Here is a 228,503-nt window from a genome sequence, read left to right on the forward strand (position 1 = left end):
GTCCTGGTGCGGGTCCACGCCGCCGGGGTCAACCCCACGGACTGGTGGCACCGTTCGACGGGCGGGCTGCTCGGCGAGGGGCGCCCGGTGCCGCTCGGCTGGGACGTGTCCGGCGTCGTGGAGGCCGTCGGCCTGGGCGTGACGATGTACCGGCCCGGCGACGAGGTGTTCGGCATGCCCCGGCTGCCCGAACCGGCGGGCGCGTACGCCGAGTTCATGACGTCCCCGGCCCGCCACCTGGCCCGCAAGCCGGCCGGGATCACGCACGTGGAGGCCGCCGCACTGCCGGTCGCCGCGCTCACCGCCTGGCAGTCGCTGGTCGACACCGCCGGCGTACGCCCCGGCCATCGCGTACTGGTGCACGCGGCGGCGGGCGGCGTGGGACACCTGGCCGTCCAGATCGCCAAGGCGCGGGGCGCGTACGTGATCGGCACGGCGAGCGCGGCCAAGCACGCCTTCGTGCGAGGGCTCGGCGCCGACGAGGTCGTCGACTACCGGACCACGGACTTCACCGAGGCCGTCGCGGACATGGACGTGGTCCTGGACACCGTGGGCGGCGCGTACGGGCCGCGCTCACTGGACGTGCTCCGGCCGGGCGGCATGCTGGTCTCCCTCGCCTCGCCCGCTGAGGCACACCTCGCGGGGGAGGCCGAACAGCGGGGGCTGCGCGCCGGTTTCACGATCGTGGAGCCCGACAACGGCGGGCTGCGGGAGATCGCCGCGCTGGTCGAGTCGGGCAGGCTGCGGGTGCACGTGGACACGGTGCTGCCGCTGGAACAGGCCGGCAAGGCGCACGAGATCGGCGAGACGGGCCGGACGCAGGGGAAGACCGTGCTCACGGTGGCGTGAGCGGACCCAAAGAGGCCCGAGGGCCGCCGCCGCGCGGGCGACGGCCCTCGAAGCCGTGGTGGCCGGTGCCTAGTACAGGCCGGTGTACGTGTTCCAGCCGGTGCCGATGCTCACCCTGGGCTTGAAGCCGCCCTTGCCGTCGGAGTCGTAGCGGTAGAGCGTGCCGCCGCTGGTCCGCGCGACGAGGTCCGCGCGGCCGTCGCCGTTCATGTCGCCCGGCGCCGCCAGCTTGGTGTACTGGCCCCAGCCGGAGCCGATCAGCTTCTTCGCCTTGAACGGGGCGGAGGCCACGCCCGTGCCCTCGTACAGGTACAGGCTGCCGTCCTTGGCGCGCGCGATCAGGTCCGCACGGCCGTCGCCGGAGATGTCACCGGCGCCGACGAGCACGTTGAACTGGCCCCAGCCGGAGCCGATCCGCTGCTTGGCGGCGAAGCCGCTGCCGGTGCCGTGACCCCGGTAGAGGTACAGCACGCCGGAGCCGTCGCGGGCCACGATGTCGCCCTTGCCGTCGCCCGAGAGGTCACCGGGGCCGACAAGGGTGTTGTAGACGCCCCAGCCGCCGCCGATGTCGTAGATGCCGCCCGACGAGTGGTCGAAGTTGTAGAGGTGGCCGTTGTAGACCTCGAACAGGTCGGCGTAGCTGTCGTCGTCGAGCGAGGAGAAGTACGACAGCTTCGAGCCCTTGAACCCGCCGTCCGCGCTGGCCTTGATACGCGGGGCGAACTGGCCGTTGTTCCGGTCGTAGTAGTAGTAGAGGGTCCCGTGGGTGTCGAGGCCGAACATCTCGTCCTTGCCCCACGAGGGGAGGCTGCTGCCGTTGGCGAACCGGCTCAGCATGTGCCAGCCGCTGCCGAGCTTCACGCGGGGCTGGAAGGCGCCCGTGCCGGTGGAGGCGTACTGGTAGAGGTCGCCGTTGTACGCGCGGGCGATGAGGTCGGCGTTGCCGTCCTCGTCGAGGTCGTCGATGCTGAACAGCGTGTTGAAGATGTTCCAGCCGCTGCCGACCTTGACCTTGTCCTTGAAGGGACGCGTGGCCTCGCCGGTGCCGCTGTAGAAGTAGAGCTCACCGGCGGTGTTGCGGGCGAACAGGTCGGCGATGGCGTCGTTGTTGACGTCGTTCAGGCCGACGAGCTGGTCGAACTGGCCCCAGCCCGTGCCGACCTTGACCCGGGACCCGAGCGGGCTGGAGGCGCTGGTGGTGCCCGGGTACAGGTAGAGGTCGCCGACGGGGGTACGCGCGAGCACGTCACCGATCTCGTCGCCGGTCAGGTCACCGGGCGAGAAGACCTTGTTGTAGATCTGCCAGCCGTGCCCCGACCAGAAGTTGCTCGGGTAGTACAGGTCGTTCGTGTACGCCGAGAGCCGTCCGGCGGCCGTCAGCGTGAAGTGGACCGGGCCGCTCGGGTTGAGGCCGGACGCGGTGAAGACGTCCTTGTAGACCTGGGTGCCGGTCTCGCCCGAGACGTGGTAGGAGAGCTCGTGACTCTCGGCACCGGTGTCGACGTACACGGTCCCGCCGAGGTCCTGGAGGATCAGGTCGGACCAGCCGTCGCCGTCCACGTCGCTGCGCGGCTTGGCGAGCGGCGCGCCCGTCTCCTGGGCGCTGAACGCGCCGCGGTTCACGTCCGGGCGCGGCAGGTCGAGGCTGGGCGGCTGGGCGGCGTCGCGGGCCTTGAGCCGCTCGACCGTACGGTTCGGCGCCGGGGTCTCGTCCGCCTGGGCCGCCGGGGCCGCCAGCAGCATGCCGGCGGCCAGGGCGAGCGCGGTGCAGGCGGCGAGGCGCACGTGCGCGCGGGTGTTTCTGCGCGGACCGGCCGCGGCGCGGCCGGATTCCATGGAAGTCAAGGTCCCCCCTCGAAGGGTGTCACCTGCACGGCCGCTCCGCGGCGCGGCGCGTGGGCGCGCGCCCATGGGGGATGTGGAGACGGCGGTGCAAGGAAGCGAGCACCGGTATAGACGTGCGAGGTGGGGCAAGGGATGTACAGGTGAGGCAACTTTTTCGCGGCGGCGCACGGCAGGGAGAGCGGCAGATGCGTACCGCCTTCGGCGGTGTCCGCAAAGTCCCCTACGGCCTGGCGGCCGCGGGAGGGACCCCCAGACGGGCTGGTGACGCCCTGCGGCATCACCGGCCCCGCCGACGCCGGAGGCGCGGGGGCCGGGGCGCAGCCCCGGCCACGGGCCCGGGGGCCGAGTCCCCGGTCAGGCCACCCACTCGTCGGCCACCGACAGCGCCGCGTCCAGGGCCGCCAGGCCCTCCTTGGCCTCGGACTCCGTCACGCTGCACGGCGGCACCGCGTGCATGCGGTTCATGTTGACGAAGGGCCACAGGCCGTTCTTCTTGCAGGCCGCGCCGAACGCCGCCATCGCCGCGTTCGCCTCTCCCGTCGCGTTGTACGGCACCAGCGGCTCGCGCGTCTCGCGGTCGCGGACCAGGTCCAGCGCCCAGAACGCGCCCGTGCCGCGCACCTCGCCCACCGACGGGTGACGCTCGGCCAGTTCGCGCAGGCCCGGGCCGAGGACCGTCTCGCCGATGCGGGCGGCGTGCTCGACGACCTTCTCCTCCTCCATGACCCGGATCGTGGCGACGGCGGCCGCACAGGCCAGCGGGTGGCCGGAGTACGTCAGGCCGCCCGGGTACGGGCGCTTGTCGAACGTCGCCGCGATCTCGGCCGAGATCGCGACGCCGCCCAGCGGCACGTACCCGGAGTTGACGCCCTTCGCGAACGTCATCAGGTCCGGCACCACGTCGAAGTGCTCGGCCGCGAACCACTTGCCCGTACGGCCGAAGCCCGCCATGACCTCGTCGAGCACGAAGACGATGCCGTAGCGGTCGCAGATCTCGCGGACGCCCGCGAGGTAGCCGGGCGGCGGGGTCATGATGCCGGCGGTGCCGGGAATGGTCTCCAGGATGATCGCCGCGACGGTCTGCGGGCCCTCGAAGGCGATGGTGTCCTCGAGGTGCGTCAGGGCGCGCTCGCACTCCTCCGCCTCCGTCGAGGAGTAGAAGGGCGAGCGGTAGAGGAACGGTCCCCAGAAGTGGACGACGCCCGCGGTGCCGTTGTCGTTGGCCCAGCGGCGCGGGTCGCCGGTGATGTTGATCGCGGTCGCCGTGCCGCCGTGGTACGAGCGGTAGGCCGAGAGCACCTTCGGGCGGCCCGTGTGGAGACGGGCCATGCGGACGGCGTTCTCGACGGCCTCGGCGCCGCCGTTGGTGAAGAAGATTTTGTCCAGGTCGCCCGGGGTCCGCTCGGCGATCAGCCGGGCCGCCTCGGAGCGGGGCTCGACCGCGAACGCGGGCGCGAAGGTGGCGAGCCTGCCCGCCTGCTCCTGTATCGCGGCGACGACCTTCGGGTGCTGGTACCCGATGTTGGTGTAGACGAGGCCGCTGGTGAAGTCGAGGTAGCGGTTCCCGTCGTAGTCCCAGAAGTACGAACCCTCGGCGCCGGCGACGGCGAGCGGGTCGATCAGTCCCTGGGCGGACCAGGAGTGGAACACGTGCGCGCGGTCCGCAGCCTTGACGGCGGCACCGGCCTGGGGATCGGCATGAGGGGTCATGCGGGCCAGCGTAGGGAACGGCAGCTGAGAGCCGACATGGCCACCTTGTATGACCTCGGCCTCCTTGCCTGGGCAGGGTGTCGGGCCACGTCCCCGCATTATTGACAGCATGCTGTCGACATGACAGGCTACTGTCATTGAACGTCGAGGAGGGCACCATGACCAGCAAGACCGTTCACCTGGCCGTGTACGACACCTACGCCGACTGGGAGACGGGCCACGCCACCGCCCACCTGGTGCAGAACGGCTTCACCGTGCGCACGGTCGGCCCCACGACCGAGCCCGTCACCACCATGGGCGGCGTCCGCATCCAGCCCGACCTGGCGCTGGACGTGCTGGACCCGGCCGACAGCGCGCTGCTGATCCTCACCGGCGCCTCGCTGTGGGACACCGGCGACAAGCTCGCCCCGTTCGCCGCGGCGGCGCGCACGTTCCTCGACGCGGGCGTCCCGGTCGCCGCCATCTGCGGCGCGACCGCCGGACTCGCCCGCGAGGGCCTCCTCGACGACCGCGCGCACACCAGCGCCGCCTCCTTCTACCTGGAGGCCACGGGCTACCGGGGCGGCGGGACGTACGTGGAGACGGACGCCGTGACCGACGGCGAGTTGATCACCGCGGGCCCGACCGAGCCGGTCGCCTTCGCCCGCGAGGTCTTCGCCCGGCTCGGGGTGTACGAAGGCCCGAAGCTGGACGCCTGGTACCGGCTCTTCCACGACTCGGACCCGGCGGCGTACGAGATCCTTTCGGCATGAGCACCCGCAGACCCGACAACCACCCGCAGGAATTGCTGACCCGTACGGCGCTCGGCGTCTTCCGGCTGAACGGCCAGTTCATCACCGTCTCGGACGGGTTGGCCCAGGCGGCCGGACTGACGGCGGCCCGCTGGCAGGTCCTCGGCGCGGTGCTGCGCGAGCCGCAGACCGTGGCCGGGATAGCCCGCACGATGGGCATCACGCGGCAGAGCGTGCAGCGCATCGCGGACCTGCTGGCCGATCAGGGGCTCGCGGAGTACGGCCCCAACCCGGCCCACCGCCGCGCGAAGCTGCTGCACGCGACGGAGGCGGGACGCGAGGCGATACGGAAGATCGACCCCGGCCACGCGCGACTCGCCCGCCGGCTGCTCGGCGAGCTCGGGGCGGAGGGGTTCGCGGAGACGGTGCGGGTGCTGGAACGGCTGACGAGGGCGATGGACGCGGTCGACCAGGAGACGGCGGCCGCGGAGGACGCGGCGGGCGCGTCGGTCACGTAGACCCTGGCGGCCACGCCGGAGGCGACGGACCCCGGCGGAGGCCGTCAACGATGCCGGACCCGGCGGAGGCACCGTACCCGGCAGCGCCCCGGACCGGGGGACCCGGCCGGCACGGCACTCGGCCGACGCTGCCGGGTCGCCGAACCGACGGATTCGGCGAACCCGGCCGCCACGGACCGGTCGTCGATCCCGGCGGACTCGGCCAGCACGGGTGCCTGAACGGGGCGGACTTCGCGGCCCCCGCCGCCCCCGGCGTACGGCACTATCCTCGGTCCGTCGACCATCGGACACGGGGGGGGCGCCGCGCTGCGGGCCGGCGGCCGGTGGGTCCCGTCTCCTCCTCCGAGTCGTCCGGATCCTCCGAGCCCTCGACGTCCGGCTCCACGAAGCCGGCCGACGACGCCAAGGGCCCTCCCCGTCCCCCTCCTCCTCGCCGTCCACCGCGACGGGCGGGGTCCCACAGGAGTACGCCGGCACCTGGCGCGGCACGTTCGACACCGCGGACGGCACCAACGTCCGGGAGATGACCATCACCCAGGGCGAGCGGGGGGAGCAGGTCATGACGCTGTCCGGCACCGGCCCGAGCTACGACTGCCGCTGGTCGGCCACGCTGCGCGCGCCGGGACCGCCGCTCGAACTGGGCCCGACATCGGTCACGTTCGGCGATCCGGTCTCCTGCTCGCCCGGCCGGTGGAGGCGCCTCGAGATGCCGGACGACCACACGGTCGTGCGCGAGCTGGTCGGCTCTGGCGGCGCGCCGGTCACGTACACGAAGACCGGCTGAGCGGGACCGGTCGAGAGGCTCAGCCCCAGCTCGCCGAGTGGAAACTCCGGAACTCGCGGCGCTCCTGCACCGAGACGATCCAGCGGGCGGAGACCAGGACGCCCAGGCTCAGTGCGATCACGCCAAGGCCCAGACGGGGATTGTCGAAGTCCACGATGCTCGTGACCTCCCGTGAGCCGCCGCCCGACGCACCGGAAGCACCCGCCGCAGCGGACCCCGAAGGCCCGGGCGGCCCGGAAGACCCGGCAGCCCCGTCCCCCGTACCGGAGGCGTCGCCGGATCCGTTCGCGCCCGGCGGGCGCGGCGGCCCGCCCGTCAGGTCCACGCCGAGCGCCTCCATGGCCGCGGTCACCGGCTGGAAGTACGTCGTACCGCCGCTGGTGCAGTCCCCGTCGCCGCCCGACGTCACGCCGAGCGCCAGTCCCTCCGAGAACAGCGGACCCCCGCTGTCCCCGGGCTCCGCGCACACCGTGGTCTCGATCAGGCCGGTGACCGTGCCCTCGGGGTAGTTCACCGTCGCGTTCACCGCCGTGACCTCGCCGGAACGGAAGCCGGTCGTGCTGCCGCTGCGGAACACCCGCTGCCCGACGACCGGGTCGGCCGCGCCCACGATCCGTACGCCCCGGCCGTCGCCGATCGAGGCGACGTTCGTGCGGTCGAGCGTGTCGGCGCTCTCGTACCGGACCAGGGAGTAGTCCTTGCCCGGAAAGTTGGCGTCGGTGGTGGTGCCGACCAGTTCGGCGCCCTGCCGGTCCTGGAACCAGGAGGTGCCCTCGGGCCCGCAGTGGCCCGCCGTCAGGATGTAGGTGTCCGTGCCGTCCGTGACGTTGAAGCCCGCAGAGCAGCGGCGCTGGTCGCCGAAGATCGGGGACGCGCCGCCGACCCTGGGGGTGAAGGCCCCCTGCGTGCGCTCCATGCGGACGTGGCCGCCGATCCGTTCGGCGAGGCCGGACAGCCGCGACCAGTCGGCGGCGGAGACCGTGCTGTCGGCCCGTACGGTGACCTCGTTGGACGCGTAGTCCACCGCCCAGGCCGTCCCGGCCACGCGGGGCGCGGCGCGCAGTGCCTCGGTGGCCGAGCGGAGCCGGTCCATGCTGTGGGTCACGATCCGGGCGTCCGCGCCGGCCGCGCGTACCTCCGCGGCGGCTTCGGCGTCGGTCACCGCGACGACCCTCCGCCCGTCGCCTGTCGTCCAACTCCCCGCCGTACGGGCCGTGCCGAGCGCCGCGACGGTGTTCGCCACGCTCTGCCCGTCCGCCGGTTCGCCCGCCATGGCGTCCGTGACCATCAGCCCGCCGCAGACCAGCCCGCCTGCGGCGGCCAGCCGGACCAGCCGCCGCAGCTTCCGTCGTGCGTGCCTCATACGCGGCCCCAAGGTCGTACCGTCCCGGTGTCACCCGCTCTATACGCGGCCGCGCGCCACACCGTTCACCGGCGGCCGCGCCGGACGGGCCGTGAACATGCCACCCGTTGCCCTGTGGAAGGATCGCCGCGTGGACGCCCTGACCCCCGACGACCCCACCCGGATCGGCCCCTTCCGTCTCATCGGCCGGCTCGGCACCGGTGGCATGGGCCGCGTGTACCTCGCCCGGTCCGAGGGCGGCCGTACCGTCGCCGTGAAGGTGGTGCACGCACAGCTGGCCGAACAGGACGAGTTCCGGCGGCGGTTCGCGCGCGAGGTCGCCGCGCTGGAGCAGGTCGGCGGAGCCGGGACCGCGCCCGTGATCGACTCCGACACGGCGGCCGACGCGCCCTGGGTGGCCCTCACCTACGTACCCGGCCCCTCCCTGCGGAACGTGGTCGGCGAGGAGTACGGCCCGCTGCCGGCCGCCACCGTCCTGGCGCTCGCGGGCAGGCTCGCCGACGCGCTCACGCACATCCACCGGGCCGGACTGGTGCACCGGGACCTCAAGCCGTCCAACATCCTGCTCACCGTCGACGGTCCCCGCATCATCGACTTCGGTATCGCGCGGGCCGTGGACACCGTCACGGACGGCGGGCTGACCAGCACCGGCGCGGTCGTCGGCTCGCCGGGCTTCATGTCGCCCGAGCAGGTGCGCGGCGAGAAGCTGACGCCCGCGTCGGACATCTTCTGCCTCGGCGCGGTCCTCGCGTACGCGGCGACCGGGCTGCCGCCCTTCGGCTCGGCGGACAGCGGCGCGCACGCGACCATGTTCCGCATCGCGCACGACGAGCCGGACCTCACCGGACTGCCGCCCGAGCTCGAACCGCTCGTCCGGGCCTGCCTGGACAAGGAACCGCAGCGCCGCCCGCCCGCCTCCGTGCTCGCCGCAGCCGACGACGGCGCCCCCGGAGCATGGCTGCCGGCCGACGTGCTGGCCCGCCTCGGCAGGAGCGCGGCCCGGCTGCTGGACGCCGACACCCCCGTGCCGGGCGCAGGTGACCCGACCCCCGCCGCCGACCCCGCGCCGCCGCGCAGCCCGCGCAGGGGTCGGATGCTCGCCGCCGTCCTCGCGGCGGCACTCGTCGCGGCCGGGGGCGTGAGCGCGGCGGTGTTCTGGCCGGAGAAGGAACCGGCGGACACCTCCACGGGACCGGGCACGGACGATCGCACCGCCGGGGACGTGCCGCAGTCCTTCGTGGGCGCCTGGGAGGGCGTCCTCGACGGCACGGCGGACGCCCCCTACTCCACGGGACGCATCGAGATCGCCCAGGGGCGTACGGGCCAGAAGACGGCCGTGTACGTGACCGTCACCGGCGAACGGCTGTGCATGGGGCGGTCCGTACTGGTGTCGGCGGACGCCGACCGGATCGTGTTCGGCGAGAGCGACGTGACGCTGAGCGTGCCGGAGAAGCAGTGCACCCCGGCCGCGCACCAGACGCTCACCGTCCGCTCGCCCGACGTCCTGGAGTGGACCTCGGGCGCGGCGACGGCGACGTTCCGGAAGGCGGGCGCCGGCCCGGAGGCGGTGCCCGCGACGTTCCTCGGCACCTGGACCGAGGACGAGTCCGGCGTCGAATGGGGCCCCGGGCAGGCGGAGTTGTTCGAACGCCGGGTCACCGTCACGCAGGGCCCCGTCGGGTCGGCCGTCGTCCGCTACGAGTCCGCGTCCCCGCGAACGGACGAGACGACGGGCGAGCCCGTCGGCGGCACCGTCACCTGCGCCTCCACCGCCGTTCTCGGCGGCGTCGGCGGCCTGGTGGTCGTCGGCCCGCCGGTCCGCGACGCGCAGGCGTCCGACCCGCAGTGCACGACGGACACGTCGTCGCAGAACCTGCGGATCGACCGCTTCGAGGGCAAGGAACGCCTCCTGGTGTACGGCATGAGCGCGGACGGCGAACCGGGCACTTACCTGCGGAGCTAGGCCCATCAGAGCGCCTGGGCGACCCGGGCGACGGTCCCGGCCGGCCTCGGAGAAGCCGACCGGAGAGGCCGCCGAACCCCGTGACTACGGCCGGCGCACCCCGCGGCCGCGTTGCCCCTGCGTCCGGCAGTCGGGCAGCTTGTGCTCGGCCGCACCGGCGACAGGCCAGTCGTCCAGCGCGAAGCACAGTTGTGCGTGCAGCATCTCCGCCTCCGCGGGCGTCAGACGCAGCGCGAGATCGCCGGCGAACGAACCGTCCCGCTGGAGCCACAGGTCGATGGCGAGCCGTCCGTCCGGCTCCCGACGCACGGGCTTGCTCGGCACCCGGCTGACCATCAGTCCTCTGTCGCGCGTCACGCCGCCACCCCCATGACCGGCATGCCGACCTCGTGCCCGTGGATGACCCACGGCCCCACGTCGACTCCGTCGAGGGCGAGTTCGAGCGCGTTGCGCCGCTCCTGCTGCTCATGGGCGACGAGGTAAGGGCGTACGAACGGGCCGGACGGGTTGAAGACGGGCGCTTCGTGCGCAATCGCGGCCCGTCGGCGCGCGGAGCACCAAGGGAGTTGGGGAGGCGCGGTGCGCACCGGCGGGGCGCGGGCTTGCGCAGCAGCGCGAAGAAGGCGCAGGCGAGTGCGCGATGGAGGGCATGCCGGATAACGTGGGTCATGCTGGCGCTCCTGTTGAGGGATGGCGTTGGCCACGCCCCGGGGTGCTGCTGACACCGCCGGGGCGCTTTCATGTGCGCACAACTCCGCTGCAGCAACAGCACGTTGCTGCGCACACACTGAGCGTATCCACTACATGCAGCATGGAACAACATGTTGCTTCATCTTGGCATATGCCGGACCTAGTCTTCTGAGTCAAGAATTCTGTTCAGATATATAAGCTTGTCTCATGGCACGGACGGGGCGGCCGAAGGCCGAGTTGACACTGTCGGACGAGGAACGGGCTGCACTCGAGGGGTGGGTGCGGCGTCGTTCTACGCCGCAGGCGTGGGCTTTGCGGTGCCGGATCATCCTGGCCTGCGCCGAGGGCGCCTCGAACAAGGATGTGGCTGCTCGACTCGGTTCCACACCTCATGCGGTGGGCCGCTGGCGAGCCCGGTTCGTGCAGTACCGGATTGCCGGCCTGGGTGACATGCCGCGTCCCGGCGGGCCCAGGACCGTGACGGACGAACAGGTCGCCGCGGTGGTCACCAGGACGTTGGAGTCCACACCGAAGAACGCAGCACACTGGTCGACTCGGTCGATGGCGAAGGAGATGGGCCTCTCGCAGTCGTCGGTGTCACGGATCTGGCGGGCGTTCGGACTGCAGCCGCACCGGTCGGAGACCTTCAAACTGTCAACCGATCCGTACTTCGTCGACAAGGTGCACGACGTCGTTGGGTTGTATCTGGACCCGCCCGAGCGCGCGTTGGCGTTCTGCGTGGATGAGAAATCGCAGACCCAGGCCCTGGACCGGTCTCAGCCCGTGCTGCCGATGATGCCCGGGGTTCCCGAGCGGGCGACCCACGACTACGTCCGCGCGGGCACCACCACACTGTTCGCGGCACTGGAGGTGGCCACCGGCAAAGTCATCGGCTCCCTGCACCGCCGGCACCGCGCCGAGGAGTTCAAGAAGTTCCTGATCAAGCTGGACAAGGAAGTGCCTGCCGGCCTGGATGTCCACCTGATCTGCGACAACTACGCCACTCACAAGACTCCCGCCGTCAAGAAGTGGCTGCTGGCTCATCCTCGGTTCCATCTGCACTTCACACCGACCGGCTCGTCCTGGCTGAACCTCGTCGAGCGATGGTTCGCCGAACTCACCAACAAGCAGATACGACGAGGCGTCCACAGGTCCGTCCAGGCCCTGGAGAAGGACATCCGCAAATGGATCGCAGCCTGGAACACCGACCCCAAGCCCTACGTCTGGACCAAGACCGCCGACGACATCCTCGAACGCCTCGCCTCATATCTGAACAGAATTCCCGACTCAGAACACTAGACCAGGTCGTCGAACTCCCCGGCCTTCGCGGCATCCAGAAAGGCTCGCAGCTTCTGACGGCTCGTGCGCACCACCACTGCGGGATCATCGCTCTCGCGCACCAGGATCTCGCCGTGCAACTCGGCCAGCTCAAGGCAGTTGCCACCCTGGTCGGAGAACGACGACTTCCGCCACTTGGCATCCGAGGTGTCCACCTGGTTCACGCCCTCACAGTTCTCGCAGCACGGAACGGATGAAGTCCTGGGATTCGCCAGGACCGAGCGCGCGCTGCTCCATACGATCCAGGACCGCACGGTAGTTCACCAGGTGGGTCTCCGCATGAAGGAAGGTCACGCCGGTCGGAACGTCGATCTGCACGGTGTCCAGGGCGGGCACCGGCCCCTGGGCGTATACGGTCGAACCGCCCGCATTGGGGATGCCGCCTGCGGCGAAGGGGATGATGCGGACGTTCACGTTCTTCCGGTCCGACTGGGCCAGCAGATGCTCCAGTTGGGTCGCCATCACCTGGCGGCCGCCGAACGACACGCGCAGCGCGGACTCGTGGATCAGGAAGGAACAGTCGACCCGGTTCGGTGCGTCGAGCACCACACTCCTGGCCCGCCGGAACTCCACCTGGTGCGCCAGGAAATCGGAGGTCATCGCAGGCACCGCTTCGGCGAACACCGCCCGCATGTAGTCGGGGTGCTGCAACAGGCCGGGCAGGTGCAGGGCCAACGAGTGGCGGAGCCCGCTCGCGTGGTGCTCCAGCTCGGCCAGGTCGAGCATGCCGGCGGACAAGACGTCCCGGTAGTCGTCCCACCAGTTCGTTCCTCGCTCACGCGCCATCGCGGCGAGGGCGTCGATGTACTCCGCGTCCGGGCACGCGTAGTTGGCGGCCCACACCCGCACCCGGTCACTGCTGACGCCGGAACGGGCCGACTCCGTATTGCTGACCGTGGTCCGGTCGGTGCGATGCAGGGCAGCGGCCTCGTTGATGGACAACCCCACATGCTCCCGCATGCGCCGCAGCTCCGCGCCCAGCCGGCGCTGTCGCTCCGTCGGCGGCTTCCTCGCAGCCATCGGCCACCCCCTTCCCGGCGCACAGACTAGTCGTGGGACGGGAAAAGGCGTCACGTCCCGCCCATGCGTGGGCCCCGGACACGACCGTGTCCGGGGCCCGCGCGGGTCCGTTCCTACAGGAACGAGTTGATCTCGATCGTCTCCGTGCGGCCCGGGCCGACGCCGATCGCGGAGATCGGCGCGCCCGACATCTCCTCCAGCGCCTTCACGTAGCCCTGCGCGTTCTTCGGCAGGTCGGAGAAGGTCTTCGCCTTGGTGATGTCCTCGGACCAGCCCGGAAGGTACTCGTACACCGGCTTCGCGTGGTGGAAGTCGGTCTGGCTGTACGGGAGCTCCTCGACGCGCTTGCCGTCGATCTCGTAGGCGACGCAGACCGGGATCTGCTCCCAGCCGGTCAGCACGTCCAGCTTGGTGAGGAAGAAGTCCGTGAGGCCGTTGACCCGGGTCGCGTAGCGTGCGATGACCGCGTCGAACCAGCCGCAGCGGCGATCGCGGCCGGTGGTGACGCCCCGCTCGCCGCCGATGCGGCGCAGCGCCTCGCCGTCCTCGTCGAACAGCTCCGTCGGGAACGGGCCCGCGCCGACGCGGGTCGTGTACGCCTTGAGGATGCCGATGACGCGGCTGATCTTCGTCGGTCCGACGCCCGCGCCGGTGCACGCACCGCCCGCGGTCGGGTTGGAGGAGGTGACGAAGGGGTACGTGCCGTGGTCGACGTCGAGCAGCGTGCCCTGGCCGCCCTCGAAGAGGACGACCTTGCCCTCGTCGATGGCGTTGTTCAGGATCAGCGTCGTGTCGGCGACGTACGGCCTGATCTGATCCGCGTAGCCCAGCATCTCCTCGACGATCCGGTCCGCCTCGATCGCGCGCCGGTTGAAGACCTTGGCGAGAAGCTGGTTCTTGTTCTCCAGCGCCGCCTCGACCTTCTGGGTCAGGATCGACTCGTCGTAGAGGTCCTGGACGCGGATGCCGACGCGGTTGATCTTGTCGGCGTACGTCGGGCCGATGCCGCGGCCGGTGGTGCCGATCTTGCGCTTGCCGAGGAACCGCTCCGTCACCTTGTCGAGGGTGACGTTGTACGGCGTGATCAGATGCGCGTTACCGCTGATCAGGAGCTTGGACGTGTCGACGCCGCGGTCGTTCAGCCCGCTCAGCTCGGAGAGCAGAACCGCCGGGTCCACGACGACGCCGTTGCCGATGACCGGAGTACATCCGGGCGAGAGGATTCCGGAAGGGAGGAGATGCAGCGCATACTTCTGGTCACCCACCACGACGGTGTGGCCGGCGTTGTTGCCACCCTGGTAACGCACCACATAGTCAACCGAACCACCGAGCAGGTCAGTGGCCTTTCCCTTGCCCTCGTCACCCCACTGAGCACCGAGCAGCACAAGTGCGGGCACAGGCGTACACCCCTTCCGGGCGGGGCAAGACCAAGGTCAGGGGGCCGAAGCCGTGCCTGAGTATTCGGACCGGTTGCCCCGGAATAGACGAAGCCCCTGGCGCAATAGCGCAAGGGGCTCTTGCACAAAGATGCTACCCGAGGAAGGACCGAGGTGTCGGATCACGACCAGCTGCTGGTGGTCATCGACCCGGTCGCCCGCCGAATCGACGGCGAGTCCGTACGCATCGCGAAAGATGTGCTGTGCGGGGGTTCGGAGGCGAAAATCTGTCTCCCCGACGGGCCTGAGGAATTTGCGCGTGCGCTCACCCGGAGGGGGCACCGCAGGCCCGTCGTGGTCGGTGACGACCGGGCCCTGCTGCGTGCCGTCGCCCTGCTGCACCGCGACCGCTGGCTCGGTGACGGCGCGCTGGCGCTGGTCCCGGTGGGAAGCGCGGTGCAGCTCGCGCACTCGCTCGGCGTGCCGGCCGGGCCGGTCGCGGCGGCGCGGGCGGTGCTGGACGGCGTGGTGCGCCGGCTGGACCTGCTGGTCGACGAGTCCGACGGTGTGGTGCTGGGCGGCCTGTCGATCCCGGCGGTGCGGGCGATGGCGCGGGGGGAGGCGTCCGTGTGGAACGCCTGCCGTTCGCTGGTCCGCACCCTGGTGCGCCCGGCCCCGGCCGCCCCGGCGGCCCGCGCGCACCGGCTGCGCGTGGAGGCCGACGGGGTCCTGCTGGCGGACCTGGACCGCCCGGTCGAGGCCGTGTCGGTCCGGGCGGACCGCGACGGCCGCGCGGAGGTCCTGATCCGGCACCCCGCGGCCACGGAGGCGGTCCGCACGAGCGCCCTGACGGTCACGGTGTCGGGCCCGGACTTCCGCTACCGCGCGGACACCCAGGTGACGGGCCCCGTCCGCACCCGCACCTGGACGGTCCGGCCGGGGGCGTGGGGGCTGACGCTGCCAGTGGCGCAGGCGGCGGAGACGTAGGTCCGGTCGCCGACCGGGCGGCCCCAACGGCGCCTGGGGGTGGCCGGCGGCCGGGTCGGCGTGCCGGCCGCGGGTTCTCGTACAACCAAGTCGTCCCTCCGGTGGTCGGACCGGCTGGGACGCACCGGTGACGTCCCAGCCCGTTCGCGCAGGAGGAAACGCCGTCGGAAACCTCGCCGGTGGATCCGCCGGAGACCTCGTCGCCCGCGACAAGGACGGCGTCCTGTGGCTTTATCTGTGCAAGGCGACGGCACCTGCACCCAGCGCACGAGGATCGGCGGCGGCTGGCAGACCTACACCCAGCTCATCGGCGCCGGCGACGTCGACCACGACGGCAAGACCTCTTCGCCCACCAGCGCAGCACCAACACCGTCTGCCTCTACTCCGGTACCGGCGACCGCCACCGCCCCTTCACGTCCCGCCGATCTCGGACGCCCACAGGGGCGGCACGTACAACCACATGAGCTGAACCAGGAGCCTGACCGGGCGTGGCACCTGCCACGCCCGGAGCAACGCCACGCCCAGAGCCCGCAAGGCGGCGGTGGCCGCGGGGCGTGGCGGGGTTCGCGCTCCTGCTCGGCTGGAGCGGCCAACTGGGCTTCGCCCCGGACCCCGTGGCCCTGCGCCCTGGCGTGCGCGTGCTTCGGGCTCCGCCCGAGGAATCCGCGCGAAGCGCGGCACGGGGTGCGGGGCGAAGCCCCGCTTGCGGGAGAGCTCGGGGTGGGGAAAGGTCACAGTTCCACGCGGAGTTCCCGCAGGCCCCTGATCACGAAACCCTCCCGCCACTCCGGTTCCGACACCGGCCTCATCCCCGGTGCCTGGCGCAGCAGTTCGCCGAACGACGCCGAAAGTTCGAGGCGGGCCAGCGGTGCGCCCAGGCAGTAGTGGATGCCCGCGCCGAAGCTCACGTGGCGGTTGTCGGCGCGGGCCAGGTCCAGGACGTCCGCGCGCGGGAAGCACGCTTCGTCGCGGTTCGCGGAGCCGAACAGCAGCGCCAGTTCCGAGCCGCGCGGGATCACCGTCCCGTCGATCTCGATGTCGTCCAGCACCCAGCGCTCGAAGAGCTGGAGCGGTGTGTCGTACCGCATCAGCTCCTCCACAGCTGTGGACAACATCGAGTGGTCCGCCCGCAGCGCCGCCAGCTGCTCGGGGTGGCGGAAGAGCGTCCACCATCCGTTGGCCGTCGTGTTCACCGTCGCCTCGTGGCCCGCGTTGAGCAGCAGCACGCACGTGGAGATCATCTCCGGCTCGCTGAGCCGGTCGCCCTCCTCGTGCGCCGCGATCAGCGCGGAGATCAGGTCGTCGCCCGGCTCCGCCCGCCGCACCGCGATCAGCTCCCGCAGGTACGCGCTGAATTCGAGCGACGCCCGCACCGCCCGCGCCGCCGTCTCCTCGGACGGGTTCAGCTCGTACATCCCGCAGATGTCCGCGGACCACGGCCGCAGCAGGCCCCGGTCCGACGCGGGGACGCCGAGCATCTCCGCGATCACCGCGACCGGCAGCGGCTCCGCGACCTCGGCCACCAGGTCTCCGCCGCCCGCGCGCCTGAGGTCGGCGACCAGGTCCGCCGCCAGCCGGCGCACCACCGGCTGAAGCGCCTGCACGGTCCGGGGCGTGAACGCCTTCGTCACCAGGCGCCTGATCCGGGTGTGGTCCGGGGCCTCCAGGTCCAGCAGCCCGTGGTCGTTCAGCGTGTGGAACGGCTCGTGCGCGACGGGCGGCGGTGTACGCCCGAACTCCTCGTGCGTGAAGCGGTGCAGATACGTGCGCCCCAGCCGCCGGTCCCGCAACAGCGCCGACACGTCGGCGTGGTGCGGGATCAGGAACTGCCGCGTCGGCTCGAACCAGTGCACCCGCCCCCGTGCCCGCAGCTCGGCGAGAGCCGGGTACGGGTCGGCGGCGAAAGCGGGGGACCAGGGCTCGAACGGTACGTCCATGACGGGACGCTAACCCCGCCTACGACGGCGTGACCAGCCTCGCCTCGTACGCGAACACCGCCGCCTGGGTGCGGTCGCGCAGGCCGAGCTTCACCAGGACCCGGCTCACGTGCGTCTTGATCGTGGACTCGGCGACGACCAGGTGTGAGGCGATCTCCGCGTTCGACAGGCCCTGCGCGATCAGCACCAGCACCTCCGTCTCGCGTTCGGTCAGGTCCCCGACCTGGGTCAGCGCCGCCGGGCGCGGGGTCTCGGCGAGCCGGGAGAACTCGGTGATCAGCCGCCGCGTCACCGTCGGCGCGAGCAGCGCCTCGCCCGCCGCGACCACGCGGACGCCGTCGGCGAGCTGCCGGGCGGAGGCGTCCTTCAGCAGGAAGCCGGAGGCCCCGGCACGCAGCGCCTGGTACACGTACTCGTCCAGGTCGAACGTGGTGAGCACCAGCACCTTCGCCCCGCTGTCGGCGGCGACGATCTCGCGGGTGGCGTCGATGCCGTTCAGCTCCGGCATGCGGATGTCCATCAGGACGACGTCGGGCGCCAGCTCGGCGACCCGGCGCACGGCCTCCCGTCCGTTGACCGCCTCGCCGACGACCTCGATGTCGGGCATGGCGTTGAGCAGGACCGAGAAGCCCTCCCGGACCATGGCCTGGTCGTCGACGATGAGTACGCGGATCGTCATGACAGCTCCTCGGCGGGGTTCGCGGCGACGGGGATGAAGGCGGTCACCTCGTAGCCGCCCTCGTCGGTCGGCCCGGCGGTCATCTCGCCGTTCAGCATCGTCACACGTTCCCGCATGCCCGTGATGCCGTGGCCGGCGCCCTTCGAAAGGGGCGGGCGAAACCCTCGTTGAGGGGTGGTGGTCGGGCGACGGGCGGGATTCACCAGGGCCTGGGGCGCGGTGTTCACCACGCGCAGGCCCAAGCCGCCCAGGACGTAGGAGAGCTCGATCCTGGCGGTGGAACCGGGGGCGTGCCGCAGGGCGTTGCTGAGCGCCTCCTGGATGATCCGGTACGCCGACAGCTCGACGCCCTGGGGCAGCTCGCGCACCGCTCCCGTGACCGTCTTCTGCGTCTGGAGTCCCGCGTCGCGGACGTTGGCGATCAGGTTGTCGAGGTCGCTGAGCATTGGCTGCGGCGCGTCCGGCGCCTCGTAGTCCTCCGCCCGTACGACGCCGAGGATGCGGCGCAGCTCGGTCAGCGCGGCCACCGCGTTCTCGCGGATGGTGGCGAACGCCCGCTCCAGCTCCTCCGGCGGGTTCTCCACCCGGTACGGCGCGGCCTCGGCCTGGATGGCGACGACCGACATGTGGTGCGCGACGACGTCGTGCAGCTCGCGGGCAATCGTCGTGCGCTCCTCCAGGAGCGTGCGCCGGTCGCGCTCGACGGCGGTCACGGTCTGCTGCGCGGCGACCTCCTGCTTCGCCTCGCGGCGGACGAGGAGCATGCTCACGGCCAGCAGGACGACGGCGGATGTGACCAGCATCGGCCCCGCGCCGGGACCGTAGCCGCGGCTGAACACCGTGTCGGCGAACATCCCGTACACCGCGGTGACGAGCCACATCCAGGCGGCCGTCCGCGGCCGGGTGCGCAGGGCCACCACGGTCATCACGCTCAGGTGGGAGAGGAAACCGGCCGATGCCCAGGGCCAGTCGCCCCAGAAGGTCACCACCGCCACGAACGGTGTGCTCACGATCGACACCCACCAGGCGCCCACGGGCCTGACCAGGGTCATCGCGACGGCCGCCGCGGGGACGAAACCTCCCACGACGAAGCCCAGGCCGCCGTGATCGTCGAAGTACCCCAGCATCAGTGTCCACAGCGCGAGGAACAGCACCACGGCGTGCGGCAGCCACACCGCGGCCCGGCGTATCCGCTCACCCGGCAGCCGGCGGACCAGCGGTCCGCCGGTGCTCAGCGGCGGCAGCGGGCGGTAGGCGAACGCGTCGTGGAAGAGGTCCTGGCGCAGGCCGCTGAGCGCTCCTTGGGCCAGGTCGTATTCGGGGCTGCGGGTCTTCTGGGTCACGTGACGAAGGTAAGCGGCCGGGCACCCGCGGTCGTCAGCATCGCTGCGGATCCTGGGGCGTCCGCCTTGAGTACTACTGGTGGGCCCCGGTTTCAGTAGCCGACCGGGCGCACCAGGCCCGTCTCGTACGCGAAGACCGCCGCCTGGGTGCGGTCGCGCAGGCCGAGTTTCACGAGAACCCGGCTCACGTGGGTTTTCACGGTCTGCTCGGCGACGACGAGGGCCTGGGCTATCTCCGCGTTGGACAGGCCCTGGGCGATCAGGGACAGGACCTCCGTCTCACGTTCCGTCAGATCGCCGACGCGCTCCTTGAGCGGGGCGCGCGGCGTCCCGGTCGTCCGGGAGAACTCGGTGATCAGCCGCTTGGTGATGTTCGGGGAGAGCAGCGCGTCCCCGGCGGCCACGACCCGTACGGCGTGCGCGAGTTCGTCGGCCGACGCGTCCTTGAGCAGGAATCCGGACGCGCCCGCGCGCAGCGCCTCGTAGACGTATTCGTCGAGGTCGAAGGTGGTCAGGACGAGCACCTTGGTCGACGGGTCGTGCGCGGTGACGCGGCGGGTGGCCTCGATGCCGCCGAGCTCGGGCATGCGGATGTCCATCAGCACCACGTCGGGCCGCAACTCCCCGGCCCGGGCCACGGCGTCGAGACCGTCGACGGCCTGGCCGACGACCTCGATGTCGGGCTCGGCGTTCAGCAGCACCGTGAAGCCCTGCCGGACCATCATCTGGTCGTCGGCGATCAGCACCCGGATCGTCACTTCTCCCTCTCCCCCTTGGCAGGTGTGTCTCCCGGCAGGAAGGCCGTCACCTCGTAACCCCCGTCCGGTGTGGGCCCGGTCGCGAGGTCGCCGCCGAGCATGGCGGCCCGCTCGCGCATGCCCAGCAGCCCGTGCCCGGCGCCCGGCGAGCGCAGGGCGGGGACGCGGGGCGCGGTGTTGGTGACGCGGACGCGCAAGCCGGGCGTCGAGAAGGCGAGCTCGATCCGCACCGTCGTGCCGGGCGCGTGGCGGATGGCGTTGCTCAGCGCCTCCTGCACGATCCGGAACGCGGACAGCTCCACGCCCGGCGCGAGCGGGCGCCGCTCCCCCGTGGGGACGCAGTCGACGGTCAGCCCGGCGGCCCGCGCGTTCTCGACGAGGGCGTCGAGGCGGGCGAGCGTGGGCAGCGGGCCGTGCGGGGCGGACTCGGCCGCCTCCGGGCTCTCCGAGCGCAGGACGCCGAGCACGCGGCGGAGCTCGGTGAGCGCGTCGAGCGCGTTCTGCCGGATGCCCGCCAGGTTCTCCTTCAGCTCGTCGCTGGGCTCCTTCACCAGGTGGGGCGCGACCTGGGCCTGGATGGAGATCACCGACATGTGGTGGGCGACGACGTCGTGCAGCTCGCGGGCGATGCGGTTGCGTTCCTCCAGCACGGTGCGCCGGGTGCGCTCCTCCGCGGTCAGCGTGGCCTGCCGGCCGAGTTCGGCACGCGCCTGGCTGCGGCCGCGCAGGGCCGTGCCGAGCAGCACGACGACCGTGCACAGGACGACCGCGACCACCCCGGTGGACTGGTAGTCGGGCGCGCCCAGCAGGCCCTGGACGGCATAGGTGAGGAACGCCGTCAGGCCCAGTGCCGCCGCGGACACCCGGGTGCGCACCCGCAGGGCGAGCAGCAGCAGCACGGCCATCTGCCCGAGGATCCCGGCCGCTGTCCACGGCCAGGTGAAGTCGTGTGCGTTGCCTCGCAACAGCTGGTGGCGCACCAGCACGGCGCCCACCACCATGGCCGCCGTCGACACCCACCACGCCGCGGTCGGCCGCCGCAGCGCGAGCACCACCGCACCGCCCTGGGCGAACCCGATCAGGAACCCGAGCTGGGGGCCGAGACCGCCGTTGTCCACCAGCTGTGCCACGCCGCCGAACGTGATCCCGAACGCGGCGATGCAGAGCAGACCGTGCGGGAGCCAGCGCAGCCAGACGAAGGGCGGCAGCGGATCCGGCCGGAAGGACCACAGTCCGTCCCACAGCACCCGCAGCCAGTCCAGAACCCCTCGCCGAAACGCGTGTTGGGGCCCCGTGGTCGTCACACGCCCCACCCTAGACACTGGCGTGCACCTCCGCCGCCACGTCCCGGTCCGGGCCATGCGCCCGCACCACCCGGGTCGCGCGCTTCGGGCGCCCGGGTTCGTACGGGTGGAAGGCCACCCGGCACACCAGCAGGACCAGGGTGAACACCGGCAGCCAGGCGATCCGGGCGAGCACCCACTCGCCGCCGTCGGGCACGGTGTGCAGACCCGGCAGCCGGCCGAAGGACAGCCCGGTGGCCGTGACCGCCATCAGCGCGGTCTGGTGCCACAGGAAGACGGTCATGGCGCAGAGATTGAGCAGGGCGACGGCGGCCCAGGCGGCGGGCCTTGTCAGCACGCGGCGCAGCGGGCCGAGCAGCAGCAGGGCGGCACCGCACTGGGCGAGCCCGAAGGTGACGGCGGCGAGTGTGGGCGGATTGAGGTTGGAGACGGGCGCTCCCGGGACGCCGACCATGGACGCCGGGTATCCGGCCCACGCCACGAGCGCGGCCGTGGCCGCCGCGCCGCCCAGCAGCAGTGCCCAGCGCACGCCCGTGCCCGGCTCCCGGCGGGCCCAGGCGGTGCCGAGGCAGTACGGGGCGAGCCAGCCGGCCGCGACGTTGACCCAGCCCAGCCAGGCGGGCCCGCCGAAGCCGAAGCGGAACAGGTCCACGTGCAGCACGACGGCGAGGGACCACAGCGGATGCAGGCGGGCGACGAGCGGAGTCGCCGCGGTCAGTGCGGCGAACACGAGCAGGAACCACAGCGGGGACAGGGCCGGCCCGAGCAGGGTACGCACGGTCCCCGTCCCGGTGCCCATGGCCGACGCGGCCGCGGACACGACGGCCCACAGCACGAGCACGGCGGCCACGGGACGGAACAGACGGGCGAACCGGGCACGCAGCCAGGTGAGGTGGCCCCCGCAGTACGCGGCACGGCTGCGGGCGGCCACGTATCCGCCGACCAGGAAGAAGACGGCGAGGGTCTGGAACAGCCAGGAGACGGGGGCGAGTTCGGGCAGGTGGCGGAGCGGGGAGTCGCCGTGCAGCGCCCCGCCGTCCGCGACGAGCGCGGTGACCAGCCAGTGCCCGAGGACGACGCCGCCGATGGCGAACGCGCGCAGGGCGTCCACGGCCCGGTCCCTGCCCGGCGGCGTCGCGGCGTCGACGCGGCGGACGAGGCCACGGAGGTCAGCCACGGGAGACCTCCGCCGTGCGGCCGGCGGCGATCAGCGCGAGGTTGCGCAGTGCGGTGGAGCCGGGCCGCAGGTAGTCGCTGTGGCCGCCGCCGCCCGCGTCGAAGACCCGGGCCCCGAACGCCTCCGTCACGGGGTCCGTGCCGAAACCGGCCTCGGTGCCGAGGAGTTCGAACCGTACGTGCGGGACGCCGGCGATCCAGTCGTCGCCGCCGCGCCCAGCCCAGACGGTGGCACGGGTGCGCAGGGCGGCGGCGGAGTCGGCTCCGGTGCCGGGGCTGCCGAAGAGGGCGATGTCGGTGACCGCCGCGGTCTCGGGCCGGTGGGCGGCGCGGGCGCAGACGACGGAGCCGTAGGAGTGGCACAGGAGCGACACCGGGGCCGCGCCCTTGGCGGCGCTCAGTTCGCCGACGAACGCGGCCAGTTCGTCCGCCGCGTCGTCGGCGCGGCCGCTGGTCAGGACGTCGGTGCCGACGGTCCGCGGGGTGGCGTACCCGAGCCAGGCGACGACGGCGGTGCGGTCTGCGCCGGTGCCGCGCAGGGCTTGGTGGAGCGCGGCCGCCCCGGCGCGGAAGCGTGCGTAGGTGTCGAGATGGGTGTCCGAGCCGGGCACGAGGACGGTGACGCGGTCGGCGCGCGCCAAGGCCCCGAACACCTCGGCGGCGCGTCCTCCGTCGCGGCCGTCGAACGTGAGGAACTGCCGCCCGTCCGCCGCCATCGCCCGCAGCGCGCGGGCCCGCCGGTGGTCGCCGTGGCCGTCCGCGACGCGGGCGGCGGCGCGGATGCCGGACCGGGTGGTGGCGTACCGGGCGTCCAGGGCGGGCAGTTCGGCGGCGCTGAGCGGTGCGAGGGCGGCCGGTTCGGGAGCGGGGACGGCGGACGGCCTCGCTGCGGCCGACACCGGGACGGCCACGGCCGCGGCGAGGAACGCGGCGAGCAGGGTGCGGCGCAGGCGGGACGCCATGAGGATTCCTTCCGGTCCGGATCGCTGGTCCGGACAGGACGTTAGGAATCCGGGCGGTGGCCGGGCGTCCCGCGCGAGAGCGCACTTGCCGCGTAGCTCTCAGGTATGACGAGTAGGGGCGGCGGTCAGGCCCGGAAGGCGTCCGCGTGCTCGGCGGCCCACTCGGCGAACGTCCTGGCCGGCCGGCCCGTCACCTCCTCGACGGTGGAGACGACCGTGCGGCCCACCGGCGGGGTGTTCCCGTACGCCTCCAGCAGGAAGCCGATCACGTCGTCGGCGAGACCGGAGGCGCGCCACCGGCCGACGGCCTCCTCCTCCGTCAGCTCGACGATCCGGATGGCGCGCCCGCGCGCGGCGGCCAGCGTCTCCGTCTTGTCCGTCAGGGTCAGCACCTCGGGCCCGGTGATCACGTACTCCTTTCCGCCGTGGCCGTCCTCGGTGAGGGCGACGGCCGCGACCGCGCCGATGTCGGCCTCGTGGACCATGGCGCTGAGCCGGTCGACGAACGGCTCGTGCACCTCGCCGGCGGTACGCACGCCGTCCGCCCACTCCAGGGCGTTGGCCATGAACTCCACCGGCATCAGCACGGTCCACGGGACCCGCCCCGCCCGCACGGCGTCCTCCAGCAGGCTGGGCCCGCCGCCGTGCAGCACGGTGATCCGCCGTACGCCGGCCTCGACAGCGAGTTCCAGGATGCGCGGGCCGGTCTCCAGCGGGGCGAAGTACGGCCCGCCGAAGGTGATCAGGTGCAGGCCGGTCACGCCCTGGAGAGCGGCGGCGAGCGTGCCGGGGTCGGTGAGGTCGCCCCGGACGACGTCCACCCCGGCGGGGAAGTCGGCCCGGGCGGGATCGCGGGTCAGGGCGCGGACGGAGTGTCCACGGCGCAGCAGCTCGGCGACCACCTGGCGGCCGACGGTTCCGGTTGCTCCGGTCACGAGATTCGTCATGGGAAGACCGTAGGAAGCCTTGCGGTCAGGTTCTGTCCGCAACACCGGCCTTTCTCACCAGGCCAGTTGGGCGATCTCCTCGGCCACGACGGCGCAGGCGTCCGCGGCCGGGTCGATGAGCGGGAAGTGTCCGACCTCCTCCAGCAGGGTCAGGCCGACGGTCTCGCCCGCCTTCGCCGCGGCGTCGACGAACGCCTCGCTCACCGTGGGCGGCACGACGATGTCCGTGCGGCCGTGGACGACGACGGTCGCGATGCCCGTGGGCAGCAGGACGGCCGGGTCGGTGTGCGCGGCCCGCTGCTCGTACTCGCCCTCCGCACCCAGCAGTTGGCCCACCGCGCCGCCGCACACGTCGAGCCCGACGGCGTGCGCGAAGTCGGCGATCGGGGCGAGTGCGACGACGCCGCGCAGGTCGGGCGGCGCGGGCAGCCGCCACGGCGAACCGGCCGGCAGGACGTGCCGGGCGGCGGCCCACAGCGCGAGCTGCCCGCCCGCGGAGTGACCGGTGACGACGGTGCGCCGCGGGTCCGCCTGCGGCAGCGCCCGCCGGGCCAGGTCCGGCAGCGCGTCCAGGGCGGCGGCGACGTCGTCGAACGTCTCCGGCCACCGTCCCGCGACGGGCCCGGTCCCCCGCTGCTGCGGGATCTCGCGCCCGCGCCGGTACTCGACGTTGGCGACGGCGAGCCCGCGGCGGGCGAGGAAGTCCGCGAACGGGGTGACGTGCTGCCGGTCGTACGGCGCCCGCCAGGCCCCGCCGTGCAGCAGCACGACGAGCGGGGCACCGGCCCGGCCGTCGCGCGGCGCGTAGAAGTCGACGACCTGATCGGGATGCTCCCCGTAGGCGGCGGAGGCGTCCGGCACGACGGCAGGATGCGAGAGGGCCGACGCTTCCTCGGCGGCGTCACGGGCGACGGGGTCCGGCATGTGCTGCTCCAACAGTCCCGCGGTGTGTCGTATTCAACCTGACCAGCGCGGACGCTATCAGTTGCGGGGGCGGGAGGCGCTGCGTGCGGGGGCCGCTGCGCGGCCCGGGTTCGGGGCGCAGCCCCGAGCGGGGCCCGGGGGCAGCGCCCCCGGAGTATCAGCCGCGCAGCACCTCCGACAGCACCCGCGCCGCCCGCTCCACGTCACCGAAGCCCACGTACAGCGGCGTGAAGCCGAACCGCAGGACGTCCGGGCGGCGGAGGTCGCCGATCACGCCGCGGTCGATCAGCTCCCGCATCACCCGCGGCGCGTCCTCGCAGCGCAGCGCCACCTGACTGCCCCGTTCCCGGTGCGCGGCAGGGGTCAGCGACCTCACCGACCCGGCCGGGACGTACGCCTCGACGCACTCCAGGAAGAAGTCCGTCAGCGCCAGGCTCTTGGCCCGTACCGCGTCGATCGAGACCCCCTCCCAGACGTCGAGCGACGCCTCCAGCGCCAGCATGGAGAGGATGTCGGGCGTGCCGACCCTCCCCCGCAGCGCGCCGGCCGCGGCCTCGTAGCCGGGAGTCATCGAGAACGGGTCCGTGTGCGAGTTCCACCCCGGCAGCGGCGAGTCGAAGCCGGCCTGGTGGCGCTCGGCGACGTACAGGTACGCCGGTGAACCGGGGCCACCGTTCAGGTACTTGTACGTGCAGCCGACCGCGAGGTCGACCCCGTGCTCGTCCAGCCCCACGGGCAGCGCGCCGGCGCTGTGGCACAGGTCCCAGACCGCGAGCGCGCCCGCCGCGTGGACCGCCGCCGTCAGGCCGGGCAGGTCGTGGAGCCGGCCCGAGCGGTAGTCGACGTGGTTGACGAGCGCGAGCGCCGTCGTCGGCCCGAGGGCCGCGGGCAGGTCCGCGGGGTCGACAGGGACCAGCTGCTTTCCGGTCATCCGGGCGGCGGACTCGGCGATGTACCCGTCCGTCGGAAACGTCGTGGCGTCCACCAAAACATCCGTACGCGCCGGGTCGTCCACCAGCCGTACCGCGCCCACGACCGCCTTGAAGACGTTGACGCTCGTGGAGTCGCCGACCACGACCTGCCCCGGCGCCGCGCCCACCAGCGGCGCGATCCGGTCGCCGATCCGCTCCGGCGCCGTCCACCATCCGCTCTCGTCCCACGAACGGATGCGCAGCTCACCCCACTGACGCGTCACCACATCGGCGACGCGGGCCGGCACGTGCGCGGGCAGCGCGCCCAGCGAGTTTCCGTCCAGATACACAGCCTCGTCGAGCGCGAACAGCTTGCGCGCGGCGGCCAATTCGTCTGCGGCGTCCAGCGCCGCGGCCTTCCCGGCCAGTGCCTCAGACATGGCTGCGCGCCGTCCACAGCTCGGGGAAGACGTTCTTGGCGGCCCGCTTCTCCAGCCAGGAGACGCCCGCCGAACCACCCGTGCCGACCTTCGAGCCCATCGCCCGCCGCGTCGCCACGAGATGGTCGTTGCGCCATCGCCACACCAGCTCGCCCACGTCGGTGAGCGCCTCGCCCAGGCGTACCAGCTCGGAGTCCTGGTCCTCGACGTCGTACAGCTCGGCCCACACCCGCTCGATCTGCTCGGACGGCTCGTACTTCTGCGACAGGTCCCGCTTGAGCACCTCGGCCGGTATCGCGTGGCCCCGGCGCGCCAGCAGCCTGAGCACCTCGTCGTACAGACTCGGCTCGTGCAGGGCCTTCTCCAGCTCCGCGTGCACGCGCGGCGCGCCGCGGTGCGGCACCAGCATCGACGCCGACTTCTCGCCGAGCAGGAACTCCATGCGCCGGTACATGGCCGACTGGAAGCCGGAGCCCTCGCCGAGGGCGTCGCGGTAGGCGTTGAACTGAGCAGGGGTGAGATTGGCGATCGGCCGCCAGGAGGCGTTCAACGCCTCCAGCTCCCGCACGGAGCGCCTGAGCGCGTCCATCGCGACAGGGACGCGGTCCTCCCGCAGCGCGCGGGCCGCGGTCTCCCACTCGTGGACGATCACCGTGAACCACAGCTCCATGACCTGGGTCGTGACCAGGAAGACCATCTCGCCCGGGTCGTCGGAACGGGGGTGCTGGAGGTGGGTGAGGACGTCCGCCTGGACGTAGTCCTCGTACGGAGTGGTGCCCGCGAAGTCCAGATTCGGGGCGGCGTCATGTGACATTTCTGTCTCCTCGACGAATCCGGGTAGCGGTCCGCCCCTTCCTGATCGGTGTGGGCCCCGGTCCCCACCCGCATCATAGGACGAGGTTCACACCGGTGGTCCGGTGAGATACGTCCCGTTCTCGTCGTAGGGCCAGGCGTTGGACATGCAGCCGTTCAGGCCCTTGATCTGCTGCATCATCACCGGTGCCGGGCGGCCCGGGCCGGGACAGCCCATGTGCTGCCGGACGCCGATCTCGTGTCCCACCTCGTGGTTGATGATCAGGTGCCGGTACTCGGCGGGCGTCCCGGCGAACGTCGGCGAGCCCAGCAGCCACCGCTTCAGATTGACGACGACGCCCTCGACGGTCTCGCAGTTCAGCTCGCCGCGGGTGTTGAGGCCCTGGGCGAGGCAGAGCCGGTCGGCGGTGGCCGGGGTGGCGATCCTGATGACGAAGTCGGCGTTCGACGAGACGAGCTGGAACCGGCCGCGGCCGTGGGCGGCCCAGCCCTGCGGATGGGCGAGGATCTCCTCGATCTCGGCCGCCGCCTGCCGTGCGGGCAGGTCGATGCCGTCCTCGACCTCGACCCGGTAGCGGCGCAGTGTGCCGGTGCCGACCGCCGCGCCGGTGGCCTGCGCGACGGTGAACGTCCCCTTTCCGGACCCGGGCACCTTCGGCGGCCCGCTCGGCTTCGCGGACGCCTTGGGCGACGCGGTCGCACTGGGGCGCGGCGAGGCGGAGGCGGACGGCTTCGGGTCGGCCTCGGGGGACGTCAGTGGTGCGGCGCTGGACCTCTCGGACGGGGCCGCGGACGGGGCCGCGGACGCGGCGCGGTCACCGGCTGCGGTGGCACCGCTGCGCCAGTGGGCGAGGGCGGCGCCACCGCCGATGGACAGGACACCGACGAGCAGGCCGAGTACGAGCATCGGACCGAGCGCACGGCCACGCGCCCGATTCCGGCGGGACGAAACGCGTTGGGACGAGGCCCGGCGGGACGAAGTCCGGCGGCCGCGTCCACGCCCGCGTCCGGCGGCGGCGCGCTTGCCCAAGACGGATCTCTCCCCTGATTCGGCCGGCTTGTCGGCGAGAGAGGGTAGGGGCCTCCGCTCCGGCGGTGTACATCGGTTGCGGACGAGTAAATCGACAGCGCGTGCGATCGTACCCGGGAGGACGTCACCCACCGGACAGCGGTTCCACGGCCCGGGCCGGTGCCGTGTGCCAATGGCAGACTTCAGGCATGAACCTTCACGAGAACCTGCTCGGCGGCCCGCCCCCGACGCACCTGCCGGAGAACGCAGAGGCCTACCGGATGCTCGCCGAGCAGTCCGCTGCGCCTGCCGAGGTCGCCGCCGCGCACCCGACCTTCTCCCTGGCGTGGGCGATGCTGGCCGACGACGCCTTCGAGGCCGGGCGTGTGGTGGAGTCCTACGCCTACGCCCGTACCGGGTACCACCGCGGGCTCGACGCCCTGCGCCGCGCGGGCTGGAAGGGCCACGGCCCGATCCCCTTCAGCCACCGCGCCAACCGCGGCTTCCTGCGCTGCCTGGCGGCCCTGGCGCGCGCCGCGGCCGCGATCGAGGAGACGGAGGAGGCGGACCGCTGCTGGCAGTTCCTCAAGGACAGCAGCGACGAGGCCTACGCAGAACTGAAGCGCTAGCCCGCCCACCGTCCCGCCCCGGCAAACCCCAGCCCCGCCGGCGCTTGAGGCGCGGGGTCCGGGGCGGAGCCCCGACGAGGGCGTGGGCGACCCAGCCCGACAGTGCTCGACGCGCGGGACGCGGGGGCACCCGCCCCGGCAAACCCAGCCCCGCCGGCGCTTGAGGCGCGGGGCTCGGGGCGGAGCCCCGCCGGGGGCAACCGCCCGCGGCGACGCGTCACGCGTCCGGCCGCTCCCCCCGCCCCGGCGGCTCCAGCGGCGGCGCCGCCACCCCGCAGTTCATCCGGCACTGCGGATGCGCGTGCTCCTCCGCCGGAGCCGCCGCCGGTGCCCGGACCGTCGCCCAGGCGATCACCGCACCCGCCACCAGCACCCCCGCGCACATCGGGATCGCCCGCCGGAACGTCTCCCCGAACTCCGCCGCCGAGCGGTACGCCTCCGGCCCCATCCCCGCCAGCAGCGGCAGCGCCGCGACAGCGATCAGGCCCGCCGCGCGGGCCGCCGCGTTGTTGATGCCGCTGGCGATCCCGGCCCGCGCGGTGTCCACGGACGCCAGGACGGTCGCGGTCAGCGGAGCCACCAGGGTCACCATGCCCATGCCCATCACCAACAGCGCGGGCAGCACGTCCGCCACGTACGAGGCGTTCTCGCCGACCCGGAGCATCAGCATCGTCCCGGCGGCGCACAGCAGCGGGCCGACGGCCAGCGGGATGCGCGGCCCGATCCGTTCCCCCAGCTCCCCGGCCCGTGCCGACAGCAGGAGCATCAGCACGGTGGTCGGCAGCAGCGCCGCACCGGTGCCCAGCGCCGAGTAGCCCGCGACGACCTGGAGCTGCAGCGCGACGAGGAAGAAGAACCCGCCGAACGCCGCGTACACGCACAGCGTCACCAGGTTGACCGCCGTGAACTGCCGGATCGCGAAGACCGACAGCGGCAGCATCGGCTCGGGCCGCCGCCGCTCGACCAGGACGAAGACCGCCCCCACCAGCACCCCCACGAGCCCGGGCCACGGCGTCGCGTCGATGAGCGCGTACGTCACCAGGCCCAGCGCCGCCGCGCCGAGCACCGCGCCCAGCACGTCGAAGCGGCCCGTGGCCCGCAGGTCGCGCGACTCGGGGACGTGCCGCAGCGCCACGGGCACGCACACCGCAGCCAGCGGCACATTGAGCAGGAAGATCCAGCGCCAGCCGGGCCCGTCCACGAGCCAGCCGCCGACAAATGGTCCGATCGCCGCGCCGACGCCGCCGAGCCCCGACCACAGCCCGACCGCGCGGGCCCGGTCGTCGGGATGGAAGCTCGCCTGGATCAGGGCCAGCGACCCCGGGGTGAGCAGCGCACCGCCGATGCCCTGCAGGGCCCGGGCGGCGATCAGGATGCTGCCGTTCGGAGCGAGTCCGCACAGCAGCGAGCCCACGGCGAACCAGACCACGCCGAGGACGAAGATCCGCCGCCGGCCGTAGCGGTCGCCGAGCGCTCCCCCGAGAAGGATGAGTGCGGCCAGCGTGAGCATGTACGCGTTGACGGTCCACTGCAGGACGGCCAGGTCGACGTCGAGGTCCCGGCCGATCCGGGGCAGGGCGACGTTGACGACGGTCGAGTCGAGCAGCGCCATGCCGGAGCCGAGGACGGTGGTGAGGACCACCCAGCACCCCTGGGCTGAGGACAGCCTGATGTCCATACGGGCATCCTCCCGGCCCCCACGGCCGGGGGCTAGTCGGGGTGGCCGGCTTTCCCGGCAGATGGAAGGGCCCGGCACCGCGTCACGGTGCCGGGCCCTCCGTACGGCGTTACTTGATCTTGGTGCCGGTGGAGCGCAGGGCCGCACAGGCCTCCACCACACGGGCGGCCATGCCCGCCTCGGCCAGTTTGCCCCAGCTGCGCGGGTCGTAGGCCTTCTTGTTGCCGACCTCGCCGTCGACCTTCAGGACGCCGTCGTAGTTCTGGAACATGTGGGCCGCGACCGGACGCGTGAAGGCGTACTGGGTGTCGGTGTCGAGGTTCATCTTCACGACACCGTTCTCCAGCGCGGTGGTGATCTCCTCGGCCGTGGAGCCGGAGCCGCCGTGGAAGACGAAGTCGAACGGCGCGGACTTGCCGTACTTCTCGCCGACGCCCTGCTGGAGGTCCTTGAGCAGCTCGGGACGGAGGACGACGTTGCCCGGCTTGTAGACGCCGTGCACGTTGCCGAAGGAGGCGGCCAGCAGGTAGCGGCCCTTCTCGCCCAGGCCGAGGGCCTCGGCGGTGCGCAGCGCGTCCTCGACGGTCGTGTACAGCTCGTCGTTGATCTCGTGGGAGACGCCGTCCTCCTCGCCACCGGTCGGGGTGATCTCGACCTCAAGGATGATCTTGGCGGCGGCGGCCTGCGCCAGCAGCTCCTGGCCGATGGCCAGGTTGTCGGCGAGGGTCTCGGCGGAACCGTCCCACATGTGGGACTGGAAGAGCGGGTTGCGACCAGACTTGACGCGCTCGGCGGAGATGTCGAGCAGCGGACGTACGTAGCCGTCCAGCTTGTCCTTCGGGCAGTGGTCCGTGTGCAGCGCGACGGTGATGTCGTACTTGGCGGCGACGATGTGCGCGAACTCGGCCAGGGCGACGGCGCCGGTGACCATGTCCTTGTTGTGCTGGCCGCCCAGGAACTCGGCGCCGCCGGTGGAAATCTGGATGATGCCGTCGCTCTCGGCCTCGGCGAAGCCACGCAGGGCGGCGTGCAGGGTCTGCGACGAAGTCACGTTGATGGCCGGGTAGGCGAACTTGCCTGCCTTCGCCCGGTCGAGCATCTCGTTGTAGACCTCGGGAGTCGCGATGGGCATGTGTCCGCTCCTTGTGATGTGCGGGTGTGTGGTGCTGGCCCTGACCTGGGGGCGACGTCATCGTCGCGGCCTATCTTTCCAGACTCTCGGCCCGGCTCCACAGAGCCCTTCGCGCCCTGATGCGCGAGGGGCGTCCTGTTTCACGTGAAACAGGACGCCCCTCGATATCAGCGCAGGTCAGGCTCCACTCAGGCGAGACCGAGCTCGTCGAGCGAGTACGCGTTGACGTACGGCAGGCCCGCCTCGGCGATCTTCGGGGCGGCGCCGCGCTCGACGATCACGGCGACGGCAACGACCTCGCCGCCCGCCTCGCGCACCGCCTCGACAGCGGTCAGCGGGGATCCGCCGGTGGTCGAGACATCCTCGACGACGAGGCAGCGACGGCCCTTCACGTCCGTGCCCTCGATCCGGCGCTGCATGCCGTGCGCCTTGCCCGCCTTGCGGACCACGTAGGCGTCGAGCCGCCCGCCGCGGGCGGCGGAGGCGTGGAGCATCGACGTCGCCACCGGGTCGGCGCCCAGGGTCAGACCGCCGACGCAGTCGTAGTCGAGGTGGGCCGTGGCGTCGAGCATGACCTGGCCGACCATCGGCGCGGCCTCGCCGTCGAGCGTGATCCGGCGCAGATCGATGTACCAGTCGGCCTCGATGCCCGAGGAAAGGGTCACCTTGCCGTGCACCACGGCCTTGTCCTTGATCTGCTGCAGCAGCTCAGCACGTACGTCAGTCATGCCCATGAGCTTAAAGCCGCCGCCACGTCCAGGTCGTCGTGACCTCCAGCGGCTCGATCGGGGTCACGAGGTCGGGGTGGGTGTTCAGACCGTTCGGCGGGCCGGACTGCGGCTCCACGCAGACGGCCTCCGCCTGCTCGTCGTAGACCACCACCCACTCGGCGCGGCTCGCGACCGTCAGCTCCAGCTGCTGCGGCCACGTCAGCACGACCGACAGGCCGTCGGGCATGCCGAAGCAGTCGTCCCAGGGGCCGGGCAGCGGGTCGATACGGCGTCCCGTGGGCAGGTGGTCCTCGCCGCGCTCCTCCTGCCACGCCGGTGTGAAGTCGATCCGCACGTCCTCGCCGCCGCCGAGGTTGCGCAGGAACCAGGGGTGCCAGCCGGCCTGGGCGGGGAACGACGTCCCGTACGTCTCCACGCCCATCGCCATGGTCAGCGACTCGGCCGTCAGCTCGAAGGTCTGCGTGACCCTGCCGGTGTACGGCCAGGGCTCCGCGAGGTCGTAGGTGAACGCGGCCTCGCTCTTGCCCGCCCGCGCGGTGCGCCAGGCGGTGTCGCGGCCGGTGCCGTGGATCGCGTGCGGAGCCGCGTTAAGCGGAAGTTGATGGACGACGTCCCCATTGCGGAACTGCCCGTCCCTGGTGCGGCCGCACCACGGGACCATGGGGAACGAGCCGTACCGCTCCCCCTGGCGCAGCATCTCGGTGCCGCCGATGCGCAGGCTTCCGATGCGGCAGCCGTTCCCCGGATGCACGGTCAACTCGACGTCGCCGGCGCCCAGCCGGACGCTCTCTTCGCTACTCACACGACGACACTAGCCCGCACTACTTGCGGCGGCGGAGCGCCCGGCCGACGACGACCGCGGAAGCGAGCGCGAGCGCCGCGGCGGGCACGACCCAGCGCAGGGCGGCTCGGGAGCCCGACGCGTCGGGACCGGGAGTCGGCGCGTAACGGCCGCGCGGGGGCGCGTGGTCGACCTCCTCGGCGCTCCGGCCGATCATGGTGCGCCGTGCGTGGGCGGCCTCGGCGGCGGGCTCCGCGGGCAGGCCCAGCTCGTCGAGGTCCTCCAGGTCGTCCAGCTCGTCGAGGTCGTCCACGTCGTCGGCGGGCACTGCGGCACCGGCGGCCAGAGCGGCGTCGGCGGCATCGGAGGCGTCGAGGTCGTCGTCGGCCGGGGCGTCGAGGTCGGCGAACTCGTCCTCGGCGTCGGCTCCGAGCGACGGCGGGGGCACCGGTGCGTCGAAGACCGAGGGCGCGGAGCCCACGTCGGTGGACACACCGGCGTCCGGCCGGGAGTGGTCATCGACGGACGCGTCCGCTTCTGAGCCGTCGTCGGACGTACCCTCGGGCGGCGCGCTCGCGCCGTCGGAGGCCGCGGCCGCGAGCGCCTCGGCGAACCGGTCCAGAAGGCGGTGGGCGGCGGTCGTCCGCGCGGACGACCCGAGGTCCGCCAGCCGGCCGTCGGCCGTCGACGAACCGCTGAACGTCAGCGTCGTGCCTCCGTCGGTCGGCTCCGGGCGTACCGTCAGCGCGATCTTCACCGAGCCGCTGCCGCGCGCCTCCGCGCCGTTGCCCTCGACCGTGAAGGCGCCCTCCTGCTCCACGAGGTGCAGGGCGCCGCGGTAGGTGATGGTGTGGCTGCCGACCCGGACCTTGAGTCTGCCGGCCAGGGGCCCCGCCTCCCGGTCGGCGTCCAATTGGAGCCCCGGAACGCAGCGGGCGACCCGGGCGGGGTCCCGCAGCACCTGTCGCAGGGTCTCAGCCGGAACCGGTACGAACACCTCATGCTCCATGGAAGCCGAGCCTACTCAGCCCGGCGCGCCGCGTCTGCCTTCGCGCGCCGGTTCGTCGGCGCAGCACGGCGCACGGGGCCAGAGGTGACGACCGGAGGGAGCCGGTGCCCTCAGGGGGTGTGCGTGCCCTCAGCAGGTGCCCGGTGCCCTCAGCGGGTGTAGCGGGGGCGCACCAGTGTCGAGGGGTCGAGTCCCGTGACGCGGGTGCGCTCGGCCGCCCGCCCGTAGGCGGCGAGTTCGGCGGCGAGCGGCGACCGCAGTGGCGGCACGCCGGGGTCCAGCGCGAGCCGCGGGCCGGCGCCACTCGCCGAGGCGAGCAGGAAGCCCTCCTCGGGCACGGTGGCCGTGCCGTTCCGGAACCGGTCGGAGCCCCTGTCCCCGCGGGCGCTGCCCCGCCCCGGATCGCCGTTGAGGTACCCGGTGGTGGCGAATCCGGCGGCCCGCAGCGTCGCGTCGACCGTCCAGTACGTGTGCGGCCGGGCGGCAGGCCCCGCGTGGACGGCCAGGCGCCCGCCCGGTGCGAGGGCCCTGCGTGCGAGGCCGTAGAACTCCAGCGAGTACAGCTTGCTGCCGGCGGTGACACCCGGATCGGGGAGGTCCGAGACGATCACGTCGTACCGCCCCCGCTCCGCGCCGCGCAGCCACGAGAAGGCGTCCGCCGTGGCGACGCGCAGCCTCGGGTCGTCGTAGACATGGCCGTTGAGCGCGGCGAGGGCGGGATCGGTGCGCGCGAGGTGTACGAGCCCGGCGTCCAGTTCGACGATCGTCACCGAGCCGACGCCCCCGTATCCGAGCGCCTCGCGCGCGGCCAGGCCGTCGCCGCCGCCGAGGATCAGCACCCGCTCGTGCGGCCCGTTCATGGCCGGGTGGACGAGCGCTTCGTGGTAGCGGTGCTCGTCGCGGCCACGCACCTTCAGCCACCCGTCGAGGAACAGGTCGGGCGGCTGGGAGGGCCGGCCGGTGAGGACGACCTCCTGGACGCCGGTGCGCACGGCGACCCGCAGGTGGTCGCCGTAGACCGCGCGGCGCGCGGCGCGCTCGAAGTCGCCGACGAGAGCGGTGGCCAGGGCGAGCAGCGCGAGCACCACCCCGTTCAGCACGAGCAGCCGCAGCCGCCAGCGCGCCGACATCTCCGCCCGGAACAGCCACAGCACGAGCACGGCACCCGCCACGGCGTTGACCGCGCCGGTCACCAACGCGCCCGTCAGCTCGCCGAGCCACGGCAGCAGCAGGAACGGGAAGGCGAGTCCGCCCACCAGCGCGCCGACGTAGTCGGCGGCGAACAGATCGGCGACGGTGCCCTCCGCGTCGCGTCGCGAGACCCGCTGGATCAGCGTCATCAGCAGCGGTATCTCGGCACCGATCAGCACCCCGATGGCCAGGGAGAACCCCACGAGCGCGACGCGGGAGCCGCCCGCCCAGGCGAAGGCCGCGTAGAGCACCATCGCGGACGTGCCGCCGACGAGCGCGAGCACCGCCTCCAGCACCCCGAAACCGACCGCGGCCCGGCAGCGCAGCCGCTTGGCGAGCAGCGAACCCACGCCCATGGCGAAGACCATGACGGACAGCACAACGGACGCCTGGGTGACCGAGTCGCCGATCACGTACGAGGCGAGCGCGACGAGTTCGAGCTCGTAGACCAGCCCGCAGGCGGCGCAGACGAAGGCCGCCGCCAGCACGAGACCACGCCCGGCGGCGGGGCGCACGGGCGCCGCCGTCGCGTTGCGGGGCGGGGACGTGAGCTGCCGGTCGGTCATCCCGGCAACGCTACGTCACAACATGTCTCCACCCTGTCACCCACAGGTGTGGACTACAGGGCAGCACGGTCGGGGCGGCGCTCCGCACGCCGGCCGTGCGGCCCCTGCCGGTGCGGCACACCGACGCGCGTGCGGGTGACCACCAGACGGCTCTCCTGCGGGTACGCGTGCCAGGTGCGCCAGGACACCTGGCCCTCGCCGCGCTGGGCCAGCAGGGCGGTGAAGGCGTGCGGCGAGCCGGGGAAGGTGCCCGCGAGGCCGTGGGGATGGTCGGCCACCAGTGCGAGCAGTTCCTGGGCCCGGCCCGCGAACGCCTGTCCCGGCAGCGTCTCGACCCGGGCGGCGAACTCGTACTCCCAGTCCCCGAGCCGCTTGGCCACGCCGAGGGGCAGGGGCGTGCTGCTGCCCGGGATGCAGGCGACGGTCTCCGAGCACGAGCCGCCCTCCTGGTCGAGCAGCACCTGGTGGGACGCGCCGAGGAGTCTCAACTGCACCTGGCAACCCGATAGTTCGAGGTCGAGGACGGCCAGGGCAGGCAGCGGCTCCCGGCCGAGCGCCCAGGCGAGGTCGTCGGCACGGGTGTCGGTGTAGGCGGTATCGATGGTCGTGAGCATGGGTCGGCTCCGCATACGCGCATAGGCGGGTGGACACGTGGACCTGACGCCCCGAAGACGGGGCGCTCGACATGGGGGGTGGCCTGCTCGGGGTCCACAGGAGGTCCGAGGGCTGGATGGTTCCAACAGGTTCCACAGTGAGGGAATCACGAACTACGTGACAGCCGCAGTGTTTTTACCCAACTTGACACGGTTTCCATCCCCTAGGGGGCCGGGCGGTTCACGTGTTCAACGAATGGTGGGGCGGGTGGGGCACGTGATGTGCCGTCTGCCGCCCGCACTTGTGCGAGAAATCCCAACAGGAAGGCACCCGGCGGGAGTTCGTCCCACCGGGCACCTTCACCGGTCGCGGACCAGCTGCCCCGTGTCAGCTGCCTCCGCCACAACCACCCCCGCCGCCGCACGAGGACGAGGAGCCGCCGCACGAGGCGCCGCCGCACGAGGCGCCGCCGCCGTCACCGGCCCACCAACTGCTCGAACCGCCGCCGCTCCCACTGCCGCTCCCACTGCCGCTCCCGCGCCGCCGGCCGCCGCCGGCCTTCGCCGCCCTCCGGCCTGCGGACACGGCCAGCACGAGAGCCACGACCACCACCAGCCCGACGAGCACAGCACCGAAAACCACCATCACACCCACCGTCCCTCCCGTTCCCCCGACGGGGGTACCTCCCAGGCCGAAGTCCCCCAGCCACCGCCCCCAGGGGAGAGTCCCCCACGACACGGCGCGACCGCTTTCCCCCGGTGCGCCCCCTGTTACGCTCATCCGCGTGACAGGGAGATGCCCTCCCCCTCCCGGAGCCAAAGCAGACTTGAGCAACTCCAGAGGTTCGGCCCAGGATGGCGCCATGACAGGACGCGAACCCGGATCACGACCGCTGCTGAACCGCAGGCTGGCGGAGTTCGGCACCACGATCTTCGCCGAGATGTCCGCGCTGGCGGCCCGGACCGGGTCGATCAACCTCGGACAGGGCTTCCCCGACACCGACGGGCCGGACGAGGTCAGGGAGGCGGCGGTCCGGGCGCTGCGCGAGGGACGCGGCAACCAGTACCCGCCCGGGCCCGGCGTCCCCGAACTGCGTACGGCGATCGCCGACCACCAGCACCGCCGCTACGGGCTCGTCCACGACCCCGAGACCGAGGTCCTGGTCACGGCGGGCGCCACCGAGGCGATCGCGGCCTCGCTGCTCGCCCTGGTGGAGCCGGGCGACGAGGTGATCGCCCTGGAGCCGTACTACGACTCGTACGCCGCGTGCATCGCCATGGCGGGCGGTACGCGGGTGCCGGTGACCCTGCGCCCCCACGACGGGACCCACCGGCTCGACCTCGACGCACTGCGTGCCGCGGTGACCCCGCGCACCCGGCTGATCCTGCTCAACACGCCGCACAACCCCACCGGCACGGTCCTGACCCGCGACGAACTCGCGGCGATCGCGGACCTCGCCGTGGAACGGGACCTGCTGGTGGTGACCGACGAGGTGTACGAGCACCTCGTCTTCGAGGGCGAGCACATGCCGCTCGCGTCGTTCCCCGGGATGCGCGGGCGCACGGTCACGATCTCGAGCGCGGGCAAGACGTTCTCGTTCACCGGCTGGAAGGTCGGCTGGGTGACGGCGACGCCGGAGCTGGTGAGCGCGGTCCGCTCGGCGAAGCAGTTCCTGACGTACGTGTCGGCGGGCCCGTTCCAGTACGCGATCGCCGAGGCGCTCCGCCTGCCCGACACGTACTTCGACAGCTTCCGCGCCGACCTGCAACGCAAGCGCGACCTGCTCGGTGACGGCCTGCGCGCGGCCGGGTTCGAGGTCTACCAGCCCCAGGGCACGTACTTCATCACCACCGACATCACCCCCTTCGGCGAGAAGGACGCCTACGCCTTCTGCCGCGCCCTCCCCGAACTCTGTGGCGTCGTCGCCATCCCCAACTCCGTCTTCTACGACGACCCCGACGCCGGCCGCAGCCAGGTCCGCTTCACCTTCTGCAAGAGGGACGACGTCCTCACCGAGGCCACCCACCGCCTTCGACGCCTGGCGTCCTGAACTCACACCGCGTCCCAACGGGAGAGCGCGAGGGCCCGGCGGGATGTCTCCCGCCGGGCCCTCGTGAACGCGTGGTGGGTCAGGCGTCGTCGGCCGGGGCTTCCTCGCCGGTGTCCTCGGCCTTCTCCAGGCCCAACTGGTCGACGATGAAACGGTCGAACTCGATCGACGCGCGCACCCAGCTGACCGTGGACGACACGAAGTGCTCCAGGCTGACGCCCGTGCCGATGAGCATCTGCGCCTCACCGATGAGGCGGAGGGACTGCTCCTTCGTCTCCTCGTCCTCGTGCTGGTGCGTGTAGACCTTCGGCCACAGGGTGCGGCGGTTCCAGTCGTCGATGGTGTCGAGGAGCCTCGCCCGGTCCTCGACCGCGTGCGGGCGGTCGTAGAAGGTCCGCACCGAGAAGACCTGCTGCTCGTTCTCGCCGCGGAACATGAAGTACGTGCGGAAGTCCTCCCACGGCGCCGCGAGGTCGCCCTCGTCGTCGACGACGTACTTCAGCTCCATCTGCTCGAGCAGCTGCTTGACCAGGTCCTGGTCGGGAACGACGGGGCCCGCCGGTCCTGCGGCCTGGGGCTGGGGCTGGCCCCCGAAATTCGGAATCGAGGACGGATCGATGGTCACCGTGTATTTCCCTTCGTACGGATGCCGCCATCCTCTCCCATCCCCGCCCGTGCGTGGCAAGCCCCGCCGCGCCCGATCCGCTGCGAGCTGAGCGCTGCCGGGGGCTCCGCCCCCGCGCCTAAAGCGGTTGCGGGTGGGGGTCCCCCCGGCGGGGCCAGGGGGGTGCCCCCAGCGTGGCTGAATTCCGCTGCGCGACATCCGGCCACCGGGGGCCCGGGCACCCGGGCCACCCGGTGGCACAGCACGGCCTGCGGCCGTGTCTCAGTCGCCGGACGGGCTGGAGATGGCCGCCCCCACGATCAGCCCCTCCCCCTCGCGGTCCACCCGTACCGTGTCGCCGTCCTTGACCTCCCCCGCGAGGATCTCCTTCGCGAGGCGGTCGCCGATCGACGTCTGGACCAGTCGGCGCAGCGGGCGGGCGCCGTACGCCGGGTCGTTGCCCTCGTCGGCGAGCCATTCCAGCGCCGCCGGGGTGACGTCGAGGACCAGCCGGCGCTCGGCGAGGCGGCGGGCCAGCCGGTCGATCTGGAGCCGCGCGATGCGTGCCAGCTCGTCCCTCGACAGGGCCGAGAAGACCACCAGGTCGTCGAGGCGGTTGAGGAACTCCGGCTTGAAGGTGGCCCGCACCACCTCCAGTACCTGCTGCTTCTTCTGCTCGGCACCGGTCAACGGATCGACAAGGAACTGGCTGCCGAGGTTGGAGGTCAGGATCAGGATGGTGTTGCGGAAGTCCACCGTCCGGCCCTGTCCGTCCGTCAACCGTCCGTCGTCGAGGACCTGGAGCAGCACGTCGAAGACCTCGGGGTGGGCCTTCTCCACCTCGTCCAGCAGCACCACACTGTACGGGCGGCGCCGTACGGCCTCGGTGAGCTGGCCGCCCTCCTCGTAGCCGACGTACCCGGGGGGCGCGCCGACGAGGCGGGCGACGCTGTGCTTCTCGCCGTACTCCGACATGTCGATGCGGACCATCGCCCGCTCGTCGTCGAAGAGGAAGTCCGCGAGCGCCTTCGCCAGCTCGGTCTTGCCGACACCGGTGGGGCCGAGGAAGAGGAACGAGCCCGTCGGCCGGTCCGGGTCGGCGATGCCCGCCCGGGAGCGGCGTACGGCGTCGGAGACCGCCCGCACCGCCTCGGTCTGGCCGATCAGGCGGCGCCCCAGCTCCTGCTCCATGCGCAGCAGCTTCTGCGTCTCGCCCTCCAGCAGACGGCCCGCCGGGATGCCGGTCCAGGAGCCGACCACGTCCGCGATGTCGTCCGGGCCGACCTCCTCCTTGACCATGGTGTCCTTGGAGACTTCCTCTTCGGCCTCGGACGCGGCCTCCAGGTCGCGCTCCAGGGCCGGGATCTCCCCGTAGAGCAGCTTGGACGCGGTGTCGAAGTCGCCGTCGCGCTGGGCACGCTCCGCCTGGCCGCGCAGGTCGTCCAGCCGCTCCTTGAGCTCACCGACGCGGTTGAGCCCCTGCTTCTCCTTCTCCCAGCGTGCGGTCAGCCCGCGCAGCTCCTCCTCCCGGTCGGCGAGGTCGCGGCGCAGCTTCTCCAGACGCTGCTTGGAGGCGGGGTCCGACTCGTTCCGGAGCGCCAGCTCCTCCATGCGCAGCCGGTCGACGGCGCGCTGCAGTTCGTCGATCTCCACGGGCGAGGAGTCGATCTCCATGCGCAGCCGGGAGGCGGCCTCGTCGACGAGGTCGATGGCCTTGTCGGGCAGGAAGCGGGAGGTGATGTACCGGTCGGAGAGGGTCGCGGCGGCCACCAGCGCGGAGTCGTTGATCTGCACCTTGTGGTGGGCCTCGTAGCGGCCCTTGAGGCCGCGCAGGATCGCGACGGTGTCCTCGACCGTCGGCTCGGCGACCAGCACCTGCTGGAAGCGCCGCTCCAGCGCCGGGTCCTTCTCGATCCGCTCGCGGTACTCATCGAGGGTGGTGGCGCCGACCATGCGCAGCTCGCCGCGGGCGAGCATGGGCTTGAGCATGTTGCCGGCGTCCATCGCGGAGTCGCCGCCGGCGCCCGCGCCGACGACGGTGTGCAGCTCGTCGATGAACGTGATGATCTGCCCGTCGCTGTCCTTGATCTCGGACAGCACGGTCTTCAGCCGCTCCTCGAACTCGCCGCGGTACTTCGCGCCCGCGACCATCGCGCCGAGGTCGAGCGCGACGAGCCGCTTGTCGCGCAGCGACTCGGGCACGTCGCCCTTGACGATGCGCTGGGCCAGGCCCTCGACGACGGCGGTCTTGCCGACGCCGGGCTCGCCGATGAGCACGGGGTTGTTCTTCGTACGCCGCGACAGCACCTGCACGACGCGGCGGATCTCCTGGTCCCGGCCGATGACCGGGTCGAGCTTGCCCTCGCGGGCGGCCGCGGTGAAGTCCGTGCCGAACTTCTCCAGCGCCTTGTACTGCCCCTCGGGGTCGGGTGTGGTCACCCGGCGCCCTCCTCTTGCCTTCTCGAACGCGTCCAGCAGCTTCGCGGCCGTGGCGCCCTGCCCGGCCAGCACTTCTCCGGCCCGTCCGCCCTTGGCGGCGGTGCCGATGAGAAGGTGCTCGGTGGAGACATAGTCGTCGCCCAGCTCCTTGGCGCGCTGCCCGGCGTCGGCGATGACGGCGAGCAGCTCGCGGTTGGGCTGCGGCGGCGCGACGGTGGAGCCGGTGACGCTGGGCAGCGACGCGAGGAGGCGCTCGGCCCCGGACCGGACGGCGGCCTGGTCGGCGTCGACGGCGGCGAGCAGGTCGGTGATGTTCTCGTTGTCCTGGCCCGCCAGGAGGGCGAGCAGCAGGTGGGCCGCGGTCAGGTCGGCGTGCCCGTCCTGTACGGCCCGATTGCTCGCCGCGTTGATCGCGTCACGGCTCTTGTTGGTCAGCTCGGCGTCCACGTGCCCTCTCTCCTCCTTGCTGATGGGCTCTCCCCAGCTATGACTCCGTCAACGTGCACAAAGTTGAGTCTATTCCACTCATGGCGCCGACGGACAGTCCTGCGCGGGTAGGTTCCGCCCCATGGCCATCGATCCCCGCAACCCCAGCACGTCCTACCTCGGCTTCTGGCGCGAGTACCACATGTGCACCCTGACCACGCCCCGGCCGGACGGGACGCCGCACGTCGTGGCGGTGGGGGTGACGTACGACCCCCAGGGCGGAACGCGCGGGCTGGCGCGGGTGATCACCAACAAGCACAGCCGCAAGGTCGCCAACGTGCTGGCCGCCGGGCCGGAGGGCGCACGGGTCGCGGTGTGCCAGGTGGACAAGGGCCGCTGGGCGACGCTGGAGGGCGTCGCGACGATTCGCACGGAGCCGGAGATCGTCGCGGACGCGGTGAACCGCTACGCGGAGCGGTACGGGCGGACGCCGACGCCCAACCCGGACCGGGTCGTCATCGAGATCGCGCTGACCCGCGCGATGGGCCGGGCCTGAGCCGGCCGCGCACCGGAGAGCCCCGCGCAGGGGTGTCCGGGCAGCACAACGGCGCCATCGTGTTTCAGGTCCACGATGGCGCCGCTGTGTGGGGGAAGCACCTGAGCGATTTGAAACGACGGGGGAACCGCTCAGGCACTGCGGGGGGTGGCGGTGGTGTCTGGTTCGACGAGCTGGTGGTCACGCGCGTCGAGGTTGACGAAGATCATGCCGTACCGGATGGCACAGCGGACGGGCTGCGGGGCTCCCCGCGGCCGGCGCAGGCACCGGTAGGCGCGGACGTCCTCGTCCTCTTCGCGGGCGACGACGATGGGCTCTCCGAACAGGGTGACCATCAACGAGTCGCCACGGTGGGGGATTGCCGTGACGAGGTCGATGAAGTGCCACCCGGAGCGATATGCCGTCGCCATCTCCCGTCGGAAGACCCTGTCGTCCGGGGGTATGGTCATGCGTCCGCCTTCGCGGGCGGGGCGTCCCAGCCACTGTCCGGCGGCCCGGCGAGGGCGTGCACGCTGTCCCAGCCGCTGTCCGCCGGGAAGTCGGCCAGTTGGAACCCCGTGGCACCCAAGACACCGAACGCCACGGTCGCAGAGAAGACAGCGGCAAGCACCGAGCGAAGCATTCTTTCGCGCATAGTCGGCTTCGTCCTCACTTGATGGTTTCTTCTCCCCCGCATCACAAGACGATGGCTCATTCAGGCATGTCAATGCCACAGGGTCGATGCATCATGTTCCTGTACGTTCAAGACCCTGGGGGGTGGAGATTTGCCGCAGAACACCGTAAAACCGACACATCCCCATGCGGTCACCGATCTCTGCGACGAAGGGGCACGGCTCTACGTCAGCGCCCTCAACACCGGACGGATCAGCCGATCCGACGCGGAAGCCGCACCCTGCCTCCTCGAATTCGCCCTGTTGCACCCGGATCCGGACGATGCGAACTGGCTGCGCCCCGTGCCTCCCTCCGTCGCGCTGGCGCAAAGACTGCATCCCATCGAGCGGGAGATCGTGGACCGCCGACGGCTGACCATCGAACTGACCGACGCGTTCGAACCGTTCATGGCCATCAGCGCCCAGAGCCCCGCGAGCACCCACGCCATCACGGTGCTGGAGGGCTTCGACCGGATCAACGCCGCGCTCAATCTCGCCACAGCCGAGTGCCACACGGAGATGCTGACGATCCAGCCCGGCGGGGGCCGCAGCGCGCACGTCCTGACCCAGGCCCTGGAGCGGGACCGCCCGCTGATCGACCGCGGCGTCAGCATCCGCACGCTGTACCAGCACACGGTCAGGTACAGCCAGGGCACACTCGCCTACGTCGAGCGCATCTCCGCCGGCAAGGTGGAGATCCGCACCCTTGAGGAACTCATCGAGCGCCTCATCGTGTTCGACCGTACGGTGGCGTTCATTCCCGCACGGGACGACCGCCGGGTGGCCCTGGAGTTGAGGCACCCGGGACTGGTCGAGTACCTCATCAAGGTCTTCGAGCAACTCTGGCGGCGCGCCGTGCCGTTGGTGGAAGAGGTCCCGTACGACCCCACACCGGACGGCATCTCGGGCGTCCAGCGGTCCATTGCCAGACTCCTGATCGAGGGCCACGTCGACGAGGCCATCGCCCGTCGTCTGGGGATGAACGTCCGCACCTGCCGCGCCCACATCGCCAAACTCGCCGCCGCGCTGGGCAGCGGCAGCCGTGCCCAGCTCGGCTTCCTGATCGCGAAGTCCGGCATCCTGGAAGAGGAGTGCCTGTCCGGGCGCACCAACGACTGATCACCCCGCACGCGAACTCGCCCGTCACACCCGCAGGTTAGACTCCGGGTCACCAGCCGGAGCGGCCTCCTGGCAGGGCGGGACCGACCATCCTGCCCGGCGCGCGCGGGGTCGGTCGGGGCGGCGGACGACCGGGGGCGACGCAATGGGATCAGACATGTCCGGACTGGGGCTCTCCTCCCCTGAAGAGGCCGTGTACCGGCACTTCCTGAGGAATCCGGACACCTCCGACGACGAGATTCACGCCCTGCTGGGCCTGGACCGGCGCGCGGTGGGCGCGAGCGTGCGCCGCCTGTGCGTGCTGGGTGTGCTGAGCCGCACCGGGCCGGGCGCGCTGGCGTCCGCCGACCCGGAGACCACCGTGGAGCGCCTCACCGACCTGCGGCTGCGCGAGCTCCACAGGGAGCTGGCCCGGGTCACGCAGGCCCGGCACCTGGTCGCCGAGCTGCGCCGGGAGCAGCCCAGGGACGGCGTCGGCGCACTGCGCGTCGAGCGGCTGGCGGACGTCGAGCGGATCCGCGCCCGGATCGACGATCTCGCCTTCTTCGCCCGCGAGGAGATCCTCTCGGTCGAGCCGTACGCCGAGCTGACGCCCGAGAACATCGCCCACGCCCGTCCCCTCGACCAGCGCTGCCTGCGGCGCGGTGTGCGGATCCGCAGTGTCGTGCCGCGCACGGCGCTCGGCCATCCCCCCACCGCGGGCTACCTGCGCGAACTCGCCTCGCAGGGCGCGCAGATCCGGGTCGCGCGGATCGTCACCGAGCGCATCCTCGTCTACGACCGCAGCACCGCGCTGGTGCCGGCGGACCCCGACGACACCATGTGCGGCGCACTGCTCGCCCGGGAGGACGGTCTCGTCGCCAACGTGCTCGCCCTGTTCGAGAGGATCTGGAGCCAGGCGGAGCCCCTCCCGCAGGACGACGAGGACGGCGACGGCCCGGACCGCCCGACCGAGCTGGAGCAGCGCGTCCTGGAGTCGATGTGCCGGGTCAGCAAGGACGAGATCGGCGCCCGCGAACTGGGCATCTCCGTCCGCACCTACCGGCGCCATGTGGCCGACCTGATGCAGGTGCTCGGCGCGGCGGGCCGGCCACAGGCCGCCCTCCTGGCCCGCGAGCGTGGCTGGATCTGACCCCTCACCCGTGGGCGTCGGTCAGGGACCAGCCGCGCAGCGCGCGGTCCCGCAGTGCTTCGGCCACAGCCGCGCGCACCGCGTCCGGACGCACCGGCGCGGGGCGCAGCAACCGCCTCATCCGCCCGTCCACTTCCGCAGCAGCGCCAGCCGCTCGGGCGGCTTCGGGGTCGTACCGCCGGCGATCCTGGCCCAGGCCGTGAGCGTCCTGGGGGACGCGGCGCCGTCGACGAAGCGGGCGAGCAGGTCCTGGGAGAGGGCGAACTCCTCCTCGCCGTACGCGCCGGCGGCCGCCGAGTGGACGGCCGACTCCTCGGCGCCATCGGCAGTTTCGAGCCGCAGGATCATCTCCGGCGGCTGGCCGGTGCCGCCCAGCGCCGCCGTGAGCACCGTCTCCACGGCCAGCGCCAGCCGCCGGCGGGAAGCGCTGCGCACCGGGGCGCCCTCGACGGTTGCCGAGCGCAGCTCCTCCCACGTCCAGGCCCGGTGGCCGCCGGCCGCGGCGGCCTCCACGCCCTTCTCGGTCAGCCGGACACCGCGGCCCTCGGTGCCCGGCGGGGCACCCACGTACACCGCGTCCGCGGTGATCCAGAACAGTCCGACCATCGCCACAGTTGACTCCCGTTCGTGTTGTACGTCCCGTCCGGGCGGGCGGCCCGGCCGCCTGCGCCCGGACGGTCGGCCTGCATTCTCGGCGGAGGCCGTCCGCGCCGCCGTGACGGCGGACTGTTCCGGCCATCCGGCCCGTTCCGACGAGGAAGACAATGCCATCGGAACAGCAGTGTCCGACCGGTTGCTCATGTCAGCTTCCTGCACCGCGCCCGGCACCTTCCTGCCGCGCCGCCCGGCGCCCGGGCATGCGGAAAGGGGCTCCTCCACGAGAGCCGAAAAAAATCCGACGGCGATGTCGAGAACGCGTGACCGGCTCCGTCCCCGAGGTGAACGCGACCACAATGGGTCGCACCAGCTCCGAGGAGAGACACGATGGCCAAGTACCTGCTGCTCAAGCACTACCGCGGTGCCCCGGCTGCGGTCAACGACGTGCCCATGGACCAGTGGACGCCCGAGGAGATCTCGGCGCACATGCAGTACATGCACGACTTCGCGGCCCGGCTCGAGAAGACCGGCGAGTTCGTCGACGGTCAGGCGCTCGCCCCCGAAGGGGCGTGGGTCCGGTACGACGGAGAGGGGCGTCCGCCGGTCACCGACGGCCCGTTCGCCGAGACCAAGGACCTCATCGCCGGCTGGATGGTGATCGACGTCGACAGCTACGAGCGCGCCGTCGAGCTGGCCGGGGAGCTGTCGGCCGCCCCCGGGGCGGGCGGGAAGCCGATCCACGAGTGGCTCGAGGTGCGACCGTTCCTGGCCGCGAAGCCCAGCACCACGGAGTGCCCTCATCGATGACCTCATCGATGGACGAGGCCCTGCTCAGGAGCCTCACGCCGAGCGTGCTCGCCGTCCTCGTCCGCCGCGGAGCCGACTTCGCGGCGGCCGAGGACGCCGTGCAGGACGCGCTGATCGAGGCGGTCCGCGTCTGGCCCGCCGAACCGCCACGGGACCCGAAGGCGTGGCTGGTCACCGTGGCCTGGCGCAAGTTCCTCGACCAGGCGCGGGCGGACGCCGCCCGCCGCCGGCGTGAGGACCTCGTCGACGAGGAGCCGGCGCCCGGGCCCGCCCCGGCGGTGGACGACACGCTCCAGCCCTACTTCCTGTGCGCCCACCCGTCTCTGACGCCGTCGTCCGCGGTCGCGCTCACGCTCCGCGCCGTCGGCGGACTGACCACCCGCCAGATCGCGGCGGCCTACCTGGTGCCCGAGGCGACCATGGCGCAGCGGATCAGCCGGGCCAAGCGCACCGTCTCCGGCGTGCGGTTCGACCGGCCCGGCGACGTCGCCACCGTGCTGCGTGTCCTCTACCTGATCTTCAACGAGGGCTACTCCGGCGACATCGACCTCGCCGCCGAGGCCATCCGGCTCACCCGCCAGCTCGCGGCCCGGGTCGACCACCCCGAGGTGGCGGGGCTGCTCGCCCTCATGCTGCTCCACCACGCCCGGCGCGCCGCCCGGACCGCGCCCGACGGCAGCCTGGTGCCGCTCGCCGAGCAGGACCGCGGCCGGTGGGACAGCGAGTCGATCGCCGAGGGCGTCGGGATCCTCCAGGCGGCCCTCGCCCGCGACCGGCTGGGCGAGTTCCAGGCCCAGGCCGCCATCGCGGCACTCCACGCCGACGCACCCACCGCCGAGGAGACCGACTGGGTGCAGATCGTCGAGTGGTACGACGAGCTCGTGCGCCTGACCGACAGCCCGGTCGTCCGGCTCAACCGCGCGGTGGCCGTCGGCGAGGCCGACGGACCGCGCGCCGGCCTGGCGGCGCTCGCGGCGCTGGACGACTCCCTGCCCCGCCACGCCGCGGTGGCGGCGTACCTCCACGAGCGCGACGGTGACCTGGCGAAGGCGGCACGGCTGTACGCGGAGGCGGCCCGAAAGGCGCCCACCCTCGCCGAACGCGACCACCTGACGCGCCAGGCCGCCCGGCTCAACGCCCGCCGGCGCCGCTGACGGGTCGCGCGCTCGGATCTTCCCTCGGACCTGGCGCGGGCCTCGCGCTGCGTACCCGGCTCAAGAACCCGAAAAGGGCCGCAGAGCATCAGCTCTGCGGCCCTTTTCGGCACACACTGCTCAGGACGGTCTGCCGCCCTGGTCGGGCCGCTTGGGACGCCACACCACCAGCGCGCTGGTCTGCTGGACGTCCTGATACGGAACGAGGTCGCGCCGGTAGGAGGCGTGGACCTGCGCCTCGCGCTGCTGCATCGCCGCCGCCGCGCCCTCCACGGCCGCCGACAGCTCGGCAACACGGGCCTGGAGCGCAGCGACCTGGTTCTCCAGTTCGATGATGCGCTTGATCCCGGCGAGGTTGATGCCCTCGTCCTGCGACAACTGCTGGACGGTGCGCAGCAGTTCGATGTCGCGGGCCGAGTAGCGCCGGCCCCTTCCGGCCGTACGGTCGGGAGAGACGAGACCCAGGCGGTCGTACTGCCGAAGGGTCTGCGGATGCAGGCCCGACAGCTGCGCGGCCACCGAGATGACGTACACCGGCGACTCGTCGGTCAGTTCGTAGGGGTTGCGACTGCGTCCCGGACGGCCCTCCATGTCATGCTCCCTTCGCGGCCTGGAACAGCTCGGCCCGCGGGTCCTCCTCCGCGGTGGCTTCGCGGTAGGCCTCCAGCGCTTCCTTCGCCTTGTCGCTGAGCTCGGTCGGCACGGCCACCTCGATGGTGACCAGCAGGTCCCCGCGCGTGCCGTCCTTGCGGACGGCGCCCTTGCCGCGGGCACGCATCGTCCGGCCGTTGGGCGTGCCCGCAGGAAGCTTCAGCGTGACCGCGGGACCGCCGAGGGTGGGCACCTTCACCTCGCCCCCGAGCGCCGCCTCCGCGTAGGTGACGGGCACGGTGACGGTCAGGTTGTCGTCCTTGCGGCCGAAGACCGGGTGGGCGTCGACGTGGACCACCACGTACAGGTCGCCGGCCGGCCCGCCGCGCTCGCCCGGCGCGCCCTTGCCGCGCAGCCGGATGCGCTGCCCGTCGGACACACCCGCCGGGATGCGCACCTGCATGGTGCGCGAGGAGCGGGCACGGCCGCTGCCCTTGCAGACGTCGCAGGGCGTCTCGGCGATCAGGCCGCGGCCCTTGCACTCCACGCACGGGTCGGTCAGCGAGAAGGATCCGCTGCCGCCGCGCGATACCTGGCCGGTGCCGACACACGTCGGGCACACCCGGGGCGTGCCGTTCTTGTCGCCGGTGCCGGAGCAGGCCTTGCAGGGCGCCTGGCTGGACATCCGCAACGGGACGGTGGCCCCGTCGACGGCCTCGGTGAAGCTGAGCGTCACCTCGGACTCGATGTCCTGCCCGCGGCGCGGCTGTGTGCGCGCGCCAGCGCCGGCGCCCCGGTTGAACAGGCCGCCGAACACGTCGCCCAGGCCGCCGCCGAAGCCGCCGGCGCCCTGGCCGCCGCCCTGCGCGCCCCCGAAGAGGTCGCCCAGGTCGAAGTTGAACGTGCCGCCGGCGCCGGGACCGGGCCGGAAGCCGCCGTTGCCGAAGAGGGCGCGGGCCTCGTCGTACTCCTTGCGCCGCTTGGGGTCGCCGAGGATGTCGTTCGCCTCGGAGATCTCCTTGAAGCGCTCCTCCGCCTTGGCGTCGCCCTTGTTGGCGTCCGGGTGGTTCTCGCGGGCGAGCTTCCGGTACGCCTTCTTGATCTCGGCCTCGGTCGCGTCCTTGGGGACGCCGAGAACCTTGTAGTAGTCCTTCTCGACGAAGTCCTTCGTGCTCATCGACGTCCCTCCTCCCGGACGTGTCGTGCGTCAGCCCTCCGGGCCACCGCTCTCCTCGTCGGCCTGCTTCTCGTCCTTGGCCGCCGGCACCGCGCCCGGCTGGGGCTCGGCCACCGCGACCCGCGCGGGGCGGATCGTGCGCTCGCCGATGCGGTACCCCGGCTGGAGCACCGCGACGCACGTCGTCTCCGTGACGTCCGGCGCATACGAGTGCATCAGGGCCTCGTGCACGGTCGGGTCGAAGGGCTCGCCCTCCTTGCCGAACTGCTGCAGACCCATCTTGGCCGCGGCGGTCTCCAGGGACTCGGCGACGGACTTGAACCCGCCGACCAGCTCCCCGTGCTCCCTCGCGCGGCCGATGTCGTCGAGCACGGGCAGCAGCTCGGTCAGGAGCGTCGCCGTGGCGATCTCCTTGACCGTGACCCTGTCGCGTTCCACGCGGCGGCGGTAGTTCTGGTACTCGGCCTGGAGGCGCTGCAGGTCGCCCGTGCGCTCGCCGAGCGCGGAGCGGGCCTGGTCCAGCTGCGCCGTCAGGCCGGCGATCTTCGCTGCGTCCCCTGCCGGGGCCGCCGGGCCCTCCTTCTCGGAGGACTCGGCGGACTCGGCGGCGTCCTCAGGGGCGGCGCCGGAGGGGACGGCAGGGTTCTCGTCGTTCTTGTCGAACCCCGGGGTCTCCTCCGTCACGCGGCACCACCCTTGGCGTCCCTCTCGTCGTCCACGATCTCGGCGTCGACGACGTCGTCGTCGGCCTTGGCCTCACCCGCGGCACCGGCGGCGGCACCCTCGGGGGCGGCGTTCGCGTACAGCGCCTGGCCGAGCTTCTGGCTGACCGCGGCGACCTTCTCGGTCGCGGTGCGGATCTCGGCCGTGTCCTCGCCCTTGAGCTTCTCCTTCAGCTCGCCGACGGCGGTCTCGACCTCGGTCTTCACCTCGGCGGGAACCTTGTCCTCGTTGTCCTTGAGGAACTTCTCCGTCTGGTAGACGAGCTGCTCGCCCTGGTTGCGGGTCTCGGCGGCCTCGCGGCGGCGGTGGTCCTCGTCCGCGTACTGCTCGGCCTCCTGGCGCATGCGGTCGACCTCGTCCTTCGGCAGCGAGGAGCCGCCGGTGACGGTCATCTTCTGCTCCTTGCCCGTGCCCAGGTCCTTCGCGGTCACGTGCATGATGCCGTTGGCGTCGATGTCGAAGGAGACCTCGATCTGCGGGACGCCGCGCGGGGCCGGCGGCAGACCGGTCAGCTCGAACATGCCGAGCTTCTTGTTGTACGCCGCGATCTCGCGCTCGCCCTGGTAGACCTGGATCTGCACGGACGGCTGGTTGTCCTCGGCCGTCGTGAAGATCTCGGACCGCTTGGTCGGGATCGTGGTGTTGCGCTCGATGAGCTTGGTCATGATGCCGCCCTTGGTCTCGATGCCGAGGGACAGCGGGGTCACGTCGAGGAGCAGGACGTCCTTGACCTCACCCTTGAGGACACCGGCCTGGAGCGAGGCGCCGATCGCGACGACCTCGTCCGGGTTCACACCCTTGTTGGCGTCCTTGCCGCCGGTGAGCTCCTTGACGAGCTCGGCGACGGCGGGCATACGGGTCGAGCCGCCGACCAGGACCACGTGGTCGATCTCGGACAGCTGGATACCGGCGTCCTTGATGACGTTGTGGAACGGGGTCTTGCAGCGCTCGAGCAGGTCGGCCGTCAGCTGCTGGAACTGGGCGCGTGTGAGCTTCTCGTCCAGGTGCAGCGGGCCCTCGGCGGAGGCCGTGATGTACGGCAGGTTGATCGTCGTCTCGGTCGAGGACGACAGCTCGATCTTCGCCTTCTCCGCGGCCTCGCGCAGACGCTGGAGAGCCATCTTGTCCTTGGACAGGTCGACGCCGTGGCCGCCCGCGAACTGCTTGACCAGGTAGTCGACGACGCGCTGGTCCCAGTCGTCACCACCGAGGTGGTTGTCACCGTTGGTCGCCTTCACCTCGACGACGCCGTCGCCGATCTCCAGCAGCGACACGTCGAAGGTGCCGCCACCGAGGTCGAAGACGAGGATGGTCTGGTCGTCCTTGTCCAGGCCGTAGGCCAGGGCGGCCGCGGTGGGCTCGTTGACGATGCGCAGGACGTTCAGACCCGCGATCTCGCCGGCCTCCTTGGTGGCCTGGCGCTCGGAGTCGTTGAAGTACGCCGGGACGGTGATCACCGCGTCGGTGACCTTCTCGCCCAGGTACGACTCGGCGTCGCGCTTCAGCTTCTGCAGGATGAACGCGCTCATCTGCTGCGGGTTGAAGTTCTTCCCGTCGAGCTCGATCTTCCAGTCCGTGCCCATGTGGCGCTTGACGGACCGGATGGTCCTGTCGACGTTGGTGACCGCCTGACGCTTGGCGACCTCGCCGACCAGCACCTCACCGTTCTTCGCGAAGGCGACGACGGACGGCGTGGTCCGGGCACCCTCGGCGTTGGTGATGACGGTGGGCTCGCCGCCCTCCAGAACGCTGACGACGGAGTTAGTCGTGCCCAGGTCGATGCCGACCGCACGTGCCATTTCGATTCCTCCAGCTGACTTGAGTGGAACTGGCTCAAGGATGCCCCAGGTCTCCGAACGAGTCAACAGACCTGAGTCGAGGCCACTCAACTTTTATCCGGCGCTTATCCGCATCCTGGTTCACGTGCGCGTGGCGCACCCGTTCGGATCGCGGCCGGTCTGAGACAGTCATAGTCGCAAAAGCGGTCAAGAACCATCATTCGCGACGAAGGGTGGGCGCTCATGCCGGCGAAGCGAGCCGTCGATCTCGCGGGCAGCCTCTTCCTGCTGCTCGTGCTGGCCCCGGTCCTGCTGACCGCCGCCGCCGCAGTCGCCGTGACCTCACCCGGCCCGGTCCTGAACCGCGCACCGCGTACCGGCCTGGGCGGCCGACCTTTCGAGAGGCTCACCTTCCGCACGACGCACGCCGGTCACCTCACACCCGTGGGCAGGCTGCTGCGCCGCCGCTTCCTGGACGGCCTGCCCCAGCTGATCAACGTCGTGCGCGGCGAGATGTCCCTCGTCGGACCGCCCCCGCTCCCCCTCGACCCGGCCCCTACCGGTCCGGAGCGGGCCCGCCTCGCCGTACGGCCCGGAATCACGGGCCTGTGGCAGATCAGCGGGCGGTCCGACCTGCCCTGGGAGGAAATGACGGTGCTCGACCTGCATTATGTGGAACAGCACTGGCTGGGACTCGACCTGAAGATCCTGGCCAGAACGGTCCCCGCAGCGGTCGCCGGGCGCCCTCCGGTCAGGGTTGCCTGAGCGACACAGATCACCGCCCGCCCAACTACAGTGCGGCTGAATAAGTGGGTACGCTCAGCACGGACTGAATAAGTTACCGCTTAGTAGTAGTGCTGGATCATCCCACCCTCGCAGGCCCGAGGAGCCCCCAATGCAACTCGCCGCGATCATTGTGTCGCTGACCCTGACCGTGGTCGGCGTTGCGCTCATCTCCCGAGCGGTCGCGCAGATCTACCGGTTCGTCAAGCTCGGTCAGCCCGTGCCCGCGGGCAGCCGCACCGACCATCCCAAGGCGCGCACGGTCACCCTGATCAGGGAGTTCCTCGGCCACACCCGGATGAACCGGTGGGGGATCGTCGGCTTCGCGCACTGGTTCGTCGCCGTCGGCTTCCTGACGCTGCCGCCGACCCTGGTGCAGGCGTTCGGGCAGCTGTTCCAGGCGGACTGGGTGCTCCCGGTCGTCGGCGGCTTCCTGCCCTTCGAGCTCTACATCGAGTTCATCGGGGTCATGACGATCCTCGGCATCGTCGTGCTGATGGCGATCCGGCTGCTGAGCCTGCCCTCCCGCGCGGGCCGCAAGTCCCGCTTCGCCGGCTCCAAGGCGTGGCAGGCGTACTTCGTCGAGTACGTCATCCTCACCATCGGCCTGGCGATCTACGTACTGCGCGGCCTCGAGGGCGCGATCCACCACGTCGAGCACTACGAGGCGGCGTACTTCGCCTCGTACCCGCTGGTCCTGGCCTTCAAGGGCCTGAGCGTGCCGACCCTGCAGACGCTGATCTACTTCACCGCGATGGTGAAGATCAGCACCTCCTTCATCTGGGCCATCACGGTGGCGCTCAACACCAACATGGGTGTGGCCTGGCACCGCTTCCTCGGCTTCCCGAACATCTGGTTCAAGCGCAACGCCGACGGCTCCAGCGCGCTGGGCGCGCTCCAGCCCATGACGTCCGGCGGCAAGCCGATCGACTTCGAGGACCCGGGCGAGGACGACGTCTACGGCGTCTCCCAGGTCGAGCAGTTCTCCTGGAAGGGCATCCTCGACTTCTCCACCTGCACCGAGTGCGGCCGCTGCCAGTCGCAGTGCCCCGCCTGGAACACCGGCAAGCCGCTCTCCCCGAAGCTCCTGATCATGTCGCTGCGCGACCACGCGCACGCCAAGGCCCCTTACCTGCTGGCCGGCGGCGGCAAGACGATGGAGGGCGAGGAGAAGGCGTCCGCGGAGCAGCTGAAGGACGTCCCCGCCGCCGCGCTGGCCGAGGCCGAGCGCCCGCTGATCGGCACCGTCGAGGAGAACGGCGTCATCGACCCGGACGTCCTGTGGTCCTGCACCACCTGCGGCGCCTGTGTCGAGCAGTGCCCGGTCGACATCGAGCACATCGACCACATCGTCGACATGCGCCGCTACCAGGTCATGATCGAGTCCGCGTTCCCGTCCGAGGCGGGCACGATGCTCAAGAACCTGGAGAAGAAGGGCAACCCCTGGGGTCTCGCCAAGAAGCAACGCGTCGAGTGGACCAAGGAGGTCGACTTCGAGGTCCCGATCGTCGGCAAGGACGTCGAGGACCTCACCGAGGTCGACTACCTGTACTGGGTCGGCTGCGCCGGCGCCCTGGAGGACCGCGCCAAGAAGACCACCAAGGCCTTCGCGGAGCTGCTGCACATGGCGGGCGTCAAGTTCGCGATCATGGGTGGCGAGGAGAAGTGCACCGGCGACTCGCCCCGCCGCCTCGGCAACGAGCCGCTGTTCCAGCAGCTCGGCCAGGAGAACGTGGCCATGCTGAACATGGCCTTCGGCGAGGACGACGACGACCCGGAGACCAAGAAGCCGAAGTCGGCGAAGAAGATCGTCGCGACCTGCCCGCACTGCTTCAACACGATCGCGAACGAGTACCCGCAGCTGGGCGGCGAGTTCGAGGTCATCCACCACACGCAGCTGCTCCAGCACCTCATCGACGAGGGCAAGCTGATCCCGGTCACCCCGGTCGAGGGTCTGATCACCTATCACGACCCCTGCTACCTGGGCCGCCACAACAAGGTCTACACGCCGCCGCGCGAGATCATGGACAAGGTCCCGGGCCTGCGCCAGCAGGAGATGCACCGCCACAAGGAGCGCGGCTTCTGCTGCGGCGCCGGCGGCGCGCGGATGTGGATGGAGGAGCGGATCGGCAAGCGCATCAACACCGAGCGCGTCGACGAGGCCCTGTCCCTCAACCCGGACATCGTCTCCACCGCCTGCCCGTTCTGCCTCGTCATGCTCACGGACTCCGTGAACGGCAAGAAGAACGACGGGAAGGCCAAGGAGTCCCTCCAGGTCGTCGACGTGGCCCAGCTGCTGCTCGACTCCGTCAAGACGCCGGTCGACCCGGCGGGCGAGGCCGAGTCCGAGGCCACGCCGGAACCGGAGCCGGTGAAGTAGCCGTCTTGGGAACAGTGAGCGGCCGGATCTGCCTCGGGGGCAGGACCGGCCGCTTCTGTCATCTCTCCCGTCGCACCCGCCCACCGTCCCTGACCTCGGCGAAGACGCACGGGGATCACCCCTTGAGGGTCCCCTGGGGGATGTCACAGCTCGGCAGCAAAGGCCCCCCGGTTCCCGGTCCGGCGTCACCCGGAACACGCCGAACAGGTACGTTCGTTGACGTGGCTGGATTCAGGATCGGACGCGGCCGGGACAACCGCACCCCGCAACAACAGCAGGCGCCCCAGGCGCCGCCGCCCTACCCGGGCGGCGGCCGTGCCGCGCCTCCGTACGGGCAGCAGGCCCCGCAGTGGCCCCGGACGAGCGGCGGGGCCCAGCAGTATCAGCAGCACCGCCGCCAGGGCGGGCACGACGAGCCGGAGTACTTCGGCGACCCGTACCACCAGGCGCCGCCCGCGCCCGACCCGTACGCGGCGAACAACCCGGGTCACACGCAGGCGTTCAGCGTCCACGACGACGACGTGTACGGCGACGGCGCCACCTACCGCGCCGGCGCGGCCCCGTCCGCGCCCGCCGGCCCGCGCCTGCACTGGAAGCAGCTGCTGAGCGGCATCGTGATGCGCCCCGGCCCGACGTTCCTGCGGATGCGCGACTACCCGGTGTGGGGCCCGGCGCTCGTCGTCACGTTCCTGTACGGCCTGCTCGCGCTCTTCGGCTTCGACGAGCCGCGCGAGGAGGCGATCAACGCGACGCTCTCCACCGCGATCCCGTACGTGCTGAGCACGGGCGTCACGTTCGTGATCAGTGGCCTGATCCTCGGTGCCGTGACCCACACGCTGGCCCGCCAGTTCGGCGGCGACGGCGCGTGGCAGCCGACCGTCGGCCTCTCGATGCTGATCATGTCCATCACGGACGCGCCGCGGCTGGTCTTCGCCCTCTTCCTGGGCGGCGAGAACTCCCTGGTGCAGGTGCTGGGCTGGCTGACGTGGCTAGCCGCCGGCGCGCTGTTCACGTCGATGGTCAGCAAGTCCCACGACCTGCCGTGGCCGAAGGCGCTGGGCGCGTCGGCGATCCAGCTGATCGCGCTGCTGTCGATCATCAAGCTCGGCACGATCTGACACGGTCTGATCCGGGCAGAGGACGAGCAGAGGAAAGGCCCCCGCCGCTCGCCGGCGGGGGCCTTTCCCGTGCCGAGTGGTCCGGTCTCCCGCCCTGCGCCGGCCCGAGGCCGCGGCCGAGAGCCGGAGCTGTCGCGGCTCCAGGCCCCCGTGCCGGCCGCTCACCAGCGGAGCCGGCAGAAGCGGGACGCGAGGCTCGGGCCCAGGGCCCTGCCCACGTCGTGGGCCTCGGTGAGCGCAGGGGCGTCCCGATGTGTGCGCCGCGCCGTGGCTGCTATCCGTTGAGTATGCGACTGTGGCGACTTCGCCCGCCCGACCGGTGGACCGGGCCGCCGAGTCATGCGCTGGTGGCCGCACCTCTGCTGTTGATCGTCGTCGTCACCGTCGTCGACATCCTGGCGCCTCCGCAGGTCCATCTCGGCCCGTTCCTGGTGGCGGCCCCGGCCGTCACGGCGAGCTTCGCCGGCCCCAGGATGACCGGATTCATCGGCGCCGTCGCCGTCGCCGCCCAGGTCCTCGTCGCCGCGGTCCGTACCAGCGTCCTGGACCTCAACCACACGTTCCAGATCATCGCCCTGATCCTGATCTCGGCGATCGTGACCTTCTTCGCCCATCTGCGGGAGCGGCACGAGACGCAGCTGAGCGACCTCCGCTCCGTCGCGGAAGCCACCCAGCGCGTGGTGCTGCGGCCGCTGCCCCACCGGATCGGGCCACTGCGCATCGCCTCCGTCTATCTCGCCGCGCAGGCCGAGGCGCAGATCGGCGGCGACCTGTACGCGGCCGCCCGCACCGCCGACGGCACGCGGCTCATCATCGGCGACGTCCGGGGCAAGGGCCTGCAAGCCGTCGGGGACGCCGCGGTGGTCCTCGGTGCCTTCCGCGCCGCGGACCACCTGCACGAGTCCCTGACCACCCTCGTCACCCACCTCGAAGGCACCGTCTCCTACGACATCGATGACGAGACGTACGACTCGACGCACGACTCGGACAGCGCGCGCGACCACCCGTCCGAGTCCTTCGTCACCGCCGCCGTCCTCGACATCCCCGACGCCAGCCGATCCTGCGCCTGATCAGCTGTGGCCACCCCGCGCCCCTGCGGCTGCGGGCGGGAAGCATCACGCCTCTCGAGGTCGGCCGGCCTGCCCCGCCCCTCGGCGTGAGCGACCTCGGACCGGCCGGGTTCGCCGCGGAGACCTTCGCCTTCAAGGCCGGCGACGTCCTCCTGCTCTACACGGACGGCGTCGTCGAGGCACGCGACCAGGCAGGCGTCTTCTACCCGATGGAGGAGCAACTGGCGGCGTGGGTGGACGAAGGCCCCGAGGAGCTGCTGCGGAGACTGAGCGACGACCTGCTGGCGCATGCCGGCGGCAGCCTCGGGGACGACGCGGCCATCGTCGTCGCTCAGCGGCTTGCCGCGACGGCGCACCCCACGTCATGACGAGCCGGCCACGCGCCTCCGGCGGCCACCGACCGCGGCCCGGACCGCCCGGTCAGATCACCCTGCGGTCCTCGAGCGGCGCGGCGTAGCGCGCCGGGCCCCGTTCGCCCGGCAGGCGCGGGGTGTGGTTGACCAGCCGGGCCGAGTTGCCGACCACCGCGATGCTGCTCGTGTTGTGCAGCAGGGCGGCCACCACCGGGTTGATCGAGCCTCCCGCTCCGGCGCCCAGGCCGACGAGGTTCACGCCGATGGCCAGGCCGTAGTTCTGCCGCACGACGCGGAGCGTGTGGCGGCTGAGTTCGACGACCGCGGCGACCTGCTGGAGGTCGTTGCCCGCCAGCGCGATGTCCGCGGTCTCCAGCGCCACGTGCGAGGAGTGGGCGCCCATCGCGATGCCGACGTCCGCCAGGGCGAGGGCGGGGGCGTCGTTGGTCCCGTCCCCGACCATGGCCACGAGGTGGCCCTCGTCCTGCAGGTCGCGGATCAGCTGGAGCTTGCCCTCGGGGAGGGCGTGGGCGTGCACCTCGGTGATGCCGAGGGCGTCGGCGACCGCCTGCGCCGTCTCCGGCGAGTCACCGGTCATCAGGATGATGCGCTCGACGCCCAGGTCCTGGAGCTGCCGGACGACGGTCTCGGCTCCGCCGCGTACGGCGTCGGAGAGGCCGAGCATGCCGATCAGGTCGTCGTCGTGGGCCAGGCAGATGACCGTCTCGCCCTGGGCGCGCAGGTGTTCCGTCCAGTGCTGTGCCCGGTCCGGCAGCTCCATGCCGTGCCGGCGGAGCAGGGCGGGGCTGCCGACGAGGAGGCGGCTGCCGTCCAGTTCGGCGCGCATCCCCATACCGAGGACGACCTCGCACGCCTGGTGGATGGGGATGTGCAGGTGCTGCTGCTCCGTGCGGCGCACGATGGCCTCGGCGAGCGGGTGGCGGGCGTGGAGTTCGCCCGACGCGGCGAGGCTCAGCACCTCGTCCGCCGTGAAGTGCTCGTGGAAGGTGACCACGCTGGTGACCAGCGGTCGGCCGAGGGTGAGGGTGCCGGTCTTGTCGAAGACCACGGCGGTCACGCGTCCGACGCCCTCCAGATGGGTGCCGCCCTTGATCAGGGTCCCATGGCGGGCGCCGTTGCCGATGGCCGCGCTGATCGCCGTCGGCGTGGCCAGGCCGGCAGCGCACGGGCAGGCGATCAGCAGCATGGTCATGGCCCGCCGGGGGTCGCGGGTCAGCGCGTACGCAACTGCCGCCAGTGCGAAGGAGACCGGGACGAAGCGGCGGGTGAAGCGCGTGGCCACGGTCTGGATCGGCGCCCGGTCGGCCTGCGCCTCCTCGACCCGGCCGATGATGCGGCCGACCGTGGTGTCGCGCCCGACGGCGGTCGCGCGGACGGTGAGGGAGCCGTTGGTGACGATGGTGCCGGCGTAGACCTCGGCGCCTTCCTGCACGTACACCGGAAGGGCTTCACCGGTGATCGCCGCCTGGTCCACCAGCGCCGCGCCTGCGGCGGCGGTGCCGTCGACCGGGATCCTGTGGTGCTCGTAGACGGCGACGAGGTCGCCCGGTTCGACGGTCTCCAGAGCCACCTCGATCTCGACACCGTCCCGTACGAGCCACACTCGCTCCTCACCGACGCTCAGGAGCTCCTCGATGGCGCGGCGGGTACGACGCAGGGTGAGGGTCTGCAGGAACTCGCCGATGTTCAGCAGCCACAGCACGGTCAGGGCCACCACGTTCTCGCGCAGCACCAGCGAGATCAGCGTCGCGGCGGTGACCAGCGTGTCCGTCCCGGGAAACCGGCGGCCCAGGACGGTGTGCAGCGCCCCGCGGAAGAAGGGCAGGCCGCTGAAGACCGTGGCGACGCGCAGCAGGCCGAGGCGGGCGCCGGACGACCACGGCGGGCGACGCAGCAACAGCCGGTGTACGGCCACCACGGCGAGCACGGCGCCGCCGACGACCAGCCGGGCGACCTCGCCCGTGGAGGAGTCGGGGGTGGCGCGGCTCGCTCTGGGCACGGCCGAGCGGGGCGGTGCCTCCTGGAGGGCCGCCACGAGCCCGTCCACGTCCAGGTGGTCGGGCGCCACCCAGACCACCACACTCCCGGTCCGCGGAAAGATCCGCAGCGCACGGAACCCCCGGACGTCCGCAAGCCTCTCGTCGACCAGACCTGCGCAGCCGGGCCGGGCCTGAAGCCACGGCACGGTGAGCCGCACTCGGCCCGCGGCGACGGAGCGTACGACGATGCCGGCCATGATCAGTGCTCGTGGTCGTGGGCGTGGCCTTCCACGTCGACCGCGGAGGGCGGCGGTGCCTCTTCCCCGAGGCTGGACCTGGCCTCGGCCAGCATGTCCCCGGCTTTGAGCCGGGCCTCCTCGGCGGCGGAGCCGAGCCACCGGCCGGCCACGATCCCACCGGCGATGCCACTCACCAGCGCCTTGCGGGCAATTGGCTTCACCGTGGGCGCGGCTTTGGCCGCACCGCGGAAGATGAGTCCACCGATCACGCCGGACACGGCGAAGTGCGCTGCGCGACCTGCGGCAGCACCGACCAGAGCAGCGGGATGCATGAGGCGCTCCTTCAACGAAATGCGCCCCCATCGCCCAACCTCGTGTCAATTGTGAACCTCTGATCAGGTACGTGGCAATCAACGCCGGCCGGACGTCCGCCGCGCACGCACTCGATGACGCCGCGCGACGCGTCGGCCGGGACGACAACCTTGATCGGCCTCTTACGCGGGTCCGGGGCGTCTTGGCGGAGCCCTTGCGCGACCTGTGGCGCCGCTTCACCGCGCGCGTGCGCGCGGTCCGGTCCCGCCGTGCCCAGGGCGGCGCCGGCCTGGCCCCGCGAGCGTCACGGCCATCAGGCGGGCCTGCGGCGAGGGCAGCGGGGCAGGAAGCGCCCGTGGTCGTGGCCGCCCCCGACGGCACGCAGTGAGCCCGAGCAGGCTGGTGAGCGGGCGAACCGCTGGTAGGGCGGGTAAGGAAGACATCGAACCAGCCACTGCGGAGAGGGCGGCGAACGTTCCGGCGGCGCGTGATCCGTGCGTGTCGACGGCCACGACGGCGATCACCGGGCCCCCTCGACCGCGCCGCAGGGCACCTGCCGCTTGTCCAGGGGGCTACAGCATGTCCAGCGGGCTACAGCGCCTCTTTGGAGGGCGTGATGGGCTCGCCCGGCTTACGTACCGGAGGCAGGACGCTCCAGGGGAAGTTGATCCAGTCGTCGGTGCGCTTCCAGACGTACTCGCACTTCACGAGCGAGTGCGGCTTCTCGTAGATCACGGCGCTGCGGACCTCGGCGACGTGGTCGACGCAGAAGTCGTGGACGAGCTTGAGCGTCTTGCCCGTGTCGGCGACGTCGTCGGCGATCAGGACCTTCTTGTCGGAGAAGTCGATCGCGTTGGGCACCGGCGCCAGCATGACCGGCATCTCCAGCGTCGTCCCCACGCCGGTGTAGAACTCCACGTTGACCAGGTGGATGTTCTTGCAGTCCAGCGCATAGGCGAGACCGCCGGCGACGAAGACGCCGCCGCGCGCGATGGAGAGCACGATGTCGGGCTCGTAGCCGTCGTCGGCGATGGCCTGCGCGAGCTCGCGGACCGCGTCGCCGAACCGCTCGTACGTCAGGTTCTCCCGTGCTTCACTCATGTTCGCTGCGGCCCTCACACCTGCGTCCGATGAAAGTTCATGAAGGACCGGGAAGCCGTCGGCCCCCGCTGGCCCTGGTACCGGGATCCGTACCGCTCGCTCCCGTACGGCTCCTCCGCGGGCGAACTGAGCCGGAACATGCAGAGCTGCCCGATCTTCATCCCCGGCCACAGCTTGATCGGCAGCGTGGCGAGGTTCGACAGCTCCAGGGTCACGTGGCCGGAGAACCCGGGGTCGATGAAGCCGGCCGTCGAGTGCGTCACCAGACCGAGCCGCCCGAGGGAGCTCTTGCCCTCCAGCCTCGACGCGATGTCGTCCGGCAGCGAGATGACCTCGTAGGTCGAGGCGAGCACGAACTCGCCCGGGTGCAGGATGAACGCCTCGTCGCCCTCCGGCTCGACGAGCCGCGTCAGATCGGCCTGCTCGACGGCGGGGTCGATGTGGGGGTAACGGTGATTCTCGAACACCCGGAAGTAGCGGTCCAGCCGCACGTCGATGCTCGAGGGCTGCACCATGGATTCGTCGTACGGATCGATGCGCACGCGCCCGGCGTCGATCTCGGCCCGGATGTCCTTGTCTGAGAGAAGCACGCCCCGAGGATACGCAGAGCGCGCGGGCCGCCCCCAATCGGACGCCGGCCCGCGCACCCCGCCGCCGCCCCGGCTACCGCTTGCCCTGCTTCACGACGGGCACGGCATGCCGCAGCCGCGCACACCGCGGACACCGGATCAACCGCCCCGGCCCGAGCCGGTCGGGACCGAGCTGCTGCATCGGAAACGAAGCGGTGGTGAACACGTGCCCCTCGGCACAGCGGACGACGGTGCGCTCCATCAAGTCCATCGGGCCCCTTCCCCAACAAATGCGGACGAAGCCCCACATTAGGGGATGATCCGGACGCCACCCCAGGCGGCACTCCGCGCCCGAGGTTACGCCCCAACTCCCGCACCCGGCACCCGCATCCGCATCCGCCCTCCGCCCAACACGAACGCCCCGCGGCGTCATACACCGAGGGGCGGGCAATGGGGTAGAGTGTGCGACGATGCGGCACCGATCATCGGTGCGCTACGCGGGTGTAGTTTAATGGTAGAACATGAGCTTCCCAAGCTCAGAGCGCGGGTTCGATTCCCGTCACCCGCTCCAGAGAAGAAGGACCAGGCCAGGGACATGATCCCCGACCCGGGCCTTTGTGTTGTCCAGACCCTTCTAGGCTCCGCGCACCACTTCCGCAGCACTGAGCCCTCTCCGGGCCGGTCAGGGCACCTCTGGCGCGCGACTCTCACCATGGCGTCCAACCCGCTGGCGACCTCACTCTGACGCTCATGGTCCGAGTCTGCTAGATCAGTGCCGCCTTCTCGGACACACGCATGAAGGTTGCCTCCCACTGCCGATGGCCAACGGGGGCGTCAGGGTCTCCCAGTGATCGGTCCGGCCATACCGCGGCGGCGAGCCGGCAAGGGCCGCGAACCCACACGCCCGGGGAGAGCCAGTTCGGCCCGCAGCGCGTCTTCCAGGGCTGAGAGACCATCCTCCACGGATTGGAGGGACGATTGGTCCGTGGTCGAGGTGCCCTCGAAGATCGCAGATTGTGCACTGAGCAGGGCACGATGCACGTCACTCACAGCGGAACGGACCGCCTCGTCGGCTATGAGAGACGCTTCGACGATCCACTTGTAAGCTGCCGACCGGTTGTCGAGCAGCTTGCCGTCATCCTCGTCCTTCAAGATGGAGACGAGGGAGTCGTGCCAGCCGTACAGAGTGATCAAGAGGTCCCGGTACAGGCCCTTCTTGTCATCCAGCCAGCGGACCTGTTCTGCATGGACTCGCTGTTCATGCTGGATACGCAGCTGTCCACGCTGTGCAAGCCATGCGCCTCCAAATCCTGCCGCGGCGCCCACCGTTGTGCCTGCCAGTCCGATCAGTGCAGCATCCATGGCTGCTTCCTACCAGACAGTTGACGCTGCAGTGGAACAGCCCGAGCCGCGGCAGGCGAGCGCCGAGCAGGCGTCGCTCCTCGGCATCCAGAAGGACGCCCTGGTTACGCACATCCGACGGGACGGCCGGTGGAGTCGGCGGACATCGTCGTGCCCGGGGCTCTGTGCGACGCACCAGCTGATCCAGCCCGCTCGCGACTTCCTGCTGCCGGTCGGGGTCCGAGTGCTGATGCATCTACGCGGCCTTCTCGGAGGACTGCTCCGGCCTGGACCATAGTGGTGACTCGCGCCACGACGGTTCGCCGTTTGACTCAGCGGCTCACGTTCGAAGGCGGTGGCTCACCGCAGTCGTGCTCGACGATTGCCCCGTTGACGTCGCTCGCACAGGTCCGATCAGCGAACGACCACATCACCGACCACGTGACCACCACCAGAGCGGCACCACCGCAGAACGCCGCGACGAGCCATGGCTTCTTCGGTAGCAGCAGGATGAAGGACACAGCGAATGCAGCCGCTACAGGCCAAGCGGGCAGCAACTGACTGGCCAGAACGAACACCGTAGCGGCCCCGAGAAGCGCTGCGATGCCGTGTTGAGAGATCGAGCGAATGCGGCTCACCTGCCCTCCCGATGAGCTCGCCCAACCTGTGTATAGCAGGAAAGTACAGCAACCCCCGCGACCGCAGCCGACCGCCGCTGCCCCCAGGCGGCCGGCTGACTGGGCCGACAGACCTCCGCGACCGTCGTGCCGGTAGTTCGCATCAAGGGGCGGACCTAGGGTGACAGCCATGAGCACGCCCCCGATTTGACCACGCTGTGCCCAGGACCGGATTCACCCCTACCGCTTCAAGAGCGATGGAGCGGTGTTCTCCCTGTGCACCGAGTGCGACTCGCTCTGGTGGCCGCAGACCGGGACGGACATCGCCAACGCGTTGTTCCTCGATGATGTCGTGGCAGCCAAGTTTGGCGAGGAAGGCAACCCCTGGACCACCCGCGTGTGGGCCGACGTGATCGAACCCCTGCCAGAAGATGGCTGACATCCACAGCTGACATCAACGACCGCGGACAGCCGTAGCCTTCAGCAGTCCTGAGAGGAACGCAGACCCGCGGTCGGAGGGCCCACGGGGCGAGTCCGATCGAACCCCTAAAGCGGGTGTCGCAGGTTCGAAACGCGCCGGCTCTGCGAGCGAGGCGGCCTCGTTCGGGGGCCACGCAGCGGCGCCCCGGAGGTAGGTTCCTCCGGGGCCTTCACGCGTTCAGAGCACCCCAAGCGATGTCAGCACGAGCATGCACAACGTCAGCGCGCCGCCGAACGTGCCACCTCCGTAGAGGATGGCTGGTCCCTTGGCGGTTGCGGGGGTGTGCTTGATGAGGCCAGCCACGATGCCCACGATGGCGGAGATCGAGATGCAAAGCAGGACCACGAGCACCTTGACACCGAACGAGAGATTCAACGGTCCGAGCACCTTTCCGGTGATCAGACCTCCTGTTCTCGATGCTCAGCCAGGGCGAGCTGCTCGGCCTCGATCAGGACCGAGGGCCAGCGCGAGGACATCGTCCTCGACGCCGACGGCGTCCTCCTCGACGGCCGCAACCGCCTCGCCGCCTGCGAGAGATCGGGCTGCGCCGACTGGACTACGACGCCCGCGCCCGGGAGTGGGCCGAGGCTGAGCAGCCGCTGCTGCCGGAGGCGGTGCGGGAGCTGCCCGTCCGTGTGGGGGCGTCGACAGCGAGTGGCCCGACGGCCCCGCGCTCCTGCGGAGGGTCCGGGAGACGCTTCGATAGGGAGCCCCTGAGCACCATCTGACCCTCGGTCGCCTCTCCCCGCATCTCGGGGTACCTCACACCAGGTTCGAAGCTGACATTCCGCTTTGGACTTGATTTTCACGTAAACATCACCATGGCGTGCTTCAGGGTTAAACAACCCATTTGGGGCACACTTTCGAGTCATTGACGAAGATCGCCGTCGCCGGTATTTTGTGATCCACCCCATTGATGGGCGCGTACACGACAACGGAGATATTCAGTGAAGATAAAGAGCGCAATCGTCGCTGGCGCTACATTTCTGACGACGATCCTGGGGGCGGGTGCCGCGTCCGCCGAGACCCACAACTCCTCGGACACGATGGGGTCTACCGGTCGGTGCTCCTACAGTCGCGTATGCCTCTACTACAACTCGGGCCAGTCCGGGGCCAAGTTCATGCGCTACTTCGACGCCAATAACGTCCAAGTGACGCTCGCAATTCCGGATCTCGCCGGCTACTACTTCGACTCTTCCGGCGCCGGTGCGGGGCAGACGGTGAAGAACAATGCCGCCTCGGGAGAGATCAACGGCACCAACTGTTCCATGTGGGTCTATTACAACACCAACTACGGCGGAAACATCGACTACTTCGGCGATACTTCCTACGGGCAGCTCTGGTACACGTACAACGAGAACGCCTCCATGAAGGCGGGCTGCCCGTAATTCCTGTGCCAGCCCTGACTGATTGCCTCAGTCAGGGCTGGCATGCTGTTTGGTACGGCCCGCGGTTCGCTAACGGACTGTCGAGCGATCGAAGAATCGATGGATCATGCGCTACGTCAAGAATATCTTCACCACGGCATGCGCCGCAGTCACCCTGCTGGCGCTTTCTTCATGTGCCGCTTCCGGGGACATCCCTGACCGTGCTCCCCAAGGATCAGCCCCTACGGGGAAAGCGCAGCGGCCGCCGCACGGCGGGAACGCGCAGTCATCCGTCGCCGTTGAGGCCAATCCGCTCCCATTGCCCGTGCAGAAGTATCTGCTGACACCGAGCAAAATGTCGGGAATCAGGTCCGCGACCACCATTCTGGTAAATGCGTGCTTGCGGCAGCGAAACGTTCCACCGATAGATCAGACGAGTGCGGCGAGCCAGCAAAGCCACCCGGACCCCTATGAGGTCGGGCGTCGCTACGGGCCGATCGTCAAGGCCGATATGTTGACTTACGGCTATCATCTCCCTCCTTCATGGTTCGGCGGTACAGCGGCACATCGGAAAAGAATTTCAGCTCAGCAGGAGGCTGCCCTGAGCGGCCCGTCGGGTTGCGCTGCCGTTGCCCGGAGAGAGCTCATGGGTGACCGATCTCTGGACTCCCCGGTCGCACGGCAAATCAGCAGCAAAAGCTTCGTGGAGTCTCTGAAGGACCCCAAGGTGAAGGCGGTCACCGCGGACTGGTCGGCTTGCATGGCAAAGAAGGGCCATTCCTACACGGACCCCCTGCAGGCGCTTTCGAAGGCTGATCTGAAGCCGCCGAAGCCGAGCGCGACAGAACTGCGCATCGCGGCTGCCGATTATGCCTGCAAGGAATCCACCGATTTGATCTCCACGTGGCAGAATGTTGAGATCAAGATTCAGGAAAAGGAAATAGCGAAGCATCTGTCGGTCCTGGAGAAGGCGAACGCGCAGAGGGCCCAGATCATGGCGGAAGCGGACACGATTGTCGACGAGCGTGGATGACGGCGCGGTGACCTTCGAGCTCGTGCCACGATCTTACTGAACGTCCCTGTTTGGCCGTGACCGGTGTGACGATTCGGCCGTTCCAAATGGTGTGAGTACCCGGCCGTGGATCGTGGACGATGACCTGTGGGCGTTGATCGAGCCGTTGCTGCCGCCCTGGCCCGAGAAGGCTCCCGGCCCGCGACCGGTGCCGGACCGGCAGTGCTTGCAGGGCATCCTGTACGTGCTCCGCAACGACATCGCCCGGCAACTGCTGCCCCTGGACTCGGGTTCGGCTCCGGGCAGACCTGCTGACGGCGTCTGGAGCGGTGGCAGAAGGCCGGTGTCTTCGACCGGCTGCACCGGATCCTGCTCGCCGAGCTGAACGCAGCCGGCGAGCCGGACTGGTCCAGAGCATGCGTCGACGGCTCCCACGTCCGCGCGAAGAAGGGGGAGCCGACACTGGCCCGTCGCCGGTCGACCGGCGGAAGACGGGCAGCAAGCACCATCTGATCTGCGACGGACACGGCACCCCACTCAAGGTCATCACCACCGTGGCCGACGTCAACGACGTCACCCAGACCCTCGCCCTGGTCGACGGCATCCCGTCCGTCGCCGGACGCCCGGGCCGACCCCGCCGCCGCCCCGAGGCCCTGCTCGGCGACAAGGGCTACGACTCCGACGCCAACCGCCGTGAACTGCGCAAGCGCCGGATCCTGCCCGTGACGCCCAGGCGTACGTGCCGACGCGCCAGGCGAGCACCGCGACGACCAGCACGATGGAGCCGGCCTTGACCCGGCGGCGCCAGTCGGGCGCGGCGGGGCTGTAGCCGTCGTCGTAGTAGGGGTCGCGCGGCGGCGGGACGGAACCACGGCCGCCGCCCTGCGGGGCACCGTAAACCTGGCCGCTGCTGTACCCGGAGTCGTAGCCGGAGACGAACTCGTCCAACCGCCGCGAACGAGCTGTTCAAGAAGCTCCGCGAGGACGCGCCGGTGGTGGTCGCCCGGGGCGGCGACGACGCGGAGCGGGCTGCGGCCGACGGGAAGCCGAACGACACGGGCCGCCCGAGCCCCGAGCCGGTGCCGACGTTCTCTGGGCGCAACGCCGCCGATGGGGCGTGTTCGTGACGTGTTCGCTCGGTCACGCGCAGGCGCGCAGGCAAAGCGCCGCTCAAGGTGCACCTTGCGGGAAAGGGCGTTTGGGCGGATTGCCCGATTGTAAGGCGCGGGGAATTGTCACGGACGTCGCCCCACGCTGAAGTGGGCGGATAGTGTGACGCAATCCGGTGCTACGACCGCGTGGTCGCGCACTCTGATGATCGAACGAATCGAGCGCCTGCCCGGGAGAGGCGCCTCGCGTGGCACCGACGGAGGACTCAAGCAACCGTGGACGCGCACAGCCGTGGACGGGCGGACGAGATCGACCCTGCCGACCAGTGGGTCCTCAACCCGCGAACAGGCAACTACGAACTGCGACTTGACCGTTCCGCTGGGCAGTCGGCACCCGTGTCCCCCCCGCGCGGCACGGCCGCCCCGGGCCCCAGAAATCCCGACCGGACGCGTGGCGGTGAGCGGCGCCCCGGCGCCGCCGACGCCCCGCCGGTCCCCGGCCAGCGCCGGCGCAGGGTCGCCGAGGGCGACGGTGGCGGCCCGCAGGGCCCGGTCGGCCGCCGCAAGCGCAAGCCGGCGAAGTCCCGCAAGAAGAAGGCCCTGATGTGGACCGGCGGCGTGACGGCCTTCGTCGTCGTCGCGGGCGCGGTGGGCGCGTACGCCCTCTACGAGCACTTCAACGGCAACATCAAGACGATCGACGTGCCCACCGCGTCGGGCGGGTTCGAGAAGGGCAAGGCCTTCAACATCCTGCTGATCGGCACGGACAAGCGCACCGGTGCGGGCAACGCGGGCTACGGCGACAAGAACAGCCCCGGTCACGCCGACACCACGATCCTCTTCCACGTCTCCGCGGACCGGACCAACGCCACGGCGATGTCGATCCCACGTGACCTGAAGACGGACATCCCGGACTGCGAGACCCGTACGCCGGAGGGCACGAAGGTCATCCCCGGCGATCAGGACGTCCGTTTCAACACCAGCCTTGGCCAGTCGGGGCGCGACCCCGGCTGCACCATGCGCACGGTCACCGAGCTCACCGGGCTGACCGTGGACCACTTCATGATGGCCGACTTCAACGCCGTCAAGGAGATGACGACGGCCGTCGGCGGCGTGAAGGTCTGCCTGAAGAAGCCGGTCAAGGACAAGGACTCGCACCTGAACCTGCCGGCCGGTGAGTCCACCGTCGCGGGCGAGCAGGCGCTGGCCTTCGTCCGCACCCGGCACAGCTTCGGCAACCAGAGCGACCTGGACCGCATCAAGGTCCAGCAGCAGTTCCTGAGTTCGATGATCCGGCAGATGAAGTCGGACGAGACGCTGACCAGCCCGACCAAGCTGTACGGGCTCGCCGAGGCGGCCACGAACGCGCTGACCGTCGACACGGGCATAGGGAGCATCTCGAAGCTCTCGGACCTCGCCAAGGAACTCGTCACCGTCGACCCGAAGAACATCACCTTCGCGACGCTGCCGGTCATCGACAACCCGGCCGAGGAGATCAAGGCGACGGTCGTTCCGCACCCCGAGAAGGCGAAGCAGCTGTTCGCGCTGATGAAGTCGGACACCTCGCTCACCGAGGTGAAGAAGAAGGAACAGGACGCCAAGAACACCGAGGCGAACGCCCAGGCCGCGCTCCTTCAGGGGCCGCGCGCCGAAGCCGCCAAGGTGCGGGTGGACGTCTACAACGGCAGCCGCATCCAGTACGCGGCGCAGTACACCATCAACTGGCTGCAGAACGAGCAGGGTGTGTCGCGTTCCACGAACAAGAGCAACGCCCCGGAGAAGGCGGCGCTCACGACGCTCACGTATGCCCCGAACCAGGCCGACCAGGCCCGCAAGCTCGCGGACCTGATGGGCCTGCCCGCCACGGCCCTCAAGCCGGGCACGGCGGACGCGGGGCCGATGGAGCCGATGACGCTGATCCTGGGCGCGGACTTCAAGGGCGCGGGGGTGCCCATCACCGGACCGGCGAAGGTGCCGGACATCGGCAAGGTGGAAGCAGACAAGAAGGTGTGCGCCTCGTGATCCGGGAACTCCCGGGCCGCGGGCACGCCTGATCGCCGAGGGAACCTCGGGTGGGACAGAGCAGCGTTGCGCAAGCAGGGAGCGTGGGGACAGCAATGCGTTCCGCACGCCCGCGAATACGGCTGGGACGACAGCCTGTACGAGGACGGCGGCACCATGGGCCTCCGCGTACGGGGCGGTGGTGCCAGGGACTGATCGGACGACGACGCCGGCGGCGGTAGGGGCCACCGGCGCGGCGGCCCGCGCCGCCGTGCCAACAAGTCCGGCAAACGCCGGACACTCAAGTGGGTGGCGGCGACGCTGTCGCTGCTGATACTCGGCACGGCCGGCGCGGGCTACTGGTACTGCGAGCACCTCAACAGCAATCTGCGCGGCAGCGCCCGCAGCGGCGGCAAGAGCGGTGTGAAGAAGGCCGCGCCGAACGCGCTCGGACAGCAACCCCGTCGACATGAGCGGCACCGTCAGAGGGCACGGTCACTCTGGCACCGTCCGCGAGGCCGTGCCCCATCCGTGCCCTTCGGAGCAGCGAACAGCGGTCAACACGGGGTCCCCGCACCCGCCGACGCCGCCACATCAAAGGACGTTTCCGCAAGGTCAGGCAGCAATGATCAGTTTGAGCGACGGTGATTCCCAAGCTCAGAGCGCGGGTTCGATTCCCGTCACCCGCTCCAGCAGATTCCGGCAGGTCTTCCATCCCGAAGCGCCACTTCGTGAGCATCACAGCAGGGGTGTGGGAGGGGCGGCGCGCGCAAGGCCTTGCGCTGGTCATCCTCCGACAGGCCCTCGAACCACTCGACACCTTCAGCCGTGGTTCTGAGCCCTTGTGCGAGTTCGTTCAGGATCACTTCGTGTGCGTACGACGCAGCTTCCCACCCCCACGCCACCAGGCCGACACTGCGTCCACGACTGCCTGCGAGCGGCACAGGAGAACTCGCCTTCGCCTAGGCACCTGTTGATCAGCCGCGGGCACGGCGACTCCGATCCGCGATGGGCTTCCCTGGAGTGATCCGCCTCACAGGCTGTCACAGCGGCCAGTCGCGTGGTGTCTTGAGGCCGAAGCCCTCGCTCAGGTCTCCGCGAGCGAACGAATCGACAGGAGCAGCTCATGAAGCACCGCATCGTCGTTCTCGGCGCCGGCTATGCCGGGGCCTACGTGGCCGGGACCCTGGCCCGCCGGTTGTCCCCGTCGGACGCCGAGATCACCGTGGTCAACACCGAGCCGGACTTCGTCCAGCGGCTGCGGCTGCACCAGCTCGCAGCCGGCCAGGAGATCGAGGCGCCACAGCTCGCCGACGTCTTCGCGGGCACCGCGGTGCGGCTGCGCCTGGCCCGGGTCACCGCCGTCGACCCCGAGCGCCAGGCCGTCGCCCTCGCCCTGGCCGACGGCGACGGCGACGGCGACGGCGACGGCGAGCTCGGCTACGACACGCTCGTCTACGCGCTCGGCAGCCACGCCGACGATCACGGCGTCCCCGGCGTGGCCGAGCACGCCTTCGACGTCACGGGCCGACCCTCCGCTCTGCGCCTGCGTGCGCGCCTGGACAGCCTGGGCAGGCGCGACGAGGGCGGGCGCGTGCTGGTCGTCGGCGACGGGCTGACCGGCATCGAGACCGTCACCGAGATCGCCGAATCCCGGCCCCGCCTGTCGGTGACGCTGATCGCCCGCGGTGAGCTGGGTGCTCCGCTCTCCTCCGGAGCCCGCGGACACCTGCGCCGGGCCTGCGACCGGCTGGGCATCACCGTCGTGGAGCACACATGCGTCGAGGCCGTCGAAGCGACGCGGGTGCTGTGCGCCGACGGCACCGCCCTGGCGTCCGACGCCACCGTGTGGACGGCCGGTTTCGCGGCCGGCCCCATCGCCGCCGCCGGCGGGCTGGAGGTCACCGAGCACGGGCGGATCGTCGTCGACCGCACCATGCGGTCGGTCTCGCACCCGAACGTCTACGCCGCCGGCGACAGCGCCTACGCCATCGGCGACAACGGCCGGCCGCTGCCCATGTCCTGCGCTTCGGCCGGCTACACCGGCCGCCAGGCCACGGACGCGATCGTGGGACGCCTGACAGGCGGCAAGATCGCGCACAGCAAGCTGGAGTACCTGGGCAACCACATCAGCCTCGGGCGGCGGGACGGGATCCTGCAGATGGTCGACGGCGAAGCGCAGGCGAAGCCGAAGTATATGGGCGGCCGGAAGGCCGCGAGGATCAAGTCGGGGATCGTGAGGATGTCGCTGTGGGGCACCTCGCATCCGACCTTCGGCATGCCCAAGCGCAAGTACCGCCTGGCCGCCACGCCGCACCCGTCCTTCGAGAAGACGGTCCGCCCCCTGGAAAACGGAGGAGCCGCGCATGGCTGAGAACACCGATGTCGTCGTGCACACCCGGCCCAAGGGCGACCACCACGGTGACTGTCGCAGGCCGACCACGGCGAGGCGTCGGCCATCGCGGGGGGGCAGCCTGAGCCAGGCATTCGAGGGAGAGAGACCGAGAGATGACCGACCACACCACCGACCTGGCGACCGAAGCGTTCGTCGCTCACCGCAACCTGCTCTTCACCGTCGCGTACGAGATGCTCGGCTCGGCCGCCGACGCCGAGGACGTCCTCCAGGAGACCTGGCTGCGCTGGGTCAGGGTCGACCTGGGGCGGGTGAGCGACCAGCGGGCGTACCTGGTGCGGATCACGACCCGGCAGGCGCTCAACCGGCTGCGCACCATGAAGCGCCGCAGGGAGGCGTACGTCGGTCAGTGGCTGCCCGAGCCGCTGCTCACCGCACCGGACGTGGCCGAGGACGTCGCGCTCGCCGAGAGCATGTCGATGGCGCTGATGCTCGTACTGGAGAGCCTTTCCCCGACCGAGCGGGCGGTGTTCGTGCTGCGCGAGGTCTTCGAGGTGGACTACGACGACATCGCCGAGGCCGTCGGCAAGACCCCGGCGGCCGTACGGCAGATCGCGCACCGCGCCCGTGGGCACGTCGACGCGCGCCGGCCCCGCAGAACGGCCTCCGCGAGCGAGACCCGGGCGGCCCTGGAGTCCTTCCAGCGCGCCCTTGAGACCGGGAACCCGCAGGACCTCCTCGACGTACTCGCCCCCCACGTCGTTCTGCTCAGCGACGGCGGCGGCCTCAAGAGAGCCGCGCTCCATCCGGTGATCGGCGCCGAGAAGATCGTCCGCTTCTACCTCGGCGGCTCCGCCAAGGTAGAGGCCACGATCACCTGGGAGCCCACCATGGTCAACGGCAGCCCCGCACTCGCCGTACGCGTGGGCGGCGAGCTCGACGGCGTCATGGCCGTCCGTGTCGAGGACGCCCGCATCACCGGTCTCTACTTCGTCCGCAACCCCGAGAAGCTGACCCGCGTCACCTCCGGGATCCCGCTCACCCTGCGCTGACGCCACCGGCTCGGAAGCACCTGTCGATCGCCGCACACGACAAGAGGGGAACCACACCATGACCGGACAGACAACGGCCGCCGCGCCGCGCGGCCGCGCCTTCCTCAGGACCGCGACAGCCCTGCAGACCCTGACCCTCCTCTTCCAGGCGGTCACGGCGGGCATGCTGCTGACCTCGTCCGACGGCTATCTGATGCACGACGTCGGATCGAAGGCGATGTACGCAGCCGCCATGCTGTACGTCCTCGCCGCCGTCCTGGCGTGGCGCCCGGGCGGCGGATCCCCCCGCCCCGTCCTGTACGCCACCGGCTTCCTCCTCCTCGCCTCGGCCCAGGTCGCGCTGGGCGTCGCGCATGTGTCCTCGGTCCATGTCCCCCTGGGCGTGGTGATGTTCGCCCTCAGCACCCTGGCCCTGGTCCAGACACTGTCCCCGCGCTTGCCGCTGCGCCCGGCTGCAAGGTCGTAGCCGCCGGTCTCGACGGTGCCGACCGGCCCGGATGCCCGGTGCGGCACCGGACCGTCATCGCCGAGGTCGCCCTGCGGCGGCGACCGCCTTGGTGATCCGAACGGCGGTGAGCGGGTCAGGTCGCGGCCGCCAGGGCGGGGCGGGCAGCGCCGTCGAGGTCCGTGCTCGGTCCGGTTGCAGGGCCGCTGCGTTCCGTTCGGGAGTCAGGTGCGGGGCTCCCAGCGGAATCTGCGGGCCGCGATCCATGCGAACAGAGCTGTCCACGCGATCGCCAGCACGCATCGGATCAACGCATCCCCCGCTGTCAGCTCACCGGTCCACCCCGAGCGCACCAGGTCCACCGTCGGGGACAGCGGTGCGAACAGCAGTGCGTCGCCGAGCGTCTCGGGCAGCACCTCGCGGGGGATGTAGATCCCGGAGATCATCGGCAGGACGAAGATGGCTGGGAGCGTGGCGACCAGCACGGACTCGACGGTCCGGCACAGCGCAGCCGTCGCGGCCGCCATGGCCGTCATCAGCGCAACTCCGGTCAGCAACCCGGCGATTGCCGCCAGCGGTTGCCGGGGTGCCGCACCGAACATCACCGACAGCACGGCCGCGACCGCCACGATCTGCACCACGGCGATCGTGATGTACATGGACGCGCCGCCTGCGAGGATCACCGGGTCGGAGACCTCTCCCGTACGCAGCCGCTTGAGCACCAGCTCCTCTCTGCGCGCCACGTACAGTCCGGTGACGGACGAGTAAAGGGAGAAGATCATCAGAATCCCGGCGGCGGTCGACACCATCACCGGGCCCGGGTTCAGACCGTGCTTGTCGAGCTCCAGCTGGTCCTGCACGAACCGCATCGACACCAGGAGCATCAACGGTACGAACAACACGAAGACGTAGTTCGCCTTGATCCGGTTGAACAGCTTCCACTCGATACGGAACAGGGCCTTCATGTGCCGCATGGCCAGACCGTTCACTCCCCATCCCCTTCCTGGCTCGCGATGCTGATGAAGGCCTCTTCGAGGGAGGCCGGTCGCGCGGTGAACCGGTCCAGCGTCACATCGTGGTCCTCGGCCCAGGCGAGGAGCCGGGTGGCGTCCTGCTGCAACTGCCCGGTCGTGATGGTCACCCGTCCGCCCCGCCGCTCCGCCCTGCCACCGACGGGCAGATCGTGAACGGCCCATGTGTCCGGCAGAGCGAACGACAGCGTCGACGAGTGGCCGGCGACGATCTCCGAGACGGTGCCGGAGGCGGCGATCCGTCCCCGGTGCATGATCGCCAGCTCGTCGGCGAGGGACTCGGCCTCTTCCAGGTAATGCGTGGTCAGCAGGATCGTCGTGCCCTGCTCCTGCAGGCTCCGGACGAGCCGCCAGGTGGCGTGGCGGCCCTCGGCGTCCATCCCGGCGGTCGGTTCGTCGAGGAACAGCACGTCGGGACGCGACAGCGTGGCGACGGCCAGATCGAGTCGGCGCTTCTCACCGCCGGAGAGGTTCTGCACCATCACGTCGGCACGATGGGGCAGCCCGGCGAGCTCGATGGCCTCGGCGACCGGGCGCGAGCGGGAGGTGAGTTGGGTCCACATCTCCACGCTTTCCGCCACGGTCAGATGGGAGATGAAGCCGCCCTCCTGCAGCATCGCCCCGGTACGGGGCCGGATGCGGGCCCGGTCGGCCACCGGATCGAGTCCGCCGAACAGCCGGATGCGGCCGCGGTGCGGGGCGGCGAGGCCCTCGAGGAGTTCGACCGTGGAGGTCTTGCCGGCGCCGTTGGTGCCGAGGAGGGCGAACAGCTGCCCGGGCCGGACGGTGAGGCTGACTCCGCGTACGGCGTCGAACGCGTCCCTTCCCCGCCCGTACCGGCGCCATACATCCTCGGCGTAAATGAAACTGCTTTCCTCTTGGGCCATGCGTCCTTCCTTGAATGAATGGGCAGGGATGGATCGATCCTTACACGCACATCCAGCGAGAGGCGAGGCAGGGAATTGGAGATTCCGTGAAAGTGGCCCGATCGAAACGGAACCTCAAATTCCGCGAAAATAATCGCGGTGTGACGCCGATCACTCGGTAATTACTTGATCAAGTGGATCAGGCCGTTAATATTGCTGACGACACGTTCACCCGGCGGCTGGGACTGACCATCCTCCGCCCGGTGCCGCGGATCACCCCGATGCTTCGTCGCCCGCCCTCCAGGCGGGGCCGTGCCGGGCCGTCCGCGCAGTCCACGTGATCTCACGTCAAGGGGGAAGTTCATGCTTCTGGACAAGGTGAATCAGGACGCCTCGCTCGAGGATTCCGCTGCCGAGCGCGGTCCCGAGGCGCGCATCGCGCCCATCATGGCCACTCCGGCCATCTTCACGCCGGCCACCGGCAAGGCTGCCGCGGCCGTCGGATACGTGACCGCCAAGGTCAAGTAGGATCTCGCGGCGGCCGTGACGGCCGCCGCCGTCCCTCCGGCGTATGTACGCCGATTCTCCGCCACCGGCGTACGCCCACGGTAAAGCCGAAGCAAATCAGCCCTTTATCGGAAGCTCCGGCCGATGCACGTCCAGAGTTTCTGTTTCACGGAGATCGCCGTCCGGCATTCCCACATCCGGGCCTGCCGCTATCCGGTCGAGAATATCGGTTTCCTCGACGATCGAAGTGATATTTCTCTTTCCCTCAGACTTCCCGCCGCCGGCCATCGCGTGCGGTGGCGGGATGTTCCCTGCCCCAACGAACAACCGAGAGGAGGAAAACACATGCTGACGCAGAAGGTGAACGCCAACGTGTCCCTCAAGGGGGCGCTCGAGGCGGGCGCGCCCGCTCGCGGCACGGCTCCCGTCATGGCCACTCCGGCCATCTTCGCGACCCCCGTGATCGCCAAGGCCGCTGGTGCCGTGGTCGGTGCCGGTGCGGTCACCGGCGCTGCCTACGCGGCGTACAAGGTGGCCACCGGCTGAGCCCGGTGAGCCCCCGGTTCCGGGGACTCCGGTTCTGGCAGACAGTGCAAGTGTCTGCCAGAACCGGAGCACTTCCCATGTATCAGATTATTGGAGGATGCACCATGTCCGTGCTCGTTGAGAAGGTCAACGCAGGCGCCGGCCAGGCGGCCGACGGCTCGGTCGCTCCCGTGATGGCGACCCCCGCCGCGTTCGTGGCAGGCGTTGTGGCCGGCGGCAAGGTTTCCGCCGTCATCACCGCCGCCGCCGGCGTCGGCGCCGCGGTCAAGGCCGCCCAGAAGTAACGGGCGTTGGCGGGAAGCCTCCGGCACGTCGGGGTTTCCCGCCTCTCCCTATCACCGTCCGCGCGACCTCACCGCCCGCGCGACCTCGCCGCCCCGCGCCACCTCACACACCACGGCACCTCACGCCCCACGCCACCTCAACCGACATGCGACCAGGAACAGATCATGCTGTCACGCCTCCGCAGAGCCGCTGAGTCGGCGTGCGCGAAGCCGCTCACCACCGCCGAGCGGCTGTCCGCCGCCACACACCTGCTGTCCAGCCTCGAGTACATCGTGCGCAGGAAGGACCGGGAACCGGGCGGCCTGAACGACTGGGCCCACACCAGGGCCCAGGTCCCCGCCAAGACGAAGACGATGCAGGCGGTCAAGGACTTCATCGCCCGCGAACCGGTCACGCAGGCCCTCCACGGCTCCCGTGCTCTGGCGGCGGCGGTGCTCATCTCACCGGTGAAGAACAACAAGGTGCGGATGGCCGCCAACGCCTATCTGGCTGCCAGTCAGCTCCTCATCTACCCAAGGCACTTGTTCGGCACCGACGGATCCGACCAGGTGTCGTTCCTTGTGCAGACGGCCGCCGCACTCGGCCGGGCCGGCGGCACCGACGCCACCCGCACCGCCGCCGTGCAGTTCATCGGCGCCCAGACCGTCCTCTCCTACGGCGCCTCCGGGTGGGCCAAACTCCCCGGCGACGCCTGGCGGTCCGGCGACGCCCTCGCCAAGATCATGCGTACCCAGACGTACGGCGACGAGTGGCTCTACAACCAGCTGGAGAAGTACCCGGCCGTGTCCCGCGCGGTCTGCCACACCGTGCTGGCGCTGGAGTGCGGCTTCCCACTGCTGCTCCTGAAAAAGGGCAAGTACATCGACGCCGGACTGCTCGTCATGGGTGCCTTTCACGTCGCCAACGCCCGGTTCATGGGTCTGTCCCGCTTCGCGTGGGCGTTCGCATCCACCTATCCGTCGGTCAGGGCACTCGCCAAGGGCACCGGTGAGGCGGCATGAGCAGGCTCACGTTCCCGAAACTCACCACAGCGGGCCTGGCCGCATGCCTGGCCGCCGGCCTCGCCCACCAGGGCTACGCCACCCTCGCCACCCAGTCCGGCCACGCGGGCTTCGAGCGGCGCCGCCTGCGCTGCGACAGCGGCAACCTCATCACCTACCACGTACGGCGTGGCACGGCGGGCGGTCCGACACTGGTGTGCGACGCCGGGCTGATGAACTCGTCCGCGTCGTGGCTGCTCGTCGCCGACCACCTCGACCCGGCGATCTCCCTGGTGCTGTACGACCGGGCGGGATACCGCAGTTCGCTGCGGCGCTGCCCGGAGGACTACGCACTCGGCGAGTCCGTGAACGACCTGACCGAAGTCATCGCCGACGCCGTCGCGCCCGACGGCCCCTGCGTGCTGACGGGCCACTCCCTCGGCGGCTACCTCGCCCACCGCGCGGCCGCCGCCACCCCCGACCGGGTCCACGGACTGGTCCTGGTCGACCCCACCCACCCGCGTGAGCTGCTGCACTCCCGCAGGCAGCGCGAAGGCTCCCGCGGCGTGAACCTGACGATGAAGCTCGGCCCGTGGTCGTCGGTGTTCGGCGCCGGGCTGCTCATCGACAAGAAGGGCCTGTTCTCCTTCGCGGAGAACAGCCCCCACCTGCGGGCGCTGCGGCTGGAAGGCTCCGCCCCCTCCACATGGCGCGCCGGGCGGCGCGAGTGGGACTACTCGTACGCCTTCATGCTCGACGGCGGGCGGCCCCTCGACCGGCTGCGGATCCCCGTCTCGGTGGTGGCGGCCGATTCGACCATGCGGGACACCCCCGAGCACCAGGACCTGTACGACGAGTACATCGCGTCGGGCAGCGGCGGCCGGATCGTGACCATCTCCGGCTCCACCCATCTGTCCCTCACGGGCGGGGTCGAGCACGCCCCGCTCACCACCAGGGCCATCGAGGACGCGGTGGCGGCGGCCGCGGCGAAGTACGCCGGAGAAGACCGGCAGGAACAGGGGGATGCGGCGTGAGCAGAACGTCCACAGTCATGGAGCGGGCAGTTCCGGCGATCCTGGCCGGCTGGTTCGTGGCCTCCGTACTGGGCCAGCACCCCGACCGCAGCTACGACAAGGTCCGCAGCGGCGACAAGACGGGAACGGGGATCCTCATCCCCAACTGGCGGTTCTTCGCGCCCAACCCGGCCGTGGAGGACCAGCACTTCCTCTACCGGCTCGCCAACGCGGACAAGACGGAGCACACCGAGTGGCGGGAGGTGTACGCCATCGCGCCCCGCAAGCTGATCCACGCCTTCTGGTTCCCCGGCCGCCGCGCCGAGAAGGCCATGTTCGACGTGGCCTCCACCCTGCTGAACAACCCGGGTGCGATGACTCCGCTGCACAAGGAGGCCAAGGAGTCCGCGTACCGGCTCGTCAACGAATTCGTCCGGCAGCGCCTCACTCCGGAGCCGGGCTTCCCGCTGTTCCAGGTGCTGCTCGTGCGCTACTCCGGCTACGACCACAGCGAAGACCCCAAGTACGACATGGTCTTCGACTACGAAGAGGTGAACCCGTGACTCAGGACGCGCCGGACACGCAGGACGTGCAGTACGGGACCGCCGTCGCGTCCGTGTACGACTCGCTGATCGCACCCGCCCTGCCCGCCGAGGCCGCTGTCGATCGGCTCCGCCCGTACGTGACCGGTGCCCGCGTCCTGGAGGTCGGCGTCGGGACCGGCCGTGTCGCCCTCCCCGTCGCCACCATCGCCGCCCAGGTGGTCGGCCTGGACAACTCCCGGCCCATGCTGGACGCGTTCCGCGCCAAGACCGTCCCCGGGAACGTATCGCTGGTGCAGGCCGACTTCCGGGACCCGCTGCCGGTCACCGGCCCGTTCGACGCGGCGTACTCCACCATGGGCTCGCTGGCGTGCGTGGCCGACCGCGAAGAGCTGACGGCCGCCCTCTCGCACATACGCGACGTGCTGGCGCCGGGCGCGACCCTGTCGCTGGAGTACTACGCCACCGGCACCTACCGGCCGCTCGTGGCACAGCACACGGTGACGGTGCCCACCCCGCACCACGGCGGCACCACCACCTTCACCATCACCCTCGACGACGCGAATGTTCTCACCATGGGCACCCGCATCGACGAGGACGGCAGACCGCCGGTCGAATTCAGCGAACGCGTCCTCCTCATCGAGCGGGAGGAGGTCGAAGCCTGCCTGAACCGGGCCGGCTTCACCGTCGAGCACGTGTACGCGGCCGAGAGCCCGCAGCCGTACGACTGGTACGACGCGCGCGCCACCGAGTAGGCAGGGAAAGGAGGGGCCGGCAGTGCTGACAGCAAGCCGTCTGACGTGGTCCGTCATCGCTTTCGCCTTCGCCGTGCCGAGCATGCTGGTGATGTTCCGCGACAACGGCGTGGTCACTCGGGACGCGTGGATCAAGAGCTTCGTCTTCGCCGCGGCCGTCGCCGCGGTCATCGCGGTCGTCTTCGGTAAGGGCAGCCAGTGAACATTTCCTCGATCGTCCGCCGCCACCGGCTGCTGCTCTGCGCCGGCACCCTCCTCGGCCTGGCGGGCACCGTCGCCACCCTCGTACAGCCACTTCTCATCGGCGACCTGATCGAGGCCGTCGCGACGGACCGGCCGGTGCTGTGGCCGATCGTGTGCATCGCCGCCCTGTTCGCCGCGGACGCAACTCTGGCCGCGACCCATTTCTATCTGATCGGACGTGCCGGGGAGAACATCGTCCTCGACATGCGCACCACGCTCACCGGCCGTCTTCTGCACGCGCAGATACGGGCGTTCAACAAGCTGGAGCACGGCGATGTGTTCACGCGAACCGTCGCCGACACCTCGATCGCCAGGATCGCCCTGTCCTCGTCCGTGGCCCAGATGATCACTTCCGGGTTCACGGCCGTCGGCTGCATCGCCGTCATGGCGTGGATCGACTGGCAGATGCTGCTGGCCACGGCCGGCTGCCTCGGCACCGCCTCGGCGATCGCCCTCGGGCTGGCCCGCGCGGTCCGCACAGCGGCCGTGGCGAACCGGGAGGACACCAGCGACTACGGCTCCGGACTCCTGCGGGTGCTGGGAGCGTTGACCACCGTGAAGGCGTCCCGGGCCGAGCAGCGCGAGGCGGATCGCCTCCACACGCTCGCCGACGCCGCACGCGGCAGCGGGCTCCGCGTCACCCGGCTGTCGGCGATGCTGATGCCCGCCATGAACGTCGGTACGCAGGTGTCCCTGGCCGTGGTGATCGCATGGGGCATGGCGCGCACCGCCACCGGAGCCCTCCCCGTCGAGGACCTGACGGCGTTCATCATGTACCTGTTCTATCTGGTGGCTCCGCTGGTGATGCTGTTCATGTCGCTCGGGGAGTTCCAGCAGGGCCGGGCCGCCATCGACAGGGTGCAGAGTCTGGCCGCCATCGAGCAGGAGGAGACCGGCGACGCGACCGGCTCCGGCACCGTCGAGGGGGCACCGGCGGTCGAGTTCGAGTCCGTCACCTTCGGCTACGGCGACACCGCGGCCCCCGCCGTGAACGACGTCTCGTTCTCGCTTCCCACCACGGGAGTGACCGCGATCGTCGGCCCGTCCGGCGCCGGCAAGACCACCCTGTTCCAGCTCGTCGAGCGCTTCCTCACCGCCGACCGGGGCACGATCCGCCTGGCCGGAGCCGACACCTCGACGATGCCGCTCGGCGAACTGCGCGCGCGGATCGGTCTCGTCGAGCAGGACTCCCCCTTGATGCGCGGCACTGTGCGGGAGAACCTCACGTACGCCCGCCCGGACGCCACCCCCGAGGACATTGCGGAGGCGGTGGAGGCCGCCCACCTGACCGAGGTCATCGACACCCTGCCGGACGGCCTGGACACCGAGCTCGGTGAAGGCGGCACCGGCCTGTCCGGCGGGCAGCGGCAGCGCCTCGCCATCGCCCGAGCCCTGCTGGCCAGGCCCGATGTGCTGCTCCTCGACGAGGCCACCGCGCACCTCGACTCCGACTCCGAGACGGCCCTGCGCGACGCCCTCACCACCATCGGAGCCCGCTGTCAGGTCCTCACGATCGCGCACCGCCTGTCCACCACCATCGGCGCCGACCGCATCCTCGTCATGGAGGACGGCCGCCTGCGCGCCATCGGCACGCACGCCGAGCTGATGGACGGCGACAGCACCTACCGGCGGCTCGCCGGCCGGCAGCTCGCCCCCTCGGGGGCCGCCTCATGAGCCTCCCGACGGACGCCGCGATCGTCGGCACCGGGCCCAACGGGCTCGCCGCCGCCGTGACACTCGCCCGGGCCGGCCTGAGCGTGTCCCTGTTCGAGGCGGCCGACACCATCGGCGGCGGCCTGCGCACCGAGCCGCTCTTCGACCAGGACGTGGTGCACGACATCTGCTCGGCCGTCCACCCGATGGCCGCCGCCTCCGCGTTCTTCCGGCAGTTCGACCTGCCCGCGCGCGGCGTGCGACTGCTGCAGCCCGACATCCCGTACGCCCACCCCCTGCCCGACGGGCAGGCGGCGGCCGCATGGCGCAGCATCACCCGCACCGCGGGCCACTTGGGCGCCGACGGCCCGCGCTGGGCACGGCTCATGGGCCCCCTGGCCACCCGGTCCGAGGCCGTGGTCGACCTGCTGCTGTCCAGCCAGCGCGCCCTGCCACCGGACCTTCTGACACCCCTGCTCCTCGCCCCCCGCGTGCTCGCCCACGCCACCGAGCGCACGCCCTTCACCACCGAGCCCGCGAGGGCACTGCTGGCGGGCGTGGCCGCGCACGCCGTCGGCAAGCTGCCTTCGGTCGCGTCGGCGGCGGTCGCGATGCTCCTGGCGCACACCGCCCACAGCAGCGGCTGGCCCCTGCCCCAGGGGGGCAGCGCCCGCATCGCCGACGCCATGGCGGCCGACATCACCGCGCACGGTGGCGTCTTCCACACCGGACACCGCGTCAGGGACCTGTCCGAACTCGCCGACTTCCCGCTCGTCCTGCTGGACGTCAGCCCCAAGGAACTCCTGGCCATCGCCGGTGACCGGCTGCCCTCCGGCTACCGGCGCGCCCTGCGCCGCTTCCGCTACGGCCCCGGCGCGGCGAAGGCCGACTTCCTCGTCTCCGGCCCCATCCCGTGGGCCAATCCGCTCGTGCGTCAGGCCGGCACGGTCCACTTGGGCGGCACCCGGGCCGACATCTTCCGCCAGGAAACCGCCACCGCCGCAGGCAACGCGGTCTTCGACCCGTTCGTCCTGGTCGTCGACCCGGCAGTCACCGATCCGTCCCGGGTCGCGGGGGGCAGGCGCCCTGTATGGGCCTACGCCCACGTTCCCCACGGCGACACCCGTGACCCGGTCGAGCTGATCCGCCGCCGCATCGAGGAGTACGCACCGGGCTTCACCGACACGGTCATCGCTTCCCGGGGCATCTCGGCCGCCCAGTACGCGACGTACAACCCCAACTACGTGGGTGGCGACATCGCCGCGGGAGCCATGACCCTGCGCCAGTCACTGGCACGCCCGACGGCACGCTGGGACCCGTACACCACCCCACTGCCCGGGGTGTACCTGTGCTCGGCGTCCACCCCTCCCGGGCCTTCCGTGCACGGCATGTGCGGCCATCTCGCCGCCCTGTCCGCGCTCCGCCGCCACCACGGCATACGGACCGCGCCCGACTTGTCCCCGCAGAAGAAGGAGTTGATCTGATGCATGCCCGCATCCCGGTCGCCGCGGCGGCCGCCGTCGGCGCCCTGCTGGCCCTCGCCGCCCCGGCCACCGCAGCGGACGGCGGCAAGCCGGCGCGGACCGTCGCGTGGTCGGCCGGACACGAGAGCGCCACCGCTGCCGGTGAACGGTGGATCGAGCCGCCCGGCAACCTGGTGATCAGCGGAAAGCTGTCCCACACCGGTGAGGGCTGCTACTCGGTGTGGACCCGGTTCGTCAACGACCTCGCCCCTGGCCCGCTCAGGAAGCAGGCCGAGGTGTGCGGCTCCGGCACTGTCGACGTGAAGGTGCGGCAGGCCTACCGGCTCACCACCACCGGCCGGCTCGCGGTGTGCAAGGGCACCGAAAACGTCAGGGACTGCGGTCCCTGGCAGAACATCACCTCGTGGCCCGTCAACCGGGACTGACCACGCCCACCGAAAGGAGAAACAGCATGATGAACATCGACAGGAACGATCTGGACGAGGTCATCGCCAAGACCTTCAACGAGGTCAAGACCGCCGTGAACACGCACAGCGAGAAGAGCATCCAGATGTACAGCAATGCTCTGCGGGCACTGGTGGAGCTGCGGCAGCAGATCCTCTCCGAGGAGCGCGTCGGCAGCTAGCCACCGTACGAAGCGCCGGTCCTCAGGCCCTGATCGTGGTCCTGAGGACCGGCGCTGTCGTGTGCGAGGCCACGCGTCCGGCAGCCGGTCGAACCGGGACGTGGACGCAGCACATCCCCTGTCAATGGCCCTGCCTGCAGCCTACGGACCGCCGCATGGCCGGTCAGCTGCTGTCTGGACCGGCCGAGCTCGCCCGCCCGGGGTCGGCGCGGCGGGTGGCGCGTCACGCGCCCGGTTGTTGACGCTGACACGCGTGACACCGTCGTGGCCCTGCCTCTGGTTGAGGTCAGGGCCACGAGTCGTGCAGAAGATGTGTTTCGGGTGATCAGTTGTCTAAGGCTGCGGGTGTCGGTGTGGGGTCATGTCCTGGCGGCCGACGTGAGTGCCTGGTTGGGGATGGCGCTCAGGCCCTCCGGGTCCGCCGGTTCTGACAGCTGGTCGGACGTGTCGTTGAACCGGCAGAAGGTGGCGGTGGAGGGCTCGTAGGTGTCGTCGCCGGCGAAGGTCGCGGTGTAGCAGGTCTCGCTGTCCTGCTTGCACGGGACCTTGCAAGTGGCCTTGCCCTTGCTGTCGGTCGTCCCGGTGCACAGCTCGACGGAGTCGGTGGTGAACTCGATCGGCTGCCCTTCCAGCGGCTCGCCCTCGGCGGTCAGCTTGGCCTTCAGAACCAGGCCCTTCCTGCCGCCGTCGCCCAGGGCGTCCACGACGTCCTTCCCCTTCCCCTTCCCTTTCTTCTTCTCCAGCCTCAGCTTCAGCTTGGTCGGGATCCGCTCCGTGACGGTGCCGATCGCCACCCCGACGGGGCCGTCGCCGACGGGGATCGTGTCAATGACGGTGTTGGTGGCCGTGTCGATCACCGACACCGTGTCATCGGCGAAGTTCGTGACATAGACACGAGAGCCATCCGGGGACACCGCCACATTGAGGGGCGTGTCACCGACGGTGATCGTGTCGACGACGGTATTGGTGGCGGCATCGATCACCGACACCGTGTCATCGTTGAGGTTGGCGACGTAGGCGAACGTTCCGTTCTGCGCGGCCGCCGGCGTGGCCACCGCGAGCGGGACGGCCAGACCGGCCAGGACGGCCAGTCCCGCCACCCAGGCCCGCACCATCACCCACCACGAACCCCGCCCCCGCGGCTTCGCGCCGTACCTCTCCGGCCCGGCGCCCCCCACACTGCGATACCCGACATGAAGACCTTCTGCAGTGCACGAAATCGACGTGCGTCCGTGCTCCGGATGAAGGCGGTGACCGACGCCCCGTCAGGGCGTCCAGAATCGCCGCAGCGTGTTGATCGCCGCAGCCGACGCTAACCGCCGCCAACGGCCCGCCAGCCCCTCACCACCCCGCCTGCGGGCCGTATGGACGACGCAGATCCCCCTTCCGGACCCGCCCCCGCCGCTCCTCACCGACCCGCCACCCGGCCGGTTGCAGACGGCTGCAGCATGCGCGGATGTTGCGCGACTCGACAGCGGCCGTCGTCCCCGGTGCCTGCCACGTGAAGAAGCGAGGCGAAGGCTGCAAGCACGTCCAAGTCCTGCATCAACGATCCCGGCCGCAGCAGCCTGACTCGGTTGTCAGGACTCCGCCGGCCTTATACATCAGAACACCGCAGCAGTCGTTTCCTGTGCGCCGGACCAGCGAATCTGCCATCCGGTTGGGGGCGGTCGACACGCGGCCGGTTGCAGCGCCAACCGCCCGAATGATTACTGAGAGTGTCAGCATGAACGGGTTGCCCGTCCAGTCACGCCGTTGCGCGGCGTGAGGAATTGGCAGTGAGGGCGGGAGCGCGCGACACTCCTGGAGAGAACATGCAGGACCTTACGATCTGCCGCGAGCTCGGTGAACGCCACGGCGAGGGCCGGCCGCTGAACAGTCTCGGCACCGCTCTGCAGCAGGTGCAGCGGTTCGACGGGGCGATAGCGGCCCACCAGCAGGACCTCGCCATCTGCCGTGAGATCGGCGAACGCCACGGCGAAGCTCTGGCGCTGGACAACCTGGGTGCCGCTCTGCAGCGGGTGGGGCGGTTCGAGGAAGCCATCGAAGCCCATCAGCAGGCCGCCGACCTTTTCACCGAGCTCGGTGACATCCACGGCGAGGGCCGGGCGCTGAACAACCTCGGTGCCGCTCTGCAGCAGATGCGACGGTTCGACGAAGCCATCACCGCCCACCAGCAGGCCGCCGACCGCTTCACCGAGCTCGGCGACATCTACCGAGAAGGTCAGGCGCTGAACAACCTCGGTGTCGCCCTGCAACAGGTGCGACGGTTCGACGGGGCAATAGTGGCCCACCAGCAGGCCGCGAACCACTTCACCAAACTCAGTGACCACGACGGCGAGGGTCAGGCGCTGAACAACCTCGGTGCCGCTCTGCAGCAGATGCGACGGTTCGAGGAAGCCATCGAAGCCCACCAATTCGCCGCCGACCGCTTCAGCGAACTCGGTGACACCCACCGAGAAGGTCAGGCGCTCAACAACCTCGGCGCCGCTCTGCAGCAGATGCGACGGTTCGACGAAGCCATCACCGCCCACCAGCAGGCCGCCGACCGCTTCACCGAACTTGGCGACACCCACGGCGAGGGTCAGGCGCTGAACAACCTGGGTGCCGCTCTGCAGCAGATGCGACGGTTCGCCGAGGCCACCGACGCCCACCAGCAGGCCGCCGCCCGCTTCAGCGAGCTCGGCGATGGCCGGAGCCGGGTCGTGAAACGCCAGGAGTCTCGGGGCCTATGGCGGGCGCTCACGGGCAGGAGTCGTAAGGAACGGCCACGCCCCCCTGCCGCAGAGGCCCGCAAGCCTGCGGAACTCGCTCCAACGCCGTACGTGCCTGCGCTCCCTCCCGCAGCCGAGGTGCCGTCAGCGTGCGGAACCGCCGTCGACTGAACCAGCAGCGGCACACCGCCGGAAGAGCATTCTCGACTCGGCCACGCGCACGGCCCCATCCGCAGCCGTACGCAGACGGTACGCGCCGTCGTGGCCCTGCCTCTGGTTGAGTCAGGGCCACGAGTCGTGCAGGCGATGTGTCGGGTGATCAGTCGCCCGGCCGCGGGCGGCGGTGTGGGGTCATGTCCTGCGGCCGGCGTACGGACCTGACTGGGGATGGCGCTCAGGCCCTCGGGACCTGCCAGTTCTGACAGCTCGCCGGACGTGTCGTTGAACCTGCAGAAGGTGGCCGTGGACGGCTCATAGGTGTCGTCGCCGGCGAAGGTGGCGGTGTAGCAGGTCTCGTCGGCCTGCTCGCGGGGGACCTTGCAGGTGGCCTTGCCCTTGCTGTCGGTCGTGTCGGTGCACAGCTCGACGGAGTCGGTGGTGAACTCGATCGGCTGCCCTTCCAGCGGCTCCCTCTCCGCGGACAGCTTGGCCTTCAGAACCAGGCCCTTCCTGCCCCCGTCGCCCAGGGCGTCCACCACGTCCTTCCCCTTGCCCTTCTTCTTCTCCAGTTTCAGGGTCAGCTTGGTCGGGGTCCGGTCCGAGGAGGTGACGGTCCGGATCGCCACCCCGAGCGGGCGACGCCCACGGTCACGGTGTCGATGACGGTGTTGGTGGCGGTGTCGATCACCGACACGGTGTCGTCGAAGAAGTTGGCGACGTAGACGCGGGAGCCGTCCGGGGTCACCGCCACCCCGACGGGGCCGGTGCCGACGGTGATGGTGTCGATCACGGTGTTGGTGACGGTGTCGATCACCGACACGCTGTCCGCGGCTTCGTTGGCGACGTAAGCGAACGTTCCGTCCTGCGCGGCCGCGTGCGTCGCCACAGCGAGCGGCACGGCCAGACCCGCCAGCACCGCCAGACCCGCCACCCAGGCCCGCACCAGCACCCACCACGACCCCAAGCCCCCGCGACTTCGCCCCCCGCTCCTCGGCTCCGAAGCCCCCGAACCGCGATACCCGACATGAAGACCTTCTGCAGTGCACGAAACCGACATGCGCCCCGTGCTCCGGATGAAGGCGGCGACCGACGCCCCATCAGGGCGTCCGAAATCACCGCGGTGCTGATGATCGCCGCAGCCGACGCTAAGTGCCGTCATCAGCCCACAGCACTCACCACCCCGACCGCAGGCCGTATGGACGACTCGGATCCCCCTTCCGGACCCGCCGTCCTCCGCCGCTCCTCGCGCATGGGTGAGGCGGCCACCCGGGTGCTCCCGGAATGGCCGCCTCATGTCGTGCGATGGGGAGGGACCGGTCAGTCCCGCTCCCCCCTGTCGCCCTTACGGCCCTTGCCCGTGGTCGCCGCGCCGGGGAACTTCACAGCGGCGGCGGCGTCCACGATGCCCCAGCCGTAGACCGGTGAGTAGAGGCCCGTCAGGCCGGTGACCGGCTGGCGGGCCGTGTCGAGCAGTGCGTCCTCGACGTTGGCCAGCGTCCGGCCCTGGGCGAAGAGCAGGGCGGCGACGCCCGCCACGTGGGGTGTGGCCATGGACGTGCCGGCGTAGTAGTCGTAGTCCTTCTGGCCGCAGGACACGGCTCCGGTGCCGACCGGCACGGTGGAGACGATGTCGTCCTTGCAGGAGATCAGCCCCGCGCCGCCGGGAGCGGCGACGGCCTTGAGGTCGGCCTTGTTCGGCAGTTCGGAGAACCAGCTCTTCAGCTCGTTGCGGTCGGTCGAGGCGACGCAGATGGCGCCGGGCTCCCATGCCGGGGTGTTGCAGGCGGGGGTGGCGGAGTTCCCGGCGGCGGCGATGACCGAGGTGCCCTTCGCGTTGGCGTACGCGATCGCTTCGGTCACCGACGACTCCAGGCCGGTGAGGGTGATGACCTGGGTACCCGCGAGGCCGCCGAGGCTCATGTTGATCACGTCGGCGCCGTGGTCCGCCGACCACCGTATGCCGGCGGCTATGTCCTCGAAGGTGCCGCTGCCCTCCTCGAGCACCTTGACCGGCATGATCCTGGCGTTCGGCGCGACCCCGGCGACGCCGGTGCCGTTGTTCGCGACGGCGGCCACGATGCCGGCGACATGGGTGCCGTGCTCGTCGCCGTTGTTCTCGCCGTCCGGACCGCGGAAGTCGCCGTTCCCGCACGGCTGTCCCGACGTGGCGCAGCCGGTGAACGTGGCTCCGGGCACCAGGTTGGCCTTGAGGTCGGGGTGGGTCAGGTCCACCCCGGTGTCGACGACCGCGACGACGGCTCCCCGGCCGGTGCTGGTGCCCCACGCCTGCTCGGCGTGGACCTGGGTCAGGCCCCACTGGTCGCCCCTCAGCGGGTCGTTGGTGGTGGCGTGCGCGAGGCCGGCCGATGTGCTCAGCAGCGCGGCGGCGGTGACGAGCGACGCGGACATGGCAAGTTTAGTGGTGCGGTGCATGTGTTCCTCCCCTGGATTCCCTGGACGATGTTCTGCAGCAGCGGTGCTCAGCCGGCCTGGCGGGCGGTGAGGGTGAACGTGTAGTCGGTGCCGTACAGGTAGAGCAGCCCGACGTAGGCCGCGCCCGGGGCGATCACCATCTGCTGGCCCGGAGTCGCGAAGTCGCCCGTGATCGGCTTGCACGCCGAGTCGTAGAAGAACATCTGCAGCTCGCCGAGTTGGTCCTCCGGCGCGGTGTACGACGCCACGTGCAGTCCGTCGCCCCAGCCGTCCGGCAGCTTGGTGATCCACGCGTCGGCGCCCTGGGCGGCCGGCGGTTCACCGCAGGCGGCCTGCCAGGAGGCCACGGTCACGCCGGGACGGTAGGGCTCGATACCGGGCAGGTACCACAGTCCCTGCGGGGCACCGGCCTGGATCGTTCCGGACTCGCTGACCGGCTCGTCCGGGGTGAACGGCAGCGGCTCGACGCCGGAGGCGTCGCCGAACACCTGGAGTTCGGACAGCACGCCGTACGTCTTCGTCTCGCCCTGGACGGAGTCGATGAAGACCCGGACGTGGCTCGCGGTGACGGGGGTGTCCAGCTTCAGGGTCTGGATCAGCATGTCCGGGGCCGCGGGCCGCGGGGCCTGGGCGCCGAACGTGCCAGCCTTGACCGTCTTCCACAGGACTCCGTCGGTCGACGTCTGGACCGTGAAGTCCTTGGTGACGTTGAACCGTCCGGCCGTCGTCGGCTTGAGCGTGCTGACCGCGATGCGGGAAACCTCCGCCGCCTTGGCCAGCTTCACCTCGGCGACCTGGTGCGCGCCCGCGTTGTACGGCTTGCCGAGGTCCTCGGTCTTCCACGCGGTCGCCTCGGTGTCGTCGATCAGGAAGCTCGCGGGAAGGCCGTCGTCCTGGCTGGACGTCTTCACGACGGTCGCGCCGTTGTGCTTCGAGGCGAGGTTCGGCGCCAGCTGGACGGTGCGCGCGAGCGTCTTGCCCGCCCGCACACTAAGGCCCCGGAACTTCTGGATGCCGAAGCCGCGCGCCTGCACGGTCATCGTGTAGGTGCCGTCGACCATCGGCGCCGACACGACACCACCCGTGCCCGTCGTGCCGAGCGGCGTCACCCGGGCCTCGAACTCACCAATGATGACCCGGGCGTCGCCGATGGGCTCGCCGGTGGCGGAGTTCACCAGCTTGACGGCGAGCATGCCGTTGCGCGATGGGGCCGCGTGGTCGAAGCCCGGCTTCGGGTCGGTGTCGTCGGGTCCTTCTGTCGCGGCCGACAGGCCCGCGCCGCGGCGGGCGAACACGGTCCAGATCGCGTCGGTGTTGTCGCCGTGGAACCGCAGCGTGTCCGCGTCGAGGATGGCGTCGCGCATGTCGAGGAACGACGGCGACGGCGGGGACAGCGGCATGGCGTCGGTCACGAGGTGCTCGGCGATGTCGCTGCCCGCCTTGGTGCCGTACCGGTCGACGAGGGCACGGCGCAGGTCCCAGAGCATGGCGGTCCAGATCTCGCCGTCCGCGTGGACCTCGGGACCCGTGATGTCGTAGCCGTAGTCGCCGTACGTCAGCGGGCTCTTGTCGTACGCCCAGTTGCGGATGCCGCGCTCGGCGTTCCCCACGGCGTACTCGCCGACCACGGCCTTGTCGTAGAGGCCCTCGCGGCCGAGGTGGTTGATGGCGTACCAGTCGCCCCAGCCTTCGCCCATCGCGCCGGACTGTTCGCCGCCGAGCGAGCCGAGCCCGCCGCCGCCGACGTACCGGTTGGACAGGCCGTGGCTGTACTCGTGCTGGATGACGGTCTGGTCGAAGTTGCCGTCGGCGTACGGCCCCTCGAAGGCGTCGTTGATCGGCTCCCACAGGTACATGCTGGAGAAGGACGGGATGCCGTCGGGCAGGGTCAGCATGTTGGCGTTGTCCCGGCCGAGGTACGTCGGCGCGCCGCCGGTCGCGGCACCGGAGTGCGCGAGGCCGCTGATCGGGTCGCCGCCCTGGCCGCCCTTGCCGAAGTTGTTGACCTGGAAGTTGCCCGCAGTCTCGGTGAAGCCGAACTGGTAGTACTCGTCGTGGATCCGGTTGTGGTGGTAGAAGAGGTTGGTCACCGCGGGGTCGCGGTCCAGCACGTACGAGGGCGGCAGCGTCTGGCCCTTGGTGCGGGCCCAGTTGGCGCCGAACGCGTAGTTGAACTGTGCCGTCGGGCTCACCGGCCGGTTGTGCTCGTCGGTCGGCGCCAGGGGTGCCGTGTACTGCGCGAAGGTGTTGGCGTTGTTGCCGAGCGTGGTGGGGCCGGGCAGTCCCAGAGCGCCGGTCGGGTCGACCCAGCCGGCCGGGGACGACGCGTTCGGGCCGAAGCTCTTGATGACCGGCGCGCCGCCCTGCGCAGCGCCCGGGAAGTTCTCGTAGACCGTGCCCTCGGGCTCCAGGGGGCCTTCGTGGTGCACGAGGGAATGCCGGGCCAGTGTCTCCCCGGTCGCCGCGTCGACGACCACGTCCCACGCCTCGTCGAGGCTCTTGACGAACAGCACGCTGTAGGCCGGGCGGGCACCGCCGGGCGTCGGGAACGCGACCTTGCGGACGCGCTGCACCTGTGCGAACGGTCCGGCCGCGAACACCTGGTAGCCGGCCTGGGTCTTGCCGGTCGGCACAGGGACGAAGTCGGTCGAAGGCGACAGCGACGACACGACGGCGGCGAGCGCGTCGGCCGAGGACTTCTCGAACGCGGCGAGCAGGCCGCCGCTCCGCACCGGGTCACCGGCGTAGGACAGCACCCGGCCGTCCTCGGCCACGGTCACCGTCAGCACGCCGCCGTGCACGGCCTCGACGCCGTCGAAGGTCTGCGTGAAACTCACAACCCGTGCGCCGATGCCGGGAAGTTCGTGGTTGCGCCGTACCGTCAGCGCCTCGACGTCCGCAGCCGACAGGCCGAACAACGCGCGGTGCGCCTGCAGCCAGCCTCGCGCGATCGCGAGTGGCTCGCCGGACTGAGGTCCGGTGAGATAGCCGCCGGGCGCACGTACGGTCCGAGGTGTGCCGTATGCGGTGTTCCAGGCTATTTTCGGTGTTGTATCCCCCGCAGTGGATTCCAGCAGTGCCGCCACGGCAGCACGCTGCGCATCCGTGGGCGACAGGGGCGGCAGGTCACGCCGCACGTCGGTGGATTCCTGCGGGGCGTCACCGGCGACGGCGAGCGCCGGGCCGGGTGACTGGTCATCGGCCGCCGAGTGGGCGACCGCCGGGGTCGCGATCAGCGCTGCGGCGAGCGCTGACACGACCAGTCTTCGCGATCCGTACATGGGCACTCCTCGGTGGGAAGGGATGCCCCCGTAACCGGTCATGAAAGCCCTTGCGCAGCCCCCTGGACAATCCAAAAACTGCACCTATTCTTGCTGCAACCATGACCGAAAACGTGTCCGAGGCGCGCCCGTTCCTCCCGGGCCAGTCCCATGCGTACTTCGCCGAGAACGTGTCGCCCGCCGTCCAGGAGCAGGTCCGCAGCGCCGAGTTGGCCGGGCTCCGCGGCCGGGCCGACCTCGGTTTCGAAACGCTGCGCAGCGCGCTGTCGGAGCTGCCTCGGCTCACCGACGACGACCGCGTCGCACTGGCCGAGATGGTCTCCCTGCTCACCCGGTGGGGAGCGCCCGGCCCCGCCCCGTGGGCCGTCCTCGACCAGTTGGCCGCCGCATGCCACACGCCCCGCGCACGCGGCGCGGTGTTCCTTGCCCAGGCACGGGCCGCCCGGGGAAAGGCGATGGCAGAGTACGGCACCCGGGCCCTCTTCGAGTTCACCGCGGCGGGAGACATCGGGGGACAGGCTCTCGCGCTGAGCCGCATGTCCTTCCCCGCCGACGCCGACCTCAGCCCCGCCTACCGGCGAAGGCTCGCCCGCCGGGGCCTGACCCTCGCTCAGCAGTCCGGCGAGCCCTGGATCATCGCGCTCGTCGCCGGCATGCTCGCCGCCGGCGAGACCTACGAGGGACACGAGCGCGCGCCCGAGCGCTGGCGCCAGGCCGCCTCGCTGCTGCCGGCCGACCTCGACGCGGTCACCGGAGAGATCGCCTCGCTCAACTACCTGAACTGGGCGCTGACCTGCGTGTACGTCGGGGACTACCAGACCGCCCTGGAGGCCGTCGCCCGCGGCCGGGTGGTGGGGCGCGGGCCCTGGGTCAACAAGTTCGCCGCGGTCGAGGCGCTCGTGAGGCACCGTACGGGGCACCTGGACGCCGCGCGGGAGCAGGCCGCGCTCGCGATGACGGGCGCCGCACCCGGCATCCGCGAACTCGGCAGTGCCGTCGCCGCCGCGGTGACGTTCGAGACGGCCCGCCGCCTCCGGCACGACGACTTCGAGTCGGTCGTCGAGGTGGCGTATGCGACGTCGCCTCCGTGCGGCGCGAGCGCGGCGGCGACCCTCGCCCACATACGGCATGCCCGCCGCGAGCCGCGCCCGGCGCGCGGGCTGCCCCGCATCCTGCGGAAGGCACGCGAGGCCGAGCACCACTTCGGCTGGGAGGACGCGCTGCTCGCGCTGACCGAGATCGCACCGGACGCGGCACGGGACGAGGCCGCCGCCATGTCCCGGTTCTGGTCGCCCTATCCGCGCGCCGCCGCCATCCGGTCGGTCGTCGAGGGACACCTCGCCGGCAGACGCGGCTGGGCCGCTCTGATCGAGGGTGCGGACGCGCTCGCCGACATGGGCGAGCCGATCACCGCGGGCCGCGCCTACCACGCGGCCGCGAAGGTGGCGCCCTCTCCGGCCGAGCGGACCCGTGCCCGTGACCGCGCCGCCGAACTCCTCACCTCGGCGGGCGCCGAACGCTCCCTCGCCGCACTCGCCCGCGACCGCTCCCTGCACCACGGCCTGCTGCACGTACCGGAAAGCCAGCGCCACCATGTGAACGCCGGGCTCACCCCGCGCGAGCGGGACGTCGCACTGCTCGCGGCCCAGGGGTTCACCGCGGTGGAGATCGCCGACCGGCTGGGCATCACCGCCGGCACCGCACGCAATTACGTCATGAACGTGCGCCGGAAATTCGGGTCGATACCCAAGCGGCGCCTGGCGCTGGTGCTCGGCATCGTCGGCGAACTCGACTGAACTCGGCCTGCCCTTGGGACGGGGGGCGCGGCTGTGCCGGTCATCGGCCGGTCGGCCCTGGGGCCGTCACGCTGGTTGGGGCTCGGCCGCGAGCGCTGGATTCGGCTGGGCCGTCGGCGCAGGGTTTCGCTGGGCCGTCGGCGCAGAGTTTCGCTCGGCGGTCGGCGTCGGGGGCGGATCGGCTATCGGCGTTCGTGGGATGCTGACCGGTCTGGTCACCCGCTGGGCCACGCACGCCGGCATCCCCGCCGCGGACCCCGCCGCCCGCCGCCGGTAGGTGCTGGGCGGCATGCCGACCAGCTCGGTGAAACGACTGCTGAAGGTGCCCAGCGACGAGCAGCCGACCGCGAAGCAGACCTCGGTGACGCTGAGGTCGCCACGGCGCAGCAGCGCCATCGCGCGCTCGATGCGACGCGTCATCAGATACGCGTACGGGGACTCGCCGTACGCGAGCCGGAACTGGCGGCCGAGGTGCCCGGCCGACATGTGCGCGCCGCGCGCGAGCGCCTCGACGTTCAGCGGCCGGGTGTACTCCCGGTCGATCCGGTCGCGCACGCGCCGCAGGCGCGCGAGGTCGGTCAGGTGCTGCGCCGTGGCACGTGCGCGCGCCCAGGCGGGATGACACATGAGCGGACTCCTTCGATCGCCGTACGCGCCACGGACGGTCCGAGGTGCGCGGTCCGGGCTGTGCGGTCCGAGCAGATGCTCGGCGTCGGTGAGAGCTGCCGGCCGTGGTCGGCTCGTCGGGGACATGGACGGTGCCCGCCCGAACGGGTCAGCGCAGTTCCTGGATGCGGATCAGGTTGCCCGCGGGATCGCGGAAGGCGCAGTCGCGGATGCCGTACGGCTGCTCGGTCGGCTCCTGGACGACCTCGGCGTCGGCGGACTGCAGCGTCTGGAAGGTGCCGTCGAGGTCCCGGGTGGCCAGCAGGATCCAGCCGTAGGTGCCCTTGGCCATCATCTCGACGATGGTGCGGCGCTCGTCCTCGGTGATGCCGGGGTCGGCGGCCGGCGGCGCCAGGAGGATCGACGTATCGGGCCGGCCGACGGGGCCGACCGTGATCCAGCGCATCTTGCCCTGTCCGACGTCGCTGCGGACCTCGAAGCCGAGGGCGTCGCGGTAGAAGGCCAGGGAGGCGTCCGGGTCGTCGTGCGGGAGGAAGCTCGTGTGAATGCTGATGTCCATGGCCATCACGCTAACTGCGGCTCGGTGACCGGCGCTTCTCGAATCCTGATCGGTCCGGCCACGCGTTCACCCGGATGTCCCGGCGGACGCGGGCGCGGCGGGCCGGTGCGTCGCTACGGCGCGGCGACAGGCGCCGGTACCGGGAGTTCGCCCGAGCCCCGCGCCACCAGGCGGGTCGGGATCGTGACCGTACGGGCGCGGGTGCGGTCGCCGTCCAGGCGGGACAGGGCCGTCGTGGCCGCCGCGGTGCCCAGGGCGGACGGGTTCTGGGCCACCACGGTCAGGGCCGGTTCCAGCACCTCGGCGAGGGGGAGGTCGTCGAAGGTGACGAGGGCGACGTCCCGGCGGCCGCTTCGGGCCAGTTCCGCCACGACCCCGAGCGCCACGATGTTGTTCCCGGCGAACAGGGCGGTGGGCGGCTCCGGCAGCGACAGCAGGCGCGTGGTGGCCGCGGCCGCCGCGCTCTGGTCGTGGGCGCCGGTCACCAGCGTGCGGTCGTAGGCGATGCCCGCGTCGTCCAGGGCGGCGCGGTAGCCGGCGAGGCGCTCGCGCCGCGTGTAGAGCCGCGTGGGCAGGTCACCGACGAACCCGATGCGCCGGTGGCCGCGCTCGACGAGGTGCGCGACGCCCTCCTGCGCGCCGGAACGGTTCGAGCTGACCACGCAGTCGGCGGACAGCCCGACGCCCGGACGGTCGAGGAAGACGACGGGCAGGCCGGCCGTGCGCTGGGCCTTGAGGTAGGCGTGGTCGGCCCCGAACGCCGGCACCACCATCAGCACGCTGACGCGCCGCGCGAGGAACGTCTGGATCAGGGTCCGTTCGCGCTCGGGGTCGTCGGCGGACGATCCCATCAGGAGCGTCAGTCCGCGGTCCCGCACCGTGTCCTCGATCCCGCCGGCGACCGTGCCGAAGAACGGGTTGCCGAGGTCGGGGACGATCAGGCCGATGGTGGTGTCGGGGCCGCCGACGCGGATGTTGCGGGCCATCAGGTTCGGCTGGAAGCCGAGCTTCGCCACAGCGGCGAGCACGCGCTCCCTGGTCTGCGGCGAGCTCGGCCCGTCCTCGTTGAGCACCCGCGAGACCGTCTTGGCGCTGACGCCCACCTCGCGGGCCACATCGGCGAGGGTCGGGCGTCGTGTGGCGGCCATGTGTCACCGTTCCTGTGTGTGCGGCGTTCCTGTGTGCGGCGTTCCTGCGGCGTCCCGTGTGCGGCGTTCCCGGGTGTGCGGCCCGGTGGTCCCGGCAGGGCCGCCGGCCGGGACCCGCCGGCGGGTGCTGTGGTCAGTCGGCGGAGACTCCGGCCGCCTTGGCGGCGTCCGTGTCCGCCACGACAGTACCGCCGCCCGCCCGCACACTCAGTGCCCCCGTCATGATGGCGACGACCTCGGCCATCGAGTAGTCGGACGGCTTGATGAGCGCCTCGCGCCGGCCCAGCCGGTGGACGTGGATGCGGTCGGCGATCTCGAAGACGTGCGGCATGTTGTGGCTGATCAGGACCACGGGCAGACCCTTGTCGCGGACCCTGCGGATCAGGTCGAGGACCTGTCCGGACTCCTTGACGCCCAGCGCGGCCGTCGGCTCGTCCATCACGACGACGCTCCTGGCCCAGGCCACCGCCCGGGCGACCGCCACGGCCTGGCGCTGGCCGCCGGAGAGCGTCTCCACCGGCTGGGTCAGCGACCGCAGACCGATCTTGAGGTCGGCCATGTGCGCCGCGGCCTCCTGCCGCATCCGCTTCTTGTCGAGCATGCGCAGCGCGCTGCCGAGGAGTCCGGGCCGGCGCAGCTCGCGCCCGAGGAACATGTTGGAGGCGATGTCCATCGACGCGGCGACCGCGAGGTCCTGGTAGACGGTCTCGATGCCGTGCTGCCGGGCGCTCTGCGGGCCGGTGAACCGGATGGGCTCACCGTTCAGCCGTATCTCCCCCTCGTCCGGGACGAGCGCGCCGGTGAGCGCCTTGATCAGGCTCGTCTTGCCGGCGCCGTTGTCGCCGATGACGGCGAGGACCTCGCCGGGCATCAGGTCGAAGTCGGCGCCGTCGATGGCGGTGACATGGCCGTACCGCTTGACCAGGCCACGGGCCTGGAGCACGGGGGTGGTCGTGGTCATCGGGCCTTCTTCCGGGAGATCTGGTCGACGGTCACGGCCAGGATCACCAGCGCGCCGGTGATCAGGGTCTGGTAGATCGAGGCGACGCCCATCAGCTGGAGGCCGTTGCGGAACACACCGACGATGAGGACGCCGATGAAGGTGCCGAGGACCGCGCCGCGCCCGCCGAAGAGGCTGGTGCCGCCGAGGACGACGGCGGTGATGCTGTCCAGGTTGTCGGTCTGGCCGGCCTGCGGGTCGCCGACGCCGGTGCGGGAGATCAGCAGCAGGGCGGCGATCCCGTAGACGAGCCCGGCCAGGGTGTAGATGCCGATGGTCAGCCGGGAGGTGCGGATGCCGTTGAGCCGGGCGGCCTCGGGGCTGTTGCCGAGCGCGTACACGTGCCGGCCCCAGGACGTGCTGCTCAGCGCGTAGGCGAACAGCAGGAACAGGGCGATGGTCACGAGCGAGCCGTACGTGATGTCGGTGTTCCCCAGCGGGAACGTCTCGCCGAGCGCGGTGAGCGGGGCAGGCAGGTCGGTGACCGTCTGCTCGGCCGAGTAGATGTGGGTCAGGGCGAACGCCACGTTGAGCATGCCGAGGGTGACGATGAAGGGCGGCAGCGGGATCAGTTGCACCAGCAGGCCGTTGACCAGGCCGAAGCCTCCGCAGACGACGAGGCCGAGGGCGATGGCGGCGAGCGGGGAGAGCGAGCCCTCCGCGGCCGTCTTGGCGATGACGATGCTGCCGAACGCCATCACGGCGCCGCACGAGAGGTCGATGCCGGCCGTCAGGATGATCAGGGTCTGGCCGATGGCGAGCGTGCCCACGACCATGACCTGCTGAACGATCAGGGAGAAGTTGCCGCCGGTGAGGAACTGCTCGGTGGAGAGGGAGAAGAAGAGGCAGGCCAGCACGAGCGCCGCGAGAGGCCCGGCGGTGGGCGCCGTGAGCACCCTGCGGACGGCGGTCGGCCCCTTGAGCTGGGCGTAGGGGGCGGGTGTGGGCGTGGGCGGGGTGGCGGTGGATGTGGCAGCCATCGTGATCCTTGCCGGTGGGTGGGTACGGGGGCGGGGCGGGCCGGGGGCGGGCGCTCCCGGGCTCTTCGCGCCGGGCGGGTGCGTGGGCTCGTCCGAGCGGGTCGGCCCCGCCGGGGGGTCGGCCGGATCCGGGCCGTCCCGCCCGCCAGGGGCTGCCGGACCGCAGCCCCCCGGCCGCCTCGACGGCCCGGTGGGGCCGAGGTCGGGCGAGGTCCGGGCCACCGGACCGAGTAGGTCGGCGGTCCGGCCGGGGCCAAGGTCCCGGCCGCCTCGACGACCCGGGTGGGGTCGAGGTCCGGCCGAGGTCCGCGGGTCCGGCCGGCTCCGGCCGCCCGGGCCGGTATCGATCCGGAGGCACTCCGGCCGGGATCGGCCAGCCGCCCGGTCCGGCGGCCAGGCGCGGGTCCGGCTGTGGTCCGGACCCGGCGGTCCGGCCGGGGCCAAGTTCCGGGCCGACAGCCCGGCCCGGGCCGGCGGACGCCCCGTCCGCGGCCGGTGGCCCGGGCCCGTGGCCGGGGGCCCTGGGGCTAGCCCCAGCAGTTCTCCAGGCCGAACGCCGTGTCCTTCGCGTCGACGCCCGCCTGCGGCCGGTCCGTCACGAGCGTGACCCCGGTGTCGGTGTAACCCGACGCCTTCTTCCCGTCCTCGGCGAAGGCCGCCACCGCCTCGACGCCCTGGGCCGCCATCTTCAGCGGGTACTGCTGCGACGTCGCCGCGATCTTCCCCTCCGTGACCGCCCGCGTTCCCGTGCAGCCACCGTCGACGGAGAGGACCAGCACCTTCTTCTCCAGTCCCTTGGCCTTCAGCGCCGTGTACGCGCCGAGTGCGGCCGGCTCGTTGATCGTGTAGACGACGTTGATGTCGGGCGCCTTCTGCAGGCAGTTCTCCATGGCCGTCTGGCCCTTGGCCTGGTCACCGCCGGTGTCCTGGGCGCACACGACGGCCGGGTCGCCCTCGGCGACGCCGAAGCCCTTGAGGAAGCCGTTGTGGCGCTGCACGCCCACGGCCACGCCCGGCGCCAGGTCCAGCATCGCGATCTTCGCCGGCTTGCCGGCCATCGCCGCCTTGGCGTACGCGCCGATCAGCTCGCCGGCCTTGACGTTGTCGGTGGCGAACAGGGCGTCCGTGGCGTCCTGCGGCTCCGTCGGGCTGTCCAGCGCGATCACCAGGATGCCCTTCGCGCGGGCCTTCTCCAGCGCGGGGACGATCGCCTTCGAGTCGTTCGGCGTGATGAGGATGCCCTTCACGCCGGAGGCCACCATATTCTCGACGGCGGTGACCTGGCCCGCGTTGTCCCCGTCGAACTTGCCCGCCGCGCTCACCAGTTCGACGCCGTTCTTCTTCGCCGCCTGCTCCGCGCCCTCCTTCATCTTCACGAAGAACGGGTTGGTGTCCGTCTTGGTGATCAGACCCACCTTCACCTGACCGCCGCCTCCGCCCTGGGCGCCGGAACCGGAGCCACAGGCCGTCAGGGACAGGGCCGCGACGGCGGCGCAGGCGGTCACTCGGGCGAGACCGGGAACGGTGCGAGTGCTGCGGGACATGGGACGACTCCCTGCGGGTTCGGGCGAGCGCGGCCGCAAACCCGGTGACGAGGGCGCGGCGAGCTGCGGTGCTGCAGAGCCCGGTGGGCTCCGGAGAGGAGGTACGAACGCGGTTGCCGGGCGGTGTCATCGCTGACTTATGTCATCGTTGACACCGCCTGCCGAGGATGATGGACTCCGCTTCCCGGCAACGTCAATGCCTTGGGACCGTCACGAATCGGCAACGCACCCCAGCGGTGCGCACGCCCCGCCCGCCCGAGCCGCGCGGCCCGTCCCACACCGCAGACCCCCGAAGAGAGAAGCAGCCATGCGCCCGCAGCAGGTCACTGTCCTGGGTGAATGCGTCGCCGACGCCTTCACCTCGCCCCCGCCCGCCCCGGCCGAGCTCTCCCTGCGCGTCCTCCCGGGCGGCGGCCCCGCGAACACGGCCGTCGCCCTCGCCCGCCTCGGCACACCGGCGCGTTTCCTCACCCGGCTCTCCGAGGACGTCTTCGGCCGCCTCTTCCGCGCCCACCTGGAGGCATCCGGCGTCGACCTGTCCGGCGCGGTGCGGGCGGCCGAGCCCAGCACCCTGGCGGTCGCCGAACTGGACGACTCGGGCCAGGCGGCGTACTCCTTCCACGCCGAGGGCACCGCCGACTGGCAGTGGACGCGCGCCGAGCTGGCGGCGGCCGGCCCGGACGACGACGCCTGCCTGCACTCCGGCTCCCTGGCGCTGGTGCGCGATCCGGGCGCGCCCGCGGTCGAGGAGTTCCTGGCCCGGGCGGCCGCGACCGCGACCGTCTCGATCGACCCCAACGTACGGCCGCTGCTGGTCGGTCCGGACGTGTACCGGCAGCGGCTGCCCCGCTGGTGCGCGGTCGCGGACATCCTGCGGCTCAGCGAGGAGGACCTGGAGCTGCTGCTGCCGGGCACGGCTCCCGAACGCGCCTGCGACACCTGGCACGCGGCCGGCGTACGGCTGGTCGTCGTGACCCGCGGCTCGCGGGGCGCCCTGGCGTCGCTTGACGGGGAGCGGGTCGCGGTGCCGGCTCCCGCCACGCGGGTGGTCGACACCGTGGGCGCGGGCGACTCGTTCACGGCGGGGTTCCTCCACCGCCTCGGCTCCCGGGGGCTGCTCGGGGGACGGCTCGACGGCCTGGGCGTCGACGACGTCGCGGACGCGTGCGCGTTCGGCGTCCGGGTCGCCGCTCTGACCTGCGCGGTCGCGGGTCCCAATCCGCCGTGGGGCCACCAGCTGACGCCCGTCGCCGCGGCCGCGTCCGAGTGAACGCGTATACGGTCCGGGACGGTTGGCCGGCCCTGTCCCGGCCGGTACGCGCCGGCTCAATTCCGTCCGGACCGTTGACTCACGCCTGACGGCGTGCCCATCATCTGGCCCAGCCGATGTCATCGCTGACATATGTCAGCGATGACACCCTTGTTGACGGACCGTTGCCATCCCGGTCCGGCAACGGGATCCCCGACTCGGCGGGCCGTCCCGCACCGCGGCGTACCCCACCGCCTCGCATCGCGGCGCTCCGTGCTCCGGACGGTCCGCACCACAGGAGACACCATGAGCTCTGGACGTGTTGTCCGGCGTGCCCCCGTGCGGCTGCTCGCCGCCGTGGCCACCGTTTGTACCCTGACCTCGACCGCCGTCGCGCCGCAGTCCTTCGCCGCCGACCGCCCGCCGTTCACCGAGGCCCACCGGCCCCAGTTCCACTTCAGCCCCGCGAAGAACTGGATGAACGACCCCAACGGGCTGGTGTACTTCAAGGGCGAGTACCACCTCTTGTACCAGTACAACCCGAGCGGCAACACCTGGGGCAACATGTCCTGGGGCCATGCCGTCAGCAAGGACCTGGTGCACTGGGAGGAGCTTCCGCTCGCCATCCCGCACGACGACGAGGAGATGGTCTTCTCCGGCAGCGCCGTCGTCGACCGGGACAACACCTCGGGCTTCGGCACCCGGGAGAACCCGGCCATGGTCGCCGTGTACACCAGCGCCTACAAGGAGGGCGGCAAGCAGGCCCAGTCGCTGGCGTACAGCACCGACCGCGGCCGCACCTGGACGAAGTACGCGGGGAACCCGGTGCTGGACATCGGGTCGAAGGAGTTCCGCGACCCCAAGGTCCAGTGGCACGCGCCCACCAGGAGCTGGCTGATGACCGTGTCCCTGTCCACCGAGCACAAGGTGCGGTTCTACTCCTCCAAGGATCTCAAGCACTGGACGCACCTCAGCGACTTCGGCCCGCAGGGCGCGGTGGGCGGCGTGTGGGAGTGCCCGGATTTGTTCCCGCTGCCCGTCGACGGCGACCCGGACCGGATCAAGTGGGTCCTCGTCGTCAACATCAACCCCGGTGGCATCGCCGGCGGTTCGGCCGCGCAGTACTTCGTGGGCGACTTCGACGGCAAGCGCTTCGTCCCCGACGACGACGGCTCCTACACGCCGCCGGCCGGCCTGGTGATGCAGGACTTCGAGCGGTCCGACTACGGCTCGAATCAGGGCAGGTGGGAGACGACGGGTACGGCGTTCGGAGACGGGCCCGCGAAGCTGCCGGCGGACGGGCCGCCGGGCGTCACGGGCGTCGAGGGCAGGGGTTACGTCGACAGTTTCCACGGCGACGACGCCGCCACCGGCACGCTCACCTCCCCGGCGTTCACCGTGACCAGCCCGTACGTCAACTTCAAGGTGGGCGGCGGCCGTCATCCGCACGACCCGGCCGCCGTTCTGACCGACGGGCCGGTCCCGCCGCCCGCCGGGACCGTCCTCGCCGACTTCGAGGGCGAGGGCTACGGGGACTGGACCGCGACGGGTGAGGCGTTCGGCGACGGCCCGGCCGCCGGCACGCTGCCCGGCCAGCACCCGGTGTCCGGCCATCTCGGCGGCGGGCTGGTGAACACGTTCCTGCGGGGCGACGCGACCACCGGCACGCTCACCTCCCCCGACTTCACGATCGACAAGGACTACGTCAACTTCCTGATCGGCGGCGGCCGGCACCCCTCCGCCACCGACGCACCGACCGCGGTGCGCCTGATCGTCGACGGCAAGGTCGTGCGCAGTGCGACCGGAAAGGACTCCGAGGCGCTCAACTGGGCGTCGTGGGACGTGCGGGAGCTGGCCGGCCGGACGGCGCGCATCGAGATCGTGGACGCCAACACCGGCGGCTGGGGCCACATCAATGTCGACCACATCATGCTCTCGGACACCAGGGCCCGGCCCCGCTCGACCGAGACCTCCGTCAATCTGCTCGTGGACGGGAAGGTCGTGCAGAGCGTCACCGGCTCCGACAGCGGCGCGCTGGACTGGGCGTCGTTCGACCTGCGGGCCCACATCGGGAAGCCGGCGCGGATCCAGCTCGTCGACATGAACACCGCCGGGTGGGGGCACCTCATCGCCGACCGGTTCGTCGCCGCCGACGAGCCCGCCGTGTCCTCGGTGCGGCGGGCGCAGTGGGTCGACCACGGGAAGGACTACTACGCGGCCGTGTCGTGGGAGGGCGCGCCGGACGGCAGGCGCCACATGATCGGCTGGATGAACAACTGGCAGTACGGCAACCACATCCCCACCTCGCCGTGGCGCAGTGCGCAGAGCATCCCCCGCGAGATGGCGCTGCGCACGGTCGACGGAAGGATCCGGCTGACCCAGCGGCCGGTGCGGACGGTCGCCTCCCTGCGCGAAGGGCCCGCGGTGACCGCGCAGGGCGTGCAGGTCGCCGACGGCTCGGCACCGCTGGCCGGGGGGCGTGCCGACGGCAAGGCGCTGGACATCGACGCCACGTTCTCCCTGCGGGACGCCGACCGGTTCGGCCTCAAGGTCCGCACCGGTCCCGGCGGCCAGGAGACCGTGATCGGCTACGACGCCGGGACGCAGGAACTGTACGTCGACCGCACCAGGTCCGGCGCGGTCGACTTCAGCGACGACTTCCCCGGCGTCCAGCGCGCACCGCTGAAGGCCAGGGACGGCAAGGTCAGGCTGCGCATCCTCGTCGACTGGTCCTCGGTGGAGGTGTTCGGCGGCCGGGGCGAGGCGGTCATCACGGACCAGATCTTCCCGGACGCCGCGGGCGACGGCGTGGAACTCTTCGCGGAGGGCGGCTCGGTCCGGCTGGACACGGCGACGGTGCACCACCTGGGGTCGTACCGGCGGTGACCTGAGCGGACGACGCGCTGTGCCGCGCGCGACAGCGGCGCGGCGCGTCGTCCGGGGCAGGGGCTCGAAGGTCACGGCGCCTCTTTCACGAAGGGATACGCCAACGATATCGAGCGTATGTTCGCCAGAAAACAATGGAATTCGTGACAAATATGCACGACAACCTACGTGAAAGTGGCCGAGCCACGCCCCGTGGCGTGCGCCGTCCGGTGGGCGGATCGGCGGCGAGGCCCGGGGCTCCCGGTGCGCGGCATGCCGCCCGGTCGTGCGGCGTGACAATGGGGTGAGGGACACGCCTTCCGTCACGGAGAGGCCGGAGCCGACATGCCGTACACAGCCGTGACCGCCCTGAGTCATGCGGGCCTGATCCGCGACCACAACGAGGACAGTCTGGTCGTCGGCCCGTGGACACTGTGCGGGACGGTCACCGAGAACCCGCAGACTCTGCTGTTCCCCCTCGGCACGCCGCTCGTCGTCGCGGTCGCCGACGGGCTCGGCGGGCAGCCCGGCGGCGAGGTGGCCAGCGCGCTGGTCGTCCGTCGCCTCGCCTCGCTCGGCCCCTCCCTGGACGGCGAGGAGGCCGTTCGTGATGCCGTGGAGCTGTGCAACCACGAGGTGTTCTCGGCGGCCGACTCCGAGCCGGAGCTGTTCACCATGGGGACCACGGTCGCCGGCGCCGTGCTGCTGGGCGAATCGCTGCTGACGTTCAACGTCGGCGACAGCAAGGTGTACGACGCGACGGGCGACGGGCTGCGCCAGATGAGCGTCGACGACAGCCCGCCGCCTCCACCGGGCCGGCGCACCACGTCGATGGTGACCCAGACGCTCGGCGGCACCCCTGCGTTCCGCGCCGTCACGCCCCACGTCACGGCCTCCGCGCTGACCGGCGGCGACCGCTACCTGGTGTGCAGCGACGGGCTGACCGACCCGGTCCCGGACGAGACGATCGGCGACGTGCTGCGGGTGCACGACGACGGCCGGGCCGCCTTCGAGCTCTGGAAGGCCGCCATAGAAGCCGGCGGCCCCGACAACATCACGCTCGCGCTCGTCCGCGTCAGCACGTGAGTCGCCAAACAGCGTCCCGCACACGGCGATTCGTCGCTGCGGCGGCGTACCGTCCCGGCCGCCGCCCGGCAGTCTGTGAGGAACTGGCGGAGACCTTGGCCCACTTGCGCCGTTCGTGAAGGGACGGGCGCGTCCGGGGCACCCGTCCCGGCTGGCTAGGCTTGTCGTGCCCCGACTCCTTCACCGCTTCTCCTTGCGGAGGCCGAGGGCGGCTCGCGACAGGTCCGGAGTGAGGTTTTTGGTGCAGCAGGTGCTGGTGGCTGATCGATACCGGCTGGATGCCCGCATTGGGCAGGGCGGCATGGGGGAGGTCTGGCGGGGTTCCGACGAAGTGCTCGGCCGGTCCGTGGCCGTCAAGCTGCTCCTCGGGGAGCACGCCGACCCCCAGGCGGCCGCCCGGTTCCGCATGGAGGCGCAGACCGCCGCGCGGCTCAACCACCCGGGTGTCGTCTCGGTGTTCGACTTCGGGACCTGGGACGGCCGCTTCTACCTGGTGATGGAGCTGGTCGAGGGCCGTAGCCTGGCCGAGGAGCTGACCGACGGCGGCTCGCTGGCCCCGGAGCGCGTCGCGGCGGTCGCGGCGCAGGCCGCGGCGGGACTCGCGTCCGCGCACCGGCAGGGCATCGTCCACCGGGACATCAAGCCGGGCAACCTGATGTCCGACACCGAAGGCGTCGTGAAGATAGCAGACTTCGGCATCGCCCGGTTCGTCGACGACCCGTCGGCCGCGCTGACCACGACGGGCCAGATCGTCGGCACCAGCCTGTACCTCGCCCCCGAGCGGGCCCTGGGTCGTACCGCCGAGCCCGCGTCGGACGTCTACTCGCTCGGCTGTGTCCTGTACCAACTGCTCACCGGGCGACCGCCGTTCAAGGCGGACACCGCCACCGCGACGCTCTACCTGCACATCGACGCGGCACCCGTGCCGCCGCTGGAACTCGGCATCGGCCTTTCGCCCGCGTTCCAGAACTACCTGCTCGTCATGCTGGCGAAGCAGCCGGAGGACCGGCCGACAGCGGACGAAGTCGCCGCGTGGTTCGCCTCCGGCGCCTGGCAGGGACGCTCCGAGCCCATGCCCACGCCGCAGCCCGTCCAGGCCCAGCCGGTTCCGCCGCGGCCCGCCCGGCCCGCCGCCGCGGCCACGGCCGCCCCCGGTCCGATCGGTTCGGAACCCGGCCCGGCGACCACGTACATGCTGCCCGGAGCCGCCCCGGCGGCCGGCACCCGGCCCGCCCTGCGGGCCATTGCCCGACGCCGGCCGAGGGTGACCGCGCTGGTGGCGGGAGCCCTGGCCTTCGCCACCGCCCTGCTGATCGGGCTGGCGGTGTTCGCGCCCGACGACCGCCCGGCGGGCACCCCGATGACCGGCGAGCCGGGGCCCACGGTCACCGGGTCCCTCACCGGCGGCGCGGACGGAGGCGCGGACGGCACCCCCGCCGACATCCCCGCGAGCGGCGTCGCGGAGAGTCCTTCCGCCGAGCAGCCGGCCGAGCCGACGGGCGACGCCCAGAAGCCGGACGACGCCGACGACGACGCGAAGAGGGACGGCGGGAAGGACGACAAGAGGCGCGGCGAGGACGACTGACGCGCCCCCGGCGGCGGTCCGGCAGAGGACGGCCCCCAGTGATCTGTGTGGCGCACAGGGCCGGGAGGGCGGCGCGCGGCCTCGTCCGTTCCGCTGTCCCGGCCGGGGCCGCGCGCGGGCGGATCCGGCGTACGGCGGTCAGCAGCCGCCCGAGGCGGTGGCGGCCTCCGAGGCCGACGCAGCGATCCGGAGCGTGGCGGGAGCGCCGCAACAGCCTGCGGCCCTGGAGTTCCCGGTCGGCCCGACCGCCGCGACTGCCTCGGGCTCGTCGAACAGCCCGGCACCGCCGCACACACCGGTCTCCGGGAGGGTCAGTTCGACGCGCTCGGCCGCGGCCCGGTCACCGGCGAGGACGGCGGCGATCGAGCGGGTCTGCTCGTACCCGGTCATCGCCAGGAACGTCGGAGCGCGGCCGTAGGACTTCATGCCGACCAGGTAGACGTCCTGCTCGGGGTGGGACAGCTTGCCGACGCCGTGGGGCTCGACGGTGCCGCAGGAGTGGACGTTGGGGTCGATCAGGGGCGCGAGGTCGGCGGGGGCCTGGAGGCGCTCGTCGAGGCCGAGGCGGAGCTCGGAGAGGAAGGAGAGGTCCGGGCGGAAGCCCGTGAGCACCACGACCTCGTCGACCGGCTCCGTGCGGCGGCCGTCCTCGGCGACCAGGACGAGGCGCCCGTCGCCCTCCCGCTCCACGGCGGCGGTGCGGAAGCCGGTGACGGCGGAGGCGTACCCGCCGTCGACCGCTGCCTTGGCGGCCAGGCCCAGCGCCCCGCGGGCGGGCAGCTGGTCGGCCTCGCCGCCGCCGAAGGTGGACCCGCTGATGCCCCGCCGCAGCACCCACACCGCGTGCGTGCCCGCGTCCTCCTTCGCCAGGTCGGCAAGCCCGGCGAGCGCCGTGAACGCGGAGGCGCCGGAGCCGACGACGGCCGTGCGCCGGCCGGCGTAACGGGCACGCACAGCCGGGTCCTTGAGGTCGGGCATGCGGTAGGCGATCCGGTCGGCGGCCGCCTTCTCGCCGAGCGCGGGCAGGCCGTCGCCACCGAGGGGGCCGGGGGTGGCCCAGGTGCCGGAGGCGTCGACGACGGCACGTACGGTGATCCGCTCCTCGGCGCCGTCGGCGGTGCGGAGGTGCACGGTGAAGGGCTGTCCCTCGCGGCCGGAGTCGACGACGCGGTCGTGGCCCGCGCGGGCCACGCCGGTGACGGTCGTGCCGTACCTGACCCTGTCGCCGAGGACGTCGGCGAGCGGCTGGAGATACCGCTCGGCCCAGTCGCCGCCGCTCGGGTACGCGGCGTCGTCGGGCCTGACCCAGCCGGTGGGGGCCAGGAGCTTCTCGGCGGCCGGGTCGACGACCTCGGCCCAGGGGGAGAACAGCCGCACGTGCGCCCACTCCCGCACGGTGGTCCCCGCGACCGGGCCCGCCTCCAGGACCAGCGGTTCGATGCCCCGCTCGATCAGGTGGGCGGCGGCGGCGAGGCCGACGGGGCCGGCTCCGACGACGGCGACGGGCAGCTCGGTGGTGGCGGGCGCGTTCATCGGTCCACTCCTCGGTGATTCGATGTTTGTCGATGTCTTGTGCTGCCAGCATCACACCTGCATCGACAAGCGTCAACATAGACACTCATCGAAATCTTTGAGGTGACCCGCGTTAGTAATGGGAACCATTTTCATATAGGCTGGGGGCGGTCGCTCACCAGGAGGTTCCCCATGGCCGTTCCCAAGCGGAAGATGTCCCGCAGCAACACCCGCCACCGCCGGGCCCAGTGGAAGGCGACGACGTCCCAGCTCGTGCCGGTGACCGTCGACGGCTCCACCTACCTGGTCCCCCAGCGGCTGGTGAAGGCCTACGAGCGCGGTCTCCTGCACCCCGAGGGCTGACAGGCATGACCGGCCGACTGCCCGTGACCGTCCTGTCGGGCTTCCTCGGAGCGGGCAAGACCACGCTGCTCAACCACGTCCTCGGCAATCGCGAGGGCCTGCGCGTCGCCGTCATCGTCAACGACATGAGCGAGATCAACATCGACGCGGCCCTCGTGCGCGGCGGCGACGCCGCGCTGTCGCGGACCGAGGAGCGCCTGGTCGAGATGACCAACGGATGCATCTGCTGCACCCTGCGGGACGACCTGCTGGAGGAGGTCGACCGGCTGGCCCGTGAGGGCCGCTTCGACCACCTGCTCATCGAGTCCAGCGGCATCTCCGAGCCGATGCCCGTGGCCGCGACGTTCGCCTTCCCCCGCGACGACGGCGCCACCCTCGGGGACATCGCCCGCCTCGACACCATGGTCACGGTCGTCGACGCCGCGAACTTCCTGCCCGAGCTGACCGGCGGCGACGGCCTCGCCGAGCGCGGCCTCGACCAGTACGAGGACGACGAACGCACCGTCAGCGACCTGCTGATGGACCAGATCGAATTCGCCGACGTCCTCGTGCTCAACAAGCTCGACCTCGTCGGGCCCGAGGACGCCGCACGGCTGCGGGCCGCGCTCAGCCGCCTCAACCCCGTCGCGCGCATCGTCCCCGCCCGCCACGGGCGGGTCGCGGTCGGCGAGGTGCTGGGCACCGGGCTGTTCGACCTGGAGCGCGCCCAGCAGGCGCCGGGCTGGGTCATGGAGCTCAACGGCGACCACGTCCCCGAGACCGAGGAGTACGGAATCTCCTCCACCGTCTTCCGCGCCGGACGGCCCTTCCACCCGGGCCGGTTGTGGGACTTCGTCACCGAGGGCCTCGACAGCGGGGCGTATGGGCAAGTCCTGCGCTCGAAGGGGTTCTTCCGGCTGGCGAGCAGGCCCGCCGTGACGGGGCTGTGGTCGCAGGCCGGTTCCGTGGCCCGTTTCGAGCCGTCGGGCGTGCGCGACGCCGGCAGCACGCAGGACCAGGAACTCGTCTTCATCGGCACGCACCTGCGCCCCGACGCCCTGCGGGCCGCGCTGGAGGTGTGCCTGATGGGGGACGGCGAGGGCGTGCCGTACGACGACCCGTTCCCGGCCTGGGACACGTACGGCGTCGACGACGCGTGCGAGCACGAGCACGAGCCGGTACTCGCGCCCTGAACCTCCGGGCCGGGCGGTGGTCGCAGCCACGGCACCGTCCGGCCCGGACCGTATCCCTCGTCCTGGCGCGCGGGGACGCCGGCGCGTGCACCGACCGGGCCGCCCGGGGCCGAGACGGCCGGGCTGCGCCAGGACGCGTCGCCGTGCCCGCGGCACCCGAATGGCACACTGACGCTCCGCCACCCGAAGGGCTGTGCCGTGCCGATGATCCGCAGCCTGCGCCGCGCCGTCCGCCGCAACGGCTGGCTGTGAGCGGCGCGGTTCAGGCCAGCGCGATGAACAGCCCCAGCGTCACGAGCGCCACCGCGCCGCCGTAGAGCGCGAGGGTCACCGAACGGGCCTCGACGGAGGGGTCGGTACCGCCGCCGACCCGGCGCAGACCGAGGACGGACCTGCCGAGCAGGACGAGCGCTGCCGCACAGCAGGCGGCGATCAGTGAGTCAGCCACGCGGCGACGCTCTCACGCCCCGCGGAACCCCGCACCCGGAGCGCGTCCGTCCGGGTGGGGGCTACGTCGAGCGGGGCCGACTCCCGGACCGCCGCCGGGTTCCGAGCCCCGGGGCTCTGCGCCAGGTGCGACCACGCACCGGAGAGCATGACCCCTCCAGAATTCCCCCGAATCAGTAGGAGATCGGCTTCCTGGGCGGCGGCCACTGAGTCCCTGCGCGTGCCGCAGCCGGGCCGGCAGTGCGTGGGGCAGGGACAACCGGCCGGTGGCACGGGCGGGGAGCACGTCGGCGATGTCCGCATTCACTCATCGGTGAAGATCGCCTCGGTGGATGCGGCGGTCACGGCGCGGCCGAGCCACGTACGCACCAGCTGCGGGTCGCCGCAAGCGGTGATCCGCTCGCGGGCGTCGTCGGGGACCTCCACTCCGCGCTGCTGGAGGACCAGCAGGACGGCATCTGCGAGGCCCTCGGCGCGACCCTCGTCCCGGATCTCCTCCGAGAGCGGAGATGTGTAGAAAGAAAGGTCCACGGCCACCAGGTTCCTCCACTGATCTGCGGCCGGGCGGTTGCCCAGGCCCTGCGCGGTGAGTTCGACGATGGGGTCGGCGATGGCTTCCGGTGCATCCCGCAGCGCGGCGGACAGCGTTTTCAGTATGGCACCGACGTCGGGATCACCGGCGTGCGTGATGGCGGCCAGCGTGGCGAGCGCCAGGTCCTTGCGGGCCTCGGCCACATTGGTGATCACCGGCATGTTGTGCGGACCCGCTACCAGCGGGCGCAGAGTGAGAGCGGGCCACTGCCGGGGGCCGATGGGAACAGGGCGCGAGGCCCATTCGGCGGTGGCGCGGTCCTGACAGACGACCAGCAGCAGCGGTGGCGTCCGGTACTTCGTATACAGGAAGGACAGGTAATACGCTCAGCTCGCGGGCTTGTCCGGGTCCTTCTTCCCTTGGGCCTCGATGGCCAGGAGGAAGGTCTCGTCGTCCTGGGTGTCGATACGTAAGAGGGTGTCGACGCGCCGTTCCACGGGACGCGCCTCGGTGAGGTCGGTGGGCAGAAGTGTGGTCGAGACGGGTGGGGAAAAGGGGACACCGAGTACTTCGGAGACGCGGGAGAACAGCCCCGGATACTCCTGAAAGATGCGGTGCATCCCCTCGTGGGGCGAACTGACCATGTGAGGCCCTTGATTTGTGCGGACGGGGTCGTCGTCAAGCGGCTGTCTGTGTATCGGCTCTGCAGTCACGGCAGTGGCCCGGCACCGGGGCACGGAAGGCGCGGTCGCATCTGTCGCAGTTCTGGAGCGGTTCACGTGGGTTCGGTGCCGGGGCGGCGGGGAGCGGGGGTGGCAGGAGTGCGGTGAGGCGGTGGGCGAGGAGGCCCGCCGGGTGTTTGAGGGGCTGGGGCAGGTCGGTGGTGAGTGTGTGGCGTACGGCGTCGGGGTGGGCGTCGCGTTCGAGCCAGGCGGCGACGGCGGGGGCGAGGCGGCGGATGTCGTGTTCGGCAAGGAGCAGGCGGGGTTCGTCGCGGCGCAGGCCGGCGAGGAGGTCGGTGGCGATGCGGTGACGCGTCAGGTCGGGTGCCTGGGGCTGGGGAAGCGGCGGACGCGGGGGCGCAGGCGGCGGGGGTACGGGAGCGGGGGGTGTCTCCACGGGCTCGGGCTCCCGGACGGGAACCGGCATCGGCTCCGGCCCCCTAACCGGCTCCGAATTCGGTGCCGGGGACGCTGCCGCCTCCGGACGTGCGTCGGGCCGGTTGTACGAGATCGTCCGCGTGACGATCTTGCCCTCGGGCAGCCGCTCCAGCGTGCGCTCCAGGTAACGGTGCTCCTCCAGCTCCCGCAAGGCGGCGGCGATACGCGCCTCGCTCTCCGGGAAGCGGTCGGCGAGCACCTTGATGCCGACCTTGGCCCCGTCCGGCAACGACTGGATGTGGACGGCCAGCCCGATCGCGACGAGCGACAGCTCACCGTGCTGGGCCAGGTGGTTGCCGATGATCGTGAAGCGGCTGGTGTGGATCGAGTTGACGTGGATGACACCGAAAGCGGTGACGCGTCCGGGAACACGGGACGAGGCGCGCGAGGGCGCGGTAATCTGCTGGGTATCCATCGGGAAGGGTCCACTTCCTCGGTGGTCAGGCCCTCGATCGGGATTCGCAGTCCCGGCCGGGGGCCGACGCATGTCTGCGGTTGTCGCGGCGAGCATATGCCAGCGAACCCGCCCGAGATCCAGCCCAGTTGGACAACCTCACCCTTGCGGGTGACGGGGGGTGAGGTGGGGTTGGAGGGTTCTTTCCCCGGTTCTTTAACTCCTTTTGCGTCGTGCGGCAGCGGGTCGCGGAAACCCGGGTCGCGCATCCCCACGATCCGGTCCGACCAGGCACGATAGGAGCTCGACCTCGGCCCACATGGTCCGACGTTCCCAGCGCCCGACCCGCTCACCTCTGCCTTCGGCCACCTCCCCGGTCGCCCCTTGCCTCACAGGAGATCGGTGAGCTCGGGCCCGGATCCATCAATGATTTCGGGGGCCTTGATCCCGTACCCCTCAGCAGCACCGAAGTACGTCGGCTCGCCAGACTCGGCCGCGGTTCCGAGCAATTCGTCCAGGTTTCGCAGTGCAGCCGCGAGGCGAGGCGCGTTGTGGGCATAAACAGCAGGTTGTTGCCTTCCCCTGAAATCGCAGGGCCCCCAGACGTAATGGTGGACCGCAAGTTCCGCCGAGGGGCCGACCGGATCGGGCGAGACGGTGACTTCCACCAACCGAGGTTCGCGCCTGGGGCTCCCTTCCGCGTCGAGCCACGTACCCGAACCCACTACGAGGATTGCTGACATCTCTGCCGCCGGGTGACCGACCGGCTGGCATGCCCTCATCTCTTCGGCGAGTGTCACGTCGTCAAGGGGGCGTCCCACGACATCAAGGCGGCTGTGAATCCCCAGCCCGCCCTTACCCACCTCAAACCAGTTCCACTCAAGAGACACCGGGTCCAGCAAACCGTGATCACGTAGTACGGCACACATGCGGGCGGCAGTCTCGAGAGCTGCTTCCAGCCCAGGTGCCGTTACGTCGTCAAGATCCCAGAACCACGAAGCGCATTCCCTGGGCGCGCGGATCAGTCTTGGCATGGAACCGCCTTACGGACAAGCCTCAGGCGGAAGCTCCGTGGCGGACATCCGAAGAGTTGGTCCACCAGCCCAGCCCGCCCGTCGGGACGCATTTCCTCCTAATCATGTAGGGAATTCACCCGCCCAGAGGCGTTCCAGGAGAGCCTTGGGCAGATACTCGGACTCGACCTCGATCGGCATGCCTGCGCCGTAAGCCATGCACGCGATGGCCAACGGGGCAAGAGCAATGAGCTCGTCCCCACTCAGGGAGCGTGCCTCCGTGCCGGTCCAGTACTCCTTGTGCAAGGTAAGGGCTGTCACGAGGGACTTATTGAATGCCTCGGTCTCGCGACGCAGGTAAAGCTGGAACAGCTCCAGTAGCGGGTGAAGGATCTTCAACATCAATTTGCTGCCGGCAATGCGGGCCCGCTCCGGCGCAGTGCCGTTCACTGCCGTGACCAGCGTGTCCCAGATCTCCGAGCGGCCGAACCACAAGGTGCTGCAGGGTCCCGCCCCAGGAGTAGACGTCGGGAGGCTGACACCGGCAAACCGCGCTCATGCAACACGGCGGACATGCGGCCTGCCGTCTGGAAGGTTGGCTCCGACCCCGGTTCCACCACATCGTCGAACTCCCGGAACCACGAGCCACATTCCCGGTACACGGACCAGACTTGGCATCGAGATCACGCCTCGCCGATGAACTCAGCCATCAGCTTTCCGTGGAATTACCTTGACCTTCCCCCCTCTCTCCCGAATCCAACACTCGAGATCATCTCCGCCGATCTCTTGAGACCCTTCTTCGGTGACGAGTTCGACCGGGCCAAAAATTGAACCAGAAAATCCGTTCAGGAGTACCCTGTCATCGAGTTTGACTCTGAATGAATTCTCCTTCACCACAGCGTTCGTTAGATCCGCACCACAGAGGTTCACATCCAGAAAAGATGCCCCCATCAGTCGCGCGCCGCGGAAACTTGCGCCCGATGCGTCAACGTCATAGAGCGATGCTTTGACGAAGTCCGCCTCGTCGAGGGTTGCACCCCGCAGCAATGCGTCATCGAAGTTCACTCGTACGAGCGAGGCTCTGGTCAGATTCGCTCCGGAGAGGTCGGCTCCCTGGGCGTCGGCGCGGTAGAAATCCGCTTCGGCAAGGTTCGCCCCCACCAACGTCGCATCAGTGAACCACGATCCAGTGAAGTCTCCGCCCGACAAATCCGCGCCGCTGAAGTCGAGGCCTACAGCATCGAGACCACGTCCCTCTGGCTCTTGCAGCCAGTCGCCGAGCCGCTCTGCAGCGGCGGGGTCGGTGGGGAACGCGCGTGGCGCCCAGCCCTTACGGGTACCAGATGACATTGTCTTCCCAGCCATTCTTTTCGACGATGGACTTGATGTCGTCGATCGCCGCCTGATTCGCGTTGCGGAGGTCGAGGATAACAATACGCTGTTTGTCGACTATCTGTTCGGAGAGCTTCTTGACCCACCTACCGTTGTTTGCGGGGTCGTAGGCTCCTCTGAAAGGTTGCGACTTATCCCGAACGTTGTTGAATGGTGGCCAGTCGGAGTGGACACCCTTGATGTCGTAGTACTCACCTGTACTCGGGGAATAGAACTCGCCGCGATCGGCTTCGGTGGGGCGCTGGATGTCGTCGGGGACTCGTCCCTGCTCGCGAAGGTCCAGGCCCACCCTCGCTTCATCCTTCGAAGGTTCTGAGATGCCGCCGTTCTTGTCCGGGTCTCGCTGCAGGTGGTCGAAGTCCTCAGGGCTGCGACGCTCTACCTCATCGAGGTGACCCCAATGATCGGCCCGCTCCTGAGGTGTAAGCTCCGGCAGCGGTTCATTCACTCGCTCCGGAGGATTGCCCAACGACGACTGCTCGCCCTCGGCCCCACGCCCCCCGGCACCAGTGTCAGCGTGGCCGGACGTCTGCTCGTGCGTCCCTCTGGTCGATCCGCTGTCAGCGCCGTTGGCCAAGCCCTCGCCTGGGCCAGCCGTGCCGCCGGTGGGCGCTGTGTCCGTAACGCCGCCCGGCGTGCCGTTGTCCATCTGGTTGGTGGGCATGTTGTCGGCCCCGCCGCCCGGTATGTTGCTGCCTCCCGTCCCGCCCGGCACGTTGTTGCCCACGCCGCCGCCAGGCAGATGGTTCGCACCGCCGCCCGGCGTGCGGTCCGGGAGCGCGCCCGTGGCCGGCGGGTCGTCGCCCAGCCGGCCGACGTCGCCCAGGTCGCTGCCGAGCCTGATTCCCTCGTCCGTGCCCCGCCCGCCCACGCCCGCCAGAGCGGGCTGTTCGGCCGGGGTGCGGACCGAGGGGTTGTCCGCCGTCGTCGCCGGGTTCGTGGGCTGGTCCACCACATCCATGGGTGCCTGGTCGGCGGGCTGCTTCAGGCTGCCGTCCGCCTCGTACAGGCTGCCGTCGCGGCCCACGTAGACCGTGTTGCCGTCCAGGTCGGTCACCTTCGCCGTGCCCTCCGGCAGTGCCGTCGTGCCCTCCGGGACCTTGACCGTGCCCTCCGGGACCGGCAGCGAACCCGCCAGTGCAGGCGTGCCCTCCGGCATCTTCACCATGCCGTCGCCCAGGTCCAGGGCGCCCGCGGGGATCGGGGTGCCCTCCGGGAGGCGGACCGTGCCGGCCGGGACCTCGAACGCGCCCTCCGGGACTGCGGCTCCATCCGGCAGGTGCAGCGTGCCGTCGGGGAGCTTGAACGAGCCTTCCGGCAGCGTGATCGCGCCCTCCGGAATCGGCGGGAACTCGATCTTGCCCATCCCCTTCAGACCGGCCATCACGTCGCCGATCTTCGACAGGCCCGCACCCGCGCCCTTGAAGATGTACGTCGTCGGGTCCAGGGCCCGGCCCGCCTTGCCCGCCACCGACAGGACCTTCGCCACCGCACCCGCCTTGCCGGCGCCCGCCACCGCGCCGCCCGTGCCGCCGGTGAAGACCGTCGTCAGCACGTTGAACGTGACCGCACCCGCCGCCCGGCCGGGGTTCTCGCCCCATTGGTCCCAGGCCACCAGCGCCTTGCCGGTCTCCTTCATCGCCGTACGCGAGTCCCGGATCCAGGCCGGCAGGTCCTTCTCGTCGGCCGTCCAGAGCCAGATCGCGGTCCCAGGGCTGAGGGACAGCGCGAGACCGGTCGCCAGCTTGCCCAGGCCGACCCATGCCTGCCCCGCCGCGTCCCAGCCGTCGAAGCCGACCAGCGTGCCCAGACCCTTGATCGTGCCCCACACGCCGTCGACGAAGAAGCCCTCGACGAAGTCCCCGGCGTGCTCCCACACCTGCCACCACGGCGTAGACTCCGCGACCGCGTCGCCCCACGGCAGGCTTTTGGCCTGTTCGAGGGCCTCGGCGTCGTAGCCGTACATGCCCTTCCCGTTGGAGCCGTCGTTCACCTTCAGGGGCGTGCCGCAGACCAGGGCGACAATCTTGTTGTGGCAGGCGCGTTCCGCCTCCTGGAACTGGGTCCACACCTCGGCGATCTTGTTGCGGCGCTCGAGGTTCTCGTCGATCAGGTCGCCGTCCTCGCGCCACTTGTCGTCATCGGCGACCTTGGTGCGGAACGCCTCCGCCTCCCGCTTGAGGTCCTTCAGCTGCTGCACCAGCGGACGGATGTCGTTGGCGTAGGTGCCCAGGGCGCCCGCTACGGTACAGAGGTCCGAACTCAGGGTGAGCGCCTTGTCCTTGACCGGCTGCGTGACGGCGAAGAGCTGCTCCGCCTCGGGCGCCTGGTAGAAGGCGCGCAGTCCGCCGAAGGTGGTGTGCACGTCGCCGGCGGCGGTCACGATCTTGGCGCCGTCCCCCGACAGCTCCTTGACCTTCGTGTCCAGCACTTCGAGACTGCCCGTGAAAACGGGTATCTCCGCCGGATTCACCGGTGCATCGCTCACTTGTCCCCCCCGGGCATGTCCTTCTTGAGCAGGTCGAGGCGCACCGACCTGGCCGCGTCCTGTGCCTCCTTGGCGGACTCCAGGTCACCCTCGACGTACTCGCTGGTGGCCTTGGCCGCACCCAGGACTGCGGCCTGGATGCGCTCGCCCATGGAGTTGAGGTCCTTGTTGCGCCCCTCCAGGTACGCGCTCAGTGCCGCGGCGACCGGTCCCATCGCCTTCTGGGTCAGCGGCTTCCCTGATGCCGTGGGTCCGTGCAGGGGCGTCTCGGACGCCGAGCCCGGCACCGCCGTGCCCGCGGCCTGCGCCGCCTCCGACATATGCGTGATCATGTCCGTCAGGGCCTTCTCGAACTCACCGGCACGCGTGCCGGTGAGCCTCAACTGGCCCTGCACCCCCTGCGGTTTGATGTCCCACGCCGTCATGAACGCCCCCCTGCGACACACCTTGCAACACACCAGGACGGCTACTGCCGTCAACGAAGTCCCGCGCGCCCGCAGGAACGGTCCCCTGCGGGCGCGCACCGGCGCATCAGCCGATGTTGTCGACCGCCGCCTTTGCGCGCTGGATCGTCTACTGCGCCGTCGCGTCGTTCTTCTCCAGCGTCGACTTCAGCAGCTGGATGATGTTCCGGACCTCCTGCGACGTGCTGTACCAGCGCAGTTCCTTGGCGTGGTAGTCGTCCGCCACGCCGTCCGCCTGGAAGTCCTTCATCGCGTTCTTCACCTGCGTGTCACGCGCCTGGATGACCTGCTCCAGACGGGCGATCACCGCCTGGATGTTGCCCTGCGCCTCGCTCGACGCTCCCGTGTCGTAGGCACGACGGTCCTCACCGGCCATCACACATCACTCCCCGTACTCCCCGTAGAAACCTGAACAGCCCGGCCGGTCAGCGGCCCGAGAAACGTGCCGCGTCGAAGTTCCCCGCCGCCATCTGGGTCTTCGCGTTCTCGCCCTGCTCCTGCGTGCCGGTGGCGAACGCCGCGTCCATGCCCGCCTGGCCGCCGAGAATCGCCGCCAGCGAACCGTTCAGTGCGGCCGTGATCTCGTCCGCCCGCGACTTGAACAGGTCGAACGCCACCTTGCCCGAGCCGTGGAACTTGCCCTCCAGCGGCTGTGCGGCCTGGATGAGCTGCCGAATCAGCAGACCGAGATCGGTGCTCGAACCCTGCGACTGCGACTGCAGCGTCGACAGGACCTGCGCCCCCATGTCGAACTTCATCAGACTCCCCCGTCGGACGGATGATCGTACGAATCCCATTCTAGGCAGCCCCTATGACACGTACGCATCAGCAATCGCACCACCGTGACCAACCCACGACAATGCCCGTCAGTTCCAGTCATGGAGGCGCAAAGAGACCTACTCGCCTCAGGCATCTCCGGCCCTCAGGGCCTTACTCGCCCTTCAGATGCCGCATCAGGCGCTGGAAGTCCTGCCATCCGGAAAGGTCCGACGGATCACCCGGCAGTGGGTAGTACAGCGCCGGACGGGTCCTGGGACCGAGTTGGACGGGCGGTACGGACAAGGGCGTCCTCCGGGCGCGGTCGTCCGGCATCTGCCGGACCTCCTCCGCTCCGAGGACGAACGCCAACGGGACACCCGGCCCTTCGAAACGCGGCGGCACCGCCAGGTCACGGCGGGCTTTGCGGAGCTGAATCAGCATCGACTGGAGATGGTGGCGCGTGGCGAGCGCCTCGGCGGTCCGTGGCAGGGCATCCAGCGGAGGTTCGTCGTCCGAGCCGTAGCCGAAGTTGAGCGTGATGTCCTCCTCCACACCCGCCTTCGTCCGCCTGATGCGGAGCGTGGCCAGGGCGGGCCGGGACGGACCACCCACCACCACGGCCCACGTCGGCTCGGGCGCTCGCGCAAAGGCGACGTCGGTCAGCCGGCGCGGCGACCAGGGGAGGTTCGCGGGCTCCGCGGTACCCCAGCCGGCCGGCGGTTCTCCGGTGAGTTCGCGCCATACGGTCTCCAGGGCACCGCCGAGAACCAGCCGTTCGTCGGCGGGGTGAACCGTGCGGACCGTGAGGGCCAGCTGGCGCTCGTCGGTTGCCGTGACCTCCTGGTACGTGGTGGCCACCGCGGCGCGCCGGTCGTCGGGCGTCGAACCGGCCGCCTCGACCGGCGCGAACAGGCCGTCCTGCCAGCGCAGTACTGCCCCGGACAGACCGTCGTAGTAGCCGTCCCGTTCGTCCTGCACGACCCAACGGCACGGCCAACCGGGCAGGGCGTTGCGGACGGCAGGGGAGAGGGTGGTGCTCGGCGGGGTGACGATCTGAAGGCCCAGACCGCCCTCGGCGGCGGCCCGGAACGCGTCCGACAGCCAGGCTGTCATGGCCACCACCGGGCGGTCCTGGATGACGACGGCGACCTTGTCGGTCAGAACATCAACGGCCGGCTGAGCCGCGGCCGGTGCGGGCACCAGGCCGGCTCCGTCGCCCTGCACCACTTCGAGCGACCGCGCCGCCTCCGCCGGGTAGGCGGAGCCGCCGAGCAGCGTGACGAGCCTGGCCGCGAACGTGCCCGCCAGCCGCTCGGCCTCGGCGACACCCGTGGTGGCCCGGGCCTCCGTCCACCAGTACGGCACCGCTGGTGCCGTCACCCCGAGCAGCCGTTCCGCCTCGCCCCCGACCTGCACGAGCATCGGCGACTCGACGGACACGAACGGCCGGCCCTCCGCGTCGCAGAGCTGGACGACGGCGCCGTCGCCCTGGGCTCCCACCAGTCTGTCCGGGCCTCCCGCGAGCAGTCCCACGAGCAGGCTCGCGGGGTCCGGCATCTGCTGGGTGAGGGCTATGACGTCCTTGGTCATGGGGTGATCGTCCGGTTCCTCGTCATGGGGGCGGTGTCACCCGCCGGTGTACACGGTCTGGATCAGGCGGTTCGACTGGCCTCTGCGAATGAACAGGCCCCGGCCTGCTGGCTGTTGAGAGGCGTACACACCGGGGAACAGCTGGCCCTCGCTGCGGTCGCCCGCCATCAGGACCGCGGACGCCCCCCGATTCGCGCAGGCCCTGCACCAGCGGCTCGTACATGCCGCGGGACGCGCCCGCGACACGCCGCGTCAGCACGAAGTGGAGGCCGATGTCCACGGCGGAGGGGATGTACGGCAGGAACGCGGTGAGCGGCGACTGGCCCGCCGTGGTGAGCACGTCGTAGTCGTCGACGAGGACCACGATCCTGGGGCCGGAGCCCCAGCTGCCGGGTTCCAGGTCCTGCAGGCGGGCCGTGTCGTCCGGCAGCCGCTTGTCCAGCTCGGTGGCGATGCCGGCGGCAAGACCGGCGCACAGTTTGGCGTTGTACGCGTAGCCGCCGTTGAACTCCTCCGGAATCACGCCGCGCAGGCTGCGGCGCGGGTCCATGATGGCGAAGACCAACTCGTCCTCGCCGTACCGATCGATGAGGCCGTCTGCGATCGTGCGCAGCAGATTCGTCTTGCCGCATTCGCTGTCCCCCATGACCAGCAGGTGCTGGTCATGTCCGAACAGGTCGAGCAGCACGGGCGCGAGCGCGGTCTGGTCGAGGCCGATCGGCACCTTCTGTGGCTCTGCCGCCGGTCCGGGCAGCAGGTGCGGCTCCAGGACGTGCGGGAGGACCCGTACGGGCTGGGCGACGTCGCCGCTCCAGGTGGCACGGACGGACCGGGCAGTGCGTTCCAGGACGGCGCCCAGCTCCGAGGCGTCGGCCAGTGCATCGGTGCGGGGCAGTGCGGCCTGCGCGAAGAGCTTGCCGTCGGTGAGGACGCGGCCGGGCTCGTCGGGCGACAGCGTCTCCGCCAGCTTGCGGTCAATGCTGGACTCGCTCGGGTCATTGAGCCGTAGTTCGACGCGGGTGCCGAAGGTGGACTGGGTGGCGATGCGGACGTCGTTCCAGCGGAGCATGCCCGCGACGACGTGGATGCCGTAGCCGCCGCCGCGCTTGAGGATGTCGACGACGGCGTCGTCGAGCTCCTCGAAATCGTCGCGCACCGCACCGAATCCGTCGATGACGAGGATGATCTCGGCGGAGGCCAGTTCAGGCAGCCGGCCCGCCGCGTGCAGGCTGCGCAGCTGGTCGACGGAGTCGATGCCGTGCTCCCGGAAGAGGTCCTCGCGCAGGGCGAGCATGTTCCGCACCTCTTCCACGGTCCGTGCCGCGCGTTCGCGGTCGGCGCGGCCCGCGACGCCGCCGACGTGCGGGAGCCCTGCGAGGGCCTGGAGACCGCCGCCGACCAGGTCGAGTCCGTAGACGCCGACCTCCTGCGGGGTGTGCGTCAGGGCCAGGGAGAGGACGAGTGTGCGCAGGAGGGTCGTCTTGCCGGACTGCGGGCCGCCGATGACGGCGGCATGTCCGCCCGCCACGGTGAGGTCGAGGAACCACTCGCCCTGCCACTGCTTGGTCGGGTCGTCGAGCAGTCCGAGCGGCACGGCCAGCGGCCCCTTGCGCTTGGCGAGCTGCATGCCGCGTGCGCCGACGTCGAGCGGGCCGGCGACCTGGTCCAGGGCGATCGACGCAGGCAGCGGCAGCAGCCAGATGCGGCGTACCGGTTCGGCGGCGTTCTCCAGCTGCTCGACCATGACGCCCATCTCGGTCGGGCCGGTCTCACGGCGGCGCACCGTCTGCTCCTGCGGCATCGAGCTGTCCGGTGTGCCGAGCGTGTTGTACGCCTCGTACTCGAGGGCCAGGGGGCCGGTGTCCTCGGCCTCGACGCGCCGCACCGGTCCGCGGTACGCGCCGGAGACGTAGCTCGCCTTGAAGCGTTCGTAGTGGCTGGTGTCGACCTTGAGGAAGCCGAAGCCCGGCAGCGGCGGGAGGTGGAAGGCGTCCGCGGTGTCGAGGACGGTACGCGACTCGTCGGCGGATAAGGTACGCAGCCCGAGCCGGTACGAGAGGTAGGTGTCCAGCCCCTTGAGCTTCCCGCCCTCGATGCGCTGGCTGGACAGCAGCAGGTGGACACCGATGGAACGGCCGATGCGGCCGATGGACAGGAACAGATCGATGAAGTCCGGTTTCGCGGTGAGGAGTTCGCCGAACTCGTCGATGACGACGAACAGGTGCGGCAGCGGGTCGAGGTCGGGGCGCTTCTCTGCGCGCAGCGCCGCGTAGTCCCCGATGTCGGCGATGTTTCCCGCGTCCTTGAGAACCTGCTGGTGGCGCTTGACCTCGCCGGCGAGGGAGGCGTGAACGCGTTCGACGAGGCCGGCCTGGTTCTCCAGGTTGGTGATGACACCGGCGACGTGCGGCAGGTCGGCGAAGGGGGCGAAGGTGGCGCCGCCCTTGTAGTCGACGAGGACGAGGGCGAGGTCCTCCGGCGGGTGGGTGGCCACCAGCGCGAGGACGAGGGTGCGCAGCAGTTCCGATTTTCCGGATCCGGTGGCGCCGACGCACAGTCCGTGCGGGCCCATGCCGAGCTCGGACGACTCCTTCAGGTCCAGGAGCACCGGCTCGCGGGAGTCACTGATGCCGATGGGCACGCGCAGGAAGGCTCGCTCGCCGCGCGGCGCCCACAGCCGCGAGAGGTCCAGTCGCGCCACGTCCTCGATGCCGAGCAGGTCGGCGAAGTCGACGGGGCCGGACAGGGGAGCGTCGGCGAGCGATTCGGCGGAGAGCCGCAGCGGCGCCAGCATCCGCGCCAAACCCTCGGCGAACGGCGCGCCGACCTCGTCCACGGTGCCCTGGGCGCTGATCGGCTCAGGCTCGCGCAGGTCCTCGATGACGACCTGTTCGCCCTCGACGGTGATCCGGACGCCGACGTGTCCTGGCTCCTGGACCCGCTGTTCGAGCAGGTGGAGGACGGTGACGCCCATCTCACGGAGGTCGACCGCGTCATCGGGGCGCGGCAGTTCGACGGCGTCCTCGCCGTGTCCGTCGGCGACGACGAGCAGCCGGGAGTTCATGGTCAGGGCGTCCTTGCCGGACAGGCCGCGCCGGACCTCGGCGGCGTAGGAGGCGCGGCGGCGCAGTTCATGCCCGATCTGCCGGGCGAGCTGGGGCACGGAGGGGGCGATGCGGCGGGCGGCGACGGGGCCGTCGAACTGCTCGGTGTCGAGCAGATGCGGCATCCACTTGGCCCACTCCCAGTCGTCGAGCCGCTCGCCGGGCGCGGCGATCGCGACGGCCACGTCGTCGGGGGCGTGCATCGCGGCCGTCTGGACGAGCAGAGCACGTGCGACGCGCAGGCAGTCCTCACGCGGGCCGACGACGGTGACGTTGCCGACCCGGTCGAGCGGGACGGTGAGCGGGAGTTCGGTGCCCGTACGAAAGCGGGTGGTGAGCGCGGACGCCTCGTTGAGCATGAAGCGGTCGGGCGGGGTGAGGACGGACGAGCCCTGTTCGGCGATCCTCAGATCGCGCACGGGCATCTCTCCGGTGCCGACGCGCACTCGCAAGAAGTCGCTGTCGGCACGGCGGCGCTCCCAGAGGCGGGCCGGGTCGCGCACGATGTCGTACAGGGCGTGCGGCGGTGGATTGAGGACATCGGCCCGCTCACGGCGCTCGCGTTCCTCGGCCGACAGCTCTTCGCGCAGCTCCTCCAGATAGGCCAGGTACGCCTCGCGCTGGGTGCGGCGGGTGCGCTGGGCCTTGCCGCGCTGCGAGAACACGAGCACGACGGAGCCGACGAGGATGATCGCACCGAGCGCGGCGAACTGGCTGTTGCGTACGACCGTCATCATCACGACGGACGACATCACACCGGCGACGGGCAGCAGCGACATCGCGATGTTGCCGGCCTTCCCCTCAGGGAGGTTGGGCGGGGCTTCGATGGTGCGCGCCGCGGAGGCGGCCGGGGGCCGGGTGGTCCGGGCCGGGCGGTGGATCAGTCGGGTGGTCATCGTCGTCCGCCGTTCACGCTCGGGCTCGTCGGCTCCGGTGCGCCGCCGGCCGGGTTCGTCGGCAGCGGGGCACCGGTCAGATGGGTCGGGCGCTGCATCGGGATCAGCGACGCTTCTGGGAGAGCTGGAAAACGTCCGCGGCCAGACGCGTGGCGGCCTGCCGCGTCGCTCGGGCGAGCCGTTCGGTACGGATCGCACCGCCGGCCGCCAGGTGCCGGTCGTACGGCAGGGCATGGACGGTCGCCCCGGAGGACTCGAGCTTCCGCGTCACCTTGGCGATGTCGATTCCCGGGTGCGCCACCTGCTCGGTCAGGACGACGACCGTGCCGGCGATCAGGTGCGGGGGCAGCCCCTTCATCCACTGGAGCACCGAGTGGGTGCTGGTGACGCCCTCCAGCGTGGCGGGTGCGGTCAGGACATGGGCCTGGGACGCGGAGAGCGCGACCCGGGCGACCTCGGCGGGCAGCGTCTCGCAGTCGACGACCGTCACCCCGAAGTAGCGGCGTAGCGCCACCATGACCCGCTCGTACGCCTGCGTGTCGAGCATCGCACCGATCTGTCCCTGACTGCCGGGCAGCAGCCAGGCGTTGTCGGGGAGCTGGACGAGGTATCCGGTGACGTCGAGCAGGGACATCTGCGGCTCGACGATGCCGGCGAGGTCACCGGTGGTCCAGCGCAACGTCTCGGCCCCGAGCCGCAGCGGCAGCGAGCCGAGCGCGGGATCGGCCTCGACGAGGAGGACGGGGTCCTGCCGGTAGTGGGCGTAGGTGGTGCCGAGCAGTGCAGCGACGGTCGACTTGCCGGCGCCGCCACGTATGGAGGTAACGGCTATCTGCCGGCCGGTCGTCACCGGCTGCTGGAGAATTTCCGCCGTACGCGTGGACTCGGCGACCTCGCGTGCGGCGGAGGATGCGATGGTGCGGCGCACGGCGCCGGCCGCGCGGGCGGCGAAGGACTCGCCGTGCCGGGTCCCCCGTACAGCGCCGGCCAAGTCGCTGTCGACGACCGGGCGCGAGTCGGGGGTGCGGGGGCCTTGGCCGGCCGGGGCGTACGAGGCGGGGGCCGGGGCGGGGCCCTGCCGGGGGTACGCCCGGCGGGCCTGCGCATGCCCGTGCGGCCGGTCGCCCGCCCGGTGTTCGGCGCCCTGCGCGGGATCGCCCGGGGCCGGGCCCTGCGCGGGATCGCCCTGCGGCTGGGCGCCGGTCCGGTCGACTGTCCGCGGAGCCGGCCCATGCGGAGGACCTGCCTGCGGGCCACCCGGCTGATGGGGCGCGCCGCCCTCTTGCGCGGGCCGGCCCTGGCCCGACGGGGAAGCGCCCCCCGCCTGCCCGCCGGCGTGCTGTGGACTCTGCGGTGCGCCACCCCTGAGGTCGCGCAGCAGATCGCCCTGCCAGTTGTCTCCGTTCGGCATGCCTGCCCTTCTCTTCCGTCCTGCTGCCCCGCCGGAGCACCTGCCCGTTGACTCAGAACTTGTTGAGCAGCTGTCCGTACACGCCGAACACACCCACGGCGAGCGGGAAGAGCCCCACCACACCGATCGACTCGACCAGATCGGCCATGCGTCGCAGCCGGACCTGCACATGCTCGGGCGGCTGGACAGCCAGGACGAACAGCGGCAGCACGGCGGCGGTGCAGAGCACGGCGAGCGGCCCCACACCCCCTGCGTGCTGCATCCACAGCATCACAAGGCGCACGACAAGTGCCGACGCGGCGGTGAAGAGGATCACCACCTCCGCGACCAGCGGGAAGGCACGCGCCCTGGACAGAAGCACCACAGTGACCAGTGACGCCAGGGTCACGGTCCACACCGTCGGCTTCCCGGCCAGTGTGAGCAGCCATCCCGCGGCGGCGGCCGAGACCGCGGTGGCCGCGGTCGCGAGGGCGAGGCCACGGTGCGTAGCCGCGAGCGCGTTGCCCACCTGGTGACGGCTGACGGAGACGCCTCCCGAACGGCGGTCGTCGAGTGCGGTGAGTCCGGAGGCCATCAGGGCGAACCGCGGCAGGAGGCCGAGCAGCACCGCGGAGAACAGGGCCATGACCGCGCCGAGCCTGGCCGGATCGCTCTGGATCGCGGCCATGGCCTCCCATACGGCGGTGAGCGCAGCGGTCGCCATGGCGCCGATGAGCCCGCCGCGGCCCAGCGGCGAGAAATAGCCGAGCAGCACGAGCGTCAGAGCCAGCGCACCGCCGACGGCTGCCAGCCGCGCCGTTCCCGGCCAGTCGTACGCGTCGGCGGCGGTCCAGGCGGTCAGAACGCCGAGCCCGCCGGCAGCGAGCAGAAGCGCGGTCGCCAGTCCTCGGTTGCCCTGTCCGATCCGGGCGACGAGTGCGCCCGCCACCGAGAGGACAAGCGTGACGGCCACCAGCACACCGGCCAGGGCCTCGAGCGAGAACTCGTGACGGGCGAGCAGCGCGGCTGTCACCGCGAAGGAGATCGTGGAAACACCGGCGGCCGCGCGGCGCGCGGCGGGACGCCAGCGCCAGGCCTGTACGTCGAGGTCGTCGGCCACCTGGTCGGTGACGTCGTGCACCACCGGGGCGGGGGGTGCGGAGTGGATCCTGACGAGACGCAGGACGGCGCCGTCGGATATCGCGGCCGAGGCGAGGGTGCTGTCATGCGGCAGCGCGGAACCGTCGGCGGTGATCAACTGCCGTGTCAGAGGACGTGATGCGGTGCGGTCGTCGAGCAACTGTAGGATGTCGGGAAGCAGTTGGCCGATCGGAGTGTCGGAGGGCAGGACGATGTCGGCTCGGCGGCGCTCGCCGACCAGTGTCACCCTGCTGAGCTGCGCCCGGGAAGTCGTTGCTGTGCTCACCACTTGCGCGAACCTATCACCGTGCCGCGCTGAACTCCCGGCCCTGTCCGGCCGATTCGCTCTGCCACCGTTCCCCCCGGTTCGTATTCTCGTCGATTCTGCGCAGCGATGGATTCGCCGTGCATATTCCCGCTGATTACGGGCTCTTCTCGCTTTCCCCGCTTTCCACGGACTTCTCCGGTTCGGGGGACTGCGCCGGCTGCTGGTACCGCTGCTCCTGACGCTTCTGTTCGGCCTTCTGCTTCTCCAGCGTGTGCTGCAGGAAGGACCATCCGACGCACCCCGCGCACAGGACCGCCGCTATGGCGATACCCGCGAAGAGCTTCCCCAGTCTCTCATCGGCGGTGCGCCGCGTCCGCTGTGCCCCGAAGAGCAACGCGTCCCGCATTCTGCGCCGGCGTACGGCTACCGACTCCAGCAACTGGCTGTCGTAGTCCCGCGACACGTCTTGTCCCCCTTGCCTCACTCAGAACATAAGGCATGGTCCGGCAGGCCGAACGCGCAAGGGGCGGTCCTCCGCCACGCACTGAACCCGGGCCCGGCGCTGCCTCAGGAGCCGGACCCGCCGTGCTCCGGCGTGAGTTCCGCCAGCGTGTCCGTCAGCCACTTCGTCCAGAACGTCTCCAGCTCGATGCCCGCCCGCAGGACGACATGGCGCAGCCGGTCCTCCCGGGTGATCCGGCGCTGTGGCGGGAAGTCGCGTTCCTCGATCTCCTCGTACGCGGCCAACTGGGCGCGGTGCAGCTCGAGATGGCGGACGAGTTCGGCCTCCATGCCCGGGCCGCCGACCACCGCCGCCGCGCGCAGGCGCAGCAGCAGGGGGTCCCGTACGGTCTTCGGGTCCTCGGGGCGGGCCGTCCAGGCCGCCAGTTCCTCGCGGCCCGCGGGCAGGACCTCGTACTCCTTCTTCTGGCCGCGGGTCGGCTGCGTCGAGGGCAGTGCCCTGATGTGGCCGGCCTGCTCCAGTTTGCCCAGCTCGCGATAGATCTGCTGGTGGGTCGCCGACCAGAAGTAGCCGATCGACCGGTCGAACCGGCGCGTCAGCTCCAGTCCCGACGAGGGCTTCTCGAGCAGGGCCGTGAGGATCGCGTGGGGCAGGGACATGGCCGCATCGTAGGACTCGCCCGCCCCGGCGGTGCCGCGCGCCCGGCTCGCGGGCCGGGCGCGCTGCGCGGGGCGTCAGCTCGCCCAGACCTCGGCCTCGTCGGCCGGGACGGTGGTGGCCAGGCCCAGCTCCTTGCGGGCGGCGACCGTCTTCTTCGGGTCGAGACCGGTGAAGGCCGGGTCGTAGGCGAGGTAGAACGCGTCGATGTCGGCGGCGTTCGCGGCCTTCTTCCACTCGCCGGCGGTCTTCTCCAACTGGGCGCGGAGCTTGCCGGTCTCCGTGCCCTCGATGCCCTCAAGGCCCTTGAGGTGCCCGTCGAGGGCGGCGGCGACGGCCTTGGCCTGCGCCTTGTAACCGGCGAGGTCGTCCTCGACGCTCTCCGCCTCGGGCTGGTTGTTCCACAGCGCGTCGTAGACGGCGTTCGCGCCCTTGAGGTACGCGGTCTGCTCGGGCTTGGCGGTTCCCGCGGTCTTCAGCGAGCCGGTGAAGGTGCCCTTCTCCTTGGTGTAGGAGCAGCTCACCGCGCGGTCGCCGGTCGACCAGCTCTCCTGGGTGGGCGTGTAGTAAAAGATCTCGACGCCCTCGGGGAGCGCCCAGGTGTCCGGGGAGAACTTGGCCGCCTCGGCCGGGCACCGCTCGTCGGCGATCGCCCAGATCGCCTCGTTGCCGGGGAACTTCTTCTCGTCGTCGAGGGTGAACTCGCCGACGACCTGTCCCCGGTGCGGCTCGCCGCAGGGCACCATCTCGATGGTCATCGCCTCGCCCTCGGCGGCCGTGCTGTTCGGGTTGTAGCAGTCTCCGGGGTTGAGCTGGAACACCGACCGCTGGCGCGCTACCTTCTCGGCGCCCTCCTTGGCGCTCTCGACGACGTCCGAGCACCCCACGGCGCCGGCCGCGAGCAGGGCGACGACGGCGGATATGCCGCGCAGGGATCGGGAGGGGGTGCGGACTGTCATGACGCGTACATCCTCTTACGGAAGCCTTATGAATGTCGTGCGCATCGTATGCCACCCCTGTGACGGGGCCGTGGGTACGGGTGCGGCGGCCGGGAGACGCCCGCGAACGCCTCGTCTCCCGGCCATCGCACCACGGTCATGACTCCCCGGCGGCCCCTCGCGGTGGCCCCCGGCGGCCCTTCGCCGGCGGTCCCCGGCGGCCTTTCGCCGACGGGGACCGCGGTCTCACAGGGCGGCCGCGAGCCGGGTGCCCTGGTCGATGGCGCGCTTCGCGTCCAGTTCGGCCGCCACGTCCGCGCCGCCGATGAGGTGGACCGTGCGGCCCGCGGCGGTCAGCTCCTCGTACAGCGACCGCTGCGGCTCCTGACCGGTGCACAGCACCACCGTGTCGACCGGCAGTACGGAGGGGGCGCCGTCGACCGTGATGTGCAGGCCCTCGTCGTCGATCCGCTCGTACGTCACGCCGGCCGTCATGGTCACCCCGCGGTGCTTGAGCTCGGTGCGGTGGATCCAGCCCGTCGTCTTGCCGAGTCCGGCGCCGACCTTGCTCGTCTTGCGCTGGAGCAGGTGCACGGCGCGCGGCGGCGCGGGGCGCTCCGGCGCGGTGAGACCGCCGCGGTCGGCGTACGACGTGTCGACACCCCACTGGCGGAAGTACGTCTCCGCGTCCTGGCTCGCGCCCTCGCCGCCGTCGGTGAGGTACTCGGCCACGTCGAAGCCGATGCCGCCCGCGCCGACGACCGCGACGCTCTCGCCGACGGGCGCGCCGTCGCGCAGCACGTCGAGGTAGCTGACGACGCTCGGGTGGTCGATGCCCGCGATCTCGGGGATGCGCGGGGTCACTCCGGTGGCGACCACGACCTCGTCGAAGTCGTCGGCCGGCAGGTCGGCGGCGGTGACCCGGGTGCCGAGGCGCACCTCCACACCGCGCTCGGCCAGCTGGGTGCGGAAGTAGCGCAGCGTCTCGTCGAACTCCTCCTTGCCCGGGACGCGCTTGGCGATGTTCAGCTGGCCGCCGATCTCGTCGGCCGCGTCGAACAGGGTGACGGCGTGGCCGCGTTCGGCGGCGGAGACGGCGCAGGCAAGCCCGGCGGGTCCGGCCCCGACGACGGCGACGCGCTTGGTCAGCCGGGTGGGGGCGAGGACGAGTTCGGTCTCGTGGCAGGCGCGCGGATTGACCAGGCAGGAGGTGATCTTCAGGCTGAACGTGTGGTCGAGGCAGGCCTGGTTACAGCCGATGCAGGTGTTGATGGTCTCGGCCCGGCCCGCCTGCGCCTTGGCCACGAACGCGGGGTCGGCGAGGAACGGCCGTGCCATCGAGACCATGTCCGCGCGCCCGTCGGCGAGCAACTGCTCGGCCACTTCGGGGGTGTTGATGCGGTTGCTGGTCACCAGCGGGACGGACACCGCACCCATCAGCTTCTTGGTGACCCAGGTGTACGCGCCGCGCGGTACGGACGTCGCGATGGTGGGGATGCGCGCCTCGTGCCAGCCGATGCCGGTGTTGATGATCGTGACGCCGGCGGCCTCCACGGCCTTCGCGAGCGTGATCACCTCGTCGAGCGTGGAGCCGCCGGGCACGAGGTCGAGCATGGAGAGCCGGTAGATCAGGATGAAATCGGTGCCGACGGCCTCGCGGGTGCGGCGGATGATCTCCAGGGGCAGCCGCACGCGGTTCTCGTACGAGCCGCCCCAGCGGTCGGTGCGGTGGTTGGTGGCGCTCGCGATGAACTCGTTGATGAAGTAGCCCTCGGAGCCCATGATCTCGACGCCGTCGTACCCGGCGGACTGGGCGAGGACGGCAGCGCGGACGAAGTCCTCGATCGTCTCCTCGATCTCCGCGTCGGTGAGCTCGTGCGGGACGAACGGGCTGATCGGCGCCTGGATCGCGGTCGGGGCGACGAGGTCCTGGTGGTACGCGTACCGGCCGAAGTGCAGGATCTGCATGGCGATCCGGCCGCCCTCGGCGTGCACGGCGTCGGTGACGACACGGTGCCGGGCGGCCTCGTCCTCGGTGGTGAGCTTGGCACCGCCCTCGTAGGGACGGCCGCGGTCGTTCGGCGCGATGCCGCCGGTGACGATCAGGCCGACGCCGCCGCGGGCGCGCTCGGCGTAGAAGGCGGCCATGCGCGCGAAGCCGTTCTCCGCCTCTTCGAGGCCGACGTGCATGGATCCCATCAGCACCCGGTTGGGCAGCGTCGTGAACCCGAGGTCGAGCGGACTCAGCAGGTGCGGGTACGGGGTCGGCCGGGCAGTGCTCGTACTCATCGGGGCGCCTCCTCGCGCGGGCTCGTAAGTTCAAGTTCTAGCCGCCCTCCGGAGCCTTTTGCAACAAGGTGCAAAATGAGCTCGATCACGCTCGGTCGAACGTGATCGTCCCCGCGGTCGGAAAAGTGCTTTCATCATCCATACGGGTGATCTCGGGCATACGGCCGCGTTCCGCCCTCTACCGTGTCCGCCGTGGCCCTTTGGCAGCAGGTGAGCGCACTCGGAATCGTCGCGGTTCTCGGCACGCAGGGGGCCGGCGTCGGCGGCTCGGCGTCCGACGGGCCCGACGGACCGGAGCGGGCCGCGGCACCGGCGTCCGCGCCCGTACGGCGGGCGGAAGCGGACCGGCGGCCGGCCCTCGTGGTGTCCGTGTCCCTTCCGGATCCCGTGGGGATCGGTCTCGGCGTGACGATCCGCTTCAGCGACTGCGCCCCGCCGAAGCCGCCGGCCATCCCTCCTGTGCCACCGGCTCCGCAGCCCCCCGCTCCGGAGCCGCCCGAGCCGCCCTCCGTATCCGAACCGCCGGCACCCGAGCCGCCCTCCGTGCCCCGGCCGCCGCGCCCCGAACCGCCCGTGCCCGCGCCCGCGGGTGGGCCGCCGTCGTCGCCCGCGCCACCGGCCCCGCCCGCACCGCCCCCGCCGCCCGACGAGCCACCTCCCGCCGCCGCCCCGCCGACGGCGCGGGCGGTCGCCGTCCGCCCCTACCGGCCCGCCTCCCGGGGTCCCGAGGCCGACGGCACCCCGCTCACCGTGCTGATGCTGGTGACCACGGTCCCTGCCGTGCTCGCCGCGGCCATGCTGCGCCCCCGTTCCACGTCCGCCGCACGGCGCAGCCGCGCCTGAGCCCTCTTCCGCCCCACGCCCTCACCACACCCCCGGAGAGCCCCCATGTCCGAATGGCTGGTCCTCACCACCGTGATGGCGGCCGCCTGCGCCGTCGTCCTCGCCGTCACGCTCCTCAGCCAGCGCAGGACGCGGGGCTCCGCGGAGGGCGCGGAAGCGGTCGCGACGCAGGAGACGCCCGACGTCCTCGAGTACATGGTCATGATGGTCGGCGTCGTGTACGCGATCGTTCTCGGCCTCGCCATCGCCGGCGTCTGGGAGGCCCGCGGGGCGGCCCAGGACGCCGTGCGCGCCGAGGCCCAGGCCCTGCACGAGGTCACCCAGCGCGCCCAGGTGTATCCGGCCGACTTCCAGGAGCGGCTGCGGACGAACGTCGACGCCTACGTCGCGGAGGTGGTCGAGGAGGAGTGGCCCCGGATGATCGACCACGAGGAGCTGTCGCCGCGCGGGGCGGAGCTGCTGGGCACCGTGCGCACCGGGGTCGCGGAGCGCGAGCCGGCGAACGAGCTGGAGGCGCAGGCGTACCAGCCGATGCTCGACCAGGTGGCCGCCGCGGAGGACGCGCGCAGCGCCCGGGCGTCGGGCGCCGAGGAGACGCTGCCGGGCATCGTCTGGTTCGGCCTGATCAGCGGGGCGGTCGTCACCGTCGGGCTGATCTTCACGATGCAGATCGGCCGCTCGTTCCGGGAGCTGCTGCTGGCCGGGCTGTTCAGCGCGCTGATCGCGTTCCTGCTGTTCCTGGTGTGGGACTTCGACGCGCCGTTCGGGCGGTCCGGCACCGAGTCGGCGGACGCCTTCCGCCAGCTCTTCCCGGGCGCGGTCGGCACCGGCTGACCGCTGGGGGCGCCCGGCCGCGGGCCGGCGGGCCGACCCAGTGAGCGCCTGGCCGCGGGCCGGCGGCACGGCTGACCTGACCGCGGGCCGGCGGCGGGGTCACTTCTGCGCGTGCTCGCCCACGTAGAAGAGGAGCCACACGAAACCCGCGAAGAGGTGGGTCGCGAACACATACACGAAGACGCGCAGCGCCACGCCGCGCTCCTTCCACTCCTCGCTCTCGCGCCCGCCCATGCCGGCCTCAGCCCTCGGGACCCGGCCCCGGCGGGGCCGCGGCTCAGGGTACGGCGGCGGCCTGGGCGGGCCGGAATACGGACGGGGGGAGCTCGGTTAGCGGGCATAGTTCAATATTCAACGACTAGCCCGAGGGGTGAGCTCACATGCAGTTCGGCATCTTCACGGTCGGGGACGTCACGACCGACCCGACCACCGGCCGCACGCCGAGCGAGCACGAGCGGATCAAGGCGACGATCGCCATCGCGGAGAAGGCGGAGGAGGTCGGCCTGGACGTCTTCGCGACGGGCGAGCACCACAATCCGCCCTTCGTGCCGTCGTCCCCCACCACCCTCCTCGGGCACCTCGCGGCCCGGACCGACCGGCTGATCCTGTCCACCTCGACCACTCTGATCACCACCAACGACCCGGTGAAGATCGCCGAGGACTACGCCTACCTCCAGCACATCGCCGACGGGCGCGTCGACCTCATGATGGGCCGCGGCAACACCGGGCCGGTCTACCCGTGGTTCGGGCAGGACATCCGCCAGGGCATCCCGCTCGCCATCGAGAACTACGCGCTTCTCCACAGGCTGTGGAGGGAGGACGTGGTCGACTGGGAGGGGAAGTTCCGCACCGCGCTGCAGGGCTTCACCGCGACCCCGCGCCCGCTGGACGGCGTACCGCCGTTCGTCTGGCACGGCTCGATCCGCTCCCCCGAGATAGCCGAGCAGGCCGCGTACTACGGCGACGGCTTCTTCCACAACAACATCTTCTGGCCCATGTCCCACACCAGGAAGATGGTCGCGCTCTACCGCGAGCGCTACGCGCACTACGGGCACGGCACGCCCGAGCAGGCGATCGTCGGGCTCGGCGGCCAGGTCTTCATGCGCCGCAACTCGCAGGACGCCGTCAAGGAGTTCCGCCCCTACTTCGACAACGCGCCGGTCTACGGCCACGGCCCGTCGCTCGAGGACTTCACCGAGCAGACGCCGCTGACCGTCGGCTCCCCGCAGCAGGTCATCGAGCGCACGCTCGGGTTCCGCGACGCGGTCGGCGACTACCAGCGCCAGCTGTTCCTGATGGACCACGCCGGGCTTCCGCTGAAGACGGTGCTGGAGCAGCTCGACATCCTCGGCGAGGAGGTCGTACCGGTGCTGCGCAAGGAGTTCGCCCGGCTGCGGCCGGCCGGCGTGCCCGAGACCGCGCCGCTGCACCCCGCCGTCGCCGCCCGCGACGCCCAGGACATCCCCGAAAGCCACGACAGCCGCGGCACGGACGCCCGCGACACGAAGGAATCGTCATGACCCGCACCACCTCGCCGCTGCACCTCGTCGTCGTCTCCGCCGGGCTGAGCGTGCCGTCGTCCACGCGGCTGCTCGCCGACCGGCTCACCGAGTCCGTACGCCGCGAACTCGCGGGCGCGGGGCGTCCGGTGGAGGTCCGCGTGGTGGAGCTGCGCGACCTGGCCGTGCCGATCGCGAACAACTTCGTGACGGGCTTCCCCGCCCCCGCGCTCGACGAGGCGATCGAGGCGGTGACGGGGGCCGACGCCCTGATCGCCGTCACGCCGGTGTTCACGGCCTCGTACAGCGGGCTGTTCAAGTCCTTCTTCGACCTGATCGAGCCCGACGCCCTCAGTGGCAAGCCCGTCCTGATCGCGGCGACCGGCGGGACGGCCCGGCACTCGCTCGTGCTGGAGCACGCACTGCGTCCGCTGTTCGCCTACCTGCGGGCAGTGGTCGTGCCGACGGCGGTGTACGCGGCGTCGGAGGACTGGGGCGGCACGGGTGACCCGCTCACCGCCACGCTGCCGGACCGCATCGCGCGGGCGGGCCGCGAGCTGGCCCGCATGCTGGCCCCGGCGGCCGGCGTCCCGGCCCAGGGCGCGCCGGAGGACGCGGTCACCGCCGACCTTTTTGCCTAGTTCTGGGTTCCTTGGGTGGTTCTCCGTAGGCTTGAACCGAGTTCGGGCTCATGAACCACGGAGGTGGCGGAATGGCGAAGGCGGGCAGGATCGTCGTGGGGGTGGACGGCTCCGAGCCGTCCATCCGGGCACTGCGCTGGGCAGTGCGGCAGGCCGGGCTCACGGGTGAGTCCCTGGAAGCCGTCATCAGCTGGGAGTACCCGGCGGCGGGCTGGGCGGCCATGGTGCCCGCCCTGCCCGCGGACTTCGACCCCGAGTCGATGGCGGGCAGGATCCTCGACGACACGCTGGAGCAGACCCTCGGCGCCGAGGCGGCGGCCGCGATCACGCGGCAGGTCCTCATCGGCAATCCGGCGCAGGCCCTGATGGAGCGCGCCGAGGGGGCGACGCTGCTGGTCGTCGGGGACCGCGGCTACAGCGGTTTCAAGGCGGCGCTGCTGGGCTCCGTGGGTCTCCACCTCACCCAGCACGCCCCCTGCCCGGTGGTGGTGGTCCGCGGCGAGGCGGCCACGGCGTGACGGGCTACCCGGTCGGGCGGCCCGGCTGAGGGGCCGCCCGTCGGGCGGGTACGGCCAGACGGGCCGCCCGGTTCGGCGGACACGGCCTCACGGGCCTCCCGAGCGGGGCGGACGTGCTGAAGGGAACCCCCTCGGGCGGACACGGCCTGACGGGCCAACCGGCTGGCGGCCCTTCGAGACGGGCCGCCCGGTCGGGCGGGTCCCGGGGGCACGTCCTTTGCTGGGCGTTTTCCCGTTCGGCGGGCGATGTCGGTGGTGCCGCCTATGGTTTCGGCATGAGCCCTGCACTGATCGGGCGTGACCACCCCGCGGGCGTCCTCCGGACCGAGATCGGCCGGGCGACGGACAGCCACGGGGGCTTGGTGCTGGTCACGGGCGAGGCCGGCATCGGCAAGACGACCCTCGTCACCGCCGCGGCCGACGAGGCGCGGCGGCGCGGTGCCCTCGTGCTCGGCGGCTCCTGCTGGGACTCGGACAGCGCCCCGGGCTACTGGCCCTGGGTCCAGGTCGTGCGCGGGCTGCGCCGGGGAGCCGGTGCGGACGCCTGGGCGGAGGCCGAGAAGGCGGCGGGCGGGCTGCTCGCGGTCCTGCTCGGCGAGGCGCCGGGCGACACGGAGGCCGGCGGCGAGAGCTTCCCGATGTACGACGCGGTGACGACGGCCCTCGTCACCGTCTCGCAGGAGCGCCCCGTGGTCGTCGTCCTGGACGACCTGCACTGGGCCGACCCGGCGTCCCTGCGCCTGCTGGAGTTCGCAGCCCAGCACGCCTGGTTCGAGCGGCTGCTGCTCATCGGCACGTACCGGGACGTGGAGGTCGAGGCGGCCGACCACCCGCTCCAGGATTTGATCCTGCCGCTGGCCGCCCGGGCCGCCGCCACGGTGACGCTCACCGGCCTGGAGCGCGACGAGGTGGGCGCGCTCATCGAGCTGACAGCCGGTGTCGAGGCCGGGCCCGGCCTCGTCGACGAAATCCACCGGCGCACCGGCGGCAATCCCTTCTTCGTCGAGCAGACCGCCCGGATCTGGCACAGCGGCCAGCCCGTCACCACCGTCGCCCCCGGTGTGCGCGAGGCGGTCCGGCGGCGGCTCGCGCTGCTGCCCGGGCCGGTCGGCGCGCTGCTCGTCACCGCGGCCGTGCTGGGGCGGGAGTTCCACCGGCAGGTGCTCGCGGCGGCGGCCGCGGCGCCCGTGCCGCAGGTGGACCGGCTGCTGGAGCGGGCCGTCGCCGCGCGGCTGGTGGCCCCGCGGACGGGCGGCCGGTTCACCTTCGCCCACGACCTCGTGCGGGAGACGCTGTACGAGGCGCTGGACGAGGCCGACGCGCGCGCCCGGCACGCGGCCGTCGTACGGGCCGTCGCGGCCGCGCCCGGCCTGAGCGAGCAGGTCCTCCCCGCCGACCTGGCGCGCCACGCCCATCTCGCGGGCGACGAGCTGGAGCGCGACCGCCGTGTCGAGCTGCTGGTCACGGCCGCCCGCGACGCGGCCGGGCGGCTCGCCGGCGAGGAGGCCGTCGGTCACTACCGCCGCGCGCTCCAGGCCGCCGGGCCCGATGCACGCCGGGCCGCGCTCGTCTGCCTCGACCTCGGCGCGGAGCTGCGCCACGGCGGCGACGAGATCGAGGCGTGGCGCCACTTCGACCGGGCCGCCGACCTGGCGGAGGAGCTCGGCGCTCCCGAGCTGCTGGCGCGCGTCGCGATCACCCTCCACAACCACTGCGACGTGCAGGGCGGCAGACAGCGGGCGCGGACCGGCCGGCTGCTGCGCGACGCCTACCGCGCGCTGGTCGACAAGGGCGGCGAGGAGCTCGCGGGCCTGTCGTACGAGCGGATCGCGCAGGACCTGGCCGTGCGCTGCACCGCCCTGGCGCGCAGCGAGGGCGACGACGACGCGCTGTCGTTCTCACTGTGGGCGCGGCACGACGCGATCTGGGGGCTCGGCACCTCCGCCGAGCGGCTGGCGCTGACGGACGAGATGGCCGAGGTGGCCCGCCGCACGGACAACGCCGAGATGGAGCTGCACGCCACCGCGATGCGCTGGGTCTCGCTGCTGGAGCTGGGCGACCCGGGGTATCTGGCGCAGCTGCACACCTTCGTCGGCCTGGCCGAGCGGTCGGGCCTGCGCCGCTTCGAGCTGGGCGTCGCGGTCGACCGCTCGCTGACCGCCGCCCTCGTGGGCCGCTTCGACGAGGCCAGGCAGCTCCTGGACGAGGTGATCGGCACCCGTCACGAACACCCGGCCTTCGCCTTCATGACCTCCCACATGGACTGGGGGCTCAAGCTGCTGACGGGCCGTCTGGAGGAGGCGGCCGAGGCCGTGTCCGGTCTCGAGGCGGTGGGGCACCCGTATCCGCAGCTGCTGGAGGGGATCACGGCCGTCGAGCGGGGCGACGCCGGGCTCGCGCGGCGGCTGCTGGACGGGATCGAGGAGCGTGCCGAGTCGCTGCCGAGGGCGTTCGCGCCGCTGCTGATGCGGCTGCGGGCGCAGACGGCGGCCGCCTCGGGCGACGAGGACGCCGTCGAGCGGGCCCGCGCGGCCCTGGAGCCGTACGCCGGGCAGTGGGTGGTCTCGCTGTACGGGTGCGACATCAGCGGCCCGGTCGACCTGTGGCGAGGACTGCTGGACGCGGCCCAGGGCCGGACCGCGGACGCGATCCGCGTGCTGACGGCTGCGTACGCGTCGGCGGACCTGCTGCGGGCGCGGCCCTGGTCGGTGCGGGCCCGTACGGCACTGGCCGGGGTGCTAGAGGCGTCGGAAGGGGAGGCGGCCGCATGGTCGTTGCGGGCGGACGCGGAGCGGGAGGCGCGGGAGCTGGGGCTGACGCATCTCGTGCGCGGCGGAGCCGGGCAGGGACGGGCGGTGTCCCCGGCCGAGGTGCCCGCGCCCCGGCAGGCCGCCGGGCCGGCGTCCGCGTCAGCAGGGGAGTTCCGCCGGGAGGGGGCCGTCTGGGCGCTGGCGTTCGCGGGGCGTGCCGTGCACGTGCCCGACGCCAAGGGGCTGCGGGACCTGCGCACACTGCTCTCGCGCCCCGGGGACGACCTGTCCGCCGTGGTGCTGCTCGCCCCGGAGGGCGGCGCGGCCGTGGTCGCCGCACGCGGCCTCGGCGGGGACCCGGTGCTCGACGACGAGGCGAAGAACCGCTACCGGCAGCGCCTCGCGCGTCTGGACGAGGAGATCGACCGGGCGGCGGCACGCGGCGACGAGCGCCGCGCGGAGGAGTACGGGCGTGAACGCACCGCGCTTCTCCAGGAGTTGCGCGCGGCCGCCGGGCTCGGCGGCCGGACCCGGCGCCTGGGCGACGAGGCCGAACGGGCCCGCAAGACCGTCACGGCCCGCATCCGCGACACCCTGCGCCGCCTCGACGACCTCCACCCCGAACTGGCCGCGCACCTGAGGGAATCGGTCTCCACCGGCACCTCCTGCGCCTACCGCCCGCCCCACCCGGTCACCTGGCGCCTCTGACGGCCGGAGGCCGCGCCGGCGTTCGCCACCGCCCCGACGAAGTTGAGCAGATCGCCCGGCCGCGAGACCTCCTGCTCCCAGGGGCCCGCCCGGCCGAGCGGCCGCCACCGTGCCACCACGACGCCCGACCCGGCCGAGCGGCCGGCCCGCGGCGAGATGCGGCGCGCCCCGCACGCCCCCCGGGTCAGCTCCTGACCACGTCCGCCACCGCCACCGCGATGTTGTCCGCGCCGCCCCCGTCGTGGGCCAGCCTGATCAGAGCGTCGACGGCCGCCTCCGGATCGGCGGCCGCCGCGAGACCGTCCGTACGGCCGTCTCCGGCACCGTCGTGGACAGGCCGTCGGAGCAGAGCAGCAAGCGGTCGCCCGCCTTCGCCTCGTGCAGCCGCAGGTCCGGCCGGGCCGGACCGTCGCCGCCGTCCAGCGCGCGCAGCAGCAGAGCCCGCTGGGGGTGTGCCGCCGCCTCCGCCTCGCTCAGGCCGCCCTCGTCGATCATCGACTGCACCACCGTGTGGTCGTGCGTGAGCCGGTGGAGCACTCCGGCGCGGAACAGGTACGCGCGGGTGTCGCCGATGTGCGCCAGGGCCAGCTCCGAGCCGGTCCACAGCAGCGCGGTCAGCGTGGTGCCGGACTCGGGAAACGCGCGCACCGCCGTGCCGGCGCGGTGCACCGCGTCCTCCAGTGAGTTGAGCAGATCGCCCGGCCGCGGGGCCGCCTGTGCCGCGGTCTCCAGCGGCTTCACCGCGTCGACCGCCGCCGCGCTCGCCGCGGCCCCCGCGTCGCCGAAGCCGTCCGCGACGGCGAGCAGCCGGGTCCCGGCGTACACCGCGTCCTGGTCGGTCTCCCTGACGAGGCCGCGGTCCGTGCGGGCCGCGCAGCGCATCTCCAGGGGCATCGTGATCCGGTCCGTCATGTCGGTGTCCTTCCCTGACAGCTGGTCCACGAGGAGGTCCGCCAGGCTTCGGCGCGCGCAGGTCTCCGACTCGACCCGCATCCAGTACGCCCGTATCTCGCGGGCCGCGGCGTCCGTGTCCGTCTCCGCAAGGTCGCAGACCCGGCCGACACCCGCGAGCGGCATCCCGATCCGCCGCAGCCACGCCACGAGGCGGGCCCGGTCCATCTGGGCGTCGTCGTAGTACCGGTAGCCGGTGAACGGGTCGACGTGGGCGGGTGGCAGCAGGCCCAGTTCGTCGTAGCGCCGCAGCGCCTTCGCGGACAGCCGCGATGCGCGGGCGAACGCGCCGATCGTCAGCAACCCCATGCCCTGCCCCGGCCTTCCTCCTCGGGCCGGGCGGGGACGCCCGGCAGACCCGATGCTGGAGTCTCCCCCGCGAGGAAGGTCAAGGCAGGGCGGAGAGGCGCTACTTGCGGTTGTAGAGGCGCATCGTCACCGAGCCGAACACGACCACGAGCACCGCGGACCAGCCCAGGGACCACATGATGTCCGCCGCCGGCCAGTTGCCCGCCATCAGTTCGCGTACGGCAGTGGCCACATGGGTCACCGGGCTGTTGTTGACGAACGCCTGGAGCCAACCAGGCATGGTCCTCGGGTCGACGAACACGTTGCTCAGGAACGTCATCGGGAAGATGACCATCATGCTGACGCCCATCACCGACTTCTCGGTGCGCAGCAGCAGCCCGAACATCGTCCAGATCCAGGAGAACGAGAACGAGAAGACCATCAGCAGCGCGACGCCGAGTGCGATGCCCACCGGTCCGCCGTCCGGGCGGTAGCCGATGACCAGGCCGACGGCGAGCATGACCACGGAGGCAATCAGATAGCGCACGACGTCGCCGAGGAGGTAGCCGACCATCGGCGCGGGCCGCCAGATCGGCAGCGTACGGAAGCGGTCGAAGACGCCCTTGGAGATGTCGTTGTTGACCGCGACGCCCGTGTACATCGTGATCATCACGACGCTCATGGTGAGGATGCCGGGCAGCAGGAACTGGATGTACGCCGAGACCGAGCCGGCGATCGCGCCTCCGAAGAGGTACGTGTACATCAGCACCATCATGATGGGGAACGCCGTCACGTCGAACAGCTGCTCCGGCACGTGCTTGATCTTCAGCATGGCGCGCCAGCCGAACGTCAGCGACGCCGACCAGGCACTCGGACGCGGCGGCCGCTCCCCGGCGACCAGCAGGGCGGCCAGGTCCTCCGCCCTCGGCGCCTGGAGTTCGATGTCGCCGAGGTCCTTGGTGGTGGTCGCGGTGCTCATGCCGCCTCCCCCTTCTTGTCGGTCAGGGCGAGGAAGACCTCGTCCAGGCTGGGCTGCCCCAGCGCGAAGTTGTCCACGGTGATGCCGTTCCTGGCCAGTTCGGCGAGGGCGTGCGCGGCCTGCTCCGCCGCGCCGCGGTCGCTGCCGCTGCCGTCGACCCGGGCGGTGAGGGCGACCGGGTCGGGGTCGAGCACGACCTCGGCGCCGAGCGCGGCGGCCAGCACCCGCTCGGCCTCCGGCCGCTGCTCGGCCTCGCGCAGCCGCAGATGGACGGCCCCCGAGCCGACGGACGCCTTCAGCTCGCCCTTCGTGCCCTCGGCGATCACCCTGCCGTGGTCGATCACGGCGATGCGGGACGCGAGCTGGTCGGCCTCGTCCAGGTACTGCGTCGTCAGCAGCACGGTCGTGCCCTGGGCGACGACGGCGCGCACGATGTCCCAGACCTGGTTGCGGCTGCGCGGGTCGAGCCCGGTGGTGGGCTCGTCGAGGAACAGCAGGTCCGGGGTGTTGAGGATGGAGGCGGCGATGTCGATGCGGCGGCGCATGCCTCCCGAGTAGTTCTTCACCTGCTTGTCGGACGCCTCCCGCAGGCCGAATGCCTCCAGCAGCTGCGCCGCGCGCTCGCGCGCGGCGTGCTTGGAGTGACCGAGCAGACGGGCGAGGAGCACCAGGTTCTCGGTGCCGATGAGGTCTTCGTCGACGGAGGCGTACTGACCGGTGAGGCTGACCCGGCTGCGGACCGCGTCGGCGTCCCGCTGCACGTCCTTGCCGAAGACGCGGGCCTCGCCGCCGTCCGGCCTGAGCAGGGTGGCCAGCATGCGGACGGTGGTCGTCTTGCCCGCGCCGTTGGGGCCGAGGACTCCGTAGACCGTGCCGGCCGGCACCCGGAGATCGACGCCGTCGACGGCGCGGTTGTCACCGAACACCTTCACCAGGCCGGTGGTCTCGATTGCCAGATCTGTACTCATCGTCAGTCCTTCGGTTCCTTTTCATCCGTGGAGACAGGACTCGGGCGGGCGCGCGAACTCATCGGCGGCCCCGGGCGGCACCCTCATGAGGCATGTGCGCCCTCATGAGGCATAAGGACGCAGCGCGCGGGCCTCGCGCAGAGCCAGACCCCACCACCGCAGCTGGTCGAGCATCGGCGTCACGCCTGCGACGCGGTCCTCGGGCGATTCGGCGAGCAGGTCGACGCTCACGCCGTTGCGCAGGGTCACGGTGTGGAGCTCGGTGAACACCGACCGCAGCTGCTCGACGGCGTAGAGGCCGCGTGAGCCGTGGCCGTAGCTGACGAAGGCGACCGGTTTGGTGTGCCACTCGTCGTAGGCGTAGTCGATGGCCTGCTTGAGGGAGGCGGGGAAGGAGCGGTTGTACTCCGGGGTCACGACGACGAAGGCGTCGGCGCGGCCGACCTGAGCGGCGAAGTCGCGCATGGGCGCGGTGGGACGGTCCGGGTAGCGGACCGGGAAGTCGAAGCCGGCCAGGTCGACGACCGCCGGCTCCAGGTCGTCCCGCTGTGCGGCCTGCCGCGCGAACCAGTGCCCCACCCCGTCGCCGACACGCCCCTCGCGTGTGCTGCCGATGATCACTGCGACGCGCAGCGGCGCCATGTCCTCGTCCCGCACGATGCGCCTCCCTCCACCTGTCCGCGGCCCTCGGTCAGGAGGCGCGAGGAAGGGTCGGGCCGGCGGGGCGGTGGGGTGTCAGCCGGGCGCCCCCCGGACCGTCGCACTCACGCCGCTCGCGGGCCCGGCGTCCCTCACTCGTGCGTGTAGTAGTAGTAGAACGTCACGAGCCCGAGCCCCACGCCGACCGCGACGCCGATCCCCGCCGCCCTGAGCACGCTGCCGCCCGCCAGGCTGGTCAGAAAACCGATGATCGCCGCGGTGAGCGCCCCGTACGCAAGGGCGCGCATCTCGCGTTTCAGGGCGTGCTGGATGCGGCCGAGCCCGAACGCGAGCGCGCCGATCACCACCGCGCAGACCACGCCGAGGATCCACTGACCGCCGGTGGCGACGCCGTCGTTCTGGAAGCGCAGAATGGACGCGGCCCAGATGCCGGCGGTCACGGCGACCAGGGCGGGCAGTACCAGACCGAGCGGGCCGTGGTGCGCTCGTGCGGACGTCCGGCGCCGACGCCGGTGCCGCGGCATCGCTGCTTGTGTGGCCATGGCGCAGAACTCCTTCCCTCCGACCCCCGTCACCTTTCAGGGCACACCCGCGCGCCCCCGGCGGCAAGTCAGGCACGTACCGGTACGCGTAGGCGGACGGCACCGGCCACGGGCGCTCCTCGTGCCACCGCAACCGCGCGCCGCAACCGCACGACGTGCGCCGGCCCGGCGGCGGCGTCAGAGTGGGGACGTGGTGCGAGGCCACGCCCCGCGGCCGCGCCGTGTCGACCCGGCTGGGAGCGGGAGGCGGCCGCGCCGCCCGGCGACGTGGAGGGCGTCGGCTTCCGGCTCCACCCCTCGTCGAGACGGATCGACGCCCTCGTCGGCGCGGCGGCCGGCGGTTCGCCGCGGACGCCGCCGTAGGCCGAGCTCCCGCCGGAGAAGGCGCCCGACGCGCTCGCCCGGAGCCGCGCCCGAGGAGCGCGCGGCACGACCGTCTTCGTCCTGTGACCAGGGAGCTGTCATGAAAGACGAGCAGATCATCGACGACATCGGCTCACTCGTCGAGGAGGAGCGCGCCCTGCGCGACTACTCGATCCGGCAGGGCGGGCTCGACCCGGGCCGGCAGGCCAGGCTCCGGGAGGTGGAGATCCGCCTCGACCAGTGCTGGGACCTGCTGCGCAGGCGGCGGGCGCAGTCGGAGTTCGGCGGCAACCCCGACACGGCGCAGGTGCAGCCCGCCGACGAGGTCGAGAACTACGAGAGCTGACGCGGCGCGTTCGGTCGCCGCACTTGCGCGGGACGTGCCTTTCGAGGTCTGTTGACACCATGGCGGATCTCCAGGGCGGGGCGGTGGCAGGCGGGCGCGCGGGGCGGCTCACCCCGCCCGAATGGCTGGTCCGGGGGCTGCGTCCGCAGGACGCGCCCGTCCCGCGGGCCGCCGTCGCCCTCTCCGCGCCGCTGGCCGCCGGACTCGCGGCCGGACAGCCCGCGTACGGGGCGCTGGCGTCGATGGGCGCGCTGTCCGGCGTCATCGGCGACACCGCCGACGCCTACCGGATGCGCCTTCTGAACATCGCCGTCCCGCAGTTCTTCGGCGCCGTCGGCGTCACGCTCGGCGCGCTCGTGTACGGGCAGGGCTGGGCCGCGGTCGGCGCGCTCACGCTCGTCGCGCTCGTCTCCGGCATGATTTCGACGATCGGCGCGGTCGCCTCGGTGTCCGGCCTGCTGCTCCTGCTGAACGCCGTCGTCGGCGCCGGGCTGCCGATGCCCGGACCGTGGTGGACGGCACCGCTGCTGCTGCTGGCCGGCGGCCTCTTCGTGCTCGTACTGACCCTGCTGGGCTGGCCGCTGCGCGGCCGGGCACCGGAGACGGCCGCGGTCGCAGCGACCTACCGCAGCGTCGCCGGCCTGCTCGCCGCGGCGGGCACGGACGACTACGACGACCGGCGCCAGGACGTCACCCAGTCCCTCAACACCTCCTACGACCTGATCCTCGCCAGGCGCGCCCGCGACCACGGACGGCGCGGGCCGCTGGTGCGGCTGCTCGCCCAGCTGAACGTGGTCACCTGCTCGTCGAGGCCGCCGCGGCGGCGCACCGCTACGGCCGCGCCTCGCGCCGTCCCGAGACGGCCGCCGCCGTCCGGGAGTTGGCGGACGCGGTCGAGAGCGGGCGCCGCACGGCCCCCGAGCTGGTGCTGCCCGATCCGGAGGGCCCGGCGGACCGCGCCGTCGACCGCGCCCTGCGCACGCGTCGGCCGTCGTCCACCGGCCGGACGCCGACGCCGCGCTGTCCGACGACCGGCTCGGCAGGCCCGCGGCGCTCGGCGTCCGCGTCCGGCGGGCGGCGCGCAATGTCCTGGTGTCCGAGGAGTCCTGGCGGTACGGGCTCCGGCTCGCGCTGTGCATCGGCATCGCCCAGGCGTTCGTCTCCCTGGTGCCGGTGACCCGGTCGTACTGGGTCGCGCTCACCGTCACGTTCGTCCTCAAGCCGGACTTCGGCTCGGTGTTCTCGCGCGCGGTGCTGCGGGCGCTGGGCACGGCCGCGGGCCTGCTCGTCGCGGCCGTGGTGCTGGCGGCCGTGCCGCGCGGCTGGGCGGACGTGCCGGTGATGATGGTGCTCGCCGCGCTGATCCCGGCGTTCTCGGCGAAGGGGTACGCCTTCCAGACCGCGGCGATCACCCCGGTGATCCTCATGCTGTCGGACGTGCTCAACCACCAGGGCTTCGACCTCGTACTGCCCCGGCTCGTGGACAGCCTCATCGGCTGCGCGATCGCGCTGGTGGCGGGATACCTGCTGTGGCCGGAGAGCTGGCACACCCGGATCGGGGACCGGCTGGCCAAGGCCGTGGAGGACGCGGCGGACTACGTGGCGTGCGCCTTCGGACCGGTGGGCGCGGCGGGCGGCACCGACAGGGCGAACGGGTGCGCCGGCGCAGGCGGCTGTACCGGGACCTGTCGTCCGTGCGGTCCGAGTTCCAGCGGGCGCTGACCGAGCCGCCGCCGACCGGCGCACGGGCCGCCGCCTGGTGGCCGCTCGTCGTCGCCGTCTGGGGGTCCCCCCGAAGAAGTCAGGGGGAGGGTCGTGGACGCCACGACGGCGGCCCGGGTCCGCGTCGACCACGGGGCCGAGCCGCCGCGCGACGCGGAGATCACCGGCATCGAGGAACAGCTGCGCCAACTCGCCGAGGGGCTGCGCTCCAGCGAGGAGCTGGTGGAGGTGCGTGCCGACCTGCCGGGCGACGAGAAGGGCGTCCTGGAACCGCTGCGCCAGGAGGTCAGGGCGGCGCGGGCGATCGCCTCGCCCGCGCCCCGGTCATGACCAGGGGCGGAGCCCCTGCAGGCGCTCCAGCTCGCGGCGGTCCCGCTTGGTCGGGCGGCCGGCGCCCCGGTCCCGTACCGCCGCCGGGGCGGTGAACTCCTTCGGCGGGGGCGGCGGGCTGTTGTCCACGTAGCACGTCGCGGCGACCGGCGGTCCGACCCGCTTCCTCACGATCTTCGAGACGACCACCAGCCGCTCCCGCCCCGCGTGGAAGACCCGCACCTGGTCGCCGACGCGCACGCACTGGGCGGGCTTGACCCGCTCGCCGTTGACGCGCACGTGGCCCGCCCGGCACGCCGCCGCGGCCTGCGAGCGGGTCTTGGTGAGCCGTACCGACCAGACCCAGGCGTCGACCCGTACGGTCCCCTCGTCCGATACCTCTGCAGCCATGTCACCGACTGTACGGCTCCGGGGGACACGGAGGGGAGCACTCGCGGGGCGGGAGGGCACCCCGCCCCCTCACCACAGCGCACACATCCGACTACGATGCGCACGAGATCTCCCCTTGACGGAGGCGTCTCCTCCGAACGCGGGTGTTCGCTTCTGACGTGCCCGCATCTTCCGCGCGGCACAAGGGTATTCGGAGTTTTCCATGCACAGCAGCTCCGGCAGAGGGCTTCGGCCAGGGGTCCTCGGGACGTTCGACACCGTCGTCATGGCGGTCGCGGGCAGCGCCCCGGCCTACTCCATCGCGGCGACGACCGCCGTCCTCGTCACCACCGTCGGTCTCGCGGGACCGGCGGCCCTGCTGTACTGCGCGATCCCCATGCTCGGCATCGTCCTGGCCTTCGGCCGGCTGGGCCGCCTCGACGTCAACGCCGGCGCCGGGTACTCGTGGGTCGGCCGCACCCTGCACCCCTTCCTCGGCTTCCTGTCGGGCTGGGCGCTCGTCGTCTCCGCGACGCTGTTCATGGTGGCCGGTTCCCTGCCCGCCGGCGCGATGACGCTCGCGCTCGTCGACCCGGACCTCGCCGACGACAGGGCCCTCGCGACGGCCGTGGGCGCCGCGTGGTTCGTCGCGATGCTGCTGGTCGTGCTCGGCGGCGCGCGGCTGACCGTGCGGGCCCAACTCCTGCTGTCCGGCGTCGAACTGGCCGTCCTGGCGCTGTTCGTGGCAGCCGCGCTCGTCCACGGCGACAGCCGTGTCGCCTTCGACTGGTCCTGGTTCGGCTTCGCGCACTTCGACGGACCCGCCGGATTCGCCTCGGGCGCGCTGATCGCCACGTTCTACTTCTGGGGCTGGGACGTGACCAGCAACCTGAGCGAGGAGACCCGCGACAGCCGGCGCACCGCGGGGCGTGCCGCGCTGATCGGCGTCGGGGTCGTCTTCCTCCTCTTCGAGGCGTGCACTGTTGCGGTCAACATGCTCCTGACGACCGAGGAGGTCCGGGCGGCCGGTTCCCAGGTGTTCGGTGCGCTCGGCGAGGCGGTCTGGCCCGGCGTGGGCGGCAGGCTCCTCGTGCTGGCCGTGCTGCTGTCCACCGTCGCCACCCTGGAGACCACGCTCATCCAGGTGACCCGCTCGCTGTTCGCGATGGGCCGGGACCGCACGATGCCGGCCGTGCTGGGGCGGGTGCACCGCCGCTGGCACGCCCCGTGGGCCGCGGTCGCCGCCGTCGGTGCCGTCGCGCTCATGATGTTCGCGGCGTCGGTCGCCCTCGGCTCGGTCGGCGACGTGCTCGCCGCCGGGGTGGCCGCGATAGGGCTGCAGATCGCCTTCTACTACGGTCTCGCGGGCATCGCCGCCGTCGTCGCGTACCGCAGGACGCTGCTGCGCTCGGTGCGCGACTTCGTGCTCGCCGGCGCGTGGCCGCTCTTCGGCGCGCTGTTCATGCTGTGGATCTTCGTCGAGTCGCTGGGCGAGCTGAGCGGGGCGTCGGTCGCGATCGGTCTCGGCGGACTCGCCGCCGGTCTCGTGCCGATGATCCACTATTGGCGCAAGGGCAGTTCCTACTACCGGCCCGCCCCCCTCGACGCCGCGCGTCCCGTCGCACCGGACGACTACGACGACTACGGCGACCGGACGTCCGGCCGCCGCCCCGACTACACCGGAAAGGCGCTGGCCACCGACTACTGACCGCCCCGCTCCGACCGCCGCGCCGGACCGTCCGGTGACCCGCGTAGAACCCGTAGATCCCGCAGTCGCCGTGGATCCCTCCAATGATCGCCGGATCGATCGTCAGATCGCCCCTGAACCGCCGAGGGAAGTGCCGCCCATGGCCGCTCGCCGCCGCTTCGTCCCCGACTTCGATCCCGCGTACGGGGACCGGGCGCTGTCCGACGCCCTCGACGACATCGTTATCGGCCGCTGGCAGGGCGTACGGGACCTGCTGCGCGACACCGGCGACGACTGGGGGTCGCGCACCCACCGGATCCGGCTGCTCGCCCACGCCGCGGCCGGCTCGTCCGCCACGGGGATCTGGCGGGCCGCCGAGCCGGGCAGCCCCGACGCCGCGGTGCTCTCGGCGGCGACCGAGGTCGTCCGGGCCTTCCACCGGGCCATCGCCGCCGGACGTGGCGGCGGGGACGCCGGACGCGGCGGCGGGGTCGACCGCGACCGGCTCGACCTCACCGTGCGGGCCTGCCTCGACGCCGCCGACCTGCACCCCGCCGACCCCATGCCGTGGGTGTCGCTGCTGACGGTGGCGCGGCTGTACGAGGACGGGGTGCCCCGCAGGGAACTGCGGCGCTGGTGGGACGAGATGCGCGCGCGTGACCCGTACAACGTGGAAGGGCATGTGCAGCTGATGCGCTACCACTCGGCGCGCTGGCACGGCACGCACGGCAGGATGTACGACTTCGCGCGCGACGCGGCGGGGGCGTCGCCTCCCGGCTCGCCGCTGCCGGTGCTGGTGCAGATCGCGCGGGCGGAGGAGTACCGCCATGTCGTCGAGTCGGCCCAGGGGCGGGTGGTGCGCGGCCTGGACCAGCACTGGAAGCACGAGCTGGCCGTCGTGGAGATCCGGCGCACCTGGGACCGGTGGATCCTGTGGCGGGCGGACGGACCGGTGCTCCCGCAGGAGATCGGGGAGCTCAACTACCTTGCCCATGCCGCCTGTTACGCCGGGCTGAAGGACGAGGCCCGCGGCCTGTTCCAGCTGCTGGGGACGCGGGCCGCGCATCTCCCGTGGACGTACACGGGAGATGCGGCCGAGCAGTTCACGAGGTGGCGGGCACAGCTCGGCGCCACCTCGTGAACCGCCTCGGGGATCAGGCGCCGATGTTGCCGCCGTCCTTGCGGTAGACCGCGACGACCGACGGCCGCACGAGCTTGCCCGGACCGTCGGGCCAGGAACTCGCGGGCTTCTCGACGGACGCGCCGTCGACCTCGCCCGGGTGCTGGACCGCGACCAGCACGCGGCGGTCCTGGATGATCGGACCGCAGGTCTCCGCGCCGGTCGGCACGGTCAGGAACTGCTTGAGCTCACCGCGCCGCTCGCCGTGGGTCGCGACACCGAACAGGCCGTCGTGCGAGCCGAGCGCGTTGCCGTCCGTGGAGAGCCACAGGTTGCCGTACGGGTCGAAGGCGACGTTGTCCGGGCAGGAGATGGGGCTGACCTTCTCCTTGGGGAAGCCGGCGTAGTAGGTGGCCGGGTCGTTCGGGTCGCCCGCGACCAGGAAGAGGCGCCAGGCGAAGCCGTCGCTCGCCGGGTCGTCCCCGTGCTCGGCGAGCTCCAGGACCTGTCCGTGCTTGTTGTTGTTGCGCGGGTTGGCCTCGTCCGCGCCCGCCTTCCCGGCGGCGCCGCGGTCCTTGTTGTTGGTGAGCGCGACGTAGACGCGACCCGTGCGGGGGCTCGGCTCGACGTCCTCGGGGCGGTCCATCTTGGTGGCGCCGACCTTGTCACCGGCGAGGCGCGTGAAGACGTACACCTCCTCGGCGGTCATGCCGGGCACGTGCGAGACGTCGCCCGTGGCGAGCGGGATCCACACGCCGCTGCCGTCGAACTCGCCGTCGTTCGGGAGCTTGCCGGTGCCGTCGATCTCGGCAACCGGGCTGTCGCCGGTCAGCTTGGCGACGTAGAGGGTGCCCTCGTCGAGGAGCGTGAGGTTGTGCTCGCGGGCGCGCCGGGAGCTGCCCTTCATCATGCGCTTGCTGGAGACGAACTTGTAAAAGTAGTCGAACCGCTCGTCGTCGCCCATGTAGACGACCGGACGGCCGTCGTCGGTGAGGCGCGGCTGCGCGGCCTCGTGCTTGAAGCGGCCCAGCGCGGTGCGCTTGCGGGGCGTCGAGTCGGGGTCGTACGGGTCGAGTTCGACGACCCAGCCGTGGCGGTGCGACTCATTGGGCGCCTGCTTGACGTCGAAGCGCTTGTCGAAACGCTCCCACTTGCGCTCGGTGGCGCCGGAGCCGATGCCGTACCGCTTGTCGGTCGCGGACGACCCGTTGGCGAAGTACTGGTTGAAGTTCTCCTCGCCGTGGAGCGTGGTGCCCCACGGGGTGGTGCCGCCGGCGCAGTTGTTGAGCGTGCCCAGCACCTTGGTGCCGGACGGGTCGGCGGACGTGCGCAGCAGGGCGGAGCCCGCGGCCGGACCGGTGAGCTCGAACTCGCTCGTCGCGGTGAGGCGGCGGTTGAGCGGGTGCCTCGTCACCGGGGTCAGCTTGCCGCTGCGGTGCTCCTCCTGGACCACGACGACCGACAGACCGTGGGCGGCCCAGGCGATCTCGACCTGGTCGCGGGTCGGGTTCTCGGGGTCGTAGCCCTTGAACATCAGGACTTCGTCCGTGTACTCGTGGTTCGCGACGAGGACCTGGCGGCCCCGCTCGCCCTTGAGGGGGAGCAGGGAGAGGAAGTCGTTGTTGTAACCGAACTGCCCCGCCTGCGCCTTGGCGGTCTGCTTGTCCGGGTCGAAGGCCGGCGCGCCGCGCAGGATGGGCTCGCCCCAGCGGATGACGACGCTCTGCTCGTAGCCGGCGGGGACGGTGACCTTGTCGTCCTTGTTGGGGGGGACGGGGGCGAAGCGCAGACCGCGGGCGCCGTCGGTCTTGCCCGGCGTATGCGGCAGGCCGGTTTCGCCCGCCTCGGCGGGAGCGGCGCCCTGCACGACGGCGGCGCCGCCGGCGGCAGCGGCGACGGTGACGACGGCGGCGGCACGCATCATCGAACGGCGCGACAGCGCGCTCGCTATGACGTCACCGGCGTACTCGTTGTCGCTGGTGTTGGGAACCTCGTGGAAGCAGGCGTCGCCGCAGCGGTAGCGGCAGGTCAGCGCGGAACGTCCCCCCGCGTGCGGGGTGGTGTTGAGAAGCGGCAGCAGTTTGCGCACGTCGTCCTCCTTCGGCGCATCCCGCGCCGACATGGTGTCGGATTGATTCCGGCGGTGACGTTAAGGGCACTCATCTGCCCGGCGGAGGACACGAGGTGAACGAGGGATGAATGGGGCGCGCACGAGGCGCGGTCGACGTGTGTGGGCGAGGCATGCGGGTGCCCTCCCCGAGGCCGCGACGGGCGGCGGCTAACCTTACGTGTCCGCCCTGGCCCGCGTTGCCCGGGGGGAACATCTGCAGAGCGGACAGTCACCGCACCCAACTCATGCGAAAGGCCCCGCCCATGGGTATTCGGAGCTTGCTGCGCAAGGTGTTCGGCCGCGATCGCGCCGGCGGCGCGGGGCGCGAGGAGTCGGCGGCGACCTCCGTTCCGGCCCAGACGGAGCGCACGGAAGCGGCGGAGACGCCGACGGTGCCGGCCCAGACCGCGGGGGACCGGGCGGCGGACCTGGTCTCGGCGGCGTTCGACAACCCCACCCCGCGCTTCCCCGTCCAGCCGCGGCCGACGACAACCGCGCCCGAGCCGGCCGCTGCTTCGGAGCCCGCCGTGCCTGCGGAGGACGTCGCGCCCGAGACCGCCCCGGCCGAGCCGGAGGCCGCCGCACCTGCGGAGGACGTCACGGCTTCGGAGGCCGCCGCGCCCGAGCCCGTCAAGCCGGAGCCCGCCGCGCCTGCGCAGGACGTCGCGCCCGAGACCGCCCCGGCCGAGCCGGAGGCCGCCGCACCTGCGGAGGACGTCACGCCCGAGACCGCCCTGGCCGAGCCGGAGGCCGACGCGGTCGAGCCCGCGGAGGGTGTCGCCTCGGACTCCATCGCGGCCGAGGACACCACCCCCGAGCCCGTCAACACCGCGCCCGAGACCACCCCCGAGCCGCAGGACAACGCCCCCACCGACAACGCCACAGCTGCGGAGGTGCCCCCCGCCGAGGAAACCCCCGCCGCCGAGTCCGAAGCCGCCGCGCCCGCGGAAGACATCGCCTCGGACTCCCTCGCGGCCGAGGACACCACCCCCGAGCCCGTCAACGCCGCGCCCGAGACCACCCCCGAGACCGTCAACACCGCGCCCGAGACCACCCCCCAGCCGGAGGCCGACGCCCCCGAGCCGGAGGTCACCAGCGACGTCGAGGCGGTCGGGCTGGGCGGCCCGGTCGAGGCCGAGGACATCGCTCCCGCCGCCGGAGGCGGCAAGGCCGCCACCCCGCTCGCGCGGGTCACCTCGCGGGCGCCCCGGATCGTCGACGCGTACAAGGCCGCCGGCGCCGCCCTCAAGAAGGCCGGGCTCACCGGCGTACGCGCACGGGTGTACCTCGTGCTCGACCGGTCCGGATCCATGCGGCCCTTCTACAAGGACGGCAGCGCCCAGCGCCTCGGCGAGCAGGCGCTCGCCCTCGCCGCGCACCTCGACGAGCGCGCCACCGTCGACGTCGTCTTCTTCTCGACGGAGATCGACGGCACCGGAGAGCTCACCCTCGACGCCCACGAGGGCCGCGTCGACGAGCTGCACGCCGGGCTCGGCCGGATGGGCCGGACGAACTACCACCTCGCCGTCGAGGAGGTCCTCGCCCTGCACGCAAAGGCGGCCACGGACGCCCCCGCGTTCGTGATCTTCCAGACGGACGGCGCGCCCGAGTCCAAGACCGCCGCCACCGCCGCCCTCACGGCCGCCGCCGACCGGCCGGTCTTCTGGCAGTTCGTGGCGTTCGGCGAGCACGACGCGAAGGCGTTCGACTACCTCCGCAAGCTCCAGGCCGACAACGCCGCATTCTTCCACGCGGGCCCCGCGCCCGCCGAGCTGCCGGACGCCGAGGTGTTCCAGGGCCTCCTCGGGACCTGGCGCCCCTGACCCGGGCCGGTGAACGACACCCCGACGGCCGGGCCGCGCACACCGCGCGGCCCGGCCGTCGGGCGTCGTGGGGCGGCCCCGCGTTATGCGTGTGAGTCGATCTTCACGGGGCCGATAGGATTTCGACCATGGCGGCCACTGGATCCGAGAAGCAGGGGGCGAAGGCGTACTACGTCTCGACCCCCATCTACTACGTCAACGACGCTCCTCACCTGGGCCACGCCTACACGACCGTCGCAGGCGACGTGCTCACCCGCTGGCACCGTCAGCGTGGCGAGAAGGTGTGGTACCTCACCGGCACGGACGAGCACGGTCAGAAGATCATGCGCACGGCCGAGGCGAACAACGTCACGCCCCAGGCATGGTGCGACAAGCTCGTCGAGGAGGCGTGGAAGCCCCTCTGGGAGCACCTGAACATCGCGAACGACGACTTCATCCGCACCACGGAGAAGCGGCACACGGACCGTGTGCAGGAGTTCGTGCAGGACCTGTACGACAAGGGCGAGATCTACAAGGGCGGGTACGAGGGCCCGTACTGCGTGGGCTGTGAGGAGTACAAGCTCCCCGGCGATCTCATCGAGGCGGAGGACGGCACCAAGCTGTGCCCGATCCACAAGAAGCCGGTGGAGATCCTCAAGGAGGAGAACTACTTCTTCAAGCTCAGCGAGTACGGCCCGAAGCTGCTCGACTTCTACGCGGCGAACCCGGACTTCATCCAGCCCGAGTCCGCCCGCAACGAGGTCGTGAACTTCGTCAAGCAGGGCCTCCAGGACCTGTCGATCTCGCGCTCCACCTTCGACTGGGGCGTCCCGGTCCCGTGGGACGACAAGCACGTCATCTACGTGTGGGTGGACGCGCTGCTCAACTACGCGACCGCGGTCGGTTACAACGAGAACCCGGCGAAGTTCGAGGAGACCTTCCCGGCGAACGTGCACCTGGTCGGCAAGGACATCCTGCGCTTCCACGCGGTGATCTGGCCCGCGATGCTGATGGCCCAGGGCCTGCCGGTGCCCGGCAAGGTCGCGGCCAACGGCTGGCTGATGGTCGGCGGCGAGAAGATGTCGAAGTCCAACCTGACCGGCATCAAGCCGCAGGACCTGACCTCGCACTTCGGCGTCGACGCCTACCGCTGGTACTTCCTGCGCGCGATCGCCTTCGGCAGCGACGGCTCGTTCTCCTGGGAGGACTTCACCGCCCGCTACACCTCCGAGCTCGCCAACGACTACGGCAACCTCGCCTCGCGCGTCGCGGCGATGGTGGGCAAGTACTTCGGCGGCGAGCTGCCGGAGGCCACGGCCGCCGGGGACGCCGAGAAGGCCGTCCAGGACGGTCTGGCCAAGGCGGTCGCCGAGGCGGACCGGAAGATCGGCGAGGAGCTGGACTTCCAGGGCGGCATCCTGGCGATCTTCGACTTCGTGAAGCAGGTCAACGGCTACATCACGGAGCAGGAGCCCTGGAAGGTCGCCAAGGACGAGTCGGACGAGGGCCGGGCCCGCCTGGCGACGATCCTCTACACCGCCGCCGAGTCCCTGCGCGCGGTCGCGGTCCTGCTGAACGCGGTGATGCCGGAGACGTCCCAGAAGCTCTGGGAGTCGCTCGGCGCCGAGCCGGTCCTCGGCGCGCTGGCCGACCAGCGGGTCCAGGACGCGAGCGAGTGGGGCAGGCTCCCGGCCGGCACGACGGTGACGAAGGGCGCGGTGCTGTTCCCGCGCCTGGAGGAGAAGCCGGCGTAAGAAACGCCGCTCACGCGAGAAGGGCCGGACCGGGAGTCCGGCCCCTTTCGCATGTGCGCACGACGCCATGCGCACAACGCCATGCGCACAACGTGGAGCGCCCCCGGCCGGTGGCCGGGGGCGCTCCGCGGAACCGACGGGGTTACTTGTCGTCGCCGGACTTGGCGACCGGCTTGCGCAGCGCGATGTTCAGCTCGCGCAGGCGGGCCTCCTCCAGCTCCGTCGGGGCGCCCATCATCAGGTCCTGGGCGTTGCCGTTGAGCGGGAAGGCGATGGTCTCGCGGATGTTCGGCTCGTCGGCGAGGAGCATGACGATGCGGTCCACGCCCGGGGCGATGCCGCCGTGCGGCGGGGCGCCGTACTGGAACGCCCGCAGCATGCCGGCGAACTCGCGCTCGACGGTCTCCTTGTCGTAGCCCGCGATCTCGAACGCCTTGAACATGATCTCCGGTTCGTGGTTCCGGATGGCGCCGGAGGACAGCTCGACACCGTTGCAGACGATGTCGTACTGCCAGCCCAGGATGTCCAGCGGGTCCTGGGTCTGAAGGGCCTCCAGGCCGCCCTGCGGCATCGAGAAGGGGTTGTGCGAGAAGTCGATCTTCCCGGTGTCCTCGTCCCGCTCGTACATCGGGAAGTCCACGATCCAGCAGAACCGGAAGACGTTCTCCTCGAAGTGGCCGGCGCGCTTGGCGGCCTCGACGCGGACCGCGCCCATGATCTTGGAGACCTCGTCGAACTCGCCCGCCCCGAAGAAGACCGCGTGGCCCGCCTTGAGCGACAGACGCTCGGTGAGGACCTTGACGTTCTCCTCAGTGAGGAACTTGGCGATCGGGCCGCTCAGCGATCCATCCTCGCCGACCCGCACCCAGGCGAGGCCCTTCGCGCCGTGCTCGACGGCGAACTCGCCGAGGCCGTCGAAGAACTTCCGCGGCTGGGCGGCCGTGTCCGGCACGGGCAGCGCGCGGACGTGCTTGCCGGCGAACGCCTTGAACTCCGAGCCCTCGAAGACGTCGGTGATGTCCACGAGCTCCAGCTGCGCCCGCAGGTCCGGCTTGTCGTTGCCGTACTTCAGCATCGACTCGCGGAACGGGATGCGCGGGAACGGCGAGGTGACGTGGCGGCCGCCGCCGAACTCCTCGAAGAGCTCGGTCATCAGCTTCTCGATCGGCTGGAAGACGTCCTCCTGCTCGACGAAGCTCATCTCGACGTCGAGCTGGTAGAACTCGCCCGGCGAGCGGTCGGCGCGGGCGTCCTCGTCGCGGAAGCAGGGCGCGATCTGGAAGTAGCGGTCGAAGCCCGAGATCATGAACAGCTGCTTGAACTGCTGCGGCGCCTGCGGCAGGGCGTAGAACTTGCCCGGGTTCAGCCGGGACGGCACCACGAAGTCACGCGCGCCCTCGGGAGAGGTGGCGGTGAGGATCGGGGTGGCCATCTCGTTGAAGCCGAGGGCGGTCATCTTGTGCCGGATCGCGGAGATCACGGCCGTGCGCAGCATGATGTTGCGGTGCATGCGCTCGCGGCGCAGGTCGAGGAAGCGGTACTCCAGGCGTCGCTCCTCGCCCACACCGTCGTCGGTGTTGATCTGGAACGGCAGCTGCTGCGCCGCGCCCAGGAGCTCGACGGCGGACACCTCGACCTCGATCTCGCCGGTCGGCAGGTCGGGGTTGACGTTCTCGGCGCCGCGCGAGACGACCTTGCCGTCGACGCGGACGACCGACTCCTTGTTCACCTTGTCCAGGGCCTCGTAGGCCGCGGTGCCCGGGCGGGCGACGAGCTGCGTGATGCCGTAGTGGTCACGCAGATCGATGAAGAGGATGCCGCCCAGGTCTCGGCGATTGTGCAGCCAGCCGCTCAGCCGGACGTCCGCGTTGACGTCAGAGGCGCGGAGCTCGCCGCAGGTGTGGGACCTGTACCGATGCATCGTCGTTCATCCAGTCTTGGAGTGTCGGGGTCGGGCAACCTTTGCAAGGTTACCGCCCGGCCCCGCCGCGGCTCATTGACATAGACGCGACAGCGTCACATCGGCCCTCCCCAGCGCCCGGCGGGCGGCCGCTGCCCGATGACACCGTCCGGCGCGTCACGGCCGTCGAGCCCGGAATAGGGTGTGGCCATGCGTACGGAGGACGTTCTGGCCGCCATCGCGACGGGACTGTGGCGCTGGGACGACGCGTCCAGGACGGTCACGCTCGACGCGGAGGCCGCCCGGCTGATGGAGCTGCCCGCGGAGGCCGGCGAGTACTCGGAGGCCGCCGTGCGCTCCCGCTTCCACCCGGTCGACTGGAACGAGGTGAGCGGGATCGTCGCCCTCGCGGTCGCCGAGGACACCCTCGCCGAGGCGCGGCTGCGCATCGTCGACGACGAGGGCCGGGTCCTGCGCACTGTCCGCAGCCGCAGCAAGCCCGTCCTCGACGGCCCGCGCTACCAGCTGATCGGCACGATCCAGGAGGTCACCGAGCCCCGCCCGAGCGCCACCGCCGCCCAGACGTCGATCACCGGCGACTGGCGGCGTTCCCGCGAGGCGTTCCTGCTGGACGCGGGCCGTGCGCTGGCGGAGGCGCGCTCCACGGCCGAGGTCCTGCGCGTCGCCGCGTCGCTGTCCATGCCCGGCTTCTCGCCCGACGGGCTCGCCGTCTTCGGCGTCGGCGGCGACCGGCTGACCGTCATCGGCCACCACGGGCACGGCGAGGGCGACGACGAGCCCTTCAGCGACCTGCCGCTGGACACCGACTACCCGGCCTCCGAGGTCATCCGTACCGGGCGCGCGATCTACCTGCCCACGCCGGACGACTACCGCCGCCGGTATCCCGTCACCTGGCCGCTCGCCCGGCGCTTCGGCCGCCGGTCCTGGGCCTTCCTGCCGCTGATCGTCGCCGGGCGCACCATAGGCGCCTGGATGGCAGCCTTCCGTCACCCGGTCGCCTTCACCCCCGACGAGCGCTCGGTGCTGACCACCGTGGCCCGCATGCTCGCCCAGGCGCTCGCCCGCGCCGGGGCCGCCGAGTCCGAACGGGAACTGTCGCTGGGTCTCCAGCGCACGATGATGCCGACGCTCGGCCCCGGTATCCCGGGCATGACTGTGGCCGCCCGGTACGTGCCCACCGGCGGCGGTCTCCAGGTCGGCGGCGACTGGTACGACATGATCCCGCTGCCGTCCGGACGTGTGGCGCTGGTCATCGGCGACGTCCAGGGCCACGACGTCCGCGCCGCCGGACTCATGGGCCAGCTGCGGATCGCCCTGCGCGCGTACGCCTCCGAGGGCCACCGGCCCGACGCGGTCCTCTCCCGCGCCTCCCGCTTCCTGCACGGCGTCACGGACGCCCACGAGTCCGGCGACCACGGCGGCCCCAGATTCGCCACCTGCCTCTACCTGGAGGTCGAGCCGTCCACCGGCCTCGTCGAGATCGCCCGCGCGGGCCATCCCGACCCCGCCGTGGTCACCTCCGACGGCACCGTGCTGCTCCGGGCCACCGAGGGCGGACTGCCGCTCGGCATCGACCCGGACACGGACTACCCCACGACCCGGTTCCTGCTGGAGGCCGGCGAGACCCTGATGATCTGCACGGACGGTCTGCTGGAGACCGGCGGGCACGACCTGGACACCGGCTGGGCCCGGCTGCGGTCCGTGCTGGAGGAGAACGCGGGCCGGCCCCTGGAGGATCTCGCGGACACCCTCGTCCAGGCCGTCCACGGCCCGACCTCGCACTACACCACCGGCCCGCTCGCCGACCGGCGCGAGGACGACATCGCGGTCCTGCTGCTCACCCGCGAGGCCGGGCCCGCCCGGCGACCCACCCGGCGCACCGCGATGAGTGTGGCGCAGGCGCAGCCGGAGCGGATCGCGGCGGCGCGGCAGCAGGTGCGCGAGCTGCTGCACGACTGGGCCGAGGAGGAGCAGGTCGACTCCGCGGTGCTGATGGTCTCCGAGATGGTCACCAACGTGCTCGTCCACACGGACGGCGACGCCCTGCTGGCCGCCGAGGTCGCCCACGGGGAGAAGGGCCGTAGGCTGCGCGTGGAGGTCACCGACCCGAGCGACGAACTGCCGCACAAGCGCCGTCCCGGCGAGATGGCGTCGTCGGGGCGCGGCCTGGTGCTGATGGAGGTGCTGGCGGACGCCTGGGGCGTGGACCCGAGGGGCGAGGGCAAGTCGATCTGGTTCGAGCTCTACGAGCCGGAGGGCTCCGGCCCCCCGAACGGGCCGGGCGGGGTGTCGCCGGTGGCGTAACGGGCCCGCAGTTCGCCGACGATGCCGAAGGCGGCTGCGGTGACGGGCACGGCGAGCAGCATCCCGAGGATGCCGGCGAGGCTGGCCCCGGCCGTGATCGCCAGCATCACCACGGCGGGGTGCATCTGGACCGTACGGCTCTGGATCATCGGCTGGAGCACGTGGCCTTCGAGCACCTGGACGGCGAGCACGACGCCCAGCGCCCAGAGGGCGATCACGAATCCACGGTCGGCGAGCGCGACGAGGACGGCGACGGTGCCGGAGATGAAGGCCCCCAGGTACGGGATGTAGGCGCCGACGAACACCAGGGCCCCGAGTCCGACCGCGCCGGGCACGCGCAGGATCAGCAGCCCGGTGGTGATGCACAGGGCGTCGATCAGCGCGATGAACGTGGTCCCGCGCATGAAGCCCTCGACCGCCTCGAAGGCGCGGCGGGCCATCGCCTCCGCGGTGTCGCCGGTGGAGCGCGGGACGAGGGAGCGCAGGGTGCGGACGGCTCGGTCGGAGTCGCGCAGGAAGAAGAAGACGAGCAGCAGCGCCAGCACGGCCACGGCGATCATCTCGCCGACCACGCTCAGTCCCGAGATCACGCCTGACGCGGCCGTTCCGCCGAACTTGCTCAGCAGCTCCTTGGCGTTGGCCGCGACGTCGTCGAGGGACGTGCCCGCCGCGCCGAAGTGCTCGGCGAGGTCCTGGGCGGCCCGCCGGAGCGAGGCGATGATCTGGTCACCGGTCTCCAGCAGCGCGTTGACGACGATGTAGACGGCGCCGCCGACGACCGCGACCACGGCGGCGCACGTGAGTCCGGCGGCCAGCGAGCGCTGCACCCTCATGCGCAGGAGCCGCCGGTACAGCGGTCCGAGCAGGGCGGTGCCGAGCAGCGCCAGCAGCACCGGTGTGACCGCCGTCCGGAAGGTGATGACCAGCCAGACGGCGACCGCCGCGACCCCGGTCAGCAGCAGCGCGACCACGCACCAGGCCGCGAGTCGGCGCATGGGGTCGGGGAGGACGGGCCGGACGTGAGGGGTCTGCACGGTACCCACCCGAACACGCGGCCCGTTCCGCGTCCTGCCGAGACGGGCCAGGGGGGTGACGAAGCGTCAGCCCCCCGGCCGCGGACCTCGTCAGGCGACGGTCGGCCCGGACTCCTGCATGCCGTGGACGGCGGGGATCGTGCCGAGCCGGCCCTTCTGGAAGTCCTCGAAGGCCTGCTGGAGCTCCTCGCGGGTGTTCATCACGAACGGCCCGTAGTGCGCCATCGGTTCCCGGATCGGGGCGCCGCCCAGCAGCACGATCTCCAGGTCGCCGGCGTGCGAGCCGTTCTGGGTGTCGTCCGCCCAGACGGTGAGCGCCCCGCCCGCCCCGAACACGGCGGTCTGGCCCATGTGGATCGGCCGCCGCTCGTCGCCGACCGCGCCCCGGCCGGCCAGGACGTACGCCAGGCCGTTGAAGTCCTCGCGCCACGGCAGCCGGATCTGCGCGCCCGGGCGCAGCGTCGCGTGGATCATCGTGATCGGGGTGTGGGTGATGCCGGGACCCTCGTGGCCGTCCAGCTCGCCGGCGATGACCCGCAGCAGCGCACCGCCGTCGGCCGAGGTAAGCAGCCGCACCTGGCCGCCGCGGATGTCCTGGTAGCGGGGGTCCATCATCTTGTCCTTGGCGGGCAGGTTCACCCACAGCTGGAGCCCGTGGAACAGGCCGCCGGACATGACGAGCTGCTCCGGCGGCGCCTCGATGTGCAGCAGGCCGGAGCCGGCGGTCATCCACTGGGTGTCGCCGTTCTGGATGGTGCCGCCGCCGCCGTTGCTGTCCTGGTGGACGAAGGTGCCGTCGATCAGGTACGTGACGGTCTCGAAGCCGCGGTGCGGGTGCCAGGGAGTGCCCTTCGGCTCGCCCGGTGCGTAGTCCACCTCACCCATCTGGTCCATCATGATGAACGGGTCGAGGTGGCGGTAGTTGATCCCGGCGAACGCACGTCGCACCGGGAAGCCCTCCCCCTCGAAGCCGCTGGGCGCCGTGGTCACGGCGAGCACCGGCCGGGACACGGCGTCGGCGGGCGCGGCGACGCGCGGCAGGGTGAGCGGGTTCTCGACAGTCACTGCAGGCATGGCGGGACCTCCTTGTGCGACCAGCTTAGTTGAATTCTGAACTTCTTGCCATGGGGAACGACGAACGCCCGGGAGGAATTCCTCCCGGGCGTCCCGGTCCCACACCCTGGTCGCCGCCGGCTAGCCGTACATCCGCCGCATCGCGAAGTCGACCATCTGCTCCACGGCCTTCGCGTCGAAGACCATCCGGTGGTCGCCCTCCATGTCGAGGACGAAGCCGTATCCCGTCGGCAGCAGGTCGATCACCTCGGCACCGGTGATGACGAAGTACTTGGACTCCTTGCCGGCGTAGCGGCGGAGCTCCTTGAGGGACGTGAACATGGGGATGACCGGCTGCTGGGTGTTGTGCAGCGCCAGGAAGCCGGGGTTGTCGCCGCGCGGGCAGTAGACCTTCGACGTCGCGAAGATCTGCTGGAAGTCCTCGGCCGACATCGACCCCGTCGTGAAGGCCCGCACCGCGTCGGCCAGGGACGGCGGCGACGGCTCGGGGTACAGCGGCTGCTCTCCGTAGGAGGGCTGCTGCGGCACGTACTGCTGCTGCTGTGCGCCCGGGGTCTGGTCGTAGCCGTACATGAGCGCAAGAGTAACGAGTCACAGTTGCGCCGAGAGGGCTTGCGTCTTATTACCGGCGGGTAGCATCATCGAAGCTACTTACTGGTACGTGGACGACAAGTCCATCTTCCGAACCTTACGGAGCCGTCGCCATGGGGCACTACAAGTCGAATCTCCGCGACATCGAGTTCAACCTCTTCGAGGTCCTCGGGCGCGACAAGCTGTACGGCGCCGGCCCGTTCGCGGAGATGGACGTCGACACCGCCAAGTCGATCCTCGCGGAGATCGCCCGCCTCGCGGAGAACGAGCTGGCCGAGTCCTTCGCGGACGCCGACCGCAACCCGCCGGTGTTCGACCCGGCCACCAACACCGCCCCGGTCCCCGAGAGCTTCAAGAAGAGCTACCAGGCCTTCATGGACTCCGAGTACTGGCGCCTCGGCCTGCCCGAGGAGATCGGCGGCACCACCTCGCCCCGCTCCCTGGTCTGGGCGTACGCGGAGCTGCTCCTCGGCTCCAACCCGGCCGTCTGGATGTACTCCTCCGGCCCCGCCTTCGCCGGCGTCCTCTTCGAGGAGGGCAACGAGGCGCAGAAGAAGATCGCCCGGATCGCCGTCGAGAAGCGCTGGGGCTCCACCATGGTCCTCACCGAGCCGGACGCCGGCTCGGACGTCGGCGCCGGCCGCACCAAGGCGATCCAGCAGGAGGACGGCTCCTGGCACATCGAGGGCGTGAAGCGCTTCATCACCTCCGGTGAGCACGACATGGAGGAGAACATCCTCCACTACGTCCTCGCCCGCCCCGAGGGCGCCGGTCCCGGTACCAAGGGCCTGTCCCTCTTCCTCGTCCCGAAGTACCACTTCGACTGGGAGACCGGCGAGCTGGGCGAGCGCAACGGCGTCTACGCGACGAACGTCGAGCACAAGATGGGCCTCAAGGCCTCCAACACCTGCGAGATGACCTTCGGCGACCAGCACCCCGCCAAGGGCTGGCTGATCGGCGACAAGCACGACGGCATCCGCCAGATGTTCATGATCATCGAGTTCGCCCGGATGATGGTCGGCACGAAGGCCATCGCCACCCTCTCCACCGGCTACCTGAACGCGCTGGAGTACGCCAAGGAGCGCGTCCAGGGCCCCGACCTGAAGAACTTCGCGGACAAGACCGCGCCCAAGGTCACCATCACGCACCACCCCGACGTGCGCCGCTCCCTCATGACGCAGAAGTCCTACGCGGAGGGCATGCGCGCCCTGGTGCTCTACACCGCCGCCCTCCAGGACGAGATCGCCGTCAAGGAGGCCGCCGGCGAGGACGCCAAGAACCTCGTCGTGCTGAACGACCTGCTGCTCCCCATCGTCAAGGGCTACGGCTCCGAGAAGTCCTACGAGCAGCTGGCCCAGTCGCTGCAGACCTTCGGCGGCTCCGGCTACCTCCAGGAGTACCCGGTCGAGCAGTACATCCGCGACGCCAAGATCGACACCCTCTACGAGGGCACCACCGCCATCCAGGGCCAGGACTACTTCTTCCGGAAGATCGTCCGCGACCAGGGCCAGGCGCTGAACGCGCTGTCCGAGGAGATCAAGAAGTTCCTCGCGGTCGGCACCGGCGGCGACGAGCTCGCCCCGGCCCGCGACGCGCTCGCCAAGGCGGCCGTCGACCTGGAGGCGATCGTCGGCACCATGACGAACGACCTGATCGCCACCGGCGAGGACGTCACGAACATCTACAAGGTCGGGCTCAACACCACCCGCCTGCTGATGGCCTCCGGTGACGTCGTCGTCGCCTACCTGCTGCTGCGCGGCGCCGCCGTGGCCGCGGAGAAGCTGCCGACCGCGTCCGCCAAGGACGTGCCGTTCTACCAGGGCAAGATCGCGGCCGCGAAGTTCTTCGCCGCCAACGTCCTGCCCGGCGTCTCCGTCGAGCGCGCGCTCGCCGAGAACGTCGACGGCTCGCTGATGGACCTCGACGAGGCCGCGTTCTGACCCCGTCCGCACCCCTCGCACAGGGCCGCCGCCCGATCCCCTCGGGCGGCGGCCCTGCCGTTTCGACCCTCGCGGCACAGCCCGTCGGGCCGCCCACCTGGAGCGCCGCGCATCGACAACCGGCGCACGCACCCCCCTCGTTAAGGTGAACCCATGAGCAGCCCATCCCCCCGCTTCGACCGCGGTCACACCGACGACCTCATGTCCTTCCTGACGGCAGCACCCTCGCCGTACCACGCCGTGGCCGAGGCCGCCGAGCGGCTGGAGAAGGCCGGCTTCCGCCACCTGCTGGAGACCGATTCCTGGGACGGAGCCGCCGGCGGCCGGTACGTGCTGCGCGGCGGCGCGCTGATCGCCTGGTACGTACCGGAAGGCGCCGCGCCCCACACCCCCTTCCGGATCGTCGGCGCCCACACCGACTCCCCCAACCTGCGGGTCAAGCCCCTGCCGGACACCGGCTCCCACGGCTGGCGGCAGGTCGCCGTCGAGATCTACGGCGGGACGCTCCTCAACACCTGGCTCGACCGCGACCTGGGCCTGGCCGGCCGGCTGACCCTGCGCGACGGGTCGCACCGGCTCGTCAACATCGACCGCCCGCTGCTCCGCGTCCCCCAGCTCGCCGTCCACCTGGACCGCTCGGTCAACACCGACGGCCTCAAGCTGGACCGCCAGCGCCACATGCAGCCCGTCTGGGGCCTCGGCGACGTCGGGGAGGGCGACCTGATCCGCTTCCTGGAGCAGGAGTCCGGCATCGACGAGGGCGACGTCACCGGCTGGGACCTGATGGTCCACGCCATCGAACCGCCCGCCTACCTCGGCCGCGACCGCGAGCTCCTGGCCGGCCCCCGCATGGACAACCTCCTGTCCGTGCACGCGGGCACGGCCGCCCTCACCGCGGTCGCCGCGTCCGGTGAGCTGCCCTGCATCCCCGTCCTCGCCGCCTTCGACCACGAGGAGAACGGCTCCCAGTCCGACACCGGCGCCGAGGGACCGCTGCTCGGATCGGTGCTGGAGCGCTCGGTGTACTCCCGCGGCGGCAGCCTGGAGGACCGGGCCCGCGCCTTCGCCGGAACGATCTGCCTCTCCTCCGACACCGGCCACGCCGTCCACCCCAACTACGGCGAGCGCCACGACCCCACGCACCACCCCCGCGCCAACGGCGGCCCCATCCTCAAGGTCAACGTCAACCAGCGCTACGCCACCGACGGCAGCGGCCGGGCCGTGTTCGCCGCGGCCTGCGAGAAGGCGGGCGTGCCGTGGCAGACGTTCGTGTCGAACAACGCGATGCCCTGCGGCACCACGATCGGCCCCATCACCGCGGCCCGGCACGGCATCGCGACCGTGGACATCGGCGTCGCGATCCTGTCGATGCACAGCGCCCGCGAACTGTGCGGCGCGGACGACCCGTACCTGCTGGCGAACGCGCTGGTGGCGTTCCTGGAGGGCTGAGCCGCGAGCGCGGCCGGCCCGGCCGGCGATCCGCCCTTGGCCGGCGGCGGGTGCCGCCGCGCCGAGGCGGCGCCCCTGCCTACCGGGCCGGGTCCATCCCCGCCAGCACGAGCGGCAGCCGGCCGGCGCCGCCTTCCGTCACCCGCACCGGAACGCCCCAGTCCTGCTGATGCACATGGCAGGCCGGGTACTCGTTCGCCGGGTCGTCGTCGCAGGACGCCGCCATCGCCGAGACGTGCAGCACGCCCTCGGTGATCTCGGGGTTCAGCTCCAGCTCGCGGCTCAGATCCGTCCCGGCGCCCTCGCCCGAGAGCAGCAGCTCCTCGGGCGTGGCGGAGACCAGCAGGCGGGTCGAGGGCCCGTAGCGGGTGTCGAGCTTCTGCCCGGCCGGGGCCTGGAAGACGACATCCAGGCGGAGCTTCCCCGCCGCGACCTCGGTCGCGGCGCGCTGGGTGCGGTGGGCGACGGCCTCCACGCGTACGGCCTCCTCGGGCAGCCGCAGCCGGGTCAGCCGGTGCCGGGCCGACTCCACGACCACGATGTCGTCGCCCACGAGCACCGCGCCGCTCGGCTCGCGCAGATCGGTGGCCAGCGTGGTGACCTCGTTCGTCGCCGGGTCGAACCGGCGCAGCGCGTGGTTGTACGTGTCGCTGATCGCCACCGAGCCGTCGGGCAGCGCCGTGACGCCCAGCGGGTGCTGGAGCAGCGCCTGGCCGGCGTCCCCGTCGCGGTGCCCGAAGTCGAACAGCCCGGTGCCGACGGCGGTGCGGACCTGCATGTCCCGGTCGACGAAGCGGACCGCGGAGGTCTCCGAGTCGGCGACCCACAGCCGGTCCTCGGTGGCGGCGAGCCCGGACGGCTGCGCGAACCATGCCTCGGCCGCCGGACCGTCCACCAGGCCCTCGTTGGTCGTGCCCGCGGCGACGGCGACCGTACGCGTCCCGGGGTCGTACGTCCACAGCTGGTGCACGCCCGCCATGGCGATCCACACCTTGCCGCCGAAGACCGCGACGTCCCACGGGGAGGAGAGAGCGACGTCGAGCGCGGGGCCGCTGGTCGGGGACCCCTGCCACCACTGCCGGCCGGTGCCCGCGAGGGTGGTGATGTGGCCGGTCGTCAGATCGACGGCGCGCAGGCTGTGGTTCACGGTGTCGGCGACGACGACGGTGTCGTCGTCGAGCAGCGCGAGTCCCTGCGGCTCGTTGAAGAAGCCGGGGCCGCCGATGCGCCGCACGACGCTCTCGCCGTCCGGCGCCAGCTCCACGAGCTGGTGGCGGGTGGTGTCGGAGACCAGGAAGTTCCCGGACGGCAGCACGACGGCCTTGCCGGGGAAACGCAGATCGGTGGCGACGGGCGCGGGCGCGACGTACGGCCCGTCCCCGCGCCGCAGCGTCCCCTTCGCCTCGTGCTCGGCCTCCAGCTCCTCGACGAGCTTCTCGATGGCGTGCGCATGCCCCTCACCGGCGTGCTGCGCGACGACGTACCCCTCGGGGTCGATCACCACGAGCGTGGGCCAGGCCCGCACGGCGTACTGCTTCCAGGTCGCGAGCTCGGGGTCGTCGAGCACGGGGTGCTCGACGTTGTACCGCTCGACGGCGTCGACGACGGCAGCGTGGTCGGCCTCGTGCACGAACTTCGGCGAGTGGACCCCGATGATCACGACGGTGTCGCGGTGCTTCTCCTCGAGCTCACGGAGTTCGTCGAGGACGTGGAGACAGTTCACACAGCAAAATGTCCAAAAATCGAGGATCACAATGCGTCCCCGCAGGTCCGCGAGGGTGTACTGCCTGTCTCCTGTGTTCAGCCATCCACCCTTGCCGACCAGCTCGGGGGCCCGAACGCGTGCACGTGTCGCCATGCCTCCATCCAACCGCATGCACGGGGGTACTCATTCCGCCACGGACCCGAGCCGCAAGGTGCTCGTCACGCTGCGGCGGAAGCGGTTCGGCCGGGGCGGCGCGATGAGGTGGGCTACGCGGCCGGGCCGGGTGGGACCGGCAGGCCCAGGCGGCGGTCCTTGAGCGCCGGGAACTGCTCGCGGGTCTTGTCCACCTTCGACGGGTCGAGGTCCACGGTCAGCACCTCCTCGTCCGGGCCTGCCTCGGCGAGGACCTCGCCCCAGGGGTCGACGACGATGCTGTGCCCGGCCTGTTCGACGTCCGCGTGCGTGCCCGCGGTCCCGCAGGCGAGCACGTACGCCTGGTTCTCGACGGCGCGGGCGCGGGCCAGCAGGGTCCAGTGCTCGCGGCGGCGGGCCGGCCAGCCGGCCGGGACGACGAGCGCCTGGGCGCCGGCGTCGACGAGGCCGCGGAACAACTCGGGGAAGCGCAGGTCGTAGCAGGTGGCGAGGCCGAGGGTGAGCGCACCGGGCAGCGGCACGGTGACCAGTTCCTCGCCGGCGCCCATCATCACGGCCTCCCCCTTGTCGAAGCCGAAACGGTGGATCTTGCGGTAGGTGGCGGCCAGCCGGCCGTCGGGCGCGATGACGAGCGCGGTGTTGTAGAGCGTGCCGTCGCCGTCCCTCTCGACGATCGATCCGGCGTGCAGCCAGACGCCCGCGTCCCGCGCCGCATCGGCCATCGCCGCGTACGTCGGGCCGGCGGGTGTCTCGGCCTCGGCTTCGAACTGCTCGTACGCGAAGGCGCCGACGGGCCAGAGCTCGGGGAGGATCACCAGGTGGGCGTCCCGTTGCCCGCGTACCAGCGCGGCGACGCGGAGCCTGCGGGATTCGACCGTTTCGTCCGGGTCTACTGCGATCTGCATGAGCGAGGCGCGCACACTACCACCGTCCTGGCATTCGAGCCGTCAACACGGGCCTACGATCGTCACACGAAAGCACTGCCGGGGTGACGCTCGGCAGCGTAACTTAACTGCCGAGCCTCCCACGCAGCCCAGCAGTCAGCAGCCCAGCCCGCGTACCGCAGAACCGCCGAGGGGTCCCGTGACCGTCCATCCCAGCCTCCAGAACTACGCCGATGCCTGGACCCACGCAGTCGAGTCGATAGCCGAGCTGGTGCAGCCGCTCCCCCAGGGGGAGTGGAACCGCGCCACGCCGTGTCCGGGCTGGTCCGTGCGGGACATCGTGTCCCATGTCATCGGCATGGAGTGCGAGATGCTCGGCGACCCGCGCCCGATTCACTCGCTGCCGCGCGATCTGTACCACGTGCAGAGCGATTTCGCGCGCTACATGGAGATGCAGGTCGATGTGCGCCGGCACCACACCTCCCCGGAGATGACGGCCGAGCTGGAGTACACGATGATCCGCCGGGCCCGTCAGCTGCGCAACGAGAACCGCGACCCCGGCACTCTGGTCCGCGCCCCGCTGGGAGCCGAACAGACCCTTGAACTCGCCTACCGCATGCGCGCGTTCGACACATGGGTGCACGAGCAGGACCTGCGCACGGCGCTCGGCAAGCCGGGCAATCTGGACTCGCCGGGTGCGTACGTGGCGCGGGACTGCCTGCTCGAGGCCCTGCCGAAGGTGGTGGCCAAGGACGCGGGTGCGCCGCCGCATTCGGCCGTGGTCTTCGATGTGAGCGGCCCGGTGGAGTTCCTGCGGACGGTACGGGTGGACGCCGAGGGGCGCGGCTCGGTGGACGGTTCGCCGTCGCTCGGCCCGCTGGTGACGTTCACGACGGACTGGGAGACGTTCTACCGGCTGGCGTGCGGCCGGGTGCGGCCCGCGGCCGTGGCGGACCGGGTCAAGGTCGACGGCGACGCGGAGACGGCCGAGGCGATCCTGCGGTCGTTCGCGGTCACGCCCTGAGCAGGTGGGGCGGGCGCACCCGCCCCCTGCCGTCGCCTAGACCGGTACGTGCACGGCCTCCACGCGGCTCGCCACCAGGCGCTCGCGCTCGCGTCGCGCCGTGCGTGCCCGCAGCCGCAGGATCTGGGCGACCCCGAGCGCCTGAGGCACGAAGACGGACGAGAACGCGATCCGGTAGTCGCCACCGGTCGCGTCCAGGAGTACGCCCACCGCGAGCAGCGTGGTCATCGAGGCGACGAAACCGCCCATGTTGACGATGCCGGACGCCGTCCCCTGACGCTCGGGCGGATTGGCGGGCCGCGCGAAGTCGAAGCCGATCATCGACGCGGGGCCGCAGGCGCCGAGCACGGTGCACAGGGTGACGAGCAGCCACAGGGGAGCGGCGTCCCCGGGGTACCCAATAGTGGCCGCCCACAGCAGGGCGCTGGCGCCTATGGTGCCGAGCGCCAGTGGGGTGCGGGCCGCGTGGTGGCGCGCGATGATCTGCCCGTAGACGAGGCCGACGACCATGTTGGACGCCACGACAAGGGTCAGCAGGGCGCCCGCGCTCTCGCGGGTCAGGCCCTGTGCCTCCACCAGGAACGGCATGCCCCACAGCAGCAGGAACACCATGGCGGGGAACTGGGTGGTGAAGTGCACCCACATGCCGAGCCGGGTGCCCGGCTCGCGCCAGGACGCGGCGATCTGACGCCGTACGAACGCGGCTCCCGCGTGGCGGACCGGCGGTGGGCTCTCCCCGTCGAAGGCCGGGGGAGGTTCGTGTCCCTCGGGGTGGTCCTTGAGGAAGAGCAGCAGCAGGACGAGCACGACGACGCCGGCCGCGGCGCTGCCGGCGAAGGTGGCCGTCCAGCCCATGCCGTGCAGCATGCGGGCGATGACGAGGGTGGAGACCAGGTTGCCCGCCATGCCGAACAGGGCGGCGACCTGCGCGATGAGGGGGCCGCGCCGGGCGGGGAACCAGCGGCTGCCGAGCCGCAGCACGCTGATGAACGTCATCGCGTCGCCGCAGCCGAGCAGGGCCCGTGACGCGAGCGCCATGCCGTACGAGGGTGAGAGGGCGAACCCGAGCTGGCCGACGGTGAACAGCACCACGCCGATGGTGAGGACCTTCTTGGTGCCGAGCCGGTCGACCATCAGGCCGACGGGTATCTGCATGCCCGCGTAGACGAGCAGTTGGAGGATGGAGAAGGTCGACAGGGCGGAGGCGTTGACGTCGAAGCGGTCGGCGGCGTCGAGTCCGGCGACGCCCAGGGACGTGCGGAAGATGACGGCGACGAAGTAGACGGCGACGCCGATGCCCCAGACGGCGGCGGCCCGCCGGCCGCCGGGGGGATCACCGGGGAGGGACGCCTCGGAGGCGGACGCGCTCACCGTTCCTCACCCCGGACCAGCACCTTGACGCGGCCGAGGTGGGCGCGCACGCACTCGGCGGCGCCCTCCGCGTCACCGGCCCTGATCCTCTCGAGGATCTCGGCATGCTCGGTGTGGTTCCTGGTGACCCGGTCGGGGAGGGCCTGCATCATCGCGACGCCCATGCGCAACTGGCGGTCGCGCAGCTGGTCGTAGAGCTTTGAGAGGATCTCGTTGCCCGCGTGGCGGACGATCTCGGCGTGGAAGCAGCGGTCGCTGACGGCGAAGGCGGCGAGGTCGCCGGCGGCGGCGTGCCGCTGCTGCTCGTCGAGGATCTCCTCGAGGCGGGTGATGAGCGCGGCGGGCGCGGGCACGGCCTTGCGCACGGCGAACTCCTCGACCAGCAGCCGGGTTTCGACGACGTCCGCTATCTCCTGCGCGGAGACGGCGAGGACGAGCGCGCCCTTCTTCGGGTAGAGCTTGATCAGCCCTTCGACCTCGAGCTTGAGGAGTGCCTCCCGCACGGGGGTGCGCGATACGCCGACGGCCTCGGCCAGTTCGCCCTCGGTGAGGAGCGTGCCGCCCTCGTACTGCCGGTCGAGGACGGCCTGCTTGATGTGGGTGTAGACGCGGTCGGCGGCCGGGGGCTGTCTGACGGGGGGCGCGGAGGCGGCGGGCATGCACACAGCATAGATACAACAGACTTCAACGAGAAACCCGCGTCCATATCGCGAACGAGCCCCGTGCCCGCGGTCGATCGCGGGCAGGGGGCTTGTTCACGGTCCTCTCGGGCCGGGGCCCGTCAGGAGTGTCAGAGCAGGGCGTTGTACGTGCTGATGACCGACTGGTCGCCGGCGCCCACGATCCGGACGCGCGCCGCGTACGGAACGTCCGCCTTGCCCGTGCCCCGGTACAGCCACAGCCTCCCGGACGTGTCCTGGGCGACCAGGTCCGCCCTGCCGTCGTCGGTCAGGTCACCGGGCGCGGTCATCGCGCGGTAGATCTGCCAGCCGCCGCCGACCTTGGTGCGCGCCGCGAACGGAGCCGTGGCATTGCCCGTGCCCCTGTAGAGCCACAGCACACCCGCCTTGTCGCGGGCCAGCAGATCGGCCTTGCCGTCCGCCGTCACATCGGAGACACCGGTGAGCTCGTTGAAGATCTGCCAGCCGCCGCCGACCTTGGTGCGCGCCGCGAACGGAGCCGTGGCATTGCCCGTGCCCCTGTAGAGCCACAGCACACCCGCCTTGTCGCGGGCCAGCAGGTCCGCCTTGCCGTCCGCCGTCACATCGGAGACACCGGTCAGCTTGTCGAAGATCTGCCAGCCGCCGCCGACCTTGGTGCGCGGTGCGAGCACGTTCCAGCCACCCGTGGTGCGGTAGTGCCACAGCACGCCGGCCGCGTCCCGTCCGACGACGCCACCGCCCGTGGCCTGGACCGTCACCGGGGCGAGCTTGGTGAGGGCGTTGTACGTGTTCCAGCCGCCGCCGATGATCTCCTCGAAGTCCCGGAAAGGACGTGTGGCCTGGCCGGTGCCCAGGTGCGCACGGAGCATGCCGTCCTTGCCCCGCGCGAGCATCATGTGGTGCGGCCGGACCGGGTAAGGGCTGTCGACCGCGAAGGTGCTGGACGTGTACGGGTTGTGGGTGCCGAAGGTGTACACCTCGTAGACCGCTTCGGCGTCGATCTTCCACGCCGCCGTCTGCGCCGCGGCGCTCAAGGTGTAGCTGATGGTGACGTCTCCCGGCGTGACGTCGCACGTGATCGCGCCGTAGGCGATCGATCCGTAGGTGTGGTCGCAGACGGCGTTGTCGCCGCCCGAGACGGAATCGATCTCGATGGATACCTCTTCCTCCTCCCAGTCGCGCAGGCCCTCGGCGGGACGGAAGGAGATCGACAGCTGCCCCTCGTCGACCGCGTGCAGGGTGACCGACTGGGTGACCGAGCCGCCTGCCTTCAGTGCCGGGGTGTTCATCTGCATCGTGTTCTGCGCGACGTGCTCGGCCGACTTGACCGTGATCGTGCGCGCGGCGTGCCGGCCGTCCTCGGAGAAGGTGGCCGCGGTCTGGGCTTCCTTGACCGCGTTGTCGATGCTCGTACCACTCGGCGCGTAGGCGAGTCCGAAGTAGGCCTTCGTGCCGTGCGCCGCGGAATCCGTGGCCGCCACGGTCGGCGTGGGGATGTACCCGTTGGCGTCGCAGAGATACACACCGGTGGTGTTCGCCGGCCTGCAGTCCTCGTCGACCGAGACCCGCAGACCTGCGGGCACGCCGCCGGCGGTCCAGGACGGGTCGTTCAGCGCTGCTTGCTCAGGGCGTAGACCATGGTCCCCGCGGGCTCGCCGTAGTACGCCAGTGGATTGAGTTCTGCCCAGCCCTCGCCGGGCATGAGCGTCCAGTTGCGTACCTCGTCGAAGCTGAAGTCGTCGGCCGCCGCGGCGGTCGACGCGCCGGCGAGAGCACCGGTGGCCAGCAGCGCCACCGTTGCGGAAACAGCCAGGAGTCTGCGCATGCAGTGTCCCCCATGAGAAAGGCGGCATCTGCTGCCGCGGCAACGCCAGGCTCCCCCCAGGCGTGGCCGAAACCTACACCACATGAACACCTCGGCTTCACCCACGTCACCGCGACCGGAAACCGGAACGGAAACACAGACGCCCGACCGGGGCGACCCGGTCGGGCGTTTCACGTGAAACAGACAACAGGCCCGTCAGGCCCAGGTGATGAGCCGCTTCGGGTTCTCCAGGATGGCCGCGACGTCGGCCAGGACCTTGGAGCCCAGCTCGCCGTCGACCAGTCGGTGGTCGAAGGAGAGCGCGAGCGTGGTGACCTGGCGCGGCTTCACCTTGCCCTTGTGGACCCACGGCTGGAGCTTGATCGCACCGACCGCGAGGATCGCGGACTCGCCCGGGTTCAGGATCGGTGTGCCGGTGTCGACGCCGAAGACGCCGACGTTGGTGATGGTCACCGTGCCGCCCTGCATGGCCGCCGGGGTGGTCTTGCCCTCGCGGGCGGTGGCCACGAGCTCGCCCAGCGCCTCGGCCAGTTCCGGCAGGGTCTTGTCGTGCGCGTCCTTGATGTTCGGCACGATCAGACCGCGCGGGGTGGCCGCGGCGATGCCCAGGTTGACGTAGTGCTTCAGGACGATCTCCTGATTGGCCTCGTCCCAGGCGGCGTTGATCTCCGGGTTCCGCTTGATGGCGACGAGCAGGGCCTTGGCGATCAGCAGCAGCGGGTTGACCCGCAGCCCCGCCATGTCCTTGTCGGCCTTCAGCTCCTCGACCAGCTTCATCGTGCGCGTCACGTCGAGCGTGACGAACTCGGTGACGTGCGGCGCGGTGAAGGCGCTGCCGACCATCGCGGCGGCGGTCGCCTTCCGTACGCCCTTGATCGGGATGCGCGTCTCGCGGGCGCCGGCCGGGACGGACACGGGAGCCGGAGCCCCGGGCGCCACCGGCTCGGGCGCGGCGACCGGCGCGGGTGCCGCGGCGGCGTGCACGTCCTCGCGGGTGATGATCCCGTCGGGGCCGGTGGGCGTGACCGTCTCCAGGTCGATGCCCAGGTCCTTGGCGAGCTTGCGCACCGGCGGCTTGGCGAGCGGGCGCGGACGGGCCGGGGCGGCGCCGTTCATCTCGGCCTGGATCGCAGCCGCGGCGGCCTGCTGGGGGACGGCCCCGGCGGGGGCCTTGCGCGGACGGCGCTTGGTCGAGGACTCGGCGACGCCGTAGCCCACGAGGACCGGCTGGCGTCCCTGCGGCTTGGCCTCCGGCTCCGGCTCGGGCGCGGGCTCGGCGGCGGCGAGCGACGGCTCGGTGGCTGCCGGGGGCGGCTCCTCGGCCGGTCCCGACCCGGGAGCCACGTCGATCGTGATGATCGACGTGCCGACGTCGACGGTCGTGCCCTCCTCGAAGCGCAGCTCGTGGACGACGCCGTCGTATGGGATCGGCAGCTCGACGGCCGCCTTCGCCGTCTCGACCTCGCACACGACCTGGCCGTCGGTGACGCTGTCACCGGGCTGGACGTACCACTTGAGGATCTCGGCCTCCGTGAGCCCCTCGCCCACGTCGGGCATCTTGAACTCGCGGAAGCGCAGGGAGGTGTCTGCGGTCATGGTCACGGCACTCCTCAGTACGCGAGCGAGCGGTCGACGGCGTCCAGCACACGGTCCAGACCCGGGAGGTACTCCTCCTCCAGGCGGGCCGGCGGGTACGGGGCGTGGAAGCCGCCGACCCTCAGCACCGGGGCCTCCAGCTGGTAGAAGCACCGCTCGGTGATACGGGCGGCGATCTCCGCGCCGGAGCCGTAGAAGACGGGGGCCTCGTGGACCACGACCAGCCGGCCGGTCTTCTCGACGGACGTCTGGATCGTGTCGAAGTCGATCGGGGACATCGAGCGCAGGTCGAGGACCTCGACGGACTTGCCCTCCTCGGCCGCGGCCGCCGCGGCCTCGACGCAGACCTTCACCATCGGGCCGTAGGCGGCGAGGGTGATGTCGGTGCCGGCCCGGGCGACGCGCGCCGCGTGCAGCGGGCCGGGGATCGCCTCGGTGTCGACCTCGCCCTTGTCCCAGTAGCGCCGCTTCGGCTCGAAGAAGATCACCGGGTCGTCGCTCTGGATGGCCTGCTGGAGCATCCAGTACGCGTCGGAGGCGTTGGACGGGGAGACCACCTTGAGGCCCGCCACGTGCGCGAAGAGCGCCTCGGGGGACTCGGAGTGGTGCTCGACCGCGCCGATGCCGCCGCCGTAGGGGATCCGGACGACGACGGGCAGCTTGATCTTGCCGAGCGCGCGGGCGTGCATCTTCGCGAGCTGCGTGACGATCTGGTCGTACGCCGGGAAGACGAAGCCGTCGAACTGGATCTCCACGACCGGGCGGTAGCCGCGCAGGGCCAGGCCGATCGCGGTGCCGACGATGCCGGACTCGGCGAGCGGGGTGTCGATGACCCGGTCCTCGCCGAAGTCCTTCTGCAGCCCGTCGGTGATGCGGAAGACGCCGCCGAGCTTGCCGACGTCCTCGCCCATGATCAGGACCTTGGGGTCGGTCTCCAGGGCCTTGCGCAGCGACTCGTTGAGCGCCTTCGCGAGCGGGAGCTTCTGTACCGCCATGACTAGATGCCCTCCTCGGCGAACGACGCCTGGTAGGCGGCGAACTGTGCGCGCTCCTCGTCGACGAGCGCGTGCCCGTCCGCGTACACGTGGTCGAACATCGCCATGTCGTCGGGGTCGGGCATGGCCCGGACCGCCTCCCGCACGCGCTTGGCGAGACTGTCGCTCTCCTCGTCCAGCGCGGCGAAGAAGGCCGCGTCGGCGTGCCCCTCGTTCTCGAGGTACGTCCGCAGGCGCTGGATCGGGTCCTTGGCCTCCCAGGCGGCACGGTCCTCGTCGTGCCGGTACCGGGTCGGGTCGTCGGAGGTGGTGTGGGCGCCCATGCGGTAGGTGAACGCCTCGACCAGGGTCGGGCCCTCGCCCCGGCGGGCGCGCTCCAGCGCGGAGCGGGTGACCGCGAGGCAGGCGAGGACGTCGTTGCCGTCGACGCGGACGCCGGGGAAGCCGTAGCCCTGCGCACGCTGGTAGAGCGGGACGCGGGTCTGACGCTCGGTCGGCTCGGAGATCGCCCACTGGTTGTTCTGGCAGAAGAACACGACCGGCGCGTTGTACACCGCGGAGAAGGTGAAGGACTCGGCGACGTCGCCCTGGCTGGACGCGCCGTCGCCGAAGTACGCGATCACGGCCGAGTCGCCGCCGTCCTTGGCCACGCCCATCGCGTAGCCCGTGGCGTGCAGCGTCTGCGAGCCGATGACGATCGTGTACAGGTGGAAGTTGTTGCTGTTCGGGTCCCAGCCCCCGTGGTTCACACCGCGGAACATGCCCAGCAGGTTCGTCGGGTCGACTCCGCGGCACCAGGCGACGCCGTGCTCGCGGTAGGTCGGGAAGACGTAGTCGTCGTCGCGCAGGGCGCGTCCCGAACCGATCTGGGCGGCCTCCTGTCCCAGCAGCGAGGCCCACAGTCCCAGTTCGCCCTGCCGCTGCAGGGCGGTGGCCTCGGCGTCGAACCGGCGCGTGAGGACCATGTCGCGGTACAGCCCGCGCAGCTCCTCGGCGCTCAGGTCGATGTCGTAGTCCGGGTGCTGGACGCGCTCACCCTCGGGCGTCAGCAGCTGTACCAGCTGGGGCTCGGAACTCTGTGGCTTCTTGGCGGCGCTGACGCGCTTGCTGCTGCGTCGCGGTTTGCGCGCGGCAGTGCTCTCCACGGTCACGTGCGTGCTCCTCCGTCGGTCCGGCCCCCGGGGTCCGCCGGTGTGGCCAGTGCGGCTCGCCCGGTCCGGACCGGTGCACGGGGTGGGTGCGACGCGGCCGGATTCGGGCGTGACAGGTGCCCCGGCGAACGTCCTGTCAAAGGCACGTTACCCAGTGCGTAGCATTACTGCGAAACCCCATTTGACCTGCAATTTTGCTTGGATTTCCAAGTAAATCGAGGAAATACGGGAACGCCACTGGTCAGAGCCGTACGGACCGCCGGAACGAAGGCACGTTATCCCGCACACCCCAGGCACGGGAAGAGTCAATATCTGAGGCGGTGCCGAGCGTGCGTCATCGCGGCGCACGGCCCGGGATGTCACCCGTCCGGGCTAACCCGGCGGGCTCCCGGCCGGAACTCCGGCCCCTCCCGGTTGCGGTCCGGTGGCGTTTCTGCACGGCCGCCGGTGACGAAGAGCGGAAGCCATGTCCACCGGGAACGCCGCGCCCTCGACCTGCCCAGCAGTGTCTCCTGCGGCCCGGCCGCCGGCGGGCACGCGACGCCCTTCGTCGCTACCGGGCGCCACAGCTGGGTCGACGGGATCGGCCACCTCGAAGAGCCACCGGCGCGACACACGGCGTGATCTAACATCTGGCGGGTGCCGCGCTCATCTGCTACCGCTGCGCCCCCCGTCGACGCCCTTCTGCGCCGCTACGACACCGTGGGCGAACCGCTCTCCTGCCGTCCCGTCACCCAGGGTCTCCTCAATCGCGGCTACCGCCTCGCCACCACCCGCGGCGCGTACTTCCTCAAGCACCACCTCGACGGCGACCAGGCCGCCATCGCCCGCCAGCACGGAGCCACCCGCAGGCTCCAGGCGCTCGGCGTCCCGGTCGCGCCACCTCTGGAGGACACCGGCGGCGGCACGGTGGCCGTGATCGGCGGCCGCTGCTACGCCCTGCACCCCTGGATCGACGGCCGGCACCGCTACGGCGCCCAGCTCAGCACCGCCCAGTCGCAGAAGCTCGGGGCCCTGCTGGGACTGGTGCACACCTGCCTGGCGCAGGTCATGGACGGCGCGGCGAGCCGGGGCGCCGCCTACGAAAGCGCCGACCCCGAGGAGACCTTCGCGCTCATCGACGAACTGCTGGAGCTGGCCCGCGGCAGCCGTCCGCGCGACTCGTTCGACACCCTGGCCGAGCACCGGCTGCTCCAGCGGCGGGCGCTGCTGGCCCAGCACGCGGGCCGCAGGCCGCCGCCGGGCGGCGGGGGCGGCTGGGTACACGGCGACTTCCACCCGCTGAACCTGCTGTACCGGGGCGCCGAGCCGGCCGCGATCGTCGACTGGGACCGCCTCGGCGTGCAGCCGCGGGCCGAGGAGGCGGTACGGGCCGCCGCGATCTTCTTCGTCCAGCCCGCCGGGCAGCTGGACCTGGCGAAGGTCCGGGCGTACGCGCGCGCCTACCGGCGCGCGGCGGGCGCGGACGCGGCCGAACTGGCCGCGGCGGTGCACCGGGTGTGGTGGGAGCGGCTCAACGACTTCTGGATACTGCGCTGGCGCTATCAGCTCCACGACCGAAGGGCCGACCCGCAGTTTCCTGCGGCGTCGGCCCTGGCGGTCTGGTGGACGCGGACGTACGAGGCGGTGTGCGACGCCTTCGCCGGGTGACCCTCGCCGGCGGCCGGCTCAGCCGCCCGCGGTGCCCGTGGTGTCCCCGTTGCCGCCGTCGGCGCCGCCCGCCGGATCGGTGGGAACGTCCGTCGGGTCGCCCGTCGGGACATCGGTCGGGTCGTCCGTCGGGGCGTCCGTGGGATCGTCCGTCGGGTCGTCGGTCGGCGCGCCGGTCGTCGGGTCGCCGGAGGGGGTCTGCGGGGTGCTGGGCGTGTACGACGGGATGTCCGACGGCGTCCAGGACGGCTGCTGGTCGTTCCCGGTCGTGGTGCCCGGGTCCTCGGTCGGGTCCGTCTCCTCCTCGGACGGCGTCGGCGTCTCGTCGGACGTGGACGGCGTCTGCGAGACCGACGGCGTGGTGTCGGGGTTCTTGCCGGTCTCGTTCGCCTTGTTGAGCGCGAACCCGATGCCGGCGACCACCGCGACGACCGCGAGCGCGGCGAGCAGCCACACCTTGCCGCGCCCGCCGCGCCGGCCGCCGTGGTGCATGCCGTCGTAGCCGCCGTCGTGCGGGTTCGGCGGCGGCAGGATCGGGCCCTGGGAGGTCTGGCCGTGCACCGGGTGCACCGCGGTCGGTCCGGTCATCCCGCCGGGCGGGGTGTTCCCGGGGTCGTAGAGGTCGACCGGGCCGGTGTTCCACACGCCCGTGTGACTGCCCTGCTGCTGGAGCATCTGCAGCGCGTACTGGACGAGTCCGCGCATCTCCTCGGCGCTCTGGAACCGGTCGTCCGGGTCCTTCGCGAGCGAGCGCATCACCAGGCCGTCGAGCTCCGGCGGCACCGTGTCCAGGACCTGTGACGGCGGGACAGGAATGTCCTGCACGTGCTGGTAGACGACCGAGAGCGGCGTCTCACCGGTGAACGGGGGGCGCAGCGCCAGCAGTTCGTAGAGCAGGCAGCCCGTGGCGTAGAGGTCGGAACGGTGGTCGACGGCCTTGCCCAGCGCCTGCTCGGGGGAGAGGTACTGCGGCGTGCCCATCACCATGCCGGTCTGGGTCATCGTCGACTGCGCGCCGTGCAGGGCGCGGGCGATGCCGAAGTCCATCACCTTGACGGCACCGGAGTTGGTGATGATGACGTTGGCGGGCTTGATGTCGCGGTGCACGATGCCGTGCTGGTGCGAGTAGGCGAGGGCCTCCAGGACACCGGACACGATGATCAACGCCTGCTCGGGCGGCGGGGCTTCGGCGTTGACGAGCAGATCGCGGATCGTGCGGCCCTCGACGAGCTCCATCACGATGTAGGGGACGGTCTGGCTGCCGACGACGTCCTCGCCGGAGTCGTAGACCGCCACCACGGCGTGGTGGTTGAGGCCGGCGACCGACTGCGCCTCGCGCGTGAACCGGGCCTTGGAGACGGGGTCCTCGGCGAGATCGGCGCGCAGCAGCTTGACGGCGACGGTACGGCCGAGCCGAACGTCCTCCGCCGCGAACACCTCGGCCATGCCGCCGCGGCCGAGACGATGCGTCAGACGGTAACGGCCGTCACCGACCAGTCCGCCGATGCCCCAGGCGTCCGCCGACTCCGGCACTCCGCCGCCGTCTGCTTCGGGTTCGGGTGCCATCAGTCCTCGCCGTCGTATCTGTCCGCGTGCGTGGTGTGCGTGCGGGGGCCGCTGTCCTCAGGGTGCTTGTGTCACGCCACGCTACAGCCTTCGGACGACAGGCCGGTTTCGAAGGAGACCGGTCATCAAAGCCGCAGTCCGCCCGCGCGCGCAAATTCCATGCTGTTCCTGTAACGCTTCCGGGACTCTTCTTGTGCGTACGGTCACGGAACGGGCACCTGGCTTGACGTGTCCGTGCCCTCGGGCAGACTTGGCCCGTAGATCCGGATCAGCCGCGGCCACCGCGCGCACAGGGGGAAGCACGAGATGAGCCAGGACGGCGCACAGGGCCGCTATGCGGGCGGTTCCGTAGCGGGTGGCCGGTACCAGCTTCGCGACCTGCTCGGCGAAGGCGGCATGGCGTCCGTATATCTGGCGTACGACTCCGCGCTGGACCGCGAGGTCGCGATCAAGACACTCCACACGGAGCTCGGCCGGGAGCAGTCCTTCCGCGAGCGCTTCCGTCGCGAGGCGCAGGCCGTCGCCAAGCTGTCCCACACCAACATCGTCTCGGTGTACGACACGGGCGAGGACGAGCTGGACGGCTCACTCATGCCCTACATCGTCATGGAGTACGTGGAGGGCCGGCCGCTCGGCTCGGTCCTCGCCGCGGACATCCAGCAGTACGGGGCGATGCCCGCCGACAAGGCGCTCAAGGTCACCGCCGACGTGCTGGCCGCGCTGGAGACCAGCCACGAGATGGGCCTGGTCCACCGCGACATCAAGCCGGGCAACGTGATGATGACCAAGCGCGGTGTGGTCAAGGTCATGGACTTCGGCATCGCCCGCGCCATGCAGTCGGGCGTCACCTCCATGACGCAGACCGGCATGGTCGTCGGCACCCCCCAGTACCTCTCGCCCGAGCAGGCCCTGGGCCGCGGCGTGGACGCCCGCTCCGACCTGTACTCGGTCGGCATCATGCTCTTCCAGCTGCTCACCGGGCGGCTGCCCTTCGACGCGGACTCGCCGCTCGCCATCGCGTACGCGCACGTACAGGAGGAGCCCGTCGCCCCGTCGACGATCAACCGCTCCCTCACGCCGGCGATGGACGCGCTGGTCGCCCGGGCGCTGAAGAAGAACCCGAACGAGCGCTTTCCGAGCGCGGCCGCGATGCGCGACGAGTGCGCCCGGGTCGCGGGCGCCGGGCAGACAGGCGCCCCGGTGATCATCGGCGGCGCGCCGGTGAACAGCGGCTCGGGGGTCGGGTCCGCCGTCTTCCCGCCGCTGGACCAGTCGACGCCCGCCCCGCAGAGCGTCCAGACGCCGTACCAGCCGGGCCCGTACGGTGCGCCCGCCCCGGCCCCGGCGCCCGCGCCGCACTACGGCTACCCCCCGGCCCCGGCGTACCAGGCGCAGCCCCCGGTGGCGGCCACGCCGCCGCCGTACACGATCTCGCCGGCGCCGTCGCCCTCGCCGGGCGGCAGCGGCGGCCGGCGGAACATGCCCGTGGTCGTGGGCGCGATCGCGGTGGCGCTCCTCGCCGTCGGCGGTCTGATCACGGCGATCGCGCTGAACGGGAACGACGACGACCCGGGGTCGCAGGCGGGCGGGGGCACAGAGCCGTCGGCCGGCCAGTCGCAGCAGGCGGGTTACAAGGGCCCGGAGCGCAACCGGACCATCGACAAGACGAAGTGCTCGGACGCCCAGGAGGGTTACGACGACACGTCGAAGGTCCAGGCGCCCGACTTCGTCTACAAGGACATCCTGTCGGTGAAGGAGTGCGCCGCCACCCAGGGCTGGAAGATCAACGTGAAGGAAGTCGCCAACGCCCAGTGGGGCGAGGACATCGTGATCAGCCAGTTCCCGCTGGCGGACACCGAGGTGTCCGAGGACAACGCCACCTTCACCCTCGAGGTCTCCACCGGCTATGCGCAGTAGTCCGCCCACCGGGCCCCTTCGGGGCTCCTGATACGCCGTTCGGCCGAGGCCCGGCACACCGTCCGTGTGCCGGGCCTCGGCCGTTGCCCGCAGGCGGCGTCGCCCGGTCGGCCGCCCAAGATGCCGGATTTACCCCTTCATGTGACGCTGAGTCCGTTCTCGATCAGTCGGCGACTCGGTGCCCCGTCACGGGAGGCCCTCCGGTGATTCCACAACTCCGCGCCCGGTGCGCGATCACCGTCGCATCGCTCGCGCTGACGGTCCTTCCCTTCGCACCGACCGCGTGCGCCGAGCCGTCCCAGCCGCCCGGGCCCCGGCCCCTCGTGAAGGCCACGCCCCCGCCGTCGCCCTCGCCCTCGACCTCGTTCGCCGGGCGGCAGGCCGGCCAGGGCAAGCCGCGGCCCGGGCGGCACCACCCGACGCCGAGCGGCAGCGTGAGCCCGTCCGTGGACCCCTCGCGCAGCGCCACCGCCCCCGCCGCCTCCGAGCCCGCGCCGCCCTCCCGCTCCGCGGGGCCGTCCCTCTCCGCCCCCGCGCGGGTACCCCGTACGGCCGACGCGGGGGACCATCTCCCTCCCTGGGATGACGACGCCCCCCGGGGAGACGAGGACACCGCGGACGGGTGGTCTCCAGCGGCACCGCCCTCCGCACCGGCCGAGGCCGGTGACCAGGGCCCGCAGTCCGTCCCCGCGCCGGCCGCGCACGAGATCTCACCGTTGTCGCTGGGCGTCGGCATGGCCCTGATGGGCATCGGGATCGGCTTCCTCGGCATCCGTCTGCGCCGCCGCTGACACCGCCGTCCCTCTCAGGACGGACCCGCACGTCCTTCCGTGGAGGGTTGGCCACAGGTCGGCATACCCGGTATACATACCGAGTATGTCCATCCGTCACGGGCTTCTCGCCCTCCTGGAACCCGGCCCGCGCTACGGCTCCCAGCTCCGTTCCGAGTTCGAGTCACGCACCGGTGCCACCTGGCCGCTGAACGTCGGCCAGGTCTACACGACCCTCGGCCGCCTGGAACGCGACGGCATGGTCGCCCAGAACGGCGAGGACGACGCGGGCCACACGCTCTACGTCATCACCGACAAGGGCCGCACCGAGCTCAGGGAGTGGTTCGCGGCGCCCGTGGACCGCAGCAATCCGCCCCGTGACGAACTCGCCATCAAGCTCGCCATGGCGGTCGGGACGCCCGGCGTGGACATCCGCTCCGTGATCCAGTCCCAGCGCCGTCACTCCGTGAAGGCGATGCAGGACTACACCCGGCTCAAGGCGCAGGCGCTGGCCGCGATCGAGAGCGGCGGCTCCCAGGAGCGCGACGACGTGGCCTGGCTGCTGGTCCTGGAACAACTGATCTTCCAGACCGAGGCGGAGGCCCGCTGGCTCGACCACTGCGAGACGCGGCTCATCAGGCTCTCCGCGGCGGCTCGGCAGGACCCACCGCACGCCGTGCCGCCCGCGCCGTCCGCGACGTCCGCACCTCACGCGCCGTCTCCCGCGCCCGACCGGACATCGGCCTCGGGCCGGCGCACCGGACCCGCGTAGGACGGTCACCGCTTCCTCGACGGGCGCGTCGCACCCCACGTGTCCCGGGCGTCCGCCCCGACCGGCCTCCGGCCTCACGGGGCCCTTTCACTCTCGTACACCGCCCGTGTGTACTCACCCGCTCAAGGGGGGAAACCACCCATGTCCCAACACTCGTCACTTCCGTCACAACAGCCCGTGCTGCAACTCCAGCAACTGACGCGCGTCCACGGCACCGGCGCCACCGAGGTGCACGCCCTGCGCGGCATCAACCTCGACGTCTTCCCCGGTGAACTGGTCGCGGTCATGGGCCCGTCGGGATCGGGCAAGTCCACGCTGCTCACCATCGCGGGCGGGCTCGACGCCCCGACCTCGGGGCGGGTGATCGTCGAGAACACCGACATCACCACCGCGGACCGCAAGACGCTCGCCGCCCTGCGCCGCCGCAGCATCGGCTACGTCTTCCAGGACTACAACCTCATCCCGGCCCTCACCGCCGCCGAGAACGTCTCCCTCCCGCGCGAACTCGACGGCATTTCGGCCCGCAAGGCACGCACGGAAGCCCTCGCCGCCCTGGCCGAGATGGAGCTCGGCCACCTCGCCGACCGCTTCCCCGACGAGATGTCCGGCGGTCAGCAGCAGCGCGTCGCCATCGCCCGCGCCCTCGTGGGCGAGCGCCGGCTCGTGCTCGCCGACGAGCCCACCGGCGCCCTCGACTCGGAGACCGGAGAGTCCGTGCTCGGGCTGCTCCGGGCGCGCTGCGACGCGGGCGCGGCCGGCATCCTCGTCACCCACGAGCCCCGGTTCGCCGCATGGGCCGACCGCGTCGTGTTCCTGCGGGACGGCGCGGTCGTCGACCAGACCGTCCGCAGCGAGGTCGACTCGCTGCTCTCCGGCCAGGCGGCCGAGCTGTGACGACCTGGTACCACTCCTGGCGGGCCGCGATCCGTATCGCGCGCCGCGACGCCTGGCGCTCCAAGGGGCGCAGCTTCCTGGTTCTCGCGATGATCGCGCTGCCCATCCTCGGAGTCAGCGCCGCCGATCTCACCGTGCGCAGCGCCGAGTTGTCGACCGAACAGAGCCTGGAGCGCCGGATCGGCGCCGCGGACGCACGGCTGTCCGACCCCGGCATGGGCGGCGTACCGATCCTCCAGGCCCCGGACGGCAACAACTACGCTCCGGTCGAGGAAGACGACGACAAGCCGTATCCCGAGGGCAGAACGGACATCGCCAAGGTGCTGCCGGCGGGCGCCAAGACGCTGACGGACACGACCGGTTTCGCCAAGCTCCGTACGACCCACGGTCTGCTGTCGACGGAGATCCGTGAGCTGAAGGCCGCCGACCCGATGGCCCGGGGCATCATGCCGGTCGTCAGCGGCAGGCTGCCGCAGAAGTCCGACGAGGTCGCCGCCACCACGCACTTCCTCGAGAGCAGCGGTCTGAAGGTCGGCTCGAAGCTGACCGCGCGCGGCTTCGACCGCGCGTACACGATCGTCGGTGCGTACGAGCTCCCCGACCAACTGGACAGCGACCAGGTCAACGCCCTTCCCGGAGCCCTGATCCGCCCGCTGACCGAGGCCCTGGAGTCCGCCGGGCTGCCGGGGCCCTCGGCCGGCACGACGCTCCTCGTCACCGTGCCCGGTGGTTTCACGTGGAACAAGGTCCAGGAGGCCAACACCAAGGGCGTGACGGTTTTTTCGCGTGCGGTTGCCCTGAACCCGCCCGCCGACTCCGATGTGCCGCTGTTCCAGAAGGAGGGCTGGAGCAACTACGAGGAGAGCACCGCGGCCAAGGCCGCCGCGCTCGCCGCCGTGGGCACGGTCGTCGGTCTGGCGATGCTGGAGATCTGCCTGCTCGCCGGTCCCGCGTTCGCCGTGGGGGCGCGCCGCTCGCGCCGTCAGCTGGGTCTCGTGGGCGCCAACGGCGGCGACCGCCGCCACATCCGGGCCATCGTCCTGGCGGGCGGTCTGGTGATCGGCGTCGCCGCGGCCGTCGTGGGCACCCTGCTCGGTCTGGTCCTGACATTCGCGCTCCAGCCGGTGCTGGAGGACTACTTGGGCCAGCGCTTCGGCAGCTTCGACGTACGGCCCCTGGAACTCCTCGGCATCGCCCTGCTCGCCGTGCTGACCGGTCTGCTTGCCGCGATCGTGCCCGCGATCACGTCGTCCCGGCAGTCCGTCCTCGCCTCCCTCACCGGCCGCCGCGGCGTGCGCAGGAGCAGCCGGGTGCTGCCCGTCATCGGCCTGGTCGCGGTCGCCCTCGGCGCTTCCATCGCGCTGTACGGGTCCACGATGACGGACCAGTTCGCCGTGGTGGCGGGCGGCAGCGCCCTCGCCGAGCTGGGCGTGGTCGCGCTGACCCCGGCCCTGGTCGGCCTGTTCGGCCGGACCGGCCGTCTGCTGCCGCTCTCTCCGCGGCTCGCGCTGCGTGACGCCGTGCGCAACCGGGGCCGTACGGCTCCCGCTGTCGCCGCCGTGCTGGCGGCGGTTGCCGGCACAGTGGCCGTGGCGACGTACGCGGCGAGCGACGACAGGCAGCGCAGGGCCGAGTACGAGGCGCAACTGCCGCACGGGGCCGTCTCGGTGATGATGGACGAGGCCGGCGGGCGGGACGTCCCGGGTGTGCGCGCCACGGTGCAGAAGCTGCTGCCCGTCGACATGCGGGCCGATGTGGACCGCATAGCCGTCGGCAAGCGGAACTGCTCGATGTACGAACCACGCGAGGGCTGCGGCCGCTACGAAGTGATCGTTCCCAAGGCCCACGAGTGCCCCCTGTGGGCGGTGGACCCGGCGAAGCCCGACGAGGACCCGGCCGAGAAGTTCAGCAAGGCCGAACGCCGCAAGCTCGCCGAGGACTGGCGCTGCCAGCACACCGGCGGCCACGGGGTGGCGACCGACGCCGGGCTCCTCGTCGCCGACGCGAAGCTGCTCACGGTGCTCGGCATCGACGATCCGGCCGCCGAGAGGGCTCTGGCCGCCGGGCGGGTGGTCTCCTTCGACAAGCGCAACGTCAACGCCCGGGGCTCGGTCGACATCCGGCTGATCACCGATACCGAGGCCGCCGACAGGGCCATGGAGCAGGGCAAGGAGGTTCCCGGCGAGATCAAGAGCCTGCCCGTCCACCAGGTCACCGGAACGCCGGAGACGTACGGTGTCAAGCTCGTCGTGCCGCCGGCGGCCGCCCGGCAGGCCGGCCTCGGCACGGTCCCGATCGGCGCCTACTACTCCACGGGGGAGATGCCCACCAGCGAGCAGCGTCAGAAGCTCGACGCCGAGCTCGACAGGACGGGCGCGGACGTCAGCCTGCACATCGAGGAGGGCTACATCAGCGAGAACAGCATCGTGATGCTGGCGCTGACCGTCTTCGCCGGGCTGATCACCATCGGTGCGGCCGGCATCGCCACGGGTCTGGCGCAGGCCGACGCGGAGGCCGACCTGAAGACGCTGGCCGCCGTCGGCGCCCCGCCGAGGGTCCGCAGGACGCTCAGCGGATTCCAGTGCGGCGTGGTCGCCGCGATGGGCGTGGTGCTGGGATCGGCGGCGGGAGTCCTGCCTGCCGTCGGCCTGCGGCTCACCGAGAAGCGCCAGCAGATGGGCTGGTACCAGCAGGCCCTCGACAACGGCTGGGGCGGTGCGGGCGAGCTCCCGTACGTGCCGATCGTGGTGCCGTGGGAGACGCTGGCCACGCTGCTGGTCGCCGTGCCGGTCGGCGCGGCCCTGCTGGCGGCCCTGGTCACCCGCTCCCGCGGGGCGCTCGCCCGCCGCGAGGCGACCTGACAGGACCCGCCCACGGCGATGCGCTGCGATTTTGTGCCCCCGCGGGAGGGTGGATCACCTTCCCGCGGGGGCACACCGTGTGGTGATGCCCGTGTACGAGAGAATGGCGGCATGGAGATGCCGAGGAATGAACGGTCGCAGGAGAGCCCCCATGTCCTCGTGGTGGGACAGGACGGGATGGCGCTCGGCGGCGGTGACGGTGACGACGAGTCGCGCGAGGTCCCGGTGACGGAGATGGTCGAACAGCCTGCGAAGGTCATGCGCATCGGCAGCATGATCAAGCAGCTTCTGGAGGAAGTGCGGGCGGCGCCTCTCGACGAGGCGAGCCGCGTCCGGCTCAAGGAGATCCACCGCGGTTCGGTCAAGGAGCTCGAGGACGGCCTCGCGCCGGAGCTCGTCGAGGAACTGGAGCGCCTGTCCCTCCCGTTCACCGACGACGCGATTCCCTCCGAGGCGGAACTGCGCATCGCCCAGGCTCAGTTGGTCGGCTGGCTGGAAGGCCTGTTCCACGGCATCCAGACGGCGCTGTTCGCCCAGCAGATGGCCGCGAGGGCCCAGCTGGAGCAGATGCGCCGCGCCCTGCCGCCCGGGGCTCCGCACGACGACGACGAGGGCGGGCAGCACGGAGCAGTCCGCTCCGGCCCGTACCTGTAGACCGGGATCGGCGCAGCCGGACGCGGTCGTCACCGGGCATCGGCCACCGGACGCGGTCGTCACCGGGTTCGGCGCAGCGGGACGCGGTCGTCACCGGGCACGGCTCATCGCTGGACGGCGAAGGCCCGGACCACCGTTGTCGGTGGACCGGGCCTTCGGCGTGCGTCCGCCCCTCAGGACTTCTCGGGCGCGATGAGCAGCACCTTGCCCACGTGCTCACCGGACTCCAGTGCCCGGTGGGCCTCGGCGGCGTCCGGAAGGGGCACGTGACGGTCCACCACCGGGCGTACCCGGCCGGCCGCGATCAGCGGCCAGACGTGCTCGGCCACGGCCGCGACGATGGCCGCCTTCTCGCCGAGCGGGCGGCCCCGCAGTGAGGTGGCGGTGACCGCCGCCCGCTTGGCCAGCAGCACGCCCAGGTTCAACTCGCCCTTCGTGCCGCCCTGGAGGCCGATGACGGCCAGCCGGCCGTTGACCGCCAGCGCCCGGACGTTCCGGTCGAGGTACTTGGCGCCGACGATGTCGAGGATGACGTCGGCCCCGGCGCCGTCCGTCGCCGTGCGGATCTCCCCGACGAAATCCTGTTCCCGGTAGTCGATCAGGATGTCGGCGCCCAACTCGGCGCAGCGCGCCAGCTTTTCCGGGCTGCCCGCCGTCACCGCGACCCGCGCGCCCACGGCCTTGGCCAGCTGGATCGCCATCGTCCCGATGCCGCTCGCGCCGCCGTGGACCAGCAGGGTCTCGCCCGGCCGCAGGTGGGCGATCATGAAGATGTTGGACCACACCGTCGCCGTGACCTCGGGCAGCGCCGCGGCCGTCGCCAGATCGACTCCGGTCGGGACGGGCAGCAACTGCCCTGCCGGTACGGCGACTTTCTCGGCGTATCCGCCGCCCGCGAGCAGCGCGCACACCTCGTCGCCGACGGCCCAGCCCGAAACCCCGGGCCCCAGCGCGGAGATCCGGCCCGAACACTCGAGGCCGGGATAGGGGGAGGAGCCGGGCGGCGGGTCGTAGAAGCCCTGCCGTTGCAGCAGATCGGCGCGATTGACCGCGCTCGCGACGACGTCGACGAGGACTTCTCCCTCGCCGGGCACGGGGTCGGGCACCTCGGCCCAGACCAGGGCCTCGGGACCACCGGGGTCGGGAATCGTGATCGCATACATGGCCGCGAGGCTACTCCCGGCCGCCGGGCGTCTGGTCGTTCACTGCGCGCACGATGGTGATAAGCCGGTCGGTGAGCTGCAGCGGGCTCGCCGCGGGGTCGTCGTAGCCGATCAGCCGGTGCCCGCGCAGCACGCTGACGACCAGGTCGTCCGTCTCCCGCACGCTGCGGCCCACCTCGGCCTTTATCACCGGCCGCTCGATGAGGTCGAGGCCGCTGCCCTGCTGGATGAGGTCCTCCAGGACCGTGCCGGCGCTGGGGCTGAGCACGGAGAGGCCGAGCAGCCGGCCGGCCGCGCCGGAGCTGGTGATGACCGCGTCGGCACCGGACTGGCGCAGCAGCGGCGCGTTCTCCTCCTCCCGGACCGCGGCCACGATCTTGGCCCCGCGGTTGAGCTGGCGAGCCGTCAGGGTGACCAGCACGGCGGTGTCGTCGCGCTGGGGGGCGACGATGATCTGGCGGGCCTTCTGGAGTTCGGCGCGGATGAGCACGTCACTGCGGGTGGCGTCGCCCACCACGCCGACGAAGCCCTCGGCGTTGGCGGCCTCGATCACCTTGCTGCTGGGATCGACGACGACGATCTGGTCCTTCCGCAGCCCGGTGGCACAGAGCGTCATCATCGCCGATCGTCCCTTCGTGCCGAAGCCGATGATGACGGTGTGATCGCGCAAGGTGGACCTCCAGCGGTTCAGTCGCCACTCCTCCCGGGTGCGTTCGGTGAGGACCTCGAGGGTGGTGCCGACCAGGATGATCAGAAAGAGCACACGCAGCGGGGTCACCAGCAGCACGTTCGTGAGCCGGGCCCCGTCGCTGTAGGGCACGATGTCGCCGTACCCCGTGGTGGAGAGGGTGACGGTCGCGTAGTAGACGCAGTCGAGGAAGTCGACGGAATCGTCGGCGTTGTCGTGGTAACCGTGGCGGTCGGTCCAGACGAGCACCACCGTGATGACGAGAACCACCAGGGCCATCAGCAGCCGCTTGCTGACCTGCCGCAGTGGGCGCTCGACGACGCGCCGGGGAAGTTTCACCCGGCTCGTGATCAGCTGTTCGTCGGCATGACGGGCCATGGCGTCGTGGCCGGGAAGTTTCACGTGAAACGTCCTCCCTCGGCGGTCGGCGGCGTCCAGGCGGCCCAGGGCAGGTCGAGGACCTCCAGCTCGTCACCGGCCTGTGCCCCACCGGGCGGGACCACGGCCAGACCGTCGGCCGCCGCGATGCCCCGCAGCATCGCCGGACCGTTGTAGTGGAGCGGCACGAGCAGATCCTCGCCGTGCACGAACGGCACGAGCCGGGTGTCGTGCGGGTGGCCGTGCACCGCATCCCGGACGGGCAGGCCGTACGGAACTTGGGACGGTCGCCCGCAGAGCCCGCGCAGCAGCGGCTCGGCGAGCGTGAGCAGACCCGAGACGGCGGCCAGGGGATTGCCGGGCAGGCCCACCAGGTGACGGCCGGGAGCGAGCCGGGCGAGCAGCATGGGGTGGCCCGGCCGTACGGCGACTCCGTCGACCAGCAACTCGGCGCCCGCCTTGCGCAGCACCGGGTGGACGTGGTCGACGGGCCCCGCAGCCGTACCGCCGGTGGTGACCAGCAGATCGGCGTCGGAGGTCGTGACGGCGCGGTGCAGGGTCTCGGCGTCGTCGCCGATCCGCCGGGTCGCGACGACGTCGGCCCCGAGCGACAGCAGCCAGGGGCCGATCATCGGGCCGAGCGCGTCGCGGATGAGGCCGTCGTGCGGGAGCCCGGAGGTGAGCAGCTCGTCGCCGAGCACCAGGACCTCGACCCGCGGGCGGGCGACGGTCACAAGGTGGTCGTAGCCGGCGGCCGCGGCCAGCCCCAGGACGGCCGGCGTCACCTGGCAGCCGGCGGGCAGGAGCTGGTCGCCCGTACGGCACTCCTGGCCGCGCGGGCGGATGTCCTGGCCCGGGACGACCTCGCGCTCGGCGCGCAGTTGCTGTGACACCGCGTCGACACGGGCGTGCTCGCTGCGGATGACGGCGGTGGTGCAGGGCGGCACCCGTGCGCCGGTGGCGATGCGTACCGCCGTGCCGTCGGGGAGGGGCCGCGTGTCGCCGTGGCCGGCGAGGACGGACGCCTCGGCGTCCAGGTGCCAGGGCCCGGGACCGGCGACCGCCCAGCCGTCCATGGCGGAGGTGTCGAAGGACGGGAGGTCGCACAGCGCCACGAGCGGCTCGGCGAGGACCTGTCCCAGCGCCTCGCCGAGGGCCGTGTTCCGCGTGCGCGGGGCGGCGGCGCGTCCGATCCGGGCGGCGAGGGAGCGCGCCTCGGGCCAGGAGGTGGCGCGGTGGCGGGCGGTGGCGGGCCGGCCGGTTGGCCCGGCGTCGGGAGCGGCCCGGCCCGGCTGCGGGTCACGCGGCCCGACGAGCGCGAGGGCTTCCTCCACCCCGTCGATATCGCCCTCGGGGATGCACTCCTGCTGGGGCGGGCCGGGGCGGGGATCGTCGGGGGCGCGCTCCTGTCGGCGCCGGCCGGGGCGGGCGTCGCGGCCGCCCGATGTGTCGTCGTGGCCGGTCATCCGGCTTCGGCCTCGCCGTTCTTGCGAGGGTCGTCGTCGCCACCGGCTCCGCCTTCGGCCCCCGGGGCGGCGGTTCCGGGTCCGGCGGCCTGCTCGGTCTCCTCCGCCCAGCGCGCCGCGAGGGCGACGGCCTTGCGGGCGGCGTCGGCGACCGCCTCCGGTCCGCCGCCTGCCCGGGCGGCCGCGTAACCCACCAGGAAGGTGGTCAGCGGAGCGGCGGGGCGGGCGACGCCGTGCGCGGCATCGCGGGCGAGGTCGAGCAGGACGCGGGTGTCGACGTCGAGTTCGACGCCGAGTTCGTCCTTGACTGCGGTGATCCATTCATCCAGCACGTAGCCATGCTCCCTGATACGGGCCCGGGCCGCGGAAACGTCCTCCCAGGTGTCGCAGTCGAAGGAGGCGAGGGGATCGGTCTTGACCCGGGCGAGGTCCAGTTCCTGTGCCAGAAGACGCAGCGGCAGTCCGGAAAGGGTGCCGTGTTCGGTCGCGAGGAGAGCGAGTTCACGTCGGAGCGGCTCGGTCCGGTAGGCCGCCACGAGCGGCTGGTCGCGGCCGTCGCCGTCGGTCAGCAGCGCCGCCTCCCGGTCGCTCTCGTCGAGCGCGGAGATCAGCCGACGCACCGTCGTCGGTCCCAGGAACGGCAGGTCGGCGGAGAGCACGAGCACCGCGGGCGCCTCGCACTGCCGGACTCCGGCGTCGAGCGCGGCGAGCGGTCCGCCGCCCGGCGGCTCCTCGCGGGCCCATACGACGGGCCGGACGGTGGGGCGGCGTCCGCCGACGACGACAGTGCGCCCGGCGTCCCGGCACACACCGAGAACCCGGTCGAGCAGGGCCCGCCCGCCCACGCTCACCGCCGGCTTGTCGGCTCCGCCCAGGCGCCTGGCGGCGCCTCCGGCGAGCACGATGGCGTCGTACGCGGTCTTCGCGGTCACCCATGCAGTATGGTCCGCGATCGTGCCACACGGGACCCCCGTCCCGATCTCCGGTCGGATCTCGGTATGGACGTGGCTGGGGGGTGTCCCGGGCGGCTGCCGGTAGCGCCCCGGCAGGCCGGGCGGTCCGCCGGTGGTGCCCTGGCTGGATGCGGGCGGCGTTCTCCGTCGTCTCCCGACGGAGTCCCGGATGCCCGGCTCACTGCCGACGGAGTCCCTGCCGCCTGCCGACGGTGTCCCCGGCCTGAGTGCCCGGCTGACCGCCGGCGGCGTTTCCGACGGAGCCCCGGCTACCGGGCCGGCGGCGTCCCCAGCCGTCTGCCGACGCAGCCCCCGGACTGGGTGCCGGCGGTCTTCCCACTGGATGCCGGAGTCTCCCGGCGGGGTGCGGACGGCGTTCCCCGCCGCCTCCCGACGGAGTCCCGGCCATCTGCCGACGAAGTCCCCGGACGCCGTGCTGGTGGCCTCCCCGCTGGATGCCGACGGAGTCTCCCGGCGGGGTGCGGACGGCGTTCCCCCGCCGTGTGCCGGCGGGGTCCGCGACGGTGTCGACGGCGTCCCCAGCCGTCTGCCGACGCAGTCGGACTCGGTGCCGGTGTCTCCCGGCTGTGCACCGGCGGAGCCCCCGACGCGCGGCGGGTCGGCGTCGGGCCCGCCTGTGGGCGGCCCCCAGGCGGGCCGAGGCCCGGACCCGCCGGCGGGGCCGGCCCCGGCCGGGTGCCGGGGCGCGCCGCTACAGGGTGCGCAGCAGCACCGAAGGGTGCTCCACGCAGTCGGCGACGTAGCGCAGGAAGCCGCCTGCGGTGCCGCCGTCGCAGACACGGTGGTCGAAGGTCAGCGACAGCTGGACCACCTGACGGACGGCCAGTCCCCCCTGGTGCACCCACGGCTTCGGCACGATCCGCCCGACGCCGAGCATGGCGGCCTCGGGGTGATTGATGATCGGCGTGGAGCCGTCGACGCCGAACACCCCGTAGTTGTTCAGCGTGAACGTACCGCCCGTGAGGTCCGCTGGTGTCAGCGTCCCCTGCCTCGCCACCTCCGTCAGCCGTGCGAACTCCGCGGTGAGCGACTCCGCCGACCTGGTGTGCGCGTCCTTGACGACAGGCACGACCAGACCCCGCTCGGTCTGTGCCGCGAACCCGAGGTGTACCTCGGGAAGCCGCACGATCTCGCGGGCGTCCATGTCCACGGTGGAGTTGAGCTCCGGGTACCGCGCGAGCGCGGCCGTGCAGATCCGGGCCAGCAGGGCGAGGAGGGAGATCCTCTCTCCGCCCGCCGCGTTCATCGCCGCGCGGGCGGCCATGAGCTCGGTGGCGTCCGCGTCGACCCAGCAGGTGGCGTCGGGGATCTCGCGCCGGCTGCGCGAGAGCTTGTCGGCCACGGCCCCGCGCACTCCGCGCAACGGAACGCGCTCGCCCTGCGCCACCACCACCGGCCCGGCCGCCTCCGGCCGGGCGGCCACGGGCTGCGGCACGCCCGGTGCCGACAGCCGCGTCTCGCCGACGCTCACGGCCCGCTCGACGTCGGCCCGCAGGATGAGCCCGTCGGGCCCGGATCCGGCCAGCGTGCGCAGGTCGAGACCGTGCTCCCGGGCGAGCCTGCGCACGAGCGGCGAGATGACGGCGACGGGGCCGCCCTGCGGCGCCCGCTCGGCCGCCGCCCTGCGCGCCGAGGCCCCGTGGGCGGGACCGGCTGCCGCGGCCTCCGGGCCGGGCACCGCGCCCGACGGCCCGCCGGTAGCAGCGGGAGCGGTGGGCGAGGTGTGGCCGGCACCGTCCACGGACGGCGCACCCGTGGCGGGCCGGATGCGTCGGCGGCGCGCCGCCGGGGCCCCGGTCCCGTACCCGACGAGCACGTTCCCGGAGGTCTCCGTGCCGGCGTCACCCATGTCGGCAGCGCCACCGGAAACAGCGATGCCCGCAGCCCCCGCGTCCGGCGCCCCCACCGCCACCGTCAGCAGCGGCGCGCCCACGGGCAGCTCGGTGCCCTCCTCGCCGAAGCGCGCGGTGACGACGCCTCCGTACGGGCACGGCACCTCGACCATCGCCTTGGCCGTCTCGACCTCGACGACGGGCTGGTCGATCACCACGACGTCGCCCACGGACACCAGCCAGCGCACGATCTCCGCCTCGGTCAGTCCCTCGCCGAGGTCGGGCAGCTTGAATTCGAGCACCTGCGCCATCAGCTCTCCGCCTCCCACTGCAGCCGTGCCACCGTGTCGAGCACCCGGTCCACGCCCGGGAGGTGGTGACGCTCCAGCATCGGCGGCGGATACGGGATGTCGAAACCGGCGACCCGCAGTACGGGCGCCTCCAGATGGTGGAAGCAGCGCTCGGTCACCCGCGCGGCGATCTCCCCGCCGGGACCGCCGAAGCCGGTGGACTCGTGCACGACGACAGCACGGCCCGTCCGCCGTACGGAGGCGCAGACCGTCTCGTCGTCGAACGGCACGAGCGAGCGCAGGTCCACGACCTCCAGGTCCCATCCCTCGGCCTCGGCGGCCTCGGCGGCCTCCATGCAGACGGGCACGGAGGGGCCGTAGGTGATGAGCGTGGCGCTGCGGCCGGGGCGCCGCACGACCGCGCGGCCGATCGGCTCGACGGCCGTCGGGGCGTCCGGCGACCACTGCGCCTTGGACCAGTACAGCCGCTTGGGCTCCAGGAAGACCACGGGGTCGTCGGAGGCGATCGCGGCCCGCAGCATCCCGTAGGCGTCCTCGACCGTGGCGGGCGTGACGACGTGGAGGCCCGGGGTCGCCATGTAGTACGCCTCGGAGGAGTCGCTGTGGTGCTCGACACCGCCGATCCCGCCGCCGTAGGGCACCCGCACGGTGATCGGCAGCGGCATGGCGCCGCGGGTGCGGTTGCGCATGCGGGCGACATGGCTGATGAGCTGCTCGAACGCGGGGTAGGCAAAGGCGTCGAACTGCATCTCGACGACGGGCCGCAGCCCGTACATCGCCATGCCCACGGCCGTGCCGAGGATGCCGGCCTCGGCCAGCGGCGTGTCGGTGCAGCGGTCCTCGCCGAACTCCTTCGCGAGCCCGTCCGTCACCCGGAAGACACCGCCGAGCGTGCCGACGTCCTCTCCCATCACGTGGACGGTGGGGTCCTCGGCCATCGCGTCGCGCATCGCGCGCTGGAGGGCCTGGGCCATGGTCGCCGGCTTCACGGCAGCCGTGGTCATCGTGCTTCTCCCTCGGCGTCGAGCTCGGCGCGCAGCTGTGCCGCCTGCTCGCGCAACTGGCCGGTCTGCTCCGCGTAGACGTAGGTGAACAGGTCCATCGGGTCGAGGACCGGGTCGGCGTTCATCCGCTCGCGCAGGTCGGCCGCCATGGTTTCGGCGGCATCGGCGGCCGCCTTGCGGCGGTCGTCGTCGAGCAGTCCGCGCTCCGTCAACTCGCGCTCCAGCAGCAGGATCGGATCGTGTGCCCGCCAGGTCTCGACCTCGCTCTCGCCCCGGTAGCGCGTGGCGTCGTCGGCGTTGGTGTGGGCGTCCATGCGGTAGGTGACGGCCTCGATCAGCGTCGGACCGCCACCGCGCCGGGCACGGGCGACGGCCTCGCCGAGCACCTGGTGCACGGCGGCGGCGTCGTTGCCGTCGACGAGGCGGCCGGGCATGCCGTAGCCGACGGCCTTGTGGGCCAGGGAGGGCGCGGCGGTCTGCTTGGCCAGCGGCACGGAGATCGCGAAGCCGTTGTTCTGGACGAGGAAGACGACGGGGGCCTGCCACACCGCCGCGAAGTTCAGCGCCTCGTGGAAGTCGCCTTCACTCGTGCCGCCGTCGCCGACCATGGCGAGCGCGACGACGTCGTCGCCCTTGAGGCGGGCCGCGTGCGCCAGGCCCACCGCATGCGGCAGCTGGGTGGCGAGCGGGGTGCACAGGGGCGCGATGCGGTGCTCGTACGGGTCGTATCCGGTGTGCCAGTCGCCGCGCAGCAGGGTCAGGGCCTGCACGGGGTCGAGCCCGCGGGCGACGGCCGCCAGGGTGTCGCGGTAGCTCGGGAAGAGCCAGTCCCGCTCCTCGAGGGCCAGCGCCGCGGCGACCTCGCACGCCTCCTGTCCGGTGCTCGACGGGTAGACGGCGAGGCGGCCCTGCTTGGTGAGGGCGGTCGCCTGGGTGTTGTACCGCCGGCCGCGCACGAGCTCCGCGTACAGCCGGAGCAGCAGCTGGGGGTCGGCCGCGGCGGCAGCCTCGGTGCCGAGCACGCGGAACGGCTCCGGATCCGGGAGCAGGGGTGCGGGGTCGGTGCGGGGCTGCCAGGCCGGCGGCGGGGTGGGCCGGTAGGCGGCAGCGTCACCGGGCAGCTCCTGGACCGTCATGCTGCTCTTTCTCAACGCGAGCACCTCCTCGTGGGAGCGCCGACGATCAACGACGACGAAGGCGACGACGAATGCGGACAGGGAGGCATCGCGAGTGTGGCGCGCCTCACCTACCGATTGTTCGGTCGTGGACGCATTTTGGCTACAGGCGCGGGCAGCCTGTGGACAAACGGTTCTCCACAGCTTCAGATGGAGACAGGTCGTCCATGCTAGGAAGGCGGGGGGACATGCCGGCTGAACAAATGGCTGAGGGCGGGGACCGCGGGGAGCAGGAGCCGCCGCCGCGCCCCCTCGACGCGATCGACCGTGACATCCTGCGGATGCTCCAGACGGACGGCCGCGCCTCGATTCGTTCCGTGGCGGAACGGGTACACGTCTCGCGCGCCAACGCCTACGCACGGATCAACCGGCTCATCGACGACGGGGTGATCCGGGGCTTCAGCGCCCGCGTGAACCACGAGCGTGCGGGACAGGGCGCGTCCGCCTACATCACGCTCAAGATCGTGCAGAACTCCTGGCGGACCGTGCGCGAGCAGCTCCAGGCCCTGCCCGGAGCCGCGCACATCGCCCTGGTGAGCGGCGACTTCGACGTGCTGCTCCTCGTGCACACGCCCGACAACCGCACGCTGCGCGAGCTGGTCCTGACCCGGTTGCAGTCCATCCCGGAGGTCCTGTCGACGCGCACGCTGCTGGTCTTCGAGGAGACGGACCTCGAACCGGCGCCCGGCCCACCGGGCACGGCCGCGGGCCTGGCCCCCGACGCGGAGCCGCCGGAGGGCCCGTAGAAACCCCGAAGGTGCGGGGGCACGCATGTCAGCGCTCAGGACGGCTCAGGCGTGCACGTCCGTCCGCAGCCCGTCGAAGGCCATCCGCACGACCGCCTCGGCCACCTGCTCCCCGTCGTATCCCCCGCCCGCCTGCGGGCGGTACCACTCGACGAGGGAGTTCACCATGCCGAAGAGCAGCCTCGTCGCCAGCCGGGTGTCCATGTCGGCGCGCAGGTCCCCCTCCGCGCCGGCCGCCTTCAGCAGGTCGGCGACCCGCTGGTCGAACTCGCGGCGGCGTTCCATGGCCCACCGCTCGGTCTTCGTGTTGCCCCGGACGCGCAGCAGCAGCGTCACGTAGGGCAGTTCGGCCATGAGCACCTCGACGGTGCGCCGGGTGACGTACTCGACGCGCTCGACGGCCCGGCCGCGCAGGGCGCCGTCCTCGTCGAGGATCGCGAACAGGGCGTCGAGGGCCCGGCTGACGGCCCGGCGCAGCAGCTCCTCCTTGCCCGCGACATGGTGGTAGATCGAGGACTTGGAGATGCCCGCGGCCCGGGACAGGTGTTCCATCGACGTGCCGTCGTAGCCGCGCTCGTTGAAGATCCGCACCGCGACGGTCAGCAGCGTCTCGGGGGTGTACGTGTCCCGCTTGGGCGTGGTCATGACGCGTCCTCGAGCGGGGAGCCGTACGACCACTGGTGCAGTCCGAGCGTGCGCGCGTAGCGGCCGGTCGGCACGGACTGGTGGAGGTTGGCCAGCAGCTCCCAGGCCCAGTCGCGCCCGAGCTTCTCGTTCCATTCGACCGGGCCCAGCGGGTAGTTGACGCCGAGTCGCATCGCGGTGTCGATGTCCTCGGCGGAGGCGACCCGCCGGGCGACGGCGTCCAGCGCGAGGTCGCCGAGCATCGCGACCGTACGGGCGACGATCATGCCGGGTACGTCGGGGAGAACGCTGACCCGCTTGCCGAGCGCCTGGAACAGGCCGGTGGCCTGCGCGAGGGTCTCCTCGTGGACGTCGGCCGCCGCGGAGAGGGCGATCCGGCCGGCCGTCCGGTAGTCGAGGGCGAGGTCGAAGTAGACGACGTCGCGGAATTCCCCGGAGATCTGCCCGTCCGCCAGCACCAGCTGCCCACCGCTCGGCAGGATCAGGCGGGTGCCCTTGTCCTCGTCCTCCTGCCGCACGGTGATACCGGCCTCGCGGATCATCCCGATCAGCTCTGCGGCGGGTCCGAGGTCGCCCTCGGCGACGACGTACTCGGGTGCGTCGGCGGGCGCCGCGTCGGCCGGCGCGGGCTGCGGGGCGTCGTCGGCGTACGAGAACCAGCCGTGGCCGGACTTGCGGCCGAGCCGGCGTGATTCGACGAGCCGGCGCTGCGCGAGGGACGGCTGGAACTTCGGGCTGTGGAAGAAGGACTCCCACACCGAGCGGGTCACGGCCTCGTTGACGTCCTGGCCGATCAGGTCGGTGAGCTCGAACGGACCCATCCGGAAGCCGCCGCTCTCGCGCAGGATCGCGTCGATGGTGGCCGGGTCGATGCCGTGTTCCTCGTGGACGGCGAAGGCCTCGGCGTAGAACGGCCTGGCTATGCGATTGACGATGAAGCCGGGCAGGTCGGCGCAGCGCACGGGCGTCTTGCCCCAGGCCGCGGCCGTCGCCCACGCGCGCGTGGCGGACTCCTCCTCGGTGGCGTGGCCGCTGACGACCTCGACCAGAGGCAGCAGGGGTGCGGGGTTGAAGAAGTGCAGGCCGACGAAGCGGCCGGGGTTGCGCAGCGCTCCCGCGACGGCGGTGACCGAGAGGGAGGAGGTGTTGGTCGCGAGCAGGCAGTCGTCGGCGACGATTTTCTCCAGCTCGGCGAAGAGGTCCTGCTTCACCGCCAGTTGTTCGAGGACCGCCTCGACGACGAGCGCGGCGTCGGCGAGCTCCGCCAGGTCCGCGGCCGGGACGAGCCGCGCGCATGCGGCGTCGCGCTCAGCGGCGTCCATACGGCCTTTCTCGACCAGCCGGTCGAGGCGTCCGCCGATCGCGTCCGCGGCCTCACCGGCCCGCCCGGCCACGGCGTCGTAGAGCCGCACGGGGTGGCCCGCGACGAGGGCGACCTGCGCGATGCCCTGGCCCATGGTGCCGGTGCCGACGACGGCGACGGTGCGGCTGGTGTCGATGGCGGTCATGGAGCGATCCTCCCCGATGAGTTGTCCACAGCTTCGACAGGCCCCCTTGTACCGACCGATCGTTCGGTTACTCTAACTCTGTCATTAGTCCCCTGCCCAGCTCGACGAGGAGTTGGTCCGTCATGCAGCAGCTGACCGAGACCCACCGGCCCACGCTCGACCAGGCCCTCGAAGCGATCCGCACGCGCGCCTACTGGTCCCCGCACCCGGAGCACCCCAAGGCGTACGGCGAAAGCGCCTCCGCGGACGGCCTCGCGGCCTTCGAGGCGCTGCGCGGCACCCGCTTCGACCTGGACCAGCCGGGCACGGACGGCTGGACGGGCGGTGAGATCTCGCCGTACGGGCCGGAGCTGGGGATCGAGTACCCCCACCCCGATCTGGACGTGCTGCTGCCCGCGATGCGCGCGGGCATGGCGGCCTGGCGCGAGGCCGGCCCCGAGACGCGCGCCCTGGTCTGCCTGGAGATCCTCTCCCGCATCAGCGCCCGCACCCACGAGTTCGCGCACGCCGTGATGCACACCAGCGGGCAGGCGTTCATGATGGCGTTCCAGGCGGGCGGCCCGCACGCCCAGGACCGCGGTCTGGAGGCCGTGGCCTACGCGTACGAGGAGCAGACCCGGACCCCGGCCGCGGCCGACTGGTCCAAGCCTCAGGGCAAGCGCGACCCCCTTGAGCTGCGCAAGACGTTCACGACGGCGGGCCGCGGCATCGCCCTGGTGATCGGCTGCAACACCTTCCCCACGTGGAACGGCTACCCCGGTCTGTTCGCCTCCCTGGCCACGGGCAACCCGGTCCTGGTCAAGCCGCACCCGCGCGCGGTACTCCCCCTCGCCCTCACCGTGAAGGTGGCGCGCGAGGTCCTCGCCGAGGCCGGCTTCGACGCCAATCTGGTCTGCCTGGCAGTGGAGCGCCCGGGCGAGGGCATCGCGAAGACGCTGGCGACCCGCCCCGAGATCAGGATCATCGACTACACGGGCTCCACCTCCTTCGGTGACTGGCTGGAGGCCCACGCGCGCCAGGCGCAGGTCTACACCGAGAAGGCCGGCGTCAACACGGTCGTGGTCGACTCCACCGACGACTACAAGGGAATGCTGTCCAACCTGGCCTTCTCTCTGTCCTTGTACAGCGGCCAGATGTGCACCACCCCGCAGAACGTGCTGGTGCCCCGCGACGGCATCACCACCGATCAGGGCCCGAAGACGTACGACGAGGTGGCGGCCGACCTCGCGGCCGCCGTCGGCGGTCTGCTCGGTGACGACGCCCGGGCCAACGCCCTCCTGGGCGCCCTGGTCAACCCCGACGTGAAGGCCCGCCTGGAGGCGGCGTCCGAGCTCGGCGAGGTGGCGCTCCCCTCTCGCGAGGTGGTCAATCCGGAGTTCCCGGACGCGACGGTGCGCACCCCGGTGATCGTCAAGCTCGACGGCGCCCGCAAGTACTGGGAGGCGCAGGACGCGGAGCCCGCGTTCCTCTCCGAGTGCTTCGGCCCCGTGTCGTTCGTGGTGGCCATGGACTCCACGGCGGACGCGCTGGACCTGCTGCGGCGCACGGTCCGCGACAAGGGCGCCATGACGGTCGGTGCGTACACCACGTCCGAGGAGACGGAGCGCGCGCTCGAAGAGGTCTGCCTCGACGAGTCGGCCCAGCTCTCGCTCAACCTGACCGGCGGGGTGTACGTCAACCAGACCGCGGCGTTCTCCGACTTCCACGGCTCCGGCGGCAACCCGGCGGCGAACGCCGCTCTGTGCGACGGCGCGTTCGTCTCGAACCGCTTCCGTGTGGTCGAGGTCCGGCGCCAGGCCTGACCCCGCCCGGCGGGCCGGCCAGTCGCCGGCCCGCCGCCCCAAGAGCAGCGCTGCGCATGTCAGGGCAGCGGGACGTCCGCGTGCCGCTGCACCCACGCGTGCATGGCGATGGCCGCTGCGGCGCCCGCGTTGATCGACCGCGTGGAGCCGAACTGCGCGATCGAGCACACCATGGCCGCGTACTCACGCGCCTCCTGCGTCAGCCCCGGCCCCTCCTGGCCGAAGAGCAGCACACAGCGGCGCGGCAGCTCCGTCCGCTCCAGCGGCACGGCGCCGGGCAGATTGTCGATGCCGATGATCGGCAGGTCCTCCGCGGCCGCCCACGCGGTCAGCGACGCGGTGTCCGGGTGGTGGCGTACATGCTGGTACCGGTCGGTGACCATGGCCCCACGCCGGTTCCAGCGCCGGCGGCCCACGATGTGGATCTCGTTCGCCAGGAAGGCGTTCGCGGTACGCACCACGGACCCGATGTTGAAGTCATGGCCCCAGTTCTCGACGGCCACGTGGAAGCCGTGCCTGCGGGTGTCCAGATCGGCGACGATCGCCTCACGCGTCCAGTACCGGTACCGGTCGACGACATTGCGGCGGTCGCCCTCGGCCAGGAGCTTCGGGTCGTACCGCTCGTCCCGCGGCCACGGCAGTGGGTGCGGTCCCACGCCGATCTCGGGGCCGTAGCCCTCGTCGTACTGCATCGGTTCCTCGGTGGTGCTCACCCGACGAGCGTACGGGGCACCTCGTCGTTCTCCCGTTCCGGCCGCTTCTCGGCGGGCGTCCGCGAGAACAGCCGGTCCCGTGCCCGGGCCGCCCGCGCGCCCAGCCACAGCAGGAACGCGGTCGGAAGGAAGACGGCGTCGGCGGCGATCATGGCGAGCGAGAAGACCGGCAGCCCGAGCAGCACGGCGATGCCCGCGTGCTCCAGCATCATGGCGACCAGCAGGACGTTCTTGACCCGCCGGTTGAAGAGCGTGAACGGGAAGGCGACCTGGACGGCGACCGTGCCGTAGGACAGCACCAGCATCAGCAGACCGCTGGCGGCCAGTGCGTCGGAGAGGGCCGGCCACGGCGTGAAGTAGTCGAGCTTGAGCGGGTAGTACAGGGCCGTCCCATCCTGCCAGCGCGAGCCCTGGATCTTGTACCAGCCGGCGGTCGCGTAGATCAGACAGACCTCGGCCATGATCACGACGAGTGCGCAGTTGTGGACGATGTTGGCCAGGACGTCGAGCAGCAGGCGGGGCTGGCTGTGCGGTGCGTACCGGCAGACCAGCCGCCACAGCCCCTGGGCCACCCACAGCAGCCAGAGCAGCGTCAGTACGAACAGGCCCGTGTCGTTGTGGAGGGAGCCGACCACCAGTCCGGCTCCGAGCACCGTCCACAGCAGGGGGCCGACACGGTCGCGGGAGGGGACACCGGGCACGGTGCGCGCCGCGCGGCGGGCGTCGAGCGACCAGACCTGGGCGCAGCGCGTGAAGACCAGGTAGATCGCCATCAGGTGGACGACATTGTCACCGCCGTCCCCGACGAAGATCGAGCGGTTCTGCAGGGACAGCACGCCGAACATGAACAGCGCGGACACGGCGCGGGTGCGCCAGCCGAGTATGAGCAGCAGGCTCGCGACTATGGACAGGCCGTAGACGGTCTCGAACCACAGGGCGCTGTCCGACCACAGCAGGCTGGTGAAGGCGTTGTTGTTGGCCACCAGGTCCCGGCCCATGTCCCAGCCCCAGGGGCCGCCGGGCCCGTAGAGCTGATGACGGTGGGGCAGCTCGACCAGCAGGAACAGCAGCCAGGTGGTGCCGAACCCGATCCGGACGATCGCGGTCTGGTAGGGCCCGAAGGCCGTCGCCGTGACGCGCTGGACGACGCGGGCCGCGCCGCGCTCCACCGGGGTGGTGATCACCGGCTCCGTGGTGGTGCTCACCGGCCCGCCTCCTTGTCTTCGTTGTCGACGCCGGCTGGCAGATCGGCCGGAGTGATCGTCCACCACGGCAGGAGCCGGTGGACAGGCCTGGTGTCGGTCTTCTCGCCGCTCCAGACGGGTGGCGCGATCGCGCGGGTCGATGACCTGAGCTGGACGCGTTGGACGGGGCCTCCCAGGTCCATGCCGTCGAGCCGCAGCATCACGATGCGGCGTATGTAGCGCTCGGAGAGCCGGCCGCGCAGGCCGTTGGGGCGGGCCTCGTTGTCGTGGGAGCCGAGGAAGAAGTCCCAGCCGCGGCGCAGCTGGTTCTGGTGGATGTGGCTGGGGAGGAGGTTGCCGCGGATGGCCTCGCCGTCCTGCGCGGACAGATCGAACCATTCACTGGTCCGGCGGCTGCCGTCGGCCGCGGTGTACTCGGCCCGTACCTCCACGGCGATGTTCTGCTGGAGCGGATTGGGGGCGAAAAGCTTCCAGTTCTGTTCGAACTCTGGGTAGACCCATCCCTGGACCGTTTCGCCATGGCTCTTCGTGACCGTGTTGGAGGGAGCGACGTGGAGGAAGACCATGGTCAGGTGGACGCACCCGAGGGCCGCGACGAGGGCGAGGGCGACGGCCGCCACGACTTGGTACGGCAGGGACAGCGCGGCGATGCCCCGGTCGGGACCGGACGGAGCGGGGCCGGACGGGGCGACTCCGTCCGAGTCCGGACCGACCGAGGGGCCGGAGGGAGCGAGGCCCGCCGAGGCCGGACCGGCCGGGGCCCCGCCGGACGGCGCGACTCCGTCCGGTGTCGCGTCCCCTTCCGGCGACTGCGGGGCGGCCGGCTGGGAGCCGATGCTCCTGCTCGTGCGGTCCTTGTGCTCGAAGGACTCCATCCCCGCCCCGATCCCCGGTCGTCCACCTCGGTTATCCACAGGCTTGACACCTTAAGGGCCGTCGACCCACCATTGAAGTCGATGAACCGAACGATCGGTCGGTAGGGGGCCCGGATGACCACAGTGACACCGGAGGCGTACGAGGCGGCGTTCGACGCCGCCGTGGCCGCCGACGAGCGCATCGAGCCGCGGGACTGGATGCCGGACGCGTACCGCGCCTCGCTCGTCCGCCAGATGGCCCAGCACGCGCACTCGGAAATCATCGGCATGCAGCCGGAGGCCAACTGGATCACCCGCGCGCCTTCCCTGCGCCGCAAGGCGATCCTGATGGCCAAGGTCCAGGACGAGGCCGGCCACGGCCTGTACCTCTACAGCGCCGCCGAGACACTGGGCACCAGCCGCGACGAGCTACTCGACAAGCTCCACACCGGCCGCCAGAAGTACTCGTCGATCTTCAACTACCCGACTCTGACGTGGGCGGACGTCGGCGCGATCGGCTGGCTCGTCGACGGGGCCGCGATCACCAACCAGGTCCCCCTCTGCCGCTGCTCCTACGGTCCGTACGCCCGCGCGATGGTCCGGATCTGCAAGGAGGAGTCCTTCCACCAGCGCCAGGGCTACGAGCTGCTGCTCACGCTGTCCCAGGGCACGCCGGAGCAGCACGCGATGGCCCAGGACGCCGTGGACCGCTGGTGGTGGCCCTCGCTGATGATGTTCGGCCCGCCGGACGACGCCTCGGCGCACTCCGCCCAGTCCATGGCCTGGAAGATCAAGCGTCATTCGAACGACGAGCTGCGCCAGCGCTTCGTCGACATCTGCGTCCCGCAGGCCGAGGCGCTCGGCCTGACGCTCCCCGACCCCGACCTCCGGTGGAACGAGGAGCGGGGCCACCACGACTTCGGCGCGATCGACTGGTCCGAATTCCAGGAAGTCCTCAAGGGCAACGGCCCGTGCAACGAACAGCGGATCAGCCAGCGCCGCCGGGCGCACGAGGCAGGCGCCTGGGTCCGCGACGCGGCCGCGGCGTACGCCGACAAGCACAGAACAACAGCAGCGCACACCGCGCCCCGGGAGGCGACCATATGAGCAGCTCGACCGAATGGCCGCTGTGGGAGGTCTTCGTGCGCTCGCGCCGCGGCCTGTCCCACACGCACGCCGGCAGCCTGCACGCCCCGGACGCCGACATGGCCCTGAGGAACGCGCGCGACCTCTACACCCGGCGCAGCGAGGGCGTCTCGATCTGGGTGGTGCCCTCCGCCGCGATCACCGCCTCCTCGCCGGACGAGAAGGACCCGTTCTTCGACCCGGCCGCCGACAAGCCGTACCGCCACCCGACCTTCTACGAGATCCCTGAAGGGGTGAAGCACCTGTGAGCAGCACGCCCCGTCACACCGCAGCCCTGGCGCTCGGCGACGACGCACTGGTGCTCTCGCACCGGCTGGGGGAGTGGGCCGGCCACGCCCCGGTCCTCGAGGAGGAGGTGGCCCTCGCCAACATCGCCCTCGACCTGCTGGGCCAGGCCAGGGTGCTGCTCTCCCTCGTCGGTGACGAGGACGAGCTCGCGTACTTGCGCGAGGAGCGCGAGTTCCGCAACCTCCAGCTGGTCGAGCAGCCGAACGGCGACTTCGCCCACACCATCGCCCGCCAGCTCTACTTCTCCGGCTACCAGGGCATGCTCTACGAGGCCCTCGCGGCCGGCGACGGCCCCTTCGCCGGTCTCGCGGCGAAGGCGGTCAAGGAGGTCGCGTACCACCGTGACCACGCCGAGCACTGGGTCGCGCGGCTGGGTGACGGGACGGCGGAGAGCCACGAGCGCATGCAGGTGGCGTGCGAGGCGCTGTGGCGGTTCACCGGTGAGATGTTCCAGCCGGTCGAGGGGCTGGACGTCGAGTGGGAGGCGCTGGAGTCGGCCTGGCTCGCGTACGTCACCGGCGTGCTGGAGCAGGCGACGCTGACCGTGCCGGAGGGGCCGCGCCGGGGCGCCTGGTCGGCGGGCGCGGGGCGGCAAGGCCTGCACACCGAGCCGTTCGGCCGAATGCTCGCCGAGATGCAGCATCTGCGCCGGAGCCATCCGGGGGCGTCGTGGTGACCAGGACGCAGGAGCCGTGCGCCGGTGACACGGCGCTGGAGGCGGAGCTGCGCAGACTGGCCGGTTCCGTTCCCGACCCCGAGCTGCCCGTGCTGACCCTGGACGAGCTGGGAGTGCTCCGCGGGGTTCACCTGGTCGGCCCGGACCGGGTCGAGGTCGAGCTGACCCCGACGTACACGGGCTGCCCGGCCATCGAGGCGATGACCGCGGACATCGAGCGGGTGCTGTACGACCACGGGATGGCGGACGTCTCGGTGGTCAAGGTGCTCTCCCCGGCCTGGTCCACGGACGACATCAGCGAGGAGGGGAGGCGCAAGCTGAGCGAGTTCGGCATAGCGCCGCCGCGCCTCCACCGGGCTGAGGGGCCGGTGCAGCTGACGCTCGCCGTGCGCTGCCCGCACTGCGGGTCGACCGAGACGGAGCTGCTGAGCCGGTTCTCCTCGACCGCGTGCAAGGCCCTGCGCCGCTGTGTCTCCTGCCGCGAACCTTTCGACCACTTCAAGGAGCTGTAGATGTTCCATCCGCTCCGGGTCGGCGCCGTCGAGCAGCTCACCGACGACTCGGTGGCCGTCACCTTCGAGGTGCCGCCCGAGCTGCACGAAGCCTTTCGCCACACCCCGGGCCAGCATCTGGCGGTGCGCCGGATCGTGGACGGCGAGGAGATCCGGCGTACGTACTCGATCTGTTCCCCGGCCGCTCCCGCCGACGGCGTCCCGGTGCTGCGGGTGGGCATCCGCCTGGTCGACGGCGGCGAGTTCTCGACGTACGCCCTCAAGGAGCTGGCCGTCGGCGACGTCGTCGAGGTCATGCCTCCGATGGGCCGGTTCCTCCTGCCGCCCCGCCCCGGGCACTTCGCCGCGGTGGTCGGCGGCAGCGGCATCACCCCGGTCCTGTCCATGGCCTCGACGCTGCTGGCCGAGGAGCCGGAGGCCCGGTTCTGCCTGATCCGCAGCGACCGTACGGCGGCGTCGACGATGTTCCTGGAGGAGGTCGCCGACCTCAAGGACCGCTTCCCGGACCGCTTCCACCTGGTGACCGTGCTGTCCAGGGAGGAGCAGCAGTCGGGGCTGCCGTCCGGCCGGCTGGACCGGGAGCGGCTGACGGCCCTCCTGCCGGCACTGCTGCCGGTGGCGGACGTGGACGGCTGGTTCCTGTGCGGGCCCTTCGGCCTCGTGCAGGGCGCCGAGCAGGCCCTCCGCGGGCTCGGTGTGGACCGCGGGCGCATCCACCAGGAGATCTTCCATGTGGACGACGGCTCTGCGCCGGTCGCCGCTCCGGTGATGGCACCCGCGCATGCGTCCCTGACCGCGACACTCGACGGCCGGTCCGGCACATGGCCGGTGGAGGAAGGGGAGTCGCTGCTGGAGACCGTGCTGCGCAGCCGAGCGGACGCTCCGTACGCCTGCAAGGGCGGCGTCTGCGGTACCTGCCGCGCCTTCCTCGTCTCGGGAGAGGTCCGCATGGACCGCAACTTCGCGCTGGAGCCGGAGGAGACCGAGGCGGGCTATGTCCTCGCGTGCCAGTCCCATCCGGCCACGGCGGAGGTGGAGTTGGACTTCGACCGCTGACACGGCCCGTCCGGGACCTGTCCCAGGAAATCACCCGTCCCCGTATCCCGCCCCGCATGCGCTGTGTTCATTTCCGGCACGGTGCCTTATCTTGACGCTCCGTCAGATATGGCCTCTACCGGTGCCGTTGTGCTTGTACGTGCGGGAGGACGGGACAGTGGACTTCACCTTCACCGAGGAGCAGCAGGCGGCCGTGGAGGCCGCCCGGGCCGTCTTTTCGGGCGTGGCACCCGATGCGGTGCCGAGCCCGGCGCTGACGCCGGGCGCGGTGGCCGATGACGTCGACCGCGCCTTGTGGGACCGCCTCACGCGTGCGGACCTACTCGGCCTGGTCCTGCCGCCGGAGCACGGCGGAGCGGGCCTGGACCCGATCGCCCTGTGCCTGGTGCTGCGCGAGGCGGCGAAGGTGCTGGCCAGGGTGCCCCTGCTGGAGACGAGCGCGGTCGCCATGGCGGTGGCCAGGCATGGCAGCCCCGCGCTGCGCGCCGAGATCCTCCCCCGGGTCGGTCGCGGAGAGCTGATCCTCACGGCCGGGGCGAACGGCCGCACCGGCCACGATCCAGCCGAGCTCGCCGTGACCGCGCGCCGGGAGGACGGGTTCGAGGGCGGCTGGGTCCTCGACGGCGTGCAGACGGGCGTGCCCTGGGCCCAGCGCGCGGACCTCATCGCCGTACCCGCGCACAGCGACGACGGCCGTGCCGTGTTCGCCCTGGTCCCCCAAGGCGCCGCCGGGCTCGCGCTCGCGGAGCAGATCTCGACCAACGGCGAGCTGTTCGCCGAGGTCACACTGGACTCCGTGCGCGTCGACGACTTCGCCGTCGTCGACGCGGACGGCGCGTGGGAATGGCTGCGCCAGCTCCTGGCGACCGGCACGTGCGCCCTGGCACTGGGCCTCGGCGAGGCCGTCCTCGCGATGACGAGCCGCTATACCGCGAAGCGGGAACAGTTCGGCTTCCCCTTGGCGACGTTCCAGGCGGTCGCCGTCCAGGCGGCCGACCGCTACATCGACTTGCGCGCCATGGAGGCCACCCTGTGGCAGGCCGCCTGGCGTCTGTCCGAGCCGGAGGAGACCGGCGCGCCAGGCACGGCGTCCGCAAGCGCCCTGCCCGTCGCGGCCGACGTCTCGGTGGCCAAGATCTGGGCGTCCGAAGGGGTGCGCCGGGTGGTACAGACGGCCCAGCATCTGCACGGCGGCTTCGGCGCGGACACCGACTATCCGCTCCACCGCTTCCACGCCTGGGCCAAGCAGCTGGAACTGTCCCTCGGCCCGGCCGCCGCCCACGAGGAGACACTCGGCGACCTGCTCGCCGCCCATCCGCTCGGCTAGCGGATCCGGCCGGACGCGCGCCCGGCTCCAGTACGGCCGCTCGCCTCTCGGCTGCCGTCGGCGGCCCGTCCGCAGCCCGGTCGTCGACCGCGGCCAACGGCGGACGGCCGAGACGTCGGCACGTGGTGACCGGCCCGCCCGGTCACCGCACACGGCCGGCCCGGCGGAATCGCGTAACGGCGGAATCAGAGCACGAAGGCGGGATCGCCGCTCTCGGTCACCATCGGGCGGCCCGCGCCGTCCCAGGCGAACATGCCGCCGTTGACGTTCACCGCGTCGATGCCCTGCTGCACCAGGTACTGCGTCACCTGCGCGGAACGCCCACCCACGCGGCACATCACATAGGCGCGGCGTCCGTCCGCCACCGCCTCGGTCACCTCGTCGAAGCGGGCGACGAAGTCGCTCATCGGGACGTGCAGCGCACCCTCGACGTGACCGGCCGCCCACTCGTCGGCCTCACGGACGTCCAGCACCAGAGCGTCGGCCGGTACCGCCGCGGCTTCCACGGAGGGCAGCGGGGCGAAGTTCATGGGGCAATGCCTTCCCTCGTATGTACACGGCCCGGACGGGCCGCCTTGCGGGCCTCAAAAAAACCTACTGCACCAAGCCGGCCAGTTCCTTCTCCCGCTCGGCAACCTGCGCGAGCAGCTGCTCCGCGATCTCGTCGAGCAGCGCGTCCGGGTCATCGGGAGCCATCCGCAGCATCGCGCCGATGGCGCTCTCCTCCAGCTCCCTGGCGACCGCGGTGAGCAGCTCCTTGCGCTGCGAGAGCCACTCCAGCCGCGCGTAGAGCTCCTCGCTCTCGCTGAGCTGCTGTTCAGGTGTCACCGGACCGGCCTCCCACTCCTCGGCCAGCTCCCGCAGCCGGGCCTCGTCGCCGAGGCCGTAGGCGGCGTTCACCCGGGCGATGAACTCGTCGCGCCGCGCCCGCTCCGTCTCGTCCTGTGCCAGGTCCGGATGCGCCTTGCGCGCGAGCTCCCGGTAGAGCTTTCGGGCCTCTTCACTGGGCCGCACGCGCTTCGGGGCCCGCACCGGCTGCTCGGTGAGCATTGCGGCGGCCTCAGGGGACAGGCCGTCGCTGTCCACCCAGCCGTGGAACAGCTCGTCGACGCCGGGCATCGGCAGCACCATGGCCCGGGCCTCCTGCGCCTTGCGCAGGTCCTCCGGGTCGCCGCTGCGCGCCGCCCTGGCCTCGGCGATCTGGGCGTCCAGCTCGTCCAGCCGCGCGTACATCGGTCCGAGCTTCTGGTGGTGCAGCCGGGAGAAGTTCTCCACTTCCACCCGGAACGTCTCCAGCGCGATCTCGAACTCGATCAGCGCCTGCTCGGCCACGTGCACCGCCTGCGCCAGCCGGGCCTCAGGCCTCGGCGGCGCGTCCTGGTGCGCGTCGCGCTCTTCGTCGTTCCGGGTGGTCGGTCCCCCGGCGGCTTCCTGGGTCACCCGCCCAGCCTACGGGCGCGGCGGGCCGCCCGGTCACACCCCCAGCTCGGCGGCTATTCGCCCACTCTTGATCGCGGCCAGCAGATCCGCGTGGTCCGCCTCCGTCCGGTCCGCGTACGTGACGGCGAAGGACGCGACGGCCTCGTCGAACTCCTCGCTCTTGCCGCAGTAACCGGCCAGGAGCCGCGGATCGGCACTGTGGGCGTGCGCCCGCGCCAGGAGGGCGCCGGTCATCCGTCCGTAGTCGTCGACCTGGTCGGGCGACAGAGCGGCGGGATCCACGCTGCCCTTGCGGTTCCGGAACTGCCGGACCTGGAACGGCCGTCCGTCCACCGTCGTCCAGCCGAGCAGGATGTCGCTGACCACCTGCATCCGCTTCTGCCCGAGCACCACGCGCCGCCCCTCGTGCTCCACCGGCCGCACCGGGAAGCCGGCGGCCCGCAGATGCGGCTCCAGCGCCGAGGCCCGCGCCTCCTTCACCTGCAGCACCAGCGCATCGCCCCGGTGATCGAGCAGCAGCACCACGTACGACCGTGTGCCGACGCTCCCGGTGCCCACCACGCGGAAGGCGACGTCGTGGATCGCGTACCGCGCGAGCAGCGGCAGCCGGTCCTCGGAGACCGTGGCCAGATACGGACCGAGGGACGCGGCGACCATCGACGCCTCCTCGTCCGGCACCCGCCGCAGCACCGGCGCCGCGTCCACGAAGCGGCGGCCAGCCTCACCGTGCTCGCCCGTCACCGGCTCCGTGGACTTCGCGGCGAAACGAGCGCTGGTGTTGTTGCGGGCCTTCGCGGCGACCCGCTCCAGAGTGCCCAGCAGGTCCCGCGCGTCGGTGTGCGAGACGAGCTCCTCGTCGGCGATGGCGTTCCACGCGTCCAGTGCCGGCAGCTTCGCCAGCAGCCTCATGGTGCGGCGGTAGGCGCCGACGGCGTCGAAGGCCGCCGCCCTGCAGACGTCCTCGTCCGCCCCCGCCACCCGGCCGGCCAGCACCAGCGACACCGCCAGCCGCTTGACGTCCCATTCCCAGGGGCCGACGACGGTCTCGTCGAAGTCGTTGAGGTCGATGACCAGGCGGCCGCGGGCGTCCCCGTAGAGGCCGAAGTTCGCGGCGTGCGCGTCGCCGCAGATCTGGGCGCCGATCCCGGTCACGGGAGTGCCCACCAGGTCGTGCGCCATCAGTCCGGCCGAGCCCCGCAGGAAGGCGAACGGTGAAGCCGCCATCCTCCCCACCCGTATCGGGGCGAGCTCCGGCACGCGGCCCCGGCTGGACTCCTCCACCGCCCGCACGGCGTCGGGCCGCCCGGTCGTGAGGACGAGCGAATCGTGCCCGGACCGCGGCACCCGCGCCCGCAGCGCCTTGCCCAGGTCCTTCGGCGAACCGGCGGCCGCCGTGCTCTTGGTCACGCTGTGGGAAGCGAATCCGGGCACCTCCGGGATGCGCTCTCCGGCCACTGCGCCCGCCCCGCCGACCGCGCCGCTCTCCGGCCGCTGCGGCGGCACCAACATCCCGGCCTCGTCCATGCTGCTGCCTCCCCGGCGTCGTACGCCCTCAACATCAACTGCGATGACCGTACCGCCGGCCCGCGACAGCCGTCTGCCCCTGTGGATAACTCCGTCCGCTCCGCCCAGGCCGCCGTGGGTCAACCCTGACGGCACGGTGGACAGGAGCAAGATGCCAGAGACCTTCCCCGTCATGGGGGCTGACGGGAAGCCGCTCAAGGACGCCAACGGCAGACAAGTGCGGGTCAAGCCCGGAGAGTTGAAGCTACCCTCCCCGGGGAGCGTGCCGGCATCCAGACGCGGAGAGAAGCGCTGGGTGGAGACGGGACCTGAAGGCCAGATGGTGGAGCACGTAGAAGTCGCTCCAAGCGCTCCGTCGGCCGACTGACCTATCCGGGGGCGACAGAAGGTGTTCTGTCGCCCCCATCTCCCATTCACGAAAGAAGTCTCTAATGGGCCTAATCGCCTTCGTTGCGGGGATTTGGTACCTAGCGGCGGGTATTCTGCTGCTGGCAAGCGAGAACCAAGTCGCGGGCGTTGCCTTTGGCTTCCTGCTCGCTACTGCGGGAAGTGCGATGGCGGCGTCCAGCTTCCGGGCAGCTCGCGGTAGCGAGCAGGCTGCGAAGATCGTGCGCCGAAGCAGTTGGACTGTGCTGGCAGTTGTTGCCGCAGCCGCTGCTGCATGGGGATTCCACATTGTCTTTACGGGCGCCTATTCGTTCACTCGCATCGCTGCGAGAAATGGGGCCTTTCTCTACTTTGCAGGTGTTGTCGTTCCGGCCGTTATGGCGCTATTGGCTATCCGTAAAGGATCAAGTTCAAGGGCGTCGAATTCCTGAGCTTTGAGATCTTAAACCTGCCCAGCTCTGAATTCGAGCGGGTGGTTTCAGTTTCTCCGGCGACGAGTTGAACAGAGCTGCGAGGAGCAAGTCGACTGGGGTGTCGATGGTTTCGCTGACGGCCTCCTGGTGGTGATGGGAGGATGGGTCCCAGGCCCCCGACTCTGGGTGGCGCTCTGGGGGCGGTGGTGACCACCAACGCCAGAATGATTAGTCCCGTTGCGCTTCGCGAGATGCCGGTTGACCGCTTCTGCGGGAGCTTCGACGGGTGATGCGCCTGGTTCATGAGCGTGATCGCAGCCAGGCGATCAACGATTCCGAGTGCTGGATGAGGCGTTCGTAGTCGCGTGCGTGTCTGCGGGCGTGCATGATCCAGGCGAGCGACCGCTCAACGACCCAGCGGCGGGGCAGGATGACGAAGCCGGGTGTGTTCTTCGGCCGGCACGGTCTTGAGAGTCAGCCCGAGGTGCTTCTTCGCCCAGGTCCCGAGCTGTCCGGCATAGTCGGAGTCGGCCCAGACGATGGTGATTTCGGGGTGCATGAGCCGCAGGCGGAAGAGCACTTCCTTGGCCGCGTCGCGGTCTGTCATGTCGGCCAGGGTGACCATGACGAACAGCGGCAGGCCCTTGGTGTCGACGACCAGGTGCCGTTTGCGGCCGTTGATTTTCTTCGCGCCGTCGTAGCCTCGCAAGGCGCGGCCGACGGTCTCGGCGGCCTTGACCGACTGGGAGTCGATGACGGTGGCGACCGCGCCGGGCGCCCGGCCCATCTTGCGGCGGATGCTTTTGAGGAGCTGGTCGCGGATCTGCCCGACGACGCCGGCGGCAGCCCAGCGAGCCATGAATCCGTAACAGGTCCGCCAGGGCAGGAAGTCCTTGGGCAGGGCCCGTCACTTGCAGCGGTGTCGACGACGTAGCGGATCGCGTCGACGATCTCACGTCGGTGATGCTTCTCCGGCCTCCCGCCTGCCCTTGTCTCGCAGGCCGGTGTCGGCAGCAGCGGTTCGATCAGGACCCACTCGTCGTCCCAGGTGTCCGAGGGATAGCAGCGTCGCCGCGGCATCGTCTCTCCTCTCCCTCAGCTTGACTCTGTCGGGGATCTTGGAGTTTCCCGGTGCAACGGCGTGATCAACATGCATGCTCGGTGCTGTTCCGCAGGCCGATGTAGCTGTTGGGGTGTGCGTTGTCCTTCCGTTCCCGTTCCGGTGAGCAAGTCCCTTCTCTGACCGCGCAGATCGCGCGGGCGAGCAACCCGGGCGGTACGACGGCGATATGGGTGCGGGACCGGTTGGACGGGCTGTGGCACGACGAGGACTTCGCTGACTGGTACCCGCGCGACGGCCGTCCGGGTCTGTCGCCCGCCCAGCTGGCCACCGTCTGCGTGCTGCAGTTCGTGCTGGGTCTGTCGGACCGGCAGGCGGCCCAGGCGGTGCGCTGCCGCATCGATTTCAAGTACGCGCTGGCCATGGAGCTGGACGATCCCGGCTTCCACCACAGTGTGCTGGCCGACTTCCGCGAGCGCCTCGCCCAGGACGACCGCGCCGACCGTCTGCTCGATCTGGCGCTCGCCCGCCTGAAGGAAGCCGGACTCGTACGCGAGCGCACCACCCAGCGCACCGACTCCACCCAGTCCTGGCCGCGGTACGCGACCTGACCCGGCTGGAACTGGTCACCGAGGCCGTCCGTGCAGTGCTGGAAGAAGTCGCCCGCACGGCCGGGCACCTGCTGGTCGGCCTGGTCGACGAGGAGTGGGGGGCGCCGCTACGGCCGTCCGGTCCGCCTCGGCAAGAACCCCACCCGGCCCAAGACCAGGATCCTTGCCGTGGGCGATGACGCCTGCCGCCTGCTGGAGCGCCTCCACTGGCACGGACCGGGCTACCGGCCCGGCCGCAGGCAGAGGCGCTGCGGCAGATCGTCGTGCAGAACTACTACCGTGACGCGGCAGGCCGCCTGCGCTGGCGCACCGCCGACGACGGCGGGCTGCCGCCCTCCTCCTCGGCGATCGTCTCTCCCTACGACACCACGGCGCGCTACGTCCGCCACGGGCACATCATCAGCTGGAAGGGGTTCGCCGCGCATGTCACCGAGACGTGCGCCTCCGACAGCGTCAACGTGATCACGGACGTGGCCACCACCTCGGCCGCCACCAACGACGGCCAGGCCCTGCCCGGCATCCACACCCGACTGGCCCGTCGCGGACTGCTGCCCGCCGAGCACCTCGTCGACGGCGGCTACACCTCCCTGGTCCACCTGGAACGAGCCGCTCGCGAACACCAAATCACCGTCAGCGGCCCACTGCCGGCCAACCCCACCCGCCAGCACCGCAGGAGCGAAGGCTTCGACCGGGACGACTTCCACATCGATTTCGACCGCCGACAGGTCACCTGCCCCCAGGGCCAGGTCAGCGCGGGCTGGCACGGTCCCTACCCGACCTCCTCGCCCACCGCCGCCCCGCTGATCGTGGCCCGGTTCACCAAGAGCCAGTGCCGCCCCTGCCCGGTCCGCACCCGGTGCACCACCACCGCCGACAGCGCCCGGACCGTGGGCTTTCCCCCACGAGAACTCCGCGACCTGCAACTCCGCGTCCGCGCCGAGCAGCAGACCCGCGACTGGAAGACCCGCTACGCGGTCCGCTCCGGAGTCGAGGGCACCATCAACGAGTTCGCCCACGGACACGGCATGCGCCACTGCCGCTACCGAGGACAGCCGAAAGCCCACCTGCAACACGTCCTCACGGCCATCGCCGTGAACATCGAACGCCTCAGCGGCCGGTCAGACACCGAGGACGTCTCCTCACCAAGACCACCGACCGCCTTCCAGACCTTCCTGGACCAGCACGGCATCCCCCGGTCCAAGTCCTGGCGAGCCTCGGGCAGTTGACCCCGACTGCTCCAAGATCCCCGACAGAGTCAAGCTGCACGGGGCGGTGATATTGCGCATCGGGTGGCTCCAGGGCGGGGAGGGTCGTCCTGCGGCCCGTCTTGCCAGCGCACCTGACGGCAGGCTACGGGTCACCGGTCCGGGGCGCCTTGCGGGCGGGCCGCGTGTCGGCCGAGGGGCGGGCAGCTGAGCAGGTGGCGTGGGTCCGTGGCTCGCGTGATCGCGGTCTCGACGGCTGCGATCCGGTCGGCGAGCAGGCCGAGTGCCGCAACCGCCCGGCCGAGGCTGTCGTCGGCGCCGCCCAGCGCCTGGGCGCGCACGTAGGCGGCCGTGATGTCGGCCCAGCGGGCCGCCTGTTCACCGGTGAGTGTGCCGCGCAGCGCGGCCAGCTTGAGCAGGTTGGCCTCGGCGGCGGAGGTGAGGGTCTGAGCCTCGGCCGTGTAGTGGTCGTCGATCACGGCGGCCAGCTCGGCGTCGTTCATGGCCGGTGACAGCCGGGAGGCGATCTTGTTCATGTTGCGGTAGGAGCCCTGGAGCTGGAAGGGCGGTTCGGTGCGGCTGGCGTCGGCCTGGGCGGCGGAGGCGATGTACGCCTCGTTGACCGTGAGGACCGTCTCACGGGCGGTCAGCAGGTGACGCAGGACGGTGAGGATCCGGTCGAGCTCGGCGGGTGCGTAGGGGTGGATGAGACGGTCCCGGCGGGCCGTGGGGTCTTTGGTGGCCAGGCCGAGCAGAAGCTCCAGGTCGGCGCGCTCGCGTCCGGCGAGCGGAGCGAGGAGCGGGTGGGAGGTGAGCGCGTTCTCGATGAAGCTGAGCGCGAAGGCGTCCTGCTTGCCGGTCAGGACGTCGCCGAGGTTCCACACGTCGGCGCGGTTGGCGAGCATGTCGGGGATGCGGAAGCGCTGCCCCGACTCGGTGTAGGGGTTGCCGGCCATGCAGACGGCGAAGCGCTTGCCGCGCAGGTCGTGGCCGTTCAGGGTGCGGGTGGCGTCGCACAGCGGGATGAACTTCTGCAGCAGCTCGGGAGAGGTGTGCTGGATGTCGTCCAGGTACAGCAGGACGTTGTTGCCGGCCGCCGGCGCGAAGTTGATCTTCTCGATCTCCTGGCGGGCGGTGGCGTTCGGCGCCTGCTCCGGGTCGAGGGAGGTGGTGCTGTGCCCGAGGGCCGGTCCGTCGACCTTCACCAGCAGCAGGCCGAGGCGGTCGGCGACATACTCCATGAGGGTCGTCTTGCCGTAGCCGGGTGGCGAGAGGAGCAGCAGCAGTCCGCTGTTGTCGGTCCGCTTGCCGTCCCCGGCGGCGCCGATCTGCTTGGCGAGGTTGTCGCCGACGAGCGGCAGGTACACCTCGTCGACGAGCCGGCTCCGCACGAAGGACGACATGACGCGCGGCCGGAACTCGTCCAGCCGGAGCCGGGCCCGCTCGGCGGAGACGAGGGCGGTCCGGCGCTGCTGGTACGCGCGGAAGCCCGGCGCCACCCGCTGGGCGAAGTCGCCGGTCCTGGCCAGGAACTCGTCGAGCCGGACGGTCATGGCGCGCCCCTCGACCCTCGGGTGGGCGCCGAGCAGGCCCTCCACCCGGGCGGTGAGGGCGGCGTCCACCTCATGGCGGGCAAGGTCCTGGCAGACCTCGATGGCCACCGCCTCGGCGAGGTCCCCGGCGTCCACGTCCTCGCCGCAGGACGCGGCGTACGAGGAGAGCCAGCCCTCCACCAGCCGCTGCGCCGCCGCCGTGTCCCCCTCGGCCAGGAGGAGGGGGACGTCCTCGGCGTACGGCGATGAGCCGACCGTCCGGTGGAACTTGTCGAGCAGTGTGCGCGCCGCCGGGCCGGTCGTGAAGGACCCACCTGCCGCCAGCTCCTCGACGAGGTACTCGGCCCCGAGCACGGACAGCTTGCCCGCGCCGGACAACTCGTCGCGCAGCGCCTCCAATGCCGGTGCCGTCCCGAACGTCTCCCTCGCCCGCACCAGCGACACGGCTGCCCGCGCCCAGGCCCCGCGCCGACCGGGTGTCGTCCCGTGGGCCCAGAACAGCTGGGCGGCGGCCCGGTCGGCGGCCGGGTACCGCAGAAGCCCGGCCTGCTCGTACAGGTTCAGCAGTACGGAGAGGACGGCGGCCGCGTCGTGGTCGTGGACGCCGCGCTCGTAGCCCTCGTCGTAGGCGGCCGCGGCTGCCTCGCGGACCAGCCCGGGCAGGTCGGCGGCGGCCAAGACCTCGGCGCCGTGCTCGCTCAGCAGGCGCGCCGCCAGGTACTCGGACCGGTAGACCTCTGCGTTCTCGGACGGCAGGAGCTGGTCCCAGTAGGGGCGGGTCTCCGCGAAAGCCGGGTCGGTTACCGGGCGCCGGTAGTCGGTGCCGGTCAGCGCGAACGCCAGCCTGCCGTCCGAGTGCGGTATCAGCGTGAGTTCCGGAGGCTGGGGGTTGACGGCGAAGAGGTGGGTGCCCAGCCGGATCGTGTCGCCGCCGTCCGCGTACAGCTCAACACGGTCCCTCAGCGCCCGCAGTGCCTGCTGCCGGGCGGCCTTCAGCCTGCCCTCCAGCTCCTCGGCACGCACCTGGTCGCCGAGTTCGCGCAGGCCGTCGGCGGTGCGGCGGACCTTGGCCGCCATGGGGTCGGAGACGAAGTAGGTGTTGACCGCGTCGATGCTGTCCAAGCCGGCTGCCCGGCGGGCCATCGTCTCCAGGACGCGGCCGGCCGACTCCGCGAGACGCTCCGCCCGCCGGGCGCGGGCGTCCTGGAGCGTCTGCTTGCGGCCTGCGAAGGCGTCGTGGACCTCGGCACGCTTGTCGGCGATCTCGGTGAGGAAGCCGTCGTGGTCGGCGAACCGCGACTCCAGGTTGTCCAGCTGGAGCAGCAGCCGGGCGAGCTGCGCGTCGCAGCCCTCCGGGGTGCCGGCCGCGGCCAGCGCTCCGGTGACCCCTTGGTTGAGGAGCGCGAACTCGGCCGTGAACTCGGCCCGGCCCTCGCGGTCGAGGAGCTCCCGGCGCCGGGCGGCCAGGGTCGCGCGGGCGCGGTTGAGGCCGCCGAGCACGTCGGCGATCCGCTCCAGGATGGTGGTGCGCACGGTGGCGTCGCCGATGTCCAGGCCGGCGACGACCTCGGTGAAGGTCTGGAGGGCGAATACCTGTGCGTCGAGCCGCTCGGTGACGTGACCGGCCGCGGCGGCGGTGGCGATCCCTTCGGCTTCGGTGGTGAGCCGCTCCACCTCCTCGTGCTGGGTGGCGAAGGCGCCGTCGCGCTGGAGGAAGGTTACCGCCCGCTGCGCGGTGGAGGTGATGTGGTCCTCGGCCTCCCGGGCGAGCAGGTCGACGGCCTCGGTGTCCGCGTACCGCATCTCCTTCAGGGTCACCAGGCGACCCTGAGCGCTGCGCAGTTGGGTGATGCGCTCGATCCACTCCCCGGCGGTGGCCGGAGCCTCTCCGTGGACGCGCCGCGCCAGGCGCCGCATCCGCTCGGCGGACTCGTCGAGCGCCTGGGCGGCGTGGGAGGTGAGCGTCTGTACGGTCTCGAACTCCGTCAGGACCTGCTCGGCGGTGTCCCGCAGCTCCTCCAGCGGGGTGCGCAGGTCTGAGGCCTCCGCGTCGCCCAGCCAGGGGAAGCGGTCGGCCGTCCGGGTGCAGGCGGCGACCAGCGAGGCGTACATCTCGCTGGTGGCGGTGGTCTCGGCGACCTGCCGGGCGATGGCGAGGCAGTCGGAGATGCCGCGGACCAGGTCGGCGTTGCCGATCCGGCCCAGTGGCCCGATGGCGGCCGGGGCGGCCGCCACGTGGGCCTCGGAGACGTACGGCGTGCGCCACACCTGGACCGTGTGGACGCGCGCGGGATCGCCGGACCCGGGGCGCAGTACGGCCAGCGTGCCGTCATCGAGGAGCCCGAAGCCGCGGCACGTGATCGGCGCGGTGATCTCCTTGCGGATGAGGTTGTACGGGAGCAGCTGGGTGCGGCCGTCGGTGGAGGCGTGGAACACGTACAGCACGTCCTCGCCGTTGGGCGAGCGGACGGCCGCCTCGAACTCCATGCCGGAGACGTCCGTGTCGAAGGTCCGGACCGTACCGGTGGTCAGGCAGTAGCCGCCGGGGAAGACGATGCCCTGGTCGTCGGGCAGGCGGCGGCAGGACCGGCCGATGCCGTCCAGCCGGACCACGGTCCTGGTGAGCGTGTTGAACACCAGATGGCGCCAGGCGTCCTCCTTGTAGGGCTTCACCCGCAGGAGGATCAGCGGGCCGACGACCGCGTACGCCACCTCGGCGTCGGCGAGTGACTGCAGTGGTTCGTCGACCGGCTCGCTGTGGATGCCCGCGCCGGTCTCCGTGTCGTTCTCGGTCTTCACGGTGAGCGTGCCGCCGACGGTCGAGACGAAGACCGCGCCGTCGGCGACGGTGATGTGCGGGTGCCGCCCCAGGACGTGATCGTCCCGGGTCGTCGCGCTCCACGAGACGTCGTACGAAGAGGGGAGGACGTGGTCGCGCTCACCGCGTGCGTCGAGAAACCGCACCTCGCCGGACGGCGAGAGCGACCAGCGCAGGACACGGATGTCCTCGGCCTTGGCCCCGGTCCGGAACACAGCCAGCAGCTTGCCGTCCACGTGGCGCAGGCGCAGGAGCCGCGCGCCCTGGAAGTAGCGGTGCAGCGCGGCGAATTCGGTGACGAAGCCGGGGTCGTCGAGCAGGCCGGGCACCGCGTCGGCTGGGAGACGGTTCAGGTCACGGTTGTAGAGGGCGAAGACGTCGTCCGCCGAGGCGGCCTCGTAGCCGACGAGGAGCACGTCGCCGATGGCGACGATGTCGCGGGATACGACGTTGCGCTCCGTACGGAAGTGATCGGTGGCGGCGAGAGCGAGTTCCGTGGCGCCGAAGGCTGCGATGCGCTCGGTGTTGAGAGCGTCCGCGCGGCGGGCCAGCTCGCCGGCCCGGGCATCGAGACGGTCGCGCAGCACCTCGTACGTACCGGCGTCCAGGCCGCTTGCCGCCTCGGTCCCTGTCACTGTTCAGCTCCCTCATGTGCGTGATGAGTCTCCGGAGCTGCCGTCCCCCGCGCGGCAGCTCCGAGTATTTCGAGACCGGCTCGGTCAGCTCGTGGCGGTTCCGTTCAGCCCCGCGAGCTCGGCGACCGGCATGTCGGCGAGGCCCAGCTGCCGCGCCTTGCCGATCAGCTCCTCCAGCTGGCCGGACCCGGCCGGCATGAGCTTCATCAGCAGGGCGGAGACGGTCAGGTTCTGCACGTCGGCCGTGGAGACCGACCCCAGCACCTTCGTCAGGTCCTCGGTGAAGGACGCGGAGCCGTCGAGCCACGGGCCGGCCAGCGCTTGCGCGGTCTGCGAGTGGTGGACGAAGCCGTCGACGCTCTTGCCGAGTGAGATCGCTCCGACGATCCGGTCGAAGAAGGCGGACTCGCCTCCGACGATGTTGATGTCGGCGTTCTCCAGGCCGGTGGCCAGCACCGTGGCCTGTGCCTCGGCGACTTGGCGCTGCACATCGATCCCGGCGAGCCGGATGTCCTTCTCCGCCTCCAGTCGCAGCCGGAACTCCTCGTGTGCACGGGATGCCTCGTCGAGCGCGGCCATCGCGGCCGCCTTCTCAGTGAGGCCCGCCGCCTCGGCCTTGAGCTTCTCGCCGATGGCCGCCGCCTCGGCGAGGGCCTTCTCGCGAGTGCCGACCGCCTCGGCACGCAGCCGGGCCTCGGTCGCCTCTGCCTCGGCGCGGCCGGCCTTCTCGATGGCGTCCGCTTCCTTCTCGCGCACCTGGACTGCCGCCAGGCCCTCGGCCGCGGCTTCGGCCTGGATGCCCTCGGCAAGCCTGACCTTCGCGCGGGCGTCCATGTCAGCGGCCTTGTGGCGCGCCTCGGCAAGAGTGAGTTCCTCCGCCGCCCGGTGGATCGCGGCCTGCTCGGCGGCTTCGGCGGCCTTGATGTCCTTGACCAGCTGCTCCTGCGCCTCGGCCTCGGCGGCGATAACCACAGTCTGGCGGTTGCGCTCGGCCTCCTCGACGGCCCGGAGCTTCTTGATCGACTCCTCCTGTTCGGCGACCGTACGGTCCACCGCGACCCGCTCACGAATGACCTCGGCGATCTCCCGGCGCTCGGACTCGACCTCCTTTTCCGCCGAGATGCGGGTCAGCTCGGTCTCCCGGTCCCGGGCGATGACCTCGAGCAGGCGGTCCTTCTCGATGCGCTCGTTCTCGATGGCGATGACCCGCTCACGGTTCTTCTGCGCGACGGCGACCTCGCGGGCCTGGTTCTCCCGCTGGATGCCCAGCTGCTCCTCGGTCCTGAGGAACGCGCTCTGCGCACGCAGCCGCTCCTCCTCCACCACCCGCGCCGTCTCGGCCTCCTCCTTGGCCCGTACGGTGTCGATCTCGCGCTTCTGCTTGATCTCGGCGTCGGCCTGGCGGCGTTCCAGCTCCAGGATGGCTTCGCGGGCGTCGACGTTCTGACGGGTGATCTCCTTCTCCTCCGTGCGCTGGAACTCGTTGGTGCGCACGTGCTCGACGGCCGTCAGCTCGGTGATCTTCCGGATGCCCTGGGCGTCGAGGATGTTGGATGCGTCCAGCTGCGCGAGCGGCGTCTGCTCCAGGTAGTCGATCGCCGCGTCCTCCAGGCTGTAGCCGTTCAGATCGGTGCCGATGACCTGGATGATCCGGTCCCGGAACTCATCCCGCTTGGTGTACAGGTCGGTGAAGTCGAGCTGCTTGCCGACCGTCTTCAGCGCCTCGGAGAACTTGGCGTTGAACAACTCCTGGAGCGTGGCCTGGTCGCTGGCGCGTGCTGTCCCGATGGCCTGCGCGACCTTGATGACGTCCTCGACGGTCTTGTTGACCCGTACGAAGAACGAGATGCGGATGTCGGCGCGGATGTTGTCCCGGCAGATCAGACCGTCCCGGCCTGTCCTGCTGATATCGATGGTCTTCACCGAGATGTCCATGACCTCGGCCTTGTGCAGCACGGGCAGGACGACCTGACCGGTGAAGGTCACGTCGACCTTTCTCATCTTCGAGACGATCAGCGCCTTGCCCTGCTCCACCTTGCGGAACAGCCGGCTGATCACGAACAGCATGGCGATGGCGATGAGCAGGACAACGGCGACGAGCACGCCGAGACCTACGGTGATGGCATCCATGAGGAATCCCCGGATCGAAGGGTGAGAGCTGAAGCAGGGGGCGGCGGGTCAGCCGCGGGGGTCGAGCGCCTTGTCGAAGGGCGTGACCCAAAAGAACTCGCCGGTGTCGTCGTACGCGTACAGCAGTCCCGTGCTGCCGAGCTCCATCCGGTCCCCGTCGCTCTGGCGGACCTGTACGACGGCGGTGGAACCGTCCCCCGCCGCGACTTCCGCCTGGCCGAACTCCTCGTCCACCCGTCCCGTGCGGATGGTGCAGGTCAGTCCGACGAAGTGGTGCAGGGACGGCCCGGGTTCATCGGGGAACAGCTTGGCCAGCGGGCGTACGAGTACACAGGTCAATCGCCAGGAGCCGATCAAGGAGACGGCCAGCAGGACGGCGCCGAGGAGGTGAAGCGAGGCGTCGGGCCACCCCGTGCTGGCGAGAAGGACGGATCCGGTGAGGCTGAAGAACCAGGCCAGGGCGACTAGCAGCGAGGTGGACACCGAAACGGGAACTCCGCCAAGATTCAGCGCGTCGGCGTCCACGTCCGCGTCGAAACTGTCCGTGTCGACTGCGCCCATCAGTACCAGCAGCCAGAAGCCGATGACCACGACGAGGGCGGCGGTGAACAGCGCCGTGGGGAACGTGGCGGTGGCCTGCAGAAACTCGGCCATGGTCCATCCCCCTTGTGTTTTCGGCACGGCACCCTGCTTTCCGGGGCCCAGCATCGGTTGCGTGCGCTTGGCTCCGGCAGGTTCATGCTGGCAGGACGCCACACGTGTTCGCATTGCCGTGCACCGGCAATCTTTACGCCCTCTTGATGCCGGTGACCGCCCCTCGGCACACCCGTGCCACCCTTGACGTTCACGCGTCAGAAAGGCGTCATCGGCGCGGCAAAGACGGGGAGGGGCCATGACGGAACTGGACACGGCCGAGGAGTATCTGACGGGGTATGCCCGGATCCTGAGCGGTGCCTGTGCCACCGGCAGACGCCTGACCCGCGACGAGCTGGAAGCACTACGCTCACAGGGCGAGCGGGCCGCGGAGGCCGGCATCGGGCTGCGCCTTCTGGTCCGTGCCCACTTGTCCGCCGCTCAGGACGTACGAGCCGAACTGCGGCGGGGCGCCGCCGCCGACCACCTTCTGACAGCGGTGGAGCAGGCAGTGGACGCCTTTGCGGAAGGACACGAGCGGGCTCAGCAGCTCGCTATCCGCCAACAGGAGGCAGCCCGCAGAGAGTTCATCGACGACCTGCTCCACGGGCGCAGTGATGCCGGCCGTCTCGCCGAACGGGCGGAACGCTTCGGACTGTTGTTGTCACACGCCCACGCGGTCGCAGTGGCACAGGGACCAGAGCCGTACGACGACGGCTATCCCGTCACGCGAAGCGTCGAGTCGTCCCTCATGGCGCGCTTCGGGGACCGCCGCATTCTGCTCACCACCAAGAACGGCCGGCTGATCTGCATCGCACCGGGCGACCAGGCCGACGTCCTCGGCTTCTTCGCCAAACAGGCGTACGCCGCGACGGACGGCGGCCGGGTGGCCATCGGCCGGCCCCACCCGGGCGTCGGCGGAGTCGTCCACTCCTACGAGGAGGCGCTCAACGCCCTCGACCTGGCCGCGCGCATGCATCTGGAGGCCCCGGTGCTGCACGCCGCGGACCTCCTCGTGTACCCGGTCCTCACTCGCGACCGGCAAGCCATGGCCGACCTCGTGCGCACCGTACTCGGCCCGCTCCAGCAGGCCCGCGGCGGCGCGCAGCCGCTCCTCGACACCCTCATCGCGTACTTCGACACCGGTTGCGTGTCCGCCGAAGCGGCCCGGCGGCTCTCTTTGAGCGTGCGGGCGATGACGTACCGGCTGGAGCGGATCCGCCAACTGACGGGCGCCGACCCCGGCGACCCCGGCGACCGCTACACGCTGCAGACAGCGGTCATCGGCGCCCGCCTGCTGGACTGGCCCGACCAGGAGCTCTGACGGCACACCGGATCTCGACCGCGGACTGGCCGTCACCCCTTGTCGGCATTCCCGTGGTCCTGTGCGTACCGGGCGAGGACTTGCTGAGTCGTTCCACCGGTGTGGAGGAACCGTTCATCGAGGGTGACCGCAAGGTCGGGCAGGGAAACGCGCAAGAGCTCCTTGACCAGCCGGCGTTCTTCACCGGGGCCGTCCGGCAGCTGTTCCGCCACGGCGACGAGGTACATGATGTTCGCGGCCAGGGAGGTGTTCTCGTCGCCGTCGTGGAAGTAGTACGACTCGGCGTACTGCCGGTAGTCCATGCAGACGTGAGCAAGGTCGGCGGCGAGGTTCTGAAAGGCGGTGCAGGCCACGGACGTGGACAGCTGCTGCTTCCCGAGGCCGGCGCGCCGCAGCTGGGAGACACGCAGGGCGACGGCTCGGCGGCGGGCAAGGGCGGGATAGATGCCCAGGACCCAGCTCACCGTGGCCGTCAGCAGGGCGAAGCCGACCACGGCTTCTACTGGGCCGAGGATACGCAGCCATCCGTCGGTCGGCGCGATGTCGCCGAGCCCCAGGGTGGCCATGGTGACGATGGAGAGGTAAACGGCGTCCAGGAAGCCCGAGTGTTCCGCCGGTGCCAAGCCCGTGGCGAAAGGGAAGCCGCCCGGCATGTGCGGCCAGTACATCAAAGCCCACCCGGCGATGACCGTGACCGCCCACAGGGCCACGACGGTCACCATGCCGAGAGGGCCTGCCAGACCGACCGTGCGCCGCCTGTCGAAACGGGCCGAGATTCGCCATGCGACGGTCATGACGCCTCTGCTGAGTCCTCCGTGGCGGGTCGGGTGCCACAGGGTGTGGAACATGTCCCTGAGGGCGAGCATCGCCAGTGCGAGGCCGCCAAGCGTCACCAGCCACTTCGCCACTGCTCATCCTTGGCTTATCGGTGGTCCAACGGCCGGTCGGCGGGGCGCTGCCGGGATCGGCGCCCGGCAGTACGCGGCTGCGGATGGCGGCCGAGGAGTTCGGCGAGTCCCCGTCGGGTGGCGCCCGACGTGCCCCGTTCCCGGTAGCGAGGACTGAAGAGGAGGGGAAGTCACCCGCGTAGAGCGCCTCGCGCTGGGCACGGATCGCAGGGCAGTTCACCCCGCCCGCCGCGGCCGGGCCGGAGGACCGACAGGGCATAGGTGCCCGATGATCGGATCTCGGTGACCGCATAACGGTCTGGTATCACTCGCTGGCACTTTCGGATATTACTGATCGTTATGTGATTCAGGTCACTAAAGGTCTCGTAAAGGCTGTGGTAAAACTACGCAACTCGTCCGCGGCCGCCTGTCGCGGCCTTCGGGGACCGGGCTGATGCCCGGCAACAAGACCAGGGTGATCACGCTCCGAGTTCGCGGAGCGCACCCGTCGCCGATCGGACAACGGCGTTCACTCAAGCCCGCACACCAACCGGCCCCACCCCCACGCCGGTCCTGCGCCAACGAGGTAGCCAACGTGTCACTCGACTCCATTACCACATCCGTCGACGAAGCCGTCAGCGGATTCTTCGAGCCCATAGCCACCTGGCTCGGAGAAGTCGTCTTCTATTCCGTTCCTGTAGGCGGGACGGACCTGCCCCTCATCGTCGCCTGGCTGGTCGTCGCCGGTCTGGTCTTCAGCGCCTGGTTCGGGCTCGTCCAGATCCGCAAGTTCAAGCTCGCCGTCGACGTGGTGCGCGGGAAGTACGACGAGAAGGGGTCGGCCGGCGAGGTCAACCACTTCCAGGCTCTGACGGCGGCCGTCTCCGGCACGGTCGGCCTCGGCAACATCGCGGGTGTGGCGGTCGCGGTCTCCATCGGTGGCCCCGGTGCGACGTTCTGGATGATCCTCTGCGGCCTGCTCGGCATGGCGACCAAGTTCGTCGAGGTCACGCTCGGCGTGAAGTACCGCGAGGTGCACGCCGACGGCACCGTCTCCGGCGGCCCGATGCACTACCTGCCCAAGGGCCTGGCCGACCGCTTCGGCAAGAACGGCAAGACCCTCGGCAAGGTCCTCGCGATCCTCGCCTCCTTCTTCGTCCTGTTCTTCGGCCTCTTCGGCGGCAACCTCTTCCAGGTCAACCAGTCCTACGCCCAGCTGGTCTCCGTGACCGGCGGCGAGAACGGCCTGATGGGCGGATCCGCCGGCGCGCTCTTCTTCGGCATCCTCATCGCCGCCCTCGTCGGCATCGTCCTCCTCGGCGGCATCCGCTCCATCGCCAACGTCACCAGCAAGCTCGTCCCCGCCATGGCCGGCATCTACATCGCCGCCTGCCTGGTCGTCATCCTGGTCCACGTCTCCGCCGTCCCGGCCGCGATCGCCACCATCATCGAGGGCGCCTTCAACCCGCAGGGTGTCGCGGGCGGTGTACTCGGCGCGCTGATCATCGGCTTCAAGCGGGCCGCGTTCTCCAACGAGGCCGGCCTCGGCTCCGCGCCGATCGCCCACTCCGCGGTCAAGACCAAGCACCCCGCCAGCGAGGGCCTGGTCGCCCTGCTGGAGCCGTTCATCGACACCGTGGTCATCTGCACCATGACCGCGCTGACCATCGTCATCGCCAACCCGGC

General features: G+C 71.4%; 196 protein-coding genes, 1 tRNA gene and 6 pseudogenes (2 of these 203 cut by a window edge). 86 read left to right on the plus strand and 117 right to left on the minus strand.

The features are described from left to right. On the plus strand, window positions 1-849 hold the 3' portion of the coding sequence (locus ACLB9X_RS11505) for an NADP-dependent oxidoreductase (RefSeq protein ID WP_410360526.1). 87 nt of this gene lie to the left of the window's left edge; 849 of the gene's 936 nt are visible here — the last part of the coding sequence; the start codon falls outside the window, past its left edge; the stop codon is at window positions 847-849. A gap of 69 nt (window positions 850-918) precedes the next feature. Here ACLB9X_RS11505 and ACLB9X_RS11510 read toward each other — a convergent pair whose 3' ends face one another. Both ACLB9X_RS11510 and ACLB9X_RS11515 read right to left on the minus strand, forming a co-directional pair. Then, window positions 919-2,685, minus strand: coding sequence for an FG-GAP repeat domain-containing protein (locus tag ACLB9X_RS11510; protein WP_410360527.1), 1,767 nt, complete (start codon window positions 2,683-2,685; stop codon window positions 919-921). 363 nt (window positions 2,686-3,048) lie between these two features. Continuing rightward, the gene (locus tag ACLB9X_RS11515; RefSeq protein WP_410360196.1) at window positions 3,049-4,404 is read right to left on the minus strand and encodes an aspartate aminotransferase family protein; all 1,356 of its coding nucleotides are present in this window, start codon (window positions 4,402-4,404) and stop codon (window positions 3,049-3,051) included. 158 nt (window positions 4,405-4,562) lie between these two features. Between ACLB9X_RS11515 and ACLB9X_RS11520 the strand changes: the two genes are divergently transcribed. The 3 genes from ACLB9X_RS11520 to ACLB9X_RS11530 all read left to right on the plus strand — a co-directional run bounded on the left by ACLB9X_RS11520 (window position 4,563) and on the right by ACLB9X_RS11530 (window position 6,437). Next, on the plus strand, window positions 4,563-5,156 hold the full coding sequence (locus ACLB9X_RS11520) for a DJ-1/PfpI family protein (protein WP_410360197.1): 594 nt from the start codon (window positions 4,563-4,565) through the stop codon (window positions 5,154-5,156). Beyond that, the gene (locus ACLB9X_RS11525) at window positions 5,153-5,653 is read left to right on the plus strand and encodes a MarR family winged helix-turn-helix transcriptional regulator (RefSeq protein ID WP_410360198.1); all 501 of its coding nucleotides are present in this window, start codon (window positions 5,153-5,155) and stop codon (window positions 5,651-5,653) included. The genes ACLB9X_RS11520 and ACLB9X_RS11525 overlap by 4 nt, the downstream gene beginning before the upstream one ends. A gap of 523 nt (window positions 5,654-6,176) precedes the next feature. Then, entirely contained in the window at window positions 6,177-6,437 is a 261-nt protein-coding gene (locus ACLB9X_RS11530; protein WP_410360199.1) for a hypothetical protein, read from the plus strand. Window positions 6,438-6,456: 19 nt separating this feature from the next. Here the strand turns inward: ACLB9X_RS11530 and ACLB9X_RS11535 are convergent, their stop codons facing one another. After that, window positions 6,457-7,800, minus strand: a complete 1,344-nt coding sequence (locus ACLB9X_RS11535; RefSeq protein WP_410360200.1) for a S1 family peptidase — start codon at window positions 7,798-7,800, stop codon at window positions 6,457-6,459. 130 nt (window positions 7,801-7,930) lie between these two features. On the opposite strand from ACLB9X_RS11535, the gene ACLB9X_RS11540 reads away from it, so the two are divergent. Beyond that, window positions 7,931-9,763 carry a serine/threonine-protein kinase gene (locus tag ACLB9X_RS11540; RefSeq protein ID WP_410360201.1) on the plus strand — a complete coding sequence of 611 codons (1,833 nt, stop codon included), beginning with the start codon at window positions 7,931-7,933 and terminating at the stop codon, window positions 9,761-9,763. Between the two features lie 84 nt (window positions 9,764-9,847). Here ACLB9X_RS11540 and ACLB9X_RS11545 read toward each other — a convergent pair whose 3' ends face one another. Both ACLB9X_RS11545 and ACLB9X_RS11550 read right to left on the minus strand, forming a co-directional pair. After that, window positions 9,848-10,120 carry a hypothetical protein gene (locus ACLB9X_RS11545; protein ID WP_410360202.1) on the minus strand — a complete coding sequence of 91 codons (273 nt, stop codon included), beginning with the start codon at window positions 10,118-10,120 and terminating at the stop codon, window positions 9,848-9,850. After that, entirely contained in the window at window positions 10,117-10,350 is a 234-nt protein-coding gene (locus ACLB9X_RS11550) for a hypothetical protein (RefSeq protein WP_410360203.1), read from the minus strand. Before ACLB9X_RS11550 ends, ACLB9X_RS11545 begins: the two co-directional genes overlap by 4 nt. A 310-nt stretch (window positions 10,351-10,660) precedes the next feature. On the opposite strand from ACLB9X_RS11550, the gene ACLB9X_RS11555 reads away from it, so the two are divergent. Next, window positions 10,661-11,752, plus strand: coding sequence for an IS630 family transposase (locus ACLB9X_RS11555; RefSeq protein ID WP_410360204.1), 1,092 nt, complete (start codon window positions 10,661-10,663; stop codon window positions 11,750-11,752). Here the strand turns inward: ACLB9X_RS11555 and ACLB9X_RS11560 are convergent. The 3 genes from ACLB9X_RS11560 to ACLB9X_RS11570 form a co-directional block, all read right to left on the minus strand. Then, the gene (locus tag ACLB9X_RS11560; RefSeq protein WP_410360205.1) at window positions 11,749-11,955 is read right to left on the minus strand and encodes a DUF397 domain-containing protein; all 207 of its coding nucleotides are present in this window, start codon (window positions 11,953-11,955) and stop codon (window positions 11,749-11,751) included. The two genes, ACLB9X_RS11555 and ACLB9X_RS11560, sit on opposite strands and share 4 nt — an antisense overlap. A 4-nt stretch (window positions 11,956-11,959) precedes the next feature. Further along, on the minus strand, window positions 11,960-12,811 hold the full coding sequence (locus ACLB9X_RS11565; RefSeq protein ID WP_410360206.1) for a helix-turn-helix domain-containing protein: 852 nt from the start codon (window positions 12,809-12,811) through the stop codon (window positions 11,960-11,962). A 113-nt stretch (window positions 12,812-12,924) separates the two neighbouring features. Beyond that, window positions 12,925-14,208: an adenylosuccinate synthase gene (locus ACLB9X_RS11570; RefSeq protein ID WP_410360207.1), complete on the minus strand. Its 1,284-nt coding sequence runs from the start codon at window positions 14,206-14,208 to the stop codon at window positions 12,925-12,927. Between the two features lie 153 nt (window positions 14,209-14,361). Between ACLB9X_RS11570 and ACLB9X_RS11575 the strand changes: the two genes are divergently transcribed. Next, the gene (locus ACLB9X_RS11575; protein WP_410360208.1) at window positions 14,362-15,174 is read left to right on the plus strand and encodes a diacylglycerol kinase; all 813 of its coding nucleotides are present in this window, start codon (window positions 14,362-14,364) and stop codon (window positions 15,172-15,174) included. 731 nt (window positions 15,175-15,905) lie between these two features. On the opposite strand, the gene ACLB9X_RS11580 is transcribed toward ACLB9X_RS11575, so the two are convergent. From ACLB9X_RS11580 to ACLB9X_RS11635, 12 genes are all read right to left on the minus strand, one after another. After that, the gene (locus ACLB9X_RS11580) at window positions 15,906-17,111 is read right to left on the minus strand and encodes a cytochrome P450 (protein ID WP_410360209.1); all 1,206 of its coding nucleotides are present in this window, start codon (window positions 17,109-17,111) and stop codon (window positions 15,906-15,908) included. A 19-nt stretch (window positions 17,112-17,130) separates the two neighbouring features. Beyond that, on the minus strand, window positions 17,131-17,790 hold the full coding sequence (locus tag ACLB9X_RS11585; protein WP_410360210.1) for a response regulator: 660 nt from the start codon (window positions 17,788-17,790) through the stop codon (window positions 17,131-17,133). Then, the gene (locus tag ACLB9X_RS11590) at window positions 17,787-19,133 is read right to left on the minus strand and encodes a sensor histidine kinase (RefSeq protein ID WP_410360211.1); all 1,347 of its coding nucleotides are present in this window, start codon (window positions 19,131-19,133) and stop codon (window positions 17,787-17,789) included. Before ACLB9X_RS11590 ends, ACLB9X_RS11585 begins: the two co-directional genes overlap by 4 nt. A 92-nt stretch (window positions 19,134-19,225) precedes the next feature. Continuing rightward, complete coding sequence (locus ACLB9X_RS11595) at window positions 19,226-19,858, minus strand: response regulator (protein ID WP_410360528.1); 633 nt, start codon at window positions 19,856-19,858, stop codon at window positions 19,226-19,228. A gap of 29 nt (window positions 19,859-19,887) precedes the next feature. Next, a complete protein-coding gene (locus ACLB9X_RS11600; protein ID WP_410360212.1) occupies window positions 19,888-21,213 on the minus strand; it encodes a sensor histidine kinase in 1,326 nt (441 codons plus the stop codon). Continuing rightward, complete coding sequence (locus ACLB9X_RS11605) at window positions 21,206-22,372, minus strand: acyltransferase family protein (protein WP_410360213.1); 1,167 nt, start codon at window positions 22,370-22,372, stop codon at window positions 21,206-21,208. The genes ACLB9X_RS11600 and ACLB9X_RS11605 overlap by 8 nt, the downstream gene beginning before the upstream one ends. Continuing rightward, entirely contained in the window at window positions 22,365-23,333 is a 969-nt protein-coding gene (locus ACLB9X_RS11610; protein ID WP_410360214.1) for an alpha/beta hydrolase, read from the minus strand. The genes ACLB9X_RS11605 and ACLB9X_RS11610 overlap by 8 nt, the downstream gene beginning before the upstream one ends. Before the next feature lie 125 nt (window positions 23,334-23,458). Then, window positions 23,459-24,280, minus strand: a complete 822-nt coding sequence (locus tag ACLB9X_RS11615) for an SDR family oxidoreductase (protein ID WP_410360215.1) — start codon at window positions 24,278-24,280, stop codon at window positions 23,459-23,461. Between the two features lie 54 nt (window positions 24,281-24,334). Beyond that, entirely contained in the window at window positions 24,335-25,204 is an 870-nt protein-coding gene (locus ACLB9X_RS11620; protein WP_410360216.1) for an alpha/beta hydrolase family protein, read from the minus strand. A gap of 157 nt (window positions 25,205-25,361) precedes the next feature. Continuing rightward, window positions 25,362-26,555 carry a kynureninase gene (kynU, locus tag ACLB9X_RS11625; protein ID WP_410360217.1) on the minus strand — a complete coding sequence of 398 codons (1,194 nt, stop codon included), beginning with the start codon at window positions 26,553-26,555 and terminating at the stop codon, window positions 25,362-25,364. Next, window positions 26,548-27,369 (minus strand): tryptophan 2,3-dioxygenase family protein, encoded by an 822-nt coding sequence (locus ACLB9X_RS11630; protein ID WP_410360218.1) that lies wholly within the window; start codon window positions 27,367-27,369, stop codon window positions 26,548-26,550. The genes kynU and ACLB9X_RS11630 overlap by 8 nt, the downstream gene beginning before the upstream one ends. Before the next feature lie 87 nt (window positions 27,370-27,456). Continuing rightward, window positions 27,457-28,275: a DUF3152 domain-containing protein gene (locus tag ACLB9X_RS11635; protein ID WP_410360219.1), complete on the minus strand. Its 819-nt coding sequence runs from the start codon at window positions 28,273-28,275 to the stop codon at window positions 27,457-27,459. A 311-nt stretch (window positions 28,276-28,586) separates the two neighbouring features. On the opposite strand from ACLB9X_RS11635, the gene ACLB9X_RS11640 reads away from it, so the two are divergent. Further along, window positions 28,587-29,006 (plus strand): DUF3151 domain-containing protein, encoded by a 420-nt coding sequence (locus tag ACLB9X_RS11640; RefSeq protein ID WP_410360220.1) that lies wholly within the window; start codon window positions 28,587-28,589, stop codon window positions 29,004-29,006. Window positions 29,007-29,223: 217 nt separating this feature from the next. Here ACLB9X_RS11640 and ACLB9X_RS11645 read toward each other — a convergent pair whose 3' ends face one another. The 7 genes from ACLB9X_RS11645 to ACLB9X_RS11675 form a co-directional block, all read right to left on the minus strand. Next, window positions 29,224-30,684: an MFS transporter gene (locus tag ACLB9X_RS11645; RefSeq protein WP_410360221.1), complete on the minus strand. Its 1,461-nt coding sequence runs from the start codon at window positions 30,682-30,684 to the stop codon at window positions 29,224-29,226. 109 nt (window positions 30,685-30,793) lie between these two features. Then, window positions 30,794-31,816: a class II fructose-bisphosphate aldolase gene (fbaA, locus tag ACLB9X_RS11650; RefSeq protein WP_410360222.1), complete on the minus strand. Its 1,023-nt coding sequence runs from the start codon at window positions 31,814-31,816 to the stop codon at window positions 30,794-30,796. Window positions 31,817-32,004: 188 nt separating this feature from the next. Next, the gene (pyrE, locus tag ACLB9X_RS11655) at window positions 32,005-32,544 is read right to left on the minus strand and encodes an orotate phosphoribosyltransferase (RefSeq protein ID WP_410360223.1); all 540 of its coding nucleotides are present in this window, start codon (window positions 32,542-32,544) and stop codon (window positions 32,005-32,007) included. Window positions 32,545-32,554: 10 nt separating this feature from the next. Further along, complete coding sequence (locus ACLB9X_RS11660) at window positions 32,555-33,349, minus strand: aldose 1-epimerase (protein WP_410360224.1); 795 nt, start codon at window positions 33,347-33,349, stop codon at window positions 32,555-32,557. A gap of 19 nt (window positions 33,350-33,368) precedes the next feature. Then, window positions 33,369-34,337 carry an SRPBCC domain-containing protein gene (locus ACLB9X_RS11665; RefSeq protein ID WP_410360225.1) on the minus strand — a complete coding sequence of 323 codons (969 nt, stop codon included), beginning with the start codon at window positions 34,335-34,337 and terminating at the stop codon, window positions 33,369-33,371. A 149-nt stretch (window positions 34,338-34,486) separates the two neighbouring features. Then, a complete protein-coding gene (locus tag ACLB9X_RS11670) occupies window positions 34,487-36,094 on the minus strand; it encodes a polyamine aminopropyltransferase (RefSeq protein WP_410360226.1) in 1,608 nt (535 codons plus the stop codon). 53 nt (window positions 36,095-36,147) lie between these two features. Continuing rightward, window positions 36,148-36,708, minus strand: coding sequence for a DUF2617 family protein (locus ACLB9X_RS11675; RefSeq protein WP_410360227.1), 561 nt, complete (start codon window positions 36,706-36,708; stop codon window positions 36,148-36,150). Window positions 36,709-37,550: 842 nt separating this feature from the next. Here ACLB9X_RS11675 and ACLB9X_RS11680 point away from each other — a divergent pair. Continuing rightward, window positions 37,551-38,738: a pyridoxal phosphate-dependent aminotransferase gene (locus tag ACLB9X_RS11680; protein ID WP_410360228.1), complete on the plus strand. Its 1,188-nt coding sequence runs from the start codon at window positions 37,551-37,553 to the stop codon at window positions 38,736-38,738. Window positions 38,739-38,817: 79 nt separating this feature from the next. Here the strand turns inward: ACLB9X_RS11680 and ACLB9X_RS11685 are convergent, their stop codons facing one another. After that, window positions 38,818-39,363 carry a YbjN domain-containing protein gene (locus ACLB9X_RS11685; protein WP_410360229.1) on the minus strand — a complete coding sequence of 182 codons (546 nt, stop codon included), beginning with the start codon at window positions 39,361-39,363 and terminating at the stop codon, window positions 38,818-38,820. Between the two features lie 261 nt (window positions 39,364-39,624). Further along, on the minus strand, window positions 39,625-42,228 hold the full coding sequence (clpB, locus tag ACLB9X_RS11690; RefSeq protein WP_410360230.1) for an ATP-dependent chaperone ClpB: 2,604 nt from the start codon (window positions 42,226-42,228) through the stop codon (window positions 39,625-39,627). Window positions 42,229-42,349: 121 nt separating this feature from the next. On the opposite strand from clpB, the gene ACLB9X_RS11695 reads away from it, so the two are divergent. Next, window positions 42,350-42,763: a pyridoxamine 5'-phosphate oxidase family protein gene (locus ACLB9X_RS11695; RefSeq protein ID WP_410360231.1), complete on the plus strand. Its 414-nt coding sequence runs from the start codon at window positions 42,350-42,352 to the stop codon at window positions 42,761-42,763. A 131-nt stretch (window positions 42,764-42,894) separates the two neighbouring features. Here ACLB9X_RS11695 and ACLB9X_RS11700 read toward each other — a convergent pair whose 3' ends face one another. Further along, window positions 42,895-43,212, minus strand: a complete 318-nt coding sequence (locus ACLB9X_RS11700; RefSeq protein WP_177149720.1) for a (2Fe-2S)-binding protein — start codon at window positions 43,210-43,212, stop codon at window positions 42,895-42,897. Beyond that, complete coding sequence (locus ACLB9X_RS11705; protein ID WP_410360232.1) at window positions 43,209-43,346, minus strand: hypothetical protein; 138 nt, start codon at window positions 43,344-43,346, stop codon at window positions 43,209-43,211. Before ACLB9X_RS11705 ends, ACLB9X_RS11700 begins: the two co-directional genes overlap by 4 nt. A 181-nt stretch (window positions 43,347-43,527) precedes the next feature. Here ACLB9X_RS11705 and ACLB9X_RS11710 point away from each other — a divergent pair, with 181 nt between their 5' ends. Both ACLB9X_RS11710 and ACLB9X_RS11715 read left to right on the plus strand, forming a co-directional pair. Next, entirely contained in the window at window positions 43,528-44,532 is a 1,005-nt protein-coding gene (locus ACLB9X_RS11710) for a helix-turn-helix transcriptional regulator (RefSeq protein ID WP_410360233.1), read from the plus strand. Window positions 44,533-44,689: 157 nt separating this feature from the next. Continuing rightward, the gene (locus ACLB9X_RS11715) at window positions 44,690-45,664 is read left to right on the plus strand and encodes a helix-turn-helix transcriptional regulator (protein WP_410360234.1); all 975 of its coding nucleotides are present in this window, start codon (window positions 44,690-44,692) and stop codon (window positions 45,662-45,664) included. Window positions 45,665-45,781: 117 nt separating this feature from the next. Here the strand turns inward: ACLB9X_RS11715 and ACLB9X_RS11720 are convergent, their stop codons facing one another. Further along, window positions 45,782-46,270, minus strand: a complete 489-nt coding sequence (locus ACLB9X_RS11720) for a hypothetical protein (protein WP_410360235.1) — start codon at window positions 46,268-46,270, stop codon at window positions 45,782-45,784. A gap of 378 nt (window positions 46,271-46,648) precedes the next feature. Between ACLB9X_RS11720 and ACLB9X_RS11725 the strand changes: the two genes are divergently transcribed. Then, window positions 46,649-47,068, plus strand: coding sequence for a YciI family protein (locus ACLB9X_RS11725; protein WP_410360236.1), 420 nt, complete (start codon window positions 46,649-46,651; stop codon window positions 47,066-47,068). 8 nt (window positions 47,069-47,076) lie between these two features. Then, the gene (locus tag ACLB9X_RS11730; protein WP_410360529.1) at window positions 47,077-48,222 is read left to right on the plus strand and encodes an RNA polymerase sigma factor; all 1,146 of its coding nucleotides are present in this window, start codon (window positions 47,077-47,079) and stop codon (window positions 48,220-48,222) included. Window positions 48,223-48,342: 120 nt separating this feature from the next. Here ACLB9X_RS11730 and ACLB9X_RS11735 read toward each other — a convergent pair whose 3' ends face one another. Genes ACLB9X_RS11735 through dnaK form a run of 4 tightly spaced genes read right to left on the minus strand, consistent with a single transcriptional unit; the run spans window position 48,343 to window position 52,512 of the window. Then, window positions 48,343-48,813: a heat shock protein transcriptional repressor HspR gene (locus ACLB9X_RS11735; protein WP_410360237.1), complete on the minus strand. Its 471-nt coding sequence runs from the start codon at window positions 48,811-48,813 to the stop codon at window positions 48,343-48,345. A 1-nt stretch (window position 48,814) separates the two neighbouring features. Beyond that, window positions 48,815-49,990 (minus strand): molecular chaperone DnaJ, encoded by a 1,176-nt coding sequence (gene dnaJ, locus ACLB9X_RS11740; protein WP_410360238.1) that lies wholly within the window; start codon window positions 49,988-49,990, stop codon window positions 48,815-48,817. Window positions 49,991-50,020: 30 nt separating this feature from the next. Beyond that, window positions 50,021-50,674: a nucleotide exchange factor GrpE gene (gene grpE / locus ACLB9X_RS11745; protein WP_410360239.1), complete on the minus strand. Its 654-nt coding sequence runs from the start codon at window positions 50,672-50,674 to the stop codon at window positions 50,021-50,023. Then, entirely contained in the window at window positions 50,671-52,512 is a 1,842-nt protein-coding gene (gene dnaK, locus ACLB9X_RS11750; RefSeq protein WP_410360240.1) for a molecular chaperone DnaK, read from the minus strand. The genes grpE and dnaK overlap by 4 nt, the downstream gene beginning before the upstream one ends. Window positions 52,513-52,734: 222 nt before the next feature. On the opposite strand from dnaK, the gene ACLB9X_RS11755 reads away from it, so the two are divergent. From ACLB9X_RS11755 to ACLB9X_RS11770, 4 genes and pseudogenes are all read left to right on the plus strand, one after another. Beyond that, window positions 52,735-53,256, plus strand: a complete 522-nt coding sequence (locus ACLB9X_RS11755) for a sugar transferase (RefSeq protein WP_410360241.1) — start codon at window positions 52,735-52,737, stop codon at window positions 53,254-53,256. Window positions 53,257-53,386: 130 nt separating this feature from the next. After that, window positions 53,387-55,654 (plus strand): heterodisulfide reductase-related iron-sulfur binding cluster, encoded by a 2,268-nt coding sequence (locus tag ACLB9X_RS11760; protein ID WP_410360242.1) that lies wholly within the window; start codon window positions 53,387-53,389, stop codon window positions 55,652-55,654. A gap of 221 nt (window positions 55,655-55,875) precedes the next feature. Beyond that, window positions 55,876-56,772 carry a Yip1 family protein gene (locus tag ACLB9X_RS11765; RefSeq protein ID WP_410360243.1) on the plus strand — a complete coding sequence of 299 codons (897 nt, stop codon included), beginning with the start codon at window positions 55,876-55,878 and terminating at the stop codon, window positions 56,770-56,772. 473 nt (window positions 56,773-57,245) lie between these two features. Then, window positions 57,246-58,210: pseudogene (locus tag ACLB9X_RS11770) on the plus strand (PP2C family protein-serine/threonine phosphatase). 52 nt (window positions 58,211-58,262) lie between these two features. Here ACLB9X_RS11770 and ACLB9X_RS11775 read toward each other — a convergent pair. From ACLB9X_RS11775 to dcd, 4 genes are all read right to left on the minus strand, one after another. Further along, the gene (locus tag ACLB9X_RS11775; RefSeq protein ID WP_410360244.1) at window positions 58,263-60,452 is read right to left on the minus strand and encodes a heavy metal translocating P-type ATPase; all 2,190 of its coding nucleotides are present in this window, start codon (window positions 60,450-60,452) and stop codon (window positions 58,263-58,265) included. Window positions 60,453-60,454: 2 nt separating this feature from the next. Continuing rightward, window positions 60,455-60,766, minus strand: coding sequence for a DUF1490 family protein (locus ACLB9X_RS11780; RefSeq protein WP_410360245.1), 312 nt, complete (start codon window positions 60,764-60,766; stop codon window positions 60,455-60,457). 571 nt (window positions 60,767-61,337) lie between these two features. Next, entirely contained in the window at window positions 61,338-61,847 is a 510-nt protein-coding gene (locus ACLB9X_RS11785; RefSeq protein WP_410360246.1) for a phosphoribosyltransferase, read from the minus strand. Window positions 61,848-61,861: 14 nt separating this feature from the next. Further along, complete coding sequence (gene dcd, locus ACLB9X_RS11790; protein WP_177149457.1) at window positions 61,862-62,437, minus strand: dCTP deaminase; 576 nt, start codon at window positions 62,435-62,437, stop codon at window positions 61,862-61,864. Window positions 62,438-62,913: 476 nt separating this feature from the next. On the opposite strand from dcd, the gene ACLB9X_RS11795 reads away from it, so the two are divergent. Then, window positions 62,914-62,987, plus strand: a tRNA-Gly gene (locus ACLB9X_RS11795). A gap of 263 nt (window positions 62,988-63,250) precedes the next feature. On the opposite strand, the gene ACLB9X_RS11800 is transcribed toward ACLB9X_RS11795, so the two are convergent. Beyond that, window positions 63,251-63,778 (minus strand): hypothetical protein, encoded by a 528-nt coding sequence (locus ACLB9X_RS11800; protein WP_410360247.1) that lies wholly within the window; start codon window positions 63,776-63,778, stop codon window positions 63,251-63,253. A gap of 16 nt (window positions 63,779-63,794) precedes the next feature. Here ACLB9X_RS11800 and ACLB9X_RS11805 point away from each other — a divergent pair. Further along, window positions 63,795-63,949 (plus strand): annotated as a pseudogene (locus ACLB9X_RS11805) (GntR family transcriptional regulator); the annotation flags it as partial. A gap of 140 nt (window positions 63,950-64,089) precedes the next feature. On the opposite strand, the gene ACLB9X_RS11810 reads toward ACLB9X_RS11805, so the two are convergent. Next, window positions 64,090-64,395 (minus strand): hypothetical protein, encoded by a 306-nt coding sequence (locus tag ACLB9X_RS11810; protein WP_410360555.1) that lies wholly within the window; start codon window positions 64,393-64,395, stop codon window positions 64,090-64,092. A 244-nt stretch (window positions 64,396-64,639) separates the two neighbouring features. Between ACLB9X_RS11810 and ACLB9X_RS11815 the strand changes: the two genes are divergently transcribed. After that, window positions 64,640-64,813 carry a hypothetical protein gene (locus ACLB9X_RS11815; RefSeq protein WP_410360248.1) on the plus strand — a complete coding sequence of 58 codons (174 nt, stop codon included), beginning with the start codon at window positions 64,640-64,642 and terminating at the stop codon, window positions 64,811-64,813. Between the two features lie 219 nt (window positions 64,814-65,032). Here the strand turns inward: ACLB9X_RS11815 and ACLB9X_RS11820 are convergent, their stop codons facing one another. Further along, on the minus strand, window positions 65,033-65,230 hold the full coding sequence (locus ACLB9X_RS11820; RefSeq protein WP_410360249.1) for a hypothetical protein: 198 nt from the start codon (window positions 65,228-65,230) through the stop codon (window positions 65,033-65,035). Between the two features lie 671 nt (window positions 65,231-65,901). Here ACLB9X_RS11820 and ACLB9X_RS11825 point away from each other — a divergent pair. The 6 genes from ACLB9X_RS11825 (at window position 65,902) to ACLB9X_RS11850 (ending at window position 70,560) form a co-directional block, all read left to right on the plus strand. Next, entirely contained in the window at window positions 65,902-66,243 is a 342-nt protein-coding gene (locus ACLB9X_RS11825; protein WP_410360530.1) for a peptidase inhibitor family I36 protein, read from the plus strand. Window positions 66,244-66,349: 106 nt separating this feature from the next. Beyond that, window positions 66,350-67,255, plus strand: coding sequence for a hypothetical protein (locus tag ACLB9X_RS11830; RefSeq protein ID WP_410360250.1), 906 nt, complete (start codon window positions 66,350-66,352; stop codon window positions 67,253-67,255). Window positions 67,256-67,367: 112 nt separating this feature from the next. Further along, window positions 67,368-67,619, plus strand: a complete 252-nt coding sequence (locus tag ACLB9X_RS11835) for a transposase (protein WP_410360251.1) — start codon at window positions 67,368-67,370, stop codon at window positions 67,617-67,619. Between the two features lie 31 nt (window positions 67,620-67,650). Further along, window positions 67,651-68,028 (plus strand): transposase, encoded by a 378-nt coding sequence (locus tag ACLB9X_RS11840; protein WP_410360252.1) that lies wholly within the window; start codon window positions 67,651-67,653, stop codon window positions 68,026-68,028. 591 nt (window positions 68,029-68,619) lie between these two features. Further along, window positions 68,620-70,365: an LCP family protein gene (locus tag ACLB9X_RS11845; RefSeq protein ID WP_410360253.1), complete on the plus strand. Its 1,746-nt coding sequence runs from the start codon at window positions 68,620-68,622 to the stop codon at window positions 70,363-70,365. A gap of 66 nt (window positions 70,366-70,431) precedes the next feature. Next, a complete protein-coding gene (locus ACLB9X_RS11850; RefSeq protein WP_410360254.1) occupies window positions 70,432-70,560 on the plus strand; it encodes a hypothetical protein in 129 nt (42 codons plus the stop codon). A 464-nt stretch (window positions 70,561-71,024) separates the two neighbouring features. Here ACLB9X_RS11850 and ACLB9X_RS11855 read toward each other — a convergent pair whose 3' ends face one another. Next, window positions 71,025-71,288, minus strand: a complete 264-nt coding sequence (locus tag ACLB9X_RS11855; RefSeq protein WP_410360255.1) for a DUF5958 family protein — start codon at window positions 71,286-71,288, stop codon at window positions 71,025-71,027. 182 nt (window positions 71,289-71,470) lie between these two features. Here ACLB9X_RS11855 and ACLB9X_RS11860 point away from each other — a divergent pair, with 182 nt between their 5' ends. The 3 genes from ACLB9X_RS11860 to ACLB9X_RS11870 all read left to right on the plus strand — a co-directional run bounded on the left by ACLB9X_RS11860 (window position 71,471) and on the right by ACLB9X_RS11870 (window position 74,215). Continuing rightward, on the plus strand, window positions 71,471-72,718 hold the full coding sequence (locus tag ACLB9X_RS11860) for an NAD(P)/FAD-dependent oxidoreductase (RefSeq protein WP_410360256.1): 1,248 nt from the start codon (window positions 71,471-71,473) through the stop codon (window positions 72,716-72,718). A gap of 134 nt (window positions 72,719-72,852) precedes the next feature. Beyond that, window positions 72,853-73,749, plus strand: coding sequence for an RNA polymerase sigma-70 factor (locus tag ACLB9X_RS11865; RefSeq protein ID WP_410360257.1), 897 nt, complete (start codon window positions 72,853-72,855; stop codon window positions 73,747-73,749). A 58-nt stretch (window positions 73,750-73,807) separates the two neighbouring features. Further along, entirely contained in the window at window positions 73,808-74,215 is a 408-nt protein-coding gene (locus ACLB9X_RS11870) for a hypothetical protein (RefSeq protein ID WP_410360258.1), read from the plus strand. 203 nt (window positions 74,216-74,418) lie between these two features. Here ACLB9X_RS11870 and ACLB9X_RS11875 read toward each other — a convergent pair whose 3' ends face one another. Both ACLB9X_RS11875 and ACLB9X_RS11880 read right to left on the minus strand, forming a co-directional pair. Then, window positions 74,419-75,168 (minus strand): ABC transporter permease, encoded by a 750-nt coding sequence (locus ACLB9X_RS11875; protein WP_410360259.1) that lies wholly within the window; start codon window positions 75,166-75,168, stop codon window positions 74,419-74,421. Window positions 75,169-75,179: 11 nt separating this feature from the next. Next, the gene (locus ACLB9X_RS11880; protein ID WP_410360260.1) at window positions 75,180-76,112 is read right to left on the minus strand and encodes an ABC transporter ATP-binding protein; all 933 of its coding nucleotides are present in this window, start codon (window positions 76,110-76,112) and stop codon (window positions 75,180-75,182) included. Window positions 76,113-76,454: 342 nt separating this feature from the next. Between ACLB9X_RS11880 and ACLB9X_RS11885 the strand changes: the two genes are divergently transcribed. The 12 genes from ACLB9X_RS11885 (at window position 76,455) to ACLB9X_RS11940 (ending at window position 84,724) form a co-directional block, all read left to right on the plus strand. Beyond that, window positions 76,455-76,619 carry a hypothetical protein gene (locus ACLB9X_RS11885; RefSeq protein WP_410360261.1) on the plus strand — a complete coding sequence of 55 codons (165 nt, stop codon included), beginning with the start codon at window positions 76,455-76,457 and terminating at the stop codon, window positions 76,617-76,619. Between the two features lie 324 nt (window positions 76,620-76,943). Then, window positions 76,944-77,144: a hypothetical protein gene (locus ACLB9X_RS11890; protein ID WP_328394181.1), complete on the plus strand. Its 201-nt coding sequence runs from the start codon at window positions 76,944-76,946 to the stop codon at window positions 77,142-77,144. 104 nt (window positions 77,145-77,248) lie between these two features. After that, window positions 77,249-77,428, plus strand: a complete 180-nt coding sequence (locus ACLB9X_RS11895; RefSeq protein WP_073756738.1) for a hypothetical protein — start codon at window positions 77,249-77,251, stop codon at window positions 77,426-77,428. 165 nt (window positions 77,429-77,593) lie between these two features. Continuing rightward, entirely contained in the window at window positions 77,594-78,430 is an 837-nt protein-coding gene (locus ACLB9X_RS11900) for a hypothetical protein (protein WP_410360262.1), read from the plus strand. After that, window positions 78,427-79,443 carry an alpha/beta fold hydrolase gene (locus tag ACLB9X_RS11905; RefSeq protein WP_410360263.1) on the plus strand — a complete coding sequence of 339 codons (1,017 nt, stop codon included), beginning with the start codon at window positions 78,427-78,429 and terminating at the stop codon, window positions 79,441-79,443. The genes ACLB9X_RS11900 and ACLB9X_RS11905 overlap by 4 nt, the downstream gene beginning before the upstream one ends. After that, window positions 79,440-79,985, plus strand: a complete 546-nt coding sequence (locus ACLB9X_RS11910; RefSeq protein ID WP_410360264.1) for a hypothetical protein — start codon at window positions 79,440-79,442, stop codon at window positions 79,983-79,985. Before ACLB9X_RS11905 ends, ACLB9X_RS11910 begins: the two co-directional genes overlap by 4 nt. After that, window positions 79,982-80,719 carry a class I SAM-dependent methyltransferase gene (locus tag ACLB9X_RS11915; RefSeq protein ID WP_410360265.1) on the plus strand — a complete coding sequence of 246 codons (738 nt, stop codon included), beginning with the start codon at window positions 79,982-79,984 and terminating at the stop codon, window positions 80,717-80,719. The genes ACLB9X_RS11910 and ACLB9X_RS11915 overlap by 4 nt, the downstream gene beginning before the upstream one ends. 22 nt (window positions 80,720-80,741) lie before the next feature. Beyond that, entirely contained in the window at window positions 80,742-80,921 is a 180-nt protein-coding gene (locus tag ACLB9X_RS11920) for a hypothetical protein (RefSeq protein ID WP_410360266.1), read from the plus strand. Continuing rightward, the gene (locus ACLB9X_RS11925; RefSeq protein WP_410360267.1) at window positions 80,918-82,636 is read left to right on the plus strand and encodes an ABC transporter ATP-binding protein; all 1,719 of its coding nucleotides are present in this window, start codon (window positions 80,918-80,920) and stop codon (window positions 82,634-82,636) included. Before ACLB9X_RS11920 ends, ACLB9X_RS11925 begins: the two co-directional genes overlap by 4 nt. Beyond that, a complete protein-coding gene (locus ACLB9X_RS11930; protein ID WP_410360268.1) occupies window positions 82,633-84,099 on the plus strand; it encodes a phytoene desaturase family protein in 1,467 nt (488 codons plus the stop codon). The genes ACLB9X_RS11925 and ACLB9X_RS11930 overlap by 4 nt, the downstream gene beginning before the upstream one ends. Beyond that, on the plus strand, window positions 84,099-84,524 hold the full coding sequence (locus tag ACLB9X_RS11935) for a hypothetical protein (protein ID WP_410360269.1): 426 nt from the start codon (window positions 84,099-84,101) through the stop codon (window positions 84,522-84,524). The genes ACLB9X_RS11930 and ACLB9X_RS11935 overlap by 1 nt, the downstream gene beginning before the upstream one ends. Before the next feature lie 26 nt (window positions 84,525-84,550). Next, on the plus strand, window positions 84,551-84,724 hold the full coding sequence (locus ACLB9X_RS11940; protein WP_410360270.1) for a hypothetical protein: 174 nt from the start codon (window positions 84,551-84,553) through the stop codon (window positions 84,722-84,724). A 359-nt stretch (window positions 84,725-85,083) separates the two neighbouring features. On the opposite strand, the gene ACLB9X_RS11945 is transcribed toward ACLB9X_RS11940, so the two are convergent. Continuing rightward, entirely contained in the window at window positions 85,084-85,824 is a 741-nt protein-coding gene (locus ACLB9X_RS11945; protein ID WP_410360271.1) for a YncE family protein, read from the minus strand. A gap of 714 nt (window positions 85,825-86,538) precedes the next feature. Between ACLB9X_RS11945 and ACLB9X_RS11950 the strand changes: the two genes are divergently transcribed. Next, window positions 86,539-87,609, plus strand: a complete 1,071-nt coding sequence (locus ACLB9X_RS11950) for a tetratricopeptide repeat protein (protein WP_410360272.1) — start codon at window positions 86,539-86,541, stop codon at window positions 87,607-87,609. Window positions 87,610-88,174: 565 nt separating this feature from the next. On the opposite strand, the gene ACLB9X_RS11955 is transcribed toward ACLB9X_RS11950, so the two are convergent. The 3 genes from ACLB9X_RS11955 to ACLB9X_RS11965 form a co-directional block, all read right to left on the minus strand. Beyond that, window positions 88,175-88,561 (minus strand): YncE family protein, encoded by a 387-nt coding sequence (locus ACLB9X_RS11955; protein WP_410360273.1) that lies wholly within the window; start codon window positions 88,559-88,561, stop codon window positions 88,175-88,177. A 353-nt stretch (window positions 88,562-88,914) separates the two neighbouring features. Continuing rightward, a complete protein-coding gene (locus ACLB9X_RS11960) occupies window positions 88,915-90,030 on the minus strand; it encodes a S8 family peptidase (RefSeq protein WP_410360274.1) in 1,116 nt (371 codons plus the stop codon). 47 nt (window positions 90,031-90,077) lie between these two features. Next, window positions 90,078-93,311 carry a M36 family metallopeptidase gene (locus tag ACLB9X_RS11965; RefSeq protein WP_410360275.1) on the minus strand — a complete coding sequence of 1,078 codons (3,234 nt, stop codon included), beginning with the start codon at window positions 93,309-93,311 and terminating at the stop codon, window positions 90,078-90,080. Window positions 93,312-93,412: 101 nt separating this feature from the next. Here ACLB9X_RS11965 and ACLB9X_RS11970 point away from each other — a divergent pair, with 101 nt between their 5' ends. After that, the gene (locus tag ACLB9X_RS11970) at window positions 93,413-95,107 is read left to right on the plus strand and encodes a LuxR C-terminal-related transcriptional regulator (RefSeq protein WP_410360276.1); all 1,695 of its coding nucleotides are present in this window, start codon (window positions 93,413-93,415) and stop codon (window positions 95,105-95,107) included. 66 nt (window positions 95,108-95,173) lie between these two features. On the opposite strand, the gene ACLB9X_RS11975 is transcribed toward ACLB9X_RS11970, so the two are convergent. The 6 genes from ACLB9X_RS11975 to ACLB9X_RS12000 form a co-directional block, all read right to left on the minus strand. Beyond that, entirely contained in the window at window positions 95,174-95,734 is a 561-nt protein-coding gene (locus ACLB9X_RS11975; protein ID WP_410360277.1) for a helix-turn-helix domain-containing protein, read from the minus strand. A 148-nt stretch (window positions 95,735-95,882) separates the two neighbouring features. Continuing rightward, the gene (locus ACLB9X_RS11980) at window positions 95,883-96,293 is read right to left on the minus strand and encodes a VOC family protein (protein ID WP_410360278.1); all 411 of its coding nucleotides are present in this window, start codon (window positions 96,291-96,293) and stop codon (window positions 95,883-95,885) included. A gap of 113 nt (window positions 96,294-96,406) precedes the next feature. Beyond that, window positions 96,407-97,441: a LacI family DNA-binding transcriptional regulator gene (locus ACLB9X_RS11985; RefSeq protein WP_410360279.1), complete on the minus strand. Its 1,035-nt coding sequence runs from the start codon at window positions 97,439-97,441 to the stop codon at window positions 96,407-96,409. A gap of 133 nt (window positions 97,442-97,574) precedes the next feature. Beyond that, on the minus strand, window positions 97,575-98,402 hold the full coding sequence (locus ACLB9X_RS11990) for an ATP-binding cassette domain-containing protein (protein ID WP_410360280.1): 828 nt from the start codon (window positions 98,400-98,402) through the stop codon (window positions 97,575-97,577). Beyond that, window positions 98,399-99,421 carry an ABC transporter permease gene (locus ACLB9X_RS11995; protein ID WP_410360281.1) on the minus strand — a complete coding sequence of 341 codons (1,023 nt, stop codon included), beginning with the start codon at window positions 99,419-99,421 and terminating at the stop codon, window positions 98,399-98,401. The genes ACLB9X_RS11990 and ACLB9X_RS11995 overlap by 4 nt, the downstream gene beginning before the upstream one ends. A gap of 527 nt (window positions 99,422-99,948) precedes the next feature. After that, entirely contained in the window at window positions 99,949-100,965 is a 1,017-nt protein-coding gene (locus ACLB9X_RS12000) for a sugar ABC transporter substrate-binding protein (protein ID WP_410360282.1), read from the minus strand. 307 nt (window positions 100,966-101,272) lie between these two features. Here ACLB9X_RS12000 and ACLB9X_RS12005 point away from each other — a divergent pair, with 307 nt between their 5' ends. From ACLB9X_RS12005 to ACLB9X_RS12020, 4 genes are all read left to right on the plus strand, one after another. Further along, window positions 101,273-102,235 (plus strand): carbohydrate kinase family protein, encoded by a 963-nt coding sequence (locus ACLB9X_RS12005; RefSeq protein ID WP_410360283.1) that lies wholly within the window; start codon window positions 101,273-101,275, stop codon window positions 102,233-102,235. Window positions 102,236-102,520: 285 nt separating this feature from the next. After that, window positions 102,521-105,100, plus strand: coding sequence for a GH32 C-terminal domain-containing protein (locus ACLB9X_RS12010; protein ID WP_410360284.1), 2,580 nt, complete (start codon window positions 102,521-102,523; stop codon window positions 105,098-105,100). Window positions 105,101-105,424: 324 nt separating this feature from the next. Then, window positions 105,425-106,165 carry a PP2C family protein-serine/threonine phosphatase gene (locus ACLB9X_RS12015; RefSeq protein WP_410360285.1) on the plus strand — a complete coding sequence of 247 codons (741 nt, stop codon included), beginning with the start codon at window positions 105,425-105,427 and terminating at the stop codon, window positions 106,163-106,165. 301 nt (window positions 106,166-106,466) lie between these two features. Further along, window positions 106,467-107,750 carry a protein kinase domain-containing protein gene (locus tag ACLB9X_RS12020; protein ID WP_410360531.1) on the plus strand — a complete coding sequence of 428 codons (1,284 nt, stop codon included), beginning with the start codon at window positions 106,467-106,469 and terminating at the stop codon, window positions 107,748-107,750. A 138-nt stretch (window positions 107,751-107,888) separates the two neighbouring features. Here the strand turns inward: ACLB9X_RS12020 and ACLB9X_RS12025 are convergent, their stop codons facing one another. Then, window positions 107,889-109,283 (minus strand): FAD-dependent oxidoreductase, encoded by a 1,395-nt coding sequence (locus ACLB9X_RS12025; RefSeq protein ID WP_410360286.1) that lies wholly within the window; start codon window positions 109,281-109,283, stop codon window positions 107,889-107,891. Between the two features lie 171 nt (window positions 109,284-109,454). Between ACLB9X_RS12025 and rpmF the strand changes: the two genes are divergently transcribed. Both rpmF and ACLB9X_RS12035 read left to right on the plus strand, forming a co-directional pair. Beyond that, the gene (gene rpmF, locus ACLB9X_RS12030) at window positions 109,455-109,625 is read left to right on the plus strand and encodes a 50S ribosomal protein L32 (protein ID WP_410360287.1); all 171 of its coding nucleotides are present in this window, start codon (window positions 109,455-109,457) and stop codon (window positions 109,623-109,625) included. A gap of 5 nt (window positions 109,626-109,630) precedes the next feature. After that, the gene (locus tag ACLB9X_RS12035) at window positions 109,631-110,797 is read left to right on the plus strand and encodes a GTP-binding protein (RefSeq protein ID WP_410360288.1); all 1,167 of its coding nucleotides are present in this window, start codon (window positions 109,631-109,633) and stop codon (window positions 110,795-110,797) included. A 262-nt stretch (window positions 110,798-111,059) separates the two neighbouring features. On the opposite strand, the gene ACLB9X_RS12040 is transcribed toward ACLB9X_RS12035, so the two are convergent. The 18 genes and pseudogenes from ACLB9X_RS12040 to ACLB9X_RS12125 all read right to left on the minus strand — a co-directional run bounded on the left by ACLB9X_RS12040 (window position 111,060) and on the right by ACLB9X_RS12125 (window position 132,181). Next, a complete protein-coding gene (locus ACLB9X_RS12040) occupies window positions 111,060-111,245 on the minus strand; it encodes a hypothetical protein (RefSeq protein WP_410360289.1) in 186 nt (61 codons plus the stop codon). A 302-nt stretch (window positions 111,246-111,547) separates the two neighbouring features. Continuing rightward, a pseudogene (locus ACLB9X_RS12045) lies at window positions 111,548-112,420 on the minus strand (hypothetical protein). A 34-nt stretch (window positions 112,421-112,454) separates the two neighbouring features. Beyond that, complete coding sequence (locus ACLB9X_RS12050; protein ID WP_410360290.1) at window positions 112,455-113,351, minus strand: helix-turn-helix domain-containing protein; 897 nt, start codon at window positions 113,349-113,351, stop codon at window positions 112,455-112,457. 368 nt (window positions 113,352-113,719) lie between these two features. Continuing rightward, a complete protein-coding gene (locus ACLB9X_RS12055; protein WP_410360291.1) occupies window positions 113,720-114,364 on the minus strand; it encodes a hypothetical protein in 645 nt (214 codons plus the stop codon). 102 nt (window positions 114,365-114,466) lie between these two features. Next, window positions 114,467-114,838, minus strand: coding sequence for an immunity 49 family protein (locus ACLB9X_RS12060; RefSeq protein ID WP_410360292.1), 372 nt, complete (start codon window positions 114,836-114,838; stop codon window positions 114,467-114,469). Between the two features lie 207 nt (window positions 114,839-115,045). Beyond that, window positions 115,046-115,708: a pentapeptide repeat-containing protein gene (locus ACLB9X_RS12065; protein WP_410360293.1), complete on the minus strand. Its 663-nt coding sequence runs from the start codon at window positions 115,706-115,708 to the stop codon at window positions 115,046-115,048. Further along, window positions 115,674-118,223, minus strand: a complete 2,550-nt coding sequence (locus tag ACLB9X_RS12070) for a hypothetical protein (protein ID WP_410360294.1) — start codon at window positions 118,221-118,223, stop codon at window positions 115,674-115,676. Before ACLB9X_RS12070 ends, ACLB9X_RS12065 begins: the two co-directional genes overlap by 35 nt. After that, entirely contained in the window at window positions 118,220-118,648 is a 429-nt protein-coding gene (locus ACLB9X_RS12075; protein ID WP_410360295.1) for a DUF6507 family protein, read from the minus strand. Before ACLB9X_RS12075 ends, ACLB9X_RS12070 begins: the two co-directional genes overlap by 4 nt. Window positions 118,649-118,796: 148 nt before the next feature. Next, on the minus strand, window positions 118,797-119,063 hold the full coding sequence (locus tag ACLB9X_RS12080; RefSeq protein ID WP_410360296.1) for a pore-forming ESAT-6 family protein: 267 nt from the start codon (window positions 119,061-119,063) through the stop codon (window positions 118,797-118,799). A gap of 49 nt (window positions 119,064-119,112) precedes the next feature. Beyond that, window positions 119,113-119,445: a hypothetical protein gene (locus tag ACLB9X_RS12085; RefSeq protein WP_410360297.1), complete on the minus strand. Its 333-nt coding sequence runs from the start codon at window positions 119,443-119,445 to the stop codon at window positions 119,113-119,115. Between the two features lie 172 nt (window positions 119,446-119,617). Next, window positions 119,618-121,036, minus strand: a complete 1,419-nt coding sequence (locus ACLB9X_RS12090; protein ID WP_410360298.1) for a DUF6177 family protein — start codon at window positions 121,034-121,036, stop codon at window positions 119,618-119,620. Between the two features lie 36 nt (window positions 121,037-121,072). After that, window positions 121,073-125,036 (minus strand): annotated as a pseudogene (gene eccCa / locus ACLB9X_RS12095) (type VII secretion protein EccCa). 103 nt (window positions 125,037-125,139) lie between these two features. Then, window positions 125,140-126,447 carry a MinD/ParA family protein gene (locus tag ACLB9X_RS12100; RefSeq protein WP_410360299.1) on the minus strand — a complete coding sequence of 436 codons (1,308 nt, stop codon included), beginning with the start codon at window positions 126,445-126,447 and terminating at the stop codon, window positions 125,140-125,142. Between the two features lie 52 nt (window positions 126,448-126,499). Then, on the minus strand, window positions 126,500-127,855 hold the full coding sequence (gene eccD / locus ACLB9X_RS12105) for a type VII secretion integral membrane protein EccD (RefSeq protein WP_410360300.1): 1,356 nt from the start codon (window positions 127,853-127,855) through the stop codon (window positions 126,500-126,502). Between the two features lie 133 nt (window positions 127,856-127,988). Continuing rightward, complete coding sequence (locus tag ACLB9X_RS12110) at window positions 127,989-128,297, minus strand: hypothetical protein (RefSeq protein ID WP_410360301.1); 309 nt, start codon at window positions 128,295-128,297, stop codon at window positions 127,989-127,991. A gap of 104 nt (window positions 128,298-128,401) precedes the next feature. Then, window positions 128,402-128,956: a PadR family transcriptional regulator gene (locus tag ACLB9X_RS12115; RefSeq protein WP_410360302.1), complete on the minus strand. Its 555-nt coding sequence runs from the start codon at window positions 128,954-128,956 to the stop codon at window positions 128,402-128,404. 75 nt (window positions 128,957-129,031) lie between these two features. Next, window positions 129,032-129,913, minus strand: a complete 882-nt coding sequence (locus ACLB9X_RS12120) for a septum formation family protein (protein ID WP_410360303.1) — start codon at window positions 129,911-129,913, stop codon at window positions 129,032-129,034. 225 nt (window positions 129,914-130,138) lie between these two features. Beyond that, window positions 130,139-132,181 (minus strand): FAD-dependent oxidoreductase, encoded by a 2,043-nt coding sequence (locus ACLB9X_RS12125; protein WP_410360304.1) that lies wholly within the window; start codon window positions 132,179-132,181, stop codon window positions 130,139-130,141. 192 nt (window positions 132,182-132,373) lie between these two features. On the opposite strand from ACLB9X_RS12125, the gene ACLB9X_RS12130 reads away from it, so the two are divergent. Together ACLB9X_RS12130 and ACLB9X_RS12135 are read left to right on the plus strand one after the other, a co-directional pair. Next, window positions 132,374-133,024, plus strand: coding sequence for a hypothetical protein (locus ACLB9X_RS12130; RefSeq protein WP_410360305.1), 651 nt, complete (start codon window positions 132,374-132,376; stop codon window positions 133,022-133,024). Between the two features lie 45 nt (window positions 133,025-133,069). Then, complete coding sequence (locus tag ACLB9X_RS12135; protein WP_410360306.1) at window positions 133,070-133,858, plus strand: hypothetical protein; 789 nt, start codon at window positions 133,070-133,072, stop codon at window positions 133,856-133,858. A gap of 99 nt (window positions 133,859-133,957) precedes the next feature. Here the strand turns inward: ACLB9X_RS12135 and ACLB9X_RS12140 are convergent, their stop codons facing one another. Continuing rightward, window positions 133,958-134,092, minus strand: coding sequence for a DUF6126 family protein (locus ACLB9X_RS12140; protein ID WP_410360307.1), 135 nt, complete (start codon window positions 134,090-134,092; stop codon window positions 133,958-133,960). Between the two features lie 146 nt (window positions 134,093-134,238). Between ACLB9X_RS12140 and ACLB9X_RS12145 the strand changes: the two genes are divergently transcribed. From ACLB9X_RS12145 to ACLB9X_RS12160, 4 genes are all read left to right on the plus strand, one after another. Continuing rightward, a complete protein-coding gene (locus tag ACLB9X_RS12145; protein ID WP_410360308.1) occupies window positions 134,239-135,378 on the plus strand; it encodes an LLM class flavin-dependent oxidoreductase in 1,140 nt (379 codons plus the stop codon). Beyond that, window positions 135,375-135,998, plus strand: a complete 624-nt coding sequence (locus ACLB9X_RS12150) for an FMN reductase (protein ID WP_410360309.1) — start codon at window positions 135,375-135,377, stop codon at window positions 135,996-135,998. The genes ACLB9X_RS12145 and ACLB9X_RS12150 overlap by 4 nt, the downstream gene beginning before the upstream one ends. 71 nt (window positions 135,999-136,069) lie before the next feature. Continuing rightward, a complete protein-coding gene (locus ACLB9X_RS12155) occupies window positions 136,070-136,516 on the plus strand; it encodes a universal stress protein (protein ID WP_410360310.1) in 447 nt (148 codons plus the stop codon). A 275-nt stretch (window positions 136,517-136,791) separates the two neighbouring features. Further along, window positions 136,792-139,974 carry an ATP-binding protein gene (locus tag ACLB9X_RS12160; protein WP_410360311.1) on the plus strand — a complete coding sequence of 1,061 codons (3,183 nt, stop codon included), beginning with the start codon at window positions 136,792-136,794 and terminating at the stop codon, window positions 139,972-139,974. A 255-nt stretch (window positions 139,975-140,229) separates the two neighbouring features. Here the strand turns inward: ACLB9X_RS12160 and ACLB9X_RS12165 are convergent, their stop codons facing one another. The 5 genes from ACLB9X_RS12165 to ACLB9X_RS12185 form a co-directional block, all read right to left on the minus strand. Further along, window positions 140,230-141,234 (minus strand): MerR family transcriptional regulator, encoded by a 1,005-nt coding sequence (locus tag ACLB9X_RS12165; RefSeq protein WP_410360312.1) that lies wholly within the window; start codon window positions 141,232-141,234, stop codon window positions 140,230-140,232. A gap of 100 nt (window positions 141,235-141,334) precedes the next feature. Further along, window positions 141,335-142,192: an ABC transporter permease gene (locus ACLB9X_RS12170; RefSeq protein WP_410360313.1), complete on the minus strand. Its 858-nt coding sequence runs from the start codon at window positions 142,190-142,192 to the stop codon at window positions 141,335-141,337. Then, a complete protein-coding gene (locus ACLB9X_RS12175) occupies window positions 142,189-143,160 on the minus strand; it encodes an ATP-binding cassette domain-containing protein (RefSeq protein ID WP_410360314.1) in 972 nt (323 codons plus the stop codon). Before ACLB9X_RS12175 ends, ACLB9X_RS12170 begins: the two co-directional genes overlap by 4 nt. Before the next feature lie 102 nt (window positions 143,161-143,262). Beyond that, window positions 143,263-143,802: an NADPH-dependent FMN reductase gene (locus ACLB9X_RS12180; protein WP_410360532.1), complete on the minus strand. Its 540-nt coding sequence runs from the start codon at window positions 143,800-143,802 to the stop codon at window positions 143,263-143,265. A 149-nt stretch (window positions 143,803-143,951) separates the two neighbouring features. After that, on the minus strand, window positions 143,952-144,362 hold the full coding sequence (locus tag ACLB9X_RS12185) for a hypothetical protein (protein ID WP_410360315.1): 411 nt from the start codon (window positions 144,360-144,362) through the stop codon (window positions 143,952-143,954). 463 nt (window positions 144,363-144,825) lie between these two features. Between ACLB9X_RS12185 and ACLB9X_RS12190 the strand changes: the two genes are divergently transcribed. Continuing rightward, window positions 144,826-145,071, plus strand: coding sequence for a DUF2630 family protein (locus tag ACLB9X_RS12190; RefSeq protein ID WP_410360316.1), 246 nt, complete (start codon window positions 144,826-144,828; stop codon window positions 145,069-145,071). A 59-nt stretch (window positions 145,072-145,130) separates the two neighbouring features. After that, window positions 145,131-147,123, plus strand: a pseudogene (locus ACLB9X_RS12195) (FUSC family protein). Here ACLB9X_RS12195 and ACLB9X_RS12200 read toward each other — a convergent pair. Next, entirely contained in the window at window positions 147,118-147,513 is a 396-nt protein-coding gene (locus ACLB9X_RS12200) for an RNA-binding S4 domain-containing protein (RefSeq protein ID WP_410360317.1), read from the minus strand. The pseudogene ACLB9X_RS12195 and the gene ACLB9X_RS12200 overlap by 6 nt on opposite strands. Window positions 147,514-147,715: 202 nt before the next feature. On the opposite strand from ACLB9X_RS12200, the gene ACLB9X_RS12205 reads away from it, so the two are divergent. Together ACLB9X_RS12205 and ACLB9X_RS12210 are read left to right on the plus strand one after the other, a co-directional pair. Then, on the plus strand, window positions 147,716-149,200 hold the full coding sequence (locus ACLB9X_RS12205; protein ID WP_410360318.1) for an APC family permease: 1,485 nt from the start codon (window positions 147,716-147,718) through the stop codon (window positions 149,198-149,200). Window positions 149,201-149,339: 139 nt separating this feature from the next. Continuing rightward, window positions 149,340-150,320 (plus strand): hypothetical protein, encoded by a 981-nt coding sequence (locus ACLB9X_RS12210; protein ID WP_410360319.1) that lies wholly within the window; start codon window positions 149,340-149,342, stop codon window positions 150,318-150,320. 13 nt (window positions 150,321-150,333) lie between these two features. Here ACLB9X_RS12210 and ACLB9X_RS12215 read toward each other — a convergent pair whose 3' ends face one another. After that, the gene (locus ACLB9X_RS12215) at window positions 150,334-152,388 is read right to left on the minus strand and encodes a PhoX family protein (protein ID WP_410360320.1); all 2,055 of its coding nucleotides are present in this window, start codon (window positions 152,386-152,388) and stop codon (window positions 150,334-150,336) included. 284 nt (window positions 152,389-152,672) lie between these two features. Here ACLB9X_RS12215 and ACLB9X_RS12220 point away from each other — a divergent pair, with 284 nt between their 5' ends. Beyond that, entirely contained in the window at window positions 152,673-154,232 is a 1,560-nt protein-coding gene (locus ACLB9X_RS12220; protein WP_410360321.1) for a VWA domain-containing protein, read from the plus strand. Between the two features lie 128 nt (window positions 154,233-154,360). Next, window positions 154,361-155,965, plus strand: coding sequence for a methionine--tRNA ligase (gene metG, locus ACLB9X_RS12225; RefSeq protein WP_410360322.1), 1,605 nt, complete (start codon window positions 154,361-154,363; stop codon window positions 155,963-155,965). 142 nt (window positions 155,966-156,107) lie between these two features. On the opposite strand, the gene aspS is transcribed toward metG, so the two are convergent. Continuing rightward, window positions 156,108-157,886 (minus strand): aspartate--tRNA ligase, encoded by a 1,779-nt coding sequence (gene aspS / locus ACLB9X_RS12230; protein WP_410360323.1) that lies wholly within the window; start codon window positions 157,884-157,886, stop codon window positions 156,108-156,110. Between the two features lie 189 nt (window positions 157,887-158,075). On the opposite strand from aspS, the gene ACLB9X_RS12235 reads away from it, so the two are divergent. Continuing rightward, window positions 158,076-160,190 (plus strand): SpoIIE family protein phosphatase, encoded by a 2,115-nt coding sequence (locus ACLB9X_RS12235; RefSeq protein ID WP_410360324.1) that lies wholly within the window; start codon window positions 158,076-158,078, stop codon window positions 160,188-160,190. Here the strand turns inward: ACLB9X_RS12235 and ACLB9X_RS12240 are convergent. The 3 genes from ACLB9X_RS12240 to ACLB9X_RS12250 all read right to left on the minus strand — a co-directional run bounded on the left by ACLB9X_RS12240 (window position 160,130) and on the right by ACLB9X_RS12250 (window position 162,871). Beyond that, window positions 160,130-161,185, minus strand: a complete 1,056-nt coding sequence (locus tag ACLB9X_RS12240) for an AI-2E family transporter (RefSeq protein ID WP_410360533.1) — start codon at window positions 161,183-161,185, stop codon at window positions 160,130-160,132. The two genes, ACLB9X_RS12235 and ACLB9X_RS12240, sit on opposite strands and share 61 nt — an antisense overlap. A 129-nt stretch (window positions 161,186-161,314) precedes the next feature. Next, on the minus strand, window positions 161,315-162,298 hold the full coding sequence (locus ACLB9X_RS12245; RefSeq protein ID WP_410360325.1) for a pirin family protein: 984 nt from the start codon (window positions 162,296-162,298) through the stop codon (window positions 161,315-161,317). A gap of 120 nt (window positions 162,299-162,418) precedes the next feature. After that, window positions 162,419-162,871, minus strand: a complete 453-nt coding sequence (locus tag ACLB9X_RS12250; RefSeq protein WP_410360326.1) for an SseB family protein — start codon at window positions 162,869-162,871, stop codon at window positions 162,419-162,421. 131 nt (window positions 162,872-163,002) lie between these two features. On the opposite strand from ACLB9X_RS12250, the gene ACLB9X_RS12255 reads away from it, so the two are divergent. Both ACLB9X_RS12255 and ACLB9X_RS12260 read left to right on the plus strand, forming a co-directional pair. Continuing rightward, on the plus strand, window positions 163,003-164,829 hold the full coding sequence (locus ACLB9X_RS12255) for an acyl-CoA dehydrogenase (protein WP_410360327.1): 1,827 nt from the start codon (window positions 163,003-163,005) through the stop codon (window positions 164,827-164,829). 153 nt (window positions 164,830-164,982) lie between these two features. Beyond that, the gene (locus tag ACLB9X_RS12260; protein WP_410360328.1) at window positions 164,983-166,278 is read left to right on the plus strand and encodes a M18 family aminopeptidase; all 1,296 of its coding nucleotides are present in this window, start codon (window positions 164,983-164,985) and stop codon (window positions 166,276-166,278) included. A 79-nt stretch (window positions 166,279-166,357) separates the two neighbouring features. Here ACLB9X_RS12260 and ACLB9X_RS12265 read toward each other — a convergent pair whose 3' ends face one another. Together ACLB9X_RS12265 and ACLB9X_RS12270 are read right to left on the minus strand one after the other, a co-directional pair. Next, window positions 166,358-168,136 carry an NHL domain-containing thioredoxin family protein gene (locus ACLB9X_RS12265; RefSeq protein ID WP_410360329.1) on the minus strand — a complete coding sequence of 593 codons (1,779 nt, stop codon included), beginning with the start codon at window positions 168,134-168,136 and terminating at the stop codon, window positions 166,358-166,360. A 113-nt stretch (window positions 168,137-168,249) separates the two neighbouring features. Further along, window positions 168,250-169,056 (minus strand): carbon-nitrogen family hydrolase, encoded by an 807-nt coding sequence (locus tag ACLB9X_RS12270; RefSeq protein ID WP_410360330.1) that lies wholly within the window; start codon window positions 169,054-169,056, stop codon window positions 168,250-168,252. A gap of 163 nt (window positions 169,057-169,219) precedes the next feature. On the opposite strand from ACLB9X_RS12270, the gene ACLB9X_RS12275 reads away from it, so the two are divergent. Further along, on the plus strand, window positions 169,220-170,044 hold the full coding sequence (locus ACLB9X_RS12275) for a maleylpyruvate isomerase family mycothiol-dependent enzyme (protein ID WP_410360331.1): 825 nt from the start codon (window positions 169,220-169,222) through the stop codon (window positions 170,042-170,044). 36 nt (window positions 170,045-170,080) lie between these two features. Here the strand turns inward: ACLB9X_RS12275 and ACLB9X_RS12280 are convergent, their stop codons facing one another. The 7 genes from ACLB9X_RS12280 to pdhA (ACLB9X_RS12310) form a co-directional block, all read right to left on the minus strand. After that, complete coding sequence (locus ACLB9X_RS12280) at window positions 170,081-171,415, minus strand: MFS transporter (RefSeq protein WP_410360332.1); 1,335 nt, start codon at window positions 171,413-171,415, stop codon at window positions 170,081-170,083. Continuing rightward, on the minus strand, window positions 171,412-172,074 hold the full coding sequence (locus ACLB9X_RS12285; protein WP_410360333.1) for a GntR family transcriptional regulator: 663 nt from the start codon (window positions 172,072-172,074) through the stop codon (window positions 171,412-171,414). The genes ACLB9X_RS12280 and ACLB9X_RS12285 overlap by 4 nt, the downstream gene beginning before the upstream one ends. Before the next feature lie 131 nt (window positions 172,075-172,205). Next, window positions 172,206-173,660, minus strand: coding sequence for an FG-GAP repeat domain-containing protein (locus ACLB9X_RS12290; RefSeq protein ID WP_410360334.1), 1,455 nt, complete (start codon window positions 173,658-173,660; stop codon window positions 172,206-172,208). A gap of 26 nt (window positions 173,661-173,686) precedes the next feature. Next, a complete protein-coding gene (locus tag ACLB9X_RS12295) occupies window positions 173,687-173,902 on the minus strand; it encodes a hypothetical protein (protein ID WP_410360335.1) in 216 nt (71 codons plus the stop codon). A 195-nt stretch (window positions 173,903-174,097) separates the two neighbouring features. Beyond that, the gene (locus ACLB9X_RS12300) at window positions 174,098-175,498 is read right to left on the minus strand and encodes a dihydrolipoamide acetyltransferase family protein (protein ID WP_410360336.1); all 1,401 of its coding nucleotides are present in this window, start codon (window positions 175,496-175,498) and stop codon (window positions 174,098-174,100) included. A 14-nt stretch (window positions 175,499-175,512) separates the two neighbouring features. After that, the gene (locus ACLB9X_RS12305; RefSeq protein WP_410360337.1) at window positions 175,513-176,493 is read right to left on the minus strand and encodes an alpha-ketoacid dehydrogenase subunit beta; all 981 of its coding nucleotides are present in this window, start codon (window positions 176,491-176,493) and stop codon (window positions 175,513-175,515) included. Window positions 176,494-176,495: 2 nt separating this feature from the next. Continuing rightward, entirely contained in the window at window positions 176,496-177,644 is a 1,149-nt protein-coding gene (pdhA, locus tag ACLB9X_RS12310; protein WP_410360338.1) for a pyruvate dehydrogenase (acetyl-transferring) E1 component subunit alpha, read from the minus strand. A gap of 639 nt (window positions 177,645-178,283) precedes the next feature. Between pdhA (ACLB9X_RS12310) and ACLB9X_RS12315 the strand changes: the two genes are divergently transcribed. Continuing rightward, window positions 178,284-179,294: a phosphotransferase gene (locus ACLB9X_RS12315; RefSeq protein ID WP_410360339.1), complete on the plus strand. Its 1,011-nt coding sequence runs from the start codon at window positions 178,284-178,286 to the stop codon at window positions 179,292-179,294. An 18-nt stretch (window positions 179,295-179,312) separates the two neighbouring features. Here ACLB9X_RS12315 and ACLB9X_RS12320 read toward each other — a convergent pair whose 3' ends face one another. Continuing rightward, complete coding sequence (locus ACLB9X_RS12320) at window positions 179,313-180,860, minus strand: protein kinase domain-containing protein (protein ID WP_410360340.1); 1,548 nt, start codon at window positions 180,858-180,860, stop codon at window positions 179,313-179,315. A 306-nt stretch (window positions 180,861-181,166) separates the two neighbouring features. Here ACLB9X_RS12320 and ACLB9X_RS12325 point away from each other — a divergent pair, with 306 nt between their 5' ends. The 6 genes from ACLB9X_RS12325 (at window position 181,167) to ACLB9X_RS12350 (ending at window position 188,728) form a co-directional block, all read left to right on the plus strand. Next, complete coding sequence (locus ACLB9X_RS12325; RefSeq protein ID WP_410360341.1) at window positions 181,167-182,777, plus strand: protein kinase domain-containing protein; 1,611 nt, start codon at window positions 181,167-181,169, stop codon at window positions 182,775-182,777. A 203-nt stretch (window positions 182,778-182,980) separates the two neighbouring features. Next, complete coding sequence (locus tag ACLB9X_RS12330) at window positions 182,981-183,568, plus strand: hypothetical protein (protein WP_410360342.1); 588 nt, start codon at window positions 182,981-182,983, stop codon at window positions 183,566-183,568. Window positions 183,569-183,653: 85 nt separating this feature from the next. Continuing rightward, on the plus strand, window positions 183,654-184,319 hold the full coding sequence (locus tag ACLB9X_RS12335) for a PadR family transcriptional regulator (RefSeq protein WP_410360343.1): 666 nt from the start codon (window positions 183,654-183,656) through the stop codon (window positions 184,317-184,319). 141 nt (window positions 184,320-184,460) lie between these two features. Further along, a complete protein-coding gene (locus tag ACLB9X_RS12340; protein ID WP_410360344.1) occupies window positions 184,461-185,213 on the plus strand; it encodes an ABC transporter ATP-binding protein in 753 nt (250 codons plus the stop codon). Further along, complete coding sequence (locus tag ACLB9X_RS12345) at window positions 185,210-188,074, plus strand: ABC transporter permease (protein WP_410360345.1); 2,865 nt, start codon at window positions 185,210-185,212, stop codon at window positions 188,072-188,074. Before ACLB9X_RS12340 ends, ACLB9X_RS12345 begins: the two co-directional genes overlap by 4 nt. 111 nt (window positions 188,075-188,185) lie before the next feature. Further along, entirely contained in the window at window positions 188,186-188,728 is a 543-nt protein-coding gene (locus ACLB9X_RS12350) for a bacterial proteasome activator family protein (RefSeq protein ID WP_365994943.1), read from the plus strand. 173 nt (window positions 188,729-188,901) lie between these two features. Here the strand turns inward: ACLB9X_RS12350 and ACLB9X_RS12355 are convergent, their stop codons facing one another. The 7 genes from ACLB9X_RS12355 to pdhA (ACLB9X_RS12385) all read right to left on the minus strand — a co-directional run bounded on the left by ACLB9X_RS12355 (window position 188,902) and on the right by pdhA (ACLB9X_RS12385) (window position 197,680). Then, the gene (locus ACLB9X_RS12355) at window positions 188,902-189,891 is read right to left on the minus strand and encodes an NAD(P)H-quinone oxidoreductase (RefSeq protein ID WP_410360346.1); all 990 of its coding nucleotides are present in this window, start codon (window positions 189,889-189,891) and stop codon (window positions 188,902-188,904) included. A 10-nt stretch (window positions 189,892-189,901) separates the two neighbouring features. After that, window positions 189,902-191,026, minus strand: a complete 1,125-nt coding sequence (locus ACLB9X_RS12360) for a potassium channel family protein (protein WP_410360534.1) — start codon at window positions 191,024-191,026, stop codon at window positions 189,902-189,904. Beyond that, on the minus strand, window positions 190,978-192,423 hold the full coding sequence (locus tag ACLB9X_RS12365; protein ID WP_410360347.1) for a molybdopterin-binding protein: 1,446 nt from the start codon (window positions 192,421-192,423) through the stop codon (window positions 190,978-190,980). Before ACLB9X_RS12365 ends, ACLB9X_RS12360 begins: the two co-directional genes overlap by 49 nt. Continuing rightward, complete coding sequence (locus ACLB9X_RS12370) at window positions 192,420-193,355, minus strand: NTP transferase domain-containing protein (RefSeq protein ID WP_410360348.1); 936 nt, start codon at window positions 193,353-193,355, stop codon at window positions 192,420-192,422. Before ACLB9X_RS12370 ends, ACLB9X_RS12365 begins: the two co-directional genes overlap by 4 nt. Before the next feature lie 733 nt (window positions 193,356-194,088). Further along, window positions 194,089-195,540, minus strand: a complete 1,452-nt coding sequence (locus ACLB9X_RS12375) for a dihydrolipoamide acetyltransferase family protein (protein WP_410360349.1) — start codon at window positions 195,538-195,540, stop codon at window positions 194,089-194,091. Continuing rightward, window positions 195,540-196,544 (minus strand): alpha-ketoacid dehydrogenase subunit beta, encoded by a 1,005-nt coding sequence (locus ACLB9X_RS12380; protein WP_410360350.1) that lies wholly within the window; start codon window positions 196,542-196,544, stop codon window positions 195,540-195,542. Before ACLB9X_RS12380 ends, ACLB9X_RS12375 begins: the two co-directional genes overlap by 1 nt. After that, the gene (pdhA, locus tag ACLB9X_RS12385; protein ID WP_410360535.1) at window positions 196,541-197,680 is read right to left on the minus strand and encodes a pyruvate dehydrogenase (acetyl-transferring) E1 component subunit alpha; all 1,140 of its coding nucleotides are present in this window, start codon (window positions 197,678-197,680) and stop codon (window positions 196,541-196,543) included. Before pdhA (ACLB9X_RS12385) ends, ACLB9X_RS12380 begins: the two co-directional genes overlap by 4 nt. 242 nt (window positions 197,681-197,922) lie before the next feature. Here pdhA (ACLB9X_RS12385) and ACLB9X_RS12390 point away from each other — a divergent pair, with 242 nt between their 5' ends. After that, the gene (locus ACLB9X_RS12390; RefSeq protein WP_410360536.1) at window positions 197,923-198,465 is read left to right on the plus strand and encodes an Lrp/AsnC family transcriptional regulator; all 543 of its coding nucleotides are present in this window, start codon (window positions 197,923-197,925) and stop codon (window positions 198,463-198,465) included. 45 nt (window positions 198,466-198,510) lie between these two features. On the opposite strand, the gene ACLB9X_RS12395 is transcribed toward ACLB9X_RS12390, so the two are convergent. Both ACLB9X_RS12395 and ACLB9X_RS12400 read right to left on the minus strand, forming a co-directional pair. Continuing rightward, window positions 198,511-199,110, minus strand: a complete 600-nt coding sequence (locus tag ACLB9X_RS12395; protein ID WP_410360351.1) for a TetR/AcrR family transcriptional regulator — start codon at window positions 199,108-199,110, stop codon at window positions 198,511-198,513. Further along, complete coding sequence (locus ACLB9X_RS12400; RefSeq protein ID WP_410360352.1) at window positions 199,107-200,618, minus strand: 3-hydroxyacyl-CoA dehydrogenase; 1,512 nt, start codon at window positions 200,616-200,618, stop codon at window positions 199,107-199,109. The genes ACLB9X_RS12395 and ACLB9X_RS12400 overlap by 4 nt, the downstream gene beginning before the upstream one ends. 122 nt (window positions 200,619-200,740) lie before the next feature. Between ACLB9X_RS12400 and paaN the strand changes: the two genes are divergently transcribed. Beyond that, complete coding sequence (gene paaN / locus ACLB9X_RS12405) at window positions 200,741-202,420, plus strand: phenylacetic acid degradation protein PaaN (RefSeq protein WP_410360353.1); 1,680 nt, start codon at window positions 200,741-200,743, stop codon at window positions 202,418-202,420. A 59-nt stretch (window positions 202,421-202,479) separates the two neighbouring features. On the opposite strand, the gene ACLB9X_RS12410 is transcribed toward paaN, so the two are convergent. The 3 genes from ACLB9X_RS12410 to ACLB9X_RS12420 are packed head-to-tail and all read right to left on the minus strand — an operon-like array spanning window position 202,480 to window position 205,213. Further along, entirely contained in the window at window positions 202,480-203,112 is a 633-nt protein-coding gene (locus tag ACLB9X_RS12410) for a TrmH family RNA methyltransferase (RefSeq protein ID WP_410360537.1), read from the minus strand. A 17-nt stretch (window positions 203,113-203,129) separates the two neighbouring features. After that, window positions 203,130-204,338 (minus strand): HTTM domain-containing protein, encoded by a 1,209-nt coding sequence (locus tag ACLB9X_RS12415; protein ID WP_410360354.1) that lies wholly within the window; start codon window positions 204,336-204,338, stop codon window positions 203,130-203,132. Next, entirely contained in the window at window positions 204,335-205,213 is an 879-nt protein-coding gene (locus tag ACLB9X_RS12420; protein WP_410360355.1) for a DUF5819 family protein, read from the minus strand. Before ACLB9X_RS12420 ends, ACLB9X_RS12415 begins: the two co-directional genes overlap by 4 nt. Before the next feature lie 114 nt (window positions 205,214-205,327). Between ACLB9X_RS12420 and paaA the strand changes: the two genes are divergently transcribed. From paaA to ACLB9X_RS12450, 6 genes are all read left to right on the plus strand, one after another. After that, entirely contained in the window at window positions 205,328-206,299 is a 972-nt protein-coding gene (paaA, locus tag ACLB9X_RS12425; protein ID WP_410360356.1) for a 1,2-phenylacetyl-CoA epoxidase subunit PaaA, read from the plus strand. After that, window positions 206,296-206,586: a 1,2-phenylacetyl-CoA epoxidase subunit PaaB gene (gene paaB / locus ACLB9X_RS12430; protein WP_365994931.1), complete on the plus strand. Its 291-nt coding sequence runs from the start codon at window positions 206,296-206,298 to the stop codon at window positions 206,584-206,586. The genes paaA and paaB overlap by 4 nt, the downstream gene beginning before the upstream one ends. Further along, on the plus strand, window positions 206,583-207,302 hold the full coding sequence (paaC, locus tag ACLB9X_RS12435; protein WP_410360357.1) for a 1,2-phenylacetyl-CoA epoxidase subunit PaaC: 720 nt from the start codon (window positions 206,583-206,585) through the stop codon (window positions 207,300-207,302). The genes paaB and paaC overlap by 4 nt, the downstream gene beginning before the upstream one ends. Beyond that, window positions 207,296-207,814 carry a 1,2-phenylacetyl-CoA epoxidase subunit PaaD gene (gene paaD / locus ACLB9X_RS12440; RefSeq protein WP_410360358.1) on the plus strand — a complete coding sequence of 173 codons (519 nt, stop codon included), beginning with the start codon at window positions 207,296-207,298 and terminating at the stop codon, window positions 207,812-207,814. The genes paaC and paaD overlap by 7 nt, the downstream gene beginning before the upstream one ends. Beyond that, entirely contained in the window at window positions 207,815-208,870 is a 1,056-nt protein-coding gene (locus ACLB9X_RS12445; RefSeq protein WP_410360359.1) for a 2Fe-2S iron-sulfur cluster-binding protein, read from the plus strand. A gap of 157 nt (window positions 208,871-209,027) precedes the next feature. Further along, complete coding sequence (locus ACLB9X_RS12450; protein ID WP_410360360.1) at window positions 209,028-210,197, plus strand: acyl-CoA dehydrogenase family protein; 1,170 nt, start codon at window positions 209,028-209,030, stop codon at window positions 210,195-210,197. A 185-nt stretch (window positions 210,198-210,382) separates the two neighbouring features. Here ACLB9X_RS12450 and ACLB9X_RS12455 read toward each other — a convergent pair whose 3' ends face one another. The 3 genes from ACLB9X_RS12455 to ACLB9X_RS12465 all read right to left on the minus strand — a co-directional run bounded on the left by ACLB9X_RS12455 (window position 210,383) and on the right by ACLB9X_RS12465 (window position 213,161). Next, on the minus strand, window positions 210,383-210,727 hold the full coding sequence (locus ACLB9X_RS12455; RefSeq protein WP_410360361.1) for a rhodanese-like domain-containing protein: 345 nt from the start codon (window positions 210,725-210,727) through the stop codon (window positions 210,383-210,385). 64 nt (window positions 210,728-210,791) lie between these two features. After that, a complete protein-coding gene (locus tag ACLB9X_RS12460; RefSeq protein WP_410360362.1) occupies window positions 210,792-211,637 on the minus strand; it encodes a hypothetical protein in 846 nt (281 codons plus the stop codon). A gap of 33 nt (window positions 211,638-211,670) precedes the next feature. Further along, window positions 211,671-213,161: a DUF2252 domain-containing protein gene (locus ACLB9X_RS12465; RefSeq protein ID WP_410360363.1), complete on the minus strand. Its 1,491-nt coding sequence runs from the start codon at window positions 213,159-213,161 to the stop codon at window positions 211,671-211,673. A 431-nt stretch (window positions 213,162-213,592) separates the two neighbouring features. Between ACLB9X_RS12465 and ACLB9X_RS12470 the strand changes: the two genes are divergently transcribed. Further along, window positions 213,593-213,979 (plus strand): hypothetical protein, encoded by a 387-nt coding sequence (locus ACLB9X_RS12470; protein ID WP_410360364.1) that lies wholly within the window; start codon window positions 213,593-213,595, stop codon window positions 213,977-213,979. A gap of 282 nt (window positions 213,980-214,261) precedes the next feature. Here the strand turns inward: ACLB9X_RS12470 and ACLB9X_RS12475 are convergent. Further along, window positions 214,262-215,041: pseudogene (locus ACLB9X_RS12475) on the minus strand (IS5 family transposase); the annotation flags it as partial. A gap of 120 nt (window positions 215,042-215,161) precedes the next feature. On the opposite strand from ACLB9X_RS12475, the gene ACLB9X_RS12480 reads away from it, so the two are divergent. Then, window positions 215,162-215,632 (plus strand): transposase, encoded by a 471-nt coding sequence (locus ACLB9X_RS12480; RefSeq protein WP_410360365.1) that lies wholly within the window; start codon window positions 215,162-215,164, stop codon window positions 215,630-215,632. Window positions 215,633-215,895: 263 nt separating this feature from the next. Next, window positions 215,896-216,858, plus strand: a complete 963-nt coding sequence (locus ACLB9X_RS12485; protein WP_410360366.1) for a transposase — start codon at window positions 215,896-215,898, stop codon at window positions 216,856-216,858. Between the two features lie 131 nt (window positions 216,859-216,989). On the opposite strand, the gene ACLB9X_RS12490 is transcribed toward ACLB9X_RS12485, so the two are convergent. The 3 genes from ACLB9X_RS12490 to ACLB9X_RS12500 all read right to left on the minus strand — a co-directional run bounded on the left by ACLB9X_RS12490 (window position 216,990) and on the right by ACLB9X_RS12500 (window position 224,627). Next, on the minus strand, window positions 216,990-221,843 hold the full coding sequence (locus ACLB9X_RS12490) for a DNA repair ATPase (protein ID WP_410360367.1): 4,854 nt from the start codon (window positions 221,841-221,843) through the stop codon (window positions 216,990-216,992). An 84-nt stretch (window positions 221,844-221,927) separates the two neighbouring features. Then, a complete protein-coding gene (locus ACLB9X_RS12495) occupies window positions 221,928-223,973 on the minus strand; it encodes an SPFH domain-containing protein (protein ID WP_410360368.1) in 2,046 nt (681 codons plus the stop codon). A gap of 48 nt (window positions 223,974-224,021) precedes the next feature. Continuing rightward, complete coding sequence (locus ACLB9X_RS12500) at window positions 224,022-224,627, minus strand: hypothetical protein (RefSeq protein WP_410360369.1); 606 nt, start codon at window positions 224,625-224,627, stop codon at window positions 224,022-224,024. 238 nt (window positions 224,628-224,865) lie between these two features. Between ACLB9X_RS12500 and ACLB9X_RS12505 the strand changes: the two genes are divergently transcribed. Further along, the gene (locus tag ACLB9X_RS12505; protein ID WP_410360370.1) at window positions 224,866-225,930 is read left to right on the plus strand and encodes a PucR family transcriptional regulator; all 1,065 of its coding nucleotides are present in this window, start codon (window positions 224,866-224,868) and stop codon (window positions 225,928-225,930) included. A gap of 32 nt (window positions 225,931-225,962) precedes the next feature. On the opposite strand, the gene ACLB9X_RS12510 is transcribed toward ACLB9X_RS12505, so the two are convergent. After that, window positions 225,963-226,838 (minus strand): potassium channel family protein, encoded by an 876-nt coding sequence (locus tag ACLB9X_RS12510; RefSeq protein ID WP_410360371.1) that lies wholly within the window; start codon window positions 226,836-226,838, stop codon window positions 225,963-225,965. Between the two features lie 574 nt (window positions 226,839-227,412). Between ACLB9X_RS12510 and ACLB9X_RS12515 the strand changes: the two genes are divergently transcribed. Further along, on the plus strand, window positions 227,413-228,503 hold the 5' portion of the coding sequence (locus tag ACLB9X_RS12515; RefSeq protein ID WP_410360372.1) for an alanine/glycine:cation symporter family protein. It continues 445 nt past the right edge of the window; only the first 1,091 of its 1,536 coding nucleotides appear in the window; its start codon is at window positions 227,413-227,415; the stop codon falls past the right edge of the window.

The sequence above is a fragment of the Streptomyces sp. 5K101 genome (genome assembly GCF_046506645.1).
Taxonomy (GTDB): Bacteria; Actinomycetota; Actinomycetes; order Streptomycetales; family Streptomycetaceae; genus Streptomyces.

Coding starts and splice junctions, on each gene's coding strand:
- ACLB9X_RS11940 (WP_410360270.1), top strand. CDS start 84,551: ATGATGAACATCGACAGGAACGATCTGGACGAGGTCATCGCCAAGACC.
- ACLB9X_RS12250 (WP_410360326.1), bottom strand. CDS start 162,871: ATGTACGGCTACGACCAGACCCCGGGCGCACAGCAGCAGCAGTACGTG.
- ACLB9X_RS11985 (WP_410360279.1), bottom strand. CDS start 97,441: ATGGCCGCCACACGACGCCCGACCCTCGCCGATGTGGCCCGCGAGGTG.
- ACLB9X_RS11555 (WP_410360204.1), top strand. CDS start 10,661: ATGGCACGGACGGGGCGGCCGAAGGCCGAGTTGACACTGTCGGACGAG.
- ACLB9X_RS12080 (WP_410360296.1), bottom strand. CDS start 119,063: ATGGCCGGTGAGGACCGTCGTGCCTACGACACGGGAGCGTCGAGCGAG.
- ACLB9X_RS11860 (WP_410360256.1), top strand. CDS start 71,471: ATGAAGCACCGCATCGTCGTTCTCGGCGCCGGCTATGCCGGGGCCTAC.
- ACLB9X_RS12325 (WP_410360341.1), top strand. CDS start 181,167: ATGAGCCAGGACGGCGCACAGGGCCGCTATGCGGGCGGTTCCGTAGCG.
- ACLB9X_RS12505 (WP_410360370.1), top strand. CDS start 224,866: ATGACGGAACTGGACACGGCCGAGGAGTATCTGACGGGGTATGCCCGG.
- ACLB9X_RS11980 (WP_410360278.1), bottom strand. CDS start 96,293: ATGGACATCAGCATTCACACGAGCTTCCTCCCGCACGACGACCCGGAC.
- dnaK (WP_410360240.1), bottom strand. CDS start 52,512: ATGGCACGTGCGGTCGGCATCGACCTGGGCACGACTAACTCCGTCGTC.
- ACLB9X_RS11720 (WP_410360235.1), bottom strand. CDS start 46,270: ATGGTCGGACTGTTCTGGATCACCGCGGACGCGGTGTACGTGGGTGCC.
- ACLB9X_RS12135 (WP_410360306.1), top strand. CDS start 133,070: ATGTCCGAATGGCTGGTCCTCACCACCGTGATGGCGGCCGCCTGCGCC.
- ACLB9X_RS12260 (WP_410360328.1), top strand. CDS start 164,983: ATGAGCAGCCCATCCCCCCGCTTCGACCGCGGTCACACCGACGACCTC.
- ACLB9X_RS11960 (WP_410360274.1), bottom strand. CDS start 90,030: ATGCACCGCACCACTAAACTTGCCATGTCCGCGTCGCTCGTCACCGCC.
- pdhA (WP_410360535.1), bottom strand. CDS start 197,680: ATGACGGTCCAGGAGCTGCCCGGTGACGCTGCCGCCTACCGGCCCACC.
- ACLB9X_RS11995 (WP_410360281.1), bottom strand. CDS start 99,421: ATGGCTGCCACATCCACCGCCACCCCGCCCACGCCCACACCCGCCCCC.
- ACLB9X_RS11760 (WP_410360242.1), top strand. CDS start 53,387: ATGCAACTCGCCGCGATCATTGTGTCGCTGACCCTGACCGTGGTCGGC.
- ACLB9X_RS11615 (WP_410360215.1), bottom strand. CDS start 24,280: ATGACGAATCTCGTGACCGGAGCAACCGGAACCGTCGGCCGCCAGGTG.
- metG (WP_410360322.1), top strand. CDS start 154,361: ATGGCGGCCACTGGATCCGAGAAGCAGGGGGCGAAGGCGTACTACGTC.
- ACLB9X_RS12285 (WP_410360333.1), bottom strand. CDS start 172,074: ATGCCCGCCGCCTCCGCGCCCCCCGTCAGACAGCCCCCGGCCGCCGAC.
- ACLB9X_RS11930 (WP_410360268.1), top strand. CDS start 82,633: ATGAGCCTCCCGACGGACGCCGCGATCGTCGGCACCGGGCCCAACGGG.
- ACLB9X_RS11730 (WP_410360529.1), top strand. CDS start 47,077: ATGGACGAGGCCCTGCTCAGGAGCCTCACGCCGAGCGTGCTCGCCGTC.
- ACLB9X_RS11830 (WP_410360250.1), top strand. CDS start 66,350: ATGCGCTACGTCAAGAATATCTTCACCACGGCATGCGCCGCAGTCACC.
- ACLB9X_RS12145 (WP_410360308.1), top strand. CDS start 134,239: ATGCAGTTCGGCATCTTCACGGTCGGGGACGTCACGACCGACCCGACC.
- ACLB9X_RS11875 (WP_410360259.1), bottom strand. CDS start 75,168: ATGCGGCACATGAAGGCCCTGTTCCGTATCGAGTGGAAGCTGTTCAAC.
- ACLB9X_RS12010 (WP_410360284.1), top strand. CDS start 102,521: ATGAGCTCTGGACGTGTTGTCCGGCGTGCCCCCGTGCGGCTGCTCGCC.
- ACLB9X_RS11675 (WP_410360227.1), bottom strand. CDS start 36,708: ATGCTCACGACCATCGATACCGCCTACACCGACACCCGTGCCGACGAC.
- ACLB9X_RS12150 (WP_410360309.1), top strand. CDS start 135,375: ATGACCCGCACCACCTCGCCGCTGCACCTCGTCGTCGTCTCCGCCGGG.
- ACLB9X_RS11565 (WP_410360206.1), bottom strand. CDS start 12,811: ATGGCTGCGAGGAAGCCGCCGACGGAGCGACAGCGCCGGCTGGGCGCG.
- pyrE (WP_410360223.1), bottom strand. CDS start 32,544: ATGACTGACGTACGTGCTGAGCTGCTGCAGCAGATCAAGGACAAGGCC.
- ACLB9X_RS12465 (WP_410360363.1), bottom strand. CDS start 213,161: ATGGACGAGGCCGGGATGTTGGTGCCGCCGCAGCGGCCGGAGAGCGGC.
- rpmF (WP_410360287.1), top strand. CDS start 109,455: ATGGCCGTTCCCAAGCGGAAGATGTCCCGCAGCAACACCCGCCACCGC.
- ACLB9X_RS12390 (WP_410360536.1), top strand. CDS start 197,923: ATGGCTGAGGGCGGGGACCGCGGGGAGCAGGAGCCGCCGCCGCGCCCC.
- ACLB9X_RS12120 (WP_410360303.1), bottom strand. CDS start 129,913: ATGACAGTCCGCACCCCCTCCCGATCCCTGCGCGGCATATCCGCCGTC.
- ACLB9X_RS11825 (WP_410360530.1), top strand. CDS start 65,902: ATGGGGTCTACCGGTCGGTGCTCCTACAGTCGCGTATGCCTCTACTAC.
- ACLB9X_RS12320 (WP_410360340.1), bottom strand. CDS start 180,860: ATGGCACCCGAACCCGAAGCAGACGGCGGCGGAGTGCCGGAGTCGGCG.
- ACLB9X_RS11580 (WP_410360209.1), bottom strand. CDS start 17,111: ATGGACGTACCGTTCGAGCCCTGGTCCCCCGCTTTCGCCGCCGACCCG.
- ACLB9X_RS12155 (WP_410360310.1), top strand. CDS start 136,070: ATGGCGAAGGCGGGCAGGATCGTCGTGGGGGTGGACGGCTCCGAGCCG.
- ACLB9X_RS11700 (WP_177149720.1), bottom strand. CDS start 43,212: ATGACCATACCCCCGGACGACAGGGTCTTCCGACGGGAGATGGCGACG.
- ACLB9X_RS12000 (WP_410360282.1), bottom strand. CDS start 100,965: ATGTCCCGCAGCACTCGCACCGTTCCCGGTCTCGCCCGAGTGACCGCC.
- ACLB9X_RS12470 (WP_410360364.1), top strand. CDS start 213,593: ATGGGCCTAATCGCCTTCGTTGCGGGGATTTGGTACCTAGCGGCGGGT.
- ACLB9X_RS11755 (WP_410360241.1), top strand. CDS start 52,735: ATGCCGGCGAAGCGAGCCGTCGATCTCGCGGGCAGCCTCTTCCTGCTG.
- ACLB9X_RS12160 (WP_410360311.1), top strand. CDS start 136,792: ATGAGCCCTGCACTGATCGGGCGTGACCACCCCGCGGGCGTCCTCCGG.
- ACLB9X_RS11900 (WP_410360262.1), top strand. CDS start 77,594: ATGCTGTCACGCCTCCGCAGAGCCGCTGAGTCGGCGTGCGCGAAGCCG.
- kynU (WP_410360217.1), bottom strand. CDS start 26,555: ATGTCTGAGGCACTGGCCGGGAAGGCCGCGGCGCTGGACGCCGCAGAC.
- ACLB9X_RS12180 (WP_410360532.1), bottom strand. CDS start 143,802: ATGGCGCCGCTGCGCGTCGCAGTGATCATCGGCAGCACACGCGAGGGG.
- ACLB9X_RS11525 (WP_410360198.1), top strand. CDS start 5,153: ATGAGCACCCGCAGACCCGACAACCACCCGCAGGAATTGCTGACCCGT.
- ACLB9X_RS12115 (WP_410360302.1), bottom strand. CDS start 128,956: ATGTCCCTGCCCCACGCGATCCTCACGGCCCTGCTCGAGAAGCCCTCG.
- ACLB9X_RS12410 (WP_410360537.1), bottom strand. CDS start 203,112: ATGCAGTACGACGAGGGCTACGGCCCCGAGATCGGCGTGGGACCGCAC.
- ACLB9X_RS11965 (WP_410360275.1), bottom strand. CDS start 93,311: ATGTACGGATCGCGAAGACTGGTCGTGTCAGCGCTCGCCGCAGCGCTG.
- ACLB9X_RS12205 (WP_410360318.1), top strand. CDS start 147,716: ATGCACAGCAGCTCCGGCAGAGGGCTTCGGCCAGGGGTCCTCGGGACG.
- ACLB9X_RS12375 (WP_410360349.1), bottom strand. CDS start 195,540: ATGGCGCAGGTGCTCGAATTCAAGCTGCCCGACCTCGGCGAGGGACTG.
- ACLB9X_RS11635 (WP_410360219.1), bottom strand. CDS start 28,275: ATGCTCGTACTCGGCCTGCTCGTCGGTGTCCTGTCCATCGGCGGTGGC.
- ACLB9X_RS11610 (WP_410360214.1), bottom strand. CDS start 23,333: ATGGCGTCCCGCCTGCGCCGCACCCTGCTCGCCGCGTTCCTCGCCGCG.
- ACLB9X_RS12100 (WP_410360299.1), bottom strand. CDS start 126,447: ATGCCGAACGGAGACAACTGGCAGGGCGATCTGCTGCGCGACCTCAGG.
- ACLB9X_RS11890 (WP_328394181.1), top strand. CDS start 76,944: ATGCTGACGCAGAAGGTGAACGCCAACGTGTCCCTCAAGGGGGCGCTC.
- ACLB9X_RS12445 (WP_410360359.1), top strand. CDS start 207,815: ATGTTCCATCCGCTCCGGGTCGGCGCCGTCGAGCAGCTCACCGACGAC.
- ACLB9X_RS11695 (WP_410360231.1), top strand. CDS start 42,350: ATGGCCATCGATCCCCGCAACCCCAGCACGTCCTACCTCGGCTTCTGG.
- ACLB9X_RS11670 (WP_410360226.1), bottom strand. CDS start 36,094: ATGACCGACCGGCAGCTCACGTCCCCGCCCCGCAACGCGACGGCGGCG.
- ACLB9X_RS12235 (WP_410360324.1), top strand. CDS start 158,076: ATGCGTACGGAGGACGTTCTGGCCGCCATCGCGACGGGACTGTGGCGC.
- ACLB9X_RS12420 (WP_410360355.1), bottom strand. CDS start 205,213: ATGGAGTCCTTCGAGCACAAGGACCGCACGAGCAGGAGCATCGGCTCC.
- ACLB9X_RS12245 (WP_410360325.1), bottom strand. CDS start 162,298: ATGCCTGCAGTGACTGTCGAGAACCCGCTCACCCTGCCGCGCGTCGCC.
- ACLB9X_RS12305 (WP_410360337.1), bottom strand. CDS start 176,493: ATGGCGGTACAGAAGCTCCCGCTCGCGAAGGCGCTCAACGAGTCGCTG.
- ACLB9X_RS12055 (WP_410360291.1), bottom strand. CDS start 114,364: ATGCCAAGACTGATCCGCGCGCCCAGGGAATGCGCTTCGTGGTTCTGG.
- ACLB9X_RS11680 (WP_410360228.1), top strand. CDS start 37,551: ATGACAGGACGCGAACCCGGATCACGACCGCTGCTGAACCGCAGGCTG.
- ACLB9X_RS11885 (WP_410360261.1), top strand. CDS start 76,455: ATGCTTCTGGACAAGGTGAATCAGGACGCCTCGCTCGAGGATTCCGCT.
- ACLB9X_RS12185 (WP_410360315.1), bottom strand. CDS start 144,362: ATGGCCACACAAGCAGCGATGCCGCGGCACCGGCGTCGGCGCCGGACG.
- paaA (WP_410360356.1), top strand. CDS start 205,328: ATGACCACAGTGACACCGGAGGCGTACGAGGCGGCGTTCGACGCCGCC.
- ACLB9X_RS12140 (WP_410360307.1), bottom strand. CDS start 134,092: ATGGGCGGGCGCGAGAGCGAGGAGTGGAAGGAGCGCGGCGTGGCGCTG.
- ACLB9X_RS11515 (WP_410360196.1), bottom strand. CDS start 4,404: ATGACCCCTCATGCCGATCCCCAGGCCGGTGCCGCCGTCAAGGCTGCG.
- ACLB9X_RS11935 (WP_410360269.1), top strand. CDS start 84,099: ATGCATGCCCGCATCCCGGTCGCCGCGGCGGCCGCCGTCGGCGCCCTG.
- ACLB9X_RS12020 (WP_410360531.1), top strand. CDS start 106,467: ATGGGGGAGGTCTGGCGGGGTTCCGACGAAGTGCTCGGCCGGTCCGTG.
- ACLB9X_RS11880 (WP_410360260.1), bottom strand. CDS start 76,112: ATGGCCCAAGAGGAAAGCAGTTTCATTTACGCCGAGGATGTATGGCGC.
- ACLB9X_RS12025 (WP_410360286.1), bottom strand. CDS start 109,283: ATGAACGCGCCCGCCACCACCGAGCTGCCCGTCGCCGTCGTCGGAGCC.
- paaB (WP_365994931.1), top strand. CDS start 206,296: ATGAGCAGCTCGACCGAATGGCCGCTGTGGGAGGTCTTCGTGCGCTCG.
- ACLB9X_RS12175 (WP_410360314.1), bottom strand. CDS start 143,160: ATGAGTACAGATCTGGCAATCGAGACCACCGGCCTGGTGAAGGTGTTC.
- ACLB9X_RS12300 (WP_410360336.1), bottom strand. CDS start 175,498: ATGACCGCAGACACCTCCCTGCGCTTCCGCGAGTTCAAGATGCCCGAC.
- ACLB9X_RS12170 (WP_410360313.1), bottom strand. CDS start 142,192: ATGAGCACCGCGACCACCACCAAGGACCTCGGCGACATCGAACTCCAG.
- ACLB9X_RS12220 (WP_410360321.1), top strand. CDS start 152,673: ATGGGTATTCGGAGCTTGCTGCGCAAGGTGTTCGGCCGCGATCGCGCC.
- ACLB9X_RS11725 (WP_410360236.1), top strand. CDS start 46,649: ATGGCCAAGTACCTGCTGCTCAAGCACTACCGCGGTGCCCCGGCTGCG.
- ACLB9X_RS11865 (WP_410360257.1), top strand. CDS start 72,853: ATGACCGACCACACCACCGACCTGGCGACCGAAGCGTTCGTCGCTCAC.
- ACLB9X_RS11715 (WP_410360234.1), top strand. CDS start 44,690: ATGTCCGGACTGGGGCTCTCCTCCCCTGAAGAGGCCGTGTACCGGCAC.
- ACLB9X_RS11800 (WP_410360247.1), bottom strand. CDS start 63,778: ATGGATGCTGCACTGATCGGACTGGCAGGCACAACGGTGGGCGCCGCG.
- ACLB9X_RS12050 (WP_410360290.1), bottom strand. CDS start 113,351: ATGGATACCCAGCAGATTACCGCGCCCTCGCGCGCCTCGTCCCGTGTT.
- ACLB9X_RS12240 (WP_410360533.1), bottom strand. CDS start 161,185: ATGCGCCGACTCGCGGCCTGGTGCGTGGTCGCGCTGCTGCTGACCGGG.
- ACLB9X_RS11585 (WP_410360210.1), bottom strand. CDS start 17,790: ATGACGATCCGCGTACTCATCGTCGACGACCAGGCCATGGTCCGGGAG.
- ACLB9X_RS11645 (WP_410360221.1), bottom strand. CDS start 30,684: ATGGACATCAGGCTGTCCTCAGCCCAGGGGTGCTGGGTGGTCCTCACC.
- ACLB9X_RS11735 (WP_410360237.1), bottom strand. CDS start 48,813: ATGGAGGGCCGTCCGGGACGCAGTCGCAACCCCTACGAACTGACCGAC.
- ACLB9X_RS12495 (WP_410360368.1), bottom strand. CDS start 223,973: ATGGATGCCATCACCGTAGGTCTCGGCGTGCTCGTCGCCGTTGTCCTG.
- ACLB9X_RS12090 (WP_410360298.1), bottom strand. CDS start 121,036: ATGACCAAGGACGTCATAGCCCTCACCCAGCAGATGCCGGACCCCGCG.
- ACLB9X_RS12200 (WP_410360317.1), bottom strand. CDS start 147,513: ATGGCTGCAGAGGTATCGGACGAGGGGACCGTACGGGTCGACGCCTGG.
- ACLB9X_RS12355 (WP_410360346.1), bottom strand. CDS start 189,891: ATGTATGCGATCACGATTCCCGACCCCGGTGGTCCCGAGGCCCTGGTC.
- ACLB9X_RS11630 (WP_410360218.1), bottom strand. CDS start 27,369: ATGTCACATGACGCCGCCCCGAATCTGGACTTCGCGGGCACCACTCCG.
- ACLB9X_RS12295 (WP_410360335.1), bottom strand. CDS start 173,902: ATGCGCAGACTCCTGGCTGTTTCCGCAACGGTGGCGCTGCTGGCCACC.
- ACLB9X_RS12365 (WP_410360347.1), bottom strand. CDS start 192,423: ATGACCGGCCACGACGACACATCGGGCGGCCGCGACGCCCGCCCCGGC.
- ACLB9X_RS11520 (WP_410360197.1), top strand. CDS start 4,563: ATGACCAGCAAGACCGTTCACCTGGCCGTGTACGACACCTACGCCGAC.
- ACLB9X_RS11785 (WP_410360246.1), bottom strand. CDS start 61,847: ATGAGTGAAGCACGGGAGAACCTGACGTACGAGCGGTTCGGCGACGCG.
- ACLB9X_RS11990 (WP_410360280.1), bottom strand. CDS start 98,402: ATGACCACGACCACCCCCGTGCTCCAGGCCCGTGGCCTGGTCAAGCGG.
- ACLB9X_RS12125 (WP_410360304.1), bottom strand. CDS start 132,181: ATGAGTACGAGCACTGCCCGGCCGACCCCGTACCCGCACCTGCTGAGT.
- ACLB9X_RS12335 (WP_410360343.1), top strand. CDS start 183,654: ATGTCCATCCGTCACGGGCTTCTCGCCCTCCTGGAACCCGGCCCGCGC.
- ACLB9X_RS12210 (WP_410360319.1), top strand. CDS start 149,340: ATGGCCGCTCGCCGCCGCTTCGTCCCCGACTTCGATCCCGCGTACGGG.
- ACLB9X_RS11970 (WP_410360276.1), top strand. CDS start 93,413: ATGACCGAAAACGTGTCCGAGGCGCGCCCGTTCCTCCCGGGCCAGTCC.
- fbaA (WP_410360222.1), bottom strand. CDS start 31,816: ATGCCCATCGCGACTCCCGAGGTCTACAACGAGATGCTCGACCGGGCG.
- ACLB9X_RS11775 (WP_410360244.1), bottom strand. CDS start 60,452: ATGGCCGGCATCGTCGTACGCTCCGTCGCCGCGGGCCGAGTGCGGCTC.
- ACLB9X_RS11840 (WP_410360252.1), top strand. CDS start 67,651: ATGCGTCGACGGCTCCCACGTCCGCGCGAAGAAGGGGGAGCCGACACT.
- ACLB9X_RS12075 (WP_410360295.1), bottom strand. CDS start 118,648: ATGACGGCGTGGGACATCAAACCGCAGGGGGTGCAGGGCCAGTTGAGG.
- ACLB9X_RS12455 (WP_410360361.1), bottom strand. CDS start 210,727: ATGAACTTCGCCCCGCTGCCCTCCGTGGAAGCCGCGGCGGTACCGGCC.
- ACLB9X_RS12085 (WP_410360297.1), bottom strand. CDS start 119,445: ATGAAGTTCGACATGGGGGCGCAGGTCCTGTCGACGCTGCAGTCGCAG.
- ACLB9X_RS12340 (WP_410360344.1), top strand. CDS start 184,461: ATGTCCCAACACTCGTCACTTCCGTCACAACAGCCCGTGCTGCAACTC.
- ACLB9X_RS11975 (WP_410360277.1), bottom strand. CDS start 95,734: ATGTGTCATCCCGCCTGGGCGCGCGCACGTGCCACGGCGCAGCACCTG.
- ACLB9X_RS12400 (WP_410360352.1), bottom strand. CDS start 200,618: ATGACCGCCATCGACACCAGCCGCACCGTCGCCGTCGTCGGCACCGGC.
- ACLB9X_RS12255 (WP_410360327.1), top strand. CDS start 163,003: ATGGGGCACTACAAGTCGAATCTCCGCGACATCGAGTTCAACCTCTTC.
- ACLB9X_RS12065 (WP_410360293.1), bottom strand. CDS start 115,708: ATGGCTGGGAAGACAATGTCATCTGGTACCCGTAAGGGCTGGGCGCCA.
- ACLB9X_RS12035 (WP_410360288.1), top strand. CDS start 109,631: ATGACCGGCCGACTGCCCGTGACCGTCCTGTCGGGCTTCCTCGGAGCG.
- aspS (WP_410360323.1), bottom strand. CDS start 157,886: ATGCATCGGTACAGGTCCCACACCTGCGGCGAGCTCCGCGCCTCTGAC.
- ACLB9X_RS11530 (WP_410360199.1), top strand. CDS start 6,177: ATGACCATCACCCAGGGCGAGCGGGGGGAGCAGGTCATGACGCTGTCC.
- paaN (WP_410360353.1), top strand. CDS start 200,741: ATGCAGCAGCTGACCGAGACCCACCGGCCCACGCTCGACCAGGCCCTC.
- ACLB9X_RS12015 (WP_410360285.1), top strand. CDS start 105,425: ATGCCGTACACAGCCGTGACCGCCCTGAGTCATGCGGGCCTGATCCGC.
- ACLB9X_RS11595 (WP_410360528.1), bottom strand. CDS start 19,858: ATGATGGTCCGGCAGGGCTTCACGGTGCTGCTGAACGCCGAGCCCGAC.
- ACLB9X_RS12005 (WP_410360283.1), top strand. CDS start 101,273: ATGCGCCCGCAGCAGGTCACTGTCCTGGGTGAATGCGTCGCCGACGCC.
- ACLB9X_RS12350 (WP_365994943.1), top strand. CDS start 188,186: ATGGAGATGCCGAGGAATGAACGGTCGCAGGAGAGCCCCCATGTCCTC.
- ACLB9X_RS11665 (WP_410360225.1), bottom strand. CDS start 34,337: ATGGAGCATGAGGTGTTCGTACCGGTTCCGGCTGAGACCCTGCGACAG.
- ACLB9X_RS11870 (WP_410360258.1), top strand. CDS start 73,808: ATGACCGGACAGACAACGGCCGCCGCGCCGCGCGGCCGCGCCTTCCTC.
- ACLB9X_RS11895 (WP_073756738.1), top strand. CDS start 77,249: ATGTCCGTGCTCGTTGAGAAGGTCAACGCAGGCGCCGGCCAGGCGGCC.
- ACLB9X_RS12190 (WP_410360316.1), top strand. CDS start 144,826: ATGAAAGACGAGCAGATCATCGACGACATCGGCTCACTCGTCGAGGAG.
- ACLB9X_RS11780 (WP_410360245.1), bottom strand. CDS start 60,766: ATGCATCCCGCTGCTCTGGTCGGTGCTGCCGCAGGTCGCGCAGCGCAC.
- ACLB9X_RS11510 (WP_410360527.1), bottom strand. CDS start 2,685: ATGGAATCCGGCCGCGCCGCGGCCGGTCCGCGCAGAAACACCCGCGCG.
- ACLB9X_RS12380 (WP_410360350.1), bottom strand. CDS start 196,544: ATGACCACGGCTGCCGTGAAGCCGGCGACCATGGCCCAGGCCCTCCAG.
- ACLB9X_RS11905 (WP_410360263.1), top strand. CDS start 78,427: ATGAGCAGGCTCACGTTCCCGAAACTCACCACAGCGGGCCTGGCCGCA.
- dnaJ (WP_410360238.1), bottom strand. CDS start 49,990: ATGAGCACGAAGGACTTCGTCGAGAAGGACTACTACAAGGTTCTCGGC.
- ACLB9X_RS11620 (WP_410360216.1), bottom strand. CDS start 25,204: ATGCCGGACCCCGTCGCCCGTGACGCCGCCGAGGAAGCGTCGGCCCTC.
- ACLB9X_RS11950 (WP_410360272.1), top strand. CDS start 86,539: ATGCAGGACCTTACGATCTGCCGCGAGCTCGGTGAACGCCACGGCGAG.
- ACLB9X_RS11640 (WP_410360220.1), top strand. CDS start 28,587: ATGAACCTTCACGAGAACCTGCTCGGCGGCCCGCCCCCGACGCACCTG.
- ACLB9X_RS12165 (WP_410360312.1), bottom strand. CDS start 141,234: ATGGGGTTGCTGACGATCGGCGCGTTCGCCCGCGCATCGCGGCTGTCC.
- ACLB9X_RS12395 (WP_410360351.1), bottom strand. CDS start 199,110: ATGACCACGCCCAAGCGGGACACGTACACCCCCGAGACGCTGCTGACC.
- ACLB9X_RS12500 (WP_410360369.1), bottom strand. CDS start 224,627: ATGGCCGAGTTTCTGCAGGCCACCGCCACGTTCCCCACGGCGCTGTTC.
- ACLB9X_RS11535 (WP_410360200.1), bottom strand. CDS start 7,800: ATGAGGCACGCACGACGGAAGCTGCGGCGGCTGGTCCGGCTGGCCGCC.
- ACLB9X_RS12265 (WP_410360329.1), bottom strand. CDS start 168,136: ATGGCGACACGTGCACGCGTTCGGGCCCCCGAGCTGGTCGGCAAGGGT.